This window comes from Ruegeria sp. AU67, from assembly GCF_900312795.1.
GTDB classification, from domain to species: domain Bacteria; phylum Pseudomonadota; class Alphaproteobacteria; order Rhodobacterales; family Rhodobacteraceae; genus Ruegeria; species Ruegeria atlantica.
Window position 1 is genome coordinate 1 of record NZ_OMPH01000017.1, and the last position, 197,245, is coordinate 197,245.

General features: G+C 57.7%; 198 protein-coding genes and 1 tRNA gene. 99 read left to right on the plus strand and 100 right to left on the minus strand.

Annotated elements, in window-relative coordinates:
- Positions 1-873: hypothetical protein (locus DK510_RS22750; RefSeq protein WP_200833218.1), on the minus strand; the 873-nt coding region annotated here is incomplete at its 3' end.
- A gap of 239 nt (positions 874-1,112) precedes the next feature.
- Between DK510_RS22750 and DK510_RS05950 the strand changes: the two genes are divergently transcribed.
- Together DK510_RS05950 and DK510_RS05955 are read left to right on the plus strand one after the other, a co-directional pair.
- The gene (locus DK510_RS05950; protein WP_109311332.1) at positions 1,113-1,868 is read left to right on the plus strand and encodes a 3-hydroxyacyl-CoA dehydrogenase; all 756 of its coding nucleotides are present in this window, start codon (positions 1,113-1,115) and stop codon (positions 1,866-1,868) included.
- Between the two features lie 27 nt (positions 1,869-1,895).
- Positions 1,896-2,429 (plus strand): sugar O-acetyltransferase, encoded by a 534-nt coding sequence (locus tag DK510_RS05955; RefSeq protein WP_234998949.1) that lies wholly within the window; start codon positions 1,896-1,898, stop codon positions 2,427-2,429.
- Here the strand turns inward: DK510_RS05955 and DK510_RS05960 are convergent.
- The 3 genes from DK510_RS05960 to DK510_RS05970 form a co-directional block, all read right to left on the minus strand.
- Positions 2,426-4,234, minus strand: a complete 1,809-nt coding sequence (locus DK510_RS05960; protein ID WP_109311334.1) for an ABC-F family ATP-binding cassette domain-containing protein — start codon at positions 4,232-4,234, stop codon at positions 2,426-2,428. The two genes, DK510_RS05955 and DK510_RS05960, sit on opposite strands and share 4 nt — an antisense overlap.
- 67 nt (positions 4,235-4,301) lie before the next feature.
- Complete coding sequence (locus DK510_RS05965) at positions 4,302-5,036, minus strand: GNAT family N-acetyltransferase (RefSeq protein WP_109311335.1); 735 nt, start codon at positions 5,034-5,036, stop codon at positions 4,302-4,304.
- A gap of 98 nt (positions 5,037-5,134) precedes the next feature.
- Positions 5,135-5,608, minus strand: coding sequence for an outer membrane protein assembly factor BamE (locus DK510_RS05970; RefSeq protein ID WP_109311336.1), 474 nt, complete (start codon positions 5,606-5,608; stop codon positions 5,135-5,137).
- 84 nt (positions 5,609-5,692) lie between these two features.
- On the opposite strand from DK510_RS05970, the gene DK510_RS05975 reads away from it, so the two are divergent.
- The 8 genes from DK510_RS05975 to DK510_RS06010 all read left to right on the plus strand — a co-directional run bounded on the left by DK510_RS05975 (position 5,693) and on the right by DK510_RS06010 (position 11,086).
- Complete coding sequence (locus tag DK510_RS05975; protein WP_058274498.1) at positions 5,693-6,229, plus strand: DUF177 domain-containing protein; 537 nt, start codon at positions 5,693-5,695, stop codon at positions 6,227-6,229.
- A 206-nt stretch (positions 6,230-6,435) separates the two neighbouring features.
- Complete coding sequence (gene rpmF / locus DK510_RS05980) at positions 6,436-6,642, plus strand: 50S ribosomal protein L32 (protein ID WP_037316137.1); 207 nt, start codon at positions 6,436-6,438, stop codon at positions 6,640-6,642.
- Positions 6,643-6,666: 24 nt separating this feature from the next.
- Positions 6,667-7,755, plus strand: coding sequence for a phosphate acyltransferase PlsX (plsX, locus tag DK510_RS05985; protein WP_058277573.1), 1,089 nt, complete (start codon positions 6,667-6,669; stop codon positions 7,753-7,755).
- Between the two features lie 21 nt (positions 7,756-7,776).
- On the plus strand, positions 7,777-8,748 hold the full coding sequence (locus DK510_RS05990; protein ID WP_109311337.1) for a beta-ketoacyl-ACP synthase III: 972 nt from the start codon (positions 7,777-7,779) through the stop codon (positions 8,746-8,748).
- Between the two features lie 96 nt (positions 8,749-8,844).
- Entirely contained in the window at positions 8,845-9,147 is a 303-nt protein-coding gene (gene ihfA, locus DK510_RS05995; protein WP_058274526.1) for an integration host factor subunit alpha, read from the plus strand.
- 18 nt (positions 9,148-9,165) lie between these two features.
- Positions 9,166-9,807, plus strand: a complete 642-nt coding sequence (locus DK510_RS06000; protein WP_109311338.1) for a MerR family transcriptional regulator — start codon at positions 9,166-9,168, stop codon at positions 9,805-9,807.
- Positions 9,808-9,868: 61 nt separating this feature from the next.
- A tRNA-Pro gene (locus DK510_RS06005) sits at positions 9,869-9,945 on the plus strand.
- A 61-nt stretch (positions 9,946-10,006) separates the two neighbouring features.
- Positions 10,007-11,086 (plus strand): 2'-deoxycytidine 5'-triphosphate deaminase, encoded by a 1,080-nt coding sequence (locus DK510_RS06010; RefSeq protein ID WP_109311465.1) that lies wholly within the window; start codon positions 10,007-10,009, stop codon positions 11,084-11,086.
- 52 nt (positions 11,087-11,138) lie between these two features.
- Here DK510_RS06010 and DK510_RS22755 read toward each other — a convergent pair whose 3' ends face one another.
- The 6 genes from DK510_RS22755 to argS form a co-directional block, all read right to left on the minus strand.
- Positions 11,139-11,309, minus strand: coding sequence for a hypothetical protein (locus tag DK510_RS22755; RefSeq protein ID WP_159089934.1), 171 nt, complete (start codon positions 11,307-11,309; stop codon positions 11,139-11,141).
- Between the two features lie 63 nt (positions 11,310-11,372).
- The gene (gene scpB, locus DK510_RS06015) at positions 11,373-12,029 is read right to left on the minus strand and encodes an SMC-Scp complex subunit ScpB (protein WP_108858389.1); all 657 of its coding nucleotides are present in this window, start codon (positions 12,027-12,029) and stop codon (positions 11,373-11,375) included.
- Entirely contained in the window at positions 12,022-12,816 is a 795-nt protein-coding gene (locus DK510_RS06020) for a ScpA family protein (protein ID WP_058274503.1), read from the minus strand. The genes scpB and DK510_RS06020 overlap by 8 nt, the downstream gene beginning before the upstream one ends.
- On the minus strand, positions 12,806-13,813 hold the full coding sequence (nagZ, locus tag DK510_RS06025) for a beta-N-acetylhexosaminidase (protein ID WP_109311339.1): 1,008 nt from the start codon (positions 13,811-13,813) through the stop codon (positions 12,806-12,808). The genes DK510_RS06020 and nagZ overlap by 11 nt, the downstream gene beginning before the upstream one ends.
- Positions 13,810-14,922 (minus strand): SPOR domain-containing protein, encoded by a 1,113-nt coding sequence (locus tag DK510_RS06030; protein ID WP_234998951.1) that lies wholly within the window; start codon positions 14,920-14,922, stop codon positions 13,810-13,812. Before DK510_RS06030 ends, nagZ begins: the two co-directional genes overlap by 4 nt.
- A gap of 39 nt (positions 14,923-14,961) precedes the next feature.
- Positions 14,962-16,707: an arginine--tRNA ligase gene (argS, locus tag DK510_RS06035; RefSeq protein WP_109311340.1), complete on the minus strand. Its 1,746-nt coding sequence runs from the start codon at positions 16,705-16,707 to the stop codon at positions 14,962-14,964.
- Positions 16,708-16,838: 131 nt separating this feature from the next.
- Here argS and DK510_RS06040 point away from each other — a divergent pair, with 131 nt between their 5' ends.
- Positions 16,839-17,390: a hypothetical protein gene (locus DK510_RS06040; RefSeq protein WP_109311341.1), complete on the plus strand. Its 552-nt coding sequence runs from the start codon at positions 16,839-16,841 to the stop codon at positions 17,388-17,390.
- Here DK510_RS06040 and DK510_RS06045 read toward each other — a convergent pair whose 3' ends face one another.
- Entirely contained in the window at positions 17,391-18,533 is a 1,143-nt protein-coding gene (locus DK510_RS06045) for a deoxyguanosinetriphosphate triphosphohydrolase (protein WP_109311342.1), read from the minus strand.
- A 76-nt stretch (positions 18,534-18,609) separates the two neighbouring features.
- On the opposite strand from DK510_RS06045, the gene DK510_RS06050 reads away from it, so the two are divergent.
- Both DK510_RS06050 and xth read left to right on the plus strand, forming a co-directional pair.
- Positions 18,610-18,933 carry an iron-sulfur cluster assembly accessory protein gene (locus DK510_RS06050; RefSeq protein WP_058277565.1) on the plus strand — a complete coding sequence of 108 codons (324 nt, stop codon included), beginning with the start codon at positions 18,610-18,612 and terminating at the stop codon, positions 18,931-18,933.
- 60 nt (positions 18,934-18,993) lie between these two features.
- Positions 18,994-19,773, plus strand: coding sequence for an exodeoxyribonuclease III (gene xth / locus DK510_RS06055; protein ID WP_109311343.1), 780 nt, complete (start codon positions 18,994-18,996; stop codon positions 19,771-19,773).
- 4 nt (positions 19,774-19,777) lie between these two features.
- Here the strand turns inward: xth and DK510_RS06060 are convergent, their stop codons facing one another.
- Together DK510_RS06060 and dksA are read right to left on the minus strand one after the other, a co-directional pair.
- Positions 19,778-20,929, minus strand: coding sequence for an FAD-dependent monooxygenase (locus tag DK510_RS06060; RefSeq protein WP_109311344.1), 1,152 nt, complete (start codon positions 20,927-20,929; stop codon positions 19,778-19,780).
- Between the two features lie 70 nt (positions 20,930-20,999).
- Positions 21,000-21,422, minus strand: a complete 423-nt coding sequence (gene dksA, locus DK510_RS06065; protein ID WP_058274529.1) for an RNA polymerase-binding protein DksA — start codon at positions 21,420-21,422, stop codon at positions 21,000-21,002.
- A gap of 372 nt (positions 21,423-21,794) precedes the next feature.
- On the opposite strand from dksA, the gene DK510_RS06070 reads away from it, so the two are divergent.
- The 5 genes from DK510_RS06070 to DK510_RS06085 all read left to right on the plus strand — a co-directional run bounded on the left by DK510_RS06070 (position 21,795) and on the right by DK510_RS06085 (position 25,932).
- Positions 21,795-22,640, plus strand: a complete 846-nt coding sequence (locus tag DK510_RS06070; protein WP_109311345.1) for a MoxR family ATPase — start codon at positions 21,795-21,797, stop codon at positions 22,638-22,640.
- A gap of 116 nt (positions 22,641-22,756) precedes the next feature.
- Positions 22,757-23,206, plus strand: coding sequence for an N-acetyltransferase family protein (locus tag DK510_RS06075; protein ID WP_370246206.1), 450 nt, complete (start codon positions 22,757-22,759; stop codon positions 23,204-23,206).
- Positions 23,203-24,570 carry a DUF2927 domain-containing protein gene (locus tag DK510_RS06080; RefSeq protein ID WP_109311346.1) on the plus strand — a complete coding sequence of 456 codons (1,368 nt, stop codon included), beginning with the start codon at positions 23,203-23,205 and terminating at the stop codon, positions 24,568-24,570. The genes DK510_RS06075 and DK510_RS06080 overlap by 4 nt, the downstream gene beginning before the upstream one ends.
- A gap of 3 nt (positions 24,571-24,573) precedes the next feature.
- Complete coding sequence (locus DK510_RS22950; RefSeq protein WP_186437468.1) at positions 24,574-24,744, plus strand: hypothetical protein; 171 nt, start codon at positions 24,574-24,576, stop codon at positions 24,742-24,744.
- A 3-nt stretch (positions 24,745-24,747) separates the two neighbouring features.
- Positions 24,748-25,932 carry a VWA domain-containing protein gene (locus DK510_RS06085; RefSeq protein WP_109311347.1) on the plus strand — a complete coding sequence of 395 codons (1,185 nt, stop codon included), beginning with the start codon at positions 24,748-24,750 and terminating at the stop codon, positions 25,930-25,932.
- 3 nt (positions 25,933-25,935) lie between these two features.
- On the opposite strand, the gene DK510_RS06090 is transcribed toward DK510_RS06085, so the two are convergent.
- Together DK510_RS06090 and DK510_RS06095 are read right to left on the minus strand one after the other, a co-directional pair.
- On the minus strand, positions 25,936-26,604 hold the full coding sequence (locus DK510_RS06090; protein WP_109311348.1) for a hemolysin III family protein: 669 nt from the start codon (positions 26,602-26,604) through the stop codon (positions 25,936-25,938).
- Between the two features lie 150 nt (positions 26,605-26,754).
- The gene (locus DK510_RS06095; RefSeq protein WP_160116467.1) at positions 26,755-27,105 is read right to left on the minus strand and encodes a hypothetical protein; all 351 of its coding nucleotides are present in this window, start codon (positions 27,103-27,105) and stop codon (positions 26,755-26,757) included.
- 311 nt (positions 27,106-27,416) lie between these two features.
- Between DK510_RS06095 and DK510_RS06100 the strand changes: the two genes are divergently transcribed.
- Positions 27,417-28,103: a M48 family metallopeptidase gene (locus DK510_RS06100; protein WP_109311350.1), complete on the plus strand. Its 687-nt coding sequence runs from the start codon at positions 27,417-27,419 to the stop codon at positions 28,101-28,103.
- A gap of 68 nt (positions 28,104-28,171) precedes the next feature.
- Here DK510_RS06100 and DK510_RS06105 read toward each other — a convergent pair whose 3' ends face one another.
- From DK510_RS06105 to DK510_RS06125, 5 genes are read right to left on the minus strand one after another with little or no spacing between them, the layout of a single operon-like run.
- Complete coding sequence (locus DK510_RS06105; RefSeq protein ID WP_109311351.1) at positions 28,172-28,714, minus strand: RSP_2648 family PIN domain-containing protein; 543 nt, start codon at positions 28,712-28,714, stop codon at positions 28,172-28,174.
- Entirely contained in the window at positions 28,711-29,913 is a 1,203-nt protein-coding gene (locus DK510_RS06110; protein WP_109311352.1) for an RSP_2647 family RNA methyltransferase, read from the minus strand. The genes DK510_RS06105 and DK510_RS06110 overlap by 4 nt, the downstream gene beginning before the upstream one ends.
- Before the next feature lie 38 nt (positions 29,914-29,951).
- On the minus strand, positions 29,952-30,224 hold the full coding sequence (locus DK510_RS06115; protein ID WP_109311353.1) for a hypothetical protein: 273 nt from the start codon (positions 30,222-30,224) through the stop codon (positions 29,952-29,954).
- Entirely contained in the window at positions 30,211-33,000 is a 2,790-nt protein-coding gene (locus DK510_RS06120; RefSeq protein WP_109311354.1) for a glutamine-synthetase adenylyltransferase, read from the minus strand. The genes DK510_RS06115 and DK510_RS06120 overlap by 14 nt, the downstream gene beginning before the upstream one ends.
- Positions 32,997-33,386, minus strand: a complete 390-nt coding sequence (locus tag DK510_RS06125; RefSeq protein WP_234998953.1) for a nuclear transport factor 2 family protein — start codon at positions 33,384-33,386, stop codon at positions 32,997-32,999. The genes DK510_RS06120 and DK510_RS06125 overlap by 4 nt, the downstream gene beginning before the upstream one ends.
- Before the next feature lie 147 nt (positions 33,387-33,533).
- Between DK510_RS06125 and DK510_RS06130 the strand changes: the two genes are divergently transcribed.
- The 4 genes from DK510_RS06130 to DK510_RS06145 all read left to right on the plus strand — a co-directional run bounded on the left by DK510_RS06130 (position 33,534) and on the right by DK510_RS06145 (position 35,751).
- Positions 33,534-33,956: a DUF2852 domain-containing protein gene (locus DK510_RS06130; protein WP_108858373.1), complete on the plus strand. Its 423-nt coding sequence runs from the start codon at positions 33,534-33,536 to the stop codon at positions 33,954-33,956.
- Positions 33,957-34,021: 65 nt separating this feature from the next.
- Positions 34,022-34,453 carry an RDD family protein gene (locus DK510_RS06135; protein WP_058274521.1) on the plus strand — a complete coding sequence of 144 codons (432 nt, stop codon included), beginning with the start codon at positions 34,022-34,024 and terminating at the stop codon, positions 34,451-34,453.
- A 77-nt stretch (positions 34,454-34,530) separates the two neighbouring features.
- The gene (locus DK510_RS06140; RefSeq protein ID WP_109311356.1) at positions 34,531-35,355 is read left to right on the plus strand and encodes an arginyltransferase; all 825 of its coding nucleotides are present in this window, start codon (positions 34,531-34,533) and stop codon (positions 35,353-35,355) included.
- 6 nt (positions 35,356-35,361) lie between these two features.
- Positions 35,362-35,751, plus strand: coding sequence for a VOC family protein (locus DK510_RS06145; protein WP_109311357.1), 390 nt, complete (start codon positions 35,362-35,364; stop codon positions 35,749-35,751).
- Between the two features lie 406 nt (positions 35,752-36,157).
- Here the strand turns inward: DK510_RS06145 and DK510_RS06150 are convergent, their stop codons facing one another.
- The 3 genes from DK510_RS06150 to DK510_RS06160 all read right to left on the minus strand — a co-directional run bounded on the left by DK510_RS06150 (position 36,158) and on the right by DK510_RS06160 (position 39,464).
- On the minus strand, positions 36,158-37,474 hold the full coding sequence (locus tag DK510_RS06150) for an amidohydrolase family protein (protein ID WP_109311358.1): 1,317 nt from the start codon (positions 37,472-37,474) through the stop codon (positions 36,158-36,160).
- Between the two features lie 298 nt (positions 37,475-37,772).
- Positions 37,773-38,105 (minus strand): hypothetical protein, encoded by a 333-nt coding sequence (locus DK510_RS06155; protein ID WP_109311359.1) that lies wholly within the window; start codon positions 38,103-38,105, stop codon positions 37,773-37,775.
- Between the two features lie 144 nt (positions 38,106-38,249).
- A complete protein-coding gene (locus DK510_RS06160; RefSeq protein WP_109311360.1) occupies positions 38,250-39,464 on the minus strand; it encodes a plasmid recombination protein in 1,215 nt (404 codons plus the stop codon).
- A gap of 506 nt (positions 39,465-39,970) precedes the next feature.
- Here DK510_RS06160 and DK510_RS06165 point away from each other — a divergent pair.
- From DK510_RS06165 to DK510_RS06195, 8 genes are all read left to right on the plus strand, one after another.
- Entirely contained in the window at positions 39,971-40,465 is a 495-nt protein-coding gene (locus tag DK510_RS06165; RefSeq protein WP_109311361.1) for a hypothetical protein, read from the plus strand.
- 42 nt (positions 40,466-40,507) lie between these two features.
- Entirely contained in the window at positions 40,508-40,942 is a 435-nt protein-coding gene (locus DK510_RS06170; protein WP_109311362.1) for a hypothetical protein, read from the plus strand.
- A 126-nt stretch (positions 40,943-41,068) separates the two neighbouring features.
- Complete coding sequence (locus tag DK510_RS22760) at positions 41,069-41,245, plus strand: hypothetical protein (protein WP_160116468.1); 177 nt, start codon at positions 41,069-41,071, stop codon at positions 41,243-41,245.
- Positions 41,242-42,807, plus strand: coding sequence for a recombinase family protein (locus DK510_RS06175; protein ID WP_109311363.1), 1,566 nt, complete (start codon positions 41,242-41,244; stop codon positions 42,805-42,807). Before DK510_RS22760 ends, DK510_RS06175 begins: the two co-directional genes overlap by 4 nt.
- 1,088 nt (positions 42,808-43,895) lie before the next feature.
- Positions 43,896-45,458, plus strand: coding sequence for an arylsulfatase (locus tag DK510_RS06180; RefSeq protein WP_109311364.1), 1,563 nt, complete (start codon positions 43,896-43,898; stop codon positions 45,456-45,458).
- A gap of 63 nt (positions 45,459-45,521) precedes the next feature.
- Positions 45,522-45,959 carry a DUF4345 domain-containing protein gene (locus DK510_RS06185; protein WP_234998955.1) on the plus strand — a complete coding sequence of 146 codons (438 nt, stop codon included), beginning with the start codon at positions 45,522-45,524 and terminating at the stop codon, positions 45,957-45,959.
- A 16-nt stretch (positions 45,960-45,975) separates the two neighbouring features.
- A complete protein-coding gene (locus tag DK510_RS06190) occupies positions 45,976-46,833 on the plus strand; it encodes a DUF302 domain-containing protein (protein WP_109311365.1) in 858 nt (285 codons plus the stop codon).
- A gap of 287 nt (positions 46,834-47,120) precedes the next feature.
- On the plus strand, positions 47,121-47,741 hold the full coding sequence (locus DK510_RS06195) for a cysteine hydrolase family protein (RefSeq protein ID WP_109311366.1): 621 nt from the start codon (positions 47,121-47,123) through the stop codon (positions 47,739-47,741).
- 359 nt (positions 47,742-48,100) lie between these two features.
- Here DK510_RS06195 and DK510_RS06200 read toward each other — a convergent pair whose 3' ends face one another.
- From DK510_RS06200 to DK510_RS06210, 3 genes are all read right to left on the minus strand, one after another.
- Entirely contained in the window at positions 48,101-50,455 is a 2,355-nt protein-coding gene (locus DK510_RS06200; RefSeq protein WP_109311367.1) for a TRAP transporter large permease subunit, read from the minus strand.
- A gap of 17 nt (positions 50,456-50,472) precedes the next feature.
- Positions 50,473-51,399, minus strand: a complete 927-nt coding sequence (locus tag DK510_RS06205; RefSeq protein WP_109311368.1) for a TRAP transporter small permease subunit — start codon at positions 51,397-51,399, stop codon at positions 50,473-50,475.
- Between the two features lie 121 nt (positions 51,400-51,520).
- Complete coding sequence (locus DK510_RS06210) at positions 51,521-52,603, minus strand: TRAP transporter substrate-binding protein (protein WP_109311369.1); 1,083 nt, start codon at positions 52,601-52,603, stop codon at positions 51,521-51,523.
- Positions 52,604-52,851: 248 nt separating this feature from the next.
- On the opposite strand from DK510_RS06210, the gene DK510_RS06215 reads away from it, so the two are divergent.
- Positions 52,852-54,285: a cache domain-containing protein gene (locus tag DK510_RS06215; RefSeq protein ID WP_109311370.1), complete on the plus strand. Its 1,434-nt coding sequence runs from the start codon at positions 52,852-52,854 to the stop codon at positions 54,283-54,285.
- Positions 54,282-54,929 (plus strand): response regulator transcription factor, encoded by a 648-nt coding sequence (locus DK510_RS06220; RefSeq protein ID WP_109311371.1) that lies wholly within the window; start codon positions 54,282-54,284, stop codon positions 54,927-54,929. Before DK510_RS06215 ends, DK510_RS06220 begins: the two co-directional genes overlap by 4 nt.
- 83 nt (positions 54,930-55,012) lie before the next feature.
- Here the strand turns inward: DK510_RS06220 and DK510_RS06225 are convergent, their stop codons facing one another.
- Together DK510_RS06225 and DK510_RS06230 are read right to left on the minus strand one after the other, a co-directional pair.
- On the minus strand, positions 55,013-55,396 hold the full coding sequence (locus DK510_RS06225) for a VOC family protein (RefSeq protein ID WP_109311372.1): 384 nt from the start codon (positions 55,394-55,396) through the stop codon (positions 55,013-55,015).
- A gap of 48 nt (positions 55,397-55,444) precedes the next feature.
- Positions 55,445-56,290, minus strand: coding sequence for a hypothetical protein (locus DK510_RS06230; protein ID WP_109311373.1), 846 nt, complete (start codon positions 56,288-56,290; stop codon positions 55,445-55,447).
- 421 nt (positions 56,291-56,711) lie between these two features.
- Here DK510_RS06230 and DK510_RS06235 point away from each other — a divergent pair, with 421 nt between their 5' ends.
- The 3 genes from DK510_RS06235 to DK510_RS06245 all read left to right on the plus strand — a co-directional run bounded on the left by DK510_RS06235 (position 56,712) and on the right by DK510_RS06245 (position 60,116).
- A complete protein-coding gene (locus tag DK510_RS06235) occupies positions 56,712-58,463 on the plus strand; it encodes an acetolactate synthase 3 large subunit (RefSeq protein ID WP_058274261.1) in 1,752 nt (583 codons plus the stop codon).
- Between the two features lie 67 nt (positions 58,464-58,530).
- Positions 58,531-59,091, plus strand: a complete 561-nt coding sequence (gene ilvN / locus DK510_RS06240; RefSeq protein WP_058273965.1) for an acetolactate synthase small subunit — start codon at positions 58,531-58,533, stop codon at positions 59,089-59,091.
- Between the two features lie 290 nt (positions 59,092-59,381).
- On the plus strand, positions 59,382-60,116 hold the full coding sequence (locus tag DK510_RS06245) for a helix-turn-helix domain-containing protein (protein ID WP_234998957.1): 735 nt from the start codon (positions 59,382-59,384) through the stop codon (positions 60,114-60,116).
- A 5-nt stretch (positions 60,117-60,121) separates the two neighbouring features.
- Here the strand turns inward: DK510_RS06245 and DK510_RS06250 are convergent, their stop codons facing one another.
- The 3 genes from DK510_RS06250 to prfB form a co-directional block, all read right to left on the minus strand.
- The gene (locus tag DK510_RS06250) at positions 60,122-60,904 is read right to left on the minus strand and encodes a DUF2189 domain-containing protein (protein ID WP_058273967.1); all 783 of its coding nucleotides are present in this window, start codon (positions 60,902-60,904) and stop codon (positions 60,122-60,124) included.
- A 33-nt stretch (positions 60,905-60,937) separates the two neighbouring features.
- A complete protein-coding gene (locus tag DK510_RS06255) occupies positions 60,938-62,332 on the minus strand; it encodes an amidase (RefSeq protein ID WP_109311374.1) in 1,395 nt (464 codons plus the stop codon).
- 190 nt (positions 62,333-62,522) lie between these two features.
- Positions 62,523-63,650, minus strand: a complete 1,128-nt coding sequence (gene prfB, locus DK510_RS06260) for a peptide chain release factor 2 (RefSeq protein WP_058277539.1) — start codon at positions 63,648-63,650, stop codon at positions 62,523-62,525.
- 76 nt (positions 63,651-63,726) lie between these two features.
- Between prfB and DK510_RS06265 the strand changes: the two genes are divergently transcribed.
- Positions 63,727-64,560 (plus strand): aminoglycoside phosphotransferase family protein, encoded by an 834-nt coding sequence (locus tag DK510_RS06265; protein WP_160116469.1) that lies wholly within the window; start codon positions 63,727-63,729, stop codon positions 64,558-64,560.
- Here the strand turns inward: DK510_RS06265 and DK510_RS06270 are convergent.
- The 3 genes from DK510_RS06270 to DK510_RS06280 form a co-directional block, all read right to left on the minus strand.
- On the minus strand, positions 64,554-67,040 hold the full coding sequence (locus DK510_RS06270; protein ID WP_109311375.1) for a penicillin-binding protein 1A: 2,487 nt from the start codon (positions 67,038-67,040) through the stop codon (positions 64,554-64,556). The genes DK510_RS06265 and DK510_RS06270 overlap by 7 nt on opposite strands.
- Positions 67,041-67,135: 95 nt before the next feature.
- On the minus strand, positions 67,136-68,356 hold the full coding sequence (locus DK510_RS06275) for an N-acetylmuramoyl-L-alanine amidase (RefSeq protein WP_109311376.1): 1,221 nt from the start codon (positions 68,354-68,356) through the stop codon (positions 67,136-67,138).
- Positions 68,357-68,422: 66 nt separating this feature from the next.
- Positions 68,423-69,586 (minus strand): pyridoxal phosphate-dependent aminotransferase, encoded by a 1,164-nt coding sequence (locus tag DK510_RS06280; protein ID WP_109311377.1) that lies wholly within the window; start codon positions 69,584-69,586, stop codon positions 68,423-68,425.
- Between DK510_RS06280 and DK510_RS06285 the strand changes: the two genes are divergently transcribed.
- From DK510_RS06285 to DK510_RS06295, 3 genes are all read left to right on the plus strand, one after another.
- Positions 69,585-70,967 (plus strand): M48 family metalloprotease, encoded by a 1,383-nt coding sequence (locus tag DK510_RS06285; RefSeq protein WP_109311378.1) that lies wholly within the window; start codon positions 69,585-69,587, stop codon positions 70,965-70,967. The two genes, DK510_RS06280 and DK510_RS06285, sit on opposite strands and share 2 nt — an antisense overlap.
- A complete protein-coding gene (locus tag DK510_RS06290) occupies positions 70,964-71,722 on the plus strand; it encodes a DsbA family protein (RefSeq protein WP_109311379.1) in 759 nt (252 codons plus the stop codon). The genes DK510_RS06285 and DK510_RS06290 overlap by 4 nt, the downstream gene beginning before the upstream one ends.
- Positions 71,723-71,783: 61 nt before the next feature.
- Entirely contained in the window at positions 71,784-72,854 is a 1,071-nt protein-coding gene (locus tag DK510_RS06295) for an agmatine deiminase family protein (protein WP_109311380.1), read from the plus strand.
- 26 nt (positions 72,855-72,880) lie between these two features.
- On the opposite strand, the gene ispG is transcribed toward DK510_RS06295, so the two are convergent.
- From ispG to hemA, 3 genes are all read right to left on the minus strand, one after another.
- Positions 72,881-74,002, minus strand: coding sequence for a flavodoxin-dependent (E)-4-hydroxy-3-methylbut-2-enyl-diphosphate synthase (gene ispG / locus DK510_RS06300; protein ID WP_109311381.1), 1,122 nt, complete (start codon positions 74,000-74,002; stop codon positions 72,881-72,883).
- 71 nt (positions 74,003-74,073) lie between these two features.
- A complete protein-coding gene (locus DK510_RS06305) occupies positions 74,074-75,288 on the minus strand; it encodes a helix-turn-helix domain-containing protein (RefSeq protein ID WP_109311382.1) in 1,215 nt (404 codons plus the stop codon).
- 129 nt (positions 75,289-75,417) lie between these two features.
- Positions 75,418-76,641: a 5-aminolevulinate synthase gene (hemA, locus tag DK510_RS06310; protein WP_109311383.1), complete on the minus strand. Its 1,224-nt coding sequence runs from the start codon at positions 76,639-76,641 to the stop codon at positions 75,418-75,420.
- Between the two features lie 334 nt (positions 76,642-76,975).
- Here hemA and DK510_RS06315 point away from each other — a divergent pair, with 334 nt between their 5' ends.
- Positions 76,976-78,361, plus strand: a complete 1,386-nt coding sequence (locus DK510_RS06315) for a dipeptidase (RefSeq protein WP_109311384.1) — start codon at positions 76,976-76,978, stop codon at positions 78,359-78,361.
- A gap of 132 nt (positions 78,362-78,493) precedes the next feature.
- Here DK510_RS06315 and lpdA read toward each other — a convergent pair whose 3' ends face one another.
- Complete coding sequence (gene lpdA, locus DK510_RS06320) at positions 78,494-79,888, minus strand: dihydrolipoyl dehydrogenase (protein ID WP_058273982.1); 1,395 nt, start codon at positions 79,886-79,888, stop codon at positions 78,494-78,496.
- Positions 79,889-80,104: 216 nt separating this feature from the next.
- Here lpdA and DK510_RS06325 point away from each other — a divergent pair, with 216 nt between their 5' ends.
- Complete coding sequence (locus DK510_RS06325) at positions 80,105-80,539, plus strand: hypothetical protein (RefSeq protein WP_109311385.1); 435 nt, start codon at positions 80,105-80,107, stop codon at positions 80,537-80,539.
- On the opposite strand, the gene DK510_RS06330 is transcribed toward DK510_RS06325, so the two are convergent.
- The 4 genes from DK510_RS06330 to DK510_RS06345 all read right to left on the minus strand — a co-directional run bounded on the left by DK510_RS06330 (position 80,536) and on the right by DK510_RS06345 (position 87,092).
- Entirely contained in the window at positions 80,536-81,114 is a 579-nt protein-coding gene (locus DK510_RS06330; RefSeq protein WP_109311386.1) for a DUF924 family protein, read from the minus strand. The genes DK510_RS06325 and DK510_RS06330 overlap by 4 nt on opposite strands.
- Positions 81,115-81,223: 109 nt before the next feature.
- A complete protein-coding gene (locus DK510_RS06335; protein ID WP_109311387.1) occupies positions 81,224-82,495 on the minus strand; it encodes an MFS transporter in 1,272 nt (423 codons plus the stop codon).
- A gap of 112 nt (positions 82,496-82,607) precedes the next feature.
- Positions 82,608-83,654 (minus strand): tRNA preQ1(34) S-adenosylmethionine ribosyltransferase-isomerase QueA, encoded by a 1,047-nt coding sequence (queA, locus tag DK510_RS06340; protein WP_109311388.1) that lies wholly within the window; start codon positions 83,652-83,654, stop codon positions 82,608-82,610.
- Positions 83,655-83,702: 48 nt separating this feature from the next.
- Positions 83,703-87,092, minus strand: a complete 3,390-nt coding sequence (locus tag DK510_RS06345; protein ID WP_234998959.1) for a DUF3971 domain-containing protein — start codon at positions 87,090-87,092, stop codon at positions 83,703-83,705.
- A gap of 68 nt (positions 87,093-87,160) precedes the next feature.
- On the opposite strand from DK510_RS06345, the gene DK510_RS06350 reads away from it, so the two are divergent.
- The 7 genes from DK510_RS06350 to DK510_RS06380 all read left to right on the plus strand — a co-directional run bounded on the left by DK510_RS06350 (position 87,161) and on the right by DK510_RS06380 (position 93,185).
- Positions 87,161-87,622, plus strand: a complete 462-nt coding sequence (locus tag DK510_RS06350) for a peroxiredoxin (protein ID WP_109311389.1) — start codon at positions 87,161-87,163, stop codon at positions 87,620-87,622.
- Between the two features lie 85 nt (positions 87,623-87,707).
- Positions 87,708-88,523: a ferritin-like domain-containing protein gene (locus DK510_RS06355; protein ID WP_109311390.1), complete on the plus strand. Its 816-nt coding sequence runs from the start codon at positions 87,708-87,710 to the stop codon at positions 88,521-88,523.
- Positions 88,524-88,701: 178 nt separating this feature from the next.
- Entirely contained in the window at positions 88,702-90,027 is a 1,326-nt protein-coding gene (locus DK510_RS06360; RefSeq protein WP_109311391.1) for a M23 family metallopeptidase, read from the plus strand.
- The gene (locus tag DK510_RS06365) at positions 90,017-90,517 is read left to right on the plus strand and encodes a polymer-forming cytoskeletal protein (RefSeq protein ID WP_058273990.1); all 501 of its coding nucleotides are present in this window, start codon (positions 90,017-90,019) and stop codon (positions 90,515-90,517) included. Before DK510_RS06360 ends, DK510_RS06365 begins: the two co-directional genes overlap by 11 nt.
- Before the next feature lie 117 nt (positions 90,518-90,634).
- Positions 90,635-91,444: a zinc-dependent peptidase gene (locus tag DK510_RS06370; protein WP_109311392.1), complete on the plus strand. Its 810-nt coding sequence runs from the start codon at positions 90,635-90,637 to the stop codon at positions 91,442-91,444.
- A 123-nt stretch (positions 91,445-91,567) separates the two neighbouring features.
- Entirely contained in the window at positions 91,568-92,257 is a 690-nt protein-coding gene (gene aqpZ, locus DK510_RS06375; protein WP_109311393.1) for an aquaporin Z, read from the plus strand.
- 85 nt (positions 92,258-92,342) lie between these two features.
- Entirely contained in the window at positions 92,343-93,185 is an 843-nt protein-coding gene (locus DK510_RS06380) for an alpha/beta fold hydrolase (protein WP_109311394.1), read from the plus strand.
- A gap of 39 nt (positions 93,186-93,224) precedes the next feature.
- On the opposite strand, the gene DK510_RS06385 is transcribed toward DK510_RS06380, so the two are convergent.
- Both DK510_RS06385 and DK510_RS06390 read right to left on the minus strand, forming a co-directional pair.
- On the minus strand, positions 93,225-93,773 hold the full coding sequence (locus DK510_RS06385; protein WP_109311395.1) for a peptidylprolyl isomerase: 549 nt from the start codon (positions 93,771-93,773) through the stop codon (positions 93,225-93,227).
- Positions 93,766-94,272, minus strand: coding sequence for a peptidylprolyl isomerase (locus DK510_RS06390; RefSeq protein WP_108860369.1), 507 nt, complete (start codon positions 94,270-94,272; stop codon positions 93,766-93,768). Before DK510_RS06390 ends, DK510_RS06385 begins: the two co-directional genes overlap by 8 nt.
- Before the next feature lie 136 nt (positions 94,273-94,408).
- Here DK510_RS06390 and pgk point away from each other — a divergent pair, with 136 nt between their 5' ends.
- The 7 genes from pgk to DK510_RS06425 all read left to right on the plus strand — a co-directional run bounded on the left by pgk (position 94,409) and on the right by DK510_RS06425 (position 100,702).
- Positions 94,409-95,599, plus strand: coding sequence for a phosphoglycerate kinase (gene pgk, locus DK510_RS06395; RefSeq protein ID WP_109311396.1), 1,191 nt, complete (start codon positions 94,409-94,411; stop codon positions 95,597-95,599).
- Between the two features lie 61 nt (positions 95,600-95,660).
- Positions 95,661-96,005, plus strand: coding sequence for a lysozyme inhibitor LprI family protein (locus DK510_RS06400; RefSeq protein ID WP_058277516.1), 345 nt, complete (start codon positions 95,661-95,663; stop codon positions 96,003-96,005).
- 165 nt (positions 96,006-96,170) lie between these two features.
- Complete coding sequence (locus tag DK510_RS06405) at positions 96,171-96,470, plus strand: septum formation initiator family protein (protein ID WP_199913500.1); 300 nt, start codon at positions 96,171-96,173, stop codon at positions 96,468-96,470.
- A gap of 161 nt (positions 96,471-96,631) precedes the next feature.
- Complete coding sequence (pdhA, locus tag DK510_RS06410) at positions 96,632-97,621, plus strand: pyruvate dehydrogenase (acetyl-transferring) E1 component subunit alpha (protein ID WP_058273998.1); 990 nt, start codon at positions 96,632-96,634, stop codon at positions 97,619-97,621.
- 15 nt (positions 97,622-97,636) lie between these two features.
- Positions 97,637-99,004, plus strand: a complete 1,368-nt coding sequence (locus DK510_RS06415; protein ID WP_109311397.1) for a pyruvate dehydrogenase complex E1 component subunit beta — start codon at positions 97,637-97,639, stop codon at positions 99,002-99,004.
- Positions 99,005-99,018: 14 nt separating this feature from the next.
- Positions 99,019-100,317 carry a pyruvate dehydrogenase complex dihydrolipoamide acetyltransferase gene (locus DK510_RS06420; RefSeq protein WP_109311398.1) on the plus strand — a complete coding sequence of 433 codons (1,299 nt, stop codon included), beginning with the start codon at positions 99,019-99,021 and terminating at the stop codon, positions 100,315-100,317.
- Between the two features lie 175 nt (positions 100,318-100,492).
- Complete coding sequence (locus tag DK510_RS06425) at positions 100,493-100,702, plus strand: hypothetical protein (RefSeq protein ID WP_160116470.1); 210 nt, start codon at positions 100,493-100,495, stop codon at positions 100,700-100,702.
- A 6-nt stretch (positions 100,703-100,708) separates the two neighbouring features.
- On the opposite strand, the gene cysE is transcribed toward DK510_RS06425, so the two are convergent.
- Positions 100,709-101,518, minus strand: a complete 810-nt coding sequence (gene cysE, locus DK510_RS06430) for a serine O-acetyltransferase (RefSeq protein WP_108860363.1) — start codon at positions 101,516-101,518, stop codon at positions 100,709-100,711.
- Positions 101,519-101,602: 84 nt separating this feature from the next.
- Here cysE and DK510_RS06435 point away from each other — a divergent pair, with 84 nt between their 5' ends.
- The 3 genes from DK510_RS06435 (at position 101,603) to DK510_RS06445 (ending at position 102,947) form a co-directional block, all read left to right on the plus strand.
- A complete protein-coding gene (locus DK510_RS06435) occupies positions 101,603-101,893 on the plus strand; it encodes a TraR/DksA family transcriptional regulator (RefSeq protein ID WP_370246211.1) in 291 nt (96 codons plus the stop codon).
- Between the two features lie 175 nt (positions 101,894-102,068).
- Positions 102,069-102,470, plus strand: a complete 402-nt coding sequence (locus DK510_RS06440) for a hypothetical protein (protein ID WP_160116471.1) — start codon at positions 102,069-102,071, stop codon at positions 102,468-102,470.
- A 105-nt stretch (positions 102,471-102,575) separates the two neighbouring features.
- Positions 102,576-102,947 (plus strand): hypothetical protein, encoded by a 372-nt coding sequence (locus tag DK510_RS06445; RefSeq protein WP_160116472.1) that lies wholly within the window; start codon positions 102,576-102,578, stop codon positions 102,945-102,947.
- Positions 102,948-103,217: 270 nt separating this feature from the next.
- Here the strand turns inward: DK510_RS06445 and DK510_RS06450 are convergent, their stop codons facing one another.
- Together DK510_RS06450 and DK510_RS06455 are read right to left on the minus strand one after the other, a co-directional pair.
- Positions 103,218-104,447 (minus strand): L-rhamnose isomerase, encoded by a 1,230-nt coding sequence (locus DK510_RS06450; RefSeq protein WP_109311402.1) that lies wholly within the window; start codon positions 104,445-104,447, stop codon positions 103,218-103,220.
- An 11-nt stretch (positions 104,448-104,458) separates the two neighbouring features.
- Positions 104,459-106,498, minus strand: a complete 2,040-nt coding sequence (locus tag DK510_RS06455; protein WP_234998963.1) for a bifunctional rhamnulose-1-phosphate aldolase/short-chain dehydrogenase — start codon at positions 106,496-106,498, stop codon at positions 104,459-104,461.
- A 249-nt stretch (positions 106,499-106,747) separates the two neighbouring features.
- Here DK510_RS06455 and DK510_RS06460 point away from each other — a divergent pair, with 249 nt between their 5' ends.
- From DK510_RS06460 to DK510_RS06490, 7 genes are all read left to right on the plus strand, one after another.
- On the plus strand, positions 106,748-107,551 hold the full coding sequence (locus tag DK510_RS06460) for a DeoR/GlpR family DNA-binding transcription regulator (RefSeq protein ID WP_109311471.1): 804 nt from the start codon (positions 106,748-106,750) through the stop codon (positions 107,549-107,551).
- Between the two features lie 49 nt (positions 107,552-107,600).
- Entirely contained in the window at positions 107,601-108,599 is a 999-nt protein-coding gene (gene rhaS / locus DK510_RS06465; protein ID WP_200833219.1) for a rhamnose ABC transporter substrate-binding protein, read from the plus strand.
- Positions 108,600-108,676: 77 nt separating this feature from the next.
- Entirely contained in the window at positions 108,677-110,218 is a 1,542-nt protein-coding gene (locus DK510_RS06470) for a sugar ABC transporter ATP-binding protein (RefSeq protein WP_109311404.1), read from the plus strand.
- Entirely contained in the window at positions 110,215-111,195 is a 981-nt protein-coding gene (locus DK510_RS06475; protein WP_109311405.1) for an ABC transporter permease, read from the plus strand. Before DK510_RS06470 ends, DK510_RS06475 begins: the two co-directional genes overlap by 4 nt.
- Positions 111,192-112,175 carry an ABC transporter permease gene (locus tag DK510_RS06480; RefSeq protein WP_109311406.1) on the plus strand — a complete coding sequence of 328 codons (984 nt, stop codon included), beginning with the start codon at positions 111,192-111,194 and terminating at the stop codon, positions 112,173-112,175. The genes DK510_RS06475 and DK510_RS06480 overlap by 4 nt, the downstream gene beginning before the upstream one ends.
- Position 112,176: 1 nt before the next feature.
- A complete protein-coding gene (gene rhaM / locus DK510_RS06485) occupies positions 112,177-112,491 on the plus strand; it encodes an L-rhamnose mutarotase (RefSeq protein ID WP_058272415.1) in 315 nt (104 codons plus the stop codon).
- Positions 112,488-113,882 (plus strand): FGGY-family carbohydrate kinase, encoded by a 1,395-nt coding sequence (locus DK510_RS06490; protein WP_109311407.1) that lies wholly within the window; start codon positions 112,488-112,490, stop codon positions 113,880-113,882. The genes rhaM and DK510_RS06490 overlap by 4 nt, the downstream gene beginning before the upstream one ends.
- A gap of 289 nt (positions 113,883-114,171) precedes the next feature.
- On the opposite strand, the gene DK510_RS06495 is transcribed toward DK510_RS06490, so the two are convergent.
- A complete protein-coding gene (locus DK510_RS06495) occupies positions 114,172-114,516 on the minus strand; it encodes a hypothetical protein (protein ID WP_109311473.1) in 345 nt (114 codons plus the stop codon).
- A 245-nt stretch (positions 114,517-114,761) separates the two neighbouring features.
- Positions 114,762-115,829: a linear amide C-N hydrolase gene (locus DK510_RS06500; RefSeq protein ID WP_234998960.1), complete on the minus strand. Its 1,068-nt coding sequence runs from the start codon at positions 115,827-115,829 to the stop codon at positions 114,762-114,764.
- A 420-nt stretch (positions 115,830-116,249) separates the two neighbouring features.
- Here DK510_RS06500 and DK510_RS06505 point away from each other — a divergent pair, with 420 nt between their 5' ends.
- Positions 116,250-117,506 (plus strand): DEAD/DEAH box helicase, encoded by a 1,257-nt coding sequence (locus DK510_RS06505; RefSeq protein ID WP_058274003.1) that lies wholly within the window; start codon positions 116,250-116,252, stop codon positions 117,504-117,506.
- 40 nt (positions 117,507-117,546) lie between these two features.
- Here the strand turns inward: DK510_RS06505 and mltG are convergent, their stop codons facing one another.
- From mltG to fabD, 7 genes are all read right to left on the minus strand, one after another.
- Positions 117,547-118,707 carry an endolytic transglycosylase MltG gene (gene mltG / locus DK510_RS06510; RefSeq protein ID WP_109311408.1) on the minus strand — a complete coding sequence of 387 codons (1,161 nt, stop codon included), beginning with the start codon at positions 118,705-118,707 and terminating at the stop codon, positions 117,547-117,549.
- A complete protein-coding gene (gene fabF / locus DK510_RS06515; protein ID WP_109311409.1) occupies positions 118,708-119,973 on the minus strand; it encodes a beta-ketoacyl-ACP synthase II in 1,266 nt (421 codons plus the stop codon). It lies immediately after the preceding gene.
- 192 nt (positions 119,974-120,165) lie between these two features.
- On the minus strand, positions 120,166-120,909 hold the full coding sequence (locus tag DK510_RS06520) for a HisA/HisF-related TIM barrel protein (RefSeq protein WP_058274006.1): 744 nt from the start codon (positions 120,907-120,909) through the stop codon (positions 120,166-120,168).
- Positions 120,910-121,032: 123 nt separating this feature from the next.
- Positions 121,033-121,572: a GNAT family N-acetyltransferase gene (locus DK510_RS06525; protein ID WP_109311410.1), complete on the minus strand. Its 540-nt coding sequence runs from the start codon at positions 121,570-121,572 to the stop codon at positions 121,033-121,035.
- A gap of 139 nt (positions 121,573-121,711) precedes the next feature.
- A complete protein-coding gene (locus DK510_RS06530) occupies positions 121,712-121,945 on the minus strand; it encodes an acyl carrier protein (RefSeq protein WP_005982462.1) in 234 nt (77 codons plus the stop codon).
- A 209-nt stretch (positions 121,946-122,154) separates the two neighbouring features.
- Positions 122,155-122,892 (minus strand): 3-oxoacyl-[acyl-carrier-protein] reductase, encoded by a 738-nt coding sequence (fabG, locus tag DK510_RS06535; protein ID WP_058274008.1) that lies wholly within the window; start codon positions 122,890-122,892, stop codon positions 122,155-122,157.
- 42 nt (positions 122,893-122,934) lie between these two features.
- A complete protein-coding gene (fabD, locus tag DK510_RS06540) occupies positions 122,935-123,873 on the minus strand; it encodes an ACP S-malonyltransferase (protein WP_109311475.1) in 939 nt (312 codons plus the stop codon).
- 161 nt (positions 123,874-124,034) lie between these two features.
- Here fabD and DK510_RS06545 point away from each other — a divergent pair, with 161 nt between their 5' ends.
- The gene (locus DK510_RS06545; RefSeq protein ID WP_109311411.1) at positions 124,035-125,261 is read left to right on the plus strand and encodes a cytochrome b/b6 domain-containing protein; all 1,227 of its coding nucleotides are present in this window, start codon (positions 124,035-124,037) and stop codon (positions 125,259-125,261) included.
- 59 nt (positions 125,262-125,320) lie between these two features.
- On the opposite strand, the gene DK510_RS06550 is transcribed toward DK510_RS06545, so the two are convergent.
- Both DK510_RS06550 and DK510_RS06555 read right to left on the minus strand, forming a co-directional pair.
- Positions 125,321-125,893, minus strand: a complete 573-nt coding sequence (locus DK510_RS06550) for a YceI family protein (protein ID WP_109311412.1) — start codon at positions 125,891-125,893, stop codon at positions 125,321-125,323.
- A 128-nt stretch (positions 125,894-126,021) separates the two neighbouring features.
- Positions 126,022-126,540, minus strand: a complete 519-nt coding sequence (locus DK510_RS06555) for a hypothetical protein (protein WP_108860342.1) — start codon at positions 126,538-126,540, stop codon at positions 126,022-126,024.
- A 284-nt stretch (positions 126,541-126,824) separates the two neighbouring features.
- Between DK510_RS06555 and rpsF the strand changes: the two genes are divergently transcribed.
- From rpsF to DK510_RS06590, 7 genes are all read left to right on the plus strand, one after another.
- Complete coding sequence (rpsF, locus tag DK510_RS06560) at positions 126,825-127,178, plus strand: 30S ribosomal protein S6 (RefSeq protein WP_082637099.1); 354 nt, start codon at positions 126,825-126,827, stop codon at positions 127,176-127,178.
- A 27-nt stretch (positions 127,179-127,205) separates the two neighbouring features.
- Positions 127,206-127,433, plus strand: a complete 228-nt coding sequence (rpsR, locus tag DK510_RS06565) for a 30S ribosomal protein S18 (protein WP_005982441.1) — start codon at positions 127,206-127,208, stop codon at positions 127,431-127,433.
- A 12-nt stretch (positions 127,434-127,445) separates the two neighbouring features.
- Complete coding sequence (gene rplI, locus DK510_RS06570; RefSeq protein ID WP_109311413.1) at positions 127,446-128,066, plus strand: 50S ribosomal protein L9; 621 nt, start codon at positions 127,446-127,448, stop codon at positions 128,064-128,066.
- Positions 128,067-128,306: 240 nt separating this feature from the next.
- Positions 128,307-128,663, plus strand: a complete 357-nt coding sequence (locus DK510_RS06575; RefSeq protein WP_109311414.1) for a hypothetical protein — start codon at positions 128,307-128,309, stop codon at positions 128,661-128,663.
- A 154-nt stretch (positions 128,664-128,817) separates the two neighbouring features.
- Positions 128,818-129,306, plus strand: coding sequence for a lytic transglycosylase domain-containing protein (locus DK510_RS06580; protein ID WP_109311415.1), 489 nt, complete (start codon positions 128,818-128,820; stop codon positions 129,304-129,306).
- Between the two features lie 214 nt (positions 129,307-129,520).
- Positions 129,521-130,222 (plus strand): LuxR family transcriptional regulator, encoded by a 702-nt coding sequence (locus tag DK510_RS06585; protein WP_058274014.1) that lies wholly within the window; start codon positions 129,521-129,523, stop codon positions 130,220-130,222.
- Between the two features lie 97 nt (positions 130,223-130,319).
- Complete coding sequence (locus DK510_RS06590) at positions 130,320-131,171, plus strand: acyl-homoserine-lactone synthase (RefSeq protein WP_109311476.1); 852 nt, start codon at positions 130,320-130,322, stop codon at positions 131,169-131,171.
- Between the two features lie 96 nt (positions 131,172-131,267).
- Here the strand turns inward: DK510_RS06590 and tig are convergent, their stop codons facing one another.
- The 3 genes from tig to DK510_RS06605 all read right to left on the minus strand — a co-directional run bounded on the left by tig (position 131,268) and on the right by DK510_RS06605 (position 135,763).
- Entirely contained in the window at positions 131,268-132,599 is a 1,332-nt protein-coding gene (tig, locus tag DK510_RS06595) for a trigger factor (protein ID WP_109311416.1), read from the minus strand.
- A 184-nt stretch (positions 132,600-132,783) separates the two neighbouring features.
- A complete protein-coding gene (locus DK510_RS06600; protein WP_109311477.1) occupies positions 132,784-133,908 on the minus strand; it encodes a porin in 1,125 nt (374 codons plus the stop codon).
- A gap of 301 nt (positions 133,909-134,209) precedes the next feature.
- A complete protein-coding gene (locus tag DK510_RS06605) occupies positions 134,210-135,763 on the minus strand; it encodes an NAD(P)H-hydrate dehydratase (protein WP_109311417.1) in 1,554 nt (517 codons plus the stop codon).
- Positions 135,764-135,932: 169 nt separating this feature from the next.
- On the opposite strand from DK510_RS06605, the gene DK510_RS06610 reads away from it, so the two are divergent.
- From DK510_RS06610 to DK510_RS06630, 5 genes are all read left to right on the plus strand, one after another.
- Positions 135,933-136,271, plus strand: coding sequence for a P-II family nitrogen regulator (locus DK510_RS06610; protein ID WP_058274017.1), 339 nt, complete (start codon positions 135,933-135,935; stop codon positions 136,269-136,271).
- A 33-nt stretch (positions 136,272-136,304) separates the two neighbouring features.
- Positions 136,305-137,711 (plus strand): type I glutamate--ammonia ligase, encoded by a 1,407-nt coding sequence (gene glnA / locus DK510_RS06615; protein WP_058277498.1) that lies wholly within the window; start codon positions 136,305-136,307, stop codon positions 137,709-137,711.
- 99 nt (positions 137,712-137,810) lie between these two features.
- Positions 137,811-138,455, plus strand: a complete 645-nt coding sequence (locus DK510_RS06620) for an MSMEG_1061 family FMN-dependent PPOX-type flavoprotein (protein WP_109311418.1) — start codon at positions 137,811-137,813, stop codon at positions 138,453-138,455.
- Between the two features lie 66 nt (positions 138,456-138,521).
- A complete protein-coding gene (locus DK510_RS06625; protein ID WP_108860333.1) occupies positions 138,522-139,310 on the plus strand; it encodes a lytic transglycosylase domain-containing protein in 789 nt (262 codons plus the stop codon).
- 199 nt (positions 139,311-139,509) lie between these two features.
- Positions 139,510-140,424 carry a hypothetical protein gene (locus tag DK510_RS06630; RefSeq protein WP_234998961.1) on the plus strand — a complete coding sequence of 305 codons (915 nt, stop codon included), beginning with the start codon at positions 139,510-139,512 and terminating at the stop codon, positions 140,422-140,424.
- 36 nt (positions 140,425-140,460) lie between these two features.
- On the opposite strand, the gene DK510_RS06635 is transcribed toward DK510_RS06630, so the two are convergent.
- The gene (locus tag DK510_RS06635) at positions 140,461-141,204 is read right to left on the minus strand and encodes a DUF3445 domain-containing protein (RefSeq protein ID WP_109311420.1); all 744 of its coding nucleotides are present in this window, start codon (positions 141,202-141,204) and stop codon (positions 140,461-140,463) included.
- Between the two features lie 123 nt (positions 141,205-141,327).
- On the opposite strand from DK510_RS06635, the gene dddP reads away from it, so the two are divergent.
- A complete protein-coding gene (dddP, locus tag DK510_RS06640; RefSeq protein ID WP_109311421.1) occupies positions 141,328-142,671 on the plus strand; it encodes a dimethylsulfonioproprionate lyase DddP in 1,344 nt (447 codons plus the stop codon).
- 4 nt (positions 142,672-142,675) lie between these two features.
- Here dddP and DK510_RS06645 read toward each other — a convergent pair whose 3' ends face one another.
- Complete coding sequence (locus tag DK510_RS06645) at positions 142,676-142,870, minus strand: hypothetical protein (protein ID WP_109311422.1); 195 nt, start codon at positions 142,868-142,870, stop codon at positions 142,676-142,678.
- 241 nt (positions 142,871-143,111) lie between these two features.
- Between DK510_RS06645 and DK510_RS06650 the strand changes: the two genes are divergently transcribed.
- Positions 143,112-144,326, plus strand: coding sequence for a bifunctional alpha/beta hydrolase/OsmC family protein (locus DK510_RS06650; protein ID WP_109311423.1), 1,215 nt, complete (start codon positions 143,112-143,114; stop codon positions 144,324-144,326).
- 9 nt (positions 144,327-144,335) lie between these two features.
- Here DK510_RS06650 and DK510_RS06655 read toward each other — a convergent pair whose 3' ends face one another.
- The 5 genes from DK510_RS06655 to DK510_RS06675 form a co-directional block, all read right to left on the minus strand.
- Entirely contained in the window at positions 144,336-144,686 is a 351-nt protein-coding gene (locus tag DK510_RS06655; RefSeq protein ID WP_082649311.1) for a hypothetical protein, read from the minus strand.
- 10 nt (positions 144,687-144,696) lie between these two features.
- Complete coding sequence (locus DK510_RS06660) at positions 144,697-145,254, minus strand: hypothetical protein (RefSeq protein ID WP_109311424.1); 558 nt, start codon at positions 145,252-145,254, stop codon at positions 144,697-144,699.
- A gap of 141 nt (positions 145,255-145,395) precedes the next feature.
- Positions 145,396-145,983, minus strand: a complete 588-nt coding sequence (locus tag DK510_RS06665) for a biotin transporter BioY (RefSeq protein ID WP_109311425.1) — start codon at positions 145,981-145,983, stop codon at positions 145,396-145,398.
- Between the two features lie 68 nt (positions 145,984-146,051).
- Positions 146,052-146,474, minus strand: coding sequence for a DUF6314 family protein (locus tag DK510_RS06670; RefSeq protein WP_109311426.1), 423 nt, complete (start codon positions 146,472-146,474; stop codon positions 146,052-146,054).
- Complete coding sequence (locus DK510_RS06675; protein ID WP_160116473.1) at positions 146,471-146,803, minus strand: hypothetical protein; 333 nt, start codon at positions 146,801-146,803, stop codon at positions 146,471-146,473. Before DK510_RS06675 ends, DK510_RS06670 begins: the two co-directional genes overlap by 4 nt.
- 89 nt (positions 146,804-146,892) lie before the next feature.
- Here DK510_RS06675 and purB point away from each other — a divergent pair, with 89 nt between their 5' ends.
- The 5 genes from purB (at position 146,893) to DK510_RS06695 (ending at position 151,314) form a co-directional block, all read left to right on the plus strand.
- Positions 146,893-148,197: an adenylosuccinate lyase gene (gene purB, locus DK510_RS06680; RefSeq protein WP_109311428.1), complete on the plus strand. Its 1,305-nt coding sequence runs from the start codon at positions 146,893-146,895 to the stop codon at positions 148,195-148,197.
- A gap of 121 nt (positions 148,198-148,318) precedes the next feature.
- Positions 148,319-148,471, plus strand: coding sequence for a chitin-binding domain-containing protein (locus DK510_RS22765; protein ID WP_160116474.1), 153 nt, complete (start codon positions 148,319-148,321; stop codon positions 148,469-148,471).
- Positions 148,472-148,575: 104 nt separating this feature from the next.
- Complete coding sequence (locus DK510_RS06685) at positions 148,576-149,115, plus strand: hypothetical protein (RefSeq protein WP_058277484.1); 540 nt, start codon at positions 148,576-148,578, stop codon at positions 149,113-149,115.
- A gap of 68 nt (positions 149,116-149,183) precedes the next feature.
- Entirely contained in the window at positions 149,184-150,275 is a 1,092-nt protein-coding gene (locus tag DK510_RS06690) for a flagellar motor switch protein FliG (protein WP_109311429.1), read from the plus strand.
- 115 nt (positions 150,276-150,390) lie between these two features.
- A complete protein-coding gene (locus tag DK510_RS06695; protein WP_108860319.1) occupies positions 150,391-151,314 on the plus strand; it encodes a lysophospholipid acyltransferase family protein in 924 nt (307 codons plus the stop codon).
- Here DK510_RS06695 and DK510_RS06700 read toward each other — a convergent pair whose 3' ends face one another.
- The gene (locus DK510_RS06700; protein WP_109311430.1) at positions 151,315-152,016 is read right to left on the minus strand and encodes a thioredoxin family protein; all 702 of its coding nucleotides are present in this window, start codon (positions 152,014-152,016) and stop codon (positions 151,315-151,317) included.
- A 231-nt stretch (positions 152,017-152,247) separates the two neighbouring features.
- Between DK510_RS06700 and acnA the strand changes: the two genes are divergently transcribed.
- A complete protein-coding gene (acnA, locus tag DK510_RS06705; protein WP_109311431.1) occupies positions 152,248-154,938 on the plus strand; it encodes an aconitate hydratase AcnA in 2,691 nt (896 codons plus the stop codon).
- A gap of 114 nt (positions 154,939-155,052) precedes the next feature.
- Here the strand turns inward: acnA and DK510_RS06710 are convergent, their stop codons facing one another.
- The 10 genes from DK510_RS06710 to yajC all read right to left on the minus strand — a co-directional run bounded on the left by DK510_RS06710 (position 155,053) and on the right by yajC (position 162,047).
- On the minus strand, positions 155,053-155,589 hold the full coding sequence (locus DK510_RS06710; RefSeq protein ID WP_109311432.1) for a DsbE family thiol:disulfide interchange protein: 537 nt from the start codon (positions 155,587-155,589) through the stop codon (positions 155,053-155,055).
- Positions 155,582-155,740: a heme exporter protein CcmD gene (gene ccmD, locus DK510_RS06715; protein WP_200833220.1), complete on the minus strand. Its 159-nt coding sequence runs from the start codon at positions 155,738-155,740 to the stop codon at positions 155,582-155,584. The genes DK510_RS06710 and ccmD overlap by 8 nt, the downstream gene beginning before the upstream one ends.
- Complete coding sequence (locus DK510_RS06720) at positions 155,737-156,510, minus strand: heme ABC transporter permease (RefSeq protein WP_058274037.1); 774 nt, start codon at positions 156,508-156,510, stop codon at positions 155,737-155,739. The genes ccmD and DK510_RS06720 overlap by 4 nt, the downstream gene beginning before the upstream one ends.
- A 61-nt stretch (positions 156,511-156,571) precedes the next feature.
- Complete coding sequence (gene ccmB / locus DK510_RS06725) at positions 156,572-157,228, minus strand: heme exporter protein CcmB (RefSeq protein WP_058274038.1); 657 nt, start codon at positions 157,226-157,228, stop codon at positions 156,572-156,574.
- On the minus strand, positions 157,225-157,839 hold the full coding sequence (gene ccmA / locus DK510_RS06730) for a heme ABC exporter ATP-binding protein CcmA (RefSeq protein WP_109311433.1): 615 nt from the start codon (positions 157,837-157,839) through the stop codon (positions 157,225-157,227). Before ccmA ends, ccmB begins: the two co-directional genes overlap by 4 nt.
- 146 nt (positions 157,840-157,985) lie before the next feature.
- The gene (locus DK510_RS06735) at positions 157,986-158,339 is read right to left on the minus strand and encodes an Mth938-like domain-containing protein (RefSeq protein ID WP_109311434.1); all 354 of its coding nucleotides are present in this window, start codon (positions 158,337-158,339) and stop codon (positions 157,986-157,988) included.
- Positions 158,326-159,096: a sulfite exporter TauE/SafE family protein gene (locus DK510_RS06740; protein WP_109311479.1), complete on the minus strand. Its 771-nt coding sequence runs from the start codon at positions 159,094-159,096 to the stop codon at positions 158,326-158,328. The genes DK510_RS06735 and DK510_RS06740 overlap by 14 nt, the downstream gene beginning before the upstream one ends.
- Complete coding sequence (gene secF, locus DK510_RS06745; protein WP_058277475.1) at positions 159,089-160,063, minus strand: protein translocase subunit SecF; 975 nt, start codon at positions 160,061-160,063, stop codon at positions 159,089-159,091. Before secF ends, DK510_RS06740 begins: the two co-directional genes overlap by 8 nt.
- 1 nt (position 160,064) lies before the next feature.
- Complete coding sequence (gene secD, locus DK510_RS06750; protein WP_109311435.1) at positions 160,065-161,726, minus strand: protein translocase subunit SecD; 1,662 nt, start codon at positions 161,724-161,726, stop codon at positions 160,065-160,067.
- A 33-nt stretch (positions 161,727-161,759) separates the two neighbouring features.
- Complete coding sequence (gene yajC, locus DK510_RS06755) at positions 161,760-162,047, minus strand: preprotein translocase subunit YajC (protein WP_058274044.1); 288 nt, start codon at positions 162,045-162,047, stop codon at positions 161,760-161,762.
- Between the two features lie 201 nt (positions 162,048-162,248).
- Between yajC and DK510_RS06760 the strand changes: the two genes are divergently transcribed.
- Together DK510_RS06760 and serS are read left to right on the plus strand one after the other, a co-directional pair.
- Positions 162,249-163,913, plus strand: coding sequence for a mechanosensitive ion channel family protein (locus DK510_RS06760; protein WP_109311436.1), 1,665 nt, complete (start codon positions 162,249-162,251; stop codon positions 163,911-163,913).
- Between the two features lie 72 nt (positions 163,914-163,985).
- Positions 163,986-165,278 carry a serine--tRNA ligase gene (serS, locus tag DK510_RS06765; protein WP_109311437.1) on the plus strand — a complete coding sequence of 431 codons (1,293 nt, stop codon included), beginning with the start codon at positions 163,986-163,988 and terminating at the stop codon, positions 165,276-165,278.
- A 55-nt stretch (positions 165,279-165,333) separates the two neighbouring features.
- On the opposite strand, the gene DK510_RS06770 is transcribed toward serS, so the two are convergent.
- The 5 genes from DK510_RS06770 to DK510_RS06790 all read right to left on the minus strand — a co-directional run bounded on the left by DK510_RS06770 (position 165,334) and on the right by DK510_RS06790 (position 170,733).
- Positions 165,334-165,942 carry a helix-hairpin-helix domain-containing protein gene (locus tag DK510_RS06770; RefSeq protein ID WP_109311438.1) on the minus strand — a complete coding sequence of 203 codons (609 nt, stop codon included), beginning with the start codon at positions 165,940-165,942 and terminating at the stop codon, positions 165,334-165,336.
- A 91-nt stretch (positions 165,943-166,033) separates the two neighbouring features.
- The gene (locus DK510_RS06775) at positions 166,034-167,020 is read right to left on the minus strand and encodes a fatty acid desaturase (RefSeq protein ID WP_109311439.1); all 987 of its coding nucleotides are present in this window, start codon (positions 167,018-167,020) and stop codon (positions 166,034-166,036) included.
- 164 nt (positions 167,021-167,184) lie between these two features.
- On the minus strand, positions 167,185-168,648 hold the full coding sequence (gene der, locus DK510_RS06780) for a ribosome biogenesis GTPase Der (RefSeq protein WP_109311440.1): 1,464 nt from the start codon (positions 168,646-168,648) through the stop codon (positions 167,185-167,187).
- A 48-nt stretch (positions 168,649-168,696) separates the two neighbouring features.
- The gene (locus tag DK510_RS06785) at positions 168,697-170,019 is read right to left on the minus strand and encodes a PQQ-binding-like beta-propeller repeat protein (protein WP_109311441.1); all 1,323 of its coding nucleotides are present in this window, start codon (positions 170,017-170,019) and stop codon (positions 168,697-168,699) included.
- 42 nt (positions 170,020-170,061) lie between these two features.
- Positions 170,062-170,733 carry a hypothetical protein gene (locus tag DK510_RS06790; protein WP_109311442.1) on the minus strand — a complete coding sequence of 224 codons (672 nt, stop codon included), beginning with the start codon at positions 170,731-170,733 and terminating at the stop codon, positions 170,062-170,064.
- Positions 170,734-170,958: 225 nt separating this feature from the next.
- Between DK510_RS06790 and DK510_RS06795 the strand changes: the two genes are divergently transcribed.
- Positions 170,959-172,191: an efflux RND transporter periplasmic adaptor subunit gene (locus DK510_RS06795; protein ID WP_109311443.1), complete on the plus strand. Its 1,233-nt coding sequence runs from the start codon at positions 170,959-170,961 to the stop codon at positions 172,189-172,191.
- Positions 172,188-175,985, plus strand: coding sequence for an efflux RND transporter permease subunit (locus DK510_RS06800; protein ID WP_109311444.1), 3,798 nt, complete (start codon positions 172,188-172,190; stop codon positions 175,983-175,985). The genes DK510_RS06795 and DK510_RS06800 overlap by 4 nt, the downstream gene beginning before the upstream one ends.
- A gap of 45 nt (positions 175,986-176,030) precedes the next feature.
- On the opposite strand, the gene DK510_RS06805 is transcribed toward DK510_RS06800, so the two are convergent.
- The 3 genes from DK510_RS06805 to DK510_RS06815 form a co-directional block, all read right to left on the minus strand.
- Positions 176,031-176,354: a hypothetical protein gene (locus DK510_RS06805; RefSeq protein ID WP_109311445.1), complete on the minus strand. Its 324-nt coding sequence runs from the start codon at positions 176,352-176,354 to the stop codon at positions 176,031-176,033.
- 158 nt (positions 176,355-176,512) lie between these two features.
- On the minus strand, positions 176,513-178,312 hold the full coding sequence (locus tag DK510_RS06810; RefSeq protein WP_109311446.1) for an ABC transporter ATP-binding protein/permease: 1,800 nt from the start codon (positions 178,310-178,312) through the stop codon (positions 176,513-176,515).
- Between the two features lie 79 nt (positions 178,313-178,391).
- The gene (locus DK510_RS06815) at positions 178,392-179,711 is read right to left on the minus strand and encodes a LysM peptidoglycan-binding domain-containing protein (protein ID WP_109311447.1); all 1,320 of its coding nucleotides are present in this window, start codon (positions 179,709-179,711) and stop codon (positions 178,392-178,394) included.
- A gap of 126 nt (positions 179,712-179,837) precedes the next feature.
- On the opposite strand from DK510_RS06815, the gene DK510_RS06820 reads away from it, so the two are divergent.
- Entirely contained in the window at positions 179,838-180,389 is a 552-nt protein-coding gene (locus DK510_RS06820; RefSeq protein ID WP_109311448.1) for a TIGR00730 family Rossman fold protein, read from the plus strand.
- A 49-nt stretch (positions 180,390-180,438) separates the two neighbouring features.
- Here DK510_RS06820 and DK510_RS06825 read toward each other — a convergent pair whose 3' ends face one another.
- The gene (locus DK510_RS06825) at positions 180,439-180,891 is read right to left on the minus strand and encodes a host attachment protein (protein ID WP_109311449.1); all 453 of its coding nucleotides are present in this window, start codon (positions 180,889-180,891) and stop codon (positions 180,439-180,441) included.
- A 565-nt stretch (positions 180,892-181,456) separates the two neighbouring features.
- Here DK510_RS06825 and DK510_RS06830 point away from each other — a divergent pair.
- Positions 181,457-182,254: a class II glutamine amidotransferase gene (locus tag DK510_RS06830; RefSeq protein ID WP_109311450.1), complete on the plus strand. Its 798-nt coding sequence runs from the start codon at positions 181,457-181,459 to the stop codon at positions 182,252-182,254.
- A 101-nt stretch (positions 182,255-182,355) separates the two neighbouring features.
- Here the strand turns inward: DK510_RS06830 and DK510_RS06835 are convergent, their stop codons facing one another.
- Positions 182,356-182,955: a superoxide dismutase gene (locus DK510_RS06835; protein ID WP_109311451.1), complete on the minus strand. Its 600-nt coding sequence runs from the start codon at positions 182,953-182,955 to the stop codon at positions 182,356-182,358.
- 101 nt (positions 182,956-183,056) lie between these two features.
- On the opposite strand from DK510_RS06835, the gene DK510_RS06840 reads away from it, so the two are divergent.
- Entirely contained in the window at positions 183,057-183,818 is a 762-nt protein-coding gene (locus tag DK510_RS06840; RefSeq protein ID WP_109311452.1) for an FkbM family methyltransferase, read from the plus strand.
- 101 nt (positions 183,819-183,919) lie between these two features.
- The gene (locus DK510_RS06845) at positions 183,920-184,156 is read left to right on the plus strand and encodes a hypothetical protein (RefSeq protein WP_109311453.1); all 237 of its coding nucleotides are present in this window, start codon (positions 183,920-183,922) and stop codon (positions 184,154-184,156) included.
- Here DK510_RS06845 and DK510_RS06850 read toward each other — a convergent pair.
- The 5 genes from DK510_RS06850 to DK510_RS06870 all read right to left on the minus strand — a co-directional run bounded on the left by DK510_RS06850 (position 184,150) and on the right by DK510_RS06870 (position 190,267).
- The gene (locus DK510_RS06850) at positions 184,150-184,716 is read right to left on the minus strand and encodes a sarcosine oxidase subunit gamma (RefSeq protein WP_109311454.1); all 567 of its coding nucleotides are present in this window, start codon (positions 184,714-184,716) and stop codon (positions 184,150-184,152) included. The genes DK510_RS06845 and DK510_RS06850 overlap by 7 nt on opposite strands.
- A complete protein-coding gene (locus DK510_RS06855) occupies positions 184,709-187,723 on the minus strand; it encodes a sarcosine oxidase subunit alpha family protein (RefSeq protein WP_109311455.1) in 3,015 nt (1,004 codons plus the stop codon). The genes DK510_RS06850 and DK510_RS06855 overlap by 8 nt, the downstream gene beginning before the upstream one ends.
- A gap of 43 nt (positions 187,724-187,766) precedes the next feature.
- A complete protein-coding gene (locus tag DK510_RS06860; RefSeq protein ID WP_109311456.1) occupies positions 187,767-188,096 on the minus strand; it encodes a sarcosine oxidase subunit delta in 330 nt (109 codons plus the stop codon).
- Positions 188,097-188,115: 19 nt separating this feature from the next.
- Positions 188,116-188,913 (minus strand): FkbM family methyltransferase, encoded by a 798-nt coding sequence (locus DK510_RS06865; RefSeq protein WP_160116475.1) that lies wholly within the window; start codon positions 188,911-188,913, stop codon positions 188,116-188,118.
- Between the two features lie 109 nt (positions 188,914-189,022).
- Positions 189,023-190,267, minus strand: coding sequence for a sarcosine oxidase subunit beta family protein (locus DK510_RS06870; RefSeq protein WP_109311480.1), 1,245 nt, complete (start codon positions 190,265-190,267; stop codon positions 189,023-189,025).
- 196 nt (positions 190,268-190,463) lie between these two features.
- Between DK510_RS06870 and ccmI the strand changes: the two genes are divergently transcribed.
- The 3 genes from ccmI to DK510_RS06885 are packed head-to-tail and all read left to right on the plus strand — an operon-like array spanning position 190,464 to position 192,403.
- On the plus strand, positions 190,464-191,690 hold the full coding sequence (gene ccmI / locus DK510_RS06875) for a c-type cytochrome biogenesis protein CcmI (RefSeq protein ID WP_109311458.1): 1,227 nt from the start codon (positions 190,464-190,466) through the stop codon (positions 191,688-191,690).
- Entirely contained in the window at positions 191,687-192,151 is a 465-nt protein-coding gene (gene ruvX, locus DK510_RS06880) for a Holliday junction resolvase RuvX (protein ID WP_058278324.1), read from the plus strand. Before ccmI ends, ruvX begins: the two co-directional genes overlap by 4 nt.
- An 18-nt stretch (positions 192,152-192,169) precedes the next feature.
- The gene (locus tag DK510_RS06885) at positions 192,170-192,403 is read left to right on the plus strand and encodes a DUF1289 domain-containing protein (protein WP_109311459.1); all 234 of its coding nucleotides are present in this window, start codon (positions 192,170-192,172) and stop codon (positions 192,401-192,403) included.
- A gap of 268 nt (positions 192,404-192,671) precedes the next feature.
- Here the strand turns inward: DK510_RS06885 and DK510_RS06890 are convergent, their stop codons facing one another.
- The 6 genes from DK510_RS06890 to DK510_RS06920 form a co-directional block, all read right to left on the minus strand.
- Positions 192,672-193,400, minus strand: a complete 729-nt coding sequence (locus DK510_RS06890; protein WP_109311460.1) for an STAS/SEC14 domain-containing protein — start codon at positions 193,398-193,400, stop codon at positions 192,672-192,674.
- Positions 193,401-193,433: 33 nt separating this feature from the next.
- Positions 193,434-194,216, minus strand: coding sequence for a hypothetical protein (locus tag DK510_RS06895; RefSeq protein ID WP_109311461.1), 783 nt, complete (start codon positions 194,214-194,216; stop codon positions 193,434-193,436).
- Positions 194,213-195,037: a sulfite exporter TauE/SafE family protein gene (locus DK510_RS06900; protein ID WP_109311481.1), complete on the minus strand. Its 825-nt coding sequence runs from the start codon at positions 195,035-195,037 to the stop codon at positions 194,213-194,215. The genes DK510_RS06895 and DK510_RS06900 overlap by 4 nt, the downstream gene beginning before the upstream one ends.
- 40 nt (positions 195,038-195,077) lie before the next feature.
- Positions 195,078-196,115, minus strand: a complete 1,038-nt coding sequence (gene dusA, locus DK510_RS06905) for a tRNA dihydrouridine(20/20a) synthase DusA (protein ID WP_109311462.1) — start codon at positions 196,113-196,115, stop codon at positions 195,078-195,080.
- A gap of 186 nt (positions 196,116-196,301) precedes the next feature.
- Positions 196,302-196,748: a phasin family protein gene (locus DK510_RS06910; RefSeq protein ID WP_109311463.1), complete on the minus strand. Its 447-nt coding sequence runs from the start codon at positions 196,746-196,748 to the stop codon at positions 196,302-196,304.
- Positions 196,749-197,122: 374 nt separating this feature from the next.
- A partial coding sequence (locus DK510_RS06920; RefSeq protein ID WP_160116413.1) for an NAD(P)(+) transhydrogenase (Re/Si-specific) subunit beta occupies positions 197,123-197,245 on the minus strand: 123 nt, incomplete at its 5' end.

The following is a 197,245-nucleotide window of genomic DNA, read 5'->3' on the forward strand; positions in this document are numbered from 1 at the left end:
CCGCTCGCCGCCTTTGCCGCTACCTTCGCCGTCGCCGCCGCCTCCCCCGCCTTCGCCGCCCCCTTCGCCGTCGCCGCCCTCGCCGCCGCCTTCGCCGCCGCCTCTGCCGTCGCCGCCACCATCGTTGCCGCCGCCATCATCGCCGCCGCCATCGTTGCCGCCGCCATCATCGCCGCCACCATCGTTGCCGCCGCCATCATCGCCGCCACCATCATTGCCGCCGCCATCGTCGCCGCCGCCATCGTTGCCGCCGCCATCATCGCCGCCACCATCGTTGCCGCCGCCATCATCGCCGCCACCATCGTTGCCGCCGCCATCTTCGCCGCCGGCTGGGCTGTCGCTTCCGCCACCGCCGCCTGGGCTGTCGCCTCCGCCACCGTCGCCTGGGCTGTCGCTCCCGCCACCGCTGCCAGGGCTGTTGCTTCCGCCACCGCCACCTGGGCTGTTGCTTCCACCACCGTTGTTGTTGCCTCCGGTAGGACCGCTGCTAGTATCGCCAGAACCAGACTCACCGCGCGGGCTTGGGTCCGCTTGTGCTAATTGATCGCTGTCCCGATCTTCGCCACCTCCCGCCGAATTTCCGCGGACTGAAGCTGTCTCCAAATCCGTCAACAATACGGCCAAACCCGGGCATTGTTCACCAGTAAAAGCTAGTGTTGATTCGAAATCTGACCGTGTTTGCAGCCGCTTCAAAAAACTGGGTGTCACGTGCGTACATTCACACAGCGTTTGATAGTCGCCGGCGTTGGCTGCTATCCGCGCGGTTCTCGCGTTGCATACATCCGTCGCAGCATACGCAGAGGTTACGATCATAGCTCCTATGAATGGAGAGGCTACCAATGCCGAAACAGTGGATTTCAGTTTAATTCGCATCACTTAGCTCCTTGCGCCTTAATACCCAAGTGCGTCAGGGTCTTCGGTTACACTGTGGGAGCCGCAAATGAAGCGCAGGTAAGTTCCCGCTAAAGATGCGTTAATGAAGGCTCGCCACAACTCGTTACAATGATCACGGCACTAGTTGTGACGATCTCTTGGCGTAAATATACAACATCTACCCAAGCCGCCAAGTTAAATGAGGCGGAAAATTGTCAAAATCTTGAGAGGTCGCCATAATGCAACTGTCAAAATCAGCCGCAGTCATCACGGGTGGCGCTTCGGGCCTGGGAGAGGCCACCGCCCGTCATTTCGCCGAACACGGTGCACAGGTTACAATCCTGGATCGCGACGCCGAGCGTGGCCCTAAGGTTGCCGAAGACATCGGCGGGCATTTCGCTCAGACCGATGTGACAGACGAAACCTCAGTCGCGGCGGCAATCGAGCACGCGAAGGGCAAGATGGGTCGCATCACGGCCACTGTGAACTGCGCCGGGATCGCCTATGGGATCAAGACAGTCGGCAAGGATGGTCCCCACCCTTTGGACGCGTTTCAGCGCACAATCGACATCAATCTAGTGGGTACGTTCAATGTCTCGCGCCTGGCCGCAGCTGAAATGGCTAAGAACGAACCCGAACCGGACGGCGCGCGCGGGGTGATCATCAACACGGCCTCAATCGCAGCCTTCGACGGACAAAAAGGACAGGCGGCCTATGCAGCTTCGAAAGGCGGTGTCGTGGGAATGACGCTGCCGATGGCGCGCGATCTGGCCTCAACCGGCGTTCGCGTGATGACCATCGCTCCAGGGATTTTCATGACTCCGATGCTGGCCGGTCTGCCCGAAGAGGTTCAACAACAACTGGCGGCAGATGTCCCAAACCCTGCACGTCTGGGTGATCCGAAAGAATACGGGCGGTTGGCCGGCTTCATTGTCGAGATGGGCTACTTGAACGGAGAAGTCATCCGCATCGACGGAGCCCTTCGTATGCGTTAAGCCTGTCCCATGACAGAGCGGGAAAAGATGCAGTCTGGGCAGTGGTATAACTGCCTGGACCCGGAACTTGAGGCGCTGCGCACCCGTGCCCGGAACGCAGTCCACGCACATAACACCTGCCCGCCAGATGCCCGGGGTGCCATGGCGCCCGAGTTGCAGGCGTTGTTCGCTCGCGTCGGGCCAGATTGCTTACTTGAGGCTCCGTTTCATTGCGCCTACGGGCTTAATATCCGCCTCGGCGCGCGTGTCTATTTCAACGCGGGCTGCGTAATTTTGGACACCGCGCAGGTTCAGATCGGTGATGACACAATGTTTGGCCCACACGCACAGATCTATTGCGCGCAGCACGCCAAAGACCCCGTTGAGCGTGCAAAAGGTTTGGAAATCGGGATAACGGTGACCATTGGCCGAAACGTCTGGGTTGGCGGAGGTGCCATCGTGATGCCCGGCGTCACCATCGGCGACAACGCCATTATTGGCGCAGGCAGCGTTGTAACCAAAGACGTCGCGGCCGGGGAAACGGTTGTCGGCAACCCTGCCCGACCGTTGACGCGCCGCTAGGCGCCTTCGGCCTTTTCCTCAAGCACCAGCCACTCTTCTTCGGCGGCGGCCAGTTTCTCTTGTCGTTCGACCAGCGCCTCGGTCGCCTTCTGGAACTTGACCGGTTCACGGGTGAACAGTTCAGGATCTGACATAAGCTCTTCCAGCTTGCCTATTTCAGCTTCCAGGCGGGCAATCTCGGCAGGCAACTTCTCAAGCCGATGCTTTTCCGAGAAAGATAGCCCGGATTTCGGCTGCGCTTCTTGCTTTTGCTTTGACTTCGAAGTCTTTGCTTTTTCAGCTTTCTTTTCGGCAACGTCACCCCGTTGCGCGATGTAGTCCGACCATCCGCCCGCATAGACGGTCGCGCGGCCATTGCCCTCCATCGCAATCGTTGTGGTGGCAACCCGGTCCAGAAAATCCCGATCGTGGCTGACCAGCAGGACGGTGCCGTCATAGTCGTCGAGCAGTTCCTGCAATAGGTCCAGCGTTTCAACGTCCAGATCGTTGGTCGGTTCGTCCAGCACTAAAAGGTTCGAGGACTTGGCCATCAGTTTCGCCAACAGCAAACGCGCTTTTTCGCCACCTGACAATGACTTAACGGCCGCTCTTGCCTGCGCATCATCGAACAGGAATTCCTTGAGGTATCCGACCACGTGCTTTGGCTGGCCACCGACCATCACCTGATCCGCTTTGCCGGAAACCCGCATTTCGGGATCGCCTGTCAGGCTATCCCACAGGGTCATTTCGGGATCCAGCTGCGCGCGAGCCTGGTCGAAAACCGCGATTTCAAGATTGGTGCCCAGCGTCACTGTTCCTTCGTCGGGCTGTTCCTGACCCAGCAACATTTTGAGCAGGGTTGTCTTTCCCACACCATTCGGTCCGACAAAGGCAACGCGATCCCCACGTTGTGCCAACAGATCAAAGTTCCGAACGATCTGCTGCGCGCCAAAAGACTTGGACAACCCCTTGGCTTCAATCACTTTTCGCCCAGACTTTGGTCCGCCTTCCAGCGACATTGCCGCTGATCCTTGACGTTTGATCTGCGCGGCCTTTTCAGCGCGTAAGGCCTGCAAAGCCCGCACCCGGCCTTGATTTCGCTTGCGCCGTGCACTGATACCTTCGACCGCCCATTTGGCTTCAGATTTGATCAGACGATTCAGCTTGTGTCGCTGCTGATCCTCTTCTTCCCAAATCTTGTCGCGCCAGGTTTCAAAAGCCTCAAACCCTTGCTCCTGCCGCCGTACCATGCCGCGGTCGATCCACAACGTCGCGCGGGTCAACGCGCGCAAAAACGCACGGTCATGTGAAATCAGAACGAAGGCTGCGCGGGTCGATCCCAGTTCGCGTTCCAGCCAAGCAATCGCTTCGATATCCAGATGGTTCGTCGGCTCGTCCAGCAGCATCAGGTCCGGCGCTTCGGCCATCAGCTTGGCCAATGCGGCCCTGCGACGCTCGCCACCCGAAGCGGTTTCAATCGGGCGGGAGGGATCGAACTTCAACCCCTCGCCCGCGCGTTCGACCTTGTACAGCTCACCCGGCTCCAACTCGCTGGACGCATAATCGCCCAAGGTCGCAAACCCTTCCATGCCGGGGTCCTGCTCCATGTAGCCAACAGATTTTCCGGGCGGCACCACGATGTCACCCTGATCAGGCTCGACTAGACCGGCCATGACTTTCATCAGGGTCGACTTTCCCGACCCGTTTCGCCCAACCAACGCGACTCGGTCGCCCGGCTGAACCACTAGGTCCAGCCCCGAAAACACCGGATCGCCCCCGAAAGTCAGGGAAATGCCGGACATCTGCAACAAAGGAATTCTCGCCATGCCGCCAGCTAAACCGGTGGACACAAAGCGTCAACGCCCCTGTTTCACGTTTTCGAAAATACTCAAACTACCGGACCACTGCGCGCAGCAACCGTTTACGGGCCGGAGGAATCGCGCCGATCTCAAGCCCAGTGAATACATGCAGCGTATTCATATGCCGATCCACCACCGCATGATCACTGACCCAGCCGCCCATCATCAAATAGGTGCGCAACAAAGGAGGCATCCGCAACATCGCCTTTTTCACATCGGGCCTACGCCGCAGGCGAGAGGCAAACTTGAATACATCGGGGGCCTTGACCCGCGGCAACCAACGCTTTGGCGCCAGATGCCGTTGCTTCAACATGGCAAAGGCGTCCAGATACTCGACCGTTTCGGTTCCTGCAAAGGATGAACAGCCGAACAACATCTTGACGTTGTTCTGGTCCACGTAATTGGTCATCGCACCCCAGGCCACCCGCAGGATATCCGGGTCTGTCCATTCCGAGTGAATGCAGAAACGGCCCATTTCGACCATGCGGCCGTCAAACCCTTTGAGTGCAGACAGGTCATAGAACTGGGCAGAATAACTGCGGTCAACCTCGGCCCCGTGCTCAATTGTCAGCATTCTGAAACAACACACCAGCCGTCCATCGGAGCGCGAGTCTTCAACAAGGATATGCGCGCAGACCGGATCAAATTCATCCCGGTCAATCTGATCCGTCCCAAATGCCAGAGTTCGCAGTTCCTGCGCCGCCTCCACATCCTGTGGGGACTGCGCCAAACGAGCCCGGTATCTGCCCTTGCCCAGCAATAATGCCATGGTCGCATCCTCCGCGGTTGCTGACCTGCTTCATGTTGCAGCGGTTCTACCACAGAACATGTGACTGTCCTGTGACCGTAGCAAGAGGCGGCGCAGACTTAATTCGCGCCCGGAATGTTCGCAGGGTTGAAGTTGCCGATATTGCCCAACAGCTGGCGCAGGAAGCCACGGTTCTGAACGCTGGATTCGGTCACGCGGCGGTCCAGTACCACCACATATCCATCCTCAAGACCAAAACGTTCGATATTCCGCACAACGCCACGCTGGTCAAAGCTGATCGCAACCAGTTCGCGCGACACCACTTTGGGGCGCTTAGGACCGTAATGGCGCACGCGAGAGCGGACATAGTAAAAACCCGAATCCTTCACCAGCCCGGCAGAGCTGGGCGCTCCGATGGTTTCAACAACGCTGTCGCGGGTATCGACGCCCACTTTGATCTCGGCCAGTTGGTCAGCCGGCGGGACGTATCCGTGATTCTTGAAGATTGGCGTGCAAGCGCCAGCCGCAACCAAACAGGCCGCAAAGACAAGCCTTTTGGACGCCGGTTTCAACCTGTTCACAACCTTCAACATTTACATCCTCTTGCCTTGGGACCTTGCGGACCCTATCCGATTACATAAACCGCAGCCCCGGTTCAACACACGAAAGGGTCACGAATGACGACTAATACATCTCTGCGGGTGGCCGACCTGCCCCAAAACGCGCCCACGCCGTTTGATCTGCGCCCCGATAGCAAGGGCTTGGACGCGATCAAAACCGAACTGGGATTGTTGGGCCTGCGCAAGCTCAGCTTTGTGGGTGACGTAAGGGCACAAGGCAAACGCGATTGGATTCTTGCCGGAAAACTGGGGGCGACGGTGATTCAACCCTGTGTCGTGACGCTTGAACCCGTAACCACGCGCATCGATATCCCTGTGTCACGGGTCTATCTGAAAGACTGGCAAAACCCCGACGAGCCTGAATTCGAAATCCCCGAAGGCGATGAGACCGAAGCACTGGGCGCCGAAATCGACCCCGCATCGGTGATGATTGAGGCGCTGTCGCTTGCCCTGCCCCAATACCCACGGAAGGATGGCGCAGAATTGGAACAGGCCGGCTATACTGAGCCGGGCAAACAGGCGATGACGGACGAAGACGCAAAGCCGTTTGCCGGACTGGCGAATTTGCGCGATGCTTTGAAAAAAGACGAGTGACATAGGTCTGATTTCCTGTCATAGCAGGCCTCCAGAAAAATCGCTTGAACATGCCGAGAATCGCAGTATTTTCGCGCGCTCATCGGAATTTGGGTTGGACATTGCGGGGCCCGTCCCCTAAACGCGCGTCAAACCACTAGAAAAACGAAGAATGAAACCCGGCCAGCAGCGAATCTGCTGACCCTTAATAGACAAAGGTTGAGACCATGGCTGTCCAACAGAACAAAGTTTCCAAGTCGCGCCGCAACAATCGCCGCGCACATGACGCTCTGGTTGCTGCAAACCCGAACGAATGCGCAAACTGTGGCGAACTGAAGCGCCCGCACCACGTCTGCGCGTCCTGCGGCCATTATGATGACCGTGAAGTCGTCGCTCAGGCCGACGAAATCGACCTGGACGAAGACGCGGCCTAAGCCTCATAACTCGTAGGCCAAGGCATGACGGAACAGCCCACGCAAGCCGGACGGATTACCATCTCGGTTGACGCTATGGGCGGAGATTCGGGGCCCGCGACTGTTGTTGCGGGCATTGCCAAATCGGCAAACAAGAACCCCGATATCGCCTTCGTTCTGCACGGGCCCGAGCAAAAGTTGCGCAAACTTGTCGCCAAACGGCGTGTCCTGCAGGGACGCGTCGTTTTTCGTGATTGCCCCGACGTGGTCACGATGGAGGACAAGCCTAGCCAGGTCGTCCGCAGCGGCAAGCAGACATCGATGTGGTCGACGCTGGAAACAGTGCGCAAAGGCGAAGCCCACGGCGCTGTTTCCTGTGGCAATACCGGCGCGCTAATGGCGCTGTCGATGATGCGTTTGCGCAAATTGCCGGGCGTGAACCGCCCGGCCATCGCGATTCTGTGGCCCTCGCGCAACCCTCAGGGCTTTAACGTGATGCTGGATGTCGGCGCCGATGTGCGGGCCGACGCCAAAGATCTGCTGCAATATGCATTGATGGGGGCGTCTTATGCCCGCAACGGCATGGCACTGGACCGGCCCCGGATCGGTTTGCTGAATGTTGGCACCGAAGAACACAAAGGCCGGGCCGAACTGAAAGAAGCCCACGCGATGATCTCGGAATTCGCAGAGCAGGCGAATTTTGACTTCGCAGGCTTCGTGGAGGGCAGCGACATTCCCGGTGACAAAGCGGATGTCATTGTTACCGATGGCTTTACCGGAAACGTCGCAATCAAAACCGGCGAAGGCACGGCCAGCCTGATCGGTGACCTGCTGCGCGAGGCCTTCAAATATTCCCCTCTGTCCCGGCTCGCATCGGTTCTGGCCATCACCTCGCTGCAACGGTTGAAGAAACGCATCGACCCACGCCAAGTGAATGGCGGTGTCTTTCTTGGCCTCAACGGAACCGTGGTCAAATCACATGGTGGCGCAGATGCCACCGGAGTTTCGGCAGCGATCAAACTGGCCTTTACCCTGGCCGAGTCCGGTTTCGCCGAAAAATTGGCGGCACGGGTTGCATCGACAGCCCAGCTTGCACAAGATGCCGCGCACGTACCGCCAAAGGCGGGCGAATAACAATAAAGGCAGTACCCCCAAATGGCAGGCCGTTCAGTTGTTGTAGGTGTCGGACACTATTTGCCAGAGCGCATCGTTCCGAATTCCGAATTTGAAAAGACGCTAGATACGTCGGACGAGTGGATCAAAGCTCGCTCGGGAATCGAACGCCGCCACTTTGCCGCTGATGGTGAAACCACGTCCGATCTGGCGACCAACGCTGCCTTGGCTGCCCTGGCTGATGCTGGCCTGAAAGCCGAAGATATCGACGCCATCATTCTGGCGACATCAACGGCTGACCTGACTTTCCCTTCTGCCGCGACGATGGTGCAGGCGCGCCTGGGTATGACCCATGGATTCGCGTTTGACGTTCAGGCCGTCTGTGCAGGCTTTGTCTTTGCCCTCAGCAACGCCAACGCTTTGATCGTGTCCGGTCAGGCCAAACGCGTGCTGGTCATCGGCGCCGAGACGTTTTCGCGCATCATGGATTGGACAGATCGGTCCACCTGTGTGCTGTTTGGCGACGGTGCCGGCGCGTTGATTCTTGAGCTGCAGGACAGCGAAGGAACCGCGCAGGATCGCGGCATTCTGTCGACTGACCTGAATTCTGATGGGCGCTACAAGGATTTGCTCTATGTCGACGGCGGTGTGTCGACCCAATCGACCGGGCATCTGCGGATGCAGGGCAATCAGGTGTTCCGCCACGCGGTCGAAAAGCTGGCCAAAACCGCAGAAACGGCCCTGGGGCGTGCCGGTCTGACCAACGCGGACGTCGATTGGATCGTGCCACATCAGGCCAACATTCGCATCATTCAGGGCACTGCCAAGAAAATGGGCCTGCCGATGGATAACGTTGTCGTGACAGTTCAGGATCACGGCAACACGTCCGCCGCATCGATTCCCCTGGCCCTGTCAGTGGGCAAACAACGGGGCCAGATCAAGACCGGGGATCTGATCGTGACCGAGGCTATCGGCGGCGGCCTGGCATGGGGCGCAGTGGTTCTGCGCTGGTAACCGGCGCAAAACGGCTTACACAGCCTCGTGCAATTCATTGATATTGACAGCGAATTTGCCATCACCATATTCTCTGATATCAACAGGGGAAATGGTATGGGCGAAAAAACACTGACGCGAATGGATCTGAGCGAGGCTGTTTTCCGCGAGGTTGGCCTTTCACGTAATGAAAGTGCGCAGCTTGTCGAAAGCGTCTTGAACCACATGTCGGACGCACTGGTCCAAGGTGAACAGGTCAAGATTTCATCGTTTGGTACGTTCAGTGTTCGGGACAAAACCGCCCGCATCGGCCGTAATCCCAAAACCGGCGAAGAGGTGCCAATTCAGCCTCGACGTGTCCTGACATTCCGCCCGTCGCACCTGATGAAGGATCGCGTCGCCGCAGGGAATCGCAAGTAAATTCGGGACGGAACGGTCATGAGCAAGTCCCCCGACGCCTTTCGCACAATAAGTGAAGTTGCGGACTGGTTAGGCGTTCAGGCTCATGTCCTGCGCTTCTGGGAAAGCCGTTTTAGCCAAGTCAAACCCGTCAAACGCGCGGGTGGCCGCAGGTATTACCGGCCAAATGATATGCGCCTTTTGGGTGGTATCAAAAAGCTGCTGCACGAGGACGGGATCACCATAAAAGGCGTCCAACGCATCCTGCGTGAACAAGGCGTGGCCTATGTTTCCTCGCTGTCGCCCAGCCTGGATGAGCCCGCCGCGCCTGAAAGCGCCCCGGCAGATGATACCGTTGTCGTGCCCTTTTCCGCCAAGCCTGCCACGCCCAGCGATCAGATTGATCTGGATCTGGGCGAACCGGCCCCGGTAGCCGAGGCAACCGCTCCGGCTGAACAAGCCCCTCAGGCCGAAACGCCCCCGCCTGCCCCGCAGCAACCACAAGCAGAGCCATCACAGCCTGCGCCCGAGTATCTGGATGAAGCCCCCCTGATGGGCGGCATCGCCACACAAGCGTGGGAACGGACCGAGTTTGACGACGATCTTTTGCGTCGGATTGCACCAATCGCCAAGGACTTGCGCGCTGTCATCAACCGAATTGAGAACCGGTCGGCAGGATAAGAAAAAAGGCGATGATTTCCTCTTGCCCCCGCCGGGAAAGTCTTTATGAACACCTCAACGTCGGGCTATGGCGCAGCCTGGTAGCGCGTCCGTCTGGGGGACGGAAGGTCGCAGGTTCGAGTCCTGCTAGCCCGACCAAATCACACCGACGTTTATGGCAGACTGGCCAGATCCCGCTCTGGCAACAGAGGGGATCAGAATGACAGGTGTATGCCCAAACCAACAGATCGAGGCGATGATCGGCCGCGGTGAGATCACCGCCAGCCCCGAGGTTATCCCGGCGCAAATTCAACCCGCCAGCCTTGATTTACGTTTAGGTACAGCTGCTTACCGGGTCCGCGCTTCATTTCTATCCGGCGAAGGACGTACGGTCGCGGATCGTCTCGCCGAGTTTGAGATGCACCGCATCGACATCACCGACGGAGCCGTTCTGGAAAAAGGCTGCGTCTATCTGGTGCCGCTGATGGAATCGCTGGCCCTGCCCACCGATACCAGCGCGGTGGCAAATGCCAAAAGCTCGACCGGGCGGCTGGATCTTCTGACCCGCACGATCACCGATGGTGGCACCGAGTTTGACCGCGTACCTGCAGGCTATACCGGGCCGCTTTTTGCCGAGATCTGTCCGCGCTCATTCTCGGTTCTGGTGAGACCGGGCATGCGGCTGAACCAGATTCGCTTTCGTCAGGGTCAGGCAGTGCTCAGCGACGCGGAACTGACCGCATTGCACAACGACTCGCCACTGGTCGACGGACCGGCGGTCATTCAGGATGGGCTGGGATTCTCGGTCGACCTGCAATTGCCCGACACTGATCTGGTTGGCTATCGGGCCAAACCGCATACCGGTGTGATCGATCTGGACCGGATTGGGGAATATGACCCGCAAGAATACTGGGAAGAGGTGCGCACCACCGATGGCCGTATCATCCTGGACCCCGGCGCATTCTATATCCTGGTCAGCCGCGAGGCGGTCCATATTCCCCCCATGTATGCGGCTGAAATGGCCCCCTACCTTGCAATGGTCGGCGAGTTCCGGGTGCACTATGCCGGATTCTTCGATCCCGGCTTCGGTCACGCCGCGGCGGGCGGAGCGGGATCACGCGGCGTGCTGGAAGTACGCTGCCACGAGGCACCGTTTGTTCTGGAACATGGGCAGGTCGTCGGGAGGCTGGTCTATGAGAAGATGGCCGAAATGCCTACACAGCTCTATGGAGCGGGCATCGCGTCGAATTATCAGGGACAGGGGCTGAAACTGTCCAAACACTTCAAGGCTGTTGGTTAACACTTCTTGAACCGGCGCACGTTCAGATTACGCCCTGCGCCGGGCTTATCTGCTAGGCTTGACGGTTGCTGTCGTCATTTGCGCCCGAGTCATGAGGCACAGCCGATCTTTGTTTCGGCTTTCCCATCCGGCCCGCCACATCAAAACCCTTGTCGATTCCTTTGTTGACGACCCGCCGCATGATCTGGCGGATGATCATGTCGATAATGCGATTCATATTCATTGCTCAACTCCTCAGATTGGCCACAACATAGGTGATTCCAACGGCAACAAAAGGGCCAAGTTATCACTCTTCCTCGAACAGCTCGGTCTGGTCCTCATCTTCGCTGTCATCACGCCCTTCGCCCAACGGCATCGTGCCCGGGGGCGGCCGGTTTTCCAGCAACCCAGCAGCCCGCAATTCCTTGAGCCCCGGAAGATCGCGGGCGTTTTCCAACCCGAAATGATCCAGAAACTGTGGCGTCACAACAAAGGTGACCGGACGGCCGGGTGTCATCCGGCGGCGGCCCAGACGGATCCACTCCATTTCCAACAGTTGATCGATTGTACCGCGCGAAACCGAGACGCCCCGGATCTCTTCGATCTCGGCACGGGTGCAGGGCTGATGATAGGCGACGATGGCCAGCGTTTCGATGGCTGCGCGGCTCAGCTTTCGGGTTTCAACCGTTTCCTTTTGCATCAGAAAGCCCAGATCGGGGGCGGTGCGAATGGCCCAGGCCTCACCCACGCGGACAACGCGGATACCGCGGCCTTCGTACCGTTTCTGCAAAATTTCAACCGCTTGCGCCGCGTCGCTGCCATGCGGCATCCGCGCCTCAAGATCGGCGATCGTCACTGGCTCGGAACTGGCGAACAGCACAGCCTCGACCATGCGCTCCTGCTCCGCCAGGGGTGGCGCTTCGAACAGAGTGCCGGTGCCTTCGTCTTGCGGTTCGTCAGTCACGTGTGTCAGTCCTCTTGCGCAAATGGATCGGTGCAAACGTCTCGGTTTGCTTCATCTCCATATGTCCTTCTTTCACCAGCTCAAGCGAGGCAGCAAAGGTCGCTGCAGTGGCCGAGCGGCGACGCACCGGGTCAGCGTCCCAGCCCTCGGGCAGATAGGATTCCATATCTGTCCAAGCACCGGCAAACCCGATCAGCGGGCGCATCCGCTCTAGCGCTTGTTCCATTGTGAACACTGAATCGCGGTCCATAACAAAGGGGCGGAACTCGTCACGAGTTCGGATACGGGCGTATCCCTGCATCAGATCCAACAGCGTGGCAGAGTAAGTCACGGTGCGGATACGCGTGATATCCTCACCCTGCCCGCGTTTGAAGAAATCGCGCCCCAGTTGATCACGGGCCATGAGACGCGCGGCAGAGTCGCGCATGGCTTGCAGGCGTTCCAACTGGAACGCCAGGTGAGCGGCCAGTTCCTCGCCCGAGGGGCCTTCGTCATCCGGATCCGGTGGCAACAAAAGCCGGGATTTAAGGAAGGCCAGCCAGGCGGCCATGACCAGATAATCCGCCGCCAGTTCAATCCGCAGCGCGCGCGCCTTTTCCACAAAGGACAGGTACTGCTGCGCAAGCGCGAGAACCGAGATTTTCCGAAGGTCGACCTTTTGGGTTCGCGACAGGGTCAACAATACATCCAACGGACCTTCGAACCCGTCGACATCAACAATCAACGCCTCTGCCGCAAGACGATCCGCGACCGAGGCCGGGTCTTCGCTAAAGAGATTATCGTTCATATACCTGCCCGCCCATTAGGGCAGATAGTTCCGCTTCGGCCGCTTGGATGTCAAGTTCCACAGGCTTCTGTCGCATCGACAACGCCCTTTCCGCGCGCTTTTGCGCTTGCCCGGTCATTTCTCCGGCTGCTTCCAGCACCTTGGCACGCGCGTCGAACGTTCCGTTACAGTGCAGAACCACGTCGCACCCTGCGGCCAGTGACTGACGCGCAATGTCTTCGGGCGCACCACTCAGCGCTTTCATCGAGATATCGTCGGTCATGATCAGACCGTCAAAACCAATTTTATCGCGGATCAGACCGATCATCGCAGACGAAATCGTGGCCGGTTGTGGATCAATCCGGTCATAGACCAGATGCGCCGTCATCCCCATCGGCAGATCGTTCAGCGCCCGAAACGGTTCGAAATCCGCTTGCACAAGCTGGTCCTGTGTCAGGTCCACATGCGGCAGGTCATGGTGGCTGTCCAGCGTTGCCAATCCATGCCCCGGCATGTGCTTAAGCACCGGCAAAACACCCCCATCCAGATGGCCTTTGGCAACAGCGCGCCCAAGAGTTGAAACCCGTTTGGGTTCAGAGCCATAACAGCGGTTCTTCAAAAACGCATGGGTATCGTCGCGGGCCAAATCGACTATCGGGGCGCAGTTGCTGTCAATGCCAAGCTCGAACAGCTCTTTTGCGATCAGTCGATACCGCAGGTACATAGCGCGTTCCGCCTGATCCCCTGCGCGACCCACATGATCCAGGGGCGGCATCCATTCGCGTGCCAATGGCGCGCGCAGACGCTGCACACGGCCACCTTCCTGATCAATGGTGATAGGGCAATTGCGCCCTATGGCTTCACGAAAATCATCGCATAGGGCACGAACTTGTTCAGCTGTATCTATGTTGCGCGCAAACAAAATGAACCCGAAGGGGTTCATCTGCTGGAATAGTCTCTTTTCCTCTGACGTCAGGCGCAGCCCTTCGGCATCGGTGATCGCAGCGCCGAATGTCACCGAACGGCAACCGGGATACAGTCTGCACCTTGTGCGACCAGAGCGGCACAGAACTGACGCGAGTCGCTCAGGTCATCAAACCCAAGAACACGCAGACGATAGAATGTCCGACCGCCACTTGAGGTCTTCTGGATAACACGTTGTTTTCCATCCATATACTCTCCAAAGCGGCCATTCATGCGATCCCATTCCGCACGGGCCACATCCGAGCTTTCATACGCACCGAGCTGGGCCATGCGCGTGCCTTTGGAAAGGGTATTCGGATCCACGTCCACGCCAACGGCGGCTTTGACAGCGGCGTTGATCGCAGCTTCGGTACTGCTGTTTGATGAAATCCCGCTTGGCGTCGCTCGGGCTGGCCGCGTGGACGGACGCAGGGACCGGCGAACACCGGGCAGCGCCGCCAGTTCCGGGTCCGGCAATTGTGCGGCCAGATCAGCAGGATCAATGGCGGGCTCTTCCTCGGGCAGTGCCAACGAGGCGAGTTGTACGCCCTGCTCTGCCGGTTCATTCGCTTTCGCCGCCCCACCGGCCAATTCGGCAACCAGGGCATCGACTGTATTCTGGCGCAGCTGCGCAGCCTCTTGATCCGAGATCTCTTCTTCGACGACATGCACGGCCTGCGTCGGCTTCAGCGGTTCAACAGGCGTATCTTCGTCTGTCAGCGAAACCGGGCGCGGCGCGAGGATCAGGCGATCTGCTGGCGGCGCTGCCGTTCCAACGGCTGCCACGGCATTGACGGCCAGACCCTGGTGATCGGCCGGGGTGCCGCCGGGGTTTTCCGGCTGAATGCGCATTGGCCCTTCGATGGCGCGAACAACAGGCACGCCACTAACGTCGCGCATCACCAACTTGAAGCCCCAGACGCCGATCCCGGCGACCAGTGCCAGCGACGCTACTGCACCCATGACGTTGACGATACGGCCCAGCCCTGCCCCTCGCGGAGCATGTTCATAGCCATAGGAGTCGTCGGGATACTCATACCCATCCTCAGGATGTGGCTGATTCGTGTAATGCATCTCCTCAGGGCGCATCTGCCCCGAGTAATCGTAACTTGCCATGTCCGCCTCACCGCCCGATTGCGCCTGAAAAAGTGGCGCGCGGGTCATTTCTTGCCTACCTCGTACCGGCGCGTCGGGCGGTGTTAGTTACCGCATCTCCTGCGCCGGAGTGACGCCAAGAATACCCAAGCCCGCTGAAATCACAACAGAAACGGCCCGGGCCAATGCGATTTTTGATTGGCTTGTGGCAACATCGCCATCCTGAATGAATCGCAGTTGCATTTCATCGTTGCCCTTGTTCCAGAGCGCGTGGAAGTCACCCGCCAGCTCATACAGGTAAAAGGCAACCCGATGCGGTTCATTGGTGCGCGCGGCGATTTCGACCAGACGCGGCCATTCTGCCAGCTTTTTAGCGACCGTCAGTTCCGAGGCATGATCGATCTTACCCAGGTCAGCACCCTTGAGGGTCGCATCATCCGTAGCGATTTCCGCCTCGGCGGCACGGCGCAGTACACTCATGACACGGGCATGAGCGTATTGCACGTAGAACACAGGGTTCTCGCGGCTTTGTTCCAGCACCTTGTCGAAATCGAAGTCCAGCGGCGCATCGTTCTTGCGCGTCAGCATGACGAAACGGGTCACATCCGGCCCCACCTGATCAACCACATCGCGCAGGGTGACAAAATTCCCTGCCCGCTTGGACATCTTGAACGGCTCGCCATTCTTCCACAGCTTTACCAGCTGCGTCAGCTTGATATCCAACGGCACCTTGCCATCGGACAGGGCCGAAACAGCTGCCTTCATCCGTTTGACATAGCCGCCATGGTCCGCACCAAACACGTCGATCAGCGCATCAAAGCCACGGGTCACCTTGTCATAGTGATAGGCGATATCCGGGGCGAAATAGGTCCAGCTGCCGTCCGATTTCTTGACCGGCCGATCGACGTCATCACCATGCTCGGTCGATTTGAACAGGGTTTGCTCGCGCGGCTCCCAATCCTCGGGCTTTTTACCTTTGGGTGGTTCCAGCACACCTTCGTAGATCAAGCCCTTATCGGTCAGGGACTTAAGCGCAGCCTCGATCTTTCCGGTGCCATAAAGCGATTTTTCGGAATAGAACACATCCATCTCAACACCCAACGCCTTCAGGTCGGCGCGGATCAGATCCATCATTGCATCGGTCGAAAACTCGCGCAGCTCTTCCAGCCACTCGCTTTCCGGCTTGTCGATCAGGCTGTCGCCGTATTTCTCTTTCAGCGCCTCGCCGATCGGGATCAGATAGTCACCAGGGTACAGCCCCTCGGCGATCTCGGGGCTCAGCCCGTTGGCCTCGCGATAGCGCTCATACGCGGACCGCGCCAGTACATCTACCTGCGCGCCCCCGTCGTTGATGTAGTATTCACGTGTCACGTCATGGCCCGAATACGCCAGCAAGCTTGCCAGCGCGTCACCGAACACGGCACCACGCGTATGGCCCACATGCAGCGGGCCTGTGGGGTTGGCCGAGACATACTCGACGTTGACCTTCTGGCCATGCCCCATGTTGGAACGGCCATAATCCGTGCCCTTTTCCAGCACAGCGGCCAGAACGCTCTGCCACACAGACGGCGCAAGCCGCAGGTTCAAGAACCCCGGCCCGGCCACCTCGGCGCTGGTGATCCGATCATCAGCAGCCAGCTTTCCGGCCAACACGTCAGCGATGTCGCGCGGCTTCATCTTGGCCGGTTTCGCCAGCACCATCGCGGCGTTGGTTGCCATATCGCCATGCGCTGCATCACGCGGCGGTTCGACTGCCACGTTGTCAAAACTCAGCCCCTCGGGCAATGCGCCTTCGGACTGCATCTGCGCCAGCGCGTCCAGCACGAGGCCGCGGATCTCGGAAAACAGGTTCATTTCGGATGTCCTTTTGCTTGCCCGGCGGTTTACCACGCAAAGCGGCAAGGTCAATGGAAGCGATCAGTTTGGGCTTGGATTAGCGGTAGACTCAGCTAACGTCGGTGGAAATTCAAGCCGGAGACACCCCTATGCGCCTTGCCCTGCCAATCGCCTTCGTTCTGACCTCTGCCCTGCCGCTTTGGGCCGACATGCCTGAACCGCAAGGCCATGTACTTTTGACCCTTGGCGGAGCGGTCACGGAAACCAACCTGCCAGCCCGTGGTGAAAACGTTGGCGGTCTGCTGGGATACTTGGAGGTTCAGCACGACGGAGCCGCCGGCTTTGATGCGGCCATGTTGGACGGACTGGAGCAGGTTGAAATCACTATTCCTTACGGCCCGGAAGACAATCAGAGCGACATCGCCTTTTCCGGGCCACGCCTGTCGGACCTGTTGATCATGGCCGGGGCCGAAGGAAAAACCGCCAAGCCAATGGCCATGGATGGCTATCAGTCTGAAATTCCTTGGGACAGCATAACCGCCCATCAACCCATCGTCGCGACACACGCCGACGGTGCGCCGATGGGTGTTGGCGGCTACGGCCCCACTATGATCGTCTTCCCCCCGACCGATGACCCCGACCTGGCCGCCGAACAGTCGGGCCAGCAGGTCTGGGCGTTGGCTTACATCGGGGTCGAGTGATCAGGCACCAGCCAGCCTTGCGTGATCCTGCAGGGCAAATCGGTCGGTCATTCCTGCAATGTAGTCCGAGACAATCCGCGCCAGCGCTGTTTCATCGCTGGCCGCCTCAATATCCTCATGCCAGCGCGCGGGCATCTGTTTCGGATCGTTCATGTAGATTGGGAACAGATCTTCCACGACTTTGCTAACCTCGGCGCGCACGTCCATGACGCTGGGCGCGCGGTACATCTGCTTGAACAAAAAGGCGCGGATTTCCCTGAGTTGCGCCCACAAGCCACCCGAGAACTGGATCACCGGATAACCAATATTGCGAATTTCCTCGACGGTCTCCGCGCCCGAACTCGTGATCAGCCCACGCGACGTGACAATCACATCGGAAACCATGACGCCGAAAACACGGCGCAGCGCTTCATGCCGGCGCCGATAAGAATCCAAACCCAGATATCTCCGATCCACCTCGGCATAGCAGTCACCGACGATAGGCAATTGCCCGATTTCATCATCCGTGAACAGACCCGCCCTCAACCCGTCCAACAGGTCATGGTTGTTATAGGCTATGTCATCCGAAAGGGCGGCAACTTGTGCTTCGGCACTGGCATGAGTGTACAGCTCAAGATCGAAACCCGCGTTGCACTCGGCCAGCGCCCACGGCAAATCACCGGTGACCGGCCCGTTATGCTTGGCGATCCCCTCTAAGCACTCCCATGTCAGGTTGCATCCGTCAAACTCGGCATAGTGGCGTTCCAGCTTCGTGACGATGCGAATGGCCTGTGCGTTGTGGTCAAATCCGCCGTAAGGCTCCATGAGCGCATGTAGGGCATCTTCGCCCGTATGTCCGAACGGTGTGTGTCCCAGATCATGCGCCAACGCCACGGCCTCGGTCAGTTCGCCGTTCAAGCCCAAAGCTCCGGCGATTGTTCGCGCGACCTGCGCAACTTCGATAGAATGGGTCAGGCGCGTACGATAGCTGTCGCCCTCGTGCTCAACAAACACTTGTGTCTTGTGCTTAAGCCGCCGAAACGCGCTGGCGTGAATGATCCGGTCCCTGTCGCGTTGAAAGCATGACCGGAAACTGCTTTCCTCCTCTGGCACAAGCCGCCCCCTGGCGCGGCCTGGGTTCGAGGCAAAACCCGCTATGTTCAAAGGCCTTGTCCTTGTCGCCTGTCCTTGCACTTTCTATATTGTAAGGCGTAAAGGAAATAAACCTTTGGAGTTTGGCATGAATCTGCCCCCCACAGTTACAGAACGCGCCTTTGAACGTCTCGCCGAGATCGGTGCAGCCGATCAGGGACAAGCCCTGCGCGTCGCAGTGGAAGGCGGCGGATGTTCCGGATTTCAATACGAAATCGCGTTGGACGAACCGAAAGAAGACGACCTTGTGCTGGAAGGCAAAGGCCAGAAAGTGATCGTCGACGCGATTTCGTTGCCGTTTCTGGAAAACGCGGTGATCGATTTTACGCAGGAACTGATCGGCGCGCGGTTCGTGATCGAGAACCCCAACGCTACCTCTTCCTGCGGCTGCGGCACTTCATTTTCAATGTGACCTTGCCCTGCCCGCGCGGTTGAGGGATAGATCAACCGGCAGCCAGCCGGAGGATCGCGCATGAAAATCGCCACGTTCAACATCAACGGCATCAAAGCGCGAGCCGAAGCCCTGCCCCGTTGGCTGGATGACGCGCAGCCGGACATCGTTTTGCTGCAAGAGATCAAGTCGATCGACGAGAATTTTCCCCGCGAGCTGTTTGAAGAGCGCGGTTACAACGTCGAAACCCACGGGCAAAAGAGCTTCAACGGCGTGGCGATCCTGTCCAAGCTGCCACTTGAAGATGTGACTCGGGGCCTTCCTGGTGACGACGAGGACGAACAGGCCCGTTGGATTGAGGCGACCGTCATTGGCAAAAAAGCCCTTCGGATCTGCGGTCTGTACCTGCCGAACGGTAACCCGGTGCCGGGTCCGAAATACGAATACAAGATGTCCTGGATGGAGCGGCTATATGACCGCGCGCGCGATTTGCTGGCGAGCGAAGAGGCCGCGGTGATGGCTGGCGATTACAACATCATCCCGCAGGCCGAAGACGCCAAACGTCCAGATGCGTGGCGCGAAGATGCTCTGTTCCGGCCGGAAAGCCGCGCCGCGTTTCGCAAAATCCTGAATCTGGGGTTCACGGAAGCGTTCCGCGCCGTCACCCAAGGTCCTGAGCATTATTCGTTCTGGGACTACCAAGCCGGTGCCTGGAACCGGAATGACGGGATCCGTATCGACCATTTCCTGCTTACGCCGCAGGCCGCCGATCTGTTGCGCGATTGCAGGATTGATGCCGAGATACGCGGGCATGAAAAGCCCTCGGACCACGTCCCGGTCTGGATCGATTTGGACCTTTGAAAGATCACGCTGTCACGTCGTGGCTGTATATCCAGTCGTATTTCCGGGACAATCGTGGCCCTACCGCCATCAGAGCCGCCTGTGCGGCCAGCCGCATCGGGCCGCGCAGGTGGAAATTTCGGGCATTGGCACCGGCCGCAGAAACCACACGCTGCGTCCTTCGGTGACGGCGGGTTTCATAAGTGGACAGCGCCTGCTCTATCCCGGATTGGTCATCAAAAGATCGGGCCAGGACCCACGCATCTTCAAGCGCAAGACAGGCACCCTGCGCCATAAATGGGAGTGTCGGGTGAGCCGCATCCCCTAACAATGCAATGCGCCCGTTCTGCCAGCGTTCTGCGACGGGTCGCAGAAACAACGCCCAGATGTGGGGTTCCTGTACCTGCCCCAGGATTTCCCCGACCACGCCGCCAAAGTCGGAAAATCGAGCGCGCAGTTCCTCGGGGTCGCCGCGTCGGCGCCAGCCTTCTTCCTGCCAATCGGATCGTTCCTCGATCGCGACAACGTTCATCAAAGTGTGATCACGCAGAGGATACGTTACGACATGCCGGCCCGGTCCCATCGTCAGAACGGCGCTGGGTTTGTGATCGCGACGCGCCCAAGGAATCGTCGCCCGCCAGGCCACCTGATGGGTGAATTTCGGTGCTTCGGGCCCGTTCAGGTCTGCCCGGATCGTGCTTCGCCCACCGTCGGCGGCAATCGCACAATCAACGCGCAGGTTTGTACCATCTTCCAGAATAACCTCGGCTTCGGAGGGATGTTTGCGCACCTGCGCAACTCGTGCGCCCAGTTGAAACTCGACCCCGTCCCGAAGCGCTGCCTTGTGCAGCAATTCCACCAGGTCAGCACGATGGTAGTAATAGGTAGGCCCAGCGACTGGGGCCGGTATCTCGCTAACAGACCGACCTGCCCGGTAGTCGCGCAACACCGTTCCGTAGGACCGCTGGCCCGCCTCGGGTGTTTCACCCACAACGTTCAGGGCACGCAGTACAACCATTCCGTTGGCGCTGATCTGCAAACCGGCGCCGACCTCGGTCAATTCAGCTGCCTGCTCAAAAACCACGACCTGAGCGCCGCGTTGCCGCAACGCCAGAGCGGCGGCGATCCCACCGATACCACCGCCGATGATGCCAAATTTCAGACCGTTGATATTCATATCACTGGCTTAAAGCAAAAACGCCGGAGCAAAAGACCCCGGCGTTTGAGAATTCTGATTTTTCCAGCGATCAATCGTCGCGGTGGACCTTTTCGCGGCGCTCGTGGCGTTCCTGTGCCTCAAGCGTCATGGTCGCAATCGGGCGCGCATCCAGACGCTTCAGCGAAATCGGGTCGCCCGTCTTCTCGCAATATCCGTATTCGCCTTCGTCGATCCGGCGCAGGGCCGAGTCAATCTTGGCCACCAGCTTGCGCTGGCGATCACGTGTCCGCAGTTCCAGCGCACGATCAGTTTCCTCGCTTGCGCGGTCTGCGACGTCCGGAATGTTGCGAGTGTTGTCCTGCAGCCCTTCGATCGTATCGCGGCTGCCTGCCAAAAGTTCAGTTTTCCAATCCAGCAGCTTACGACGAAAATACTCTAACTGCTTGTCGTTCATGAATGGTTCGTCTTCGGCTGGACGATAATCCTCTGGCAGAAATACTTCCTGCTTCATTTTTGCTCCCTCGGTGTGGCCTGCAACGCCGGTCACCTTTGCTTCACCTGACATGCGGCAATCCCCTTCTGCGGAGCGTTTATCCGACAGCGGGGGGAATGTCACTATGGAAACTTAGCCCGGCTGCGTGCTGTTTCAGGTCGTCTAAATATGAGACTTTAAACAACAAATCCTTGTTTTTCTGTGAAAATTGACAGGCATTTTTGGGGCGTTCCCAAAATTGTCGTGCCCGATGTTAGCATCCGAATCAACCAAAGGCATTGGAGTCGCACGTCAATTTCGCGCTGCGCGACGTTGCGACCTGTCTTGTCAAATTTTTCACCCCGCTATAACCCCAAAGACACATGCCGCGCGATATTGAATGAGGGGCCCATGACCGCACGTTTCCAAGGTACAGCCGAATATGTTGCCACCGATGACCTGACAATTGCAGTGAATGCTGCCGTTACGCTGGAACGTCCCCTGCTGGTCAAGGGTGAACCCGGAACCGGCAAGACCGAACTGGCCAGACAGGTAGCAGGCGCGCTGGGGCTGAAGATGATTGAGTGGAACGTGAAATCCACCACGCGCGCGCAGCAAGGCCTGTACGAATATGACGCGGTCAGCCGCCTGCGCGACAGCCAATTGGGTGACGAGCGTGTACATGACGTGTCGAACTATATTCGCAAGGGTAAACTGTGGCAGGCCTTTGAGACCGATGAAAAGGTCGTGCTGCTGATCGATGAGATCGACAAGGCCGATATCGAATTTCCCAATGATCTGTTGCAAGAACTCGATAAGATGGAGTTCCACGTCTATGAAACCGGGGACACCATCAAAGCCAAAAACCGCCCCATCGTGATCATCACCTCGAACAACGAAAAGGAACTGCCCGACGCGTTCCTGCGGCGCTGTTTCTTCCACTACATTCGCTTCCCGGATGAGGCGACCATGCGCCGTATCGTCGACGTGCACCACCCGGGTATCAAGGATGCATTGCTGACCACAGCGCTGACCCAGTTTTACGAAATCCGTGAAACGCAGGGGCTGAAAAAGAAACCATCGACCTCGGAAGTGTTGGACTGGCTCAAGCTGTTGCTGGCCGAAGACCTGACCGCCGAAGACCTCAAGCGCGACGGGGCCAATGCGTTGCCCAAGTTGCACGGCGCGCTGCTGAAAAACGAACAGGACGTTCACTTGTTTGAACGTCTCGCCTTCATGGCGCGCAGCAAACGCTGAGAAATTTGAACACTTGGTGATCCCCGCTTGCCTTGCGGGGGGGGCGGTGTCAGCATTGGCTAAAAGACCGTCCGGCGTCGTCGGGCAGTTCGGCCTGACGACATAGGAGCCATTGCTTGTCTGACACCCTCAATATCCGGGCGCTGCTGCCCGAAGATCGCGCCGAATGGGCCGAGATGTGGCGCGACTATCTGGCGTTTTATGAAACGACCGTGCCGGATCAAACATATGACAGCACCTTCGCACGGTTGCTGGGCAATGATCCCAACGATTTTTCCTGCTTCGTGGCCGAAGCGAATGGTCAGCTTGTCGGTCTGACCCATTACCTGTTTCACCGCCATGCGTGGAAAGAAGAAAGCGTTTGCTACCTGCAAGACCTGTTCGCCCGGCCCGAGGCGCGCGGAACCGGCGTTGGCGGCGCCTTGATACAGGCAGTTTATGACGAGGCCGACCGGAAAGGCGCTCCTTCTGTCTATTGGCTGACGCAGGAGTTCAATCACACGGCGCGCAAGCTCTATGATAGGATCGGCAAGCAAACGCCCTTTATCCGGTATCAACGCCCATGATCAGGGTCGCTGCGGTCCTGTTTGGCTTTGCCGTCGCCGGATGCACCGCGGTTGCCCCCCCTGAACCGCCAACACGCGTTAAGGCCATCGAGGCAAACCTGCCGCCCGCCAAAGCGTTCACGTCAACCCGACCCAGACCACCCGCCCGGTCGAACGCTAATATTGCAGCCGATTTTCTTTCTTTGCACTTCGCGCTCGAAGGCGGCGCCACCCTGCCCGTCTTCACCCGGTTCGAGGGCCCCGTCACCGTTCGGCTTACGGGATCACCCACACCGTCAATGCAGCGCGATCTGACCCGGTTGTTGACGCGTCTGCAACGCGAGGCCGGGATCGACATTCGCCAGATAACGGGTGGCCAGGCCAACATAACAATCGAGGCCGTCAGCCAGGAGCAGATCCAGCGAATCCTGCCGCAAGCCGCCTGTTTCGTGGTTCCCAACGCATCCAGCTTTGAGGAATATCGACAGGACCGGCGCAAACGGAAAAGCAGCTGGACCGCGCTGCGCAGCCGCGAACGGCTGGGCATTTTCATTCCCTATGACGTGAGCCCGCAGGAAAAGCGCGACTGCCTGCACGAGGAACTGGCGCAGGCACTGGGGCCGCTGAATGATCTGTACCACCTGCCGGATTCGGTGTTCAACGACGACAATATCCACACCATTCTGACCGGTTTTGACATGCTGATCCTGCGCACGGCTTATTCGCCCCAATTGCGCAGCGGCATGACGCGTGAGCAAGTCCAGGCCGTCCTGCCCGGCATCCTTAGCCGGCTGAACCCGCGCGGCGACACCTTGCCCGCGCAACCTGTTTCGGACACCCCGCGCGAGTGGATCAATGCCGTCCAAAAGTCGCTTGGATCAAGGCCAAGCACACGCAACCGGGTGAAAGCTGCAGAAAGAGCGGTTCAGATCGGGCAGGAACAGGGCTGGACCGACCATCGACGGGCATATCCGCATTATATTCTTGGCCGCATGGCGCAATTCGACAATCCGCAAGAAGCGATCCGACACTACGAAACTGCCATGCAATTTCTGCGCTCTGCTCCGGGAACTGAAATTCATCAGGCTTATGTGACAACGCAAACCGCGGCCTTCGCGCTTTCGCAAGGAAAAGGACCAGAGATCCTGCCCGAACTGGACAAGGCAATTGCTGTCATGTCGCGGGCCGAAAACGCCTCTCAATTGGCCACTCTGTTACTGTTGAAATCCGAAGCGCTCAATCAGGCCGGACGCCCGAAACAGGCACGTACCGTCAGACTGGACAGTCTTGCATGGGCGCGATACGGCTTTGGCTCGGAAGTCGTGGTCCGGTCGCTGATGCAGGAAGTTGCCGAAGGTCCGTCCACCAACAACAGAGGCGGGTAACGCATGGTCGTAGTTTTGGGAATGGCGTTATTGGGGGCGATCCTTGGCGCGATGAAGGCTCGCAAACGCAATGGCAGCGGCGCGGATATTGCCCAATATGCGGCCGGTTACGGCATCGCATTTGCCATTGTAGGTCTGGTGCTTTCCCTGATCCTGGTTCGTTTGGTGGGTTAACGCATGTTTCTGCCCTTTTTCGAAAACCTCCGCAAAGCTGGCATTCCCGTATCACTGCGCGAGTATCTGACTTTTCTGGAAGGCATGAAAAAGGGTCTGGCGACCTATGATGTCGAGGCGTTCTATTATCTCGCCCGCGTGTCGATGGTGAAGGACGAGCGCAATATCGACAAGTTCGATCAAGCTTTTGCCGCCAGCTTCAAAGGTCTGGAAGAGATCAGCTTTGATCAGGTGCTCGAAGCTGTCGATATCCCTGCCGAATGGCTGGCCAAGATGGCCGAGAAACACCTGTCAGACGAAGAAAAAGCCGAGATCGAGGCCATGGGCGGCTTTGAGAAACTGATGGAGACGTTGCGCGAGCGTCTCAAGGATCAGGAAGGCCGCCACCAGGGTGGCAACAAGTGGATCGGCACCGCTGGGACGTCGCCGTTCGGGGCTTATGGCTATAACCCCGAAGGTGTGCGGGTCGGCCAGAAGGAAAGCCGTCATCAGCGCGCCGTAAAAGTGTGGGACAAGCGCGAATTCAAGAACCTGGACGACACGGTTGAACTGGGCACCCGCAATATCAAGGTCGCGCTGAAACGCCTGCGTCGTTGGGCCCGCGAAGGTGCGGCCGAGGAACTGGATCTGGACGGAACCATCCGCGCCACCGCCGAACATGGCTATCTGGACGTCAAAACCCGCCCCGAGCGTCACAATGCAGTCAAAGTGTTGTTGTTTCTGGATGTGGGCGGCTCGATGGATCCACATATCAAAGTTGTCGAAGAGCTGTTTTCCGCTGCAAGAACCGAGTTCAAGCATCTGGAATATTACTACTTTCACAACTGCCTGTATGAAGGCGTCTGGCGTGACAATCACCGCCGATGGGATCAGCAGACTCCGACCCACGAAGTACTGCGCACCTATGGTTCAGACTACAAGTGCATCTTCGTCGGCGACGCCTCGATGAGCCCTTATGAGATTGCCTATCCCGGCGGCGCGAACGAACATTGGAACAAAGAAGCCGGTCAGGTCTGGCTGCAGCGCGCGCGCGAGCAGTGGACATCAAATCTGTGGATCAATCCGGTGCCGGAAAAGTACTGGGAATACACCCATTCCATCGGCATGATCCGCGAGGTTTTCGAGGACCGCATGGTGCCGATGACGCTGGCCGGTTTGGAACAGGGGATGCGGGAACTAACCCGCTGACCGTTAGATCTGCAGGACCGGCGCCCAGGCAATGCGGAACGAAACCGCAAGGAAAAACAACACGCTGCCTGTCAGAACGAAGACATGCCAGATCGTGTTGTGGAACGGCAACCAATCCAGAAGATAAAAGGCGATGCCCGCGGTATAGACGATGCCTCCGGTGATCATCAGCGCCACAACTGGTTGCGACAAGTCTGCGAGTAGTGATTGACCTGCCCAAACGGACGCCCATCCCATCAACACATACAGCGCCAAACCGAACCAACGGAACCGGTGCGGGTCGATCATTTTCAGGATTGATCCAAGGGTCGCAGATGACCAAAGACCGATCATGAGCCCAGTCATTGGGGCACCGGAAAGTAAGATGAATGGTGTGTAAGTACCTGCAATCTTGACATAAATCCCAGAGTGATCGAGGCGGCGCAGCAGCTCGCCCCATCTGTCAGATTGCACCATGTTGTACAAAGCCGAAAACGACAGCATCAGGATGAGCGTGAAGCCGTAGACCGAGACCCCAAGAACCGCGGCAGGCTCGGTCCGGTATAGGGCAGTCAACGCGATCAGCGCCGGAACAGCAACAATTGCCGCCGCAACGCCAAGGACATGAACAATGCCATCACTGACTCGTTCAGCCCGGCTATAGGCTGGTCGGATATCGGCAAATGACCACATAATATCAAAGTTATGACGCGGTCTGCCCTACGACAAGTCTGGCAACCGCTGTGTTTCACACTGTGACGATATGTTGATTGTAAAAATGCGCCGTGCAAGCCCGCCGAGACGACGACTAAGCCGAGGTGAATGGGCGCGTTTCTTTGATACTCATCGACTCATGCGGGACTGACGTAGGCTTCGCAATTCGGCGCTTGTAGTCGGTGGCGACTGAGGTGCGGCGCTGGGCTGCGGTGAAGGACTGGGCTGGCTTTTGTCTGGCAGAATTCCATAAAACAGGGCGGTCCAGCCCAAAACAGTCCCCAAGGCCAAAGCAGGAAGCGCGATCAGAATAGACAGAGACTTACCCAGTGAAGTGTCCAATTCCATGGGCATAACTACAGTAATGCTGACGATCCCGAAAAGAAGAGTGACCGGCGCCGAGCCCACAAATATGGCGAAGGCTTTGATCGTTCCAGCCGGGTCAGCCAGCCAGTTTGGCGTCAGTTTCGAAATTGCCATTGCCATACTGATACCTAACGCAATTGACGTGGACAAAACCAACGGTCCTATGTGGAACCCCTTAGATAAGCCAACAACCAGTGCTCCGGCCGACGCCAAAGACAGAAGAATGCCGTACATCCCCAATGATTTCAGGCAAAATTTGTGCGCCCGCAAACAGAAACTCTTCATAACAAAATCTACCTTGTAGAAAACCTTGCATCGAATTCGTGCTATGCGGGAAAATGGGCGAGAATTGGACGTATTCACCTTTATGGCACAAAAGCTCAAGCGCGGTTGCCTAATCCCCTGCCCGGAACCATATTTGTAATATGCTTCGTCTGACCCCGATCCTGCTGGCCATTGCCTATGCCCTTGTGATGTACCGGATTTCTGTCTGGCGCACCCATAGGGACCTGGATGCAAAATCGACTGAGCTGGCCGACCCTGCCCTGAAACGCATGACCGACCGGCTGGCTGCAGCGTTAGAGATCGACCGGGTGCCGGTCTACATCTACGAGATTGACCCCGTGAACGGTCTGGCGGCACCTGACGGTCGGATTTTCATCACGCGTGGATTCTATCGCAAATTTCGCAGCGGTGAGGTTTCCGCCGAAGAAATGGCAAGCGTCATCGCGCATGAGCTCGGTCACGTGGCGCTGGGGCATGCGCGCCGTCGGATGATCGACTTTTCCGGGCAGAATGCGCTGCGGGCCGCTTTGATGATGCTGCTGAACCGCTTTATCCCGTTTATCGGCGCGTGGATTGCCAATATGCTAACACACCTGCTGGCGTCGCGCCTGTCGCGCAGTGATGAGTATGAAGCTGATGAGTATGCCGCCGCTTTGCTAACCAAAGCCGGGATCGGAATCGGGCCGCAGAAGTCGCTGTTTCACAAGCTGGAAGACCTGACGCAGCAGCGTTCTGGCGTTGTACCCGCCTGGTTGATGAGCCATCCAAAAACAGACGAACGGATCGCTGCCCTGGAGGCATTAGAGCAGCGTTGGAACCGTGGCTGATCTAGCAGCGGGAGGCCAGCCTATCGCGCTCTCCGGGATAGTATTAGCCAAATGAAGCTGGATCCCGATTACGTAGAGAGCGCTTTGCCCAGGCGTGGGAGACGGGCTTTTTTCATCAGCGGGCGCAAGGTCCATTGGTCGCCCGACAGGCGGTTGGCCTCGGCCAGGACACGGCTGGCTGTGCCGCTTATGCCGTCGGGATCGGATTGCCAGAAGCCGTGCAACAGATTGTCCGGATCACGGCGGTCCAGCCCTTCCTCGGACAGGATGTTTCGGGGAAAGTCCTTGGCGTTGACAGTGACGATCACGTCCGCCGAGGATGCAACGGCCGTTGCCAGAACGTGGATATCTGCGCTGTCCGGCAGCCAGAGCCGCTGTTCGACATTGGTTGCCGCAGGAAACTCGGCTTTCGGCCAATTGGTCTGCGCTAGTGCGATTTCGGCGCGTGCCTGAGCCTCGCCTGTTGGGCCCAGCTTACGGGCCGCACGCGCCCATTCCTCGAGGATGCGCGTCGACCACACGGGGGTAAAATGGCCTAGTTTGGCAGCGCCGAGCAGCATCTCTCGCATCACCGTAGGGTAGATGACGCAGGTATCCAGAACTGCTTTCACAGCCGGTAGAACACGGCTTTGAGATAGCCGCTTTCAGCCAGTTGCGGCAGTTGTGGATGGTCGGGTCCGGCAAAGCCTGTATGGATCAGTTGCGCCTGTCGCCCTGCCCGACCAATCCCACGAGAGGACGCGTCGCGGAACCGGCCCAGATCAGCCGCGTGCGAGCACGAGCACAGGCCCAGATAGCCGCCGGGTTTGACCAGAGCTGCCGCCAAGCGGGCCACACGTTCATAGGCGCGCAGGCCCGCGTCCAGCGCTTGTCTCGAAGGCGCAAAGGCGGGCGGATCGCAGATGACGACGTCGAACTGCGCGCCCTCTTCGCCCAATTGGGTCAGGACCTCGAAGGCGTCGCCTTGGCGGGTTTGGAACGTGTCAGCAAAACCAGAGGCCTCGGCCCCTTTGGTCGCGAGATCCAGCGCGGTTGCAGATCCATCCACAGACAGCGCTTGCCCTGCACCACCAGCCAGCATGGCCAGTCCGAAGCCACCCACGTGGCTGAAGACGTCCAATACCTGCGCGCCGGGTTGGACCAGCCGCGCCGCGAAGGCATGGTTGGGCCTTTGGTCGTAGAACAGCCCGGTTTTTTGGCCGCCTGTCAGGTCGGCCATATACGTGGCGCCGTTCATCGGCACCGGCAGCGGCGCATCGGGGGCTGTGCCACGCAGGGTGAGGTTCACATCATCCAGGCCTTCCAGTCCTCGGGTCCGGCCCGAGGCGTTTTTGAGCACGGTAGTCACGCCGGTGACAGTGACCAGAGCCTCGGTCAGAGTTTCCAGATGCGCCTCGGCCCACGCGGCATTGGGTTGGATCACACAGGCATCGCCAAACCGGTCGATGATGACGCCGGGAAAGCCGTCCGCTTCGGCATGGATCAGGCGATAACAGGGTGCGTCGAACAGGCGTTCGCGCATCTCAAGCGCGCGGCGCAGGCGGGTTTCGAACCACGCGGCGTCCAGTTGCACGTCCAGATCGCGGTCCAGAACGCGGCACATGATTTTGGAGTCAGGATTCACCGCAACCAGTGCAATGGGCGCGCGTTTGTCATCCTCAAGCACCGCCAGTGCCCCTGCCGGGATCTTGCGTGTCCGACGGTCCGTCACGATGTCATTGGCATACACCCAAGGAAAACCGTGGCGCAGGCCACGTGCGTTGGCTTTGGGTTTCAGGCGGATACGGGGGTGATCGGCAGTTTGGGTCATGACGCCCTCATAGTCGCGAATACCCCGAGGGAAAAGCCCTAGCGGTCGCGCGATCGCCAACCGCCCCGCCGCTTGGGGGTTTTGGCAGATTGCAACCCCTCGGCCAACACCTGCGTCATCGGGTGATCCGCGTCCTGTAGGGAATAGGCGGCATGCAGATCGATCAGCGCCTGGGATTGGTCCCGTTCAGCCGGCAGGCTCAGCGCCCAGTCCAGAAAGATGCTGCGGCATTCAGGCAACGTGATGCCTTCGATCCGGTACGCTTCGCGGATCAACCCTTTGTGATCATTTGGATCTTTACTCTGCGCCATCATCTTCGTCCCTGATCACGCCGCCAATGATCCCGGCGGCCGTGCTGTAGTTGTCTTGCAGCGCGCTTTGCAGCTGTTCAACCTGTTCAAATCCAGTCGCGCGGCACAGGAAGGCAGATCCGCCCTCGCCGACCTTGTCAGCTTCGATGACCTTGCCGGACAACAAGCGCGCCGCGCATTGTACGGACCAGCATAGGTCGTAGCAGTCCTTTAGCGTTTGCGCCTGAGCGACATCCAGCAAACCAGCAGCGACGGCTCCGTCCAAACCGGAATGCACATCGCGCTGCACCACGCCTGACAACAGCGCCCCGGTTTCAGCCATCAGTTCGATATCCATCATCCGGCCGGGGCCGTTCTTGGCGTCCCAGATCCCCGCAGGTGATTTGGCTGCGGCCAAGCGGGCGCGCATCTCGGCCACTTCGCGCAGGGCCTTCTGCTGGTCACGCGGTTGCGACAGCAAGCCTGTGCGGAACGCCTCGATGTCTTCGGCCAGACCTTCGTCTCCGGCGATCACGTGGGCCCGTGTCAGGGCGAGGTGTTCCCAGACCCAGGCCTCGTTCTGCTGATAGTTGGTAAAGCTGGCCCAACTTGTCGCCACCGGCCCCTGATTGCCTGACGGACGCAGGCGCATATCGACCTCATACAGCCGCCCCTGCGACATCGGGGCTGAAAGGGCCGTGATCAGTGCCTGCGTGAACCGGGCATAATAGGTGCGGGTGGCCAATGGGCGCGGGCCGTCGGACATATCCTGATCCAGAGGGTCGTAGATCACGATCATATCCAGATCGGATTGCGAGTTGATCCGCCCCGCCCCAAGGGATCCCATGCCCAGCACGGTTGCACCGCGCCCCGGGGCCGGACCGTGTTTACGGGCAAACTGTTCGGACACACGCGGCAGGATCGCAGCGATCACAGCGCTGGCAAGCTGAGCGTATTGCTGCCCCGCCTGTTCACCATCGATCAGCCCGCGCAGGTGATGAACGCCAACGCGGAAGTGCCATTCTTTGCACCAGCGGCGGGCCAGATCCAACTGGCTTTCGTAATCTGTTTCCTCTGAAAGGGCCTGATCCAGATCCGCCTGCAGCGTGGCCTGTCCCGGCCAGTCGCTAAAGAAACTCCCGCCGATCACCGCATCAAACACCGATGCATTGCGCGACAGATGCGCCGCAAGCGCGTGGGATGTCCCGACAATATCAATCAGCAGGTCGATCAGTTGGGGGTTGGCCTCAAACAGTGAAAACAGCTGAACGCCGGCGGGCAAGCCTGACAGAAAACCATCCAGCGCCCGCAGCGCCTCGTCCGGTTGCGCCGTTTTTGCCAAACGCGATAGCAGCTCGGGCTTGAGACGTTCGAAAATCCGCGCGCCGCGTTGCGATCGCAGTGCGGGATATGTCGTCCAGCGGGCCAGAACGTTCTGGTCAAAATCCACCTCGCCAACTGGCGCGCGCGTCGAGGAACCGGGCGCAAAAAAGCCTTCGGTCAGGTCGTGCACTTCGGTCAGCCTGTGGGTCAGGTCACGGGTCAGTTCGTCGACGTCGATCCCCATCAGGCAAGCGACGCGTTCTATCCCGTCCGGCGATTGCGGCACCTTGTGGGTCTGAGCGTCATGGATCATCTGGATACGGTGTTCGACCTCACGATGGGCACGGTAGTGATCGGTCAGCTTGTCGGCCACGTCCTGCGGGACCCAATCCTTTTCGGCAAGCGCCGCCAATCCGGGCACCGTACCGCGCACGCGCAAGTCAGGGTCTCGACCCCCAGCAATCAACTGGCGGGTCTGGGTAAAGAATTCGATCTCTCGAATACCGCCCTGCCCCAGTTTCATGTCATGACCCGGAATGGTCAGAGCACCGCCGGTTCCCTTATTTTCACGTATGCGCAGGCGCATGTCGTGAGCGTCCTGAATGGCGGCAAAATCCAGGTGACGCCGCCAGACAAAGGGGCGCAGCGTATCCAGAAACCGTTGTCCTGCCGCAATATCGCCAGCGCATGGGCGTGCTTTTATATAGGCCGCGCGCTCCCACGTGCGGCCCAGGCTTTCATAGTACCGCTCGGCTGCCTCAGCCGCCATACAGACCGGCGTCACAGCCGGATCCGGGCGCAGGCGCAGATCAGTGCGGAATACATACCCATCCGCCGTCTTATCGCTGAGCGTGGCGCAGAAATTGCGTGTCGCCCGCACCATGCCTTGCCGCGCTTCGTAGAAGTCATCGGGATCAAACCGCGTCTCATCGAACAGGACGATCAGGTCGATGTCCGAGCTGTAATTCAACTCGTGTGCGCCCATCTTGCCCATCGCCAGGATAATCATCCCGGCGGCGGTTTCGACATCGTCCGGCCCCATGCCCGGAAGTTTGCCGCGCCGGATCAGGTTGGCGATCTCGGCCTTGGCCGCCACATCCGCCGCCAACGCGCCAAAATCGGTTAGCGCCGCGGTCACCTTTTCCAACGGCCAAGCGCCCGCCAAATCAGCCAGAGCGGTCAGCAACGCCATCCGCCGCTTGGCCAGCCGCAGCCCCGGTTTCAACTGATCCGGAGGTAGCATTCGCGCAGCCTGCAAAACGTCGGCCAGCGCGTCATCGGGGTTTTGCAACGCTGAGGCCAACCAATCGTTTTCGTGATCGATCAAGTTTTTCAGATAGGGGCTGGACCCTGCTGCCCCTGCGATCAACTCGCCCTGTTCGGATGTAATGCCGCTGACCGCCGCGCGCGCATCATCGCCAAGCGACTGGTCGAATGCACGTGGCAGGCGCTGAATGGAATGAGGTCCAGTCATTTCCCCTCCAGGGGCGTATCCTGACTGAAACTGTTGACCCAGACGTCATGCCGCCGCTCCCAAAGCGACGAGATTAGCATCGCCTCCCAACCCTCGGCCTTGGGTCGCTGATATTCGGCCCGGTACGACAGCAGAACGATATCCGAGGTCAAAACCCGCAACCGGGTGTCGCTTAGCTCATAGCGCGCCATCGTCGGAGCGTCGGCAAACTGTCCCACGTGATCATCCCGGTTCGCAAACCCCGTCGGATAAACCCCAAGAAAATCTGGGCTCAGCAAGGCCCGGCCTGCAGCCGCATTGCCTTCCATCAGGGCGGTCCAAACCTGCTTTTCCAGGTTCAGAATTTCATCCAGCGTCGGAGGTGTCGTATTTTCAATATGTTGCATAGGCGGAAAGTGCGCCCGTTCCACAGCAAGGTCAACCACCGCAAATTACAAAATGTAAATCATTTTTACATCGCCCCCTTGCAACCCGCACTTCAGCCCCCATCTAGACAATGTGAAAGCAATTTACATCAAACCCGGAGAACCCAAATGACCGCATTGTCCGACCACGCCGTCCCACAAAATCCGGGGTGGCTCTCTCGTGCCGAAGCCTGGATGGATGACAAGGGCAAAGGGGCCTGGATCGCCGCCATGGTCCTTGGTTTCATCTTTTTCTGGCCCGTTGGCCTGGCTCTTCTTGCCTATATGATCTGGAGCAAACGCATGTTCAGCAAATCCTGCAGTCGTCGCAAATCCTGGCACAGCCACATGAGCGCCATGAAGCCGTCCGGCAATAGCGCGTTTGACGCCTACAAGTCCGACACCCTGGCCCGGCTCGAGCGCGAACAACAGGAATTCGAATCCTTCCTGCGCCGCCTGCGCGACGCCAAAGACAAGGCCGAGTTTGACCAGTTCATGGACGAACGCGCCCGTGAAAACAACGATGAGGCTGAAAACGGCGAACGCGCCTAAGCCGACCTTGCCCTGTCCCGACATTCGGGACAGGGTGTCTTAAATTCTCAGCCGGAAATCAAAATATGACCCACCTGCCCGACCCAGACCGACAGCCGGAGTTTTACCAGTCTGTCGCGACCAAGCGTTTTATCGCCTGGCTTTTCGACATCGCCTTTATCTCGCTGTTGTGTACGGTGGCCATCCTGCTGACCTTTGGTCTGGGCTTCTTCGTCCTGGCCTTGATCTACGCCGTCGTCAGTTTCGTCTACCGCGTGATTACCATCGCCAATGGCTCGGCCACACTAGGCATGCGCTTTATGGGGATCGAACTGCGCGATTCATTTGGATCCCGGATGGATTTGGGCAAAGCGGTGGCCCACACGGCCGGGTATTTTGTCAGCATGGCCTTTCCGGTCATACAGATCATCTCAGTCATCATGATGCTGACCAGCGCACGTGGCCAGGGACTTACCGATGCGTTCCTTGGAACTGTCATGATCAACCAGCGCGCGTAAAAAATTCAACGACGTGAATCACTTGGCGGTTTTAGGATCGGTTGTTATCATCCGGTCCAAGGAAACACGAAACGTTCATGCGACACACGCTGCCAATCGCGCCACAATTTTATGTGACGGCCCCACAGCCTTGCCCTTACCTTGAGGGCAGGATGGAGCGTAAATTGTTCACTGCCCTTCAAGGGGAGGGTGCGGATCAGCTGAATAACTCTTTGTCCCAACAAGGGTTTCGCCGATCGCAAAACGTGTTGTACCGCCCGTCCTGCTCCGATTGCGCGGCCTGTCTGTCGGCCCGGATCGACGTGACGGCCTTCCGCCCAAGCAAAAGTCAGAAACGCGCGGCAAAACGCAACGCGTACCTGCAACGCAGGGCGAACTCACCCTGGGCCACGGACGAGCAATACGAACTCTTCCGCCGCTACTTGGATACCCGCCACGCGGATGGTGGAATGGCCGATATGGACGTTTTCGAATTCGCCGCGATGATCGAAGAAACTCCGATCCGCAGCCGGGTCGTAGAATATGGCGACCCAAGTACCGGAGATCTGATCGGCGTCAGCCTGACGGATGTTCTGGATGACGGCCTCAGCATGGTCTACTCGTTCTACACCCCCCAGCAACCGCAAAACTCGCTGGGCACGTATATGATCCTCGATCACATCGACATCGCGCGCGAAGCCGGGTTGCCATATGTCTACCTCGGATACTGGGTGCCGGGCAGCCCCAAGATGGGTTACAAAGCGCGCTTCTCAGGGCTTGAGGCCTATTACCAGGGCGAATGGATCAGCGTAAACAACCCATCTGAACTGACGGATTCCAGCCGCCACCCTTTGTCCACCGCGCCAATCGCGGAACAGGTTGCCAGCATCCAACTGCCCGACCGCCACCCTACCAAAGGCTGATATCCCATGCCCCAAAGTCTTTTCGCCGTCACCCTCGTGGTGCCGGACTACGATGACGCGATCGCCTTCTATACCCAAACACTCAGTTTCACCCTGCAGCAGGATATTGATCTCGGCGGTGGCAAACGCTGGGTCCGGGTTGCCCCGCCGGGTTCGGGCGACGCATCCCTGCTGCTGGCCAAGGCAGATAGCCCAAGCCAGACCGCTGCCGTTGGAAACCAAACCGGCGGGCGCGTCGGCTTTTTCCTTCAAACCGATGATTTCCAACGTGACCACAACGCAATGATCACTGCAGGCGTCCATTTCGAGGAAGACCCACGCAATGAGCCCTATGGCATCGTCGCCGTCTGGCGCGACCCGTTCGGCAATCGCTGGGATCTGATCCAGTTCACCTGATCTGCACTTCATCTGGCAAAAAATATCCCGGGGTTGAATTGGTCGCATACCAAGAAGGGGCAGCGCCCTTAGCCCATTCGTTAGTTGCACTTTCAGTTGTGGTTGAGAATTTATCATCCCTGACTGTGATCACTGGGGCATTGCCTGAGCGCGAACATCAAAATCGACCCAAGGCGGCCATTTGCGTCAGCCGCATCGAAGGTCTGGTTCGAGCCCGAAGCAGCCGTCGAAACGGAGATTGCGTACTGCAATGCAACATACAGGACCGTCCAATCCAAAAACTACACACAGGAAGCTTCAACCAACGCCTGTTCCGGACTAAGTTGCCTTCGAGATGAAAAGCGGCTGCTTGTCCAAACAACCAAAAGCAGGAAGCCGCAAAGACGCATCTGCTAGCTTAACGAAATCAGTTCAGCGTATTCTTATAGATAACGCCGTCCTTCATAATCAGGTCGAAGTTTTCGTCGTAGTCCACCAATACATCGATGTCTTCAAGCGGGTTGCCGTCGATCAGAATGAGATCTGCGTATGCGCCCTCTTCGATGACGCCCAGTTTTTCAGGGTAGGGGTTCCTTGGGCCAGACAGTGCCAACAATTCTGCATTTCCAGACGTTGCTTGGCGTAGAATTTCGGCGGGCTCGAACCAGCGGGTGCGCAGTGAGAACTCTTCGTTCTGGCGCGCAAGCAAGGCCGGGTCACCGATCACGTCTGTGCCGAAGGCAAGCTTCTTGAACCCTTTTTCTTTTGCAAGGCTGAACATGCTGTCCAAACCAGCCAGTGCCTGTTTGAAACGGTCTTGCACCTCAGGGCTCATGCCTGCGGGAGTATTAACAAAGACCAGCGCTTGCACACTGAGCCAAGCGTCATTTTCGATGACGATGTCGAGAGTTTCTTCATCAATGAAGTTGGCGTGCTCAATCGACTTAACCCCGTTTTCGACGGCAAGCCGTATGCCGCGCGTGTTGTAGACATGCGACATCACATAAGTGTTCCAGTTCTCTGCGGCCTGAACGACAGCGCGGACTTCTTCTGGCGTCATCTCAACCACATCAAGCGGGTCGGTCGGGGACGCGACCCCGCCACCGGTAAACAGTTTGAGTTGCGTCGACCCTTTGCGCAACTGCTCCCGTGCCGCCGACAAGGCCTGTTCCGGCCCATCAATCACGGCTGAGTGTCCCTGGCGGACGGCCCACGGCGCTTGCGTGGCGATCAATCTAGGAGGATCATTAGGAAGACGATAGTCGCCGTGTCCCCCTGACTGCCCGATGGTTCCGCCGGACACATAGAGCCGTGGACCATTCACCAGCCCTTCGTTGATTGCGCGCATTAGTGAGTACACATTGCCGCCTGCGTCTCTCGCCGTTGTAAAGCCACGCAGCAGCATTTTCTCCGCCTGGTCCGCTTGCGTGAACGCAAAGTAGTACTCATCAAGTGCGGCCAGTTCAGCGTAGTTGACCTGCAGAGTGAGATGGACGTGGGCGTCAATAAAACCGGGTGTCATTGTGCGCCCACCGCCGTCAATGACCATGGCACCCTCGGCGTCAATCGGATCGATAGACACTGCAGAGATGAGATTGTCCTCGATCATCACGCTGGCGCCTTCAATGAGTCTGTCACTCACGCCATCAAACACATTTACATTGGTAATGAGGGTGCGCGTTGGCTCGTCTTGCTCGGCGACGGCGGTGGATGCAAAGACCAAAGCAAGAATAAGGCTACGCATGAATTGTTCTCCATTGAAGAATATTAGAAATTTGGTCACGCTAAATCAGGAAGCTACCGCGACAGTTTGCTTTTTCAAAGTGCAATCTTGGCTGCACCAGCTACCTCGCCCATAAATGCCGCAATGCGGCGAGTGGCGGTTTTGTCCGCATTGCCAACCTTGGAGGAAGGCGACGTGAAAGTCCGCTTTAGCCACTGCGAGCACCCTGATTAGCCTAAGCGGCAAAAAACAACACAGCGAAGAAGGGCACGGTTTGATCGGCGCCCTTCTTCTGTTCGTCGCGCTTGCCGTTAGCCGCTTAACCCTTTGGTTCCGGATCTGTTGTTGCCATCACCTTCGGCTTGCTCTTCTTCGCCTCCCGCAGTGTCTCGACCTCTGGGTCGATGCCCGCTGGACGCAGCGGATGGCGCTGTATCTTTTTGGCTGCGCCGATTTTGGCGACGGCTTCAAAGAGCACGAAGACTTTGCGCCCGAAGGCATCGTCTTCAGTCGCGGCTTCAAGGAATGCAGGCAGCGTATCCGCAAAGGCCTCCATGATTTTTGCTGTGTCCTCGGCTTGCGCTTTGCCGATGTCTGCAATGATCCCGAGCGCGCGCAACTGCGCCGAGGAGAGGTTTGTCGGTAGGTTCATGAGAAATCCCTCTTGTTTACCGTAATTTTTTGGGAGCACTTGCTCCCGGTTATTGCCGGTGGGGGCTTATCGCCGCCACCGACACTCATCAGGTATGTTCATTGGTCTTTAGCGAGAAAAAAGTTTGAGGGGAGTTTGACACCCTTAAACCTCGGGATCCTTTTTTTGCCCTGGTTGGTGCCATTTATTGATCGCGCGCTTGAGTGTCGTGATGCGCCCCACCAATGACCGACGCACCTTGATGATCTCTTTCTTTGCGCGGTCCGGAAGGGAGGCCGTCGCTGCGACAATTGCGTCATCGGCCGCTTTGATCTCCTCAAAATGCGTCTGCACCTCAGCTTGGGCTTCCTGTCTTGCCTCCTCGCGGGCTTTTATGCGCAATGCAAAAAATGCTCTTCCAAACAAGCGCGCGGCGATGGATTTGCCATCAGGCTGCGTCATCTCCGCCAGCGTTTTGGGGTCGCCCTCCGCGACGGCCTTTGCGGTCTGTGTCACGGTCGCGGCTTGTTTCTCGCGGTTGCCTACGTGGGCTTCACGCTCTGCCAGTTGCCGCTCTTTCTCTTCCCGCCATTTGCGCGGGCTGACGTGTTCCACATACGCCGGAAGGCTCGCGAGTCCCTCGTTCTCATTGGCGCTTGATGTCAGATCTTTGCGATGCTGATGCACCGCGTCTCGCAATGCCTGCTTGCGCCGCTCTCCGCGCTTCAATCCAAGCTCTGCAAACCAATCTCCAACGCTGTCTTGCGCCTTCTCATAGTCCTTGATCAGAGCGTGCACTGATGGCTGCAGCATCCTGCGCCCGTCTTTGGTTTGTGAGCGTGGCAACACAACCGCCTGGATATGATAGGTGGTCTCATCAAGATCAGCGCGGGCGTGGATCACATCCTCACCAAAGCTGTCCCTGAGCCATGCCACAGCTATCTGCTCAAAGCGTTCTTCGCGGCTCTCGCCAAACAGGTCATCGATGTTGTCGTGATCAAACGCTGCAAACCAGTCCTTGTGCGCCGTGATGATCACCTCACGCAGAGGACCATGACGCGTTGCTCGCCAAGGATCCTTCGGGCCTTCCACAATCCGTTTGGCCAGCTCCGCCTTGCGCCGCCGTTTCTTGAGCCCCTCAAGCTCTTTAGCAAAGTTCTCCACGCGTATTTCTTCGATCTCTTTGAGAGCACGCTGCGCCCAGTCTTCGCCGCCGATCAGGCGCCGGTTGAGGCTCGATCGAGTTTCATCCACGTGACCGAGATCGCCACCTTTTCGCGTGCGATGCCGCTCATATCCACCCAGATCCGCTGGAAACAGACCTTCCATGCGCAACACCACAGGATGTCGCTTGGTGGCCTCCTTGATCACTTCGTCCATCACGTCGTCCTCTCGTCTTGAGGACGGGAAGTGGGTCCGCTGTCGCAAACTTGTGCATCGCAGGTTTGACGCGCCGTCTTGACCAAGGCGCGGCCTGGCCGTGCCGGGAGAGTTACTCACTAATCAGACCGCGCAGTTTCCCTTGGAAACCGCTCTGGCTGTCGTTCGTCGGGGCGCTGCCCCGAACCCCGCGCTACCGCAGGTCCCCTGCGCGGTGGGCGGCAAAGGAACGTTTGCCACGCTCCTCTGCACTCCATGGGCGCCTCCCGGCAGGCTCAAGGGGTATTCCGCATACCGCCCCGAGACCCCGTGCTCTTGAGGAAGATCCTTCGCCGACCTTCCCCAAGCCCCTTCCAGCGCTGGCCTCCGTGAGGCTGCGAAGCGGTGTGTGCACCAGGTGCAGGACGCCCGGTCTCAGCTGCGCAGACGTTGTGTCGCGCATCTGAGGCCGGGGACCAGCCCCGGATCAGAACAAGACGTGATGATTGTTCCAATTGGAGACTTCAATGACCGATGCACCACCAACCAACACCGCGCTTCCGGCCACCTGGCAGGATGCGCTACATACCGGCGACGTTGTTGCTTTCCGCTTCCCCCATGAGACAGACGGCCCGAACCTTCCGAAGGTCCGTCCGGCGCTGGTACTCGATGTGGAAGAGACCGATGTTGGCCGCTTTGCGTCTCTCGCCTACGGCACATCCAATCCGCGTTCCCGCAAGGCCGCCTACTGCGTAGATGTGCGCTCCGAGAAAGACCGCGCTACAGCCGCACTTCACCTTCCAACGCGCTTCGATGCTTCGCGGCGGATTCTCGTGTCACTCGATCACCCAGGGTCGAGCTGCACTCAAAGAAAGGGACGCCGGTGCTCGGACGCCTCACCGGTCCTGCAATCGCCCGAATGCACAAGGTGCGGGCCCGCATTCACGCCGAACGCGATATCCGGCGCGATTATCTGGGCCGACAGCGGCGTAAGGCCGGTAGCCGCCGGCCTGTCACTGTAGAGCGACGGTCCAAGTTCCATAAAACCACATGGGAGACGATCAATGTCTAAGCTCAACATCGATTACGACCCGATCCAATCTGCGATCTTCCAGGCTCTCAGCCTCGCTCCCAGCGCGCACGACGCGCTGGACCAGTTGGCGGATTGCTGGACCGACATACAAAGTGCCAATGCCGCACGCCGTCTTGCGGTGCGGATTGCGCAGGAGAAGATTTTCTCTGCGCGAGACCTCGATGCGCTGGAGTGCGTGCTGCTGCCGCTGATCGAAGTTGTCGACACTGGACGGCGCACCGAGTTCATCTCGGATGAGAACCACGTGCGCGGCGGCTACCATATCGAAGAGTTGGAGCCGAAGGCGCGGGATCTGGAGAGCAAGATCCAACCCCTGAAGTCGTTGCTCACAACCCTGCAAACACTTGGCCGACTGCGTCGATCCGAGCAAATAGCGCTGACGCTGCGCGGCCAGGATATGACCTGACCTGCAACGATCCGGAAGCGCAAAGGCGCTTTCGGGTCAAGCCATCCAAACTGTTTTTTGCAAAATTTCCATCGGTCCCAAGTTCCGACTGCCACTCACGGCAGACACCAACACAGGGACCCCGACATGGACCGTTCACCCCTTCAGTTCACCGCCCAGGCCGCCAACGCGCCACAAGGCGCAAACAACCAAACACAGATTGCCCTGCGCGGTCTGCTCAAGCTGATGGCGCGCGCCGAAGTGCAAGCCGTCGCGTCGCAACCCACCGCCAATTTGAACCACCCCATCAAGGAAACGCCATGACTCTCCGCGCCGTCGTTTATGCTCGCTATAGCTCAGACTTGCAGAAAGCCACCTCGATCGAAGATCAAGTTGCCATGGCGGAACGCTTCTGCGCGCGTCAGGGCTGGACGATTGTTAATGTCTTTGAGGACCGAGAGAAGTCAGGCAAAGACATGCGTCGTCCGGGCTTCCAGGCGATGAAGGCGGCAGCGGCGGCTCAGGCTTTTGATGTGGTTGTGGTGGAAGCCATCGATCGTCTCACTCGCAAAGTAAAAGATGCGTTGAGCACCTACGACTTCTTCATGTTCCAGGATATCAAGCTGCACTCGATCCAGGAAGGAGAGCAGGACTTCATGAAGGTGCTCTTTGCGGGCTTTGGCGCGCAGATGTTCAGCCAGAAGATCTCGGATCATACCCGCCGGGGCATGCAGGGCGCGGTCACGCGGCAGCGCTTGCACACCCGTGCCTTCGGCTACAGAAAGCGTGAGGCAGAAACCGGTACCAACCGGGAGATCGATCCCGATCAGGCGCGAATTGTGCGCCGTATCTTTGAAGAGTTTGCAACCGGTCGCTCGGCGCAGTCGTTTGCAGAAGGCCTCAACAAAGACCGTATCCCGGCGCCTAATGGTGGCTCTTGGGATGGCTCCACGATCCGTGGCAACCCGTCTCGACGCGAAGGCATTCTGCGCAATCAGCTTTACATCGGAATCGCCAGCATTTGTCAGTTTACGCACACGTATCACCCCGAGACCGGTCAGCGGAAACTCAAGCCCACACCGGAAGACTATGTGGAGCAGGAAATCCCTGAATTGCGCATCATAGATCAGGTTCTTTGGGACGCCGTGCAGACCGAGTTGGCACGGCGTGCCGCGGACACGCCCAAAGCGGCCCGTGCGGCACGGCGCACCGTTTTTCTTCTGTCTGGCGTGTTAAAGTGCGGGTGCTGCGGAGCACCGTATGTCACCATCAACAAAACGAGCTACCGCTGCAGAGAAGCAAGGCGTGCCGCATGTAACAACAAGCGTCCGATCTCGCGCAGGCGCATTGAGTCGCGTGTGTTTGGGGCGCTGCGGGCGGCCTTTCGGTCAGACGACCTGCTAAAACGCTTTGAGCAGGCTCTGGAGGACGAACGCGGCAAACTGGCAGACGGTCAGCTGGAGGCTGACCTCAGACGATTTGAAACGGCGCGCGACAGAGCAACCGCAGGGCGTGACAATATCCTCGCGGCTGTCGCTGAAGGCGCGCCCTATGCCACGTTCAAGGCCAAGGCGGACTCTCTGGAGCAAGAAATCAGCGATTTAACGACTCGCATCACGCCACTTGAGGCACAGATCGCGCGCAGCCAGGCTGAGGTTGAAGATGCGCGCGCGATCTATGAGCGCGCGCTCAACAACATTGAGCATCTGCTCTCTGACAAGGCGTATGTCGAGGAAGCGCATGGATATCTGGCGATGCTCATCGAAAAGATCACGCTGATGCCAGACGAGCGAGCGCAACATGGGTTGCAAGCTGAGATGCATCTCAGGAGCGGAGCATTGTTGGGTCGGGGCGCTGAGGACGAACCCGTTGTTGTCCCCTGTTGAGCGTGAGGGCGAGGAAAGGGTGAAAGCAGACATTCGCTGCGCTTAGTGCCAATGACCGCATTGCGGACAAAGCTGCCTCTGACACGATCGTCAATTCAAGCCGCAAAACCTCGTCTCATGATCGGAGCTTTTTTGTTTTTACTAACTCTCTGAACGGTGTTGTGAATTTTGGCGTAAAATCACAAGCCGTTTTGCGGAATATCTTTACGTCAGCTGTGTTCCTGCGCGGGCGTAAAGGCCCGAACAGACAAATAGACTGGGCTGTCCCATGACCAGACTATCCCCGCGTTGCCAATCATCCCAGATTAGGGTGACGCGGGGAACTTTTAATCCAAGCGGCGGTCCTTGCCGTACTGAGCTTAACCCAATCCAATAGTGATTTGTGAGGGGGTAACGAGTTACGGCCTCGCCATTGTGCGGGGCCTTTTATTGTTGAGGCTAAAAAAGGCCAGCTTCGCAATGCGGACTCACTCACACACTTGCATTGCGAAGCTGGCAAACAACCCTCCGACAGGGGGATGGGTAGTCGGAGGTGGCAGCACAATTATGGGACTGTGCGGGGCGAAATAACTACAGAATGACAGGATGCACTAGGCGTTCATCGGAATAGGTTGGGTATCCGAAAGTATAGTTACACTCGACCAAGCTAAATCCGCGGTACCAGCTTCGAAACACCCTGTCCGCACAGTACAAAAAAGCTATACACCAAAACCTCCGGATGGGGGATGCCCGCTGGAGACAGCGGCATAGATAGGGGATCTGACGTATTTTTACGAAAACAGGAAGCGCCCAAAGCAGCTAGATACTTATTTTTATTACGGGTTTTCCGGGAGTTTACTACTGATAGCTTGGCTTAACTCACAATTTTGGCTCTTTTGCCAGGCGCCAAGGTTGACACGGTAGGAAGGTCTGTATTGGGCTCGATCCCGTTGTTTGCTAAATCGCGACGAGTGCACGTTTGCGGACTTTGCTGCCGAAGAAATGTCTTACCCTGAGGTGCTGAGCCTAAAAGGTTAACAAATTACACTGTTCCTCCAAGCCGATGTTTTTCCTATCATTGGTGAGAAACAGCGTATCGGGAGGTCTTAATGAACAAGCTTGTCTCAGTAGCGGGTGCGGTCTGCTTTGCTTTCACTGGAGCTTGGGCCGACGAGCATACTCCGCCCAACATTCTTGTCATCATGGCAGATGACGTGGGTTGGGCGAGCGTCGGCGTTTACCACGGAGGTGTCAAAAGTATTGAGACGCCGAACTTGGATCGCCTCTCGTCTGAGGGTGCTCGTCTCACAGATTATTATGCGGAGCCAAGTTGTACTGCCGGTCGATCAGCGTTTATGACCGGACAGTTGCCTATTCGGACTGGTATGCACACGGTAGGGCTGCCGGGGGATCCGATAGGGTTAAATCCAGATGATCCGACGCTTCCGATGATCTTGAAAAAGTTGGGGTACACGACGGGCCAGTTCGGTAAAAACCACTTGGGCGATCTCAACGAGTTCTTACCGACTACAAAAGGTTTCGACGAGTATTGGGGTTGGCTCTATCACCTGAATGCTATGGAATATACGTCTGATCCGGATTGGCCAGACGACCCAGAATTCAATGCGCAATTTGCGCCTCGCAACATCATTCATTCTTTTGCAACAGAAGAAGAAGACGAAACGGTCGACCCGCGATTTGGAAAAGTCGGAAAGCAGCGCATCATTGATGACGGGCCTGCGCCTCCAGAGCGCCAAAAGACTTTGGATGACGAAGTGACATCTTACACGAAGGACTTCATTTCTCGTGCAGTAGAGTCGGACACTCCGTTTTTTGTATGGATGGCTCCTGCCCGTGCACACGTCTGGACCCACCTTAGCCCCGAGTACGAAGCTATGTTAGGCAGTGGACGTGGACTTCAGGATGTGGTCATGAAGGAGTTGGACAACAACATTGGTAACGTTCTCAGCCACCTTGAGGATCTGGGAGTCGCCGATAATACCATAGTGATGTTCACCGCCGATAACGGCCCGGAAACACTGACGTGGCCCGATGGTGGTACGACACCGTTTCATGGGGAAAAGGGTACTACCTGGGAAGGTGGCTTTAGAGTTCCTGCGATTATTCGCTGGCCGGGCAAAATTCCTGAAGGACAAGTCTTGAACGGTATCTTCAGCGGAATGGACTGGATGCCAACCTTTGTCGCCGCGGCGGGAGGCCCCAAAGACTTAAGAGAAAAGCTCCTAGAGGGTTATGAAGGGTACAAAGTACACCTCGATGGCTACAACCAGCTATCTTACCTGACCGGTGAGGATGAAGAGAGTAGCCGCCGCGAGCTGATTTACTATCAGGGTACGGATCTCCAAGCAGTGCGTTACAACGATTGGAAGGCGCATTTTGTCGTTCAAAACCACGGCTGGTCAGGTCCGAAAGAAGAGTTGGTTGCCCCCTTGCTGTTCAACCTTCGCCGCGATCCTTACGAGAAAGCTGCGGAGGAGAGCGGGATGTACGTCCGCTGGATGGGTGAGAAAATGTGGGCATTCGGCCCAGCCGCAAGACTAGTGCAGGCACATCTCGCTACCTTCGAGGAGTTCCCTCCGCGCGGGAAGCCGGTCGCCAATCAAGACCATGTTGAAGAACAGACATCAACCGAAGGCGGCATCTCTCAATAGAAGAAGCGAGGCATTCAATACGCTTTTCTGACAGTGGCGTGGGCATCCGGCTCGGATCATCGGATGCCCCAAAAACCGATTGGTAACTATGCAAAAAAGCAAAACCTCTACGAGAAGGAGTCCTCCATGAGTGCTAGATTAGTCCTTCTGCTTGCTGCCGTCGGCCTCGTGCCAATTGCGTTATCATACGGTCTGATGCCCGGCAGTTCGATCCCAGTTTTGCTGGGATTTCCGGTGGAAGGGACGAACCAAACCCACGTGTTCCGAGCGATTATGGGTCTTTACCTGGCAAACGCATTGTTCTGGTTGGCGGCCGCTTCGAAACCAGAATTACAACGCCCCGCGCTGTGGGTTCTATTTTTGTTTATGTCGGGACTGGCCGTTGGACGCATACTAAGCATTCTTATCGATGGAGTTCCGAACGGGATACTTCTATTTTATCTTGCGGCCGAGATAGCTTTTGCAGCTCTGGCGGCGGTTTCTCTTAAAAAAGTACGATGAAACAGGAAGTGGTAAAATGCTGAGGTTTTTCTTCGTTCTCTCGATGGTTGCGACTTCATCCGTGTCGACATCCGCTCTGGCACAATCGTCATCCATCCAGACTGCGGTGGACGAAAACTTCTTAGCGGTTGAGACTGTCGTTGCCAAAGCGGGAGATACTGCAATCGCATCGATAGATCACGCGCGACTGGCCAAAGCCGAAGGCGTAGAAATGCCAGCGTCTCGCGTGCTCATTTTTTCTGATCCTGAGATAAACACGCCAATTCTGGAAGAGAACGTACGAGCAGGTCTGGACCTTCCTTTTCGCGTACTTTCCTTCGATCAGGATGGTAGCCCACAAATCGCTTACACAGACTCCCAGTTTCTCAAAGTCCGGCATGGGCTCACGGACGCGTCTTCGTTGAGTGCGTTTCAGAGCAAGCTGCTCGAAGTTCTAAACGACTTGGATGCAACACCAGCACCGACCAACGGGTTGTTTGCCGACTACGGGATCATCGAACTGCGATCTCAGCTCAGCGTACCAGAGGCAGTCGAACGTCTCAGGACAGCTGTGATGGGGCAGGACGATACTGTCTGGTTCGGTGAAATCGATTTTGCGACCGAAGCGTCCCAACTGGGGGTGGAACTGCCGGATGCAGTTCTCTTACTGTTCGGCGGACCTGCACCCGGTGGCGTGGCTATGGCGGACTTTCCGGCAATTGGTTTGGATGCCTTTTGCCAAAAACTATTGGTTTACGCGAATGAAGAAGGCGGCTCTGTAGTCATTTTCAATGACATCGCTGCTTTGGCGGAGTTGCACTACGGTTCTTCAGCCGAACCTCATCACGGTTTGAACAAACGGCTTACCGCAACATTTCGCACGGCAATTGAGTAGTCGCTGTTTGGAAGACGCAATTGCAACCCGCTACCGATTGGCCATCTTTTCGTCGTCCGCTTTGGGCTCGAAGCGGGCATTCGGTAGAATTCAATGAATGCCTGCTGCGCGAACAAAGCCGATAATGCCGGTTTGGGTGTGAACGTCTGCTATTCATCCCAATGCAAATATGCCCATACCCTTGACCAAGCGCCCTGGCACATTTAGGCAAAATTGATCTGCCCGCCGGGACGACCCGGCCAGGAACGGCGCTTAGTCAGGACGACCTGATAAAACTGAGGTCGAAGATGACAACCAAATACAAAAATGCAAAGAAACTGATCGAGGGTCGACCCGCCCTGATCGTGATCGACATTCAGAAGAGTACGTTCATTGATAACAGTGCAGTCCGCTCAATCGACAATATGCCGGGTTATAAGGCACGAATGATCGCTGCGCGCGATTTGGTTGACGCCGCACATCAAAACAATGTGCCCGTCATCTTCATTCAGGAAGTTCATCGTTCCGACCAGATCGACTTCGGCCGAGAGCTGGATGGCGATGAGGACATACACTGCCTCGAAGGTGATCCACGGACAGAGGTTGCCAAACAAGAGATGGGATATCGCACTGGCGACTATTTGGTTCCAAAGCGGCGTTATTCTGCGTTTTTTGGAACCGATTTCCAAATTCTGCTGCGCGGCCTGAAGGTAGATACTCTGATACTATGCGGAGGGCTGACCGATGTCTGTGTGCACTACACGTTCGTTGATGGCCACCAATCAGACTATTTCTGCCGCGTTGTGGAGGATTGTGTCGGCGGGTCATCCCTACAAGCCCATGAAGCTGCGCTCAGAGCAATGGAGTATTTGCAAACGGGCGCTGTTCAAAACCGCGAAACGGTGATCAACGCGATCTCTTTGCTCTGATACGTAAACGGCTCCTTTATGTCTGTTTCGCATTGCCTAACGCCCAAACCAGCAATTCGAAATGTGTCGAATGCTGGCAGGATTGGGCTCAAAGCAGTGTTTCGCCGCGGCAATCGCCAATGAGAGCAAAAGAGCCGTCCGTGCCGTCCAAATACCCTGAACACCAATAGCTTGAAATTGCGTTTATCGTTTTGGCGCTCGGCTATGTGCGAGAGCGCCAAGGTATTTGGCCCAAGCTGGCAAGTGCGAGGCGGTGCCATACAAAAGTGCAATCGACGGTTTGGCAGTGCCCCTTCCCCCAAACACCAAAGCAAAGGGGGCCCAAAGGCCCCCTTTTCAATTTGGTTATGAACGTCGCATCAATTCGGGATCAGATCCGGAACAATGGTCACGATCGACGGGAAGAACCACAGGATCGCAATCCCGACCACCTGAATGATCACGAACGGAATGATCCCACGATAGATGTGGCCTGTCGTGACTTCTTTGGGCGCGACCCCTCGTAAGTAGAATAGCGCAAACCCAAACGGCGGCGTCAGGAACGACGTCTGAAGGTTCACCGCCACCATGATCGTCACCCATTTCGGATCGAACGAGCCACCATAGATCACCGGTCCCACGATGGGGATCACGATGTAGATGATCTCGAGGAAATCCAGCACGAAGCCCAGAATGAACAGCACCAGCATCACGATCAGGAAGACCGTGAACTCGTTGTCAAAGCTGCGCAGGAACTGCTGGATATAGTGCTCACCCCCGAACGAGATCACCACCAGGTTCAGCAGTTGCGATCCGATCAGGATGGTGAACACCATCGAGGTCACCTTGGCCGTTTCGCGCACCACCGGCGTCAGAACCCCACTGGTGAACAGAACCCAGCACCCAAACAGCAGACCGAAAAGGGCATACAGATAGGCACCGTAAGCAATTATGAAGGCGACCCAGGTCTCAAAGTTCACATTGCTCTGATTGATGCGCAGATCAAAGTTCACGCCCATCAGCAGCGCGATGATCACGGCAAAAGTGGCCCAGATGATCACCTTGCCCGAGCGCTCTTGGTCCTGCAGCTTTCGATAGGCTGCCAGCATGATCGCTCCGCCCGCCCCAAGTGCTGCCGCTGGTGTTGGGTTGGTCACACCGCCCAGAATTGATCCTAGCACCGCGATAATCAGAACCAATGGCGGGAAGACCACCCGGATCAAATCATTCGTGGCACACCGGGCTGCCGCCTCCTTGCAGCCGTACATTGCCAAGGCAAAGGGCAAAGCCAGAAGGACGAAGGTCAATCCCGAAGACGTTGTTGGTGCAATCAACAGAACATCAACCAGTAACATCAACAGCAGACCGATAGCGCCCAAAATCAACGGCTGCGTCGGTTTGGACGGCGCAATGCCGCGGCCCATGACCAGTGTCAGACCCAGCAGAACCACAATCACCGCAACACCAGTACCAATCGGCGCCGCAGCGGCGATCTTGGCCTCGCGCGCCTCGACCAGGGCCTCTTCGCTCAGTCGTTCGGCGTTGGCGACACCACCTGCGGCGTCAATCGTTTCCTGCTCGGATACGGCCTGATCCCAGGCGGATTGTCCGTGCAGCTCAATCATCGACACTTTGCACTGCTCGGAAACATTGGTGCGCAGCGACGCGCCCGCACCGATGTCTGAAAACGCCGAGACGTTGATGTTCTGGCTGCCAATGACCCCCGAGCTGCCCAGCAGGACTGCGCCAACGATCAGGGCGACAGGTGCTCCAAGCAACCAAGTCAGGCCTTCACTGCGCGTGATCGGCTCACCACTTCCGCCGGACATTGGAACTGCCGGGGCTTTCTCAGGGTTCAACAACGCATAGCCAAAGGCATAAAGCGCATAGAGCAACGCTAACATGATCCCCGGCAACAAGGCGGCCTGGAACAGCGTTCCGACCGAAACCACAGCCGGTTCGCCCAGATAGGTCAGCGCATCGGTACAGCCTGCGTCCTGAGCGCGCGTTTCCTGCGCGGTTGAATAGAGATCTCCTGCCAAGGTGCCCAACAGAACGATCACGATGGACGGCGGAATGATCTGCCCCAACGTGCCCGATGCCGCAATTACACCCGTCGCCAGTTCAGGCGAGTAGTTGTTGCGCAGCATGGTCGGCAGCGCCAGCAGGCCCATGGTTACCACGGTCGCGCCAACAATACCGGTCGAGGCCGCCAGGAATGCACCCACGACCACGATCGACACGGCCAGACCACCCGGCAGCGGCCCAAAGACACGCGCCATTGTAGTCAGCAGATCGTTCGCGATCTTCGAGCGTTCCAGCGTGATGCCCATCAGAACGAACATCAGAACGGCCAGCAGGGTCTCAATAGACTGCCCCGCCAGAACGCGTTCGTTCATGCGGTTCACGATGAACGAGACATTGCGGTCCAGCGCGGTTTCCCAGCCTTGCACAAAGACCGGCTCGGCGATCCTTGGTAAATCCGGGAAGCGGAACACCGACACCGTGTCCGGTTTGACGCCCGAATTCACAAGGTCTCGGTATGCTTGGGAACTGGTATCAATTGCCTGGTGTATTAGCAGACCGGCACTGTCCAGCGCGGCGATGATCCCGAATGAGATGATACCGGCCCCACCGATGGCAAAGGCCACCGGGAACCCGGAAAGGATGCCCCCGAAGAGGCAGAAGAATACGATAATGAGGCCTATCTCGACGCCATCAAGTCCGAATAACATAGTCTGGGTCTCCGTCCCTAATGTGCGCCTTCGTAGGCTTCTTCACCCTCGCCAAGGCTGTCCTTGTCGAGATATTTTCCAACGCTGTCCGGCCCTTCCACGTATTCCAGATACGAGCGGTACAGGAATGCGATCGCGTGCAAGAACACCATGGCCGCAAAAGCCACCAGCAGTATCTTGAACAAGAAGTATCCGTTGAACCCATTTGGGCTGAAACCGATGGTTTCAATGTTCCAGCGCAGCGCGCGGGATTTCATCACCAAACGATCCAGCGTGTCACTGGCCGACGGCTTCGGCACGATCAGGTGCCGCCACATGAAATACCAGCCATACATCCAGGTCAGCACCGCCATCGGCATCATGAACAGCAACGCGCCTAGCATGTCGACCACGCGCTTGGCCCGGTGGCTGATCCCGGCATAGATAAGGTCAACACGCACGTGACCGCCTTGCACGAATGTGTAAGTACAGCACAGGCAGACGACCATCGCGTTATAGAGTTTCAGTTCTTCGGCAAACCAACTGATATCCATCTGAAACGGGATACCCAGACCAAAGGACATGTCCGGGCGGGTAAACACGCGCTGCATGAACACGATGACGATTTGCTGAATGACCATCAACAAACCGGCCCAGGCAAAGAAGCGCCCGGTGGTGTTGGCAAACCCTTCCAGGCCCCGCACCATGCCCCACATGAAATTCCGGTAGTACAGCCCGATGGCTGTCAGAACCAGAAAGAGGGTGAAAACCACAAAGAAGAACTCGACCGATCCACCGTAATAGACAAAGCGCATGATGGCTTCTTTGTCCGACCAGTTCAGCCAGAGTTGCGGATGCGTGATGGCGTATCCGAAATTATAGAAGGCTTCGGCAATGTTTTGAACGAACCACACAAGTCCGTTCCACAGGGCGCCGAAGAACGAGATACCGTTTTCGTCCTGCATGTTGTCCCCAGGTCGTATCAGTTGCACTGCTGATTATAGCGGTTTGATGGGTCCGCGCATACGCAACAGAGAAAGGTTTCCCCGCGAAAGCGGGGAAACCAATTGATCGTTTGGAAAACGTTTAGCCGCGAACGCGGTTACGCTGCGTTGTGTAAACGCCCGATGACAGGTCCAGCCAACCAGCCGACGATGCCGACGACGCCATGGCGCTGTCGTGGATCTTCTTGAACAGCTCGTCGCCCATGTTTTCATCCAGCACTTCCTGGCTGGCCGCACCAAACGCATCCCAAACGCTGTCCGGGAATTCCATGACCTTGACGCCACCTGATTGCAGGCGCTGCAGAGCGGCACCGTTATTGGCCAGAAACTGCGCCAGGTTCCACTGGTGTGCTTCGGCAGCGGCAATCTCGATGATCTTCTGCTGAGCGGGTGTCAGGCTGTCGAACACGTCGCGGTTGGTTGCCAGCGACAGGCCTGCGTTCGGCTCGTGGAAACCGGCGGTGTAGTAAACCTTGGTGATTTCCTGGAAACCGGCTTTTTCGTCAGCCCACGGACCGATCCACTCGGTACCGTCGATCGCGCCGGACGACAGCGCCTGATACACTTCCGAACCCGGAATGTTCTGCACGGACGCGCCCAGTTTACCCAGAGCTTGGCCACCCAGACCGGGCATACGGAATTTCAGACCTTGGAAGTCTTCTGGACCGTTGATCTCTTTCGAGTACCAGCCACCCGCCTGCGCGCCGGTGTTACCTGCCAGGAACGACTTCAGACCAAAGATCTGGCCCAGCTCGTCATGCAGCTCCATGCCGCCGTCCTGATAGTACCAGTTCACCATTTCCTGAGCGGTCATGCCGAACGGAACAGCGGTGAAGAAGGCATAGCCCGGGTGCTGGCCAACAAAGTAGTAGTCCGCCGCGTGATACATGTCGGCCTGACCCGACGATACCGCGTCAAAGACTTCGAATGCGCCAACCAGTTCACCGGCAGCCTTGATGTCAACGGTCAGGTTGCCGTCCGACATCGCAGTGATGCTGTCGGCGCAACGCTGTGCGCTGTCGAAAACACCCGCCAGGCCGCGACCCCACGAGGTTACCATGGTCAGCGTGCGCTTACCCTGCGCATATGCCGGTGCCGCCAGCGTGGTGGCTGCAGCTGCCGAGCCGCCCAGAGCAGATGTTTTTAGAAATGAACGACGATCCATATGAGTGTTCCTCCCCTACATATTCAAAACCCGAGCAATTGCCGGGCGTAGTCGTTTTCAGTGCGCGTCAGCCTAATGACCACGATGTGAATGTGAATACCTAGTACTACGTAGGGGATCGCGTTTTTGATGTTTTCCCGGGTGCAAACCGTGACAAATGCAAAATAATTCTGCGCGCCGGCCCTCTCATATGCGCCAATTCACCAAAAATTTTGCAATTTGTCGCCTGCTTGCGTATCGATTCGCCTATGAGGGGATTCCGTAATCTGATTTCACTGACCTACGGCCAGAAATTGTCGCTTGTGGCGGCGATCCCTCTGGTCGTCGCAGTGGCCGCGATTGCGTTCTTTGTGGCGCAGGAATCCCGTGCAACTGCCGAACGCGAAATTCAGGCACTTGAACGACGTCTGATCGAGGCCAAAAAAGAAGAGCTCAAGAACTATGTCACGCAGGCCCGCAACGGGTTTGCCTATATCTATGGACGTGCATCACCAGAGGACCAGGTTGCACAAAACCTTGTAACACAGATCCTTTCGGCAATGATCTACGGCAAGGACGGTTTCTTTTTCGTCTATGACTATGACGGCAACAACCTTGTCAGCCCGCGCCAGACCGAATTCATCAACCAAAACTGGGTGGGTCTAACCGACAGTGATGGCACCCCAATTGTGGACGAATTCATCAGCCTCGCCCGTCAGGGTGCAGGCTGGCACAGTTTCATGTGGCAGAAACCCTCGACCGGGGAAGAGGCACAGATGATCGCCTATGTGGTCGGCCTGCAGGATTGGCGGTGGGCTGTCGGCACAGGAGTTTTCATCGACGACATCGTCGCGACAGTCGCCACCGCACGGGCCGAAGTCGAGGAGCGCGTGCAGCGGACATTCTCGTATATTGGCGCAATCGTTCTTGCTGCTGTGTTGGTCGTCTTCACCTCGGGCATGCTGCTGAACGTCCGCGAGCGCCGCCTGGCAGATGCCAAACTCAAGGAACTGACACAGCGGGTTTTTGATGCCCAGGAAGAAGAGCGCGGCCGCGTGGCGCGCGAGCTTCACGACGGGATCAGCCAAATTCTTGTCGGTGTCCGCTACGCGCTGGACAATGCCCGACGTCGCCTGTCTCGCGGTGACGAAACCGGGGCGCAGGCACCTCTGGAAAAGGGCATCGACAATCTGGGCGCTGCCATTACCGAGGTCCGCCGCATCAGCCGCGACTTGCGGCCCGGCGTGCTGGACGATCTGGGCCTCGGCCCTGCCCTCAAGGCGCTGACCGACGATTTCTGCGAACGCACCGGGATCGAGACCGAATTCTCGACTGTGGTGTTCCGCAACCGGCTGGACCAGGACAGCAAGATCGCTCTGTATCGCATCGCCCAAGAGGCGCTGACCAATATCGAGCGTCATTCCGGGGCGACACGTGTTACAATTGACCTGCGCGGCCACAAGAAAGGCGCGACAATGCGGATCACCGACAATGGCCGTGGGTTACGCACCACACCTGACCCCGCCAACCCCGGTATCGGCCTGCGCAACATGCAGGAACGCATCGAACAGCTTGACGGATCGCTGCGCATTCTGTCATCACGCGCCCCACGCAGCGGCACAGTGATCGAGGTCAGCCTGCCTCTGAGCCATATGCTGCCGCCGCAAGAGGACGCAACGCCTAACCGAAAGGCTGGTACATGAGCGATCAGACAATCCGGGTTCTTATCGTTGACGACCACCCCATGGTCGCCGAAGGGATTCAGTCGATCCTTGAAAGCTATGATGAGATCGAGGTGGTCGGGACCTTGGGCAGCGGACAAGAGGCTGTGGATCAGGCGACCGATCTTGCGCCCGACGTGATCCTGATGGACCTGAACATGCCCGGTTTGGACGGGCTCAGCGCGACCGAGATCATTCTGGAACGCCTGCCCCGGACACGCATCCTGATCCTGTCCATGCATGACAGCCCTGAATACATCTCGACCGCGCTTAGCCACGGCGCCAGCGGATACGTGCTCAAGGACGTGCCGACGGACGAGATCAAACAGGCTATCGACGCAGTGATGCGTGGTGAGCAGTACTTGTGCACCGGAGCCAGTGGATCGCTTCAGCCCAAAGGCGATAGCGCCCGCGAAGCATTGACCGGGCGCGAACAGACAATTCTGCTGGAATTGGCGCAGGGCAAATCCAACAAGGAAGTCGCCGCAGCATTGGATATCTCGGTTCGAACCGTTGAAACGCACCGCAAGAACATCCGACGCAAACTTGGGATTTCATCCACCGCTGGCCTGACCCGCTACGCGCTTGAACATGGCGTACTACAAGGTACAAGCCCCGGCTTCTGACCCCGCAGCGTGGAACGCGCTGCCCGGCCCAACCAGAGGAGGTGCGCCAAAGGCGCATCGACGACGGGCGGGAGCTTTTGATTTCAAGGCCTTGGCCGAATGTCTTCACCAAAAAACACCAGTGTTCCATCCTCATCCAGGACGTGAAACTCGCGTTGTTGATACGGCTGATTGAACGGCGGACGCACGCGCCCCTCTGGTAAATCAGCCAACCCTGCCTTGAGGGTTTCATACAGATCATCAATCCCGGCCACATCGATGTAAAAGGACTGATCATCCCCCAAGGCACGCCCATCATCGCGCGGCGGGCATTCAAGCAAGCGAATGGCGACCTTGCCACGCGACAGGAAGGCATAATTGTCCTGCCTGAAACCGCAAGTAAATCCCAATCGATCGCAATAGAAATCAATCTGCTTTTGCAGTGACGAACACAGAACAAATGGCGTGAGCTGTAGCAATTCCGGCATATGCCCCTCCGACAGTAGCCCCTGCTCTCGATTGTAACCCGCGACCGGTCAATCCAACAACTGATCCTTGCGCAACCCAGCACGCTGGTGATGATGCGGCAGAACCCGCCCATACAGCTGCCTGGTACGTTCAACCCCACCACACATGCCTTCGGCTTCGACAAAGGAAAAGATGCCGACATATCGGCTGCGCGCCCCTTTGACCGGCGCGACTCGGTGCAGCGCGTACCTGCCCTTGAAAACCTGCAGGTCCCCGGGCTGCAGCTCCAACGTCCTGACCAGCGCCCGGTTTCCGTCCTGCACCGAAGCCACGGATGAAAAATTCTCGTCCTCGGTGCTGCGGAGGTTCGGCACGTATTCAAAGGCGCCACCCGTCTCGCCATTCTGGATGGCCAGTGTCACGGTGTAGTTGTTGGTATCGAAATGCCAGGGAAAGCCCTGCCCTTCTTCGACCACGTTGACGATCACATCCGCCAGCGGGTCGTCATAGCGAAAGAACCAATCCTCCGGCTCATCCAGCCCATCGCGTATGAACGGCAAAAAGCCCTCGAATTCATAGATTCGGCGCAGTGGACCCGATTTGGGAAAGTTGTCTGCCGGAACGAAGGCGTTCGACCGGTCATAGAATCTGCGTATTGGGTGATTCAGGTCCAACCGGGGATCGTCCTTTGAGAAATAAGCGTTGGCGCGGTTGAAAGAGCGGTGCGCCCGGTCGGCCACGGCATCCGCCTCTTTCAATAGCTGCGCCAAACCTTCGGGGTGGATAAAACCGGGCAAAACGGCGCAGCCATCCTGATCCAACTCGCGGCGCAGATCACCGATCAGTCGTTCATAAGCGCGCGAGTCCGGGCAATCGATCGGATACCGCCCCAGATCAACAAGATCATGGATCATCCTCCGCCTCCCTTCCTTGTTCGGTCAATCTCAGCGTGCCGCAGTCAAAACTGCTCATCATGCTTGTTTCGGACATCGCGATGCCGTTTTTGACTACCCTCAAGGCAGGAATTTGGAGGTCAAAGGGGGTATTTTTCCTGAATATTCCCTGCATGCGTCAATCTGCGCAATAAAATGTCGCAAAATTCGCCCTCAGAGTTAGAAAATTGGTGCAAAAGCCTGTTGACGCCCCTTGCCCCGGCTCATAATGTCCCTGCACGCAAAGAAGGAGCCTCTGGCGATGAGAACGCTAGTCGTAATCGTAGGAACCACGCGCATGGGCCGGTAACGGTAAACCATAATCGAACCCATGCGCCTCCGAAAATCTCGGGGGCTTTTTTTTGTCAAACGCAAGACACATGTCGCGAACGGAGCAAAGCAGATGACACGTGAGATGACCGGCGCAAAGATGGTAGTTCAGGCCCTCAAGGATCAGGGCGTGGACACGGTATTCGGATACCCCGGCGGTGCTGTGCTACCGATTTATGATGAGATTTTTCTGCAAAACGATATTCGTCACATTCTGGTGCGGCATGAACAAGGCGCGGTTCACGCAGCCGAAGGCTATGCCCGCTCGACCGGCAAGCCCGGCGTTGCCCTTGTGACCTCTGGCCCCGGCGCGACAAATGCCGTGACCGGCCTGACGGATGCGCTGCTGGATTCGATCCCGATTGTGGTTCTGACCGGACAGGTTCCCACCTTCATGATCGGCTCGGACGCGTTCCAGGAAGCGGACACCGTCGGCATCACCCGCCCCTGCACCAAGCATAACTGGCTGGTCAAGGATACGGACTCGCTGTCCGACACGATGCACGAGGCATTCCACGTCGCCACCTCGGGCCGCCCTGGTCCGGTTCTGGTCGATATCCCCAAAGACGTTCAGTTCGCAACCGGTGACTATAGCGCCCCAAAGCCCTCGACCTCGCACTACCAACCGATAGTGAAGGGCGATCTGGAAGAGATCACCGAGCTGGTCGCCGCAATTGAGACCGCCAAGAAACCCGTCTTTTACACCGGCGGCGGCGTCATCAATTCCGGCACAGCGGCCAGCCAATTGCTGCGTGAACTGGTTGATGCGACCGGCTTCCCGATCACCTCAACCTTGATGGGTCTGGGCGCCTACCCGGCGTCGGGCAAAAACTGGCTGGGCATGCTGGGCATGCATGGTCTGTATGAGGCCAATCTGGCGATGCATGACTGCGACCTGATGATCAACATCGGCGCGCGGTTCGATGACCGGATCACTGGGCGGATCGATGCGTTCTCGCCCAACTCGAAAAAGGCGCATATCGACATCGACCCGTCCTCGATCAACAAGGTGATCCGCGTGGATATCCCGATTGTTGGTGATGTTGCACATGTGCTGGAGGACATCCTGAAGGTCTGGAAAGCGCGTGGCCGCAAGACAGATGAGGCGTCGGTTGCCAAGTGGCAGGATCAGATCACCGAATGGCGCAAAGTGAACTGTCTGGCCTACACCAACAGCGAAAAGACGATCAAACCGCAATACGCGCTTGAACGGCTGGAAGAGCTGACCAAAAAGCACGACCGTTACATCACCACCGAGGTCGGTCAGCACCAGATGTGGGCCGCACAGTATCTGGGGTTCGAAGATCCGAACCGCTGGATGACCTCGGGCGGTCTGGGCACGATGGGCTATGGCTTCCCGGCCTCCATCGGTGTGCAGATGGCGCATCCTGACGCGCTGGTCATCAACGTCGCGGGCGAAGCCTCGTGGCTGATGAACATGCAGGAAATGGGCACCGCGGCACAGTATCGCCTGCCGGTGAAACAGTTCATTCTGAACAATGAACGCCTTGGCATGGTTCGTCAGTGGCAGGAACTGCTGCATGGCGAACGGTACTCGCATTCGTGGTCCGAGGCCCTGCCCGATTTCGTCAAACTCGCCGAGGCCTTCGGGGCCAAGGGCATCCTGTGTTCCGATCCGGCCGATCTGGATGACGCCATCATGGAGATGATCAACTATGACGGTCCGGTGATCTTTGACTGTCTGGTCGAAAAGCATGAAAACTGCTTCCCCATGATCCCGTCGGGCAAGGCGCACAACGAAATGCTGTTGGGCGAAGCAGAAACACAGGGCGTAATCGATTCCAAAGGTTCGGTTCTGGTCTGACACAATTCGACAGATTTTGTCGGGTGCACCGGCACCCGACTATCACAGGATTATGAAAGGGACATAAATGTCTGCCCTACATATCAAAAAAGGTGCAACGCGCCATTCCGCCTATAACCTACGCCCCACGTTTTCGGACGTGCAGGAACGCCATACGATTGCGGTTCTGGTTGAAAACGAACCGGGTGTTCTGGCCCGGGTGATCGGGTTGTTCTCGGGTCGGGGTTACAACATCGAAAGCCTGACCGTCGCCGAGGTGGATCACACTGGCCACCTGAGCCGGATTACCATCGTCACCACCGGCACCCCTCAGGTGATCGAACAGATCAAAGCCCAATTGGGCCGTATCGTTCCGGTACACGAGGTTCACGACCTGACTGTCGAAGGCCCCTCGGTCGAGCGGGAACTGGCGATCATCAAGGTTGTCGGCGCGGGCGACAAGCGGGTCGAGGCGCTGCGTCTGGCCGATATCTTTCGCGCCAGCGTCGTCGACAGCACGTTGAATTCGTTCATATTCGAAATCACCGGTGCCCCTGACAAAATCGACGCCTTTGCCGATCTGATGCGCCCGCTGGGCCTTGTTGAGATCGCGCGCACTGGCGTGGCCGCCCTGCTGCGCGGCGACTGACTTTTTCGCCTCGCCCCCCCTTTTCGGTACCGGGGCGAGGCGCGGTACCAGGACATATTCAATCAATGCAACGGTATGTTGCCTATGAACATGGCCACCCAAAAAGATCATACAAATTGATGTAAAGCCTATTGCGTTTGCCTGCCCCGACGTTAACTTCGGAGGTGTAGCGTGGTGTTGGGATGCGCCAGCTAGGGTCACCAGTACGATTGAGAATGCACGAACGGCCAAAAGGTCGGGTGCGTCGCACTTTTTGGAATGACACTCTGGAACCTGGGACAGAAATGACCATGAGTATCCGCAGTCCTGATGAATTGCGCCGGATGTTCGGTGCCAATCTGCGACAATTGTCGCGGCAATATTCGTCCGTGTCCGAACTGTGCCGCCAACTGGGCATCAACAGGACCCAATTTAACAGGTATCTGGCAGGTGAAAGCTTTCCCCGCCCCGACGTTCTGGATCGCATGTGCCGATTTTTCGAGGTCGACGCCCGTATCCTTTTGCGGCCTCTGGAGGAAATTGAAACGCCACCGGAACATCCGGCGGCTTCGGCCCTTACTGAATTCCTGGGGTCCGGCCCCTCTACGCTGACTGAAAACCTTTTGCCGGCGGGCTTTTACTATGCGACGGAAACGGGACTGGACGGATCTCCTGCGACCAGGCACCGGCTGATCCACACGCGCCGTTTGCCGCAATGTACGCTGGTGCGCAGCTATGAGCCCGAAAATGACGGGATACCGGCCGACACCACCAGACGTGAGGTGCAGGGTATTGCAGCTTGCGCCGGGCGCCAGATTTTTATCCTTATGTCCAGCCGTGCGGCCCAAAACAGTCGCATCTACCTTGTGACCCGCGGCGCTGAAGAAAATTCCGAGCGGTGGCGCGGGATTGCAATTTGCCTGTCCAAAACCAACGCTCAGGCGACCACAATGCGCCGGATCTCGCTGAACTACCTGGGCACTCAGGCCAAGGCTGCCCTGCCTGCAGCACGCGCTGCCAGACGGTTCAAGCAAAGCGCCGCATAAGTCTTTCAGGCGTCTTTCTCGCCCCCCGCCAAAGTTATCAGGCGGTACAGGTGCCAACTGGCATGCCCCAGCAAAGGCAAGACGATCAACAGCCCCAAAAACCACGGGATCATGGCCACAAACGTCACGACGGCCACGAACACACCCCACCCCAGCATGATCTTCGGGTTCGACCGGACATAGCTGAAACTGGCGATCATCGCGGTCACGAAGTCCAGTTCCCGGTCCAGCAACATCGGGATCGAAAGGACGGTGATCATGTATAGAATAAGCGCGAAAATGGCCCCCACGATGCTGCCGACGGCCAGCATAGTCAGGCCATTGGGCGTCATAAAGACCTCTAGCGAACTGGAGACGTTGGTCATGGTCGACAGCCCCATGAACAACGCAAAGATCATATGACCCAAGAAAAACCAGAACAGGAAAATCACCACGATAATCGCGCAGATGGATGGCAATTGACGACGGCTCTGCTGCAGGACAACGCCGAAAACCTCGTTGAAATCCAAAGGCTCACCCTGTTCCAACCGGTGTGACACCTCATACAACCCTACTGCCGCAAAAGGGCCGAGCAATGGGAACCCTATGGTGGCCAGCACCAGCCAGAATGACGTCTGCGTCTGCACCGTGACCCACGCCATGGCCAAGCCAGCCAACACATAGAACCCACCGAACAACAGGCCAAAAACAGGTGCCCGACGAAAATCAGCCCAGGCACGGCGCAACGCCTCGCGCAGCATTCCGGTATCCACAGGTCCCATATCCGGAACCCCAAAGGGTTTTTCCATGCTCTGTCTCTCCTCCTGTTTCCGGCGCTCTCCTCAAGCCGGTCGGTTTTGTGGCCACCCGGTCGCGCCGTGATACGCGGCCCCGATTGACAATACACTCGCATCCGCGCCGCGTGGGCCAAAGACCTGCATGCCCATCGGCAACCCGCCTGCCCCAAACCCTACCGGCACCGACAGACACGGCAAGCCAATCAAGCTGACTGGAATCATGACCTGCATCCAGCGGTGATAGGTATCCATGCTTTTACCGGCAATCTCGGTGGGATACGGGAGCTCAAGTTCAAACGGCCAGACTTGAGTAGACGGCAGGATCAACGCATCAAATCCTTCGAACAGTTCAGCCGCGCGCCGGAACCAATCCGATCGTACAACACTCGCCTGATGCACCTGCATCGCCGTCAGGTCTTGCCCCTGGTCAAGTTCCCATTGCGCCGTGTCCTTCAACTGCGCCCGCTGTTCAGACTGCGGGGCCAGACTTGCCGCCACACTCCAGGATCGTAAGGTCGACCAGCTTTCGAATATGCGTTCCGCATCAAAAGGAGGCGCAACAGCTTCAACTTGCGCCCCCTGCTGTACGAAAACGGACAGTGCATCCTGGCACAGGTCCAAAATACCATCCTCAAACGGGAACGCTCCGCCCCAGTCGCCTAGCCAGCCGATCCGCATACCGGACAGATCGGCCGCCTGTACCGGGGACACCGGCTGGTTGTGAGGGGTTGCAGGATGACGCGGGTTCGGTCCTGATATCACGTCCAACAGGACACCCAGATCTTCAGGTGTTCGGGCCATCGGACCAAGCGTGGACAGTTCGTGAAGGAATACGTCGCCCACCGGTTCGGGCGGCACACGTCCCCAACTTGGGCGAAACCCATAGACATTGTTCCAGGCCGCCGGATTGCGCAGACTGCCCATCATGTCAGAGCCATCCGCCAGCGCCACCATCCCGGTGGCTAGCGCAACCGCTGCCCCACCCGATGATCCACCACATGTTTTAGAACGATCATATGGGTTACGTGTGGCGCCATAAACGGGATTGAACGTGTGCGAGCCCAAGCCGAACTCTGGCGTATTTGTTTTACCGATCAGGATTGCGCCGGCCGCCCGCATTCGTGCGGCTATCAGATCGTCCTGTTCGGGTACATGATCGCGATACAGCGGTGATCCCTGCGACGACACCACTCCGGCGACATTCACCAGATCTTTGACCGCGATCGGCAGCCCATGCAACGGGCCTGTCACTGGTCCCGCATCCAGCGCACGCGCCTCGGCCATCAGCGCCTCTTCATCGCGCAGCGCAACAATCGCATTCAGAGGCGGGTTGACCGCAGCAATGCGATCCAAGGTTTCACGCATCAGATCAGCGGCTAAGAGACGCCGGGCCGAAAGCGCCGCCAACAAGGCAGTTGCGGTTGTCTGACTTAAATCCATCCGGGACCCATCGCATTCAGTGTTACCAAGTCGCGATCAGCCTAGCGAGGCCGCAACCCCATTTAAACCCGTGTTTTACATATATCTTTTACCATACACGCCTCAGCGCACGGATCCGCTTCATCTGGCCAAAAATATCTTGGGGGAGTCTCCGCCTGCGGAGACGGAGGCAGCGCCCCCTGGCGGCGTCTCAGCCGTCGCCTTGTGCCTCGGAGCGGCTCTTTCCTGCCACATCCATCGCAAGGGTGGCAGCCATGAACCCATCCAGATCGCCATCCAGAACACCCTTGGTGTCAGACGTCTCATGGTTGGTGCGCAGATCCTTGACCATCTGATAGGGCTGCAAAACATAAGACCGGATCTGGTTGCCCCAACCCGCATCACCTTTGGCCTCATGTGCCGCGTTAATGTCCGCGTTGCGGCGGTCCAATTCCTGCTGATACAGCCGCGATTTCAGGGCCTTCATGGCAATATCGCGGTTCTGGTGTTGCGACTTCTCAGAACTGGTCACGACGATCCCTGTCGGAATGTGCGTAATTCGAACCGCCGAGTCCGTGGTGTTCACGTGCTGACCACCCGCGCCCGAAGACCGATATGTGTCGATGCGAATTTCGGACGGATTCACCTCAATCTCGATATTGTCGTCGACCACCGGATAGACCCAGACCGAGCTGAAGGATGTGTGCCGCTTGGCTGCCGAGTCAAATGGCGAAATGCGCACCAGACGATGCACGCCGCTTTCGGATTTCAGCCATCCATAGGCGTTGTGACCCGAAATCTTGTAGGCGGCGGATTTGATGCCCGCCTCTTCGCCCGCAGTCTCGGACTGCAGCTCGACAGTGTACCCCTTCTTTTCAGCCCAGCGGACATACATCCGCGCCAGCATCGAGGCCCAGTCACAGCTTTCGGTGCCACCGGCACCCGAGTTGATTTCAAGGAAAGTGTCGTTGCCGTCGGCCTCGCCATCCAGCAGCGCCTCAAGCTCTTTCTTGGCGGCCTTCGCCCCCAATTTCTGGATGGCGTCTTCGGCGTCGGTGACGACCTCTTCGTCCTCTTCCATCTCACCAAGTTCGATCAGCTCGATATTGTCGCTTAGATCGGTCTTGATGGATTCGTAGGTCTCAATGGCATCCACCAACATCTGACGCTCGCGCATCAGTTTCTGCGCGTTCTCGGGGTTGTCCCACAGGTTGGGATCTTCGACCCGCGCGTTGAATTCCTCAAGACGATGAGGAGCGGTCTCATAGTCCATGCGCTGCGCCAGCAGCTCCAGCGACTTTTCGATTTCCGCCACGGTGTTCTGGGTTTCGGCGCGCATGGTTTTGTCCCAACTTGCTCAATCAGGCCTGCGTGATAGCAAGAGGCGCGGGCCACCACAAGACGGGCGAGACGGAATGCAAAATGCGCTGAACGAGTTTCTGACCAGATGGGATTTGGAAGACCCTCAGCTCGTTGCGGATACCGGGCATGCACATGTGTGGAAGGTCCGAACTTTGGACAACACGCTTGCTGCCCTCAAGATCTATCGCCGCCCAAACCGTGGCAATGAAGCAGCTGGTCCGCACCTGATGCATCTGTGGCGTGGCCGGGGTGCTGTGCACATACTGGCCGAGGCCCCAAACGCCGTTTTGACGGAATGGCTTGAAGGGCCATCACTTGGGGATATCGCGCGGTCAGGTCGCCCGGATGAAGCAGTGCGCGGCCTGGCGACGGCAGCGGATCGACTGCACCAAAGTCCGACCATCAACACGACCGGGCTGAAACCGCTTCAGGAAGTCTTCGCGCCAATTTTAGATTGCCAATTCTCAGATGATTGCCCGACCCGGCTAAGGCGCGACATGATGCAAGCGATCAACATTGGCCGTCACCTTCTGGACACGCAGGATATGGTTGTTCCGCTGCACGGGGATCTGCATCATGACAACGTGATCGCAACACCCGCCGGGCCTCGGGTCTTTGACGCCAAGGGGTACATCGGCGATCCCGCTTTTGAGCTCGCCAATGCCCTACGCCACCCCAAAGGCATGCCAGAGTGGGTTCGCCGACCTGAACAGATTGAATCCGGCCTGGCGCTATACGCGACCGCCATGCGGGTTAAAAAAGGACGACTTGCCCAATGGGCTGCCGCAAAATGTGCTCTGTCGATCTTTTGGCGCGCAGATGGCACCGTCACAAATGACCCTGAAGAAGACCTGTTGAACCTTCTCCTGCAGGCAGCGGATCAGTAAAGACCGCCGCCCTGCAGATCACCCTGGCTGGCGTTGGGGCCAACAGTGATTGTGTTGCCGGTCGACGTGGTAACCTGACGGCCCGAGCTGGCCTCTTCGAACAGAGGCAGGTCGGAGCCCATCGCAAAGCCACCGTCATAGACACGGTCGATAAAGCCGTCGACGCCATCGCGGAAATATTCGGCCACGACATAGTCACCGGAAGCATCGGCAGGCAGGCGCGCGCCACTAAAGCGGTCGATCTTGATGAAGTGGCCGCCTTCGGGCACATCAAACGGACCACCGCCGTATTTCTCGACGGCTTTCTCCATGAAGCTCTGGAACACTGGCCCGCACAACGTACCCCCATAGGCCCCCCGCCCCATCGGACGCGGGCGGTCATAACCGATATAGCAACCAGCAACGATGTTCGAGGTGAAGCCGATGAACCACGCATCCTTGGATTCGTTCGTCGTACCCGTTTTACCCGCAGTCGGCACCGGCAGATTGACGACACTAGACGCGGTCCCGCGATCCACCACACCTTTCATCATCGACGTCAACTGATAGGCGGTGATCGCGTCCATGACCTGAGAGCGATTGGTTTCGATGGTGGGCGACTCGTCCGGCTCAATCCAGGCCGAGTTACAATCCAAGCACTGACGGTCATCATGGCGATAGATCGTCTTGCCGAACCGATCCTGAATACGGTCAACCAGAGTGGGCTCCACCCGCTCACCGCCATTTGCGAACATCGCATAGGCAGCGACCATTTTGTAAAGCGTGGTTTCTTCCGACCCCAGCGAGTTCGCTAGGAACGCGCCCATACGGTCATAGACACCAAACCGTTCCGCGTAGCCAGCGACAACAGGCATGGTCACCTCTTGCGCCAGACGAATGGTCATCAGGTTCCGAGACTGTTCGATCCCAGTGCGCAGCGGCGTTGGGCCGTAGAATTTGTTCGACGAGTTCTTGGGTCGCCACAGACCTTGGGGGGTGTTCACCTCAATCGGGGCATCCACAACGATGGTCGCGGGGCTATAACCGCTGTCCAGCGCAGCCGCGTAGACGAAAGGCTTAAAGCTGGAACCCGGTTGGCGCTGCGCCTGTGTGGCGCGGTTAAACACCGAATCCTGATAGGAGAACCCGCCCTGCATCGCCAGAACACGGCCCGAGTTCACGTCCATTGCAACAAAGCCACCCTGCACTTCAGGCACCTGACGTGCAGACCATTGGCCCTCTTCCCCGGCCATCACCAGAATGACGTCGCCACGCTTGAAGTTCGCGGCGAAATCACCCTGCATCCATTTGATATCGGAACGTGGGATGATGCCGTCGGCGGGGCCGTCCTCGATCCCCACGGTTAGCTGCTGTTCACCGACGTTCATCACAACTGCCGGATACCACTGCGTCGGAAGCACAACGTCACGGGGGATCTCTATGATGGCCAACGCTTCGCGCCACTGAGTTTCATCGGTCAGTTTTTCTTCCGCAATAACCTCACCTGTCCCGCGCCATTTCCCGCGCGAGCGGTCGTATTTTTGCAGTGCAGTACGCAGGGCCTTGGCAGCCTCAAGTTGCATTTCTTCGTCAACCGAGGCGCGGACAGCAAAGCCGCCGGTAAAGAACTCACCCTCGCCGAAATCGTCGCTGAGCTGACGGCGTATCTCGTCGGTGAAATAGTCACGCGGCGGCAGCGCGGTGCGGAAGCTTTCGAAATCGCCATTCTGAACCGAGCGGAGGGGCATTTCGACTTCGACCTCATAGTTCGCCTGATCGATATACCCATTCTGGTTCATCTCGCGCAAAACATAGTCCCGACGTGCAAGCAGACGCTCTTTTTGCCGAACCGGATGATAGTCCGACGGCGCCTTCGGCATCGCGGCCAATGTCGCGGCCTCGTGCGGCTCCAGCTCTTGCAGGGTCTTGTTGAAATAGGTCTGTGCGGCGGCGGTCACACCATAAGAGTTCTGACCCAGAAAGATCTCGTTCATGTAAAGTTCGAGGATCTGTTCCTTGTCCAGCGTATCCTCAAGCCGAGTAGCGAGGATGATTTCCTTGATTTTCCGCTCGGCGCGGCGGTCGCCGGACAGCAGGAAATTCTTCATCACCTGCTGTGTAATGGTCGATGCACCGCGAACGGTTTCACCCTTGGACTTCACCGCCTCAACACCAGCGGCAATGATACCGCGCGGATCGTAACCCTGATGGGTGTAGAAATTCTTGTCTTCCGCCGAGATAAACGCCTGCTTCACCAGATCGGGAATCTCTTCGGACGGTGTGAACAGGCGACGTTCCTGCGCGAACTCGTCGATTAACTGGCCTTCGCCCGAATAGATTCGGCTGATCGTGGGCGGTTTGTACTGCGCCAACGATTCATGGCTGGGCAGGTCGCGCCCATACATCCAGAAGATCGCGCCGACGACCAGCGCGGCCATGAAGATACCCAATGTCACGAGGCTGAAGATCGCCCCGAAAATCGAAAGAATGAAACGGATCACGTTACTGCCTTTTACTCGCGGTGACGCCTATATAGTGATGGCCCGGCGCAGGGTCAAAACACGATGGCCAATAATAGCCGGTTTACGTCGCAGGGTCACTGACCAATCAAGGATCTTTTGATCAGGTCGTCCTGCCGCCATTTCTTAAGACCATCGACAATGCCCTGCGCCATTCCACCGCGCCATTCCGGGTTCCTGATATTCTGCAGGTCCCGGGGACTGGATAGAAACCCAAGCTCGACCAAAACCGAAGGAATATCCGCTGCCTTGAGAACCGAGAAGGACGCTGTGCGGATCGGCCTGCGGTTCATCGGGCCGCCCTGTTGTGTCATGCCATCTGCCAACGCACGGGCCAGCGCATCAGTTCGGGGCTTGGTTTCCTGCCGCGCGATATCCAGCAGAATATCGGCCACCTGGTCATCCGCACCGCTCAGATCGATCCCCGAGATCAGGTCACCGCGGTCATGACGTTCCGCCAGCTTGTCACTGGCCACATCAGATGCTTCGTCCGACAAAGTATATACTGCGGCACCATGCGCCCGCCCTTCAGACAGGATATCTGCATGCAATGAGATAAACACATCGGCACCGGCCCTATGCGCCAGCGCGATGCGCCGTTCGAGCGAGACGAATTGGTCATCAACCCGCGTCATCACCACTTCGAACCCTCCGGTCCGCAATAAACGCTCGCGAAGCTCGCGCGCGAAGGTCAGCATCAGGGTCTTTTCGTCCAATCCGTCGGCCTCGGCCCCCGGGTCAATACCGCCATGGCCGGGGTCAAGCATGACCCGCAACGCGCCTGCCCCGCCCTGGCGCGGCCGGGTCGCTGTCACCGCGGGTTCGGGCAAATCCCAACCTTGTTGACGGGGTGCGCCTGCGCCAGCGGCGAATGAATCGAATTCGGTTCCTTGCAGAAGCAGCGACAGTTGCGCGCCTCCAGCCGTTTGATCAATTTTCATTTCGGCGCGGTCGACGGCCAAAGGCGCGCCAAGCTCCAGAACCATCCGAGACCACCCGGGAACATACGCGCCGAACTGAACACCGCTGATACGATCGGTTTGCAGAAGCGCTTCGCGGTCAAGCCCGGTCCAGTCAACCTCTTGAAAATCAAGTACCATGCGATAGGGATCTTGCAATGTGAATACGCGGTAAGGGACGCCCTGGCTGAGGCCCAGATCGACCCTCACCCCTGCGCGACCTTCGTCCACAATGCGACTGTCATCCGGCAAGACGCGCGCAAGCGCGCTGAAGTCATGCGCGACTGCGGCAGTCGACAGCGCCCAAAACAGCGCAATGGTGTAAATGATCCTGCTCATGGCCTCAAGTTTTCCCGAGATCGTTTGTCTGGCACCCTATCGCATCCGGGGCCCGTTGTGAACGGCTCAGGCCTGTTCCGTGATCGCACCGCGATCCGCCATAAAGCGGTGCAGGCGCTGCAGACCCTCTTCGATGTCCGCCGTCGATCGCGCGTATGAGAACCGCAGCGTCGTATGACCGCGCAGCGGGTCGAAATCCAGCCCCGGCGTGACGGCTACCCCGGCCTTTTCTAACACCTCGGCCGCAAAGGCCCGGCTGTCGTCGGTCAGGTCCGAGACGTCGGCATAGACATAAAACGCCCCATCTGGCGGCGCGATATTGGTGAAACCGGCCTTGGGCAGCCCGTCCAGCATCAATTGGCGGTTGCGGCGATAAACATCCAGATTGGCCTGCAATTCATTGTTGCAGTCCATTGCCGCCAGCGCAGCCACTTGGCTGGCGTGCGGCGCACAGATGAACATGTTCTGAGCGATCCGCTCAACCACCCTCACCTGATCTTCGGGAACCACCATCCAGCCAACGCGCCAGCCGGTCATCGAGAAATACTTGGAAAACGAGTTGATCACATAGCAGTCATCAGTCAGCTCCAGCGCGGTGACGGCTTTGGCCTCATATTCCAGCCCATGGTAAATCTCATCACTGATGAACGAAGCGCCCTGCCCCTGCGCGGCGTCAATAAGCGCGCCCATCGCTTTGTGATCCAACATCGTGCCCGTGGGGTTCGCGGGCGATGCAACCATCAGGCCCTGCAGGTCGAGCCCTGCGAAATCGGATGATACGGGTTGCAGCCGGTTCTCAGGTGCAGTGGGCAGATCGACAGGAACCAGACCTAACGCTTTCAGAATCTGCCGGTAAGACGGATAGCCCGGCGCGCCGATACCCACGCGGTCGCCGCTATCAAACAAGGCAGTGAAAGCCAGCAGAAACCCGCCGGACGACCCCGGTGTAACCACGACGCGGTCGGGGTTGAGATCGACGTTATACCACTCACCATACAGATGTGCGATCCGTTGCCGCAGCGCGGGCAGACCCAAAGCCACGGTATAGCCCAGCGGGCCTTGGTCCATTTCTTTGGCCAAGGCCTGAACGGCCCCCTTGGGCGCGCCCGTTCCCGGCTGGCCGACCTCCATATGGATGATGTGCCGTCCGGCCTCTTCGGCGCGGCGTGCGGCCTCCATCACGTCCATCACGATGAAGGGATCGACCCCGGATCGGGTTGAGTTTCTCATGCCCATCTCCCATGTTGCAGCCATGGCTTTTGAACGCTTATCCAGGCTGGCGTCAATCCCGGCCCTGTTGCTGATTGCAGTGACATGGATGAGCAGCGCGTTTCAGTCCAGCGCTCAAAGCCTGATCCGCGACCCCGATATCGAGCACGGGTTGCGCGAACTGGCCTTTCCCATTCTGCGGGCCGCGGGGCTAAACACCAATCGGGTAAAAATTCTGGTCGTCAATGACAGCACATTCAACGCATTTGTCATTGATTACAAAGCGATATACGTAAATTACGGGCTAATCCTGACCGTTGAAAGCCCTGAGATGCTGCAAGCCGTGATCGCGCATGAGGCGGCTCATATCGCCAACGGCCATCTGGCCAGACGGGTTGAAAACATGCGCGCCGCACAGCGGAAAGCCCAGCTGGGCACTGCGCTGGCCCTGATCGCCGCAGCCGCAGGTGGTGGCGAGGCCGCCGCGGGAATCGCCGCCGGCACATCCGCGTCTGCCCTGCGTAGTTTTCTTGGGCACACACGGGCAGAAGAGGCATCGGCCGATCGCAGTTCGGCCAGCTACCTGCGCGCGGCGGGGATTTCACCCAACGGGATGGTTGCCCTGCACCAAAAGTTTGCAGGTCAGGAGTTGCTGAACACCGCCAACCAAGACCCCTATATGCGATCCCACCCCACCAGCCGCGAACGGCTGCGCGCCGCTGAGGCGTTTGTGGGAGAGTTCAGCGATCATGCGTCACCAAACCCCAACACCGACTACTGGTTCGCGCGGGTCAAGGGCAAGCTATCGGCCTTCCTGCGTTCGCCGGGCTGGACCTTACGCCGGTTAAAAGAGGAAAGCGCGCAGGACATACGCCTGATGCGCGAAGCTGCCGCCCACCATCAGAACCGCGATCTGGCGCGCGCAAGGACAGCGATCGACGGCGCGCTGGAAATCCGGCCCGATGATCCGTTCTTTTATGAATTAAAAGGGCAGATTCTATTGGAAAACAGAAAGTTGCCCGACGCAATTAAAGCTTATGGACAGGCGGTTGAGATGTCTCCGAATGATCCATTGATTCTGGCGGGGTACGGGCGCGCCTTGCTGGCAGATGGGCAGACGACCGACGCCCTCAAGGTGCTTGAAAAGGCGCGCGCGCGGGACTATCGCAATGCACGACTGATGCAGGATCTTGGAATGGCTTATGCCAAGGTCGGAAATAACGGCATGGCCTCGGCTGTGACCGCAGAACGCTATGCCCTGCAAGGCCGCCTGGTCGACGCAGGCATTCACGCAAAACGCGCCGTCGGGCAATTGCCCGAAGGTTCACCTGGTTGGCAACGGGCACAGGATGTGTTGATTGCCTCGGAACGATCGAAGAAAAAGAAAAGGAACCGGAAATGATCCTCAGACATGCTGCACCCGCCCTTCTGGGGCTTTCCCTGATCACCGGCCCCGCGCAGGCCCTGGACCTGAGCACCATGAGCGATGCCGAACGCGAACAGTTCGGTGTGCAGGTGCGCGAGTACCTTCTGGAAAACCCCGAAGTGATCATCGAAGCAATCAACATTCTTGAACAGCGTAACGCTGTGGCCGAAGCTTCCGCTGACAAGGAACTGGTCGCCGCCAATGCGGACGAGCTGTTCAACGACGGCTATAGCTGGGTTGGCGGCAACCCGCATGGCGACATCACTCTGGTCGAATTCATGGATTACCGCTGCGGCTACTGTCGCCGCGCCGTGCCCGAGGTCGCGAGCCTGTTGGCCGAAGATGGCAACATCCGCCTTGTGATCAAGGAATTCCCGATCCTGGGCGACGCTTCGGTCCTGTCTTCGCGCTTTGCGGTCGCAACCAAACATGTGGCTGGCGCCGACGCCTACAAACAGGTCCATGACGCGCTGATGGAATTTGGTGGAGAGCCTTCCGAAGTCTCCCTGCGCCGTATCTCGGATGGCCTCGGCCTGGACAGCGATGCGATCATTTCGGCCATGGACAGCGAGCAGGTTACGGATGAAATCGGTCAGACCCGTGCGCTGGCGCAGCGTATGCAGATTTCAGGAACACCTTCATTTGTTCTGGGCACCGAAATGCTGCGTGGGTTCCTGCCAGCGGATCAGATGAAGCAGATTGTGGACGGTGTGCGCGCAGATCAGGGTTGATGAACAAAGAGCACCTCTCGCTGAGGTGCTCTTCACCCAACAGCCTATTGGGGTTTTCACAATGAAGCGTAGGGAAGTTCTGCTGTCCGGCGGAGCGATTGGGTTAATGAGTGTCACACAGCAACCCTTTGCCCAAGCTGGCTTGGGCTATTTTGTTCCCGCGGAAGAAACACGACACCAACGCACTTTCATGCAGTGGCCGGTAAGCAGCAATGTGTATCCAGATGCCCACTTGCGTGATCTGGTGCAGCAAACGATCGCTGATATTGCCAATGCGATATCGCCATTTGAACCGGTGACGATGCTGGCTGCTGCCGAACACCATTCGGCAGCAAGTGAAAAACTTTCGACGGAAGTTGAATTGTGGGACGTCCCAACCGAAGACCTTTGGTGCCGGGATTCCGGACCGATCTTTTTAATCTCAGACGGCGGGGACATGGCGATCCGCAAAATCCAGTTCAATGGCTGGGGTAAGAAACAAGCACACAAACAGGATGCTCGTGTCGCTGGTCGCGTTGCTGAACGACTGGGCCTGCCACTTCTTCCGTCCGGCCTGAACGGTGAAGGTGGAAGTGTTGAGCAAGACGGGCACGGCCTGCTCATTGCGCATGAAAGCTCATGGGTGAATGACAATCGCAACCCTGGCCAGTCCCGTAACGAGATCGAAGCCAAACTTTTGGCCGCCTACGGAGCAAACCGCATGATTTGGTCCGAGGGTGTTTGGGGCGAAGACATCACCGATTACCACATCGACAGTCTGGCACGCTTTACTGGACCGGGTCGTGTTCTGGTCAACCTTCCAGACGAACCTGATTTTCAGGACCCCTTCCATCTTGCTGCGTTGGACACCCATGACCGATTGGTCGCGGAAGGCTTACAAGTAGACGTCATTCCGGAACCGGTCAGAAGGCGGGTCAACGATCCAGAGTTCGTGGCGTCCTATGCAAACTACTATGTTTGCAATGGCGCGGTCATCATGGCTCAATTCGGTGACAACGAAACCGACACCATCGCGCGCGAGGCCCTGTCCCGGCATTACCCGGGGCGCGAAGTTGTAGCACTAAACGTCGATATTTTAGGCGAATTTGGTGGCGGTATTCACTGCGCAACGCAACAAATGCCCGCCGTCTAACAAGACCCGAGGGTTAGTGATATCAACTATTCAGCCGCCTCAGCCACGGCGTCCAGTTCCGCAGCCTTCTTCTCGACCTCATCGACGATGTGGTCGATCATCTGGTCGTTCGACATCTTGTGGCTGGCCTTGCCCGCCAAATAAACCATGCCCGATCCAGCGCCGCCGCCGGTGAAGCCTACATCGGTCATCAGCGCCTCACCCGGCCCGTTCACCACACAACCGATGATCGACAGGCTCATCGGTGTTTTGATGTGTTCCAAACGCTGTTCCAGCGCCTCGACCGTTTTGATCACGTCGAATCCCTGCCGCGCGCAGGAGGGGCACGAGATGATGTTCACGCCGCGATGGCGCAGGCCCAGAGATTTCAGAATCTCGAAGCCCACCTTTACTTCTTCGACCGGGTCAGCGGACAGGCTGACGCGGATCGTGTCACCAATCCCCATCCACAGCAAATTGCCCAGCCCGATGGCGGATTTGATGGTGCCTGACACCAGCCCGCCCGCCTCGGTGATGCCAAGGTGGATCGGCGCATCCGTGGTCTCGGCAATGCCCTGATAGGCCGCTGCGGACAGAAAGACGTCGCTGGCCTTCACGCTGATCTTGAATTCGTGAAAGTCGTTGTCCTGCAGGATGCGAATATGCTCCAACCCGCTTTCCACCATCGCCTCGGGGCACGGCTCGCCATACTTCTCAAGCAGGTGCTTTTCCAGGCTACCGGCGTTCACCCCGATGCGGATCGAGCAATTATGGTCCTGCGCGGCCTTGATAACCTCTTTCACACGCTTTTCATCGCCGATATTGCCCGGGTTGATGCGCAGGCATGCGGCACCCGCTTCGGCAGCTTCGATACCGCGCCGATAGTGAAAGTGGATGTCGGCCACGATAGGAACCGGGCTTTCGCGCACGATCTCTTTCAGTGCTTTCGATGACGCCTCATCAGGGACGGAAATCCGCACGATATCGGCACCCGCCTCTGCTGCGGCCTGAACCTGCGCAATGGTCCCGGCAACATCCGTTGTCAGGGTGTTTGTCATCGTCTGGACAGCAATGGGTGCGTCGCCCCCGACCGGAACATTTCCAACCATAATTTGGCGGGATTTGCGGCGATAGATGTTGCGCCACGGGCGGACGTGATTAAGGGACATGAGGACGGGTCCAAAGCTGCCTGAGTTGCGTCTTTAAATAGTCCGCCTACCCGGCCACCGCAATGGCCAGATCACTCAGCCGGCGTTTCAGGTACTTCCGCCTGAAGTTCGGCAACCAATTGTTTGAGGGCGCTGTTCTGTTCGGATTCCAGATCGGCGATCTCATAGCGTTCTGCGACCGCGTCCTTGGACAGCAGAACCCCTTTGGTCACTGTACCCGGCGCGCCGACAGGCCCGAAGTGTTCACCATTCATCGAAAAATAAACGGAACCCGAAGCCCCTGCACGCAGTTGCGGTGGTTCTTCGGTCAGCGGAATTTCGAATGTATTGCCCTGCTCGACCGTGCCCAATGTGCCTTCAAACAGAACGCTTCCATCGGCGGCGCGAATACGCATCCACGATGGCGCAACGGCCACAATTTTCAGTGCGGTATCAACCTGTTCAACAACCTGCGGCAATGCGAGGCGTTCAACTGTGTGCACTTCGGCCACTTCGATCCGGGGTGCCTCTGGCGGGCGGAACGTTCCGACTGTGCGAGGGTCCAATGTGGCAATCGGCGCGTCACGTGCCACAAGAACCGGAACATCCAGCGCCTGTGGGCGATAAAGACGATCCAGCGCTTCGGGGGTCGGTGCTGTGGATTCTGCTGCTTCGGCAAGTTCTACCGGTGCGCGGGCTGCATCCAACGGGTCGAGATCGGACAGAACCACCGGGGCCTGTTCAACCGGGCTCACCTGAACCTGTTGGATTTTGTTCAGAACCGCCCAACCGCCATAGCCAATGCCACCAATCACCGCCAGCAGGACCAGAGACGAGCCAATGGCGCGGGGCTCAATCTGGCTGACCAGAGTTTCCCTGCCTGGGATGTAGGGTGTATTCGGCGAGATGAACGGATCGCGCCCCATCGGGCCCCGCGCGGGCAACCCGCCGGATGGTTTGCGAACAACCGAAGCCTCGGCTGACATACCATGGGCCACTTCGAACCCGCTTTCGGCGCAGAACGTGGCAAAGGTATCATCCGGGTTCATGCCCAGATAGCGTGCATAAGAACGCACATACCCGGCGATGAAGCCGGGTGTGTCAAACGCATCGGGATCAGCGTCTTCGATTGCAGCTATGTAGTTGGCTTTGATCCGCAGTTCGCGTTGAACATCCAGAAGAGACTTACCCATGGTCGCGCGTTCGCCGCGCATCCTGTCGCCAAGCCGTACCTCATAGTCGTCAAAGCCCTTCGGCCTGACGTCCGTGTTTTCTTCGGAATCGCGCTGTGATCTGCGCCCAATCATCCCTGCTGCCCCATTCTGCCTTGCGCGTGTTACACGCCAACGGCGAATCGCCTACGTAACGATTCGTGCGTCTCTTTTGTTAGCGTAAGCTTAACACGCGACAAACGCATTGCACACTTTGGCGTGAGGTTAACCTGCAAGTTCGGCGCGATTTAGCGCACAATGTGACCAAAGTTCGTCCATCGCATGGATCAGCCGGTTCATTTCACCCGGTCCGTGGATCGGTGACGGGGTAAAGCGCAGGCGTTCCGTACCGCGCGGCACGGTCGGAAAGTTGATCGGCTGGACGTAAATTCCATGGTCATCCAGCAGTCTGTCACTCAGGATTTTGGTGTGCACCGGGTTGCCGACGATCACAGGTACGATGTGGCTGCCATGATCGATTAACGGCAGGCCCATCCCTTTCAGGCGTAGCTTAAGCACCTTGGCCTGTGTCTGATGCTGCTCTCGCAACTCTGACGCACCTTTCAGATATGCCACCGAAGCGGCAGCACCGGCGGCAACGGCCGGCGGAAGCGACGTCGTGAAGATGAAGCCCGGCGCGTAAGAACGCACAGCGTCACACATTTTTTCACTGGCGGCGATATAGCCCCCCATCACGCCATAGGCCTTGGCAAGTGTTCCGTTGATGATGTCGATGCGATGCGCCAAACGATCGCGTTCGGTCACGCCACCACCGCGCGGACCGTACATGCCAACCGCGTGAACCTCGTCGATGTAGGTCAGCGCGCCAAATTCATCTGCCAGGTCGCAAATCTCTTCGATCGGGCCGAAATCACCGTCCATCGAATAGACCGATTCGAACGCGATCAGCTTGGGCGCGGTCGGATCGTCGGCCTCAAGCAGTTCGCGCAGATGCGCGACATCGTTATGGCGGAAGATACGCTTGTCGCCGCCATTGCGGCGCACGCCTTCGATCATCGAAGCATGGTTCAGTGCATCGGAATAAATGATCAGACCGGGGAATAGTTTCGGCAAAGTGCTGAGCGTCGCGTCATTCGCGATATACGCGCTGGTGAACAGCAACGCTGCCTCTTTGCCATGCAGATCGGCCAGCTCAGCCTCAAGCTGCTTGTGATAGACCGTGGTGCCCGAGATGTTACGCGTTCCGCCCGAACCCGCACCAGCAGCATCAACCGCATCATGCATTGCATTCAGAACAACCGGGTTCTGGCCCATACCCAAATAGTCGTTTCCACACCACACGGTGATATTCTGCTGCGAGCCGTCCGGACACGTCCGTACAGCATGCGGGAAATGACCCTTCTGGCGTTCGATATCAATAAAGGTCCGATAACGGCCTTCGTCATGCAGCCTGGCAATCGCTGAATCGAGCTGAGCAGTATAGTCCACCAGTTTCTCCTTCTGTGCCCGACATAGACGTGCTGTTTGCCGAACCCGTTATTTCCCCGGATGACGGATCAAGCCGTCCCCGCGGTTTGCTTCCCCTTGACTGTCTTGCCTAGCGGCATTGTCAGAGTCGCAGCATTGATCTGTATCAATTATCCCTGTTCACGCTCCCCGACAAGTAAAGTTACGGCCATAAGACGCGAGGAAACGACGCAGGCGATAACCCTGCCACACATTCTGTTTCCGACAGTATACTGCAAATCCTGCCGATACGCACTGGACGGCGCCGCCGGTGCTGATAGGTTCCGCAGCAGTTCACGCCATTCAGGAGAAGCTCATGTCGCTAGACGCTGTTCTGAGCAGGATCGACACCGATCTGTCCACGTCCATCGACCGATTGATGGAATTTCTGCGCATCCCGTCGATCTCAACCGACCCAGCCTATAAAGAGCAGGTCGATCAGGCCGCCGACTGGCTGGTCGCCGACCTGCAAAGCATAGGCATTGCGGCCGAAAAACGCGAAACCCCCGGCCATCCGATGGTCGTTGGCCATGTGGGCGAGGACAACGACGGCCCGCACGTTCTGTTTTACGGCCACTATGACGTGCAACCTGTTGATCCGCTGGAGCTTTGGAATCGCGACCCGTTTGATCCAGCACTAGAAGAATCCGAAAACGGAAAGGTGATCCGTGGCCGAGGCTCGTCGGATGACAAAGGCCAGTTGATGACCTTTGTTGAGGCCTGCCGCGCATGGAAAGCGATCCACGGCACCCTACCCTGCCGCATCACGTTCTTCTTCGAAGGAGAAGAGGAATCCGGATCACCTTCATTGGTACCGTTCCTCGAAGCCAATAAGGACGAATTGAAAGCCGATCTTGCGCTGGTATGCGACACCTCGATGGTTTCACGCGGCGTGCCTTCCATCGCCTCGCAACTACGCGGCATGCTCAAGGATGAGTTCACCATCGTCGGTCCCCGCATCGATCTGCATTCCGGTCACTACGGTGGCCCGGGCCTGAACCCGCTGCGTGAGTTGTCGAAGATCGTCGCCTCGTTCTACGACGACGAAACCGGTCGCGTGGCCGTTGACGGGTTTTACGAAGGTGTACACGAAGTGCCCGTAGAGCAGCTCCGCCAATGGGAAAATTGCGGTTTTGATGAGGCGGAATACCTGAGTTCTGTCGGTTACTCGCAACCGCATGGAGAAAAGGGCTATTCCACGCTGGAACAGCAATGGGCACGTCCAACGCTGGAAGTGAACGGCCTGTGGGGCGGCTATAACGGTGCAGGTTCGAAAACCGTGATCCCGTCCGAAGCGCACTGCAAGATCACCTGCCGGCTGGTCGGCGACATGGACCCCGATGCCCTGCGTGACAAAGTCCGCAAACATGTCGAAGATCGCCTGTCGCCCGACGCGAAAGTTGTCTGGGACAACGATCTCGAAGGGGCTCCGGCATCGGTGATGAACCTTGATCGCCCCGAATTTGAGGCCGCGCGCGGCGCATTGTCGGATGAATGGAACCGCGAGGCTGTCTTTACCGGTATGGGGGGATCGATACCGGTGGTTGGATATTTTGACTCGGTTCTCGGACTGGACTCGATGCTCGTCGGCTATGCCAATGACGACGACGCCATCCACTCACCGAACGAAAAGTATGACGTGAAAAGTTTCCACAAGGGCATTCGTTCATGGGCGCGCATACTGGACGCATTGAATAAATAAGATAATTGCGTGGCTCTGCCTCGTGCTCCGTGATATTTTTAGCCAGATGAAGGAAGGATCCTTCATTCATCTGGCCTCTAAATATCCCGGGGGAGACGCCCGGCACGGGCGGCGGGGGCAGAGCCCCCATCCCTACATGTGGATCACGCGCCCGTAGGCATCCAACACGCTTTCGTGCATCATTTCCGACAGAGTCGGGTGTGGGAAGACAGTGTTCATCAGGTCTTCCTCGGTGGTCTCCAATTGCCGTCCCACTACGTAGCCTTGAATCAACTCAGTAACTTCCGCGCCGATCATATGTGCCCCTAGCAATTCACCTGTCTTGGCGTCGAAAATCGTTTTGATCAGGCCCTCGGGTTCACCCAACGCAATGGCTTTGCCGTTGCCGATAAACGGGAACTTTCCAACCTTGATGTCATAGCCAAGCTCTTTCGCCTTGGCTTCGGTGTACCCAACCGATGCGACCTGAGGCTGACAGTAGGTGCAGCCGGCGATGCTTTCGGGTTTCACTGGATGAGCGTGTTTACCAGCAATCAATTCCGCGACCATAACACCTTCATGGCTGGCTTTATGCGCCAGCCAGGGCGCGCCTGCGATATCACCAATTGCGTAAAGTCCGTCGACACCCGTACGGCAGAATTCATCCGTGACGACATGGGTGCGGTCAATCTTGACGCCCAAGGCCTCTAGCCCAAGGTTTTCGACATTGCCGACAATCCCTACAGCCGAGATCACGGTGTCAAAATCGTGCTTTTCGACCTTGCCTTTAACCTCAATATGCGCCGTGACCTTACCCTTGGCGCGGTCCAGTTGCTTGACCATCGCCTTTTCCATGATGGTCATGCCTTGTTTGGTAAAGGCCTTCTTGGCCAGCGCGCTGATTTCTGCGTCCTCGACCGGCAGGACCCGGTCCATAACCTCGACCACGGTCGTGTCTGCGCCCAGTGTATTATAGAAGCTGGCGAATTCGATTCCGATTGCGCCAGACCCGATCACCAACAGCTTTTTTGGCATCCGCGGCGGCTGGAGTGCGTGCTTGTAGGTCCAAACAAGATCGCCATCCGCTTCCAATCCGGGCAGTTCCCGCGCCCGCGCACCGGTGGCCAGAACGATGTTCTTGGCGGTCAGTTCCTCGGTACCCTTGTCGGTTTTGACAGTGACCTTGCCTTTTGCAGGGATCGTTGCCGCGCCCATGACGACGGTCACTTTGTTCTTTTTCAACAAATGACCGATGCCGCCCGACAACTGCGCCGCAACGCCGCGTGAACGCTTGACGACCGCATCCAGATCAAAACCAATCTTGTCAGCGCTCAGGCCAAAATCTTTGGCCCGCTCCATCAGATGGAACACTTCGGACGTTCGCAGCAGCGCCTTGGTCGGGATACAGCCCCAGTTCAGGCAGATACCGCCCAAATGCTCGCGTTCGACCACGGCGGTCTTCAGGCCCAGCTGAGCCGCACGGATAGCGGCCACGTAGCCACCGGGACCGGCGCCAATTACGATCAGATCAAAAGATTGTGCTGCCATGTTTCCCTCTCGGCGCAGGTCGATTCAGAAATTAGTTCACCATTAAACTAATCTCCTGAATGCATCAACATATTGCTCCCGCGACAAAACAGACGCAGGGTAAACTGGCGCGGTATGCGCTGTTTTCAGCCTATACCGCGCGTGAACCTATGGCTAGAAGATACGCACCGGGCCTGTCCGGACTTTGTGAAACCCAAGTCATTCGAAAGGCTTACCATGGCCAAAACGCTTAAAGATCTGTTGCTCGCCGTGCTGAATGCAACGCTTATCCTGATTGCACTATGCCTGTTTCTGGGGTGGAAGCTGGCTTCTACAGTCGACGACATTACCGTCAAGTTTGCCGAGAAGGTCCAGATCGTAGCGCCCCTGAAGGGAGACGTTCAAGGGATACGCGGTGAACTGACGGCATTGCGCAGCGACCTGTCATCCCTTCAGCTTAGCGGAACAGCAGCCGATAGTGCCACCGCCCGAAAACTGTCTGAAGCTTTGGAAAAGCTGAATGATTTAGAGAATAACCTGCAAGCGGCGCAGGCGAGAATAGCCGAGTTGACCGAAGCCCCGGACCAGTTAATTAACACTGCAATTGAAAATTCGGCCGACATTGTTGCCGACCGGATCATTGCAATCCGAGGCTGCGAGCCGGCGTCCTAGCCGGCTGTCTGAAGCTCGCGCACGGTCGCGCCATATCCGCCCATGTCGACATAGGCGGCCTCGTGCTCGGTCATTGGGCGCGAGAGAGCGTCGTTGCGGTATGGGAACCGACCGAACTTGCGGATCACTTCGCGATGCGCCCTTGCGTGCAACAGGTTGCCGTCGTCGCCATTGGTCATGTTTTGACACATCAGGCGCACACAGCGTTCCTGGTCACACAGGTTTTCCGAATGCATCAATGGAAGATAAAAGAACTGGCGGGCCGGTTCGTCGATCTTCATATCCCACCCTTTGTCCACCGCACATTTCGCTGCTGACAACGCCGCGCGGTCTGAGGCGAAGGCCTCAGCGCTTCCTCGGAACATGTTGCGTGGAAACTGATCCATCAGGATGATGTACGCCAATGCACCGCTGGGATAGGTCAGCCAGAGAGAGAACTTGCCTTCACTCGCAGCCTGCCATGTGGTCAGGAACCTTTCGCGGATTTCTGCATCCAATGCGTCATCCTGCAGATACCAACCCTTGGGACCAACCTCATCTAACCAAAAACTCAATACATCTTCAGGACTTGCCATGCCCTTAACTCCGTCGTGTTTCCCCCCCAAGGGACTTAAATTCATTTAAGTGTGTTTTATAGAATTGTAACAGTAAATTATTGCAACACTTGCGACATAAATTCGTGTTCTAGGCAACATCTTGCGTTTCCTGCTCGGCTTCTGCGGCCTCAATGGCCACCTCCTGCGCCAATTCCATCACAACCGGAGACGCCGTTGGATAGAGCGGCGACATGGTGCCTGTTTCGTCGACCGGGATCGCCGCGCGCTGGGTCATACGGTAAAGCGCATAGCCCGCCATAACGACCAGCAGTATTGCGATGAAAAGGAAAAAGCCCGGAGGTCCAAAGACCGCATCCCCCATGAGCCAACCGGTGATCAACGGGCCCGCAATGGCCCCCATGCCGTTGATGAATAAAAGACCCCCTGACGCTGCGGCCATGTCTTCGTGTTCCAGAAAGTCATTAGCGTGCGCAATCAGCAGTGAATACAGAGGGTTCGACATACCGCCGATCACAAAGGCCGCGCCCAGCAGGATTGGAAACGTCACACCGAACACCAAGCCCACAACTGCCGCGCAGCTGCCGACCCCTGCAACAAGCATAATCAGGAATCGGCGATCCATGCGGTCGGACATCCATCCCAATGGATACTGCAAGATCAGAGCACCGATATAGAATGCGGCAATAAAAGTCGAAATCTCGACCAGCGTCAGACCCGCGCGGGCACCGTATACCGACGCCATCCCGAACTGTGCAGAGAAAACGCCGCCCAGAAGAAACATGCCAACACAGCCCAAGGGCGAATATCCGAACAATTCGCGCAAAGTCATCGGTTTGGTTGTGTCAAACGCAGGTGTCGGTGAGATCGACAAGAGAATGGGCGCAAAAGAGACCGAAACCAGTATGGAGGCGATTACAAAGGTATCGAACCCGGCCGGATCGCCCAAAAGAACCAAACCTTGTGCGCTGATGATGCCTGTCATCTGGAAGATCATGTAAAGAGACAGCGCCTGCCCACGGTTCTCGTTGCTGGCTGCATTGTTGAGCCAGCTTTCCGCAGTGACGTACACTCCGGAGAAACAGAACCCGATCACGACACGGCCCAGAATCCAGATAACCGGGTCGGTCATCAACGGATACATGATCATCACAGCAGAAATGAACGATGCCAGCGCTGCAAAGACCCGCACATGTCCGACACGTCGGATCATTTCGGGTGCAAGGCGTGATCCACCCAGGAAACCGACGAAATAGGCCGACATCACGAATGACATCTGAAGGGTCGAAAACCCCTCGATCTCGCCCCGGACACCCAGAATTGTCCCCTGAAGGCCGTTTCCGACCATCAACAGGCCCATACCAAGCAATAGCGCCCATGCGCTGGAAAGGACCTGAATCATTGGGGCCTCCGAAAAATTCCGACCTAGACTGTGACACCGTTTTGCAATCAAAAACGGCTTTGGTCATGCTTGTCTACGACATTGAAAAGATTCGATCCCGACAACACGTCCCTTACGTGATCAAAAGCGACGCATCCCCGTAAGAGAAGAACCGGTATTTCTGTTCAATCGCATGCGCGTACACCTTCCGCATTCGCTCCTGCCCCATCAGGGCCGACACCAGCATCAACAAGGTGGATTTCGGCAGGTGGAAATTGGTCATCAACGCGTCGGTCACGTGGAACTGAAAGCCGGGATATATGAAGATATCGGTCTCACCTTCCCATGGTTCGATCTGGCCTGACCGGCTGGCGCTTTCGATCAGACGCAGCGCGGTAGTCCCCACCGGGATGACCCTGCCCCCTGCGGCTTTGGTCTCGCGGATCTCTTGCGCGGCGGTGGCGCTGACACTGCCCCATTCGGCGTGCATCTTGTGGGTCGTCACGTCCTCAACCTTGACCGGCAGAAACGTTCCCGCGCCCACATGCAGCGTGACATGAGTGACTGCGACACCGCGCGCGCCCAGCGCCTGCATCAACGCCTCATCAAAGTGCAGCGACGCCGTCGGGGCGGCAACTGCACCGGAATTGCGGGCCCAGATTGTCTGATAGTCCGTCTTGTCCTGCTCATCCGCAGGCCGCTTGGCGGCGATGTAGGGCGGCAGAGGCATTGCACCGGCCCGTTCCAACGCAGCATCAAAATCGTCGCCCGACAGATTGAACCGCAGATAGGCTTGCCCGTCCTCAACCCGCTCCAACGTGGCGCTCAGATGATCCGAGAACTGAACGTCTTCGCCCAGCTTCACTTTCTTCAGCGGTTTGATCAGGGCCGCCCATGTGCCATCAGCCTGCGGGTCCAGCAAAGTCGCCTCGATTGCGGCAGACACCGGTCCTTGTGCACTGTTGCGATGGCGCCGTCCGTTCAGACGCGCGGGGATGACGCGCGTGTCGTTTAGCACCAATCTGTCACCCGGCTGCAACCAGTCGGTTAGATCAAAAACATGCGCATCCGAGATCGCGTCACCTTCGGCCACCAACAGGCGCGCGGATGAGCGCGGGCTGGCGGGACGTGTGGCAATCCGGTCTTCGGGCAGATGGAAGTCAAAATCGCTGAGTTTCATAGCCGCGCCATACAATTCCGCATCGGAATCAGCAACAGCCCATCCGGGTCAATTGTCCCGTGGTGGAGAGCCAAAGGTCTTTTTAGGCTCATCCGGCTTTCTCGGCAGCGCGTTGGGACCATCTGATACAGTCGGGGCCGGTGCGCGCAGCAAATTGCGTAGGAACAGTGGAGCAAGGCCAGACAGCGGATTTACGGAAACTTGTGGCTTCGTAAGCGGCCCGGTCAGACTGTAGTTAAACCCGATGACCCCCTCGCCCTTTTTTGTAAAAACACTTCCGATTGCATTCACCAGATAGATCGGAGAGATCGCACCACGCAGGTTCAGCATGCCCGCAACCGTGTCGATCGTGCCGTCAAAGGACAAGCCGATGGACGGGCCAACGGCACTGCCGCTGAGGACTTTGATTTCGGTCGGGGTGATCCGCATGCGGCTATCGATAGTCGAGAAAAAGATCCCCTGCCCGGTCATCTCGTCCAAAAGTCCAACAAGACTGATCGCGTCCAATAGCGCAGCCATTGCCGGTGCGTCGGTAATGCGTGTGTTTAATATCTTGAGGATCACATCATAATTCCCCGGCGCGCTGACCGGTTCCAATTGCAAGTCCAAACTGCCGCCACGCGCCTGGGTGATCACACCAGCTGACCGCAGGACGGCCCCCGCGTCCTTCGACTTTATGTTCACGGCGCTACCGCTGTCACGCGGGCTCACTTGGCCGCTGACCGCCGTGCCGCCGTTTACGTTGGCCGTAAAGGAGCCGTTCACCCCGCCTGTAGTTTGAAACCCGCCCCGGAACCCGGTCAGTGCAATGTCTTCAGTCACCTGCAGGCGGTCCAACAGAACATCGATCCTTGGACCGGGGCCCGACCCTCCTCCTCCTCCGCCACCGCCCGCGCCAAAGGTTGCGCGGCCCAGATTCATGACACCGCCCTGAACAACGATATTGGGGACAGGTCCGCCGGTGTTGATCAATTCGGCCGGCACCGCCAGCCAGTTGCCCAGATCAAACGAACTGAACCGTATCCGGTCAAAAGCCCCCCCGTCCCGGAAGAAGATCGAGGCTTTAGTGCGCAGCCCCGCGACATCAAGCGTCAGATCATCCACTTTGGGCTTTTCACCCAGCGTGGCGTCCAGTTTCATCTTTCCGTTCGCCCCCGTCCGTTTGCGCCAACCAAGTTCAGGAATCGCCATCCCGACCCCTGCAAGGTCCGAGGTCGCAGAGAGTGTGACTGGTTCATCCGCGCCGATTCCAACGGTGATATCCGCTGTGCCTTTTCCAGTCAGCATGCCCGGCGGTAGCGGCACCTTCAGTTCACTCATCAGCAGCGGCGACAATTCGATCTGGCCCGTCAGTTCGCTGCGCTGCGGGCCGTCTCCGCCAATGGGCTGACGCCACGCGACTTGCATAGGCACCTGGCCGAACGAGCCATAGCCGTCGATCTCTACCTCGGTCTGATTGCCGGACAGGTTCAAAAGGTCAGCGCTGACCGAATAGTCAGGTACAAGTTTGTCGCTTTGCACATTGTCGATTTCACCGGTGTAGTGGAATTCGGTGTCGTGAAACTTCAGCCCCTTTTTCAGCGGCAATGACAAGGTGCCTGACAAGCTTACGTCACCAGCCGCCAGATCGACCGGCAAGTTGGCTTTGGACATCAGGCTTAGTGGTGGTCGGTCCAGCAGCGACAGGGCGGCCTCGACGCTGCCGCTCGCCTCGATCCGAGCAATCGCCGGTGTTCCGCCCTTGGCAGTTGTGTCCGGGATGATGAACGAAGTTCCCGAAGCATCCACCGCGCCACCCTGATCGGCGATGACAACCCCTTTTTCAGCCGTGACGGTAAAGCGATCTTTCAGCAGGCTAAGCCGGCCCCGCCCGTCCTGGATCAGCGGCAAGGTCTTGGCAAACCTGATCTTGGCGTCATCGAACCCAAGGCCCAAATAGAGGTCCGGCTTACTGCCCGGATGCAAGCGTAGTGAAAACTCCACATCCGAAAACTGACCTTCGAACAGGTTTTCCGACACCCATTTCCGCGGGTTCGGCGCCAATCTTTCGGGCCAGTATCGCAACAGGTTCTCGGACCCCATCTTGTCCAGTTGCGCATCAAACGCGGCATCCCAGCCGTCGGGCTGACCGATCAACCTGCCCGTTGCGTGCAATTCGTGCAGGGCATCCGTGATCGTCAACTGCCCCAGCTGCAGCTCGAACGGCGCAAGCTTGAGTTGAAAATCCACATCCGCCCGCGCGGTTTCCAGCGATTCCGGGAACAGACCACCGGGGTAGATATCGATACTGTTCAGGGTCAACTGTGACGTCAGGCTTTCAAGAACACCGTTTTCGACCCCGTTCAAATAGGCTTTGCCTTCGGCCTGCACGGCCCCCACATCGGACACGACCGAGGCCTCGTTGAATTCCAGAACATGACGCGCAGGGTCATAGGTGAAATAAGCGCGCGCGGATTCGAACCCGATCGGGCGCGTCTCGGGTCTGGGCTGCAGGACACCCTCGCCCAGGTTCAACGTCGCAAAAAGCGGACCCAGCGCGGCCTGCCCATCGACACTGCCCCTTAACGCGCCGGAAATCGGAGCATTGAGCACCTGCAACCACGCCAGTGCAACGCTTTGGGTGGCGATGTCTTCCGAGGGAAGATCGGTGATCGAAACCCCAAAACTCGCCTGAGGTGTACCAAGAACACTGGTATAGTTTGCCTCGATCGTGCTGGCATAGTCGCGCCCGGTCAGCACCGAAAACCCGGTCGCCAGCCGCATTTCATCACCGTCCCGGATAATCGAGATATGCCCGCCGTCAAACACCCAGGCCCGCCCCAGCCGCAGATCCTGATAGTCCAACGTCAGCGATTCCAGATCGACTGCTCGCAAACCTGACAGAAACGGGGACAGGAACACATCATCCGATTCCTCGATAAGCTGTGCCAGCGTCGGGGCCTTTTGCACCGGGGCACTGCCTGACCCAACTGTCAGCGACAGCGCACCGTCCTCACCACGGGTCAAAGCAATCTGCGCGCCCAGCATAGTGATCCGCCGCGGTCTGATCTTACCGCGCAGCAATTCGCGCATCGACAGGCGTGTTCGCAAATCCGATATCTGAGCGATCTGATGACCCGCTGCATCGCTGATAGTCACATCCGTCAATCGGATTCGCGGGCGCCACTTATCGTTGACGATAAAGCTGGCGTCCCCAAAGGTGAATTTCAAACCGCCAAGGCTGCGTTCAAGACGCGCTTCTACTTTCTGCGTGACCCATTCCGGCGCGTGCAGCTGTTTTCCGATCAGAAAGAACCAGCCCGCTCCGACCAGCAGGCACATTAAAAACAGGGTTCCAATGCTCCAGCGCGCGGCGATACGACGGCGTGACCGGCGGCGGACAGGCGTCTCGGGCCGGTCGACACTTGCATCTTCGTGCTGAGCCAATTTTTTATCCAAGTCTTTCAACCCGCTCGCGTCGCCCTATTATGCCGGGCAGCACTTAAAATCCTTTAGCGGAGTTTCCAATGCCCGACGTGACAGACATCGCCCCTGATTTCACATTACCCCGCGACGGCGGCGGCGAAGTGACCCTTTCGGACCTGCGCGGCGGTGCCGTCGTTCTGTTTTTCTATCCCCGCGATGATACGCCGGGCTGCACCAAGGAATCCATCGGTTTCTCGGAACAACTTCAGGCCTTTGCAGATGCGGGGGCTCAAGTTTTCGGCATCTCGCGGGACAGCGTCGCCAAGCACGACAAATTTGTCGCCAAGCACAGCCTGACGACCCCGCTGTTGTCGGACGAAGGGTCTTCGGTCTGCGAGGATTATGGCGTCTGGGTTGAAAAGAACATGTACGGCAAGAAATCCATGGGAATTCAGCGCGCGACCTTTCTGATCGACAGCGAAGGCAAGATCGCCAGGGTCTGGCGCAAAGTCAAAGTCCCTGGCCATGTGGACGAGGTGCTTGAGGCTGCGCGCGCCCTGTGACCCTCTCGACCACGGCCGCCATCCGGTTTAAGAGCTGTCCACCTCAATCAACGGAGACAACGCGGTGTCCAAAACACTGACTCAGATGGCGACCGAAGTCCTGACAACAGCGGATGGTCGGGAAAAGACTGCCCTGTCCAAGCGCTATGCCGCCGCCTGGTTCGCATCGCGCAAGGGCGACGCGCCTGAGATTGAGGTGGGAACCGCAACTCCGCCGCTGAGCCCTGCCCGCCCGGAAAAGCCCGAGCTGCTGTCGCCGCGTGAGGTTCCAAAGCGCAAGCCCGGAACCGAGGCCGGGCGTATCGCCCTGCTTCACGCAGTTGCGCATATCGAGCTGAACGCCGTTGACCTGCATTGGGATATCATCGCGCGATTTGGCCACGTGCCGATGCCGATCGGGTTCTACGATGACTGGGTCAAATGTGCCGAGGAAGAATCGCGGCATTTTGAGATGGTCTGTGACTGCCTGGAAAGCATGGGCAGCCACTATGGCGCCCTACCCGCGCATGCTGGAATGTGGCGCGCGGCCGAAGACACCGCCGAAGACCTGATGGGACGGCTGGCGGTTGTCCCCATGGTGCTTGAGGCGCGCGGGTTGGACGCGACACCCGGCATGATCGACATGTTCCGCAAAGCCAAGGCCGAGCAAGCAATTGCTGCGCTCGAGGTCATCTATGCCGAAGAAGTGGGCCATGTGGCTTATGGATCAAAATGGTTCCATTTCCTGTGTGGGCGTGAAAACGCGGATCCCAAGGATGTGTTTCACCAATTGGTGCGCCAGTATTTCCATGGCGTCCTGAAGCCACCGTTTAACGAAGAAAAACGGGCCGAGGCCGGGCTGCCGCCGGATTTCTACTGGCCTCTGACTGAAGACTTGCCATTGCCGGGACAGACGCAATAACGGGCTTAAGTTGAAGGTATCGGCAATTTCTCGCCTAGAATCGGCGGCAAAGACCAGTAACGCAGGGTCGGTAAGTTAACAAACTTGCCCAAAACAAAATGCCGCTTTATGCACTTCGCCCAAGGGACGGCTATCACTCACGACCGCTCCCGATCATGGGGATGGAGAGGTAAGACGCGTGAGAACACGTCTGGCAATCAAATTACATTCATTGTTCGAGCGGCATTTTCCCGAACGCCGTGTCTTTCTGAAATCAGACAATGATACGCGATTCATTCGGCTAAGCTCGGAAACGCAAGTTGTCGCCGTCGCTGGCGTTGCACTGTTCGTGGGATGGACAGCCGTTGCGACCGCGATCCTTCTGATGGACAGCATCGGGTCGGGCAACTTTCGGGAACAGGCAAAACGCGATCAGGCGACCTATCAGGAACGTCTGAATATCATGTCCGCAGAACGGGACATGCGCGCGCAAGAGGCTCTGGCAGCTCAGGACCGGTTCAACGCCGCGCTAGAGCAGATTTCGGCCATGCAGTCAGAATTGTTGGCATCAGAAAACCGCCGCCGCGAGCTTGAGACCGGGATCGAAGTTATCCAGACTACACTGCGCGCCACCATGAAACAGCGCGAAGAAGCTCGGACAGAGCTGGTCAAGCTTGAGCAGGAAGCGGGCGAAGGCGACATTTACATGGCCGCCGTTGCCAACCCCGAGCAGATGAACTTTATGACCGAGGCGCTGTCCCGCACCGCTGAGGAACGCGACCAGATTGCCGCCAATGCGAAGGACGCGCTGGAACAGCGTGACGATCTTGAGTTGGAAATCCGGTTGATGCAGGAACGCAGCGACGAGATCTTCCGCCAGTTGGAAGAGGCGATGGTGATCTCGGTCGAACCACTGGACAAGATGTTCCGTCAGGCCGGCATGCCCACCGACCGCATCATCGAAGAAGTTCGCCGCGGCTATAGCGGCATGGGCGGCCCCCTAACCCCTATTTCTTTTAGCACGCGCGGTGAGGAACTGACCCCCGACGAGATCCGCGCAAATACTCTGTTGCAACAGATGGATCAGTTGAACCTGTATCGAATTGCAGCAGAGAAAGCGCCGTTTGCAAGCCCCGTCAATTCCGTCGTGCGATTCACGAGCGGTTACGGGACGCGCCGCGACCCCAAGACAGGTGGTCGCCGCATGCATAACGGCGCCGATTTCGCCGGTGCCCATGGCACCGACATTTTTGCCACCGCCGACGGTGTGGTCACCCATGCCGGCTGGCAGTCCGGGTTTGGACGGCTGGTAAAAATCAAGCACGCGTTCGGAATTGAGACAATTTATGCCCATAACACGAAGATACGCGTGAAGGTTGGTCAAAGGGTCTCGCGCGGGGATCATATTGCTGATATGGGTAGCACCGGACGGTCGACCGGCACGCACCTGCACTATGAAGTTCGCGTGAACGGAAAACCTGTTAACCCAATGACTTACATCAAGGCTGCGAGAAATGTTTTCTAAGAGCAAAATCAACGAGCCCTCGTCCACTGCACCCGAGGCGGCAAAACCCGCTGCACCGGCGACACCGGCGGCCCCTGCACCGGCAGAAAACAAGGCCAGCACCGCGCCCAAGCCCAAGCCACCGGCATCGGTTCTGTCTTCGGACCTGCACATCACGGGCAACCTGAAGACCTCGGGCGATATCCAGGTCGAAGGCACTGTCGAAGGCGACATCCGTGCGCATCTGCTGACAATCGGTGAGACCGCCACCATCAAAGGCGAAGTCACTGCCGATGACGTCGTGATCAACGGCCGCATCGTGGGCCGTGTCCGTGGCTTGAAAGTTCGCCTGACCTCGTCCGCACGTGTCGAAGGCGACATCATCCACAAGACCATCGCGATCGAAAGCGGTGCGCATTTCGAAGGATCGGTTCAGCGTCAGGACGACCCCCTGAACCCGGGCCGCAGCGGCAAGGCGGGCGCGAACCCGGCAGCCGAGGTCAAGCAGTAACGCTGACCACTGTCCAAAGTTTCAAACGCCGCGGGGAAACCTGCGGCGTTTTTCATTTGACGGGGACGATTGAGTTTTCCGGTTCCAACCGCCCGGCGCCTCCTTATAGTGACCTTTATGTTGTTCTTTTTCACCGCCTTGGCGCTTATCGCCGGTTTCGTACTGTATCGCTACTGGTCCAAGTCCCGGGCGCGCCAACAGCTTTTGTCCACGCCCCTGACAGACCACCAACGCATCCTCATCGAACAGCAAGTGCCTCTGATCCGCCGCCTGCCCCTTGACCTGCGTGTCAAACTGGACGGCAAGGTGAATCTGTTTCTGGATCAGGTTCGTTTCTTTGGTTGCGACGGGCTGGACGTAACCGAGGAGATGGAACTGGCCATCGCCGCGCAGGCCTGTTTGCTCATTGTGAACAGCGATCTTTGGTATGAAAACCTGACAACAATCCTGATCTACCCGAACGCTTTTAAGTCTCGGCAGCGCCGACAGGAAGGATACGTCGTCAGCGAGAAAGAAATCGTGCGCACCGGGGAAAGCTGGGACCGTGGGCCTGTCATTTTGTCATGGACCCACAGCAAGCTGGGCGCGCTGAACGACCATGACGGGCAGAATGTCGTATTGCATGAGTTTGCCCACCAGATAGACGATCTGTCCGGTGGTACCAACGGCGTTCCGATCCTGAGCGACGGGCAAAGCTTTGCCGAGTGGGAGCGTGTCTTTCTGACTGCCTATGACACCCTTGTCCGCGCCGTCGAAAGCGGGCGGCGCACCGTCATCGATGCGTACGGCGCGACCGGGCATGAAGAATTCTTTGCCGTTTCCGTCGAGGTATTCTTTGAAAAACCCCGCGACCTCAAATCCGAAGCACCGGAGGTCTATGACCAACTTGCCAAACTGTTCCGACTGGACCCGGTTACCTGGGGTTAGGCGTGTTTAGGCTCCCACCGCCTCACTCCTGACCACTGCCAGAGAAATTTCCCCTTATCCAAACATTTCACAAAACATCATTTTCGAATTAGTCTTAAATTAGTGTTTTCAGGAGGATTTTTCATGTCATCAAAACTCATGGCCGAGTTCTTCGGTACGTTCTGGTTGGTTCTGGGCGGTTGCGGCAGCGCCGTTCTGGCCGCCGGGGTCGCCGATGTGGGCATCGGCTGGCTGGGCGTTGCCTTTGCCTTCGGCCTCACCGTTCTGACAATGGCTTATGCCGTTGGGCATATCTCGGGCGGCCATTTCAACCCAGCAGTCAGCCTTGGGCTGATGATCGGGGGGCGGTTTCCGGCGAAGGACCTTATCCCCTATTGGATCGCTCAGGTCGTTGGCGCAATTGCTGCGGCTGCTGTCTTGTATCTGATCGTCAGCGGCGCGCCCGGCTTTGAAGGCGTGGGTGGGTTTGCCTCGAACGGATATGGTGAGGCATCACCCCAGGGCTATTCACTGATGTCCGCTTTGGTGATCGAGATCGTCATGACCGCGTTCTTCATCATCATCATCCTGGGGGCCACTTCCAGCGGCGCTCCTGCCGGGTTCGGCCCCATCGCCATCGGACTTGGATTGACATTGATCCACCTGATCTCGATCCCGGTGACCAACACATCCGTCAACCCGGCCCGGTCCACAGGGGTTGCTTTGTTCGCGGACGCGCCTGCCCTTGGGCAGCTCTGGCTATTCTGGGTCGCACCCCTGATCGGTGGCGCAATCGGCGCATTGATCTGGAAGGCGATGACAACAGACGACTAAAGGCCAAGCGGGGGATTATTTCCCCCGCTTTCCTCTTCCTTAGCTATCATCCCTGACGAGACGACGCGAAACCAGGGAGGTAGACATGCTTCGAACACTGATGGTCACTGCGATAACGTTGACCGCGACAGCGGGACTGGCACAGGCTGCCTGGCTGACAATCCCCGAAACACCGGCCATGCCCGAGGCCGCGTCCAGTAGTACCGCCAGCGTTAATGGCATCGACATGTATTGCGCCACCTATGGATCGGCAGAGGGCACACCCGTCCTGTTGATCCATGGCGGTCTTGCGCATGGCGATATCTGGGCAGCACAAGTGGCTGATCTGGCCAGCGACCACAGCGTGATTGTGGCAGATACCCGAGGGCATGGCCGGTCAACCAATGACGGCAGCACCTACAGCTATGAATTGCTGGCGCAGGACTATCTGGCGCTGCTGGATCATCTGAATGTCGAACAAGTGCATCTGGTTGGATGGTCGGATGGTGCCAACATTGGCTACACGATTTCGACCACTGCGCCTGACCGTCTTGCCAGCCATTTCGCCCATGCGGGCAATGTCACGCTGGATGGGATCGATCCTTCAGTAGAAACCAACGAAGTCTTCGGTTCTTACGTCGGAATGATGGCCGGGGACTATGCCGCCATGTCCCCCACCCCGGACGGGTTCGAAGCGTTCCTGGGCGGTGTCGCGGCCATGTGGGCCACGGAAAAGCCCGGCGGGCTTGAGGGGCTGCAATCGGTGACCGTGCCCACTCTGGTCGTGCAGAGCGAACATGACGAGGCCATCCTTACCGAACACTCGCAAGCGATTGCCGAGACGATCCCTGATTCTGATCTTCTGATTTTGAAAGACGTTAGTCACTTTGCGTCGTTTCAAGACCCGGATGCATACACGCAAGCGATCAGAGGCTTCATCGACCAATGACGAAAAACCCGGCGCTGGTGCCAGCGCCGGGTTCAAGGATTATTCGGTGACGGTGACTTTTTTCATCACGTCCGGCTGGCCGATAATGGCACCGTTCTGGCCCTCACCGCGTTTGATCGCGTCAACCACGTCCATGCCGTCGGTCACCTGACCAACAACCGTGTACTGGCCGTTCAGGAAGGGGCCCGGTTCGAACATGATAAAGAACTGTGAGTTGGCGCTGTTGGGGTCTTGCGCCCGCGCCATGCCAACCACGCCCCGGTCGAATTCGAAATCAGAAAACTCGGCCGGAAGGTCTGCACGGTCGGAACCGCCTGTGCCGGCGCGGCGCATGTCGCCACCCAAACGGCCATGTTCCACGTCGCCGGTCTGCGCCATGAAGCCGTCAATCACGCGGTGAAATACCACGCCATCGTACTTGCCTTCATTGGCCAGAGCAGCGATCTGCTCAACATGTTTCGGAGCAATATCATCGAACAGGTCGATGGTGACAGTGCCATTGGCCCCCTCACCTTCGATCTCGACCTCAAGACCCGTGGCCAGCGCAGGGCTGGCCAACAAGGCAAAAGCGGCAGCCAGCTTATACATCAGCCGCCACCTTGACACTGATCATCCGATCAGGGCTCGCTGGTGGCTCGCCTCGTACGATGGCGTCCACATGCTCCATTCCGTCGATGACACGGCCATAAACAGTGTACTGGCCGTTCAGGAAATGGTTGTCGCCGAAGTTGATGAAGAACTGCGAGTTCGCCGAATCCGGGTTCTGTGAGCGGGCCGCACCCAAAGTGCCACGATCATGGGGCAGCTTCGAGAACTCGGCCGGAACGTTGGGCAGAGACGATCCGCCGGTGCCCGCCATGCGCAGGTTGAACCCGTCTTCCATGTCGCCATGTTGCACGTCGCCGGTTTGCGCCATGAACCCGTCGATCACACGGTGAAAGGCCACGTTGTCATATTCGCCATTGCGCGCCAGTTCCTTCATGCGGGCGCTGTGCTGCGGTGCCACGTCAGGCAGCAGCTCAATGACGACATTGCCGCCTTTGAGTTCGACGATGATTGTGTTTTCGGGATCCTTGATCTCGGCCATGAGGCCCTCCTGTCGTTTTATCTTGCGCAAATACCTATGCGCAGGGCGCGCGAATGCCAAGTGACGCATTGACCTGAGGGCAAAATGCAGGAAAAGAACCGCCTAAGTCACTTTCACATTTGTCGAGGATTGCGCGATGGGCTGGAAAACACTGGACGACATGGACCTGAACGGCAAACGCGTGCTGGTGCGCGTGGATATCAACGTGCCGGTGGTCGACGGGGTCGTGACCGACGCCACCCGTATTGAGCGCATCGTGCCGACCGTTAAGGACATCTTGGCCGCTGGCGGCAAGCCCATCCTGCTGGCGCATTTCGGACGCCCGGGAGGAGAGCGTCGCCAGAACCTGTCGCTGAAGCAGCTTGTTCCGACGCTGGAGACGGCCTTTGGCACCAAGGTTCGGTTCGGCGATGACTGCGTGGGGATCGAGGCGGAAACCGCTGCGGCAAACCTAGGTGCTGGCGAGGTGCTCTTGCTGGAAAACACGCGCTTTCACGCTGCGGAAACCAAGAACAGCCCTGAACTGGCTGCTGGCATGGCAAAGATGGGCGATGTGTACTGCAACGATGCCTTCTCGGCCGCGCACCGCGCGCACAGCTCGACCGAGGCGCTGGCCCGTCTTCTGCCCGCCTGCGCGGGCCGCCTGATGCAGCAAGAGCTGAGCGCGTTGGAAGCCGCGTTAGGCGCGCCTAAACGCCCGGTCACTGCGGTTGTCGGCGGTGCCAAGGTTTCGACCAAGCTGGACCTGTTGGGCAACCTGATCGAAAAGGTGGATTACCTGATTATTGGCGGTGGCATGGCGAACACGTTCCTCGTCGCGCAAGGCGTAAACGTCGGCAAGTCACTGGCAGAAACCGCGATGAAGGACACTGCCGCCGAGATCTTGGCCAAGGCTGAAACAACCGGCTGCCAGATTGTCCTGCCTCGCGACGTCGTGGTTGCCGAAAAGTTCGAGGCCCACGCCCCCAGTCAGATCCTGCCAGCTAATCAATGCCCCGAAGACAGCATGATCCTTGACGCTGGTCCGGAAACCGTTGCGGAAATCACTGCGATTTTCGACAAGAGCCAAACGCTTATCTGGAACGGCCCGCTGGGTGCATTCGAGATTGAACCATTCGATGCCGCCACCAACGCGGCGGCCCTGAAAGCGGCTGAGCTGACACGGTCCGGACAGCTTGTGTCGGTCGCAGGCGGCGGTGACACGGTCGCTGCGCTGAATGCGTCCGGTGCTGCCAAGGACTTTTCATACATCTCGACTGCAGGGGGTGCCTTCCTGGAATGGATGGAAGGCAAAACGCTGCCCGGTGTTGCGGCACTGGATCAGTAACCCCTATCTGTCTGGCAATCGGCATTCATGGTACTCTCTTCGTCAAACCGGGAGATGCACCATGAAAGCTGTTGCCGTCCTTGCCACCACCCTGCTGCCCGTCACGACATATGCGCAATCCCACTGCAACGGGCACACACAGCTCGATCTCAATTTTTGCGCCAAAGAGAAATGGGAAGTGGCAGATCAGGATCTGAACAGCCTTTGGTCAGAGATCAAACCCTTATCGGACACGCGTGGTGATGGCCAAGCCCTGCTGACCGAGCAACGCGCCTGGCTGAAACGTCGTGACGCGACCTGTGACCCCGAGCTGGAAAGCGACGGTAGCGCGGCCCCTATGTTTTATTGGGCCTGCATGGAAGAACAAACCCTGCAGCGCAATCAAGCGCTTGAGGCCTGGCGATAGCCACTTTTCACCCCAGCCAAATTCATCGGGCGAACATGTTTTTTCTGCTGATCATGAAAAATTGCGAATCGAGGGATTCACAAGCCGAATCACCTGTGACATAGTGCAGACAGATGTCCGAAAAGGGCACGTTTTTGAGGCAGACTTCATACGGCGGTAAACAGAGTGTCCCGTTCCCATCGGCCCGGTTTGGGCTCAGTTGTATTCTTCATGGTGGCTTTCACGCTGGGTGTTTATTTCACCTTCGCCGCCGTGCAGGGCGACTATGGCCTGTTCCGACGGGTCGAGATTGCAGCGGAACGGGACGCCCTGTCGCGCGACCTGGCCAAACTTGACGCCGAAATCACGGAAATGGAAAACCTGACGCGCCGCCTGTCGGACAATTACCTGGATCTGGATCTTCTGGATCAGCAGGCGCGGTCCGTGCTGGGCATGATCCGCTCGGATGAGATCGTCATCCGCTGATCCCTAGCTGTCGATGCCACCCCACGGGGTAACCGCATGATCACGCGCTGAATTCTGCCTTGCGGGACGCTGCGTCACATTTCCCCTCGCCAGAAAGCAACAAATGCTTTATGAGATAGTTTAACGCTAAACTATCTTGCCGAGAGGGGGAGATCGCCACAATGGCTGCGCGAAAAACCACAAAGAAACCAAATGTTTCTGCGGAAGAACTTACCGAATATTACCGTGAAATGCTGCTGATCCGCCGATTCGAGGAAAAGGCCGGTCAGCTTTATGGCATGGGTCTGATTGGCGGTTTCTGCCACCTCTATATCGGCCAAGAGGCCGTTGTTGTCGGCCTTGAGGCTGCGACCGAAGAAGGTGACAAGCGTATTACCTCTTACCGCGACCACGGCCATATGCTGGCCTGTGGGATGGATCCGGGTGGCGTGATGGCCGAGCTGACCGGTCGCATTGGTGGTCTGTCCAAAGGCAAGGGCGGCTCGATGCACATGTTCTCGAAAGAGAAGCATTTCTATGGCGGCCACGGCATCGTTGGCGCACAGGTTCCGCTGGGTGCGGGTCTGGCATTTGCCGACAAATACAAAGGCAACGGTCGTGTGACCTTTACCTATTTCGGTGACGGTGCAGCGAACCAGGGTCAGGTCTATGAGACCTTCAACATGGCCGCCCTTTGGGACCTGCCCGTAGTGTTCGTGATCGAGAACAACCAATACGCCATGGGTACGGCGCAGGCGCGCTCGACCTCGACCAAGGATATCTACCACCGCGGCGAAGCGTTCGGTATCCCCGGTGAGATCGTCAATGGCATGGATGTACTTGCAGTCAAAGCCGCAGGGGAAAAGGCTGTCGCGCACTGCCGTGCAGGTAAAGGCCCCTATATCCTCGAGATCAAGACCTACCGCTACCGCGGCCACTCGATGTCCGACCCGGCCAAGTACCGCACCCGCGAAGAGGTTCAGAAGGTTCGTGAGCAAAGCGACCCGATCGAACATGTGCGCGAGCTGCTGCTGACCGGTAAACACGCGACCGAGGATGATTTGAAGGCGATCGACAAAGAGATCAAAGAGATCGTCAATCAAGCCGCCGAATTCTCGAAAGAAAGCCCCGAGCCTTCCGTCGAAGAGCTCTGGACCGACATTTACGCCTGAGAGGACGACTAAGACATGGCAACCGAAATTCTCATGCCCGCCCTTTCGCCCACAATGGAAGAGGGCACATTGGCCAAGTGGCTGATCAAGGAAGGCGACACCGTATCCAGCGGCGACATCATGGCCGAGATCGAAACCGACAAGGCGACAATGGAGTTCGAAGCCGTCGATGAAGGCATCGTCGGCAAGATCCTGATCGCCGAAGGCACCGAAGGGGTAAAAGTGAACACTCCTATCGCGGTGCTGGTTGAAGAAGGCGAAGACGCCTCCGCCATTCCCGCAGCTGCACCTGCGGCGGTGGCCGAGGCGGCCCCTGCGGCAGCAGAGACCGCTGCCCCTGCTGCAACTGCACCTGCCGCGCCTAAGGTGGATCTTTCCCCGGACTGGCCAGCAGATGCGCCGATGGAACAGCAGACCGTGCGTGAAGCTTTGCGCGATGCGATGGCCGAAGAAATGCGTGGTGACGAGGACGTCTACCTCATGGGCGAAGAAGTCGCCGAGTATCAGGGCGCTTACAAAATCAGCCAGGGCATGCTGGACGAGTTCGGCAGCAAACGCGTGATCGACACCCCGATTACCGAACACGGGTTTGCCGGCATCGCCGTCGGATCCGCCATGGCCGGACTGAAACCGATTGTCGAGTTCATGACCTTCAACTTCGCCATGCAGGCGATTGACCAGATCATCAACTCGGCTGCCAAGACGCTCTATATGTCCGGTGGTCAGATGGGTTGTCCTATCGTGTTCCGTGGTCCCAACGGTGCCGCTGCTCGCGTCGGTGCGCAGCACAGCCAGGATTACGCCGCGTGGTATATGCAAATACCGGGCCTGAAAGTGGTGATGCCCTATTCAGCAGCCGATGCAAAAGGTCTGTTGAAGTCGGCGATCCGCGATCCGAACCCGGTTGTGTTCTTGGAAAACGAAATCCTTTACGGTCGTTCTTTCGACATGCCGCAGGTGGACGATCTGACCGTCCCGCTGGGCAAGGCGCGTATCTGGCGCGAAGGCACGGACGTGACCATCGTCAGCTTTGGCATCGGCATGCAATATGCGCTTGAGGCCGCCGACAAGCTGGCCGAGGACGGTATCAGTGCCGAGGTGATCGACCTGCGCACTATCCGGCCAATGGACACAGGCGCGATTATCAACTCGGTGATGAAGACCAACCGTCTGGTGACCGTCGAAGAAGGCTGGCCACAAGGCTCGGTCGGCGGCTACATCTCATCCGTGGTGATGCAAGAGGCCTTCGACTATCTGGATGCGCCGGTCATTAACTGCACCGGCAAGGATGTCCCGATGCCTTACGCCGCGAACCTGGAAAAACTGGCCCTGATCACAACCGAAGAAGTGATCGCCGCCGTCAAACAAGTGACCTACCGATAAGGAGCGACAGACAGATGCCTACAGAAATTCTGATGCCCGCCCTGTCACCGACCATGGAGGAAGGCACGCTGGCCAAATGGCTGGTCAAGGAAGGCGATACCGTCTCGTCCGGCGACCTGCTGGCCGAGATTGAAACCGACAAGGCCACGATGGAATTCGAGGCCGTTGACGAAGGCGTGTTAGGAAAGATCCTGATCCCTGAGGGCACCGAAGGGGTCAAAGTCAACACTGCCATTGCGGTGCTGCTGGAAGATGGCGAAAGCGCGGATGACATTGCCGCAGCCCCTGCCGCTGCTCCTGCTGCTGCCGCGAGCAACGAGGCTGCCGCGCCAGCGGCACCCGAGGCGCCCGCCCCTGCTCCGGCTGCTCCGGCCAAGGCGGATGGCGGTCGGATCTTCGCATCTCCGCTGGCCCGCCGTATCGCGGCCCAGAAAGGTCTGGATCTGGCGCAGATCGCTGGTTCTGGCCCACATGGGCGGATCGTGAAAGCAGATGTCGAAGGCGCAACTGCAACTGCCCCGGCTCCGGCTGCCGCATCCGCACCCGCCGCTGCTGCACCGGCAGCCGCCGCAGCTCCGTCCGGTCCGTCCGCGGATGCTGTTGCCCGGATGTACGAAGGTCGCGACTACGAAGAGATCAAGCTTGACGGGATGCGCAAGACCATCGCTGCCCGCCTGTCCGAGGCCAAGCAGACGATCCCGCATTTCTACCTGCGCCGCGATATCAAGCTGGACGCGTTGCTCAAGTTCCGCAGCCAGCTGAACAAGCAGCTGGAGGGCCGTGGCGTAAAGTTGAGCGTCAACGACTTCATCATCAAGGCTGTCGCCAACGCGCTGCAACAGGTTCCCGCCTGCAACGCTGTCTGGGCCGGTGACCGGGTTCTGCAATTGAAACCCTCGGACGTGGCGGTCGCGGTCGCGATCGAAGGCGGTCTGTTCACACCGGTTCTGCAGGACGCCGACACCAAGTCGCTGTCCGCATTGTCGGCTGAGATGAAGGACCTCGCCGGTCGCGCGCGTGAGCGCAAGCTGGCCCCGCATGAATATCAGGGCGGCACCTTCGCGGTCTCGAACCTTGGCATGTTCGGCATCGACAATTTCGATGCCATCGTGAACCCGCCGCACGCGGGCATCTTGGCAGTGGGAACCGGGCTGAGAAAACCGGTTGTCGGCGATGACGGTGAACTGACAGTAGCTACTGTTATGTCGGTCACAATGTCCGTCGATCACCGTGTCATTGACGGTGCGCTTGGTGCCCAGTTGCTGCAAGCCATTGTGGACAAACTGGAAAACCCGATGGTCATGCTGGCCTAAGGAAAAATTAGGGTCGCGCCGATACCAGACCGTCGCGGCCCAACCAGATCACAACTGTCATGTGAGCGCTTGTGATCACCGCGCGTGTTGCGCCGGTACCTACCCTCAACTACCTTGTCTGAAGGAAAATAACGGACACAGGTGCCCTATGACTTCTACCTATTCGGTAAACTTTTTGCTGGTTGCAGCCCTTGTGTTTGGTTTGCCGACGGTTGCGTCGGCGAAGCCCAATACCTATCCGGGCGAACATTCCACCTTCAGTTCTGATCCAGCCGAAACGGCTAAACGTGAAGCTGAACGCGCGAAAAGGAAAGAAGAACGCAAAAAGCGGCGTGAAGAACAGCGGCTCAAGCGGTCGATCAAAAAGAACGACCGCTTGAATTGACTTAAGTTACTGGTCTTTGCCCAGCATGTGGTCCATCGAGATCGACGGCTGATCACACCCGGCCTCTCCGACGATCTTCGCCGGAATCCCGGCCACGGTTTTGCAAGCAGGAACTTCCTGCAGCACCACGGAACCCGCAGCGATGCGACTGCAATGGCCGACTAAGATATTCCCCAGAACCTTGGCACCCGCGCCGATCAGGACACCGTCGCCAATTGTGGGGTGCCGTTTTTCTTCTTCTTTTCCGGTCCCGCCAAGAGTCACCGAATGCAACATCGAAACGTTGTCCCCGACAACGGCCGTTTCACCGATCACGATGGAATGCGCGTGGTCGATCATGATCCCCTTGCCGATCTTTGCCGCAGGGTGAATATCGATCCCGAAAATCTCAGACGAGCGCATCTGGAAGAAATATGCCAGATCATGCCGCCCTTTGCGCCACAACCAGTGCCCCACGCGATATGCTTGCATGGCCTGATACCCTTTGAAGTACAGGATTGGCTGCAACAGACGGTGGCAAGCCGGATCGCGTTCATAGACAGCCATCAGATCCGCGCGCGCGGCCTCGATCAGCGAGGCGTCGTTGGCATAGGCTTCGTCCACGATCTCACGCAGCACCATCATCGACATTTCGTTCGAGCACAGCTTGGCCGCAATCCGGTAGGACAGTGCCCGCTCCAGGCTGCGGTGATGCAAAATACAGGCATGCACCAGCCCGCCCATCAAAGGCTCGATTTCGACGGCCGTCTGAGCTTCGGTCGTGATGCGATCCCAAACAGGGTCTACGGTGGTCACATGACTGCGCGTTTCGAACATGGCTTTTCATCCTTTGCTGCGCCTAGAGTGCCATTTAGTTGTAAAATCACCAAACGCAAACCCGTGATCTGCAGGGCAACGAAAATGAATGAAACCCAGTTAGAGGATTTCGAAGCCTGTATCCGCGCGCGATTGGACGAATTGGCCGCGCATTCTGCGCTTGGCACCGAGGCACAGGCAGTTGTTGAATTGGACCAACAGGCCGTCGGGCGGCTCAGCCGGATTGACGCCCTGCAAAATCAGGCCATGGCCAAAGCTCAGCAAGCAAATCGTGATATCGAAACACGCCGGTTGTCAGTGGCCCTGACCCGAATAAAAGATGGAGAATTCGGGTATTGCGAGGATTGCGGTGAAGAGATTCGGCGGGTCGTCTGAACCTTGATCCAGCGGCCAGCAAGTGCGTCAGCTGCGCATCCGGGTAACGCGGAATTGAACCAGGCATCGCAAAGATCAGACATCAAGCGCCAATGAGAACGATGGACTCGCGAGCCTTCCGGAGTATGTGGAACATGTCGGCCCGCGCAAATGGCGGGAAGAGAAAGAGCGGCGATTGGCAGACCGTGAAGCCCACGTAGGTAATCGCGAGAAACAAGCGGCGACCGTGATACAGACCGCAAAGGCCGTCGCGGAGGGCGACCCCAAAACGCTGGGGGAGATGACGCAGCCTGATTGGAAATCTATCGCCGCGCGCTTGTTTGGAAGAGCATTTGTTGCATTGCGCAAAAAAGCCCGCGAGGAGGCAAGGCAAGAAGCACGAGCTGAGGTGCAGACGCATTTTGAGGAGATCAAAGCGGCGGACGACGCAATTGTCGCAGCGTCGGCCTCCCTTCCGGACCGCGCAAAGAAAGAGATAATCAAGGTGCGCCGGTCATTGGTGGGGCGCATCACGACACTCAAGCGCGCGATCAATAAATGGCACCAACCAGGGCAAAACAAGAATCCCGAGGTTTGAGGGCGTCAAACTCCCCTCAAACTTTTTTCTCGCTAAAGACCAATGAACATACCTGATGAGTGTCGGAGGCGGCGCTAAGCCCCAACCGGCATTCAAAGGGAGCAAGTGTTCCTAAATTATCACGGTAAACAAGAGGGACTTCTAATGAACCTAACGACAAATCTCTCCTCGGCGCAATTGCGCGCGCTCGGGATCATTGCAGACATCGGCAAAACGCAAGCCGAGGAAGCAGCAAAAATCATGAAGGCCTTTGCGGATACGCTGCCTGCATTCCTTGAAGCCGCGACTGAAGACGAAGCCTTCAGGCGCAAAGTCTTTGCGCTCTTTGAAGCCGTTGCCAAAATCGGCGCAGCCAAAAAGATGCAACGTCATCCGCTTCGTCCCGCAGGCATCAACCAAGAGGTTGAATCACTGCGGGAAACGAAGAAGAGCAAGCCGACGGTGAAGGCGAGACCAGATCCGGAACCCAAGGGGTAAGCGGCTAAAGGCAAGCACAACGAACAGAAAAAGGGCGCGGATCAAACCGTGCCCTTCTTCGCTCTGTTGGTAGTTGTTACCTCAGAAGGTCAGGGAAGGATTGTGTCGAAAGCAGACCTTCGCTGCGTAAACCTAAAAGGTGGGCAATGCGGACAATACGGCCGCTCAATGGTCACCGGCACAACGACCGCTTTCTTTCGAATGCAATCTTGGCGTTCTTTCCAACGTAGATTGTCCAGAAGGAGACTTTCCACAAAATTGGGCCGTACCTCAGCGACCCGCTACAGTGGCCTGATAAGCGTCAAGCTCAGTGATCAGCTCAGTACCTGTAGGCGCGCCGTTTCTGGCGCAAAATTCAGACCACACCGCTCCGTAGGGTAGGTCCTTCAGTTCCTCTGTCACAACAAACCGGCTTGTGAAATCCAGCGCGTCCTCCGCTGCTCGCAAGCGATCCCAGGGCTTCAGAAGCGCCTGCAGAAGCGCCTTTTGCATGTTGCGCGTGCCGATCACCCAAGCGGCCGTGCGACTGATCGTGGCGTCGAAGAAATCAAGCCCGATATGGGTCTTGCCCAACAGGTCGCAGCTGACCAGTTCATGCGCCATCGCCAGGATGTCATCGTTCAGCATGATCACATGGTCGCTGTCCCAACGCATAGGGCGCGACACGTGCAGCAGAAGCTCATCCAGAGACAGGGCCACGGCGCTCAGTTTGTCGGCGATATTCTCGGTCGGGTGGAAGTGCCCCATGTCGAGGCACAGCAGTGTCTTGTTGCGGATCGCATAGCCCATGTAGAACTCATGGCTGCCCACCGTGCAGGCCTCGACCCCGATGCCGAAAAGCTTGGATTCGACCGCATCCAGCATATCCGATTTCGCCTCGGCCAGCATGGTGTCGAGCGAGGCCTCAAGCCGGGCCCTTGCCGCCATACGGTCGATAGGAAGGTCCTTGAACCCATCCGGAACCCAAATGTTGTTGATGCAGGGTGAACCAAGCGCGGCTCCCATCTGCGCCGCGATGTCCCGCGTGCGTTTCCCATGTTCGATCCAAAAGTCTCTGATGCCCTTGTCGGGGTGCGCCAACGTCAGGTTGTCGTCGGCCTTTTTATGGGCAAAGAAGGTCGGGTTGAAATCCAGCCCGATGCCGATGCCCTTGGCCCAGTCGACCCATGCCGCGAAATGGCGGTACTCGATCTCATCCCGGTCCGGGGTATCGTCTGTGTCCATGTACATCGCGTGCAGGTTCAACCGATGTGACCCGGGGATTTTTGCGTAGGCAAACTCAAGATCCGCCCGCAGTTCGTCGGGGTTGCGGGCCCGGCCCGGATGGTTTCCGGTTGCCTGAATGCCCCCGCCCGACGTGCCGGTCCGGTTTTCGAACCCGACCACGTCATCGCCTTGCCAACAGTGAACGGAAATCGGGATGTCCCTCAGAGCCTCGATCGCAGCATCAGTGTCGACGCCCCAGTCAGCGAATTGCGCTTTGGCGCTCTCATAGCTCATGGACCGTCTCCCTATCGCGTGAAGGCCTGAACGTTGCCCGCATCAACGTTCAGAATGTTACCCGTGGATTTGGCCGACGTCTCGGCGGCGAAGAAATAACAGGCCTCGGCGATATCTTCCGGCAGGACTGAGCGTTTCAGCATGGATCGGTTGCGGTACATCTCTTCCAACCCCTCCTTGTCCGTGCCGTAGGTCGAAGCCCGCTGGTCCAGCCAATCGCCTTCCCAGATCTTGGAACCCCGCAACACCGCATCCGGGTTCACAACGTTGACCCTGATCCCGGCCTCAGCACCTTCCAGCGCAAGGCAACGGGCCAAGTGGATTTCCGAGGCCTTCGCCGTGCAATAGGCCGAGGCATTGGGCGAGGCGGCAAGCCCGTTTTTCGAGGCCACGAAAACGATAGATCCTCCCATGTCCTGCACCCTCATGATCTTGAAAGTTTCCCGGCTGACGAGGAAATACCCCGTGGACAAGATGTCCATGTTCTTGTTCCAAAGGTCGAGGGACGTTTCCTCAACCGGGGCAGAGGATGCGATCCCGGCGTTCGAGACAAGGATGTCGATGCCGCCAAATTCGACGGATGTTTCAGCCAAAGCGTGGGCCACGGAATTTTCATCCGTGACGTCCATCAGGACGGTGCACACGATGTCCTTGCCGAACTGCTGGGTCAAGACCCCTTCCGTCGCGGTGAGGCTGTCGGGATTGATGTCGGCCAGCATGACACAGGCGCCCTCGGACAGGTAACGTTCTGCCGTTGCCGACCCTATGCCACCGGCGCCGCCGGTGACCAGCGCGACGCGACCAGCCAGCGATTTTGGTTTCGGCATGCGCTGCAACTTGGCTTCTTCCAACAGCCAGTATTCAATGTCAAAAGCTTCCTGCTCTGGCAGGCCGCAGTATTCGCTGACGGCACTTGCCCCGCGCATAACATTGATCGCGTTGACGTAGAATTCGCCGGAAATGCGGGCCGTGCCCTTGTCCTTGGCAAAGGTGATCATGCCGACCCCGGGGATCAGGTAGACAACCGCGTTGGGGTCCCTAAGTGCAGGCGAATTATCGTGTTTGCAACGGTTGTAGTAGGCCGTGTAGTCCTCACGATAGGCCGCGACTTGCGCGAGCAGGCCTTCAAGCACTGCGTCGATGTTGTTCTGGGCCGGGTCGAAGCCGACGACCAAAGGGCGGATCTTAGTGCGCAGGAAATGGTCGGGGCAGGACGTGCCAAGGGCCGCCAGCGCCTCCATGTCCTTAGAATTCACGAACTCAAGCACCGAGTCGCTGTCGTTGAAATGCCCGACCATGTGCTGGTTGCCACTGACAAAGCCACGGATCGCGGGCATCAGCCGGGCGGCAATGGCCCGCCTACCTTCTTGAGCGAGGCTCTCGTGGTCCGCTCCGCCAAAGGCCGGAACATCGGCGGTCTTTTCGGCCAACCACTTGGTCGCGACGTTGATCACGTCGATGGTGCCGTAATAGCAGTCTTTCGCTGTGTCAGCCCACGTGAACAATCCGTGACTTTCAAGGACAACGCCATCGGCATCCGGGTTTTCCAGGCAGAACTTTTCAAGCCACAAGCCCAGTTCATACCCCGGCCGTTTCCACGGCAGCCAACCGATCCGGTCACCGAAAATTTCCTGGGTCAGCTCCTTCGAATTCTTCGACGCTGCGATCGCAATAATCGCGTCGGCGTGGACGTGATCGACATGTTTGCGCGGCACATAGGCGTGCAAGGGCGTGTCAATTGAGGCCGCGCGCGGGTTCAGTTTGAAGGTGCAGTGGGGCAGATAGCCGGCCATTTCATCTTCAAACTCGACCCCGCGATAAAGCCCCTTCAGCGCGTGCAGCTTGTCCATGTATAGCGTGGAGAAGCCGTCAAATTTCATGGATCCGATGTCACCGCCGGAACCCTTGACCCAGAGCACCTCGACCTCTTTGCCGGACAGTGGGTCGGTTTCCATGACCTTCGCAGAGGTATTGCCACCGCCATAGTTTGTGACGCGCTTATCTGATCCCAGCGTGTTGGAGCGATAGAGAAGCAGTTCCGATTCGGACATACCACCTGCCACAGCATCATCCCAGCGGTTCTCAAGAAGCTGATTTTCGATGGATTTCAACGTTCTGCCCTCCTCACGGATGCAGTGGTCGGTACTGCACCATCGCGTTTAGGCTTAGTAGTGTGCATCGTTATGTCAATCAAAAACAATCATAAACAATCATTGTTAGGTGAATAATGATTGAAAGTGATCGAATATGATTGACAGCTGCGACGAATCTGCGCAGCGTGGAGTGAATTGGAGGTGGCTTTGCACGAAAAAGAACGCCATAGGATCATCATTTCAGCGGTGCAGGATCGCCCCGTCGTGACGGTTGGGGACCTGTGCACCTTGACCGGTGTGTCCGAAGCCACCATCCGACGCGACATTTCAACACTTCACATGAAACAGAAGGTACGCCGTGTCAGAGGCGGCGCTGAGGCCATAACGCCACCGCAGTTCGCCGGGCTGGCCGGCCGTCCGTTTGTCGTCAACGAAACCATGAATATCGCAGAGAAGCAGGCGATTGCCCGCGCGGCGGTTGAGATGTGTAGCGAAGGTGACAGCATCATCATCAACGGGGGCACAACGACCTTTCAGATGGTGCATCCGCTGGCCAGCCGCAGGATGCAGGTCTTTACCAATTCGTTCCCGATTGCCGAGCACCTGCTGAAGCATTCGAAGAACACGATCATGTTGTCAGGCGGCGCGATCTACCGGGAACAGAACATAATCTTGTCGCCCTTTGACAACGACGTGACCCGTAACTTCTATGCAAAGCGCATGTTCATGGGCGCGCAGGGGCTGGGCCCCATCGGCCTGATGGAGGCCGATCCTCTTCTGATCCAGGCAGAACAGAAACTGATCGGACAGGCGGATGAGCTTGTCGTTCTGGTCGACAGTTCGAAATTCGCGCAGCGCTCCAGCCTGGTGCTTTGCCAGTTGGAGCGAATTACGACCGTGATCACCGACGAAGGAATTCCTGACAAGGCGGCGGCCATGCTTGAGGCTGCCGATGTGAATCTGATCGTTGCCCAGTCGGGCAGCGTTCAAGAAAACGAGGTGGCCTCTTGACCGCCTCCGAAACCCGAGACCCAAACACGACTTTCTGGGAGGAACTATCATGAAGCGTCGTACTTTCACATCACTTGTCGCAGGGATGAGCCTTGCCGCCGGTATGTTTGGCACCACGGCGATGGCGCAGGACAACATGCGCATCGCTCTGGTCGTAAAAGCGCTTGGTATCGGCTTCTTTGAAGCGGCCGCCGAAGGCGCTGAAGAGGCTGCCGGAGAGCTTGGCAATGTCGAGATCATCTACACCGGCCCGACCGACACCACTGCGGAAGGTCAGATAGAGGTCATCAACTCCCTGATCGCGCAAGGTGTCGACGCCATCGCGATTTCGGCAAACGACCCCGATGCACTTGTGCCGGCGCTGAAACGCGCGATGGACCGCGGGATCACCGTGATTTCCTGGGACTCGGGTGTGGCTGAAGGCGGGCGCCAGATGCACCTGAACCCATCCTCGACCCCGCTGATCGGCAACACGATCATCAAGCTTGCCGCGGATCACATGCCGGATGGTGGTGAAGTTGCGATCCTGTCGGCGTCGGCCACAGCAACCAACCAGAACGCCTGGATCGAGGCCGCGAAAGAGGTTCTTCCGAACTATGACGGCGTCGATCTGGTGGCCACCGTCTATGGCGACGACCTCAGCGACAAATCCTACCGCGAAGCACAGGGCCTCATGGCATCCTACCCTAACCTGAAGGCGATCGTCGCGCCAACGACCGTTGGCATCCTGGCGTCCTGCCAGGCGGTGACCGACGCGGGCAAGATCGGTGAGGTCAACGTGACCGGTCTGGGCCTCCCGTCCGAGATGGCAGGCTGTGTTGATAGCGGTGCAACCAAGAGCTTCGCGATCTGGAACCCGATTGACCTTGGCTACTCGGCCACCATGCTGGCGCATGCAATCGCCAACGGTGCTGAAACCGGTGCCGGTGCCGAAGTCTCGATGGGCCGCATGGGTTCGGTGACGCTGGATGACACCGGCTCGGCAGCCATGGCTGATCCGTTCACCTACGACAGCTCGAACATCGAACAGTTCAAGTCGATCTTCTAATCTGAACGACGTGTCAGGGCCTGTGTGATGACCCGCGCCCCGACACCCTACTCTTCCCACATCCAGAAACACTGTCCATGCAGTTGGAATTGAGACCAGACGTGTCGAACGCCGCCGCCCCTACACCGCTTCTGAGCCTGTCCGGCGTGACCAAGACATTTCCCGGCGTGCGGGCCCTTTCAGATGTTTCGCTAAACCTCTACCCGGGCACGGTCACGGCATTGGTGGGCGAAAACGGTGCTGGCAAGTCTACCGTGGTGAAGGTTCTGACGGGCATTTATCAACCCGACGAGGGTGACATCCGGATCGATGGCGAGGCTTTCAGTTTCCCAACACCGCAATCTGCTGAAACTGCTGGCGTGACCGCCATCCATCAGGAAACCGTCCTTTTCGACGAACTAACGGTGGCGGAAAACATCTTTCTCGGCCATGCGCCAAAGGGGCGATTTGGCATGATCGACAAAACCGCCATGGCGACCCGCGCGCGCGAGATTCTGGATGGAATCGGGGCCAAGATTGATCCGGGCGCGACGCTCAAGGACCTTGGAACCGCGAACAAGCACCTGGTTGCCATTTCCCGGGCGCTGTCCATCGACGCGCGCGTTGTGATCATGGACGAACCGACCGCAGCCCTCAGCCAGAAGGAAATCGAAGAGCTTTACGAACTCGTCGAAAGCCTGAAGGCGCAAGGCAAGGCGATCCTCTTCATTAGCCACAAGTTTGACGAGATCTTCCGCATCGCCGATTTCTACACCGTCTATCGCGACGGCCAGATGGTCGGCGAAGGGGCGATTATAGATGTCAGCGAGCCGGAACTGGTCAAGCTTATGGTGGGCCGCGACGTCAGCCAGATTTTCCCCGAACGCGACCACAACGTTGGCCACGATATCCTCGAAGTCGCGGGGTACGACCACCCGACCGAATTCGCGGACATCGGTTTCACGCTCAGGCGCGGCGAAATCCTCGGGTTCTACGGGCTGGTCGGCGCAGGTCGGTCCGAATTCATGCAGGCCCTTTTCGGGATCACCCGCCTCTCGGGCGGAACCGTGAGGATCGACGGGGCACCGGTTTCGATTGCATCGCCCGCCGACGCGGTCGCAAGTGGCATCGTCTATGTCCCGGAGGACCGGGGCAAACAAGGCACAATCAGCGCGCTGCCGATTTTTCAGAACGTGACGCTGCCGTCACTCGCTCGCACCTCGCGCAAGGGGTTCATCAGGTTGGCCGAGGAATTCAAGCTGGCGCGGGAGTACACCGAACGTCTCGACCTGCGCGCCGCTTCGCTGGACACCGATGTCGGCAACCTGTCGGGCGGCAACCAGCAGAAGGTCGTGATCGCCAAATGGCTCGCCACCCAGCCCAAGGTCATCATCCTGGACGAACCCACCAAGGGCATCGACATCGGGTCCAAGGCCGCTGTGCATGAATTCATGGCGGAGCTTGCCGCGCAAGGGCTCGCCGTCATCATGGTCAGTTCCGAAATCCCCGAGATCGTGGGCATGTCGGATCGTGTGATCGTCATGCGCGAGGGGCGCATAGTGGCGGAACTGGCCCGCGACCAGATCACGCCCGAAAAGCTTGTCAGCCACGCCGCAGGGATCAGGGAAGCCGCGCAATGAAACGTATCCTCGCCTCCCGCGAACTTTTGCTGCTGGTCGCCATCGCATTGGTGCTTGGCATCATCTCAAGCCGCTTCCCGGCGTTCATCACGCTGTCGAATCTGGCTGCCGTCTTCAACGACACCTCGCCGCTGATCCTGCTGGCTATCGGCCAGATGATCGTGATCTTGACGAAGTGCATCGACCTCTCGGTCGCCGCCAACCTCGCGCTGACCGGCATGGTCGTGTCCCTGATCAATGTCTCGGCACCAGGTCTGCCGATTATCGTAACGCTGGCCGTGGCCACCGGGTTCGGGGCGTGCCTTGGAATGTTCAACGGTATCCTTGTGTGGAAACTGGACATCCCGCCTATCGTGGTGACGCTTGGCACCATGACCATCTTCCGGGGAACCATCTTCCTTCTGACCGAGGGCAAATGGGTCAACAGCCACGAGATGAGCGACACTTTCAAGGCATTCCCGCGCACCGAGCTTCTTGGCCTTCCGGTGCTAAGCTGGTTCGCCATCGCGGCGGTGATCCTTTTCACCATCGTCGTGACCCGCACCACCCTGGGCCGCGCCTTCTACGCTGCCGGGGGCAACCCCCATGCGGCGACCTATGCCGGGATCAACGTGGGCCGGACCCAGTTCTGGGCCTTCACGATCTCTGGCGCGCTGGCCGGTCTGACCGGCTACCTCTGGGTCTCTCGCTTCGCGGTTGCTTATGTCGATGTTGCTGGGGGGTTTGAATTGACCGTCGTGGCGGCCTGCGTCATTGGCGGCGTGTCGATTATGGGTGGCATCGGTTCGGTCCCCGGCGCGCTGCTGGGCGCGCTGTTCCTCGGCATCATTGCCAATGCCCTGCCGGTCGTGAACATCTCTCCCTTCTGGCAGATGGCCATCTCGGGCGGTGCGATCATCATCGCGGTTGTTCTAAACGCCCAGGCCAACCGGACGAAGGGCCGCGTCATCCTAAAACGCGCGGAGCACGCGACATGACCACGACGACACGCTCGATCCCCGATCGCCTGCACTCGCCGCTGGAGCGGAACCTAAAAAGCTGGGAAAGCCTGCTGATGCTGGTCGCAATCGGCATCTTCATCGCCAACAGTTTCGCCTCACCCTATTTCCTGAATGCCTGGAACCTCTCCGACGCGACCTTCAACTTCACCGAAAAGGCGATGATCGCCTTTGCCATGGCCCTGCTTATCATCTCTGGCGAAATCGACCTCAGCGTCGCCGCGATCATCGCACTGGCCTCGACCGCCATGGGCGCCGCCGTGCAGGCGGGTGTCGGGACAGAGGGGCTGGTCCTTATCGGTCTGGCCGTCGGTCTGGCCTGTGGGGCGGTCAACGGTTTCCTCGTCACCGGCCTTGGCCTGCCATCCATCGTCGTCACCATCGGCACGATGAGCCTTTTCCGCGGGATCAGTTTCATCGTGTTGGGCGATCAGGTCTACAAGGGCTATCCAGCCGATTTCGCCTTCTTCGGGCAGGGCTATGTCTGGTGGGTGATTTCCTTCGAATTCGTCCTCTTCGCCATCATTGCGGTGATCTACGCGGTCATCCTGCACATGACCAATTTCGGCCGCGCGGTCTATGCCATCGGAAACAATGCCACCGGGGCGCTGTTTTCAGGCATTCGGGTGGGCCGGGTGAAGTTCACCCTGTTCCTGCTGACGGGCCTGATGTCCGGGGTCGCCGCCGTCTGCCTAACATCCCGCCTCGGCTCGACCCGACCCTCCATCGCCTTCGGGTGGGAACTTGAGATCGTGACCATGGTCGTCCTTGGCGGGGTCAACATCCTCGGCGGCTCCGGCTCCATCCCCGGCGTAGTGATCGCGGCCTTTGTCATGGGGCTTGTGACTTTCGGACTAGGCTTGCTGAACGTGCCCGGTATCGTGATGTCGATTGTTATCGGGGCGTTGCTGATCTCGGTCATCGCGCTGCCCCGGCTCTGGTCGATGTGGAGGGGCTGACATGGAAAAATACGCCTTCAAGATGAAGCTCAACCCGGGCTGCAGGGATGAATACGAAAAGCGCCACGATGAGATCTGGCCAGAGCTTGCCACGCTGCTGAAAGACGCGGGCGTGTCTGACTATTCGATCCATCTGGACGAAGAAACGAACATTCTTTTTGGCGTCCTTTGGCGCACCGACGACCACAAAATGGATGCCTTGCCCCGCAACGAGATCATGCAGCGATGGTGGGCGCATATGGCGGACATCATGGAAACCAAGCCCGACAACGAACCCGTGGCGGTGCCGCTGACGCCCGTCTTCCACATGCCATGACCTCCCGGCACGTCGCCGTCATCGACATCGGCAAGACCAACGCCAAGCTTGCGCTGGTCGATGCGACTGAAATGTCCGAAGTGGAGGTGCTGACCCGGCCTAACATGGTTCTCGCCGCTCCACCCTATCCGCACTTCGATGTTGAGGCGATCTGGCGCTTCCTTCTGGACGGGTTGGAGCAGTTTCAGAAGGCGCACGGCGTAGATGCCATTTCCATCACGACCCACGGGGCGTCTTGCGCCCTGATCGCGCCAGACGGCACGCTTGCTGCCCCGATCCTCGACTATGAGCACACAGGCCCTGATGATCTGGCCGCGGCCTACGACGCCATCCGCCCGCCCTTTGAGGAAACCGGGTCGCCAAGGTTGCCGATGGGTCTGAACCTAGGCGCGCAGTTGCATTGGCAATTTGAGCAGGACCCCGCGCTTCGCGAACGTACCGCCACCATTGTCACCTATCCGCAGTACTGGGGGCATCGCCTGACAGGAGTGCCGGCCAGCGACGTGTCGTCCATTGGTTGTCACACGGATCTGTGGAATCCGTCCAAGGCGCACTTTTCTTCGTTAGTTGAACGGTTGGGCATATCTGAAAAAATGGCGCCCGCGCGCAAATCTGCGGAGGTTCTCGGATCCGTGTTGCCGGAGGTCGCATCGCAAACCGGCCTGCGATTTGACACGCCGGTGCACTGCGGCATCCACGATTCAAACGCATCGCTTTTGCCTCATGTACTGACCCGAACCGGGCCGTTTTCCGTCGTTTCGACCGGGACATGGGTCATTGCTATGACCATCGGTGGCGAAGAAGTAACTCCGGAACCTTCGCGAGACACGCTTCTTAACGTCAACGCACTGGGTGCCGCGGTACCCTCCGCCCGTTTCATGGGGGGACGCGAGTTCGAGTTGGCGATGAACGGCCAAACCACGCAATGTGCAGAGCAATTCCTCGACCAGGTCGCGAAAGACGGCCCCATGCTCTTGCCCGCAATGGTCCCGGACAGCGGGCCGTTTCAGGGGCAAAAACACAGCTGGATGGGGTCAGAGCCTTTGCCCGGAACTCAGGAACGCGCGGCGGCGGTGAGTTTTTACCTCGGATTGATGACCGCGGAATGCCTGTCGCTGACCGGACACAAGGGCCCCATTATCGTCGAAGGTCCATTTGCCAGGAACAAAGGCTTCGCCAGTATGCTTGCCGCGGCGACAAACTGCAGGGTCGACGCGACCGCCACCGCAACAGGAACGAGCCAGGGGGCCGCCCTCTTGGCAACAGGCGCACTCCCCGAGCGTGCGGCCTTCGACGTCGAAACCTATTTTCACAAGACCGACGTGAGCTACCAACGTTACGCGAACAGTTGGCACAGAGCCGCAAAAGCAGGCCTGGAACCACGCCCATAGGATACCCTAACGACCTCGAAGGAACTCCGATAGCAGACATTGGAGACCAGCGTGAAACTGAACGGAATGGGCTCTAAGCCGACTTTCGCCGCGGCAATAGCCAATCAGCGCAAAAGAACCGTCCGCTCCGTCCAAATATCCTGAACACCATTAGCTTGAAATCGCGATTATCACCTTAGCACTCGGCTATGTGCGAGAGAGCCAAGGTATTTTGCCCAAGCTGGAAAGTGCGAGGTGGTGCCATACAAAAGTGCAATCGACGGCTTGGCAGTGCCCCCCCTCCCCGATCTCACTCAGAAATCTGTCCCGAACCGCAGCAGGCGCGGAGGCGAGCCAGCCTGCACCCAATCTCAAATCGAGCGCGCTCAAGGTCGAGCGCATACCCCCCTTGGGCAATTCCGGCTTGTCTGTGATGTTGTTCGACAAAGCTTGCCTCCACTTTCTGACAACTTCGGATCAGCCCCTCTAACTGCCCGAGTTGCTTGGCTGAACCAGCAAGATCTGCATCCTCCCCGGCACCGATCTGTTTGCGCAGTTCTTCCGCTGCTTGGCGCAGATCGCGAATGGATCTCTCAAGCGACTGCAACAAATCAGCCGTCTGGGACATCCGCTCTTCCGGGGTAATCAAAGTCATATGTGCCTGTGACCTCATGCGTGAGTGATCTCCGCACGAGAGAAACGAAAAACGGCCACCGGGTCGCCCCGGGGCCGTCGCCCACCTCTTCTAGCATGACACAACTTATACGCGAGAAAGTCCGCAAAGTCAATGCTTTGCGCAACAACGGCGCAACGGGTAACGTGCGCTGATAGTTAAGAGACCTTTACTGATAGGGCCATGTGGCAGACGGGCGTCAGTGGTTGAGCTCCGTGATTACAACGTTACGTATCGCCGAGAAAAAGAAATGGCTCGGAAGGTTCAAAGCTGGCCGAAACCTCGCCCGTAAGGATGGGCTTTTCGCCAAGTTCCAGTTTCAGGGTAGAAGCCCCATCGGAGAGATCAAGATTTTCGATATCCACCCAAAACAATGTTGGGCTGAACACGCTCTCATAGTAGTAACGACCCAGTTCATGATCAGCGACCGTACGCCAAGTTGTTGATGCGATGTTTGGGCGCTCCGGGTCCGTCACACCAAATGGTACGGAAATTGATCGCACGAGAGAGAACACCGCTGCCGTCGCATCGTTTTTGTCTTCGAACGAGGGAACGGCATTCAGATTCCAACTCAACCGCGCAAACCGGTCGGAAGACCGATGGGTTCCGGGCAAAAATGAAAGACCATTAACTTCACCCCAATAAGTGGTGATTGCGAGTTGTTCGTCAAAAGTAGGAGAGTTCGTCATGACAGTAAATTCGCGGCCGTGGTGGATAACCAACTCGCCATCGAGATACTCGAATATTGCACTGTCACCAGACGCATCGGATAGCGCAATATGCCCCCCTGCCTCATGTCCGCTAGGCAACATCGGCGCTACAATCACGAATGGCTCTTGCTCCATAGCTGCAACGGCTTCTTCAACTGTTGCAAAGTTATCCAGAAAATACTGCAACCACCCTCCAACAGAAATGAAAGTTTTGTCTCCGGCATTTTCCGTCCCGTAATCCGCTTCGGCAAGATAGAGAGCGTTGCCGACCAGCCCGCCATCATTCATGCCGTCAACAGTTGCTCCGTCATAGATCGTTGCCACGACAGACCCGTATTTGGACGTCCATTCGATCGAATTCTCTCCGGCACCACCTTCACGGTCTATGCCCTGCGGGAAGGCCCAAATGTCTGTTGAAGTATCTTCGAACCAGTCAAGCGTCCTCCCCGTGAGGAAGGATCCGTCTGCCGTTTCATAGACGATCCGAGAGCATGCGATTGCTGAAGAAGCGGCTAGAACCACGGTCAGAGTGGTAGCTACAAGTATTTTAGCGCACATTTCTGGAATCCTTTTTTGGTCATACACAAAAAGTCATCTCCCCTAAGGATCGGGTATTTACCGATGTTATGAAAGCCAAGAAGCACTTCGGGATTTTCAAAGCCCAGCCGGACAAAGTTCTTCTATTTGAACAATCCGATCCCTGACGGCCGCGGCAGGTACATGTTCCCACTTCACAGTTCATGCCTTGACAATTGTTAGCAAAACTAGCATGTGCCACCTTAAGACAGCGCTGACGCGTGAGCATTGACGGTCGTAGCAGACCCCACAGCGCATCACTACTTCTCCTAGTTCCCATTCACGCAGGGTTCTTGACGCGACGCCAGATGGCGCAGGGTTCGCCTGCACGTCCCGAGGTTTAGCGGAAACCCTGCCGGTCACGCGTTGCGTGGCCAGACACGTCTTGTCCGTACGGCTATCGCCTTGCGGATTACAAAGGATAGTTATTTGTTCGACTTCGACATGCTGGGTCTTGCACCAGCCCTCAACGATGCACTGAAACGTGCCAATTTCTCACAACCGACCCCTATTCAGAACCAGGCCATCCCGCTGGCGCTGAACGGTCACGACATCCTGGGCCTGGCGCAGACCGGCACTGGTAAGACGCTGGCCTTCGGCCTGCCGCTGATCGACCACTTGCTGGCGCAGTCCGGCAAACCCGCGCCCAAAACCGCCAAGGCGCTGATCCTTGCCCCCACCCGCGAGCTGGTCAACCAGATCGCGGATAGCCTGCGCAACTTGACCGACAAGACCAAGCTGCGCGTAGCCACCGTGGTCGGTGGCCAGTCAATCGGCAGACAGATTTCGTTCCTGTCGCGCGGCACCGACATTCTGGTCGCCACGCCCGGGCGTTTGATTGACCTGATGGAACGCGGTGCCGTTGACCTCGGCTCGGTGCGACATCTTGTATTGGATGAAGCCGACCAGATGCTGGACATGGGCTTTATCCACGCCCTGCGCAAAATCGCACCCAAGCTGGGCACGCCGCGTCAAACCATGCTGTTTTCGGCCACGATGCCGAAGCAGATGGAGGAACTCAGCCAATCCTATCTGACGAACCCGCAGCGGGTGCAGGTCTCGCCTCCAGGTAAAGCGGCTGACAAGATCACGCAGTCTGTGCATTTCGTCGACAGGGCCGGCAAACCGCGGAAGCTGCGCGAAATTCTGTCCGCTGACATGGAAGCTCTGACCTTGGTATTTTCCCGTACCAAACATGGTGCCGAGAAACTGATGAAAGGCCTTGTGGCCGATGGTTTCAATGCGGCCTCGATTCACGGTAACAAAAGCCAGGGACAGCGCGACCGCGCGATCAAGGCGTTCCGGGCCGGAGAGATCAACGTATTGGTCGCGACCGACGTGGCCGCGCGTGGCATCGACATTCCCGGTGTTGCCTATGTGATCAACTATGACCTGCCCGAAGTGCCCGACAACTATGTCCACCGCATCGGTCGCACAGCCCGTGCTGGTCGCGAAGGTGAAGCTATCGCCTTCTGCTCACCGGACGAAGTGGATCAGCTGCGCCAGATTCAGAAGCTGATGAAGATCGAAATTCCGGTCGCCAGCGGCACTATGCCAGAATTTTCCGAGCCCAAGAAAACCCGCAATCGCGGAGGCTTCCGGGGGCGTAGACCGCAGGGGGCAAATTCGACATCGAAGCCCGCGTCTTCGAAACGTCGTCGTCCACGCGGACGTCCCGCTGCGTGAAAAAAAGAAAAGGCCGCGTTTTCGACGCGGCCTTTTTTTCTTAGTTGCTTGAGCTGTTTCTTTCAGCCTCAATCTCTCGCCACTTGGCGACGTTCCGATTGTGCTCCTGCAAGGTTTCCGCAAACGCGTGCCCCCCGGTGCCATCCGCAACAAAGAAGACAAAGTTGGTCTCTTCCGGTGCGACAGCAGCCTCAAGGCTGGCCAACCCTGGGTTGGCAATGGGTGTCGGCGGCAAACCGTCTATCACATAAGTATTCCAAGGCGTTGCACGGCGCAGTTCACTGCGACGCAGCCCGCGCCCCAGCGTGCCTTGACCTTTGGTGACGCCATAGATGACCGTCGGGTCTGTCTGCAGCTTCATGCCCTGCTCAAGCCGGTTCACAAAGACGCTTGCAACCTGCCCGCGTTCATTGGGAACACCGGTTTCCTTTTCGATGATCGACGCAAGGATCAGCATTTCCTCTGGGCTGCTGATGGGAAGGTCGCCTTGGCGGCTCTCCCACACTGCATTGATGCGCAATTGTTGCTTGTCTTGCATCGCCTGCAGAACAGCTGTCCGGTCATCGCCCGGTGCCAAATCATAACTGTCAGGCGCCAACATCCCTTCGGCCGGGATCTCGGCAATCTCACCTGTCAGCGGTTCAATCGCCTGCAAGCCTTGTGCCACCTGCCAAGAGGTCACGCCTTCGGCAACAGACACACGGTACCGGGTGTCGGCTTCTTCACGCTTTTGACCGTATTCGGCAGGGATTTCTTCGTCGGTCACATCAAACGATGCGATCTCGACAAATTCCAGCGTTGCCGGGTTCAACTCGCGTACCCGGGTCTGGATGCGCGTGACACCGATACGGTATTCAATCTCAGAGCCGCAGGTGCTGGCACCGCTGCTGGTGATCTCATCGATGATCTGCTCCATCGACGCACCTTCGCGCACCAGAAAGCTACCGGCTTTCAGCTGCTGCGATTTGTCCGTGTAGTCCGCCGCCATGCGAAAGATCATGGCGCTGCTGATGGCTCCGTCATCTTCAAGCTCTTGGCTGACACGGGTCATATTCGACCCGCTCCTGACCTGCAGGCACATGGCGGATTCCAGCGGACCCTCGGCCTTGTATTGCGACTGCCCCCACACAACCAGCCCGCCCATCAGGAACAAGCCTACGATCAGCAGAGTTAGCGCGTTCGAAGCAAGAGCCCGCAACATTTAGCTGACCTTTCCGAAGATCACGCTGGCATTGGTGCCGCCAAAGCCGAACGAATTCGACAACGCCACATTGATCTCACGCTCACGCTTGGCGTTGGGTGCCAGATCAATCGGAGTTTCAACGGCGGGGTTATCCAAATTGATCGTTGGCGGGGCCACTTGATCCCGGATCGCCAGGATCGAAAAGATCGCCTCGATAGCGCCAGCCGCACCCAACAGGTGACCGGTGGCTGATTTGGTCGAGGTCATGGTGGCTTTGCTGGCGTGATCCCCCAACAGGCGCTCAACCGCGCCCAGTTCGATCGTATCCGCCATGGTCGATGTGCCATGCGCGTTGATATAGTCCAGATCCGAAGGCTCCAACCCAGCGCTGCGCAATGCGGCTTTCATGGAACGCTCAGCGCCATCACCATCCTCGGACGGCGCGGTGATGTGATAAGCGTCGCCGGACATGCCGTAACCCAGCACTTCGGCATAGATCTTCGCACCGCGTGCCTTAGCGTGCTCATATTCTTCCAGCACCACAATGCCTGCGCCCTCACCCATGACAAAGCCGTCACGGTCCACGTCATACGGGCGGCTGGCTTTCTTCGGATCATCGGCATATTTGGTCGACAGCGCTTTGCAAGCGTTAAAACCAGCGATACCGATCTCGCAGATACAGCCTTCACCGCCACCAGCAACCATTACGTCCGCGTCACCTGCACGAATGATGCGGCTGGCATCACCGATTGCATGCGCACCTGTCGAACAAGCCGTCACGACCGAGTGGTTGGGCCCCTTAAACCCGTGGCGGATCGAAACCTGACCGGACGCCAGATTAATCAGTGCGCCTGGGATAAAGAACGGCGATACACGGCGCGGACCTTTGTCGCGGATCAGGTTCGCCGTTTCAGCGATAGAGCCCAAACCGCCGATACCCGACCCGATCAGGACACCTGTTCGCAGGCGGTCCTCTTCATCCTCGGGCAGCCAGTTTGCATCCTGACAGGCCATGTCAGCGGCAGCGATCGAATACAGGATAAAGTCTTCGATCTTGCGTTGCTCTTTTGGCGGCAACCAATCGTTGGGATTGAATGTCCCATCAGTTCCATCGCCGCGCGGAACTTCGCAGGCATAGGTCGTGGTGACACCGCTTGCTTCGGCATCAAATTTCGTGATCGGGCCCGCGCCGGATTCCCCATCCAGCAGCCGTGACCAAGATTTCTCGACCCCGCTGGCCAAAGGAGTGACCAATCCCAGACCGGTTACAACGACTCTGCGCATGAAATGCCTCTTGCCTGCTTCCTATTTGAGAACCGCTCATACCCCGGCCCGGGGTCCGGGGGCAAGAGCAACGGCACATTCCCACCCGGCACCATTTCGCCGGACGGTCCGTCTGTGCGGCTTGTACCAAAACAAATTGCCCCGGCCCTTTCACAGAATTGAAAGGCCGGGGCAATGACGTGCAAGACAGGATTACTGGAATTCAGCGACCGGCTCGTGGGCTTGCTCGGCCACGTTAAGCGCGTCTGCCAAGTCAATCGTTTTGCGGAACAAAGCCCGCCCAACCAATGCGCCCGAGATGTTGTGCACATAGGCCAGACGCGAGATGTCATCTGATGTCCGAACGACACCGCTGGCAATAACCGGCGTGCGTGACAGCTGTGCAAGACCCGAGATCAGACCCAGCTGCGCATCGACGTCTTCGATGTCGCTGTCGATATCGGTCACCAGAATCGCCGCAAAGGGCGTGCCCTCGAACGCTTGAATAAACGCTTCGGGCGTAAACGCACTCTGACTGCGCCAGCCTTCAGTCATGACCTGACCTTGCCAGACATCCACAGCCAGAACGATCTGGTCCGGATAAAGCTTGGCCAGTTCCTTGACCAGATTCGGATCCCAGGCGGCAAGCGTACCAATCACCACCCGGCCCGCGCCTTTGTCGATCCAGTATTCGACCTGTTCCCGCGTCCGCATACCGCCGGCCAGTTGCACAGACATCTCGGACGTGCGGATAATTTCCTCGACCAATTCGGCGTTGGTATCGCGGCCTTCGATCGCATCGAAATCCGTCAGGTGCATCCACATGGCACCGGCTGCAGACCAGCTGCGTGCCGTGTCCGCCGGATTCACATGCCAGATCATCGCGTCGTCCAGACGGCCTTTGTCCAGTGTGACACACCGACCGTTCTGCAATTCCATCGTGGGGTAAATCCTCATGAGCATTCTCCTCCGCTCAATCGCTCTGCAATTCCAGAGTACCATACACACGGAAGAACGGTCCGTTATTACCAGGATCGGCAAACTACGGCCGGTTTGCGGCATTCGCGAAGTCTCAAATTGTCAGTGGCGCGGCGGCGGTCCGTTGCGGCGCATAAGCGTGACGTCGCTGCCGTTGAACGCGCATTCGCGCATCGGCGTATAGCCCAGCTTGCCCGCCAGATTGCGCGAGGCCAAGTTCACCGAATTCACCATCGCGACCAACGGACCGGGCATGATCCGGTCAAACCAATCATGTGCGGCTTGTGCCGCCTCCAGCCCCAATCCCTGTCCCTGCGCCTCAGGGACCAGAATCCATCCGGCCTCGGGAAAACTGTCGAAATCCTCGCCAATCGAACGGTTACCGTAAAAGAACCCCGCCTGACCGACCATCTGGCGATTCGACTGCTGGACCACGGCCCATTGCCCGAAACCGGCCATTTGCCAGTGCCCGGCATTTCGAAGGAATGAATCCCACGCCTCTCCGCGCGACCGCGGCTTGCCGCCGATATGTCGTACGATGCATGGGTTGCGCCAAATCTCGGCGAACCGGTTGAAATCTTCTGGCCGCATGGCGCACAGCGTCAAACGGGCCGTATTGATCATAGGGGTGGATCGTATCATGCCCTGCCCGCTTTGAATTATGTGCCTCAGGCAAAAGGTTGCGAACGAATACGGCACCTTGCAAGGCAGAATTGAACAAGGCACAAAAAAACGGCGCCTCCGTTGCCCGGAAGCGCCGCTTTTTAATTATTTCGAAGCTTTAGGAAGCTTCCGAGATGAATTTGACGGCGTCGCCAAATGTCTGGATGGTCTCGGCTGCGTCATCGGGGATTTCGATGCCGAACTCTTCTTCGAAGGCCATAACCAACTCAACAGTGTCCAGGCTGTCTGCGCCCAGATCGTCGATGAAGGACGCGTTTTCGGTCACTTTGTCTTCTTCAACACCCAGGTGCTCAACAACGATCTTTTTAACGCGATCTGCGACGTCGCTCATGTCTATTCCTCATTCCGTTTTCAGGGCCTAGTGCCCGGTTCTGCCCTTGCCCGCTCAGGCTGGCTTTGATTTGCCCGGTGCGGGCGGTTGGGTCCCGGATGACCGGGAAAGTAGAAGGCCGACCATTTGGTCGACCCCAGCATTTATGCGCCGCCTATAGCATAGACAACGCGCGAGGCAAACGCTTTCGCACCTGCCCCTGTCCGCGGTCACAACATGGCCATACCGCCGTTAACATGCAAGGTGGTTCCGGTAACATATCCGGCTTCGGGGCTGGCAAGATACAGAACAGCCGCTGCAATTTCCGATGCATCACCCATGCGACCGGCGGGAACCTGCCCCAAAATACCCGATTTCTGATCGTCGGTTAGCTTGTCGGTCATGGCCGTGGTGATAAAGCCCGGAGCAACCGCATTTGCCGTGATCCCCCGGCTGGCAACCTCATAGGCCAGGGATTTGGTCATGCCGACCATACCTGCCTTGGACGCTGCATAGTTTGCCTGACCGGGGTTCCCAGTGGCACCGACGACGGATGAAATGTTGATGATCCGACCCCAGCGCGCTTTCATCATACCCCGCAGCACGCCTTTGCACAGCTTGGCGGTCGAGGTCATGTTCACGTCGATCACGCTCTGCCATTCGTCATCCGACATACGCATGAACAGGTTGTCCCGCGTAATCCCAGCGTTGTTGACCAAGATATCAACCGACCCCATCGCCTCAGCCGCTTGCTTTGGCAGTGCGGAAACAGCCTCGCCGTCGCTCAGGTTGCATGGCAGAACATGCGCCCGCTCGCCCAGTTCGGCGGCCAATGCCTCCAGCGGTTCGACACGTGTGCCGGACAGCGCAACGGTGGCCCCCGCACCGTGCAGCACGCGCGCAATCTCGCCACCAATCCCGCCGGACGCACCGGTGATCAACGCATTCTTACCTGTCAAATCAAACATTCGATCTTCCCTTTGCAGCGCAACTTGCGTCGCACGTTGTTCTTATGATTCGCTCTTAACCATATTCTGCACGTCATCCGGCGTGCCTACAGCCTTGCCAGCAATCGCGCGGTCGATCTTGCGGATCATCCCCGAAAGCGCTTTGCCTGCACCGATTTCCCAAGTTTCGGTGACGCCCTGCGCCGCCATATACAGCACGCTTTCACGCCAGCGCACAGAACCGGTTATCTGCTCGACCAGAAACTGACGGATCAGGTCCGGGTCGCTGACAGCCTCAGCCCGCACATTGGCGATCAGCGGAACCGCCGGAGCCTTGATTTCCACCTCTGCCAGCGCCTCTGCCATCACATCGGCAGCAGGCTGCATCAGCGCACAATGGAACGGAGCACTAACAGGAAGCATTACAGCGCGCTTTGCGCCTTTTTCCTTGGCAATCTCGGCTGCACGTTCCACGGCTTCCTTTGCGCCTGAAACAACGACCTGAGTAGGATCGTTGTCGTTCGCGGCCTGACAGACCGAGCCCTGCGCAGCCTCTTCTGCGACGGCACGAACCGCCTCAAGGTCCAGCCCCAGAATTGCGGCCATTGCGCCTTCACCAACCGGAACGGCGCTTTGCATCGCCTGACCACGTGTCCGCAACAAACGCGCCGTATCCGCAATCGACAGCGCACCAGCTGCCGAAAGCGCTGAGTATTCCCCCAGCGAATGCCCAGCTACAAATGCAGCGTCCGTGACCGCAACACCTTCGGCCTCCAACGCGCGCATCGCGGCCATCGAGGTTGCCATCAGCGCCGGCTGTGCGTTCTGCGTCAGCGTCAGGTCGGCAATATCACCTTCCCAGATCAGGTTGCTCAGCTTTTCACCAAGCGCTTCATCGACCTCGTCGAAAACTGCCTTTGCAGCCGGATAGGCCTCGGCCAGTGCTTTGCCCATACCGATGGTTTGGGCGCCCTGCCCCGGAAAAACGAACGCGCGTGTCATTGCAACCTCTTGGATGACGTTAGGTTGCGATGGGGTGTAAACCGAGTGAACGAGCGGCACAAGCTCTGCATCCTGACACGCATTCTGTGCGTCAGAGGCTATTGTGTCGGCCTCCGCTGCATTTAAGGTGGTCGCAGCAAACAGATCGGAGCCGTGAACCAATGCCCATTGCCAACACCACCCAAAACTACGGGGGCGTTTCAAAAACCTTCCACTGGCTGACGGCCTTGCTCATTCTGACGGCGCTTCCGATTGGATGGTTTGCGAACGAACTGGCCCACGCAATTGAAGACCCGGCCATTCCAACGACACCGGAAGACCTGCAACAGGCGGCCCGGCTGTTCTCGCTGCACAAAACTATCGGTGTCACGGTCTTTTTCGTGGCGCTTGCCCGTATCTTGTGGGCGATCAGCCAACCCAAGCCTGGGTTGCTCAATGCTGAAAACAAGCCCGAGGCATTTGCTGCGGAAACCGTCCACTGGCTGTTGTATGGCTCGCTGGTTCTGGTTCCTCTGACAGGCTGGATTCACCATGCGGCCACCGAAGGGTTTGCACCGATCCTCTGGCCGTTCGGGCAGAACCTGCCGTTTGTGCCCAAATCCCCCGCATTGGCCGAAACAAGCGCCGGGTTACACTTCGTCCTGATGCTGGTGCTGGTGGGTGCTCTGGTTTTGCATATCGTTGGCGCGCTCAAGCACCACGTGATCGACAAAGACAGCACATTGCGCCGCATGCTGCCCGGACGGGTTGATTTGCCGGAACCGCCAACGCAATGGCACTCACCTGCGCCCGTCATCGCAGCAATCGCCGTCTGGGCCGTTGCTATTAGTATCGGGTGGTTCGACGGAGCCTACTCGGCACATCCGACCGGTGATCATGCTTCTGCCGAACTGGAGGCGGTGCAATCCGACTGGCAGGTGCAGGAAGGTTCGCTGGCGATCACGATAACCCAGTTGGGCAGCCCCGTCAGTGGCGCGTTTTCCGACTGGACTGCGGCAATCACATTCGACGACCCCGCGGAACCCGGACCGGCCGGAGCTGTTGATGTGACAATCGCCATCGGCTCGTTGACCATTGGCACCGTGACACAACAGGCCCTTGGCGCGGACTTTTTTGACAGCGCTCAGTTCCCGACCGCGAATTTTACCGCAGATCTGTTCAAGACCGATCTGGCCTATGAGGCACGCGGCACTTTGACCATTCGCGACAAAACCATGGACGTCGTCCTGCCGTTCGAGTTGGACCTGCAGGACGGCACCGCCAAGATGCAGGGAGAGTTGGATCTGAACCGTATGGATTACGACGTCGGTACGACGCAACCAACCGAGGACTCGCTGGCCTTTGCCGTCAAGGTAGCCGTTGAACTGACAGCCACCCAAGCCGAGTAAAGAAAAAACCGCCGTGGCCTGACGGGCCCCGGCGGTTTCTTTTCGCATGCAAGGCAGACTTACTCGGCCTTTTGTGCCTCTACCGAAATACGAACCTCAACCTCGTCGCTTACAAATGGTGCGAACTGGCCCAGATCGAACTCGCTGCGGACCAGTGTGGTGGTGGCATCAAATCCTGCCCAGGGCTTGCCCGCCATCGGATGCTCGCCAACCTGGTTCAGCTTGGCGTCCAGAACGACCGACTTGGTCACACCGTTCATGGTCAGATCGCCGGTGATGTTCGCAGTGTTTTCACCGGTGACTTCGATACCGGTCGAGGTGAACGAAATCAGGTCACCCTCGGCGACACCAAAGAAGTCTTCGGTCATGAAGTGATCTTCGCGCGGCTTCCAGCCGGTGATCATTTCGACCACAGGCATCGACACGCTCACGCTGGAATCTGCCGGGTTTTCCTGATCGAACATGATCTCGCCTTCAAAGCCCGAGAACATGCCAGTCGTGGTGGAAAAACCAAGGTGGTTATAGTTGAAGACAACCTGGCTGTGGCTGGGGTCCAAAACGTATTTCTCGGCGCTTGCAAACGCCGAGGTCGCCGATACGGCCAGTGCAGCAGCAAGAAGGGTGGATTTCATGACTATCTCCAAAAATGTTGTGAGTGCAAACCAGTTGGAATGCTCAACAACAAAAATGTGCCGCCCTTGGGCGGCACACAAGACTTATTCTCTAACAATTTCTGTTCCTAAATGAACAGAAGTGAAAATCAGGCGAAGATCGTTACACTTCCGCTCAATTGGCCCTTCAGCGCTCGGCCAACATCCGCCGATTGTAGCGGCAACTTCATCAGCAGGCTGCCGTCCACATCATAGAGTTCGACCTGATCATCATCGAACCGTGCACCACCCAAGGTGTCATAGCTGCGGCGCAGTACTGTCTGAGGACGCCCGTTTTCATTCTTTTGCAGCACGCGTACTTCGCGGCGGATCGGATCAAAATAGGCATCGGGGCGCGCATCAAGCACCTGAATGGTCAGCAGGCTGACGCCGATCAGTAAGAATGTCAGCGACGCAGCCAGTTTGATCGGCCAAACTTCGGTTGCCATCACCGCGCCAGACATCAGCCACATGGAAAACGCGACAACGATCAACAACGCCCCCGCGATGCGTGCCAGAACGGTGCGTGCCCTCCAGTTCGGCGCAAATGCGATAAGAACTGGAACCGATTGATCATAAGTCGTGCTGGTCGCAGACTTCTCGAAGGTATTCGTGTTCATCGCGGTCATTTCTCTGTACCCTAGTTCACGTTGCCGTCTTTGGTTCGGTCTGTCCGGTTAGTTCCCGGTATGCAAAACAACTTTGAGCCGAAAAGCGTCAGGAATTGGGCAGCGCAAAGGAAATAGCGCGACTTCACCAAGGCATGTGTGACGGCCCTTGCCCCCCGACGCGAATGGTGTATATGGGGCCATCCTTCGCAAGAGTTATGAATCGCGCAGCCTCTCGTGGCAGGGTCGCGAAGGACGAACCGGCCCCGCCTTTGAAATGCGCCTTGATAGAAACAGGAGTGCACATGCCACTGTATGAGCATGTAATGATCGCGCGTCAGGACCTGTCCAACGCGCAGGCAGAAAGCCTCGTCGAACATTTCGGCACCGTTCTGGCTGACAACGGCGGCAACGTCGTCGAAAGCGAGTACTGGGGCGTCAAGACGATGGCCTACAAGATCAACAAGAACCGCAAGGGTCACTATTCCTTCCTGAAGACCGACGCCCCAGCTGGCGCCGTTCAGGAAATGGAGCGCCTGATGCGCCTGCATGACGACGTTATGCGCGTTCTGACCATCAAGGTCGACGAGCACAACGAGGGCCCCTCGGTCCAGATGCAGAAGCGCGACGAGCGCGAAGGCCGCCGCGAGCGCCGCTGATCAACGCCTGACGAAAGGACATATACCATGGCCGCAAAACCATTTTTCCGCCGCCGCAAGGTCTGCCCGTTTTCGGGCGATAACGCGCCGAAGATCGATTACAAAGACACCCGTCTGCTGCAGCGCTACATCTCTGAGCGTGGCAAGATCGTTCCCTCGCGCATCACCGCCGTTTCGGCAAAAAAGCAGCGTGAATTGGCCCGTGCTATCAAGCGCGCCCGCTTCCTCGCCCTGCTGCCCTACGCTGTGAAGTAAGGAGAGACTGATATGCAAGTTATTCTTCTGGAACGCGTTGCGAAACTGGGCCAAATGGGCGACGTCGTTGACGTCAAGTCTGGCTACGCCCGCAACTTTCTGCTGCCCCAAGGCAAAGCACTGAGCGCTTCGAACGCCAACATTGCGTCGTTCGAATCCCAAAAAGCGCAGCTTGAGGCGCGCAACCTGGAAACCAAGAAAGAAGCTGAATCTCTGGCTGAAAAGCTGGACGGTCAGCAGTTCATCGTGATCCGCTCGGCATCGGATGCTGGTGCTCTGTACGGTTCGGTCACCCCGCGTGACGCCGCAGATGCCGCAACCGAGGCTGGTTTCACCGTCGACAAAAAGCAGATTGCTCTGATCGCTCCGATCAAAGAGCTGGGCCTGCACTCGCTGGCGGTCAAGCTGCACCCCGAGGTCGAAGTCAAGATCCAAATGAACGTTGCCCGTTCGCAAGAAGAAGCCGAACTGCAGGCTTCGGGCAAGTCGATCCAGGAACTGGCTGCCGAAGAAGAGGCCGCCGCAGAATTCGAAATCGCCGAACTGTTCGACGATATCGGTTCCGCAGCTTCCGACGACGACGATCTGGTTACGGAAGAGGCCCCGGCTGAGGAAGACGAAGCCAAAGCCTGATCCGGCTGCCTTTGAAAGATTGATTGGCCGCGCCGAAGGGCGCGGCCTTTTTTTGTGTTCGAACCCCAGGCCGTGACAAAGAGTGACGTCAGGCACGACCAGGAATTTGGATTGAAATTATGCTATCCTACGGTCACGCGGCCCCTGCCGCCCCAGCCGCATTTTTTTTGAAGTTCATTTTATTAGCAATTTGCGTGATCGCACATCTGGGCGGATCGCGATCCGACAGGAGAAATCACTATGGCATCCTTGTGCAACTACATCGTCGTGAATGACGGCTCTTTTTCTTTAAACCCCGGTGAAAGCCAGACCTTCAGCGACCCGATCCCTTCCAACCTGATCATCGGAACCAACCGCGCGAAGCCGATCCTTGCCTTCAAAGCCTGGGCAACGCCGTCCGGAGGGGCTTTTCAGATCGAAATTAACGACACCTTCATTTATGGCCCGTCCATGTCGGGCGGCGACATTCGCGGATTATGGGAGGCCTTTCCCGGAACCGTCCTGAATCCGGGGATCAACAACACTGTTCAGTTTCGCGCGACAGAGAACAAGATCTGGTTTGCCGATATCATTCTGTGGTTCCAGGTCGAAATTTAACGACCCGCCTATCCGACCTGACAATTACGGAACACTTTGGCACCAGGTTATGACGCAACGAGACCCGGCATAAATCAGCGCGCGGACTGTGTGTCTGCTTGCGGTTGCATTCGACGGGACTATCATGCGACCAACCCCCATCCGGAGACTACACATGCCCCACTACACGCGCCGCGCTTTACTTGTTGCATTACTCGGCGCACCTGCCCTGGCTGCCTGCGGCGGTTTGGATGGCAAGCAGAGCTCTCGCAATGCCCCTTTTGATCCGCCGCTATACCCCAATGAGACCCCTGAATTGCGTGCATCAATCAACACGTGGGCTGACCATTATGAACTGCCGCGCGAGCTGTTGCACAAGCTCGCCATAAGGGAAAGCACGCACCGGCCATGGGCCGTCAACAGGCCATATTACGGGTTGCTGCAGATCCTGCCCGCGACAGCGCGATCCATGGGGTACAAAGGCAACGCTCAGGGTTTGTTGGATGCAGACACCAATCTGGAGTTTGCCGGAAAATACCTGCGTGGGGCGTGGCTCTTGTCAGATGGCGACCAGAAGCGGGCTATCTTCCTTTATGCCAAAGGTTACTACCCCGAGGCGAAGGCCGCCGGGATGCTGGTTGAAACTGGCCTAAGGTCAGAGTGACGCTGGGTAAGGATATAGCTTGTCATTAGCGTAAAGGTTGCAATAATGACTTATGTAATCGCTAAGGTATTCTGTTGCCATAACCACGCATTATGCCTAAGCGATATACATAATTAGCTTGCGTCAGGCACCACAGTTGACGCAACGTATTCGGTGAAATGGACAGATTTGGCATGTCTTTGGGGAAAGATTTGCCGCCGCAAGGGTTGGACAGGTGAAACTTATAGACTTGGCCGCGATCGACCACGAGGAAAAGTCGGCAGCCGACATAATTAATGCTGTCTGCGATGAATTGGGTTTCGATTACGCGTCTTATGCCACTTTTAACCCTGTAAAGGGTGACGTTCAGGGGTATGCCAACTACCCGGACGAATGGAAGATTCACTATGGCAGCCAAGGCTTCCACCATTTCGATCCGACCTTGTATCAATCTGCGCTCAGCATCGCTCCGGTGGACTGGGGCAGATTTAATCACGACGAAAAGTTCCATTCGGTTTTTCGGGACGCGCATGATTTTGGCATTACTTCCCGTGGCTTAACCGTTCCGGTACGTGGCCCATACGGGGAATGTGGCTTGCTGAATGTGACCCGAAATTGCTCGGATTCCGAGTGGGCAAAGCTGAAGAAACATGTGATGGGGGACCTGCAGATGGCCGCAGTTACAGCGCATGATACCGTGATGCAGTCTGGCCTGCTGGCCAAAGCACTGTATTTACCAGCCCTTTCGACGCGAGAGAAAGAGATCCTGCAGTGGGTTGCGGACGGAAAATCACAGCAAGACATCGGTGATATCCTGTCGATTTCCCACCGAACCGTCGAAGTTCATATGCGATCCGGGCGTGAAAAAATGGGCGCGTTGACAACACCGCAAGCCATTGGAAGAGCTATTGGATTGGGCCTAATTGCCCCAGGATAATCAAAAAAGATCAAAAAATACGGGAAACCCCCAATAGTCTTAGCTCAAATCTTAGTTAACGTCATCCCTACGGTAACCAGACTGTAGGGGGATGGAAATGATCATCGTAATTGATGGTATCAACCAGAATAAGTTTAAGCATGTCTTGGACGAGATGTACAAACTGCGCGCGCGCGTTTTTGGCGACCGCCTTGGTTGGGATGTAAATATCGTTGATGGGCGCGAACGCGACCATTTTGACGACCTTCATCCAGCACATATAGTTAGCATCGACGACGAGGGGGACGTTGTTGGGTGCATGAGACTACTGCAAACGACCGGGCCACACATGCTGTCCGACGTTTTTCATTCAATCCTAGACGGCGAACCGCCGATCCGCAGCGCGCAGGTCTGGGAAGCAACCCGGTTTTGCGTCGACACCAAAAAGCTTGGGCGAGGACGTGGGGAAAACTCGGTATCCTATGTCACCAGCGAGATCATGATCGGCTCGTTCGAATATGCCAAGATGGCCGGCGTATTGGACTCGATTGCCGTGATTGACCCTGTGATGAACCGCGTCCTGCAACGATCCGGCAACGCGCCTTACGACTATCTTGGAACTGCCAAGCCAATGGGCAAGGTTGTGGCCATGGCCGCCCTTATGGACTGTTCGGATGAACGGATCGCTGGAATTCGGGATTACTCCGACATTGAACACGATGTCTTCCTGACCGAAGAACAGGCGCTGGAGTTGTTTGAGGGCGCAAAGGCCAAGCCAAGTGCCGCAAACTACGACCACCAGCCGCTGACTCAGTTGGAAAAGTACTTTGTCGAACAGATGAGTTCGGCAACATCGAAAACCGAAGTCGAGTCTGTACTAAAGCTGATCGAGGCGCTTTCAGACCGCTTTACGCCAGAGCAGAAGACCGCTCTGTTAAGAACCCCCCGTGCTTTTGCTCATGAGGCCTGACCCCCTCACCTCATAGGTTAAAGCCACCCAAGCGGAGCCGTCTTTTATCAGACGGCTCCGTATTTTTTATGCCCATGGGGGATGGTTGAACGAGGATTACTCCTCGTCCAGTGCCTCAACGGCTTTCTGCAGATCGTCTTTGCTGACTTCTTTGTCCGCGACCTGAGCCAGTTCAAAGACGTAGTCGATGACTTTGTCTTCGAAGATCGGCGCGCGCAGCTGTTGCTGCATCTGAGCGTTCTGCTGCACGAACTCAAAGAACTGACGTTCCTGACCCGGGTACTGACGTGCCTGGTTCATGATCGCCTGGGTCATCTCAGAGTCGGTGACCTCAACCTCGGCCTTCTGGCCCAGTTCAGCCAACAGCAGGCCCAGACGCACGCGGCGTTCGGCCAGCTTGTTGTGCTCGTCTGTGGGCTCGATCTCGGCGTGGTCGTGACCTTCCACTTCCGGGTTTTCCTCGTGCCACAGCTGATGTGCGATCTGCTTGGCTTCGGCTTCAACCAGCGACGGAGGCAGGTCGAACGAGACCTTCTCGTCCAGCGCGTCCAGCAGGCCACGCTTCATAACCGCGCGGGATGCACCGGAGTATTCCGCTTCCAAACGCTCGGCGATTTGACCTTTCAGCGCGGCCAGATCTTCTGCGCCGAACTTGGTTGCCAGCTCATCGTTTACTTCTGCAGCAACGGGTTCCTTCACCTCTTTGATGGTGCAAGTGAATACGGCGTCTTTGCCGGCCAGATGCTCTGCGCCGTATTCCTCGGGGAAGGAAACGTTGACGTCTTTGACTTCTTCGGCCTTCACGCCAACAAGCTGCTCCTCAAAGCCGGGGATGAAGCTGTTGGAACCCAGAACCAGCGGATAGTCTTCAGCCGAACCACCTTCGAACTCTTCGCCGTCAACTTTGCCAACAAAGTCGATCACAACCTGATCGCCGTCCTTGGCTTTCGAACCCTTGCGGCGCGCTTTGAAGTCCTGCGCGGTTTCGGCCAGGCTGTCCAGCGCCTCTTCGATGGCTGCGTCGTCTGCTTTGACAACCAGCTTTTCCAACTCGACCGATTTCAGGTCAACTTCGGGGATCGCAGGCAGTGCCTCATAGGACATTGCGACCTCGACGTCGTCGCCTTCTTTCCAGTCTTCGTTGGTCATTTTGACCTCGGGCTGAAGCGCAGGGCGCTCGCCGCTGTCTTCAAAATGCTGGTTCATCGCACCATCGATGCTTTCCTGCATCGCTTCGCCCAACAGGCGCTGACCGAACTGCTTTTTCAGCAATGCCATCGGCACTTTGCCTTTGCGGAAACCCTTCATTTCGACTTCCGGCTGCGCTTCGACCAGTTTCTCGTTAACTTTGTCGTCCAGCTCGGCTGCGGATACGATGATATTGTAGCCGCGTTTCAGACCTTCGTTCAGCGTCTCGGTAACCTGCATTATGGTAGTCCCCATAGGATTCGGGGCGCGCAAAACGGCGCGCCGGGCAAATTTGACGCCTTCTATTTGCCCAGCCGCTTACGTGCAAGAGGCAATGGCCAGATCAGCCTTGTTTTGCCGCCGATTTGAACAAAAAAAACGCCCCAGTCAGACCGGGGCGCCGTTAGTTTACGGGGAAACGTCGTCAGAACTTCCAGAGCGCACCCAGCACCCAGGCTTCGTTCTTGTCAAAGTCGACCGTGTCGTCGAAATCGTGGTTGCGGTATTTCAGGTAGGCGTCTGTGTTGATCGCATCGATCCGCTGAACAACGGCAATACCCCAGGACTTGGTGCTGGACCCCTGATTTTCGAAATCGGAACCGTCGAAATAGTCGATACCAACGCCGGTTTTACCCCAGGACACCCAATCCCCTTCATAAGCAAGTTTAGTGTACCAATAGTCCGGGTCGCTGGCGCCGGTAGAGGTATCGTCCCTCGTGCCGAGGGCTGCAGTAAAGCTGAACCCGCTGGGCAACAGGACCGACGCGGACCCAATGGTATCCTTGCGTTCGCCGGGTTGGCCGTCGAAATCCCTTACTGCGTAGGCAATGCTCGCTGCGAACTCGACACCGTTGGTGAAGGTGTTCCGGTACTTAACCGCGAGATCGTAATAATCGTCGTCATCGCTGCTGGACAGGATGTTCTGACCATAAGCAATCGCCGCTGAGAAGCCGTTGAAATCGGGCGTGTCATACCGGACCCTGCCCCGACGCGCGCCATCAAAGTTGCTGGCCGAGTCGCCAACGGTGATGCCACTCAGGACACCGTTTGCTCCCCGGTAGAAAAACGCGCCGTTTTCATCGTTCGTAAAAGAATACAAAGCCGTCCCGACGTAGGACAAATCAGTCTCGGCCGCCCCGTCCGAGGCCATACTACCCTGACCGGCAGAGAACTTGCCGTATCCACCCTTGAGTGAGAAATCGACGTGGCGGATATCTTCACGGCTCCAACCGTTGGTGTTGGTACCATCCTGGTTGGCTGTCCCGGTACTTGGCAGACCCAGACCGGTTTCGAACCGGAACATGAACTCATTGCTGCCATAGGGCTGCATGACGCGCAAACCTACGCGGCTGTTGGACAGGTCATTGTCCAGCAACCGGGTCTCGGTCTCCTGACCGTCATCGACCGATACGATCACCGGATCGAGCTGACCGTACAGCACCACATAACCGCCGCTGTTATTTTCGTACTTTAGTTCAGCAGCGGCAGGGATCGCCGTGGTCATCGCCAGAACAGCGGCAACCGAGGGGAGTTTCAAATTCACTGTCATTTTATTCACCTTGAACGTTTCGTTTGTGGGAACCGCCAAAAGAAAAACCGATGTGACGGACCACTCCGCAAGGAACCGAGTTAGTCGCGTTTAGGATTTCTGCCTTACGGCTCAAATCGGCAGAAAGTAAATTTTAATCATATCAAAGATTTGGCTACCAAGACTTCGTAGGCAGGAAAATCTGGGTACAAGTCTGCCACTCTGTCTGATGTCTTTCAAAAGGAATGACATGCACTGATGCGTATACGTGCGGCTAATTCTTGCCGAACGTTGAAAAAAGCGGCTAATTTCCGCCCATGCGTCATTTGGCCAGATGTTGAAAGACTGCAGGAAGTTGCTCGGGCAGGTCCTCGGCAATCAGCCCGGGGCCGAAAGTGCGCGCACATTCCACATGCAGCCAGGCCGCCGTTTCCGCCGCCTGCATCGGAGCGAACCCACGCGCCAGCAAGCCGGTGATAAACCCGGCGAGCACATCGCCAGAGCCAGCCGTCGCCAACCACGGTGCCGAACGCTCATAATGGGCCGAATTGATCGCGCAGCGCCCATCCGGCGCGGCAATCACCGTGTCCGACCCCTTGAACAGAACGACGCACCCTGCCCGCTTGGCCGCCTCACGCGTTGCGTCGACCTTGGAATAGGCCGGGCCTTTGGTGGGAACCGCCTTGAGCTTTTCAGATATGTCAGGGAACAGCCGTGCGAACTCTCCACCATGCGGTGTGAGAACGCATTCATCGTGCAATTGGTCAAACAGAGCCGCAGGGTCGTCCGCATACGCAGTCAAAGCGTCGGCATCCAAAACCGTCGCCCGATTTGCCGCCAGAGCAACCGGCACCAGATCCCGCGCACGCTCCAATCCCAGACCAGGGCCAAAGCAAAGGGCATTCAGCCGTTCATCGTCGAGAACATCGGACAACTCGTCGCCACCCTCAACCCGTTGCAACATGATGGCCGTAACCTGTGCCGCAACCTCTGTCTGCGCCGCCGGCGGAACCCCCAATGTCACCAACCCGGCCCCAATCCGCAAAGCGCCGCGCGCCGCCAATCGCGCCGCGCCGGTCTTGCCAGAACCACCGGACAGGATCAGCCCATGTCCATGGGAATACTTATGATCCGTTTCGCTTTTTGCTGCGGAAAGCCCGTCTTCAGAAACCAACTTAACGATTGCGCTGGCTTCCTTTTGCACAAGCCCGATCTGTTTTGTCCGGACCAATCCGCAGTTTGCGGGGCCATCGTTGATCATATGGCCGATCTTCTTGTCATGAAAAGTAACAGTGAGATCAGCAGCTATGACATTCCCAAGAATGCACCCACTGTCAGCGCACAGCCCGCTTGGAACGTCGATTGCAACGACCCGGACATCATTATTCCGCAGCAAGCTCCTTGCCTGCTCAAATGCTAAAAGTGAAAAGACTCCTCCGAAAGGGCGAGTCAGACCAGTTCCGAACAACCCATCAATTACTAAGCTTGTACCGGGTTGGAATCGAAAGGTATCATCTTCCAGCGGAGCCGGATCAATCCGTCGAAAATTGACTTGGTTCTTGTTTCTCCATTTCTCAAAATTCGTTCGCGCATCTGGCGGCAGTTTTTCCGGATCGCCATACAGGTATACATCGATCTCCCAACCCCACTCTTTCAACAACCGCGCGACGACAAACCCATCACCGCCATTGTTGCCGGGGCCACACAAAACCACAGCACGCCCCGAAGTTTTCGCCAACTCCGGCCATTCCTCAAAAATCGCCTCAACAACGCCGCGGCCAGCGCGCTCCATGAGCTCCAGACCGGTCACCTGACCGGACTCAATCGCCGAAGTTTCAATCCCCCGCATCTGCGCCGCTGTTAGCAATTCCGTCATCTCAAATCCTCTGGCGATTCAATTTCGCTTACTTTTTGTGCAAATTGATCAAAAATTGACCCGATGCCCATTTTCTCAGCGCCCGGCTCGGGCCGATATCGCTATCACATTGCCGCCAGAATTTAGACGTGGTCAGTGCCAAACTGACAAGAGTTAACAGGAGCCCGGAATGAAGAAGATCGAAGCGATCATCAAGCCGTTCAAACTCGATGAGGTTAAAGAGGCGCTGCAGGATGTCGGCGTCCAGGGTCTCAGCGTGATCGAGGTTAAGGGCTTTGGCCGTCAGAAGGGCCACACTGAATTGTATCGCGGCGCGGAATACGTCGTCGATTTCCTGCCCAAGGTGAAGGTCGAAGTCGTGCTGGACGATGATCAGGTTGACGCAGCCATCGACGCTATCGTCGCGGCAGCAAAGACCGACAAGATCGGCGACGGCAAGATCTTTGTCTCGCCCGTTGAACAAGCCATTCGCATCCGGACCGGGGAAACCGGCCCGGAAGCGCTGTAACAGAACAAACTCAAAGCAGAGGAATATTAAGTTATGAGCAAGGACGCAGTTCTTCAGCTGATCAAAGACGAGGACGCCGAGTACGTCGACGTTCGCTTCACTGATCCCCGCGGCAAGCTTCAGCACGTCACGCTGATGGCCGACCAAGTTGACGAGGACTTCCTGGAAGAAGGCTTCATGTTCGACGGTTCGTCCATCGCGGGCTGGAAGTCGATCGAAGCATCCGACATGAAATTGATGGTCGACACCAACAGCGCATATGTCGATCCGTTCTACGCGGAAAAAACCATCTGCGTACACTGTTCGGTTGTTGAGCCCGACACCGGCGAAGCTTATGAGCGTGATCCGCGCGGCACCGCACAGAAAGCCGAAGCCTACCTGAAGGCATCGGGTATCGGTGATGTGGCCTATATGGGCCCTGAAGCGGAATTCTTCCTGTTCGATGATGTCCGTTTTTCGAACAGTATCAACAAAGTATCATACGAAGTTGATGCGACCGATGCGTCGTGGAACACTGACACCGAATACGAGATGGGCAACATGGGCCATCGTCCGGGCGTCAAGGGCGGTTACTTCCCGGTCAACCCGATCGACGAAGCGCAGGACCTGCGTTCGGAAATGCTGTCGACCATGAAGCGTCTGGGCATGAAGGTCGACAAGCACCACCACGAAGTGGCGTCGTGTCAGCACGAGTTGGGTCTGATTTTTGACAGCCTGACCAAACAGGCCGACGAGCTGCAGAAGTACAAGTACATCATCCACAATGTTGCGCACGCCTACGGTAAATCGGCCACGTTCATGCCGAAACCGATCGCAGGTGACAACGGCACCGGCATGCACGTGAACATGTCGATCTGGAAAGACGGCAAGCCACTGTTCGCAGGCGACAAATACGCCGATTTGTCGGATGAAGCACTGTACTTCATCGGTGGCATCCTGAAGCACGCCAAAACGCTGAACGCCTTCACCAACCCAGCGACCAACAGCTACAAGCGTCTGATCCCGGGCTTTGAGGCCCCAGTTCTGCGCGCCTATTCGGCCCGTAACCGTTCGGGTTGCGTCCGTATTCCGTGGACCGAAAGCCCGAAAGCCAAGCGCGTTGAGGCTCGTTTCCCCGATCCAGCGGCGAACCCCTACCTGGCATTTGCCGCTCTGCTGATGGCCGGTCTGGACGGCATCAAGAACAAGATCGATCCGGGCGAAGCCATGGACAAGAACCTGTACGATCTGCCTGCCGAAGAACTGGCCGATATCCCGACCGTCTGCGGCAGCTTGCGCGAAGCTCTGGAAGCTCTGGCATCGGATCACGACTTCCTGCTGCAGGGCGACGTGTTCACCAAGGACCAGATCGACGGCTACATCGCACTGAAGATGGAAGAAGTCGAAACCTACGAGCACACCCCGCACCCAGTTGAATACGGCATGTACTACAGCTGCTGATCCGATTTGCGGTTTAAAATTCAAGGGCGTCCACTCGGGCGCCCTTGTTTCGTTTGGTACGATCTCTCACACTCGACCCACCCGGTTAGGAGAGATCGCATGTCATCAGACGCCCCCTTTTCTCAATTCACAGACTTCGTGACTTCGAGCGATGAACTGCAGCGCATAACCGGAGCGCCCCTGCCCCAGATCATCGCCAAAGAGCTGTCCGGGCTGGATCAGATGTGCCGCGACTTTATTGCTAAATCCACATTCTGCCTGATCGCATCAGCCAACCCAGGTGGTCATCTGGACATCTCGCCCCGAGGTGATCCAGAAGGGTTCGTAAATGTGTTATCCGACACACTGATCGCAATCCCTGATCGACCCGGCAACAAGCGCGTGGATACGTTCCACAATATTTTGCTGGACCCACGTGTCAGCCTGATATTCTTCGTGCCGGGCAAGATGGAAACTCTGCGCCTTCGTGGCACTGCCCGTTTATGCAAAGACCGCGACTTGCTGGATAGCATGGCAATAAACAACCGCTCGCCGAAACTGGCCTTGGTCATTCACGTCGAAACAGTGTTCGCACACTGCCCCAAATGTGTGATCCGCGCGAACCTGTGGCGACCGGAGGAATGGCCAGATTCCTCGGACCTACCCAATATGAACGCGATGATGGTCAAACACGCCAAAATCGACAAAACACCCGATGAGTGGTTTGAAAGTCTAAAAGGTACCGGAGAGCTGGACCTGTACTAACGTCTTTTCGGACAGAGAAATGCAGCGTACTCTTTTCCTGACAATGCAATTTTCCGGGTTTCCCTGATGCTTCGCTTCGCTCTCTTGTTCGCCCTATCCCTTCCCGCCCTTGCTTCCGCGGCACCTTGCGGCAACACCAGCAGCGGCTTTGAGACATGGAAGAAGGACTTTGCCAAACAGGCGAAACGCGCGGGCGTCAAAAAGAAAGGATTGCAGGCACTGGCCCAATCCCAATACGCCACGCGAACCATAGCCGCGGACCGCAATCAAAAGAGCTTTAAATACTCGTTAGACAAGTTCATGCGCGTCCGAGGGGCAGACACCATCGTGGCGCAAGGGCGCAAACGCAAAGCGCGCAACCCACAATTCTATGCGGCACTCGAACGTCAATACGGCGTACCGGCCGGGGTGCTGATCGCCATTCACGGCATGGAAACCGGGTTCGGAAACTTCATGGGGGACAGTCAGGTTGTTTCCGCAATCACAACACTGGCCTATGACTGCCGCAGGTCCGAATTTTTCATTCCTCACGCGATCGGGGCGCTGAAGCTGGTCGATCAAGGCAGCATTACGACAGCGACAAAAGGGGCAAAACATGGCGAACTTGGGCACACCCAGTTCCTACCGGGCAATGCCATGCAATACGGGGTTGATGCCACCGGCGACGGTCAGGTCGACTTTTACAATATGACCGATGCATTGGCCTCAACTGCCAATTTTCTGCGTAAGAAGGGCTGGAAACCCGGTCGGGGCTATCAACAGGGTCAGCCAAACTTTGCAGTCATTCAACAGTGGAATGCCGCCTCGGTTTACCAACAGTCCATTGCAATAATGGCTGCCCGAATCGACGGTTGAAGCTGGCTTGGGATTCTGGCTGTTACACCCGATTTCGGCCACATTGTCGCCACAGACGCCCAAAGGCCCTTAAAATGCCTAGGTTTCCATAGCGTAATCAATCTGCCCGATTTCTCATTTTTTTCCATTTTTGCCCAAATCTGCCCCAGATCGCTTGCTAGATTGTTTCCAAACACAGGATGCGACAAAGGACAGCGCAGTGACTCCGAAGCACAGCTATCACGGTGGTCTGCAATTCGACGGTAAGACCGAGGACGCGATCGAGCGGTTCAGCGACATCGTTGCCAAGACCCTTGCGGACTACGGTCACCTGGTCGAACGCAAGTCTCTGCAGAACAGCACCGAAGCCAGCATTGTGTCCAGTCAGTATCTGGTGCGCCTGACGCTGGATACTAAGGTCGCCGAAACCGAAGACCGGTTCGAGCGCCTTAACCGCGCTGCAGGTCTGAAGACAATCCAGAAACCGATTGTCACCCTGCCGAATAACCGGCTGACGATCACAGTGACTCCGGTTTCCCCCCTATTGGATGACTGCGAAGTTTCCGAGCTGATGCTGGTCGTGATCCTTTACAGAATGGTTGACGTCTGCGCGACCCAGCGGGTCGAATGGCTGTCGCCCAACACCGTTCTGACCATCGAACAATTCATGAGCGCATTTGACACGCTGGCCCCAAGCAGGCCGCGTGACAGAAAACAGATTTTCGAGGCAGTGACAGGCCCGTTTGCCGGACTGAATGTTACTGACGCAGAAGACCCGGATGAGCCAGAAAAAAAGGCGCTGACCCCAGTAGCCCGGCCAATCCAGCTGTCAGACGAGCAGTTGCTCAGCATCGCTTTTCGGACAGAACCTATCGAGCAGCCTACCGATCGGGACGACACGCCCCCCCCCCTCGTCCACGAGCAACCCAGCGATATCCTCCGACTGACCAGTTGGGGATTGACGGGTGCCGTGGCAAGCGTGTCCGTCCCGATTGCGGCCTCTTTGGCCGCTGTGAACCTGATAAGGGGCGAAGACTTCCGCCTGAACACTCAGGTGCTGGTGTATTCGGTCGCGATCTCCGCTCTCAGCACAAGCGGGGCACTTGCGGGCGCTGCCAGCGCGCTGGGCATGTAGCCTGGTATGAAATGACCCTCCTTGGAGGCCCCGCCATCAGGCGGGGTTTTCCATTTTAGGCACCTGCTCTGCCGCCAGAACATATGTATGGATCGAGAAAACCACGGCCTGCGTCTCAGGCAGTCGCAACAGCGTCTGCCGCTCACTTCGCAGGAACCTAGCGTGTCCTGGCTCCTGCGGGGCCCGTCGGTCGTATGCACTGCGGGGTTGATGCAGCTCGGCGTCTTCATACCACAGCGCATTGAACCGCCGCAGAGGGCGCCCTGGCTGTATCCCGTCAAACAACCGCTGAACCCGCCGGGCAATGTCGGCGTTGTAGCTGTCAACAGGCAGATGGATGTCGATCAGAGGCCGCATGAATTTCTCGGACAAGCGCCAACTGGCAGGAAAACACAGGATGGCTCCGGTCAGAACATGTTCATCCCCCTGCTTTTGCAGGATGCAGAAATCTTCCTGCACCAATCGGCACAGCGTATCCAATGGCTGATCCGGATCGATCGTAACATCTGTCCCGTCCGGGCGAGCGACGTGATCTGTGCACTCGGGATAGACTTGGTTCAAGACAAGATCCAACAACTCCTGCGCAGCGGGTTTAGCGCCTGCATCCATCGCCAGCACATCCGACCGATGACTGACCAACAGGTCCTCGCGTCTTTGCATCTGGGCGGCGAACGCATCATCGCGGTGCAACCAGTTGTCCATGCTTGATGGCTGAATGCCTGGCAAAGAGCGCTTGTTCAGCGGGTCATACGGAATTGAAGTCTGAAGAATGGTCGTCATGAATTTGACGTATCATCAGAATTTCCACTTGTCGGTCAAAAAGCGACGAACGCACCGTCGCAAACCTTCAAGACGTCGGGAGATTGATTCTTCACACTCAAAGAACAGGCAGGGAGACCCACCATGAACCGACACTACCGCGACAGCCGCAAGATCGACCCGACCAAAGATGCGACTCTTGGTGATGGTACCCCGAATGAAAACGACCGGATCGAAATTGGCCCTACGCAGCTTGCGTTTTCAGAATGGGAAAAGGCCGGCCTTGCCCTGCCCGATCTGGCCCGGATGCGCGAACACCGGTGGAAACGACTGACTCAAGCCATTGTCGATCGCGGTTATGGCGGGCTGCTGATGTTCGACCCGCTGAACATTCGTTATGCCACCGACAGCACCAACATGCAGCTGTGGAACACGCACAATCCGTTCCGCGCGGTGTTGCTGTGCGCTGACGGCTACATGGTGATTTGGGACTATAAGAACTCTCCGTTCCTTTCCACGTTCAACCCACTGGTGCGCGAGCAACGATCCGGCGCCGACCTGTTTTACTTTGACCGGGGCGACAAGGTAGATGTGGCAGCGGACGTGTTTTCAAACGAGGTGCGCGTCCTGATCGACGAACATGGTGGCGGCAACAAGCGCCTCGGCGTGGACAAGATCATGCTGCACGGCCTGCGCGCGCTTGAGGCGCAGGGGTTCGAAATCATGGAAGGCGAAGAGGCTACGGAAAAGACCCGCGCCATAAAAGGCCCGGACGAAATCCTAGCCATGCGCTGCGCCAATCACGCCTGCGAAACCGCTGTGGCGGAAATGGAAAAATTCGCGCGCGCCAATGTGGGAGACGGCAAAACCTCGGAAGACGACATTTGGGCGGTTCTGCACGCAGAAAACATCAGGCGCGGCGGCGAATGGATCGAAACCCGTCTGCTGGCTTCGGGTCAGCGCACCAATCCTTGGTTTCAGGAATGCGGTCCCCGGATCACCCAACAGAATGAGATCATCGCCTTTGATACCGACCTGATCGGATCCTATGGCATCTGTATTGATATCTCGCGCACATGGTGGATCGGGGACGAAAAGCCCCGACCGGACATGGTGTACGCCATGCAGCACGCGCATGAGCATATCATGACCAACATGGAGATGTTGAAGCCCGGTGTGATGATCCCGGAACTGACAGCCAATGCACACAAGTTGGACGACAAGTTTCTGGCGCAGAAATACGGCTGCCTGATGCACGGCGTCGGCTTGTGCGATGAGTGGCCTCTGGTTGCTTATCCGGACAAGGCAGTGGCGCGCTCTTACGACTACGCGCTCGAACCCGGCATGGTCCTGTGTGTCGAGGCTGCCGTTGGAGAGGTTGGCGGAGACTTCTCGATCAAGCTGGAGGATCAGGTTCTGATCACCGAAGACGGATATGAGAACCTGACCACCTATCCCTTTGATTCACAGCTCATGGGGCTGAGCTGACGTTTCAGTTCGACCAATGTGACCGCCTGACATTTCCGTGCCAGTCTTCGGACACGGGATCAGCAACCTGCGCCTCAGTAGATGCCACCGGCGGCAGAGTTTGACCAAGCGCAAATCCGATCACGCCGGTCAGGGCAATCACGGCCAGTATATCCGGGCGTAGAACCACGCCCCTTGGATCCATTGCAGTATGTGCCATTTGAACCTCCGGGGCTGCACGTTTGCGATGGTCGTAAGATGGGGAGGTGACGTAAATTAGTAAAACGAATATTTTTTAGAATATACTTCACGAAATTTGATTCTTTAGGTTCACAGGGCGGACAAAGGATTGCGCTCAATCTGTTCGCTTCACTCACCTTCCCGTGACGCTTCTTACAATGGGGTTGAGCGGCCAGTAGGAAGCACACACTATTGGTCATCCCGACGAACAAGGAACTGTCATGCCCACCGAACGCATTACCTTTGCCGGTCACGACGGCAACCAATTGGCCGCGCGCCTGGATTTGCCGGACGGGCCGGTCCTGGCCACGGCGCTATTTGCGCATTGTTTCACCTGTTCCAAAGACATCCCTGCTGCGCGCAGGATTGCGGCCCGACTGGCGGCGATGGGCATCGCCGTTCTGCGATTTGACTTCACCGGGCTGGGTCATTCCGGCGGGGAGTTTGCCAACACAACCTTCACCTCCAATGTCGAAGACCTGATCGCAGCCTCGCATTATCTGGCTGGCCGCAACATGGCTCCGGCATTGCTCATCGGCCATTCGCTGGGTGGTGCCGCTGTGTTGCGCGCCCGTGCTGGCATTCCCAGCGGCAAGGCCGTGGTCACTTTGGGTGCCCCCGCAGATCCGGGCCACGTCGCCCATCACTTTGAGGATGCGCTGCCAGAGATCACGCAGGCTGGATCAGCGGACGTGATGTTGGGCGGGCGTCCTTTCCGCATCGGCAAAGCCTTTGTGGATGATATTTCCGAAGCGGCACTGATACCGGCCATCGCAGACCTGAAGGCCGCTTTGCTGATCTTGCATGCGCCTCGGGACGAGACCGTAAGCATCGACAATGCCAGCACAATCTTCCTGGCCGCCAAACATCCCAAAAGCTTTGTGACCCTCGACGATGCCGATCACCTGATTACCCGCGCATCCGATGCGGAATACGCGGCGGACGTGATCACCGCGTGGGTAACGCGCTACGTCAAGCTCTGCCCGCCTGCGCCACCACCGGGTGCGCCCGAAGGTGTTGTACGAGTGACCGAAGCTGATCCGGAAGGGTTCCTGCAGGACATTCAGTCCGGCCCACGCCACCACGCTGTCGCGGACGAGCCCGCCTCATACGGCGGCACCGACCGAGGCATGTCGCCCTACGGGTTTGTGTCATCTGGTTTGGGGGCTTGCACATCAATGACTATCCGCATGTACGCGCGGCGCAAGCGGTGGCCGCTGAAAACCGTTTCAGTCGATGTGTGCCACAACAAGGTGCATGCGCAGGACGCGGGGCTGGCCAACGAAGGAAAAGTCGATCAATTCCGCCGCAAGATCCGCCTTGAAGGTCCGCTGACGGCCGAGCAACGCGCGCGATTGCTGGAAATCGCGGACAAATGCCCGGTCCACAGAACCTTGGAAGGGTCAGCCCAGATCACGACGGAATTACTGGACTGACCCGCTAGCTCAGCGCCGCCCTGCGGGGCGGTGAATGGGCGGCCGGGCCGCCGGAGGCCGTGCGACCGGTGGTCGTGGCCGGTTCGGCGGTCGGGACACTGGCGGTCTGTTCGGTGGCTTAGCGATTGGCGGAACAGGACGCGCAGGTGGGCGGCCATCGGGCGGTCTGGGTCGATCCGGTCGGTCGATGTCTATATCTACATCCACGTCGTGATAGTAGTCGTTCCACAACATCGAGTCGTAGAAGGGGTCATACCCGTATCCCACTCCGACTGTGACGCCGTCACAGGCCGAAAGCGTCAGCGTGGCAGCACCCAATCCAAGGGCAAGGGTTGCGCGTTTGATCAATTTGCGTGTCATGTGCGCCTCCTCACTGCAGGGACCGGAACGACGCGAACACGGCGTTCAGGTCGTCCACATAAGCTGGATCGGCGCCGTCCCGCAGGATCGCAACGGCGATGGCCACGCGCCCCTTCGGCAAGTCAATCACTGAAACCGTAAAATTAACACCACGTCCTTCGCGATTGCCTGTCCCGCGAATAACCCGTGCGGGCAACCCGCCAATGCGCGTCGTGGTGGTCTCGGACACTGTTGGATCCTTGACTAGAAACCTGTCGATATCCTCAAGATACCGAAGACCGCCCTCGATCGAGGCCACTCCAGCAGGCGACACAAAGCCCATCCAGACATTGTCGTCCGTGACTGGCCGCATCCCCATGACCCGTGCCACGGCACGTGCATCGCCCAGCTCGGTATCTTCAATTTCGCGCGGGCCACCAGTGCGCAGCGCCCAGAAGTCGGGTACAGAAAAGCCGAACAGCGCCCGCCCGTTGTCCGTATAAGTGACAGGAGTGTCGGCGGATGCCGTCCCGACGCTCAGCAAAAGCGAAGCGCAAACAGCGAGTGCCGAAGCTAATTGAATACGCATATCTCAATAACCTGATGATTTCATTGAGTGCAGATTGGCCTGTAGTGGCCCCTTTTGTCCAGCATCCCGATCTGCGGGTACAAAAAAACCGCGCCGGGATATCTCCAGGCGCGGCTTCGTCAGTTTTGGATTGGTTGGCAATTACGAGCGTGCGTCGCCCACCAGTTTCCACAGCGCAGGGATCAGCAGCGCAGCCAGCACCAGCTTGATCGCGTCACCCACCAGGAAAGGTGTCAGGCCCCACTGCAGGATCGGCTGATCCCATCCGTACAACTGACCCAGCCACAGCAGACCGGGCACGTAGATCACGACATTTGCCATAACCAGAGCCAACGCCATCTTGCTGAACGAACGATCCCAGCCCCGCGCAGCCAGTGCACCCAGCAAAACGGTTGCCAGAAGGTAGCCAACCAGATAGCCGCCAGTACCGCCCATCATGTAAGTCAGACCGAATTTCTCGGCCGAGGAACCTGCGAACACATCAAAGCCCAGCGCGCCGATCAACAGGTAGCCCAGCATGGTGGCCAGACCCAGACGCGTGCCGTAGGCGGTGCCGATGGTCAGCACGGCAAAGGTGCCCATTGTGATCGGGACAGGCCACATCGGAACCTTGATCTTGGCAGCAATTGCCAGCGCAAGAACACCTAGTGCCACCAGCACAACTTGCTTGACGCGCAGCGCGGTGCCTTCGCGCGGGCCAATCGCATTGGCCAGTACATTCGCATTCATTCTTATGTCTCCACCTATTTTCAACTGCAGAAATGCCCGCTTAGAGCTTTGACTGCAACATGATTACGCTATCTTAACCGATATTCGGTGCTCATTTCATAAGATTTTCTGGGTCCCGAGACGATCCAGCGCACTGACCAGACTGGCCAGGCCGAAAAATCGTAGACAGCATCATAGCTGTCGGGCGGGCAATCGTGGTGGTCAGACGCATGTGCCTGGCCCAAGGCCAGCCGGTGAAAATAGCGGCCGTCGTCAAAATTTATGGCAATCGCCTCACGCGCCGCGTGCCACAGGTACCTTCGCGTGCCTTTCATCTCGGCTTGCCCCGGCACACGCAGCGTGACTTCTTCGTCGTATATCAAACCGTCCTCGGTCGGGGTCAGGACCGCGTGACCATCGGCCTGCAGCACCTGCCCCGCCTGCGCGTCCAGAATGGTCCGGGTCAGGCTCCACTGGCCTTTGAAATCCGACAGATTGCGCGGCAGACTCATTCGGCGAGTGTCCCGTCGGTCGTGGCACCGTTATCATCCACGAACCGGATCACTTTGCCGCTTTGTTGGACGTCATAGCAGGCCCAAAAATCCGAAGGCGGCCAGACCGAGCAATAACGATCCTCGCGCACCGCCCACCGCCCGGCGCTGGGTCCGCCCGAAAAATACTGTGTCAGCATCGTATCGTCGAAGGTCTGCCAGATACCTTCCCCGTAATCGAGCTTCTGTCCAGTCAATGCAGACAGAATTTCATCCCCCGTCAGCGTTCTGAACTCCTCAGCCGCCAGAAAACCGGGCCATAGGGCCAAAATCAGGGCAAACCGTCTCATATTCGCACTCGCGCCTTGTTCCTTTGTCTGCGCGGGTTTAAACCCCGCCGCAACGCCTCCTGCCAAATCACAATAAGGTGCCGCTGCCAATGATTCCACGCTATTCCCGCCCCGATATGGTCGCCATCTGGTCGCCCGAATCCAAGTTCCGCATCTGGTACGAGATCGAGGCACATGCCTGCGACGCCATGGCTGATCTGGGTGTGATCCCACGCGAGAATGCTGAGGCTGTCTGGAAAGCCAAAGACTTGGAATTCGACGTGGCTCGCATCGACGAAATCGAAGCGGTTACCAAGCACGACGTCATCGCCTTCCTGACCCATTTGTCCGAACATGTCGGCAGTGAAGAGGCGCGTTTTGTCCATCAGGGCATGACCAGCTCGGACGTACTCGACACATGTTTCAACGTGCAACTGACCCGCGCCGCCGACCTGCTGATCGCAGATCTAGAAGGTCTGCTGGCTGCCCTGAAACGCCGCGCGATTGAACACAAGGATACCGTCCGTATCGGTCGCAGCCACGGCATCCACGCAGAGCCAACCACCATGGGCCTGACTTTCGCGCGTTTTTACGCCGAGATGGACCGCAACCTGTCCCGCATGCGCGACGCCCGCGCTGAAATCGCCACTGGCGCGATCAGCGGCGCGGTTGGCACCTTCGCCAATGTTGACCCGCGTGTGGAAGAGCATGTCTGTGACCAACTGGGTCTGGTGCCCGAGCCGATTAGCACTCAGGTCATCCCGCGCGACCGTCATGCTGCGTTCTTTGCCACGCTGGGGGTTATCGCCAGCAGCATCGAGAACGTTGCCATCGAAATCCGCCACATGCAGCGCACCGAGGTGCTGGAGGGGGCCGAATTCTTCTCGATGGGTCAGAAAGGCTCCTCGGCCATGCCACACAAGAAAAACCCGGTCCTGACCGAGAACCTGACCGGGCTGGCCCGCATGGTGCGCGCGGCAGTGATCCCGGCGATGGAAAACGTGGCGCTCTGGCACGAGCGCGATATCTCGCATTCCTCGGTCGAACGTATGATCGGGCCGGATGCCACGATCACGCTGGATTTTGCACTGGGGCGACTGACAGGCGTGATCGACAAGATGTTAATCTTCCCCGAGAACATGATCGAAAACATGAACAAGTTCCCAGGTCTTGTGATGAGCCAGCGGGTTCTGCTGGCGTTGACCCAAGCAGGTGTCAGTCGCGAAGATGCCTATGCCATGGTGCAGCGCAACGCGCTGAAAGTCTGGGAACACCGCACCGATTTCAAAGAGGAACTGCTGGCGGATTCCGACGTCACCGCCGCGCTGAGCCCGGAAGAAATCGAAGAGAAATTCGATCTGGGCTATCACACCAAACACGTCGACACGATCTTCGCCCGTGTGTTTGGCGAATAACCCAATCTGATCAGTTGGTTCGCAGGGCCCGGATCGCAGGACGCGTTCTGGGCCTTGGTGTTTTGCCAGACGGGTCAAAACAAGCTATGATGTGGGTGTAAATCCGGACAGGAGAAACACGATGATCCGTATTCTGATTTGTGCTTTGGCCATTGGTTGCTCAGCCTCCGTTGCATTGGCCTGTAGTGGTCATTCCAAGCAAACCCAGTCCTGCGCACCAGGTTCGGTTTGGGATGCTGAAACTCAAACCTGCGCCAAAATTACGAACAGCTGAGAAAATTTTTTCCCATTTGTGAATAAACGCGAGCCTTCGGTTGTTAGCTTTTGAGAGAAACGCACTATGCTTTCTGTAAGTAGCCCAGACAACGGAGTAGGAAAATGCGCCTAGTACTCGCTTCAGCCATCGCCCTTCAGGCCTTTGCATTCGCGCCGGTCGCGATCGCCGCTGGCGGTGACAGCAGCCCGCCAAAACCGACCAACACGACCAAGAAGTGTTTCTTCGGTCGCGTCTATGACAAAGACGCCGGACGGTGCGTGAAGCCGGACAAGACCAACTTTACTGAAGAAGAGCTGTATGACGCCGTGCGCGAACTGGCCTATGACGGACAGATCGAAAATGCACAGGACATCCTGCGCATCATGGATCAGGATGATGATCGCGTGTTGACTTACTGGGGTTTCACCTACCGCAAAATGGGTGAGCTTGATCTGGCGAATGCCTTCTATTCGAACGCCATTGAGGCGAATCCCGACAACATACTGGCGCGCAGCTATATGGGTCAGGGCTTTGTCACCGAAGGCAAAACCGATCTTGCCATCGCACAGTGGCGCGAGATCAAGGCGCGCGGCGGTGAAGGCACCTGGGCCGAGGCATCCCTGCGCGAGGCGATCCGCACCGGGCTGACTTACAACTACTAAACTTCAGCCTTTCTTTACCCGACTCTCAGTAATCTGCCTGTGGAACAGAAACTTGGCACCACGGGCAGATGCAGGACACAAACTCTTTGGTTCAACTGGCACCGGGGACATCAACACCCGCAGCCGACGCCCAGAACGACGCGTCCCGCGTCGTCCCCAAGGCGTTGAGCAACCGACAAAAAGCCGCCGTCGTGGTGCGTCTTTTGTTGAATGAGGGCGCAGATATCCCCCTGGAAGAACTTCCCGACGATTTGCAGGAAAAGCTGACGCACCAGCTGGGTCAGATGGGCCTAGTGGATCGCATCACGCTGGCATCCGTCGCACATGAATTTGCCGAAGCGCTGGACAGTGTCGGCCTGTCTTTTCCACATGGGTTGGCCGGTGCTCTGGACGCAGTCAGCGACAAGATTACGCCGGCAACAGCGGCTAGGTTGCGGAAGGAAGCCGGGGTGCGCCAGATCGGCGATCCGTGGCAACGGCTGCGCGAAATCCCGACAGAAGATTTGGCCACCATCGCTCTGGCCGAAAGCACTGAAATTGCAGCGGTCATGTTGTCCAAGCTGGAAACTGCGAATGCCGCGCAACTTCTGGGTCACCTGCCCGGCCCGGTCGCGCGGCGCATCACCTATGCCGTGTCTAAAACGGCCAACATCACACCCGAGGCGGTTGAACGGATTGGCTGGTCGCTGGCGGCGCAAATTGATCGACGTCCCGCCACGGCCTTTTCGGATGGCCCCGGCGTGCGGGTCGGTGCGATTCTGAACCAATCAGCCGCAGCGACGCGCGACGGGCTTTTGACGGCCCTAGATGAAGAAGACACCGACTTTGCAGCTTTGGTGCGCCAGTCGATATTCACCTTCGCCCATATCCCGGCGCGCATCCTGCCCCGGGACGTGCCTGCGATTCTGCGTGGATTGGATCAGGCTGATCTCGTCACCGCCTTGGCTGGCGCCACGGCCGAGAATGACAAAGCCGCGGTCGATTTCCTGCTATCCAATATGTCGACGCGTATGGCGGATAACCTGCGCGAGGAATTCACCGAACGCGGCAAGGTGAAACTGGCAGAAGCAGAAGAAGCTATGACACTTGTCATCGGCTCAATTCGAACACTGGTCGACGAAGGCGCAATAGCGTTGATCGAAGAGGATAGCGAAGAGTGACGGGCTAGTCCGATCCGGCAAGACAAAGCATGGCTTTGTTTTGCAACGCTTGTGGTTGCGGTTTCCGCCTTGTATGTCTTGCCCGGCAAATCGCAACAGCCGGTGAGACCTATTCATGCCCGTCGAAAAGTCGGAACTAAGCCGCACAGAGCTTAGAAAATACTACATCACTGGATTGTTCATGAAGGGCGTCATCGGGACCTTGCGGTTGCTGCCCTATGAAGCTCGCCTGGCCACCATGGGCGCAATCGCGCGTGGGCTTTCACCGTTGATCGGCTTTACCAAACGCGTGCGCAGCAACTTGAAATTGACCCGCCCTGACCTGTCAGAGGCCGAGGTCAACAGAATTTGCAGTGCCGTTCCGGACAATGCCGGTCGCGCGATTATGGAGCATTTTTCGCCCGAAGGGTTCACCGAACGTCAGCGCACGGCAAAGGTAAGCGGTTCGGGTGTTGCCGCATTTGACACTGCCGTCGCCGAAGGGCGACCGATTATGATGATCACCGCGCATTTTGGTCACTATCTTGCAGCACGCATCGCCCTGCAGGAACGCAGCGGTCAACCGATTGGGTGCCTCTATCGCCGCATGGCGAACCCTTATTTCAACGACATGTATGTCGAGGCGTTCCATAAGACCGGCTCGCCGATGTTTGAACAGGGCCGTCGCGGAATGGTCGAGATGGTGCGTTCGCTCAAGAAAAATGGGATCATCGCGATCGTATCCGATCTGCACGCCCATGGCGGTGAAGAGCTGACATTCTTTGGCAAGCCCGCCGTGACCTCAGTCCTGAATGCAGAACTGGCAATGAAATACAACGCCGTCCTGATCCCATGCTATGCGGTGCGGCAACCAAACGGCGTGGATTTTGAAATCGTGCTACACGACCCGGTGCCGCATACAGATCCGAAGACCATGACCCAGTTCACCAATGACGATCTTGAGGCCATGGTGAGACAGCATATGGGTCAGTGGTTTTGGATCCACCGGCGCTGGAAAGCCTGGAACGGTTTGGGCGTGCAGCCCGAGGACATGCCCTAATTATTTGACCCGTGCGGCCGCCACAATCGGGCCGTGCCCTGCCCTTTGCACCAGCACAACTGCCGGAAAATCTGGGTCGACGGTTACCGAAAACGCCTGAGGCGCGACGCCGTCCCATTGACCTGCCATATGCCAGGCCTCGACAACATTGGCATAATCCAGATCGTGGCCAGCCAACTCTCCACGTCGGATCGAGGCATGGCGCATCGGTGAATACTGAATGACCCTAATGTCATAGGTTTCCCCGGCCGGCAGTTCGACCGGCGTCACATCCACCGTCACATCATCACCTGAGCGCGCGGCCTTCACGGACGCTTGCGGGGTGGCCTTGAGATGCGCATTGATCAGGCGATCCAGTTCCCGCGATTGCGCTCCGACAACATCCTGCTGCCCATTCACCACCATCTGAGGCGTATAGATCATCGACCGCCCACCTTCTCGCGCATAAGTGCGCTGGCGCAGAGTGTGATCCGGGTCGGCATATTCGTCCTTCCAGCCGATGTAGTCCCAGTAATCCACATGCAGTGCCAGGCCGATCACATCGTCGCGTTTGGCCAAATCATGCATGATCCGGTCGGCAGGCGGACAGGACGAACAGCCCTGAGATGTGAACAACTCAACAACAACCGGGTCGCCCTCGGCCAGGGCAGATGTGGAGAGAAACAAGGAAACTAGCGCTGTCGCGCGAATGGATCTGAACATTACGGGTCTCGGGCCTTTGGCTGGGTGTACTGCCCGGTTTAAACGCAAGCCCGTTCAACCTCCAATCAACGTTTCTTGAGACATGCGACCATCGTTACCCTTAAATTTTGTGTGCAATGGTATACATAACTCAACGAGCTCACCACCTTGGTCCTTGAACCAAAGGCGTTGGTGATGCAGATAAAGATTAGCGGATCCCGGGATCTAAGTCATTTCAGAGGGAGGCCACAGATGCCCATCAAAGTCGGACAAGATACCGCCAAAACACGCCGCAACCTTAGCGTGAATGGCAAATCCATTTCATATTATTCTATCCCCGCCGCGCAAGAGGCCGGTCTGGGTGACTTCTCCAAGCTTCCCGCCGCGCTCAAAGTGGTGCTCGAGAACATGCTGCGGTTCGAGGACGATGGCTTTTCCGTCGCGGTCGACGATATCAAAGCCTTTGGCGAATGGGCACGCAATGGCGGCAAGAACCCGCGCGAGATTGCGTATCGCCCTGCCCGCGTGTTGATGCAGGACTTTACCGGCGTTCCGGCCGTTGTCGATCTGGCTGCGATGCGCGATGGCATCAAGGGACTGGGTGGAGATGCCCAGAAGATCAACCCGCTGAACCCGGTTGATCTGGTCATCGACCACTCGGTCATGATTGATGAATTCGGCAATCCCCGCGCGTTCCAGATGAACGTGGATCGCGAGTATGAACGCAACATGGAGCGCTACCAGTTCCTGAAATGGGGGCAGTCGGCCTTTAACAACTTCCGTGTTGTTCCCCCCGGAACCGGTATCTGCCATCAGGTGAACCTGGAATATCTGGCCCAGACCGTCTGGACCGACACCGACCAAAACGGCGACGAAGTCGCCTACCCCGACACGCTGGTTGGCACCGACAGCCACACCACCATGGTCAACGGCATGGCCGTTCTGGGCTGGGGCGTCGGCGGGATCGAGGCCGAGGCCGCGATGCTGGGACAGCCGATCTCGATGCTCATCCCCGAGGTCGTGGGTTTTGAGCTGACCGGCGCGATGGTGGAAGGCACCACTGGTACTGACCTTGTTCTGAAAGTCGTCGAGATGCTGCGCGCGAAAGGCGTGGTGGGCAAATTCGTCGAGTTCTACGGGAGCGGTCTGGAACGTTTGCCGCTGGCTGACCGCGCGACGATTGCCAACATGGCCCCCGAGTATGGCGCGACCTGCGGCTTCTTCCCGATTGATGGTGAGACCCTGCGCTATATGCGTAACACCGGTCGGGATGAGGATCGCCTGGCACTGGTCGAAGCTTATGCCAAGGAAAACGGCCTTTGGCGTGATAAGAACTACGCGCCCATCTACACCGACACTCTGACGCTGGACATGGGCACGATCGTTCCAGCTATCTCCGGCCCGAAACGCCCTCAGGACTATGTTGCGCTAACCGACGCCAAGGCGGCATTTACCAAAGAAATGGCGGATACCTTCAAGCGCCCGATGGGCAAGCAGGTCGTGGTCAAGGGCGAAAACTACGGCATGGAATCGGGCAAGGTGGTGATCGCCTCTATCACCTCCTGCACCAACACCTCGAACCCTTACGTGATGATCGGTGCCGGTCTGGTTGCAAAAAAGGCGCATGAGCTGGGGCTGAACCGACAGCCCTGGGTCAAAACTTCACTGGCCCCCGGCTCGCAGGTTGTGTCTGAATACCTTAAGGCGGCTGGCCTGCAGCAACATCTGGATGCCATCGGGTTCAACCTGGTTGGTTATGGCTGCACCACATGCATCGGCAACTCTGGCCCGATCCAGAGGGAGATCAGCGAAGCAATTGCTGAGGGTGATCTGGTCGCCACGTCCGTTCTGTCCGGCAACCGCAACTTTGAAGGCCGGATTTCGCCGGACGTGCGGGCCAACTACCTAGCCTCGCCACCGCTGGTTGTAGTCTATGCGTTGGCTGGCACCATGGATATCGACCTGACATCCGAGCCGATTGGGCAGGACAAGGACGGCAATGACGTCTTCATGAAGGACATCTGGCCAACCCAAAGCGAAATTGCCGGGCTGGTGCAAGAAACTGTCACCCGCGAAGCGTTCCAGTCGAAATATGCGGATGTCTTCAAAGGCGATGAGAAATGGCAAAGCGTCGAGGTTCCGCAACAGGAAACCTATGACTGGCCGCCGACTTCGACCTATATCCAGAACCCTCCCTATTTTCAGGGAATGGGTACCGAGCCGGGCACGATCTCAAATATCGAAGGGGCCAAGGTGTTGGCTGTTCTTGGGGACATGGTCACGACCGACCACATCTCACCCGCAGGGTCTTTTGCAAGCGCTTCACCTGCCGGTCAGTACCTGATCGAACGTCAGGTGCAGCCGCGCGAGTTCAACTCCTACGGTTCCCGCCGCGGCAATCACGAGGTCATGATGCGTGGCACATTCGCCAACATCCGCATCAAGAATGAGATGCTGGACGGCGTCGAAGGCGGCTATACCAAAGGTCCTGACGGCGAACAGGCTTCGATCTACGACGCATCAATGGCCTACCAGGAACTAGGCCTTCCGCTGGTCGTCTTTGGTGGCGAGCAATACGGCGCCGGCTCATCCCGGGACTGGGCTGCCAAGGGCACGGCCTTGCTGGGCGTCAAAGCCGTGATTGCCGAAAGCTTTGAGCGTATCCACAGGTCCAACTTGGTTGGCATGGGCGTGATCCCGTTCGAGTTCACCGGCGGCGACACCCGCAAGACACTGGGCCTGACAGGCGACGAAACCGTCTCGATCCATGGCTTGGATTCTGTCGAGCCGCTGCAAGAGGTGCCCTGCACCATCATTTTCGGCGACGGAACCGAGAAAACAATCACGCTGAAATGCCGGATCGATACCGCGCCCGAGATCGAATACATCGAAAACGGCGGCGTGCTGCAATATGTGCTGCGGAACCTTGCCAAGGAAGATTAAAGCAACAAAGCCCCGGCCAATGCGCCGGGGCTTTTTCTTGGGTGCCAGCGCAACTAGCAGAAATAAGAAATAGAGCGCGTGCAGCAGGCACGCTCCGGATGGCAACGGATCAGATCACTGGCCGGCTTTTTCCAATGCCGGGCGTATCCTACTTTCGATGACGCGCTGCGTGATCGGACCGGCAAAGCGCAGGATGATCGTGCCCTCTCCGTCGATCACATAAGTTTCCGGAACACCGTAAAGACCCCAGTCCAGCGCCATGCGCCCTTGTTCATCCCGTCCGATGGCCTCATATGGGTCGCCCAGTTCGGTCAGAAAACCTTCGGCATTGGCCAACTGATCCTTGTAGTTGATGCCATAGACCGGGATGCCCTCTTCGGACAGCGCCTCAAGGTTAGGATGCTCGGCCCGGCAGGGCGCACACCAGCTGGCCCAATAGTTGACCAGCTTGACCTCACCATCACGCAGGGTGTCATCGTCGAACAACGTTTTACCCGGAAACTCGGTCAGAACGACAGGTGGCGCGGGCTGCCCTTCGCGTGCAGATGGCAAGGCATCGGGGTCATCCCGGAACATGCCAATTCCGGCCAGAACGGCAAATGCGCCGAAGATCAACGGTGGCGCAATCATCAAGGGTGAGATTTTAGCCATTGCGTGAAATCCTGTGTTCGAGCTTTTCCATTTCCGCCCGGACTTTGCGCCCACGCATTACGCTGAGAGCGACCAGTGCAATCAGCAACCCCAGCGAGGCCGCATAGGACCACAGGACCGCGTCGGCATATTTTCCAAGATCAGGGATCATCCGTTTAGCCTTTCTCGCGCCAGCAGCGCCTTAATCCGTCGCGCCCGGATTTCCGTTCCTGTGCGATACAGAACCAACGCAATGAACAGCAGCACAAATCCGATGATACATACCAGCAGCGGATAGAAATAAATGTTGCTGACTTTTTCTTCGGTATCCGCGCCGGTGACGGCTGCGGCGCGCATCACGGATGCCCCCTGATGCAGGCCTTGGTTCCAGAAGTTCACCGCATAGCGGCTGAGCAAGGCAAAAACCGACCCCACCAGACACAGGACCGAGGTCAGATCAGCGGCTGTATCGGAATCCTCGATCGCTTCCCACAGGGCTACGTAGCCAAGGTAAAACAGAAACAGGATCAGGAAAGCCGTCAGGCGTGGATCCCAGGCCCACCATGTGCCCCACATCGGTTGCCCCCAGATCGCGCCGGTTGCCAACGCGATTAGGGTCATCACGATACCGATGGGAGCTGCCGCTCGCGCAGCGAGTGCACTGACATGATGGCGGCGCACCAGCCAGACCAAAGATGTGGCCAGCATCATCAGCCAGCAATTGATCGCCATCAGCGCCGCAGGCACATGCAGGTAGATGATCTTGACGGTCGAGCCCTGTTTGTAGTCATCCGGCGTGAAGAAAAAGCCCCAGATCAGCCCGACGACCAGACACACAAAAGAAGTCATCCAGAAGAACGGCAGGACCCGCTCGCTGGTCGCGAGGAATTTGCGCGGGTTGGCGTATTCCCAGAGGGTATTGGCTTTGGCTGCGATAGACATGGGCTTTATTTAGTCCGACTCGTGTTTGTTCTCAATTGACATCAGTCAAACTGCGACCGTGTCACCGAAGGTTGATCCGCAGCACGGCTGCACTGGCAAAAGGCAACAGAGCAATCGTGGCCGCCGTGATCCCTGCCAGCATCAACAGCGGTGTCTGCGTTTCCATCCCCGTGGCGCCGCGGCGCGCGACCTCAGCCCCGAAGATCAGCGTGGGAACATACAGCGGCAAGACAAGCAATGACAACAACAGTCCGCCGCGTTTCAGGCCGACAGTCAGAGCTGCGCCGAAGGTCCCGATCACACTCATGGCCGGGGTGCCGACCAAAAGTGAGATCACCAGCCAGAAAAAGCCTGGCACCGGCAAGTTCAGTAGCACACCCAGAAACGGCGCGGCCAGAACCAGTGGCAAACCCGTTGTTATCCAGTGGGCCAGCGCCTTGATCGACACAACCGCCTCAAGCGGCAAGGGCGCGGTGGCCAACAGGTCAAGTGACCCGTCTTCCCAATCCAACGCAAGCAAACGATCAAGCGATAACAGGCAGGCCAAAAGCGCGCCCAGCCAAAGCACACCCGGGGCAATGGTCGACAGCAGCGAAGATTGCGGGCCGACTGAGAACGGCACCAGAACAGTCACAATCAAAAAGAACGCCAGACCAAGGCCAAAACCCCCGCCCGCGCGGAAGGCCAGTTTCAGGTCGCGCAGCAGCAGGGCGATCACAGGAAGCCTCCGTCAAAGTCGTCGATGGGTTTTGGTTTGGCTTTGTTGGGACCCACATCCAGCACCGCACCGTCCAGACCAAGGTCGATATGGGTGGCGATCAGGGCGGAACCGCCCTGCCCTAGATGGGCACGAACGGTATCGGCAAACATCTGGACGGCGCTTTTGTCCAGTGACACCGTCGGTTCGTCCAGCATCCAGATCGGCCGCCCGGTGACCAGCATCCGGGCCAGTCCAAGGCGACGTTTCTGCCCGGCGGACAGGTTTCCCGCATGGCGGTCCGACAGCTCGTTCAAGGCAAAGGCATCCAATGCCGGTTGGATGTCATCTGTCCCAAAGACCGAGGCCCAGAAGGTCAGGTTTTCCACAACCGTCAACGTTGGCTTCAACCCGTCGGAATGCGAGGCGTAGGCAATTTGATCCTCGGCCCCGTCAATGGTTCCGCTCAACGCCGGCTGCAACCCCGCAAGTGTACGCAACAAAGTTGTTTTGCCGATCCCGTTTGGCCCACGCAGGATCAGTGCTTGCCCGGATTGAAGCGAGAAGTTGAGCCCCTCGAGCACGGGGATACCCCCGCGGGTGATGGCAAGATCGGTTACAGTCAGTGTCATACGGTCCCGCTTATCTTATTGCGCATAGGGGCAAAAGGCGGGATTTGCCGCAGGGCAATGCCCGAGCCGCTGTCGGATAAGCATGAAAATGAGGGGCCAGCCCTTCGCGCTCCTGGGATATTTTTGGCCAGATGAAACGGATCCCGTCAGGTGGGAAGCAAAGCCAGCGCGATGCGGCGACCTTCGGAGAGCAGTACATTGTAGGTACGGCAGGCTGCAGGAGAGTTCATGATCTCAACGCCAATGCTGGCCTGCTCGAGCGCCGCTCGAAGGTCAGAGGGGATGTGGGCCAGATCAGCGCCCGTTCCGATCAACAGGACATCCACATGCCCAGCCAGTGCAAGCAAAGAGGATTGATCGTCGTATCCGCCCCAACCGGTGGTGCCCGATGGACCGGTCAGAACCGCCCCTTCGTGGACCTGGCCACCAATACGGAAAAAGCCGGGCCCGTAGCCATCGACCGGTGTTGCGTTGTTATATGTGATCTCATTCAACCGCATGGATATCTTCTATGCCCCAAAGCGGCAGGCCCGACAAGGCGGCCAGCGCGATAACCACGTAGGCGGCGGTGCGGTAGAGCTTTTCCTTTTTGGGGTTGAACAGCCAGCCGCCCAGCCAATTGCCCAAAAGGTTCGGGACCGACAGAGCCAGCCCCAGAACAACACTGTCGAAGGTCACACGCCCCATGACAGACAGAGAGCCGAAAATAAGAAAGTCGAAGCCGAAAAGGAACAGCAGGATCGTGGCCCGAATGACTTCTACCGGCAGCGGACGGGACATGTAGAACAGGATCACCGCTGGTCCAGGCAACCCAGCGACGCCGCCGAGAAACCCCGCAGCGCCACCGATGGCTGTCACCATCGCGCGTCGCACGCGGCCTTGGTAGCGTAATCCAAGGATCAGGATTGCGAGCATGAACAAGGCCAGGAAACTGACCGCGTATCGGAACACCTCGGGCTCGACCTGCGTGAGGACCCACAAGCCAACAGGCAGGATCAAAGCGCAGCCAAGCAGCAACCGTGCCAGGTCTCCGCGGTCTACGGCGCGCCACGCCCGCCGCAGGTTGGGGAGTGGCCCGAAGATATCCATGATCGTCAGTCCGATCAGCGCCCCAAACGGGCCGAGGAACGGAGTGGCCAGAGGCAGAAAGATCAGCGCGGTGCCAAAGCCGGAAAACCCGCGTACGATGCCGCCTAGCGTCGCGGCAAAAAAGATAACGGCCAGCCCTTTGGGGGACTGGCCGAGAAGATCAGGCATCCACATTTGCGAACTGGTTGCCCGCGTTGTTGGATGGTTTTGACCAATCGCGTTTGACACCAAGCCACAGCAGAATGGTCGAGGCCACAAAGACCGAGGAATACGTCCCTACGATCACGCCCCAGATCATCGCGAAAACAAAGCCGCGGATCACGTCCCCGCCCAGCACATAAAGTGAGATCAGCGCCAACAGGGTGGTAACCGAGGTCATCACCGTCCGGCTGAGCGTTTCGTTGATCGAGATGTTCAGAACCTCTTTCAGGTCCTTTTTCTTGTATTTCCGCAGGTTCTCGCGGACGCGGTCAAAGACGACCACGGTGTCGTTCAGCGAATACCCCACGATGGTCAGCAATGCCGCGATGATGGCCAGATCGAACCGGATTTGCAGTTCCGAGAAGATGCCGATGGTGAGGATTACGTCGTGGACCAATGCGGCCACCGCGCCCAAGGCGAACTGCCATTCGAAACGCAGCCAGATATATACCAGCACCGCCCCGATCGCCAACACCACCGCGATAACCGCTGTTTGGATCAGCTCACCCGAGACTTTAGGACCGACGGATTCAACGCTTTCAAACGGCAATTTGAGGCCCGGATCAGCCGCGGCAAGCACCTCGCCGACCTGAGTGATCACGTCCGATGTAACCGCCTCGGCGTCTTCTTGAGCCTGGATACGGATCATCGCGACATTCTCATCCGGTCCAAAGTTTGGATCGAAGATCTCTGTGATTGTCACATCCCCCAATTCCAACGGGGCAAGGGCGTCACGATAGACTCCGACATCAATCTCTTGGGTGCTTTGCGTCCGGATCGTTGTGCCACCGCGGAAGTCGATGCCGAAGTTCAGCCCCTGAAGCATGAAGGACGTGAACGCCACGATCATCATCAAAGCCGAGATACCCAGCCAGATTTTCCATCGGCTGAAGAAATCGAACGAGGTATTCTGGGGTACGAGTTTCAGTCTCATGTCAAACCTCGATCGTTTTGGGGCGGCGGCGTTCAAACCAGATCACGATCATCAGGCGCGTCACGAAGATCGCGGTGAAAACCGAGGTTAGAATGCCCAGACCCAGCGTGATTGCAAAACCGCGCACCGGACCGCTGCCCATCGCAAACAGGATAACAGCGGTGATGAATGTGGTCACGTTCGCGTCCAGAATGGCCGACAACGCCTTTTCATAACCCAGTTCGATTGCGCGCGCCGGACCTCTGGCTGATTTCAGTTCTTCGCGGATACGCTCAAAGATCAGCACGTTGGCATCCACCGCCATACCAACCGTCAGTACGATACCGGCGATACCGGGCAGTGTCAGGGTGGCTCCGATCAGGGACAACAGCCCAAACAGCAGGCCGACGTTGATGATCAGGGCGATGTTGGCAAAGAGACCAAACAAACCATAGCTGAGCGCCATAAAGGCAAGCACCGCGACGAAGGCCACGATGGTTGCGACCTTACCCGCGTCGATGCTGTCCTGCCCCAGTTCAGGGCCGATGGTACGCTCTTCGAGGAAATCCAGCCCGGCAGGCAACGCGCCTGCGCGCAACAGAACAGCCAGATTGGTGCTTTCCTCAACGGTGAAGTTACCAGTGATGATGCCCGAGCCGCCGGGAATGTGGCTTTGGATGACCGGGGCCGAGATGACCTCATCATCAAGAATGATTGCGAACGGCTGGCCGATATTTTCCAGCGTATAGTCGCCGAACTTGCGCGCCCCCGAAGTGTTGAACCGGAAGCTGACCGCAGGCCGGCCGTTCTGGTCGAAGGCTGGCTGCGCATCCACCAGCTCTTCGCCGGTGACGACTGGGGCCGCCTCGACTGTGTAAAACAAACCGGTTTCGTCGATGGAGGGGAGGACCTGTTCGCCAATCCCCGGCACTGCGTCCGGGTTGGTGCCCCGCCCCACAACGGGATTGAATGTCAGCTGAGCAGTGGTGCCGATGATCTCTTTCAGTTCACCAGCACTGCCAATACCCGGCACCTGTATCAGGATACGATCCGCACCCTGGCGTTGGATCGTGGGTTCACGCGTTCCGACCTCATCAATACGGCGGCGCACAATCTCAAGCGACTGGCGCACAGTGCGGTCGTCTGTGGCAAGTTTTTCCGCCTCGGACAGTTGAACGACGATTGTGTCGCCCTCAGCCCGTGCCTCGATATCGGTTGCACCTACACCGGTCAGGGTTTGCACCTGACGGGCCAGGCCGCGCACTACTTCGAGCGCGCGGGACATGCCCTCGGGCTGGCTGATGCGCACCCGAATCTCGTCCGGGGCCGACTCTTGCTTGCGGATGGTGCCTACAGTGGCGCGCTCATCCCGCAGTGCATCGCGAATTTCGGGCCACATGGCCTCCATCCGGGATTCGTACACATCGCCGACCTGAACTTCGGCCAACAGATGCGCACCACCGCGCAGATCGAGGCCCAGATTGACCAGCGACGACGGCAGCCAGTTCGGCCATTGCGCCGCCTCGGCCTGCATTTCGGGAGTGTCGATGCCAAGCTCAATTGCGGCCTTGGCATCGTTGGATTGCTCGACGCGCGTATAAAACGCATTCGGCAGGGCAAGGATCAGACCGATCACGCAGACCAGCCAGATCAGAACCCGCTTCCAGGTATCAATTTGCAGCATTACCCTGCCTTTTCAAGGAATTGTGGCGCGAAGTTACTTCGCGGGCTCAGTCTTGTTCAGAACCTGCGCAATGGTCGACTTGACCACACGAACCTTCACACCCTCGGCGATTTCAACTTCGATCTCGTTGTCGCCTTCCTTGACCTTGGACACCTTGCCGATCATTCCACCCTGGGTGACAACCTGATCGCCGCGACGCACGGCTTCGACCATGGCCTGATGTTGCTTCATCTTTTTTTGCTGCGGACGGATCAGCAGAAAATACATGATCGCGAAGATCAGGATCAGCGGGAGAAACTGGGCGATTGCGCCACCTTCCATGGGATATTCCTTTGTTTTGGTGCTGCGGAAATGCTCCGCAAATTTGGCGGGAACCTATGCTCTGAATTGCGCCTTTGCAAGCGAAGGCAACGCTGTACACCGCCCTGACCCGGCCACAGTGCACAAAGAACAAGCCAGGCGTTGCAGATATGTCCTAGGCACCTCACTGAAACCGGGTATAGTTCGGGTTAAGGGGGACATATGGCAAGGCAATTCAAGCCCTTCCTTTTGCTGGTTTATTTTCTGACAGCCCTGGCGTCCAGCCTGTGGTTTTCGGACGTCGTACTGGCACAGGAAACACCGACAGAGCCCCCTGCTTCTGACGGGGCGGACTCGGACAGTTTCGTGGCTCCGGTCATCGTGGACGGGGACGTATTGTTCCAGGTCAGGGGATCCAGTGCCCTGCCCGCGCCAGAGCGGGCGGAAGACGTTCAGGACAAGATCATCGAAATCGCCGAAGCCTCGGATGCACTGACGGTTGAGGTGACATACGAAGAGACCGAGTTCGGCATTTGGACTCTGGCCGATGGCGAGAGAGTCTCGATCGTCACCGAAGCCGATGCCGAGTTGGATCAGATGGAGCTTAGCGTTCTAAGCGTTTTGCACGGGAACGCGATCAAAAAATCCATCGAAGACTACCGCGCCAACCGCACCGATCGGGCGCGCGTGTCCGGTGCAATTGAGGCAGTGGCATGGACCATTGGTTTTGTGGCGTTTGTGGTGGCAATCCTGTGGGTGCACCGTCGGATTCGACGGAAGACATTAAAATTTGTCTCACTTCACCTCAAGGACGTGGAAACTGCCACAGCCAAAAGCGTTCAGGCCGAAGCGATCGCTGCGCTGGTACGATATGGGTTGAACTTCGTTCTGCTCATCATCTTCTTTCTCGGCTTTTATTACTACCTTTCGTTTGTTCTGCTGGCTTTCGCCGAAACCCGCTATTTTGCGCAGCTATTGCTGACCTATCTGACCGAGCCGGTACTGCTGATCTTCAAAGGCATTATCAGTTACATCCCCAATTTGATCATGCTGGGCCTGATTTCTTGGGTGGCGCTGTACATCATCAAGGGGATGCGGGTGTTCTTCGACGCGGTCGAAGCGGGTTCCTTCGACATGGGCGATTTCGAAAAGCACTGGGTCAGCCCAACCTTCAACATTGCCCGTGTTGTGGTGATCATGATCGCATTGGTCTTTGCCGTTCCCTACATCCCCGGATCGGATTCGGCGGCGTTCCAGGGGTTGACGATCCTGGTGGGTGCCATGCTGTCGCTGGGTGCAAATTCTGTCGTCTCAAACATGCTGGCCGGACTGTTCGTGATCTACCGCCGATCGACCTCGATCGGGGACCGCATTCAGATCGGCGACCACATCGGCGATGTAGTTCAGATCAAACTGATGGAGACGCATCTGAAATCCATTAAGAACGAACTGATCTCGATCCCTAATGCGCAACTGATGAATTCGGATGTGGTGAACTTCTCGAAGAAAACAGACGGCAGCGGACTGCTGCTGCACACCACGGTTGGCATCGGCTATGAAGAGCCGCCCGAGAAGGTCGAGGCGATGCTGATCGAGTCCGCCAACCGAACCAAGGGGATCAAGTCCAAGCCGGAACCGTTTGTTTTGTGGACAGCATTGGCCGATTACGCGATCAATTATCAAATCAACGGGTATTCGACACGCGGCAGTATTATTCCAAAGATAAAATCGGACCTGCATCGCAACATCGTGGCCGTGTTCAATGAAAACAGTGTGCAGATCATGACGCCCTCTTACATGGCTGATCCGCCTGATCCCAAGATCCCAACCGAACATTGGGATGGCCATCTGGCGCATGAAAAACACGAGGATGCCGATAAGTCGTAACCGGCGCTACACCCCGCCTTTCAGATGGTGCATAAGCGGTTTCAGTGATTCACGCATTTAAGGATCTGAACCATGCACGACATCCGCGCCATTCGCGAAAACCCCGCCGCCTTCGACGCCGCACTTGCGCGCCGTGGGGACGCGCCGGTGTCGTCAGATTTGCTGAGACTGGACGAAAGCCGCCGGGCCAAGATTCAGTCCGCAGAAACGGCACAAGCCGAACAAAACAAGGCCAGCAAAGAAGCCGGTGCCGCCAAGGCACGCGGCGACGAGGCTGAGTTTCAACGCCTGCGCGCGCTGGTCGCCGAGAAAAAGGCCGAAATTGCCCGGATGCAGACCGAGGCCAAGGATCTGGATGCGCTGCTGACTGATCAGCTGATCCGCATCCCGAACCTGCCCGCCGAGGACGCGCCAGAAGGTGCGGACGAGAACGACAATGTCGAGGTCAACCGCTGGGGCACTCCGCGTGAGTTGGATTTTGCACCGAAAGAGCATTTTGAAATCGAGGCCGTTCAGAACGGCATGGATTTTGAAACGGCGGCAAAGCTGTCCGGCTCGCGCTTTGTGCTGTTGTCCGGTGGCGTCGCCCGCGTTCACCGCGCACTGGCGCAGTTCATGCTGGACACACACATCAACGAAAACCAACTGACCGAGGTGAACGGCCCGGTTCTGGTTCTGTCCGAGATGATGCAGGGAACAGGCCAATTGCCGAAGTTTGGCGAAGACAGCTATCAGACCCGCGAAGGCTGGTGGCTGATCCCGACGTCCGAGGTGTCGCTGACCAATATCGTCAACGGGGCGATGATTGAAGAAAGCTATCTGCCCCGCCGTTACACCGCGCATTCCTTGTGCTTCCGGTCCGAGGCCGGATCGGCTGGCCGGGACACGCGCGGCATGTTGCGCCAGCACCAGTTCGAAAAGGTCGAAATGGTCTCGGTCACCCATCCCGACAAGTCGGATGATGAGCAAAAACGCATGCTGCGCTGTGCCGAAGGTATTCTGGAAAAGCTGGGCATCCCCTATCGCACCGTGATCCTGTGCACAGGCGACATGGGCTTTGGCGCGCGCCGTACCTTTGACATCGAAGCATGGCTGCCGGGTCAGGATACGTACCGTGAGATCAGTTCAGTCTCGACTTGTGGTGATTTTCAGGCGCGCCGGATGAACGCGCGCTTCCGTCCCGAGGCAGGGGGCAAACCGGAATACGTTCACACGCTGAACGGATCCGGTCTGGCTGTTGGGCGCTGCCTGATCGCCGTGCTGGAAAACGGCCAGAATGAAGACGGTACCGTCACCCTGCCCGAGGTTCTGGCCCCCTATCTGGGTGGCAAGCTGACGCTGCAGCTGGACGGCGCGCTGGCATAAGAAAAACCGGCGGCCAACAGGGCGCCGGTTCAAAAGGCTTAAGGGCGGAGAAGGCTTACTTCTTCGCCTTTTTCTTATCCTTCTTTTTTTCTTTTTTCTTATCTTTCTTCTTGTCCGTCTTGTCGGCCTTTTTCTTTTTGTCTTTCTTCTTATCTTTCTTCGCCTTGGCCTTCACCTTGTCCTTGGCTTTTGAAAAGACGGCTTCCATTTCCTCAAGCTTTTTAGCGGCCTTTTCAGCCTTGGCTTTGGCCTTAGCCTTCTTTTTTGCCTTAGCTTCTGCCAGTTCGGCTGCGGCCTTTTCCTCAGCCGCTTTGCGCGCAGCCTCTTCCGCCCGCTTCTCGGCAGCGGCGGCGGCAATGGTCTTACGGGGCGCTGTTCGACGCGCTGCAGGCTTTTTGGCAGGCGCGCGGCGCGTACTTGTTTTCGCAGCAGGGCGTTTGGCGGCTGGTTTCGCCGCGGCGGGTTTGGCGGCTGCTGGTTTCGCCGCAATCGCCTCTTTCGCGGCGGCGATCAAAACGGCTGCGCGGGCTTTGCCGATACGAGGAACTTTGACCAGTGCAGCGGGGGTTGCCTTGGCAACGGCTTCAGCGGTTTTGAAACCGTTGGCGGTAAGCGACTTTCCAAGCCCTTCTCCAACGCCTTTTATTGCGGTCACTGCGGTCATTCTTTGTCCTTTCCGATTTTCCCTGCATTATCTTATGTATACCAGATACACGTTCTCACAAGCCAGTGCCCAGAGATGCAGGTTATTTGTGTCAACTACTGTGTGCAAAGTTACCGGATTGGTCCTTTCCGGGAAACGGCACTAGCCGCTTGGCGTCTTCGTCCCACAGTTTCAGGTTCAAAGCGGCAACAGCCTCGGGAAATTTGATCCGGCGGGGCGTGAATTCGGGCGGTAGGTTATAGTGGCATGCACGCAGCCGATAAGACGGAATGCGCGCATTGAAATGATGGATGTCGTGCAGCGTGATGCAGGCAACCGCATTGTCGAACCACCACCCGAAATCCAGCGCCGATGATCCCTGTAGCGCGGCCAGTTGCGGGTCCAGATCCGGACGGCGGTCCCAATAGGTGTCCTCGAAATTGTGCTGCAGATAGACCAGAAACACACCCAGCATCCCGCCCAAAAACGAAAACACCAACCAGACCAGAATACCCGTGGTGCCAGCTATCAGGTAAAGAAGGCCAAGAAAGACGATGATCGACAAGTTGTGTAGCAATACACCCCTCACGCCAAACCTAACCGTGTTCTTGGGCCACCGATAGCGGATGAAATATGTGAACAGCGCCCCAGCCGGAACCAGGATGAATGGATTTCGGTAGAGCCTGTAAAACAAGCGCCCTTTCCAATCTGCCTTGTTCCATTCCCGCACGGTCATCGTGTGGATTTCACCCGTCTCGCGGTGCTCGAGATTGCCGATACCGGCGTGGTGCAGGTTATGGTTTTGCTTCATCACCTCGAACGGAGCAAAGGTGAATGGTGAAAGTCCATGACCGGCCCATTCATTCTGCGCGCGCGTTTCAAACAGTGAGTGATGCCCACAATCGTGCTGAAGCACGTAAAGGCGCACTGCCGAAAAGGCAAAGATGACCCCGGCGGGAATCATGACAAACCAGCGATCCACATAGATGATCGCCAGCGCCAGCGATGTGAAATACATCGCGAAAGTCCCAAAATAGCTCAGCGCGGCCAATCTGTTGTCCTGAACCGCGTATTGCCGAGTGTATTCCCTCAGATCCATCCAGCCGCTCCTCACGTTGGTTAGGTCCAATGGTTATCAAAAACTGGTGCGGAAGCTCCGCGTGAAATTACGCGTACACAAAAACAGATGCACGCCAGTGAATGCTAGCGCGGGGAAATGGGGCTGTCACGCCCCTCAGCCGAAAATGCTGAAAATTGGCGCAGTTACGCGCGACCCTTGAGATGTTTGGCCAAGGCGCCCGCGTTTTTCTTACGGCGTCCCTTGTACGGGTTCTTGTCCCCCTGTCCGCGCAAAGTTAGGCGGATCGGAGTACCGGGCATGTCAAAAGATTCGCGCAGACCGTTGACCAGATACCGGGTGTAACTGGCTGGCATCTTGTCAGGGTGCGAGCACATGACAACAAAGCCCGGCGGGCGGGTTTTGGCTTGGGTCATGTAACGCAGCTTGATCCGGCGACCCTGCGGGGCTGGCGGCGGGTGCTGTTCCAACATGGCTGTCAGCCAGCGGTTCAGCGCGGCCGTCGGCACACGGCGGTTCCAGATGTCATGTGCCCGCAGAATCGCGGCGCGCAGGCGCTCTAGCCCCCGGCCCGTCTTTGCCGAGACCGTCACCAGCGGTGCGCCACGCAATTGCGGCAGCAAACGCTCGAACGACTCTTTTAGATCCCGCAGCTTTTCCTGTTTGTCTTCTTCGATGTCCCATTTGTTGATCGCGACAACAACGGCACGACCCTCACGCTCGGCCAGATCGGCAATACGCAGATCCTGCTGTTCGAAGGGGATGGCAGCGTCCAGCAGAACCACCACCACTTCGGCGAATTTTACGGCGCGCAGACCATCCGAGACTGAAAGCTTTTCAAGCTTTTCTTGTACCTTGGCTTTTTTACGCATACCAGCGGTATCAAAGATACGCATTGGCGTGCTGTCCCCGTCCGGATCGGCCCAGTCGATCCGCAGACTGATGGCATCGCGTGTAATACCAGCCTCTGGACCGGTCAGCAGGCGGTCTTCCCCAATGATCTTGTTGATCAATGTGGATTTACCGGCATTCGGGCGACCAACAACTGCCACCTGCAACGGCTTTTCAACGCTGATCAGGGGCGTCTCGCCCTCGCCGTCTTCATCCAGTTCAATATCGGTTTCCGGCGCATCCTCAACCGCCTGTTCTTCGGCGGCATCGGCCAACGGCATAAGCTGGGAATAAAGATCAGTCATCCCCTCGCCATGCTCGCCCGACAGGCGCACCGGCTCACCCAGACCAAGGTTATAGGCTTCAAGCACACCCGCATCCGCTGCGTTTCCTTCGGCCTTGTTGGCCGCAAGGATCACGTGTTTGGAACGTTTGCGCAGAATCTCGGCAAACAGTTCGTCGGTCGGCGTGACCCCAACGCGCGCGTCGATCATGAACAGGCAGACATCTGCCATGTCCACTGCACGCTCGGTCAGGCGGCGCATGCGGCCTTCAAGGCTGTCGTCGGTCGCGTCCTCAAGCCCCGCAGTGTCGATCACGGTAAAGCGCAGATCACCCAAACGCCCTTGGCCTTCGCGCAAATCGCGCGTCACGCCGGGCTGGTCATCGACCAAAGCCAGACGTTTGCCCACAAGGCGATTGAACAGGGTGGATTTGCCCACATTCGGGCGCCCCACGATGGCGAGGGTCAGCGACATGATACTCAACTTTCAAGACTCAGACGCGCCCTTTAGCGCATCTTGTGGTCAACGGAAAGCGTGCAAATCACCTTTGGTCGACACGACGTACAGTGTTTGACCCGCCACAACCGGTGCCGTGGTCGCGCCGCCCGGCACTTCGACACGGTTCACCAACGCTCCGTCAACCGGGCTGAAGAACCGTACATAGCCGTCATTAGAGGCGATGACGATGCGCCCGCCCGCCATGATCGGACCATAATGCGCGTAGATCGGGCCCCGGCGTCCCGGCTTATCCTTGACAAAACCCGGCAGGTCCTGCGCCCAGACAATCGCTCCGGTCGCAGCGTCCAATCGGACCAGTTGGCTGCGGTCGCTGATCAGGAAAATACTGTTGCCAGCGGCCCAGACCGTATCGACGGCCCCCTCGTCTGCGGTCCATATCCGTTCGCCGGAATTGGCGTCAAACGCGACTGTGCGCCCAGAATGGTTGCCGATATAGATCTTATCGCCCGCAACCATTGGTCCACCAGTTACATCGACGATCTGCGCCGCCGCACGTCCGCGACGTCCCCCGGCCACTGATGCGTTCCAGCGGCGAATACCCCCTCGACGGAACGTCGCTGCGACATCACCCGAGCCAAAGGCGAACACGGAAAAATCGGATGCAATGACTGGCGCCGGCGCACCCAGAACGTTTCCAACGCTTGGGGTGCCCTGAATTTGCCAGGCAATCCGGCCGTCCTTGGTGTTGACCGCCCAACCGGTTTCGTCGCCCGCCACCAGATACAGCAGACCGTTACTGACCAAAGGCGCGCCGCTACCGGTCGCGTTCAACCTTTTTTGCCAACGAACTGCACCGGTTTTGGCATCCAGCGCTGTCAGGCGGCCATAACCGGAAGACACATAAAGCACACCGTTGTCATAGGCCATGCCACCACCCGTGGCATCCGAGTCGCCATCACTTGGCGGAATAAGATCGGTGTTCCAAACAACCTGCCCTTGCGGCGACACTGCAGACACCGTTGCGCCGGCATCAAGCGTATAGATCAACCCGCCCGCAACAACGGGATCAGCCGTGATCCGCTGCTTGCGCGAGTCACCCTGACCGATTGATGCGGACCAGATGCGCTGCGGCGTTGCGCGCAACTGTGCATTGGTCGTCCGGAACGCGGCCGTACCCGGGCTTTGCGGCCAGCTCGCGTTGGCTCTTTGCGCCGGCAGGCTGATCGGTTTTGAGCCCCGGGTTTCCACCGTTTCGGTATCGGCAGTGGGCCGGATATCTTCTCGTGGTCCCGGCAAGATAACCTCGGGCTCCCGGCAGGCGGCGACCAGGGTCAATGAAAGGGCTGCCATCGGCAATCCAATACGGGAGAATAGACTTGCTACCATGATATTCCGAACTCGCCTGTAAGTTTTCCTGCCGCCACCGGATCAGCCCTGCCGGGCGATCAACGGCTCTGGTTCGCCACCCAGCGCTACAATCAACTGAGCCGCGCGCTGTTGCTGATCCACGCCAACTTCTGCGTCCTGACGCAAGGCCTGAAGCCGCGTGATGGCCGCGTCAACATTGCCCTCGGACACATCGATCAGGGCCAACTGTTCTTCGGCCAGCAACCGCAGCGGAGCACCCGGCGCAGCCAACGCTTCGAATTGAAGACGGCGATCGGCTGCGGGCAGAGTGTCGCTCTGCAGCAGCAGCGCCTTGAAAGCCGCGATCGCGCGATAGATTTCCGGCAGATCCCCTTGGGACGCAATGGCGTTCAGGCTGGCGACCGCATCCTGTTCCGATCCGGCCTCAAACTGAGAGGCCGACAACAGCATGTTAAGAACCGCATCTCCACCCGGCGATTGTGTTTCGACAGCGGCTAGGCTGGCAGCACGGTCTTCCGACTGATTCTGTGCCAGCGCCGCCAGGATTGAATCACCCAGTTCCTGCGCCTGACTGGTTGCGCGTGACTTGCGGACTTCATTGAACGCAGCACCGCCCACGATCAGGACAACCACAAGCACACCGACCCAACCCCATCTGCGCAATAGCAAGAACAGGCGGTCCCGGCGCACCTCTTCGGTCACCTCATCAATAAAACTGTCGACGTCGCTCATCCCTGCCCTCCGGGGCTGTATCCTTGGTGTATGGCGCCATGTCATACCCCGGCGCAATCGCCAAGCCAAGAGCCCGATTTTTTACAATCCCGCCGGTGGCCTGCCCTCTTGTAGAAAAAAATAAACCGAACTATTCAGTTTAGTGTGGAAACGATACATAATCGTCCCCACTTTCTAGCATGACCGCAAAAAATATGTGGCGCAGAATTCTGGGAGTTGTCCTGCATGCGATTGATTTCATTAGTAAACGCCGCTTTGGTTATTGTTGTTTTGTTTTTTTTGGTTTTCGAACGGGACAGCCTGTTCTCTTTCGCCGGGCGCGCGGAAGCCGAGGCCAGCCCTGAGGTTGCCAGCGAATCTGGCGAAGTCGCGGACGTGGATCAGGCGACAATTGGCGTCGTTGCCGTTAGGTCAACTGCACGTGAAATTGACAGCGCCGTGTTGTTGCGGGGCCAGACCAAGGCCAATCGTCAGGTCGAAGTTCTGGCCGAAACCACATCGACCGTCATCTCAGAGCCCAAGCGCAAAGGCACGTTCGTCGAAGCCGGCGATCTTCTTTGCGAGCTTGACCCGGGCACCCGCCCCGCCAGTTTGGCCGAAGCGAAGGCTGCCAAGTTAGAAGCCCAAAGCCGCATTCCAGAAGCCGAAGCCCGCCTGGAAGAAGCACATGCGCGTGTCGCCGAGGCCGAGATCAACCTGACGGCTGCGAATAAACTGTCTGACTCCGGATTTGGATCTGAAACACGCAGAATCTCAAGCGAGGCGGCGATGAGAACCGCCGAGGCCGGTATCAAGACCGCCGAAGCCGGTCTTGAGGCCACCCGCGCCGGGATCGAAGCCGCAACCGCCGAGGTCAAAGCCGCGGAACGCGAAATCGATCGCCAGACGATCACAGCGCCCTTCAAAGGGTTGTTGGAAAGCGATACCGCCGAATTGGGCAGCTTGATGCAGCCCGGCGCGCTATGCGCGACCGTTATCCAACTGGATCCGATCAAGCTGGTGGGTTTTGTGCCGGAAACCGAGGTGAACCGCATCATTGTCGGAACCGAAGCCACAGCACAGTTAGTCACTGGCCTGCAGGTTTCTGGTCGTGTGACATTCCTGAGCCGCTCGGCCGACGAAACAACCCGCACATTCGAAGTCGAAATCACTGTTCCGAACCCGGAACTGGCCATTCGGGACGGCCAAACCGCCGACATCCGCATTTCGGCCGCCGGGGCCAAGGCGCATTTCCTGCCGCAATCGGCACTGACCCTGAGCAATAACGGTCAACTCGGTGTCCGCACTATTGGCCAGAGCAACGTGGTCGATTTCCAGCCCGTCGTTCTTCTGCGTGATACTGCCGAAGGCGTTTGGGTCGGTGGCCTGCCGGAAACTGTGGACATCATCGTCATCGGGCAAGAGTTTGTGACCCGCGGCGTCACAGTTGAACCCACATATCGGGAAGCTTCGAAATGACCGGAATCGTCAGTTGGGCCGCTGGCCGGGCCAGAATGGTTCTGGCCTTTATCGCCATCTCATTGGTGATTGGCGGCTTTGCCTATGTCAGCCTGCCGAAAGAAGGCGAGCCCGACATTGAAATCCCTGCCCTGTTTGTCTCGGTTCAGTTTCCGGGCATCTCAGCCGAGGATTCGGAAAACCTGTTGGTCAAACCAATGGAGACCGAACTTGCGGACCTTGATGGGCTGAAAGAGATGACCTCGACCGCCGCCGAAGGGTATGCCGGCGTGGCGCTGGAGTTCGATTTCGGCTGGGACAAAACCGCGATCATGGCTGATGTGCGCGACGCGATGAACAGCGCGCAAGCCGAATTCCCCGACGGAGCTGAGCAATACTCGCTGACCGAGATCAATTTCTCAGAATTCCCCATCGTTATCGTCAACCTGACGGGTGCAGTCCCCGAGCGCACTATGGCGCGGGTCGCCAAGGCTTTGCAGGACGACCTTGAAGCGATGGATTCGGTGCTCGAAGCCGGGATCGCGGGCAACCGCGACGAATTGCTTGAGGTCATCATCGACCCTCTTCGGCTTGAGGCATACAACGTCACCGCCGCCGAGCTTATAGATGTTGTGCGCAACAACAATCAGCTGATCGCAGCCGGTGAGGTCGAAACCGCACAGGGCACATTCTCGGTCAAGATCCCCTCTTCCTTCAAAACTGCGCAGGATGTTTATGGCCTGCCGGTCAAAGTGAACGGCGACCGGGTCGTCACTCTGGGGGAATTGGCTCAGATCAACTATACCTTTGAAGACCGCGAAGGCACCGCCCGTTTCAACGGCGAGCAAACCGTCGCGCTGCAGGTGGTCAAGCGCAAGGGCTACAACCTGATCGACACAGTCGAGGGTGTGAAACAAACCATTGCCGCTGCGCAGGCCAAATGGCCGCCCGAGATGCAGGCCGCAATCCAGCTGGGCACCTCGAACGACCAAAGCCGCATCGTCGGCTCGATGGTCAGCCAGTTGGAAGGCTCGGTTCTGACGGCCATCGCACTGGTGATGATCGTTGTTCTGGCCTCTTTGGGCACACGCGCCGCATTGCTGGTGGGTTTTGCGATCCCGACCTCATTCCTGCTGTGTTTTGCGTTCCTGGCAGTCATGGGCATCAGCATCTCGAACATCGTGATGTTCGGCCTGATCCTTGCAGTGGGTATGCTCGTCGACGGGGCCATTGTTGTCGTGGAATACGCTGACCGGCGCATTAAAGAGGGCGTTGGCCCGATGCACGCCTATGTCGAGGCTGCGCAGCGTATGTTCTGGCCTATCGTTTCATCCACAGCCACAACCCTATGTGCTTTCCTGCCCATGCTGTTTTGGCCGGGTGTCCCGGGCGAATTCATGGGCATGCTGCCTGTCACGCTGATCTTCGTTCTGTCCGCTTCGTTGATCGTTGCACTGATCTATCTGCCTGTCATGGGCGGTGTTTCGGGCCGCCTGAGCCGCGTCTTTGACCGCACCTCCGACTGGCTGCGCGCGCGCACCCGGTGGTGGGTTCGTGCGGTTATGGTGCCGCCATCGCTGTACCTGATCTTCCTTGGTGCGATGCAACTGCTGAATCCGACCTATCTGTTGCCCGAAGGCGCATTCGGAGCAGTTCTACTTGGTGCCTTCCTGTTCATTTTTGGGGCATTTGCCGGTTCTGTTACGTTGAGTGCCGCCAAAATAGAACGCGCACCAGATCAGCATGTACATACAGCGCGCGAACACACACCCTTTGGCTATGTCATTAAGTTCCTGGTCGGCAACCCGATCATGCCGATTGTTTCGATTGTCGTCATTGGCTTCGCCGTGATGTCAGTCATGACCGCATTTGGGAACAACAATCGGGGTGTAGAGTTCTTCGTCGAAAGCGAACCCGAGCAAGCCACGGCCTATGTTCGTGCACGTGGCAACATATCACTGGTCGAAAAGGACCAGATGGTACTGGCGGCCGAAGAAATAATAAGCGCACACCCCGCAGTCGTGAACGTGTTTTCCTTTGCCGGAGAAGGCGGGCTGAACCAAAACAATGGAGGTGCGCAAGCACCGGCAGACACTGTCGGTCGCGTCCAGTTCGAAATCATCCCGTGGGAAGACCGGCCCAACGTGTCCGAACCGATCTTCGGCGGGTTGATCGACCGTGAAACGGTTGCCCCGGAATATGACGGTGACTTCGTGCTGGATCAGTTGAACGCCGAACTTGCGAAGATTCCAGGCTTCATCGTGGAAATCCTACCGCTGGAACAAGGCCCGGCCTCGGCCAAGCCTGTTCATCTGCGCATCAAGGCGGATGGCTGGGAAGAACTGAACTCAGCCACTGCTGCGGCCCGTAAGATGTTCGATGAAACACCCGGCCTGATCAAGATCGAAGACACCCTGCCGTTGCCCGGCATCGACTGGCAAATCGACGTCGACGTTGCCAAAGCGGGTCGTTTTGGCGCGGACGTGGCAACCGTCGGCGCGATGGTGCAACTGGTCACGCGCGGGCTGCTGCTGGGCGAAATGCGCCCCGACAGCGTGGACGAGGAAATCGAAATCCGCGTTCGCCTGCCCGACGAAGATCGGGTTTTGTCGACACTGGATACGCTCAAGGTGCGTACGCCGGATGGGCTGGTGCCTTTGTCGAACTTTGTCACCCGCAAGCCAGTGGCCAAACTGGCCGAGATCAACCGGATCAACCAGCAGCGCTATTACGATGTGAAGGCCGACGTTGAGCCGGGTCTGAGCAAAGTTGTGATAGATAACGCGGACGGCGCGGAACAGCGGCTGGCCGTTGTGCGCGGCGTCGTGGAAGGTACAGAACCCACAGGTGCGATCTTCACTGGACCGACCGGCAGCAATTTCGAACTTGTCATGTTGACAGGTGCGGAAGATGTCGATGCGGTGCGAGCCGATCTGGAATCTGGAAACGCCCGGATTAGCCTGATCAACCCCAACGAACGCATTGCAGTGCTGACCGAGTGGCTTGAAACCAATCCCTTCGGCAGCACCGTCAGTTGGGAATGGACAGGCGATCAGGAAGATCAGGCAGAAAGCCAGGCTTTCCTATCCAGCGCTTTCTTGGCTGCTTTAGGCCTGATGTTTGTGATCCTGCTGGCGCAGTTCAACTCGTTCTACAACTCGGTACTGGTTCTGCTGGCCGTTGTGCTTTCGACCACCGGCGTTCTGATCGGGATGATGGTCATGCAGCAACCGTTCTCGATCATCATGACCGGTACAGGGATTGTGGCCTTGGCAGGGATTGTGGTGAACAACAACATTGTTCTGATCGATACATATCAGGAATATAGCCGATATATGCCCCGGATCGAGGCGATCATCCGCACGGCTGAAGCGCGTATCCGCCCGGTTCTGCTGACCACCCTGACCACGATGGCCGGTCTGACACCGATGATGTTCGGATTGTCGCTGGATTTCATCAATGGCGGCTATTCCATCGACAGCCCAACTGCGCTGTGGTGGAAACAGCTGGCGACGGCGGTTGTGTTTGGCCTGGGTATTGCAACGGTGCTGACCCTGATCGTGACGCCATCGTTCCTGGCCCTGCGGGTGTGGGTCACCACCTATGCGGTATGGCTGGCCAAGGCGGTGGCACGGGCCACCGCAGGTCGTTCCAGCCAAATCGCCCAGGATATGGCGGTTGGTCACGCTGCCCGTCAGGTACAGGCCACCGAGGTTGTCTGGGGGGATGAGACGCCGACTGCGCCCGCACCGGATGCTGGCAAGGACGAGCGTCCCGATCACCCACCAACATCACCCCTCAAGGCGGCTGAGTAACATAAATGGCGAACCCCACGGTTCGCCATTTTTCTTTTCTATGACTTAGTCGGTGAATACATATTCACCAAGATCACACAGGTTCAGCCCGAAGTCTTCAGCCGACGAACCATCGTCGAACGCCCCCCGAATATCGTAGACACATGTGGTCAGGCCATCCGCGATGACAACATCAATTTCATAATCGGGCGCGACATAGCCACCGCTCAGCAGGTTCCCCTCCCAGCTACCGGAAGACGCAGGCGAGACATTGAACTCGACCAGATCCGCGCTGGACTCATTCACAACCAGAAATTCAAGACCCTCGGCAAATGCCGAAGTCGCCATAAGAACAGTTGCGGCCAAGGCTGCTGCTGCACGCATTTTCATTAGATATTCCTTTGATTAAGGTCCGGCCAAAGAACCTGGCACCGTGACTTTATGTGATTTGTCACCAAGGAAAATGAACGTCAAATTAAACTTGGAGGAATGAACGCATTTCTGCAGTGCTGTTCTACCTGGTCTCTGGAATTACACAGGTGACCGGATCAGGCTGCGTCCGCTTGTTGGCGACTCCAGAGCTGCGCGTAACGGCCCTCGCGCTTCAAAAGCTGGTCATGGGTGCCTTGTTCAAGGATTTCACCGCGTTCCAGAACGACAATGCGGTCCGCTTCGGCAATCGTGCTAAGGCGGTGCGCGATCGTCAACACGGTCCGTCCCTCGCCCGCCCGCGCCAAGGCATCCTTGATGTCCTGCTCGGTATCTGTGTCGAGCGCCGAAGTCGCCTCATCCAACAGCAGGATCGGCGGGTTCTTCAGAAGGGTACGCGCAATGCCCACCCGTTGTTTCTCGCCACCCGACAGCTTCAGCCCCCGTTCGCCTACCTTGGTGTCATAACCTTCGGGCAACGTCACGATGAAGTCGTGGATCTGTGCCGCTTTGGCTGCGGCTTCGACCTCATCCTGAGTGGCCCCGTCCCGGCCATAAGCGATGTTGTAGCGTATGGTATCATTGAACAGCACAGTGTCCTGCGGTACCACGCCGATGGCTGCGTGCAGGCTTCCTTGTGTTACGTCGCGCACATCCTGCCCGTCGATCTTCAATGCGCCTCCGGTGACATCATAGAACCGGAACAGCAAACGGCCGATTGTCGACTTGCCGGACCCGGTGGCCCCCACGATTGCCACCGTCTGACCCGCGGGGACTGTCAGCGACACACCCTTGAGGATTTCGCGGTCCGCATCGTAGCCAAAGTGAACACTGTCCAATGTCACCTCACCACCACTGACCACCAGATCTGGCGCGTCGGGCTTGTCCTGTACTTCGGTCGGTTGCTCAAGCAGGTCGAACATCTGCCCCATATCGACAAGCGACTGGCGGATTTCCCGGTAAACAGTGCCCAGAAAGTTCAGCGGCACGGTGATCTGGATCATGTAGGCGTTGACCATGACGAAATCGCCGACGGTTAACATACCCTGCTGCACCCCGAGTGCTGCCAGAACCATCACGCCGATCAGTCCGCATGTGATCAGAAGGGACTGACCGAAATTCAGGAAGGCCAGCGAATAGGCCGTTTTTAGCGCCGCTCCGGCATAAGCCTTCATCGATACATCGTACCGTTCAGCTTCGCGCTGTTCTGCGTTGAAATACTTGACGGTTTCGAAGTTCAGCAGGCTGTCGATGGCGCGTTGGTTGGCCTCAGTATCCTGATCGTTCATCTCGCGGCGCAGCTTTACGCGCCACTCGGTCACCGCAAAGGTGAACCAGATGTACAGCGCGATGGTGACGGCAACGACAACCAGATACCAGACGTCGAACAGCCACATCAGAATGATCGCAACCAGCAGCAGTTCCAGGATCAACGGACCGATGGAAAACAGCAAAAAGCGCAGCAGGAATTCCACGCCTTTCACACCACGCTCGATGATCCGGCTCAGCCCCCCGGTGCGGCGCGTCACGTGGTAACGCATGGACAACTGGTGGATGTGCTGGAAGGTCTCCAACGCCAGTGCGCGCAAGGCCCGCTGCCCTACCGGGGCAAAGGCCGCATCGCGTAACTGCTGGAAACCAACTGTCATCATGCGTGCGACGCCATACGCCACGGTCAGGCCAACAGCGCCCAAGGCCAGTGGCGGAACACCCTCGCCCGCCAGCCCATCGACAGCGCCCTTATAAAGGATAGGGGTATAGACGGCGATCAGCTTGGCCAGCACCAGCATGCCCATGGCCAGAACAACGCGTCGTTTTACCCAAGGCTCATTCTCGGGCCACATATATGGCGCAACCTTCCGGATCGTGCGCCAACCAGAGCGGCGTTCGTCGGACGTGGGCGTATCGGCTGAGGTCATTGGCGCTGCTCGTCTCATCACGTACCTGATCTGCGGTCAGAGATAGACCGCTGGCCCACCAAGGGCCAGCAGCAATAGTTCATTCCGGGATGGTGAATATCTGACCGGGGTAAATCAGGTCAGGATCGCGGATCGCGCCGCGGTTGGCCTCAAACAGTTTCACGTACAGGATACCATCACCGAACCGGTCGCGCGAAATAGCCCAAAGCGTGTCGCCTTCCTGCACGGTCACCGCCCGGATTGGCGGCGTAACTGTTTCGCCCTCGGGCTCATCACTGGCCTCTACCGCGCGTAGTACTTCCAGCGGTTCGCGCTTGAACGGTGTTTCCAGTCGGCTGACCACGGTGCCGTCCGAGGCGATTTCATCGACGCGCAAGGTATAGATGCCGGGATCAATTCCCTCGAGTTCGCTGCGCCATTTACCATCATCAACCGGTGACAGATCATCGACAAGCTGGTTGTCCAGATACAGTCGAACCGCAGACCCGTCCGGGACCCGGCCGGTAAGCTCTACGTCGCCAACGTCGGAATAGCCGATCGTGTCCAAAGCCACCTCGTCCGAGGCGTCGGGTTCGGCAGTTGGAGACTGAACCAGCTCAACACCGTCCTCGCCGGAACGCAGAATAGCAACTTGTTGATTTTCATCGCCTTCTTCAGCGGTTTCTTTTGCCGTCTCCTGGGGTTGATCCGCAGACGGTTCTGCGGGCGCATCCGCCGTTTCGACATCCCCGGTCGTCGTTTCATCTGTTGGCTCTGACGAGGATGTGTCTTGCGCTCCTGCTGTTTCGTCGCCGGAGGGCGCGGCGTCACCCGTTTCGGCGGCGGCGATCTGCTCGGTCGTCGGTTCAGGTTCAGGTTCAGGCAAGGCTGCAATCAAATAGTCGTCCGAACGAACGGGTTGATCCTGGCCCGCAGTTTCCAACGTAAGCCCGCGTGCATTGTTTGAAAATGGAATCGAAAGGAACTCGGCAAACTGACCGGTGTTGTCGACGGTAAAGCTGTGCACTTGCTCACCATCCAGCAGGACACGAACATCCGTGCCTGGCTCTGCATTTCCGGAAAGAACTGTATTGCCGTCCGGCTCAACAAAGATCTGGTCCAGAGTCGGTGGTGTGGCACCCAGGTCGGCCTCAGCCGTTTCCGTCGCCGTTGCGGAATCAGACGGATCAGCGGTTTCCGGTTCCTCAATTGCCGTGCTCTGATCCTCGGACGGGGTGGAAACCGAACTGGCCTCTTCCGTGGTTTGGACAGAGGTGTCTTGTTGCGGTGAAGCTTCCTGAGGACCCGTCCCGAAGACGCCGGACAGGTACAACCCGCCCGCCCCGACTAATGCAACGATGCCGGCAATCACCCCCCAGATGAAAGTACCGGAGCTTTCGCTTCCCGACTTGGAGTTCATTCTTTTCCTTTCGCTCCGCAGCGCAAGTGCTTTGAGTAAAACACATTCTGCCTAACGGTTGAGCCAATCTATCAATCCCGCTATCACGGGTCAAAACACCATATACAAGCCCGGAGAAGCCAACCCATGTCTCAGAAATCTGTCTGTGTGTATTGCGGGTCACGAAATGGCGCGAATCCGGCCTATTCCGACGCGGCGCAGCACTTTGGAACCCTTTTGGCCGAAGAAGGCTGGCGACTGGTCTACGGTGCCGGAGATGTCGGACTGATGGGCGAGGTTGCACGTGCCGCGCAAGCCGCCGGTGGTGACACGTTCGGCGTCATCCCCGTGCATCTTTTGCAACGTGAAGTCGGTAAAACGGATTTGACCCGTTTCGTGGTCACCGAGACGATGCACGAACGCAAAAAGGTCATGATCATGAACGCCGATGCGGTCATTGTCCTGCCAGGCGGTCCCGGGTCGCTGGACGAGTTGTTCGAGGCGCTCACTTGGCGTCAGTTGGGCCTGCACGACAAGCCCATTCTAGTCATGAATGTGGATGGGTATTGGGATACGCTGCACGAGTTGTTGCAACAGGTCATCGGCCAAGGCTTTGCAGACGCATCGCTGTCGGATTTCATCACTTGGGTCGATGGCCCGAAGGCTGCAATGTCAACGCTCAGGAAAGTTCTGACTTAGGCTGACAGATGTACGGGCGGCCAGAACCGCCCGTTTGCTATCGCCAAATTCAAGTCGCCGGAGCAAGGCGCTGTCGCAGCACCTGTTCGACCTTATGCATCGGATGATTGGTCAGAGTTTTATCGACCTCGGCGACCACTTTGCCCAGCACTTCGCTGTGCAACCGTCGACGCAGCAACCCCAGAACATGCGGGCTGGCCACCAGGACCAATCGTTTATAGGCCCCTTTCAAACCCTTACGGTTCAACAGGTTGGCGACATCCTGCACGAACAGTGACTTCGCGTGGGTTTTCCATTTGCTCTCTTCCACGGCCGATTTCTGATGCGGCGCAGTGTCAAAACGACGACCGGACCGGTCCGAGGGCTTGGCCCTTGGTCCGTCGCTTTCCTCGACGGATACGACAACCAGATTGGGATCTTCGGCGTCGGTGATATTTTCCATGAACAGCGCCTTTTCCCCGTCAGCGATGACAACCCATGTTCCCTGTGCAAGTTCGACCATTGTGTTCTCCTGTAATGGCGTTTTTGGGCCATCCCTCATGCGTCAGACACAGCTTTCCGAGACGCGCCAAAGCCATTCAGCGCGTTGTCTGATCGTTTTCTTAGTGGTTTGCGGCTCTCTCCCTCCGCATGCTTTAGCTAGGTATTGCGGGACGGCGTACAATAGGTCTCAATTCGAAAGTTGACGTATAGGCAGGTTTTCTCCTGCGGTGGCATCGACGGCTGGCCGGGCAAGTTGGACTGCAGCCATCATAGCCAAATACCCGGCGAAAAATCAGACCGCTACGGAATCATCATAAAGATTCGTCGGTGTGTTCGGGCGGCTTTTGGCCTCTTGGTCTGGAACGTAGAAAAAGAACTCGTCTTGGCGTGGTCAGGTTTTACGTGAAAGCCGAATTAGATCGCGCTTGTGATTGATCGGCGCATAAGTTGCCGTGAAATTGATCGGCGATACGTCATACCAGTAAATCATTTGATAGGTGATCGCCATTTTTTTAGCAAATACCTGTGATGCTTGCACTTTTGGAAAAGGATATCTTCGCCCAAGATCAAACGTGGGAGCTAATATGTGCCGTTTCTTAGCCTGGGTAGGTAGTCCGAGATACCTTGAAGAGCTGGTTTTGAACCAGGAACAATCGCTGGTCGAGCAAAGCCGGAACGCACTTATTGGCAAGACGCCCATAAATGCAGATGGATTTGGGCTGGCATGGTATTCCCAACGGCCAGAGCCGTGCTTCTACAAAGACCCCCGCCCGGCCTGGTCAGACGCAAATCTGAAGCAACTTGCCCATCACACGCAATCCGGACTCTTTCTGGCCCATGTACGCGCATCGACAGGTACGGCGACGTCTCGTAACAACTGCCACCCCTTTGGGATGGATCGCTGGTGTTTCATGCACAATGGCCAAGCGGGAGGTCACGAACAGATCCGTCAACAGCTTGACGGAATGATCCCCGCCAGCCACTACACCCATCGTTTTGGAGCCACCGAAAGCGAAGCAATATTCCTCATTGCACATGGCGAGGGGTTGGACACCGATCCAATCGGTGCGATGGGTCGCGCCGTGTTGCAAGTGGAAGATCTGTCCAGAAAGAATGGCGCGATCCCGTTCATGAGGTTCGCCGCGTGCTGGTCCAACGGAGAGAAACTGTTCGCTGCGCGCTATGCCTCGGATCGATTTGCCCCAAGCCTCTATTACCGAAAGGGGCGTAACGGCGTCATTATCTCTTCAGAACCACTGGACGCCGAAGAAAGTGAATGGCTTGAAATACCATCCGGTTCAGCCATTGAAACTGACGGCTTTGAGGTGGCGGCCTGCCCGTTTTTGGAAGCAGGGGCACAAGGAAGACCGAATGCCGCCTGAAACAAATTCGCGGTGTGTTTGGAAACGCTATTAAAACAAGAAAGGGCCTGTCAGCGTCACCGCCAACAGGCCACGTTTTCAAACCCGCGTCAGGTCGGAAATCACATCCGCGATGCGACGTTTTCCCAGTTCACCAGATTGTCGAGGAAGTTCGACAGGTAGGCCGGACGCTTGTTGCGGAAATCGATGTAGTAGCTGTGCTCCCACACGTCGCAACCCAGCAGAGCGGTTTGACCAAAGCACAGCGGGTTCACGCCGTTTTCGGTCTTGGTCACGGCCAGCGAGCCGTCTGCGTTTTTAACCAGCCACGCCCAGCCCGAACCGAACTGACCGGCACCGGCCGCGCTGAACTGCGACTTGAACTCATCAACCGAGCCAAAGCTCTCGGTCAGGGCTTTTTCAAGGTCACCGGGCATTGCGTTGCCGCCGGGGCCCATCATTTCCCAAAACTGGTTGTGGTTCCACAGCTGGCTGATGTTGTTGAAGATGCCGTTTTGCGCGACGGCGTTTGCGTCGTAGGTGCCAACGATGATCTCTTCCAGCGACTTGCCGTCCCATTCGGTACCAGCGATCAGCTTGTTGCCGTTGTCGACATAGGCCTTGTGGTGCAGGTCGTGGTGATATTCCAGTGTTTCCGCGGACATACCCTTGGCTGCCAGCGCGTCATGTGCATAAGGAAGATCAGGAAGTTCAAAAGCCATATCGGCCCCCTGTTAAAAATGTAAGTTGCGGTTCCCAAGGTTAAATGCTTTGGCAGCCGCCGCAGGTCAAGAGCCGAGACAAGAAAACCCGGAGGCAGGCGATGCTTACACAGGCGCGCAAGATGTTTTACCGCGCCCGCGGATACTATGCGGGCCAGCTGAATGGCGAGCCGTTTCGTCTGGACCCTTATCATTCGAAATTTTGGCGCAAGGCATCCGATGGCAAGTGGGAGCCTGAAACCTTCGCCGTGCTCGACAAATACCTTTCGGCAGATCGGGATTATCTGGACATCGGCGCGTGGATTGGTCCCACGGTCCTGTACAGTGCCCGCAAGGCGCGGCACGTTTGGTGTTTCGAACCGGACCCAACGGCTTTTCGGCATCTGGCCTGGAACCTCGACCTGAACGACATCCGCAATGTCTCGGCCTTTGGCGTGGCGTTGTCGGACCAGTTCGGAGTGGCCCGCATGGCGTCGGTGCGCGGCGAGCCGGGGGATTCCACAAGCTCACTTTTGCATGACGGAACACATGGCAACAACGCCTTGACGATCGCATGGGACCAGTTCGAGGCCGCGAATGACCTTTCGGGCGTATCTCTGGTCAAGATGGATATTGAGGGGGCTGAGTTTTTTGTGCTGCCAACGATCCTGCCCTGGTTGAAACAGACGCGACCTACACTGTACCTCTCACTCCACTCACCGCTTTTGCCCGAAGAGGACAGACATCAGCGGACCTCAGACCTGCTGAGCAGTCTCTCCTTTTATTCTGAAGTTACTGACGAAACCGGACGCCCGCTGGATGTTCAGAAAGCCCTCAGCCCAACGGAAATGACACGGTACCGTACGGTACTTTTTTCTAACTAGTAATGCGGCTGCTAGTCCTGTCTAAGTAGTTGTTTCCTCACTTACCAATCTGGCGAGTGATAATTGAATAGCACCCACGGAAGAGTTTTTGAGAAAGCAAAATGACAGCATCGCCTACGGGGATTTCTGAGACGATCTTTTCTGCACAATCAGTTCTGGCTGATACTGTCGAATACAGATGTGAAATCACGAAGTCGGACGGCCATGGCTGGATCGCGCCAGTTTTGCGCATACAAGCGCTGCCAACAAACCATATGGATATGGAGTTTGCAGCGTATTCACCAGGTATAAAAAGCCCCGGTGTGGCCGGGGCTTTTCAGTTCACTTCGGTTCAGTAAACCCCAACCTCGCTGCCGGGCTGCGCCGCTACTTTAAGCAGCTTGAACACGTAGTCTGCGGCAGACCGGAAACAGACAACGCGAAAAGTTTCAGCGTCATCCATCCAGAACGCCCCCGCCACCTGCGCCAGGCGCGAGCGGCGGATCTGACCAGGTTGAAATGCCTCCGCCGACAACTCGACCGGGGCAAGCTTGCCCAGCACCTCACGCGCATTGCTGGCCGAGATACTGAACACGGCGCGGGCGTCCGAGACGTTGACGGCCAACGCGTGTGTACCGCTTAGCGCGTTGGTCATGGCCGTCAGTTTGACCTCAACCTCGGCGTAGGGAACAAGCACCAGTAATTCATCGGTGGACATCCAGCAGACGCCGGACTCACCGTCGACCAAGGCTTCGCGCTGACCGGGCATTTTCTGACCCGTTGCGTCCTTGACGGCCTTGGCCAACACTTTGTCGGACAGGTCGCCGCGCAAGGCAATCATACCCTGCAGGCCACATTCCCGGACCTTGGCGATGCCATCATACCTTGCGTGGTTCAGTGCGCTGATGGGTTCAGACATTCTGCTTCTCCCCGTCCTGATCGAAGAAGATCGGGTCCACGATCTTAGCTTTGTAGGTTTTGCCATCGGTACCCGGGAACTCGACGATCTCGCCCATGCGGTCGGGACCATGCTTAATCAGACCCATTGCGATGCCCTTGCCCAGATTGGCCGAGTAATAGGTCGAGGTCACTCGCCCGATCATATTGCGCTGACCGTTGGCGTTGACGCCCTCGCCGACTGCGTAAGCTCCGTCAGGCATGACCGAACCATCCACAGTCTCAAGACCAACCAGTTTCCAGCGATCCGGATCGGCCATGTGGCTGCGCGAATGGGCACGTTTTCCGAGGTAGTCCTCTTTCTTTTTCGAAAGCGCCCAGTGCAGCCCCAGATCCTGCGGGATCACGGTGCCGTCGGTCTCGTCCCCGATCATGATAAAACCCTTCTCGGCCCGCAGGATGTGCAGACATTCCGTGCCGTAAGGCATCACACCGAATTCTTTGCCCGCCTCCATCAGGGCATCCCAGAACGCCTGACCCTGCGATGCGGGAACCGCGATCTCATAAGACAACTCGCCAGAGAACGAGATGCGGTAAGCGCGGCAGTCAAACTCACCGATCTTGCCATCACGCCATTCCATGAAGGGCAGCGCTTCTTTCGAAACATCCATACCGCCCAATTTCTCCAACACCTTGCGGGCGTTAGGGCCAACAACCGCGACCTGCGCGTATTGCTCGGTCACGTTGGCGACGTAGACTTTCCAGTCCCACCACTCGGTCTGCAGCCATTCCTCCATATGGGCATGGATGCGCTCCGCTCCGCCGGTGGTTGTGTGGCACAGCCAGGTATCCTCGTCGATGCGGGCCACAACACCGTCGTCGATCAAGAAGCCGTTTTCCGAACACATCAGGCCATAGCGGCATTTGCCGACCTTCAGCGTGGACATCATGTTGGTGTACATCATGTCGAGGAACTTGCCGGCGTCGGGGCCTTTGACGATCAGTTTACCCAGTGTCGACGCGTCCAGAAGACCAAGGTTTTCGCGGGTGTTCTTGACCTCGCGGTTCACTGCATCGTGCACGGATTCACCGAGTCGCACATAGGCATAGGTCCGGCGCCAGTGACCGACCGGTTCCCAATCGGCGCCGTTCTTGTCGTGCCAGTCATGCATCGGTGTTTGGCGGATCGGCTGGAACACCTCACCCCGCGCTTCGCCGCCAATCGCACCCATCGAGATTGGGGTATACGGCGGGCGGAAGGTGGTGGTGCCAACCTTCGGGATTTCCGATTCCAATGCATCAGCAAGGATCGCCAGACCGTTGATGTTGCTCAGTTTACCCTGATCGGTCGCCATGCCCAGTGTGGTGTAACGCTTGGTATGTTCAACGCTTTCGTAGCCTTCGCGCGCGGCCAGTTGCACGTCCGAGACCTTGACGTCGTTCTGGAAGTCCAGCCACGATTTCATGCGCAGTTGCACATCGGCGTTGGCGGGCATCAACCAGACCGCTTCCATAGCAGCCTCTTGCGTGGTCTCACCAGTCGGAGCCTTGGTGTTTTTCGGCTTGAAGCCAGCCGCCTTGGCAGCCGCTTTGCCTGCGGCATGTGCGTCAGTCAGAACATCACCCAGCGCCAGTGGGCCATTTGAGGCACCTGCGGCCACAACAAACCCTTCGCCATTCGCGCCCAGCGGAGGACGCGCGGGATCGGGGCGGAAATGTGCGTTTGCGTCGTCCCAGATCAGCTTGCCGCCGCAATGCGACCACATGTGAACTACCGGAGACCAGCCGCCCGACATGGCAACTGCGTCGCACTCAACTTCTTCGCGAGCGCCACCGATGCCTTCCTGATTGCATATCTCAACCTTTTTGACGCGCTTGCCGCCTTTGACTTTGGCAATGGCTTTGCCGGGGTCGACCCGGATGCCAAGCTGTCGCGCCTCTTCGGCCAGCGGTCCGGCCGCAGTGCGCGCATCAATAACACGCAGAACATCGACACCTGCCTGTTTGAGGATGATCGCCGTGCGATAAGCGTCGTCATTGTTGGTCGCGACGATTACACGTTCGCCCGGGGTGACGCCCCAATTCACCACATAGTCGCGCATGGCCGCGGCCAGCATGACACCCGGAACATCATTGCCTGCAAAAGACAACGGGCGTTCGATTGCGCCTGTCGCAGTGACGACCTGCTTGGCCCGGATACGCCACAGGCGATGGCGTGGACCTTGTGTGCCCGGTTTATGGTCGTTCAGACGCTCATACCCCAGCACATAACCATGGTCGTAGACGCCCGCGCCCATGCAGCGGTTGCGCATGATTACGTTGTCCATTGTTTCCAGTTTGGAAACCAATTGTTCCACGAACTTATCCACAGGCTCATCATTGATGGTCCCGCCATCGACCGGAGCACGCCCACCCCAATGCGCGGTTTGCTCGATCAGCAGAACCTTGGCGCCGGTCTCGGCCGCCGCCATGGCCGCCTGCAACCCGGCGACACCGCCACCGATCACCAGAACGTCGGTGAAAGCGTAGAAGTGCTCATAGGTATCTGCGTCGCGGTTGTCCTTATCGGGTGCTTTACCCAGACCAGCCGACCGCCGGATTATCGGCTCGTAGACATGCTTCCAGAACGGCTTGGGGTGGATGAACGTCTTGTAGTAGAAGCCCGCCGGCAGGAACCGCGCCAGTGCAGTGTTCACCGCACCGATGTCGAATTCCAGGTTCGGCCAGTGGTTCTGTGAAATTGAGGTCAGACCGTTGAACAGCTCGGTCGTTGTGGCGCGCTGGTTCGGCTCGAACCGGTTGCCCTGCCCCAGGCCGACCAGAGCGTTCGGCTCTTCCGCGCCGCTGGCCACAACACCGCGCGGGCGGTGGTATTTGAACGACCGGCCCATCATCATCTGATCATTGGCCAGCAAGGCCGAGGCCAGCGTGTCGCCTTCGTACCCCTGCAACGAAGTGCCGTTGAAGGTGAATGTGACCTGTTTCGACCGGTCAATCAGCCGGCCTTGTTTTGCGAGGCGGGTGCTCATGTTGCGTACCTTTCGCAGGCGGAATTAGGGATGGCGGCGCGGATCATTCGTACTCTCTCCACGTCCAGCCAGGGCGCTTTGCAGTGATTGCGTCCTTGAGTTCTTTCGGCGGCTCGGTGGTCTGGGCGGAATAGGTTCCGAATACTTCGAGCGTTTGCGTGCAGCGTGCGGCGTGGAACCACTTGCCGCAGCCGTTGCTGTGGCGCCAGCGTTCGAAATGAACGCCCTTGGGGTTTTCACGCATGAACAGGTAGTCGTGGAATTCGCCATCCGACGAGCCGGGACCGAAGCGTTTCAGATGCGCCTCACCTCCGGCGGACAGTTCAGATTCTTCGGCGTCAACGCCACAGTAGGGGCAATTCAGGATCAGCATTTGTTCATCACACCTATTTTCATTGAGTAGGTACGGGCTGTTCTTCGACAGCCAATGGAACCATGTTTTCAAAGTGGAACATGGCTTCGATGGGGATAGTGATGGCGTTCGGGCGCACTCCGACAATGTCATCCGCAATCTGATACGCAATCATTCCAGCAGCATTCAATGTGGAAACGATCGATCCCTTGGCTTCACGATTGCCAACATTGCATTCGATCAAGGCAACCTTGGTTTCGAGGCTGGAAAAGTCGACGCTGTTTAGGACAGTGACTTCGTGTCCCTCAACGTCCACCACAAGTACATCAGCTTTGCGAGTTCTATGCTCAGTCAGAATGTCATCCAAACGTCTGGTACGCACTTCTGTGCTGACAACCGCGCTTTCCGGAATGGCTAATCCCTGTTTACGATTGGCACGTTGCACCGCGCTTTCCATTCGACCTTTTTCGACGGAGGCACATCCACGCAACCATCCCGGGCAGCTGCTTTTCAGGCGTTCATCCATATGATACAATGCCATCGTGCCCGGTGTCTCAGAAACCGCAGCATTCACCAAGACAACGTTTGGATTTTTGCCATGCAAGCCCTCAAGTTCCTTGAAGTAAACCGGATGCGGTTCAATGAGCACACCTGACCAAGTGTCTTTTGACCAATAGCGAAAAAGCGGGTCTTCCAGCTTACCGTCATTTGCCCCGACCTGGACAACGTGCACGTGCTCGGCCCGAGCATCCAAACAGGCAAGCAGGAAGTCCCGCATGGCAAGTTTTGATTTACGGGGTCGCCCCGGCACGGAAGTCGGTAGGTCGTTCTGGTTCACAGCCGTGCTCCTTGCGCCAAACGAACGAAACCACAAGCGCGATCTGACGGTATCGCAACGCAACTATTGTGTGCAGGGGAATATGCAGGGATAAACATTAGTCCACACATCAGTGTGCCACCCCGGCCGCGACGCTTTCGTCGATGAAGCGGCCCTCTTTGAAGCGATCCAGCGTAAAGGCTTCGGTCAGCGGTGAATGACCCGTGGCCATCAGCTGTGCCATGCCCCATCCCGATCCAGGGATCGACTTGAAGCCACCCGTGCCCCAGCCACAGTTGATAAAGCAGCCGCCCAGTGGCGTTTTCGACAGGATCGGAGACCGGTCACCGGTCATGTCCACAATCCCGCCCCACTGGCGCAGCATCTTCAGGCGCGAGATCATCGGGAAAGTTTCGACCAGTGCCCGAACGGTTTCCTCGATATGATGGAAGCTGCCGCGCTGGGTGTAGTTGTTGAAGGCATCAGTGCCGCCGCCAATCACCATCTCACCCTTGTCGGACTGTGACATGTAACCATGCACGGTGTTGGCCATCACCACCACGTCCATGCAGGGCTTGATCGGCTCGGACACCAACGCCTGCAGGGCAATCGCCTCAAGCGGCAAACGGAATCCCGCCATCTCGGCCAGCTGACCGGAATGGCCCGCAACCACCATACCCAGCTTGTCGCAGTCAATCGAACCTTTGGTAGTATCGACGCCAACAACGCGGCCATTCTCAGACCTGACGCCTTTGACCTCACATTGCTGGATGATGTCCATGCCCATTGCGGAACAGGCGCGCGCATATCCCCAAGCCACGGCGTCGTGACGAGCGGTGCCCCCGCGTTCCTGCCACAATGCGCCCAGAACCGGATAGCGCGGGCCGTCGATATTTATGATCGGCACCAGCTCTTTGACGCGTTCGGGGGTGATCCATTCGGTCTGAACACCTTGCAATGCGTTGGCATGCGCCGTGCGCTGGTATCCGCGAATCTCGTGTTGTGTCTGGGCCAGCATCATAACGCCACGGGGGCTGAACATGATGTTATAGTTCAGTTCCTGGCTTAGATCCTCGTACAGGCTGCGCGCTTTTTCGTAGATCGCTGCCGAAGCGTCCTGCAGGTAGTTCGAGCGGATGATAGTCGTGTTCCGACCAGTGTTACCACCGCCCAGCCAGCCTTTTTCGATCACGGCGACATTCTGGATGCCGTAGTTCTTACCCAGATAATAAGCTGTGGCCAGACCATGACCGCCCGCACCGACAATGATCACGTCGTATTTCTTCTTGGGTTCGGGCGAAAGCCAGGCGCGTTCCCATCCGGTGTGATAGCGCAGCGCTTCGCGCGCTACAGCAAAGGCTGAATAGTGTTTCATAGGCGAATCCATCCGGTTCGGTGATTGCGCGAAGATATGCCGCGTAACGCCAGCGCGCCCCTGCCGTTCAACGCCGTAATATCGCACTATTGCGACATAGGCCCCATTATTGCGACACGAAGTCGGCCAGCGGCCATTTGTCCCTTTTGTCGGCCCGCCGAGAGGTCTAAGTCAGGGCAGCCACTTCGGAGAAGCCATGTCGTTCTGGGTCCTGATCATCCTAACAGCTGCCGTGACTGCAGTGTTCCTAGGCTATTCTATCCTGCGCTCGCGTGACACACGCGAACCCGCAGCGGCCTATGACCTGCGTGTTTATCGAGAACAATTGGCGGGCGTGGACAAGGATCTGGCCCGAGGTGTCATCGGGGAAGCAGATGCCGAGCGTGTACGCACCGAGATTTCACGCCGTATTCTGGCCGCAGACGCACAGATACAGGCACAGTCCACCCGACCGGGACCGCCACTTTGGGCCTCGGTCACCACGATCGCAGCCGTGGGTCTTATCCTGGTCGGCGGTGCGGCCTGGATGTACGACCGGATGGGTGCGGCGGGGCTGCCGGATCAACCCCTGTCGCTGCGTATTGCGCAGGCGGAAACCTTGCGCGCGGAACGCCCCAGCCAGGCTGAATTCGAGGCCACCACAACACCTGCGCCCTTGCCCAAGCTTGAAGAGAGTTATGCAGCGCTTTTGGAGCAGTTGCGTGAAACCGTTGAAGCGCGTCCCGATGACCTGCAAGGCCATGTTCTTTTGGCGCAACACGAGGCGAACGCAGGCAACTTTTCGGCCGCTTACAAGGCCCAGCAGCGCGTGATCGAATTGTCTGGCGACGCTGTCCCTGCAGACGCTTATTCGCATCTGGCCGAAATGATGATCTTGTCGGCGGGGGGATATGTATCCCCCGAAGCCGAAGCTGCATTGCGCGAAGCGTTAAAACGCGATCCGCGACATGGCCCGGCGCTGTATTACCTTGGCCAGATGATGGTGCAGGTCGGGCGCCCCGACATCGGGTATCGCATCTGGACCGACGCATTGCGCAACGCACCGGCCGGCGCGCCATGGGTCGACGCAATTCTGGCCCAACTGGATGAGCTGGCCTTTCGCGCAGGGGTGTTCAACGCGCCCGAGGTTTCGGCCCCCGCAGGACCCGGCCCAAGCCAGGATGACGTCGAGGCCGCCGCTGCGCTGACCCCGGAAGAACGACAAGAGATGATCCGAGGCATGGTTAATCAGCTCTCCGACCGGTTGGCCACCGAAGGAGGAGCGCCCGAGGATTGGGCCCGTCTGATCGCGGCACTGGGCGTTCTGGGCGAAGGACAGCGCGCCATCGACATCAGGAACGAAGCCATGGCGGTCTTTGCCGGAAACGCCGACGCGCTGGAGATCATCGACGCTGCCGCACTTCAGGCAGGTATCGCGCAATGATATATGACGAATTCGAAGACTTCGCCGCCGCATTGTCCCCTATGACTGCCCTGATGGGGTTGGATCTGGGCGAAAAGACCATCGGCGTGGCCGTGTCCGACCGGATGCGCGGCGTGGCCAGCCCGCTTGAGACCGTGCGACGCAAGAAATTCACCCTGGATTCGGCCCGATTGCTGGACATCATCGCGGACCGAGAGATTGGTGGTGTCGTACTCGGCCTGCCCAAAAACATGGACGGCACCGAAGGCCCCCGGTGCCAATCGACCCGCGCTTTTGCCCGAAATCTGTCACGTCTGACCGAGGTTTCAATCAGCTTCTGGGACGAACGGCTAAGCACAGTCGCGGCGGAAAAAGCACTTCTTGAGGCGGATACGTCACGAAAACGTCGCGGACAGGTTATCGATCACGTTGCGGCAGGCTATATTCTACAAGGAGCGCTGGACAGGCTGCGCTTTCTTTAAGGGCAACGGGGTGTACCGATGACAAACATGGTCTGGAAAAGGAACGAGGTCGAGAGCCCTTGCATCCAGATATGCGTCGTGCACCCGACCGAGCGCATCTGTACCGGTTGTTATCGCACAATTGATGAGATCACGCGCTGGTCGAAAATGGACAGCATTGAGCGTGCCGAAATCATGGAAGATCTGCCTGCACGCAAACCCCGACTTGCCAAACGGCGCGGTGGGCGGGCTGCGCGAATGAACAAATCCTGATATCCACTTCTGGCTTTTTGGCTGAATTCGCGCCGCTGCGGGTCAGTCTGAACTCCGAGGGGGGATCAAGTTCGACGACATGCGTAAGTGAGTGGCAACCCACAGCGGCGCTCTTCAGCATTTAAGTTCTTCCGAAGTGGTCATACGGAAGACTAAAACACGTTTAATCTTTTTTTGACCGACTGATCAAGAAAAAATAAACAGCCGAAAATTTAACCTTACGTAATGGTAAAGCCAGGCGAAATCTTTCGCTCTGCCGGCCGCCGCCTTACCCGGCTGCAAGCCAGGATTTTGCGTTTTCGAAATCCTCAGAAGGAAAGAACTGCGTGCGGGCACCCAGAACGTGACTGGCGACACGCTGCGCCATATGCTGCCACGTTTTGTCCCCGACGATGGCGGCGCGATCCAGCATTCCCACATGCCCTCGGGCCAAGCGGAAATGCGCGGCCAGTGCGGTCAGCCCCTGCCAGCCGTCAAACTCGCGCAGGTCGATCAACAGACGGAACCCGTTCTTTGAACTCAGCAAGGTATCCAGATCACGCTCAGCCTGCTGGTACTCTTCGGGATCCAATTTGCCCATCAGGCTGATTTGCACGCAGGGTCCACCCAGATCAGTCACATGAATGGCCCCCAGCGACTCGCGCATCCAACGGTGCGCGGCCTCAAGTTCCGAAAGTTCAAACACCTGAACGGGGCATGGCAGGATCGGCGCGGCCAGACGGATGCTGGTCTGCACCCAGCCCTGATCAGCCGCAACCGCAATACGGTCAAACCCGCGCCAGTGGCTGAGACCCAGCTTGGTATCGGACCACGCGGCCCCAAGATCATAACCTTTGAACTCTGGCTGCACGATCGCCAACAGACGCACCGCATCATGAGCCTCTAACGCCGCTTCGATCGCCGGAACCAATGTCTCGCTGTAATCTTTGCTTGTCACTTCGCCGGACAGCTCGACCTCAATCTGGGCCCCTTCAGAATGCGTATGAACCGTAATCATCGAAAACCTCCAAACCTGAATAATGGCAACAGGTTACGGGGATTCGATCCACTCGGCTACTCCCCCCGCGCATTCCGGACGAAAATAGGCGATCATCCGTCCATCCGGCCCGGCGGTCGCCCCCTCGGCCCAAGGCGCGACGCCGTGCAGACAGTGGCGATGCAGCAGATAGGCCTCACCCGGTTTTGCAGGCAGTTCGATACGGGGGCAGGTTTCAAACACCTCACGACGGGCGGTCTGATAGACATCGGTGATGTCGATCTGGTGCAGACTGTCCTTGGGCTGGCCTTCCATGGCACGCTGAAAGGCTGCCCCCAGAATCTTGTGGCTGCCTTCCCACAGAACCATCGGCGCGGCATCCGCGCTTGCATCCGTTAACGGAATGCCAAGGATCCATGCGTGTGGCTCATCCACCCGTCGTCGGCGATCCGGCCCCATGGGACGCAAACCGTCTACATGCGCCGCGTCACGGTTCCGCCGGTATCTGCTGGCGGCATCGTTTTCGCCACGACGTGGGCGGGGATAACCGGGATAAACGACCGAGACCTGCCCCTTGTGCAGTGGCAACCGCCCGTAATGTTCGGCGATAAATCCCATCGCCTGACCTGACAAAAGGTTTGATTGCCCCACCCTGCCCTCTGGATCGTTATCCAGCGCATCCACGCCGATGAACCACGTGCCTTCGCAATCCAGCCATTCCGCAAAGGTTGGATCTGTGACCGAGGCGCGGGCTTGCGGCAAAGCGTGTTCAACCCATTGGGCAAGTGTCGGATCGTGTGGAAACCTGATCCAGCCCTTGTCCCAAAAATCGGTCATAGCCCCAACGCCTTGCGAAGCATGTTCAAGGCGACCAGCGTCAGAAACACCGCGAACACGCGCTTCAATGGTTTGGGGTCCATCGCATGCGCCAGTTTCACACCCCACGGCGCGGTGATCATGGTCATGGTCACGACAATTGCAAATGCTATCAAATTGACAGCGCCAATTGTGAACGGCGGGCGGTGTTCAGGCGCTATGTCCAAGAATAGAAAGCCCAGAACTGAAGGCACGGCGATGATCACGCCAAACCCGGCCGCCGTTGCAACCGCCCTGTGGATGGGCGTGTTGAACAGACTCATCAGCGGCACGCCAAAGCTACCGCCGCCAATGCCCATCAGAACTGAAAGGAACCCGACTGAAGGTGACAAAACGGCCCGCTTCACGCCTTTTGGCATCACATCACCAAGCCGCCATTCCGATTTGCCCAAGCCCAGATAAGCGCCGATGACCATGCCCAACACTCCGAACAAGGCTTGCAAGGCTTCGGTTCGTAGCGCCGAGGCGACCAGCACGCCGACAATTGCACCAACTGCAATTCCCGGCCCCCAACCGCGCAAAATATCCCAGTCTACCGCGCCTTTCTTGTTGTGCGCCAAGACGGATCGCAATGAGGTGACGATGATGGTTGCCAGTGAGGTCGCAAGACACAACTGCATCAATTGCGGGCCACCATATCCAAGTGTTTGGAACGCATAGAAAAACGCTGGCACCAAAACGATGCCGCCGCCGACACCCAGCAATCCGGCCAAAACACCGGCCAGCGCCCCGATTACAAGCAAAAGGCCCAGCATCTGGGCCAGTAACATCGTCTCGGGCATCATCCCCCCAAACCGGCCAACTGGCCGTATCCTGTAGCTGTCAAACCTCTGCCAAAGGCGCGATGCTGTCCAGCGCCTGCAGCATCACCTCGGGGCCTGCCCCATCGTGAACCGCACCCTCGGACAAAGCCCGCCTCCACGCACGCGCACCGGGACGTCCGGCAAACAGGCCCAGCATATGACGCGTGATCTGGTGCAGGCGGCCGCCCTCGGCAAGGTGGTTTTCGACATAGGGCACCATTTTGTGAACGACATCAATCGGATCAGCTACCTGCCCGCTGCCGAAGATCATGGCATCCGCCTGGGCCAGAATATCCGTGGGTTGGTGATAGGCCGCTCGGCCAATCATGACACCGTCCAGCCCGGCGTTCAGTTGCGTCTTTGCTTGTTCCAGAGACGTGATTCCGCCATTGATCGAAACGTGCAGGTCCGGGAACGCTTCTTTCATCCGATGCACAAGATCGTAGTCCAAAGGCGGGATATCCCTGTTTTCCTTTGGGCTAAGCCCTTGCAGCCATGCTTTGCGTGCGTGGATTGTAACGCGTCGGCATCCGGCCGCCTGAATGGCCTGCAGGAATTCAGGCAAGACCTGTTCCGGATCCTGATCATCGACCCCAATACGGCATTTGACCGTCACCTCGACATCAACAGCGTCGCGCATCGCGGCAACGCAATCAGCAACACGAGCGGGATCTTTCATCAGGACGGCCCCGAATGTACCCGATTGCACCCGATCCGAAGGACAGCCGCAGTTCAGGTTGATCTCATCATACCCGGCTTGCGCGCCCAGCTGGGCCGCCTGCGACAGCTCCTCTGAGTCAGAACCGCCCAATTGCAGCGCGACGGGGTGTTCCTGCGAACTGAAGTCCAACAAATGCAATGCGCCACCTCGCACCAACGCCGGGGCGGTTACCATTTCCGTGTATAGAAGTGTCTGCTGGCTGAACAGTCGGTGCACAAATCGGCAATGCCGGTCTGTCCAATCCATCATGGGTGCAACCGACAGCCTCGCGGCCTTGGTGACAAGGCCTGTTGAAGCCGGCTGGCGCTGTAAAACAGGGTTTGACGATGCGGTCATGGATGGGTCTCGGTGTACACTGAATAGGTGGCTTACTGCACCGGACGGCGTTTCGCAACCAAGGGCGCAGTGTGGTCAAGACGCGCACCAAAAAGGCGCTCCACCAACAAAGAAAGGGCAGGTCTTTCGACCTGCCCTGCGCGATAGCACCGATTGGGAGGAGTGGGTGCGCCTCGCGGCGTTTGCTTACTTGGCAGCAGTTGCTTTCTTGGCAGCTGCGGTCACGTCGTTGGTGGCTTTTTTGACAGCCGCGGTTGTGTCTTCGGCTACGTCTTTGCCAGCTGCCATAAGCATCTCAACGGTTTCGGACTGAACTTTTTTCGCGATCTCTGCGAAGGCTGCCATGTTTTCAGCTGCAACTTCAGCCGATGCGCTGGCGAAGTCGGTGGCCGCTTTGGCGTAGTCTGCAGGCTCTGCCTTGGCTTTCGACATCTCGGTCAGCTTGGCCAGGGTGTCCTTGGTCCATTTGTTCGAGATCTCAGCCGACTTTTCAGCCGCTTCCAGTGCAACACCCGACAGCTTTTCGTTCAGCGTCGCGGTCGATTTGAAAGCACCTTCCAGAGCGGTAGTGTCAACAGGGAACGCGCTCATAACGTCTTTCAGGGTCGCGGTGAAGTCTTGCGTCTTTGCCATGTCTAAAATCCTTTTGCCGAACCGAGCCCACCCCGGTTTTCATCAGCTTGAGGACAATATGGATGCTGCAATGCGGCATTGCAAGATTTTTATTGCTGCGCTGCAGAATTATTCCGCGGAAGACTTTGGAATCTACCGCTTGCCTTAACCCGCACATAGGTCCCCGGTGCCGTTGCCAGCGCGGGATGAGCCGAATCGCCGGTCGCGCGCGCGGGCACCTGTTTGCCTGACCGCTTCTTCAACCAAGCCTCCCACCGCGACCGGGCGTGCGCCGACAAAGTTCAGAACAGACCGGCTTCAAATCTCAATCTGCCGCTCCAAAAGAAGCGCGGGATTTTACAGGTCGCAAGGTAACTTGGACCAAACCGCTCCGTTCAGTCGATCATCGGCAGTAGTTTGTCGAGGCTTGCCTTTGCGTCGCCGTAGAACATGCGGGTGTTTTCTTTGAAGAACAGCGGGTTTTCGATGCCCGAGTATCCGGTGCCCTGACCGCGTTT

Bases quoted from the DNA above. Each gene is read 5' to 3' on its own strand.
- DK510_RS05950 (WP_109311332.1), top strand. From the start codon at position 1,113: ATGCAACTGTCAAAATCAGCCGCAGTCATCACGGGTGGCGCTTCGGGC.
- DK510_RS05955 (WP_234998949.1), top strand. From the start codon at position 1,896: ATGCAGTCTGGGCAGTGGTATAACTGCCTGGACCCGGAACTTGAGGCG.
- DK510_RS05960 (WP_109311334.1), bottom strand. From the start codon at position 4,234: ATGGCGAGAATTCCTTTGTTGCAGATGTCCGGCATTTCCCTGACTTTC.
- DK510_RS05965 (WP_109311335.1), bottom strand. From the start codon at position 5,036: ATGGCATTATTGCTGGGCAAGGGCAGATACCGGGCTCGTTTGGCGCAG.
- DK510_RS05970 (WP_109311336.1), bottom strand. From the start codon at position 5,608: ATGTTGAAGGTTGTGAACAGGTTGAAACCGGCGTCCAAAAGGCTTGTC.
- DK510_RS05975 (WP_058274498.1), top strand. From the start codon at position 5,693: ATGACGACTAATACATCTCTGCGGGTGGCCGACCTGCCCCAAAACGCG.
- rpmF (WP_037316137.1), top strand. From the start codon at position 6,436: ATGGCTGTCCAACAGAACAAAGTTTCCAAGTCGCGCCGCAACAATCGC.
- plsX (WP_058277573.1), top strand. From the start codon at position 6,667: ATGACGGAACAGCCCACGCAAGCCGGACGGATTACCATCTCGGTTGAC.
- DK510_RS05990 (WP_109311337.1), top strand. From the start codon at position 7,777: ATGGCAGGCCGTTCAGTTGTTGTAGGTGTCGGACACTATTTGCCAGAG.
- ihfA (WP_058274526.1), top strand. From the start codon at position 8,845: ATGGGCGAAAAAACACTGACGCGAATGGATCTGAGCGAGGCTGTTTTC.
- DK510_RS06000 (WP_109311338.1), top strand. From the start codon at position 9,166: ATGAGCAAGTCCCCCGACGCCTTTCGCACAATAAGTGAAGTTGCGGAC.
- DK510_RS06010 (WP_109311465.1), top strand. From the start codon at position 10,007: ATGACAGGTGTATGCCCAAACCAACAGATCGAGGCGATGATCGGCCGC.
- DK510_RS22755 (WP_159089934.1), bottom strand. From the start codon at position 11,309: ATGAATATGAATCGCATTATCGACATGATCATCCGCCAGATCATGCGG.
- DK510_RS06020 (WP_058274503.1), bottom strand. From the start codon at position 12,816: ATGAACGATAATCTCTTTAGCGAAGACCCGGCCTCGGTCGCGGATCGT.
- DK510_RS06030 (WP_234998951.1), bottom strand. From the start codon at position 14,922: ATGACCCGCGCGCCACTTTTTCAGGCGCAATCGGGCGGTGAGGCGGAC.
- argS (WP_109311340.1), bottom strand. From the start codon at position 16,707: ATGAACCTGTTTTCCGAGATCCGCGGCCTCGTGCTGGACGCGCTGGCG.
- DK510_RS06040 (WP_109311341.1), top strand. From the start codon at position 16,839: ATGCGCCTTGCCCTGCCAATCGCCTTCGTTCTGACCTCTGCCCTGCCG.
- DK510_RS06050 (WP_058277565.1), top strand. From the start codon at position 18,610: ATGAATCTGCCCCCCACAGTTACAGAACGCGCCTTTGAACGTCTCGCC.
- xth (WP_109311343.1), top strand. From the start codon at position 18,994: ATGAAAATCGCCACGTTCAACATCAACGGCATCAAAGCGCGAGCCGAA.
- DK510_RS06060 (WP_109311344.1), bottom strand. From the start codon at position 20,929: ATGAATATCAACGGTCTGAAATTTGGCATCATCGGCGGTGGTATCGGT.
- dksA (WP_058274529.1), bottom strand. From the start codon at position 21,422: ATGAAGCAGGAAGTATTTCTGCCAGAGGATTATCGTCCAGCCGAAGAC.
- DK510_RS06070 (WP_109311345.1), top strand. From the start codon at position 21,795: ATGACCGCACGTTTCCAAGGTACAGCCGAATATGTTGCCACCGATGAC.
- DK510_RS06080 (WP_109311346.1), top strand. From the start codon at position 23,203: ATGATCAGGGTCGCTGCGGTCCTGTTTGGCTTTGCCGTCGCCGGATGC.
- DK510_RS22950 (WP_186437468.1), top strand. From the start codon at position 24,574: ATGGTCGTAGTTTTGGGAATGGCGTTATTGGGGGCGATCCTTGGCGCG.
- DK510_RS06085 (WP_109311347.1), top strand. From the start codon at position 24,748: ATGTTTCTGCCCTTTTTCGAAAACCTCCGCAAAGCTGGCATTCCCGTA.
- DK510_RS06090 (WP_109311348.1), bottom strand. From the start codon at position 26,604: ATGTGGTCATTTGCCGATATCCGACCAGCCTATAGCCGGGCTGAACGA.
- DK510_RS06095 (WP_160116467.1), bottom strand. From the start codon at position 27,105: ATGGCAATTTCGAAACTGACGCCAAACTGGCTGGCTGACCCGGCTGGA.
- DK510_RS06100 (WP_109311350.1), top strand. From the start codon at position 27,417: ATGCTTCGTCTGACCCCGATCCTGCTGGCCATTGCCTATGCCCTTGTG.
- DK510_RS06110 (WP_109311352.1), bottom strand. From the start codon at position 29,913: ATGACCCAAACTGCCGATCACCCCCGTATCCGCCTGAAACCCAAAGCC.
- DK510_RS06115 (WP_109311353.1), bottom strand. From the start codon at position 30,224: ATGGCGCAGAGTAAAGATCCAAATGATCACAAAGGGTTGATCCGCGAA.
- DK510_RS06120 (WP_109311354.1), bottom strand. From the start codon at position 33,000: ATGACTGGACCTCATTCCATTCAGCGCCTGCCACGTGCATTCGACCAG.
- DK510_RS06125 (WP_234998953.1), bottom strand. From the start codon at position 33,386: ATGCAACATATTGAAAATACGACACCTCCGACGCTGGATGAAATTCTG.
- DK510_RS06130 (WP_108858373.1), top strand. From the start codon at position 33,534: ATGACCGCATTGTCCGACCACGCCGTCCCACAAAATCCGGGGTGGCTC.
- DK510_RS06135 (WP_058274521.1), top strand. From the start codon at position 34,022: ATGACCCACCTGCCCGACCCAGACCGACAGCCGGAGTTTTACCAGTCT.
- DK510_RS06140 (WP_109311356.1), top strand. From the start codon at position 34,531: ATGCGACACACGCTGCCAATCGCGCCACAATTTTATGTGACGGCCCCA.
- DK510_RS06145 (WP_109311357.1), top strand. From the start codon at position 35,362: ATGCCCCAAAGTCTTTTCGCCGTCACCCTCGTGGTGCCGGACTACGAT.
- DK510_RS06150 (WP_109311358.1), bottom strand. From the start codon at position 37,474: ATGCGTAGCCTTATTCTTGCTTTGGTCTTTGCATCCACCGCCGTCGCC.
- DK510_RS06155 (WP_109311359.1), bottom strand. From the start codon at position 38,105: ATGAACCTACCGACAAACCTCTCCTCGGCGCAGTTGCGCGCGCTCGGG.
- DK510_RS06160 (WP_109311360.1), bottom strand. From the start codon at position 39,464: ATGGACGAAGTGATCAAGGAGGCCACCAAGCGACATCCTGTGGTGTTG.
- DK510_RS06165 (WP_109311361.1), top strand. From the start codon at position 39,971: ATGACCGATGCACCACCAACCAACACCGCGCTTCCGGCCACCTGGCAG.
- DK510_RS06170 (WP_109311362.1), top strand. From the start codon at position 40,508: ATGTCTAAGCTCAACATCGATTACGACCCGATCCAATCTGCGATCTTC.
- DK510_RS22760 (WP_160116468.1), top strand. From the start codon at position 41,069: ATGGACCGTTCACCCCTTCAGTTCACCGCCCAGGCCGCCAACGCGCCA.
- DK510_RS06175 (WP_109311363.1), top strand. From the start codon at position 41,242: ATGACTCTCCGCGCCGTCGTTTATGCTCGCTATAGCTCAGACTTGCAG.
- DK510_RS06180 (WP_109311364.1), top strand. From the start codon at position 43,896: ATGAACAAGCTTGTCTCAGTAGCGGGTGCGGTCTGCTTTGCTTTCACT.
- DK510_RS06185 (WP_234998955.1), top strand. From the start codon at position 45,522: ATGCCCCAAAAACCGATTGGTAACTATGCAAAAAAGCAAAACCTCTAC.
- DK510_RS06190 (WP_109311365.1), top strand. From the start codon at position 45,976: ATGCTGAGGTTTTTCTTCGTTCTCTCGATGGTTGCGACTTCATCCGTG.
- DK510_RS06195 (WP_109311366.1), top strand. From the start codon at position 47,121: ATGACAACCAAATACAAAAATGCAAAGAAACTGATCGAGGGTCGACCC.
- DK510_RS06200 (WP_109311367.1), bottom strand. From the start codon at position 50,455: ATGTTATTCGGACTTGATGGCGTCGAGATAGGCCTCATTATCGTATTC.
- DK510_RS06205 (WP_109311368.1), bottom strand. From the start codon at position 51,399: ATGCAGGACGAAAACGGTATCTCGTTCTTCGGCGCCCTGTGGAACGGA.
- DK510_RS06210 (WP_109311369.1), bottom strand. From the start codon at position 52,603: ATGGATCGTCGTTCATTTCTAAAAACATCTGCTCTGGGCGGCTCGGCA.
- DK510_RS06215 (WP_109311370.1), top strand. From the start codon at position 52,852: ATGAGGGGATTCCGTAATCTGATTTCACTGACCTACGGCCAGAAATTG.
- DK510_RS06220 (WP_109311371.1), top strand. From the start codon at position 54,282: ATGAGCGATCAGACAATCCGGGTTCTTATCGTTGACGACCACCCCATG.
- DK510_RS06225 (WP_109311372.1), bottom strand. From the start codon at position 55,396: ATGCCGGAATTGCTACAGCTCACGCCATTTGTTCTGTGTTCGTCACTG.
- DK510_RS06230 (WP_109311373.1), bottom strand. From the start codon at position 56,290: ATGATCCATGATCTTGTTGATCTGGGGCGGTATCCGATCGATTGCCCG.
- DK510_RS06235 (WP_058274261.1), top strand. From the start codon at position 56,712: ATGACACGTGAGATGACCGGCGCAAAGATGGTAGTTCAGGCCCTCAAG.
- ilvN (WP_058273965.1), top strand. From the start codon at position 58,531: ATGTCTGCCCTACATATCAAAAAAGGTGCAACGCGCCATTCCGCCTAT.
- DK510_RS06245 (WP_234998957.1), top strand. From the start codon at position 59,382: ATGAGTATCCGCAGTCCTGATGAATTGCGCCGGATGTTCGGTGCCAAT.
- DK510_RS06250 (WP_058273967.1), bottom strand. From the start codon at position 60,904: ATGGAAAAACCCTTTGGGGTTCCGGATATGGGACCTGTGGATACCGGA.
- DK510_RS06255 (WP_109311374.1), bottom strand. From the start codon at position 62,332: ATGGATTTAAGTCAGACAACCGCAACTGCCTTGTTGGCGGCGCTTTCG.
- prfB (WP_058277539.1), bottom strand. From the start codon at position 63,650: ATGCGCGCCGAAACCCAGAACACCGTGGCGGAAATCGAAAAGTCGCTG.
- DK510_RS06265 (WP_160116469.1), top strand. From the start codon at position 63,727: ATGCAAAATGCGCTGAACGAGTTTCTGACCAGATGGGATTTGGAAGAC.
- DK510_RS06275 (WP_109311376.1), bottom strand. From the start codon at position 68,356: ATGAGCAGGATCATTTACACCATTGCGCTGTTTTGGGCGCTGTCGACT.
- DK510_RS06285 (WP_109311378.1), top strand. From the start codon at position 69,585: ATGCCCATCTCCCATGTTGCAGCCATGGCTTTTGAACGCTTATCCAGG.
- DK510_RS06280 (WP_109311377.1), bottom strand. From the start codon at position 69,586: ATGAGAAACTCAACCCGATCCGGGGTCGATCCCTTCATCGTGATGGAC.
- DK510_RS06290 (WP_109311379.1), top strand. From the start codon at position 70,964: ATGATCCTCAGACATGCTGCACCCGCCCTTCTGGGGCTTTCCCTGATC.
- DK510_RS06295 (WP_109311380.1), top strand. From the start codon at position 71,784: ATGAAGCGTAGGGAAGTTCTGCTGTCCGGCGGAGCGATTGGGTTAATG.
- ispG (WP_109311381.1), bottom strand. From the start codon at position 74,002: ATGTCCCTTAATCACGTCCGCCCGTGGCGCAACATCTATCGCCGCAAA.
- DK510_RS06305 (WP_109311382.1), bottom strand. From the start codon at position 75,288: ATGATTGGGCGCAGATCACAGCGCGATTCCGAAGAAAACACGGACGTC.
- DK510_RS06315 (WP_109311384.1), top strand. From the start codon at position 76,976: ATGTCGCTAGACGCTGTTCTGAGCAGGATCGACACCGATCTGTCCACG.
- lpdA (WP_058273982.1), bottom strand. From the start codon at position 79,888: ATGGCAGCACAATCTTTTGATCTGATCGTAATTGGCGCCGGTCCCGGT.
- DK510_RS06325 (WP_109311385.1), top strand. From the start codon at position 80,105: ATGGCCAAAACGCTTAAAGATCTGTTGCTCGCCGTGCTGAATGCAACG.
- DK510_RS06330 (WP_109311386.1), bottom strand. From the start codon at position 81,114: ATGGCAAGTCCTGAAGATGTATTGAGTTTTTGGTTAGATGAGGTTGGT.
- DK510_RS06335 (WP_109311387.1), bottom strand. From the start codon at position 82,495: ATGATTCAGGTCCTTTCCAGCGCATGGGCGCTATTGCTTGGTATGGGC.
- queA (WP_109311388.1), bottom strand. From the start codon at position 83,654: ATGAAACTCAGCGATTTTGACTTCCATCTGCCCGAAGACCGGATTGCC.
- DK510_RS06350 (WP_109311389.1), top strand. From the start codon at position 87,161: ATGCCCGACGTGACAGACATCGCCCCTGATTTCACATTACCCCGCGAC.
- DK510_RS06355 (WP_109311390.1), top strand. From the start codon at position 87,708: ATGGCGACCGAAGTCCTGACAACAGCGGATGGTCGGGAAAAGACTGCC.
- DK510_RS06365 (WP_058273990.1), top strand. From the start codon at position 90,017: ATGTTTTCTAAGAGCAAAATCAACGAGCCCTCGTCCACTGCACCCGAG.
- DK510_RS06370 (WP_109311392.1), top strand. From the start codon at position 90,635: ATGTTGTTCTTTTTCACCGCCTTGGCGCTTATCGCCGGTTTCGTACTG.
- aqpZ (WP_109311393.1), top strand. From the start codon at position 91,568: ATGTCATCAAAACTCATGGCCGAGTTCTTCGGTACGTTCTGGTTGGTT.
- DK510_RS06380 (WP_109311394.1), top strand. From the start codon at position 92,343: ATGCTTCGAACACTGATGGTCACTGCGATAACGTTGACCGCGACAGCG.
- DK510_RS06385 (WP_109311395.1), bottom strand. From the start codon at position 93,773: ATGTATAAGCTGGCTGCCGCTTTTGCCTTGTTGGCCAGCCCTGCGCTG.
- DK510_RS06390 (WP_108860369.1), bottom strand. From the start codon at position 94,272: ATGGCCGAGATCAAGGATCCCGAAAACACAATCATCGTCGAACTCAAA.
- pgk (WP_109311396.1), top strand. From the start codon at position 94,409: ATGGGCTGGAAAACACTGGACGACATGGACCTGAACGGCAAACGCGTG.
- DK510_RS06400 (WP_058277516.1), top strand. From the start codon at position 95,661: ATGAAAGCTGTTGCCGTCCTTGCCACCACCCTGCTGCCCGTCACGACA.
- pdhA (WP_058273998.1), top strand. From the start codon at position 96,632: ATGGCTGCGCGAAAAACCACAAAGAAACCAAATGTTTCTGCGGAAGAA.
- DK510_RS06415 (WP_109311397.1), top strand. From the start codon at position 97,637: ATGGCAACCGAAATTCTCATGCCCGCCCTTTCGCCCACAATGGAAGAG.
- DK510_RS06420 (WP_109311398.1), top strand. From the start codon at position 99,019: ATGCCTACAGAAATTCTGATGCCCGCCCTGTCACCGACCATGGAGGAA.
- cysE (WP_108860363.1), bottom strand. From the start codon at position 101,518: ATGTTCGAAACGCGCAGTCATGTGACCACCGTAGACCCTGTTTGGGAT.
- DK510_RS06435 (WP_370246211.1), top strand. From the start codon at position 101,603: ATGAATGAAACCCAGTTAGAGGATTTCGAAGCCTGTATCCGCGCGCGA.
- DK510_RS06450 (WP_109311402.1), bottom strand. From the start codon at position 104,447: ATGAGCTATGAGAGCGCCAAAGCGCAATTCGCTGACTGGGGCGTCGAC.
- DK510_RS06455 (WP_234998963.1), bottom strand. From the start codon at position 106,498: ATGTCCGAATCGGAACTGCTTCTCTATCGCTCCAACACGCTGGGATCA.
- rhaS (WP_200833219.1), top strand. From the start codon at position 107,601: ATGAAGCGTCGTACTTTCACATCACTTGTCGCAGGGATGAGCCTTGCC.
- DK510_RS06470 (WP_109311404.1), top strand. From the start codon at position 108,677: ATGCAGTTGGAATTGAGACCAGACGTGTCGAACGCCGCCGCCCCTACA.
- DK510_RS06475 (WP_109311405.1), top strand. From the start codon at position 110,215: ATGAAACGTATCCTCGCCTCCCGCGAACTTTTGCTGCTGGTCGCCATC.
- DK510_RS06480 (WP_109311406.1), top strand. From the start codon at position 111,192: ATGACCACGACGACACGCTCGATCCCCGATCGCCTGCACTCGCCGCTG.
- rhaM (WP_058272415.1), top strand. From the start codon at position 112,177: ATGGAAAAATACGCCTTCAAGATGAAGCTCAACCCGGGCTGCAGGGAT.
- DK510_RS06490 (WP_109311407.1), top strand. From the start codon at position 112,488: ATGACCTCCCGGCACGTCGCCGTCATCGACATCGGCAAGACCAACGCC.
- DK510_RS06495 (WP_109311473.1), bottom strand. From the start codon at position 114,516: ATGACTTTGATTACCCCGGAAGAGCGGATGTCCCAGACGGCTGATTTG.
- mltG (WP_109311408.1), bottom strand. From the start codon at position 118,707: ATGTTGCGGGCTCTTGCTTCGAACGCGCTAACTCTGCTGATCGTAGGC.
- fabF (WP_109311409.1), bottom strand. From the start codon at position 119,973: ATGCGCAGAGTCGTTGTAACCGGTCTGGGATTGGTCACTCCTTTGGCC.
- DK510_RS06520 (WP_058274006.1), bottom strand. From the start codon at position 120,909: ATGAGGATTTACCCCACGATGGAATTGCAGAACGGTCGGTGTGTCACA.
- DK510_RS06525 (WP_109311410.1), bottom strand. From the start codon at position 121,572: ATGATACGATCCACCCCTATGATCAATACGGCCCGTTTGACGCTGTGC.
- DK510_RS06530 (WP_005982462.1), bottom strand. From the start codon at position 121,945: ATGAGCGACGTCGCAGATCGCGTTAAAAAGATCGTTGTTGAGCACCTG.
- fabG (WP_058274008.1), bottom strand. From the start codon at position 122,892: ATGTTTGATTTGACAGGTAAGAATGCGTTGATCACCGGTGCGTCCGGC.
- fabD (WP_109311475.1), bottom strand. From the start codon at position 123,873: ATGACACGCGCGTTCGTTTTTCCGGGGCAGGGCGCCCAAACCATCGGT.
- DK510_RS06545 (WP_109311411.1), top strand. From the start codon at position 124,035: ATGCCCATTGCCAACACCACCCAAAACTACGGGGGCGTTTCAAAAACC.
- DK510_RS06550 (WP_109311412.1), bottom strand. From the start codon at position 125,893: ATGAAATCCACCCTTCTTGCTGCTGCACTGGCCGTATCGGCGACCTCG.
- DK510_RS06555 (WP_108860342.1), bottom strand. From the start codon at position 126,540: ATGACCGCGATGAACACGAATACCTTCGAGAAGTCTGCGACCAGCACG.
- rpsF (WP_082637099.1), top strand. From the start codon at position 126,825: ATGCCACTGTATGAGCATGTAATGATCGCGCGTCAGGACCTGTCCAAC.
- rpsR (WP_005982441.1), top strand. From the start codon at position 127,206: ATGGCCGCAAAACCATTTTTCCGCCGCCGCAAGGTCTGCCCGTTTTCG.
- rplI (WP_109311413.1), top strand. From the start codon at position 127,446: ATGCAAGTTATTCTTCTGGAACGCGTTGCGAAACTGGGCCAAATGGGC.
- DK510_RS06575 (WP_109311414.1), top strand. From the start codon at position 128,307: ATGGCATCCTTGTGCAACTACATCGTCGTGAATGACGGCTCTTTTTCT.
- DK510_RS06580 (WP_109311415.1), top strand. From the start codon at position 128,818: ATGCCCCACTACACGCGCCGCGCTTTACTTGTTGCATTACTCGGCGCA.
- DK510_RS06590 (WP_109311476.1), top strand. From the start codon at position 130,320: ATGATCATCGTAATTGATGGTATCAACCAGAATAAGTTTAAGCATGTC.
- tig (WP_109311416.1), bottom strand. From the start codon at position 132,599: ATGCAGGTTACCGAGACGCTGAACGAAGGTCTGAAACGCGGCTACAAT.
- DK510_RS06600 (WP_109311477.1), bottom strand. From the start codon at position 133,908: ATGACAGTGAATTTGAAACTCCCCTCGGTTGCCGCTGTTCTGGCGATG.
- DK510_RS06605 (WP_109311417.1), bottom strand. From the start codon at position 135,763: ATGACGGAATTGCTAACAGCGGCGCAGATGCGGGGGATTGAAACTTCG.
- DK510_RS06610 (WP_058274017.1), top strand. From the start codon at position 135,933: ATGAAGAAGATCGAAGCGATCATCAAGCCGTTCAAACTCGATGAGGTT.
- glnA (WP_058277498.1), top strand. From the start codon at position 136,305: ATGAGCAAGGACGCAGTTCTTCAGCTGATCAAAGACGAGGACGCCGAG.
- DK510_RS06620 (WP_109311418.1), top strand. From the start codon at position 137,811: ATGTCATCAGACGCCCCCTTTTCTCAATTCACAGACTTCGTGACTTCG.
- DK510_RS06625 (WP_108860333.1), top strand. From the start codon at position 138,522: ATGCTTCGCTTCGCTCTCTTGTTCGCCCTATCCCTTCCCGCCCTTGCT.
- DK510_RS06635 (WP_109311420.1), bottom strand. From the start codon at position 141,204: ATGACGACCATTCTTCAGACTTCAATTCCGTATGACCCGCTGAACAAG.
- dddP (WP_109311421.1), top strand. From the start codon at position 141,328: ATGAACCGACACTACCGCGACAGCCGCAAGATCGACCCGACCAAAGAT.
- DK510_RS06645 (WP_109311422.1), bottom strand. From the start codon at position 142,870: ATGGCACATACTGCAATGGATCCAAGGGGCGTGGTTCTACGCCCGGAT.
- DK510_RS06650 (WP_109311423.1), top strand. From the start codon at position 143,112: ATGCCCACCGAACGCATTACCTTTGCCGGTCACGACGGCAACCAATTG.
- DK510_RS06655 (WP_082649311.1), bottom strand. From the start codon at position 144,686: ATGACACGCAAATTGATCAAACGCGCAACCCTTGCCCTTGGATTGGGT.
- DK510_RS06660 (WP_109311424.1), bottom strand. From the start codon at position 145,254: ATGCGTATTCAATTAGCTTCGGCACTCGCTGTTTGCGCTTCGCTTTTG.
- DK510_RS06665 (WP_109311425.1), bottom strand. From the start codon at position 145,983: ATGAATGCGAATGTACTGGCCAATGCGATTGGCCCGCGCGAAGGCACC.
- DK510_RS06670 (WP_109311426.1), bottom strand. From the start codon at position 146,474: ATGAGTCTGCCGCGCAATCTGTCGGATTTCAAAGGCCAGTGGAGCCTG.
- DK510_RS06675 (WP_160116473.1), bottom strand. From the start codon at position 146,803: ATGAGACGGTTTGCCCTGATTTTGGCCCTATGGCCCGGTTTTCTGGCG.
- purB (WP_109311428.1), top strand. From the start codon at position 146,893: ATGATTCCACGCTATTCCCGCCCCGATATGGTCGCCATCTGGTCGCCC.
- DK510_RS22765 (WP_160116474.1), top strand. From the start codon at position 148,319: ATGATCCGTATTCTGATTTGTGCTTTGGCCATTGGTTGCTCAGCCTCC.
- DK510_RS06685 (WP_058277484.1), top strand. From the start codon at position 148,576: ATGCGCCTAGTACTCGCTTCAGCCATCGCCCTTCAGGCCTTTGCATTC.
- DK510_RS06690 (WP_109311429.1), top strand. From the start codon at position 149,184: ATGCAGGACACAAACTCTTTGGTTCAACTGGCACCGGGGACATCAACA.
- DK510_RS06695 (WP_108860319.1), top strand. From the start codon at position 150,391: ATGCCCGTCGAAAAGTCGGAACTAAGCCGCACAGAGCTTAGAAAATAC.
- DK510_RS06700 (WP_109311430.1), bottom strand. From the start codon at position 152,016: ATGTTCAGATCCATTCGCGCGACAGCGCTAGTTTCCTTGTTTCTCTCC.
- acnA (WP_109311431.1), top strand. From the start codon at position 152,248: ATGCCCATCAAAGTCGGACAAGATACCGCCAAAACACGCCGCAACCTT.
- DK510_RS06710 (WP_109311432.1), bottom strand. From the start codon at position 155,589: ATGGCTAAAATCTCACCCTTGATGATTGCGCCACCGTTGATCTTCGGC.
- ccmD (WP_200833220.1), bottom strand. From the start codon at position 155,740: ATGATCCCTGATCTTGGAAAATATGCCGACGCGGTCCTGTGGTCCTAT.
- DK510_RS06720 (WP_058274037.1), bottom strand. From the start codon at position 156,510: ATGTCTATCGCAGCCAAAGCCAATACCCTCTGGGAATACGCCAACCCG.
- ccmA (WP_109311433.1), bottom strand. From the start codon at position 157,839: ATGACACTGACTGTAACCGATCTTGCCATCACCCGCGGGGGTATCCCC.
- DK510_RS06735 (WP_109311434.1), bottom strand. From the start codon at position 158,339: ATGCGGTTGAATGAGATCACATATAACAACGCAACACCGGTCGATGGC.
- DK510_RS06740 (WP_109311479.1), bottom strand. From the start codon at position 159,096: ATGCCTGATCTTCTCGGCCAGTCCCCCAAAGGGCTGGCCGTTATCTTT.
- secF (WP_058277475.1), bottom strand. From the start codon at position 160,063: ATGAGACTGAAACTCGTACCCCAGAATACCTCGTTCGATTTCTTCAGC.
- secD (WP_109311435.1), bottom strand. From the start codon at position 161,726: ATGCTGCAAATTGATACCTGGAAGCGGGTTCTGATCTGGCTGGTCTGC.
- yajC (WP_058274044.1), bottom strand. From the start codon at position 162,047: ATGGAAGGTGGCGCAATCGCCCAGTTTCTCCCGCTGATCCTGATCTTC.
- DK510_RS06760 (WP_109311436.1), top strand. From the start codon at position 162,249: ATGGCAAGGCAATTCAAGCCCTTCCTTTTGCTGGTTTATTTTCTGACA.
- serS (WP_109311437.1), top strand. From the start codon at position 163,986: ATGCACGACATCCGCGCCATTCGCGAAAACCCCGCCGCCTTCGACGCC.
- DK510_RS06770 (WP_109311438.1), bottom strand. From the start codon at position 165,942: ATGACCGCAGTGACCGCAATAAAAGGCGTTGGAGAAGGGCTTGGAAAG.
- DK510_RS06775 (WP_109311439.1), bottom strand. From the start codon at position 167,020: ATGGATCTGAGGGAATACACTCGGCAATACGCGGTTCAGGACAACAGA.
- der (WP_109311440.1), bottom strand. From the start codon at position 168,648: ATGTCGCTGACCCTCGCCATCGTGGGGCGCCCGAATGTGGGCAAATCC.
- DK510_RS06785 (WP_109311441.1), bottom strand. From the start codon at position 170,019: ATGGTAGCAAGTCTATTCTCCCGTATTGGATTGCCGATGGCAGCCCTT.
- DK510_RS06790 (WP_109311442.1), bottom strand. From the start codon at position 170,733: ATGAGCGACGTCGACAGTTTTATTGATGAGGTGACCGAAGAGGTGCGC.
- DK510_RS06795 (WP_109311443.1), top strand. From the start codon at position 170,959: ATGCGATTGATTTCATTAGTAAACGCCGCTTTGGTTATTGTTGTTTTG.
- DK510_RS06800 (WP_109311444.1), top strand. From the start codon at position 172,188: ATGACCGGAATCGTCAGTTGGGCCGCTGGCCGGGCCAGAATGGTTCTG.
- DK510_RS06805 (WP_109311445.1), bottom strand. From the start codon at position 176,354: ATGAAAATGCGTGCAGCAGCAGCCTTGGCCGCAACTGTTCTTATGGCG.
- DK510_RS06810 (WP_109311446.1), bottom strand. From the start codon at position 178,312: ATGACCTCAGCCGATACGCCCACGTCCGACGAACGCCGCTCTGGTTGG.
- DK510_RS06815 (WP_109311447.1), bottom strand. From the start codon at position 179,711: ATGAACTCCAAGTCGGGAAGCGAAAGCTCCGGTACTTTCATCTGGGGG.
- DK510_RS06820 (WP_109311448.1), top strand. From the start codon at position 179,838: ATGTCTCAGAAATCTGTCTGTGTGTATTGCGGGTCACGAAATGGCGCG.
- DK510_RS06825 (WP_109311449.1), bottom strand. From the start codon at position 180,891: ATGGTCGAACTTGCACAGGGAACATGGGTTGTCATCGCTGACGGGGAA.
- DK510_RS06830 (WP_109311450.1), top strand. From the start codon at position 181,457: ATGTGCCGTTTCTTAGCCTGGGTAGGTAGTCCGAGATACCTTGAAGAG.
- DK510_RS06835 (WP_109311451.1), bottom strand. From the start codon at position 182,955: ATGGCTTTTGAACTTCCTGATCTTCCTTATGCACATGACGCGCTGGCA.
- DK510_RS06840 (WP_109311452.1), top strand. From the start codon at position 183,057: ATGCTTACACAGGCGCGCAAGATGTTTTACCGCGCCCGCGGATACTAT.
- DK510_RS06845 (WP_109311453.1), top strand. From the start codon at position 183,920: ATGACAGCATCGCCTACGGGGATTTCTGAGACGATCTTTTCTGCACAA.
- DK510_RS06850 (WP_109311454.1), bottom strand. From the start codon at position 184,716: ATGTCTGAACCCATCAGCGCACTGAACCACGCAAGGTATGATGGCATC.
- DK510_RS06855 (WP_109311455.1), bottom strand. From the start codon at position 187,723: ATGAGCACCCGCCTCGCAAAACAAGGCCGGCTGATTGACCGGTCGAAA.
- DK510_RS06860 (WP_109311456.1), bottom strand. From the start codon at position 188,096: ATGCTGATCCTGAATTGCCCCTACTGTGGCGTTGACGCCGAAGAATCT.
- DK510_RS06870 (WP_109311480.1), bottom strand. From the start codon at position 190,267: ATGAAACACTATTCAGCCTTTGCTGTAGCGCGCGAAGCGCTGCGCTAT.
- ccmI (WP_109311458.1), top strand. From the start codon at position 190,464: ATGTCGTTCTGGGTCCTGATCATCCTAACAGCTGCCGTGACTGCAGTG.
- ruvX (WP_058278324.1), top strand. From the start codon at position 191,687: ATGATATATGACGAATTCGAAGACTTCGCCGCCGCATTGTCCCCTATG.
- DK510_RS06885 (WP_109311459.1), top strand. From the start codon at position 192,170: ATGACAAACATGGTCTGGAAAAGGAACGAGGTCGAGAGCCCTTGCATC.
- DK510_RS06890 (WP_109311460.1), bottom strand. From the start codon at position 193,400: ATGATTACGGTTCATACGCATTCTGAAGGGGCCCAGATTGAGGTCGAG.
- DK510_RS06895 (WP_109311461.1), bottom strand. From the start codon at position 194,216: ATGACCGATTTTTGGGACAAGGGCTGGATCAGGTTTCCACACGATCCG.
- DK510_RS06900 (WP_109311481.1), bottom strand. From the start codon at position 195,037: ATGCCCGAGACGATGTTACTGGCCCAGATGCTGGGCCTTTTGCTTGTA.
- dusA (WP_109311462.1), bottom strand. From the start codon at position 196,115: ATGACCGCATCGTCAAACCCTGTTTTACAGCGCCAGCCGGCTTCAACA.
- DK510_RS06910 (WP_109311463.1), bottom strand. From the start codon at position 196,748: ATGGCAAAGACGCAAGACTTCACCGCGACCCTGAAAGACGTTATGAGC.